We start from the raw sequence: 230202 nt of genomic DNA, 5'->3' as shown, positions 1-230202 counted from the left end.
GGTACAGGATTTCGAACGTATCCGATTCGGTCACCAGCGGGATCGTGTCGCTCTGCACGACCCAGACCTGGGCTTCTTCGTCGTAGTCGACATTGATGATGAGGGACAGGGTCGTCTCCCGGCGCAATGGTTCGGCCTTGTTGAAATCATAGCGCGTCGGGGTGAATTCTCAATTGGATATCACCGGCGGGCCGTGCGCCGTGCGGCTCCCCCCTCTCCCTGACCCTCCCCCACGAGGGGGGAGGGGACACTGCTGCCGTGCCGTCTCAGAAGAAGCTACCGCTTCTTCCACCCGCCCCGATGCCCCGGCGCGCCGCCGGAGCTTCTGGCGGTCGGGCCGAACTCCGGTCCCGATTGCCGTGAATCCTTCGGCTGGAAGATCTTGCTCTCCGTCCCCGGGCCCATTTCGTCGAGCGTCGGCTTGCGCGGACGTCCGACCTTCTTGCCGCGATCCGGCAGCACTTCGTGCCAGGTGGCGATGCCCATCTCATCCAGGCCGGGCTTGTGCACTTTCGACGACGGCGTGTTGTTGCCGCCGCGCTTGGCCGAAAGCTTCGGCATGTTGGCGCTGGCGCCGAACTGCTTGTCGCCCTTGAACGAACCGGCCGCGCCGGCCACCTTGCGCTGCTTGGCGGTGGGGTCGTCCACGACAGCTAGCTCGGTCGCGCGCAACCGCTTGACCTCGTCGCGCAGTCTTGCTGCTTCCTCGAAGTTGAGGTCGGCGGCGGCTTCGCGCATGCGGGTTTCGAGATCGCCCAGCACGGCCTCGAAATTGTGCCCGATGGCCATGACGTCGTCGGCCATGCCGCCATTGCCGATTTCCACCAGCACGTGGTCGCGCTCGTAGACCGAGTTCATGATGTCGCCGATCGACTTCTTGATGCTCGCCGGCGTGATGTTGTGGAGCGTGTTGTATTCGACCTGCTTTTCGCGGCGGCGGTCGGTCTCGGCGATGGCGCGCTCCATCGAGCCGGTCATCTTGTCCGCATAGAGGATCACCTTGCCGTCGACGTTGCGCGCCGCGCGGCCGATGGTCTGGATCAGCGACGTCTCGGAGCGCAGGAAACCTTCCTTGTCGGCGTCGAGCACGGCGACCAGCGCGCATTCGGGAATGTCGAGGCCTTCGCGCAGCAAATTGATGCCGACCAGCGCGTCGAACGCGCCGAGCCGCAGGTCGCGGATGATCTCGATGCGCTCGATGGTGTCGATGTCGGAGTGCATGTAGCGCACGCGGATGCCCTGCTCATGCAAGTACTCGGTCAGATCCTCCGCCATGCGCTTGGTCAGCACGGTGATCAGCGAGCGATAGCCGGCCGCGCAGGTGGCGCGGACCTCGCCGACGAGATCGTCGACCTGGGTGCGCGCCGGGCGGATGTTGATCGGCGGATCGATCAGCCCGGTCGGGCGGATGACCTGCTCGACGAACACGCCGCCGGATTCGTTGAGCTCCCACGCGGAGGGCGTGGCCGACACCGCGACCGATTGCGGGCGCATCATGTCCCATTCCTCGAAGCGCAGCGGCCGGTTGTCCATGCAGGAGGGCAGGCGGAAGCCATATTCCGCCAGCGTCGCCTTGCGCCGAAAATCGCCTTTGAACATGCCGCCGATCTGCGGCACGGTGACGTGGCTCTCGTCGGCGAATACCAGCGCGTTGTCCGGCACGTATTCGAACAGGGTCGGCGGCGGCTCGCCCGGCCGGCGGCCGGTGAGATAGCGGCTGTAATTCTCGATGCCGGCGCAGGAGCCGGTGGCTTCCATCATCTCGATGTCGAAGGTGGTGCGCTGCTCGAGCCGCTGCGCTTCCAAGAGGCGGCCCTGTTCGTGCAGCTGCTCGAGCCGCCATTTCAACTCGGCCTTGATCGACTTGATCGCCTGGATCAGGGTCGGCCGCGGCGTCACGTAATGCGAGTTGGCGTAGATCTTGATGAATTCCAGCTCGTCCTGCTTGTGGCCGGTGAGCGGGTCGAATTCCTCGATGGTCTCGACGGTGTCGCCGAACAGATTGACGCGCCAGGCGCGGTCTTCGTAGTGCGCCGGGAAGATGTCGATGACATCGCCGCGCACGCGAAAAGTGCCGCGGGTGAAGTCGTGTTGTGTGCGCTTGTATTGCAGCGCCACGAGGTCGGCGATCAACTGCCGCTGGTCGATGCGCTCGCCTTTCTTCAGGGCGAAGGTCATCGCGGTGTAGGTCTCCACCGAGCCGATACCGTAGATGCATGACACGGAAGCCACGATGATGACGTCGTCGCGCTCCAGCAGCGCGCGCGTCGCCGAATGGCGCATGCGGTCGATCTGCTCGTTGATCGAGGAATCCTTCTCGATATAAGTGTCGGTCCGCGGCACATAGGCCTCGGGCTGGTAGTAGTCGTAATACGAGACAAAATATTCGACGGCGTTGTCGGGGAAGAAGCTCTTGAACTCGCCATAGAGCTGCGCCGCCAGCGTCTTGTTCGGCGCGAGGATGATCGCCGGGCGCTGCGTCGCCTCGATCACCTTGGCCATCGTATAGGTCTTGCCGGAGCCGGTGACGCCGAGCAGCACCTGGGTGCGGTCGTTGCGGCTGATGCCCTCGACCAGTTCCTTGATCGCGGTCGGCTGGTCGCCCTTCGGCTCGTATTCCGACTTGATGACGAATTTCACGCCGCCTTCGGACTTGTCGGGGCGTGGCGGGCGATGCGGAACCCAGATCTTGTCGTCCTTGAATTCGGGGCGGCCATTGGTGACCAGCGCTTCCAGCGCGTCGGCGGTGGCCTGCACGCCCAAAGCTTCCATCTTGTTGCGCGGCGGGCGGGCCAGCGCGGCATTGTCCTCTTCCTCGGTGGTGAAGCCATATTGCTTCGCCAGTTCCGGGTCGAGCGTCGGGATCGCCGCATGCGTGCCATAGACGGCCTGCGGCGCTTCCTCGAAACCCTGTTCGCTCAGCCGCGGCGCGTAAGGCCGCGCCGGCTGCGGCAGCGGCTGCAACGGGGTGGGGCGCGGACCGCTATCGCCCTTGAAGTTCTTCGGCGTGGAGGCGCGGGCGCGATGCACCGCTGCCTCGCCGCCGGAGCGGCGCTCCAGCGAATTGCTCGGTGGCGGCTGCAGGCCGGTCGAGGAACCCATGCCGGCCTCGCCGCGGTTGATCGCGGGATTCAGCAGTTCGGCCAGCGCCGGGCCGATCGGCTTGACCTCGGGTCGCCCCGCGCCGGGCTTCGCCGCCGGGGTCTTCGCGCGCTTGATGGGGGACTTCTTGGGTGTCTCGGGAGTTTTCGCCATACAGGGAATATGGGGCGAGTCCCCCGGCGATAAAAGCCCTGCCGCCGCGGCTTCAGCAGCGCATTTCCGGCGGGCGCGGCCTGGTCATCTTCCTCATGTCCCGAAGTCGGGGGAACACCGAAAAGCTACAGCGCGCGCGCGGCGTTGCCCTTGAACAGGATCGGGCCGGTGGGCCGGCCGATCGGCGAGCCGCCTTCGGGTTCCAGGGTGATCTCGAACAGCTGGTCGGCGACCGTGTCCGGCAGCGATTCCAGATTGAGCTGCAATGTGCGGGACTGCGAGGCGAGGCCGATCGATTTCGGCCCGATCGCACGGTCCCACAGCGTCCAGACCTGCAGCGTGCGGCCGGCCGGCACGTCGATGGCGCGCAGCGGGATCAGTTCGACGCGGCCGTTGGAGAACGTGTTGACGATCGCGCCGGCTTCTTTGGTCGTATCGTTGACCAGCACCGCGACATAGATCGGCTTGCGCTGCGCCAGCGCCACCAGTTCGTGGCGAAGCTGCCGCGAAGTCGCCAGCGCGCCGATCATGATCATCGCGAAGGCCAGCGCCGCAAAGGCGCCGCCGATCCCGGCGCCGCGCCAGAACCGCAAATTGTTCCACAGCGTGGCACCGCGCAGCGCGTTGCGCGCGCCCGGCAGCGGGATCGCCGGCGCAACTCTGGTGCTTGCGGCAATGCGGTCCCACAGCGCGGCGCTGGGCTGCATTTCCTCGGCGGTGGCATCGAGTTCGGCGAGCCGCTCGCGCCAGGCATGGACCGCGCCGGCGAAGGCGTCGTCGCTGTCGAGACGCGACTCCGCGGCGGCCAGTTCGGCGCCTTCCAGCAGGCCCATCACATAGTCGGCGGCGAGGTCATTGATGTGGTCGTCCTCGGGCAGGCTCATCCCATGCACTCCTGCAGCGAGAACAGGCCGCGGCGCACCCAGCTCTTCACGGTGCCGAGCGGCACCTTCATGCGACCGGCGAGTTCGCCGTGGCTCATGCCATGCGCATAGGCCAGCACCACCACGTCGCGCCGTGGCCGGTCGATGCGCTCCAGGCAGCGCCGCAGCGCCGAGGTCTCGGGCAACCGCGTCATGGTCGCCTCGCAGTCGATCTCGAGCGCGGTTTCGACGGAGGCGTCATAGCGGTGCTCGTTGCGGTGGATGCTCAGCGCGCGGTTGCGCACGATGGCATAGAGCCAGCCGCGCGCGCTGCCGCGGTGCGGATCGAAACCGGCCGCGCTGCGCCAGATCCGCATGAAGGCGTCATGCACGGCTTCTTCCGCGAGGTCCTGCCGCAACAGGATGCGGCGCGCGACGCCGATCATCCGCGGCGCCTCGCCGGCATAGATCATCTGCAGCGCGGCCCGGTCGCCCGCCGCGCAGCGCGCCAGCGCAGCCGCGAGCTGCGCCTCGCGCTCGTTGTCGAGCAGGCGTCTCTCGCTCCGCTTCGTTATGGTGCCACTCCCGGTCATTCCGATGCCTTTGCATGTCCACTGTACTCTGGCCGTGCGGCATTTGGATGCAGTGGCTCGGAAATTATTCGCAAAATTATTTTGACCGCCGTGCATCCAATCCACGGGGTCGGCCGGTACTCCCTGTGTCGATCCCGAGAGGATCGTGAAACCCAGGGAGCTACCCATGAAGATTCACTCGCTACTCGCCACCTCCGTCGCCCTGCTGCTGACCTCCGCCGCCGCCAACGCCGCGCAGGTCGCAGCCCTGGTCGGTGGCGATACCATCGCCATGGTCGATACCGCCCAGAAGAAGGCCACCGGCTCGGTCAAGGTCACCGGCATCACCGGCATGCTGGTCGGCATCGACGTGCGACCGTCGGACGGCCTTTTGTACGGCCTGGTCGATGACGGCACCGTCGTCACCATCGCCGCCGACGGCAAGGCGACGATGAAGTCCAAGCTCGACACCATGCTGGCCAAGGGCGTCACAGCCACCGTCGACTTCAACCCGGTCGCCGACCGCCTGCGCGTGATGGGTTCGGACGGCATGAGCCTGCGCGTCAATGTCGACGACGGCAAGGTGACCAAGGACGGCGACCACAAATACGCCGAAGCCGACATGCACAAGGGCGAGAAGCCGAACGTCATCGCCGGCGCCTACACCAACTCGGTGAAGGGCACCAAGGAAACCGCATTGTTCAATATCGACGGCACGATCGGCGCGCTGGTCAAGCAGGCGCCCCCGAATGACGGCATCCTCGGCGCCGTCGGCAAGCTCGGCATTAAGCCTTCCGCGGTGGCGTTCGACATCTGGTCGGACGGCACCAAGAACGAAGCCTGGCTGATGGCCGACGGCACGCTGTATTCGGTCGATCTCGCCACCGGCAAGGCCACCGAAGCCGCCAGGATTGCCGGCGTCACCGGCAAGGTGACCGACATCGCCATCATCGGGATGTAAGTTTCAACGAACGGGAAAATGAACGATGCCGCGTCCGCAAGGGCGCGGCATTTTCATGCGCGGGAAAGCCGTTGACTTGCCGCGTCAAATCCGGCGACCTTCGCGTACCCGCATCTCCCTCCGATGCTCCCCTCCATTCCTTGCGCCCGTGCATGACGGCTGCGGAGAATTACGATGACACGACAACTCTACGAACTGGTCGGCACGGATGCGGATCGTCCGTTCAGCCCGTTCTGCTGGCGGACGCGGATGGCGCTGGCGCATAAGGGGCTCGAGACCGCCTCGGTGCCGTGGCGCTTTACCGAGCGCGAGGCGATTGCGCCGCACGGGTCCGAGAAGGTCCCGGTGCTGATCGACGGCGATCGCACGGTGTCGGACTCCTGGGCCATCGCCTGCCATCTCGAAGACGCCTATCCTGATCGGCCCTCTTTGTTCGGCGGCGACGGCGGCCGTGCGATGGGGCGGATGCTGAACTGGTGGGGCGATACGGTGGTGATCGGAGGCCTGTTTCCGATGATCGTCGCCGATATCTGGGCGCATCTGCGGCCGCAGGACCAAGCCTATTTCCGGCAGTCGCGCGAGGCCCGTTTCGGCAAGACGCTGGAAGAGGTTTCGGCGGATCGCGAGCAGCGCGTCGCCGGCTTCCGCAAATCGCTGGACCCGATGCGGCTGACGCTCAAGACGCAGCCCTTCCTCGGCGGCGAGGCGCCGAACTATGCCGACTATATCATGTTCGGCGGCTTCCAATGGGCACGCGCGATCAGCGCGTTCCCATTGCTGGCGAAGGAGGATGCGATCTACGCTTGGCGGGAAAAGCTGCTGGATGCGTTTGGCGGTCTGGCGCGGCGCTCGCCGGGATATGACGTTTAGGCGTGACCGCCCTCAATTGTCTGTGACGGCCGCCATCGGAACGATGAGCAATTGGCCGGGTTAGGCGTGCTCATCACGAGGATTGCAGCATGACCACCCAGGACAACGATTCTACACGCCTATCACTCACGCGACGAAACGTCGTCGGCGGAGCAGGCTTGGGTCTCGCCGGTCTGGCAACCTCGGCCGCTCCCGCTTTTGCGCAAGGAAATCCGCCGATGGCCGCCGTTCCGCTCGAAGATCCCCGCACCAAATATCCGGTGCCGCCCTACAAGAAGCAGTCGCAAAAATGGCCGGGCCTGGCCAGCCAGATGGATCCGCTGCCGGACCATGGCGAGAAGAGCTACAAGGGGTCAGGCCGTCTTGCCGGCCGCAAGGCGCTGATCACCGGCGGCGATTCCGGCATGGGCCGCGCCGCGGCGATCGCCTATGCGCGCGAGGGCGCCGACGTCGCCATCAATTATCTACCGGATGAAGAGCCCGACGCACAGCAGGTTATCGCGCTGATCAAGGCCGAGGGCCGCGTCGCGGTGGCGATCCCCGGCGATCTGCGTTCCGAGGCGTTCTGCCAGGAGATGGTCGCGAAGGCGGTGCAGGGTCTCGGCGGGCTCGACATTCTCGTCAACAATGCCGGCCGGCAGCAGACCCAGGCCTCGATCATGGACATCACGTCGGAAGAATTCGACGCTACCATGAAGACCAACATCTACGCGCCGTTCTGGACCATCAAGGCGGCGATGCCGCATCTCAAGCCGGGCGCGGTAATCATCGCCAGCTCGTCGGAGCAGGCGATCGATCCCTCGGCCGAACTCTACGATTACGCGCAGACCAAGGCCGCCACGACCAGCTACGTCAAATCGCTGGCCAAGCAGCTGGCGGCCAAGGGCATCCGCGTCAACGCGGTGGCGCCCGGTCCGATCTGGACGCCGCTGCAGGTGTCCGGCGGGGCGACCATGGAGAAGCTGGAGAAGTTCGGCGCCACGACGCCGCTCGGCCGCGCCGGCCAGCCGGTCGAGCTGGCATCGATCTATGTGCAGCTGGCGGCGCCGGATGCGACCTACGCCACCGGCCAGGTTTACGGCGCCGCCGGCGGCTCTGGCCAGCCGTAGCGCAGCCGGCTGTCACGGCCTGCCGGATCACATCGGCGCCGGACCTCGCGGTTCGGCGCCGGTTGTTTTTTCACACACATCGATAGGGACATTCTTAACCGGTAGGCGCATAAGGGTCGGAACATTCCCTGACTGAATTTTTCAAGGCCGCCATGTCTTTTCCGATTGATCCCGACACCGATGCCAAGATGTTTGAACTGGCGCCGGTTTCGCTGTGGATCGAAGACTACAGCGACGTCAAGGCGCTGTTCGAGCAGTGGCAGGCGCAGGGCGTCGATGACATCGGGACCTATCTGCTGGCCAATCCTGCCCGCGTCCAGGAATGCTCGCAGCGCATCCGCATCCTCCGGGTCAACCGCAAGACGCTGTCGCTGTTCGGGGCGCGCGACCTCAACCATCTGATGGTCAGCCTCAGCCTCGTGATGCGCGACGACACCTTCAAGAGCCACGTCTCGGAGCTGGCGCAATTGTGGAGCGGGCAGACCCAGTTCTCCAGCCACACCGTCAATTACACGCTGGCCGGCGACCGGCTCGACATCCAGTTGCACGGCACGGTGCTGCCCGGCCATGAAGCGCGCTGGGACCGCGTCATGATCGCGATCGAGGACGTCACCGAACGCGAGGGCGCGAGGCGCCGACTTGCCAAGAGCGAGGACTATGCGTTCGGCCTGTTCGCGCATTCGCCGGTGTCGCTGTGGGTCGAGGATTTCAGCGGTGTGAAACGGCTGATCGACGAAGTGCGCGAGCGCGGCGTCGAGGATTTTCGCGTCTTCACTGACGTGCATGAGGAGTTCGTGTCGCGCTGCATGAGCGAGATCCGCGTGCTCGACGTCAATGCCCGCACGCTGGAACTGTTCGGCGCGCCCGACAAGGAAACCCTGCTGCGCAATCTGGGCGACGTGTTTCGCGACGAGATGGGGCCGCATTTCCGCGAGCAGTTGATCGACCTGTGGAATGGCAAACTGTTTCAGCAGCGCGAGGTGGTCAATTATGCGCTCGACGGCACCAAGCTGCACCTGCTGCTGCAATTCTCCGTGCTGCCGAACCACGAGCGCGACTGGTCAAGGGTGCAGGTTGCGCTGACCGACATCACCGCGCGCAAGAAGGCGGAAGCCTATCTCGAATATCTCGGTACCCACGACGTGCTGACGCGAACGCTCAACCGGTCGTTTTATGTCGACGAGTTGAACCGGCTGGAGCGCAGGGGCCAGCAGCCGGTCACCATCATCATCGCTGATCTCAATGGGCTGAAGACCGCGAATGACGAACTCGGCCACGCCGTCGGCGACGCGCTGCTGCGCCGCGCCGGCGAGGTGTTCGGCTCGCTGGTGGAAAAGCCGGCGACGGTGGCGCGCATCGGTGGCGACGAGTTCGCGGTGCTGCTGCCCGGCACCGACGCCGCCGGCGGCGAAGCCGTGCTGGCGTCTTTGGCCGAACTGATCGAGGTCAACAACCAGTATTATCCGGACCTCGAGCTCAGCGTCTCGACCGGCATCAGCACCAGCCGGCCCGGCGAACGGCTCGAGCAGGTCGTCAAGCGCGCCGACATGCTGATGCTGCAGGCCAAGCGGCTGTACTACATCCAGACCGATCGCGACCGCCGCAGCGCCGGCGCGCACTGAAACAGGTTGCGGCGATCGCAGCAGGTTTCCTGAATTTGCCCTTTATCCCAAAAGACAAGATACTCCGCTCCGGCTAACGTGGGAATCTTCATGGCGAACCGGCTCGGAGCGTTCGAGATGCGGCGGCTGGAGGCGTTGAGCAACACCATTTTCGGTGTGGCGATGACGCTGCTGGCCTACGATCTGCCGAAGCAGAAACTGATGGTCGCCACGCCGGACTGGCACGCGATTGCCGCCGTGTACGGCACGAACCTGCTGGCGCTGCTGCTCAGCTTCGTCATCGCCGGCATGTTCTGGTTCAGCCACCAGCGCCGGCTTGCTTATGCGCCGGACGGCGGCCGCGCCGCCGTGCTGGTCAATCTGCTGTACCTGCTCTCGATCATCCTGCTGCCGGTGACCTCCGGCCTGTATGGCAGCTATTCCCAGGCCCGCGACGTCGCCACCCTCTATGCGTTCAACCTGGCGCTGATCGCGACCATCAACCTCGTGCTCTGGGTGATGGCGGCCGCGCCCGGCCGGCATTGGCAGATGCTCGGCGCGCCGGCGTTCTCGGCACTCGTCTTCGTCGTCGCTTTTGCCGTGGCGCCGTTTGCGCCGGGGTTTATCACCTTCATCTGGCCGCTGGCGTTCATCGCCCCGTTTTTCGCGGCTAAAGCCAATGGCGGCGACGGAGAAGTCAGCTAGCCGCGTCGACTGCAGCCCCCGTCTTGTTGCGCAGACACTCCCGACACAGGCAGTCGCCGCCCGCGGTCGGCATCGGCAGCGCGACCGGCTCGTCGATGCACCAGCAGTTGCCGGACAGGTCGCAGCCGAATTCGGTGCCGCATTCGGCGCAGACGAGGCGACGGCTGGTCGGAACGATCGTTACTCTCGAATCTGTCATCGGTTCAGCCAAATTTTGACCGGGTTTTCATCCAGCGTTCATTGATCGCAGCCGTATAGTCAGCCGCCGGCGATCATACGTCGATGTCGTGATCAGAGAAAGCCGAGGAGTTGGGATGGCCCGCGATCCGCAGATGGCGCTTGTGGCGCTCAATCGCTTCGGCTTCGGCGCCCGCGGCGGCGCGGCCGGCGATTTCGTCAGCGCGGCCTCCGATCCGCGCGGCTTCGTCAAAGCGGAGCTTGCGCGTGCCAATGGCGCGCTGCTCGAATTGCCCGGCCTGCAGTCGACGCCGGCGCTGGGGCAGGCGCTGTTCGCCTACCAGCTCGAGGTCAAGGCGGCGCGTGACGCCGTCAAGGCTGCCGAGGCGCCGCCGGCGATGGATGGCAACGCCGATGCGATGAGTGCCGGCAATACGGTCATGACCGTGCAGCCCGATGCGCCGAAGCCGCCGGTCGCGCAGCCGCCGCCCAATGTCGTGCAAAAGGTGTTCACCGCAGAGGCACTGGCGCGGATCCAGCGCGCCACCATCGCCGATGGCGGCTTCGTCGAGCGGCTCGTCACCTTCTGGTCGAATCACTTCTGCATCTCCGCCAGCAAGGGCGAGCCGGCGCGGATCTGGGCGGGCTCGTTCGAGCGCGAGGCGATCCGCCCATTCGTGCTCGGCAAGTTTGCCGGCATGCTGCGCGCGGTCGAGCAGCATCCGGCGATGTTGTTCTTCCTCGACAACCAGCAATCGATCGGCCCGGAATCGAAAGCCGGCCAGCGCGGCAAGCGCGGCCTCAACGAAAACCTCGCTCGCGAGATCATGGAGCTGCATACGCTCGGCGTCGGCGCCGGCTATACGCAGGCCGACGTGACCGCGCTGGCGCGCATCATCACCGGCTGGACCTTCGCCGGCCGCGACGGCAAGATCGGCCTGCCCGGCAGCTTCGCGTTCAACGCCAACGCGCATCAGCCGGGCCCGCAGCTGCTGCTCGGCAAGAGTTATGACGACGCCGGCGTGGGGCAGGGTGAAGCCGCACTCGCCGACATCGCGCGGCACCCGGCCACGGCGAAGTTCATCGCGCATAAATTCGCGCAGCATTTTGTCGCCGATACGCCGCCCCCGGCGCTGGTCGCGAAACTGCAGGCCGTGTTCTCGAAAACCGATGGTGATCTGAAGGCGCTGGCGCTCGCGCTGGTCGATTCCGACGAGGCGTGGACCGCGCCGCTGACCAAAATGCGCTTGCCGTATGAATATCTCATCGCCACCGGCCGCATCCTTGGACGGATTCCCGAAGAGCCTAACCGCACCATCGGCAGCCTCGCCATGATGGGCCAGCCGCTGTGGACGCCGCCGGGGCCGAACGGCTTCGCCGACAGCAACGCCGCCTGGGCGGCGCCGGAAGGCCTCAAGCTGCGGCTCGATATTGCCGCGCAAGTATCATCGAAGATCGCCGACAGCATCGATGCCCGCGACTTGCTGGAAGTGGTGGCGGGCGAGGCGGCATCGAACGAGACGCGACAGACCATCGCGCGCGCCGAGACGCGACAGCAGGCGCTGGCACTGCTTTTGATGTCACCGGAATTCCAGAGGAGATGACGATGGATTGCGAAACCCGGATCTTTCCGACGCGCCGCTCGCTGCTGCTGTCAGGCGCCGCCTTTGCCGCCTGGGCCTACATCCCGAAATTCGCCCGCGCGGCGGACGCGCGTGATCCTCGGCTGGTCGTCATCATCCTGCGCGGTGCGCTCGACGGTCTCGCTACCGTGGCGCCGATCGGCGATCCCGATTACGCCGGACTGCACGGTTCGATCGCGCTCGCCAAGGACGGGCCGAATGCCGCAGTTATGCTCGACTCGTTCTTTGGCCTGCATCCGTCGATGCCGCAATTCGCGCGGATGTACCGCGAGCGCAAAGCGGCCGTGGTGCATGCGGTGGCCACCCCGTATCGCGAGCGCTCGCATTTCGATGGCCAGGATACGCTGGAGAGCGGCTTCCCCGGCCCCGGCCGTGTGCAGTCCGGCTGGCTCAACCGCGCGATCGCCGCTCTGCCGCGCGGCGAGCGCGTCTCGTCGGGGCTCGCCATTGGCCCGACCACGCCGCTGATCTTGCGCGGCGCGGCGCCGACCGTCGGCTGGTCGCCGGTCAACCTGCCGAATGCTTCCGATGACACCGCGGCCCGCCTGATCGAGCTCTACCAGCATCGCGACCCCGCGCTGGCGACGGCGCTGTCGCAGGGATTGCAACTCGACAAGCTCGCCAAGGGCGACGCGATGAAGCCCGTGCCCGGCGTCAAGATCTCGGCGATGCAGCAGGTGGCGCGCGGCGCCGCCAAATTGATGGCCGCCGACGACGGCCCGCGCGTTGCGGCATTGGCGTTCGACGGCTGGGACACCCATGCGCAGGAAGGCGGCCCGGTTGGACGCCTCGCGCAATTACTGGGCGGGCTCGACGGCGCGCTCGCGGAGTTCGAAACCGGGCTGGGCTCCCACTGGCGCGACACCGTGATCGTCGTCGCCACCGAATTCGGCCGTACGGCAAAGATCAACGGCACGTCCGGCACTGACCACGGCACCGGTACCGTGGCGCTGCTCGCCGGCGGCGCGGTGGCCGGAGGGCGGGTGATCGCGAATTGGCCGGGGCTGCGCGCCTCCGATCTTTACGAATCCCGAGATCTCGCGCCGACCATGGACCTTCGCGCGATCCTCAAGGGCGTGCTGCATGACCACCTCGGCCTCGGCGAACGCGTGCTGGCCGACAGCGTATTCCCGGACAGCGCGATGGTGCGGCCGGCGAAGGGGCTGGTCGCCTGATACCAGTCCGGCATGGAAGGCGGACCCGGCAAATTTGTCGCGCCCTGCAACCTAATGCCCGGGCAGTGCGTATCTCCTACGTCAGCGGCTGATATCAGAAAACGATGCTGCCGCTGGAACCGGACAGGGATAGTTCGGCTGGTTTGACGCGGCAATTGGGCCGCCTGGGAGAGCGAAACATGAAGTTGATGATTGCTGCCGCCACCATTGCCATCGCCGCTGCCTGCAGCCCCGCATCTGCTGCGATGATGAAATGCACCAGCGATAACATGATGAAATCCATGAGCGCCGGCGCGTCGATGCCGGATGGTCCGGGCAAGATGGGCATGATGAAGGAGATGGCCATGGCCAATACGCAGATGTCCAAGGGCGATATGAAGGGCGCCTGCAAGAGCTACATGAAGGCGCAGCAGATGGGGATGATGAAGTCGTCGATGTAACCGACCCGTCCCGCATCGCAGCAAGCAAAAGCCCGGCGGTCACCCCGCCGGGCTTTTCGCTCTGCAATCGTAGCCCGGATGGAGCGCAGCGAAATCCGGGAAAATCGCTGGTGCTGAAACGCGGGCCCCGGATTGCGCTACGCTCCATCCGGGCTACGAGCTGCCGGGTCTACTTCAGCGAGATCGCCAGACCGCTGAGATCGGCATTGACCATCAACCCGGTCTGCCGGCCGGAGAGTTCGAGCACGGCGCCTTTCTCGTTGGCGAGCACGATGGCGCTGACGCCGCGGCCGATCGCGGCACCCGCGCCGCCTGCGCCATAGACGCCCGCGACGTCCGACGGTCGGTTGATACGGCTGACGCGACCGGACAGGTAGGTCTGCGACGCGCCGAATACCAGGCCGGCGCTAAGCCCGCCGATCGACAGTGGATAGGTGCGGCCGCGAAACGTCAGCGTGCCGGAGCCGCCGGACGCACCGATGAACCAGCCGCCCTTCAGCACATTGATGCGAATGGTGCCGCTGTCGGCGCGCGCAACGGAGGAAACCCCGAGGCTGGCGATGGCCAGGGTGGCGGCGACGAGTGCGTTACGCAAAGCGGATGATGACATGGCAATCCCCGGAACGATGATTCGCCCGCCGTTGCGGCGGCAGCTCACCTTCCGGCAAAACCGCGCCGCGGTCCATGCCGTGGGTCGCAATCGAGGCGATCCCGCCGGGTGGGCAAAGCCCGATCGCGCCGCGCGCGGTCGGGAGTGCCCGCCGCGGTTCAGCGTGGAACGGTGGTGGGCACGGCGCAAATGCGCCTTTGCCCATCCTGCGCATTACTTGTTGAGGTTGGCCGCGACCCAGAAGGCGTAACCGATCATCGCGAGCGCCGGCACGGCATAGAACATGGTGCCGAGACCGATGATGGACCACTTCATCACAGCGGCATTACGCGCCGGCCGCACTGCAACACGAGGGGGGGTGGAGCTACGGTTCTGTTCATGGATCGCGAGCAATTCATCCATCTTCAGGATATCAGGCATCAGTTCTTCCCCGTGTTTTATATTTTCACGCACGCTGACACAGGAGTCGCGAAGTCACAATGGCTTTTAAGTCATTGGTCGAGGACGGATATTCCGCACAGCGGATGGCATGGGCAGGGCGGATTAGCGAAGCGTAATCCGCCGCCGTGTCGTGAGTGGGGGACTGCGCGTCGCTATTGCGCCCTACGCTTGCTGCTTTCTTTTTCCTTCTCCCCCTGTGGGAGAAGGTGGCGCGGACGTTAGTCCGCGTCGGATGAGGGGGCTTTGGGCTCGGAGCGCATCACTACCCCTCACCCGTTTCGACCGCTGCGCGGTCGATCCACCCTCTGCCACAAGGGGAGAGGGAAGAAAGTGCGCAACTATCCCAGCGTGATCTTGTCGATTTCCGCCATGTCCTCGGCACTGATCGTCCACTCGATCGCTTTCACGTTCTGCTCGATCTGCTCGACGCGCGTGGCGCCGGCGATGACGCTCGATACTTGCGGTCGTGCCGCGAGCCAGGAGAAGGCGAGCTCCAGCATGGTGTGGCCGCGCGCTTTCACGAAGGCATCGAGCCTGGCCACGATGGCCTCGTTGCGCGGATTGACCGAGCGGTCGCGTAAGGCGGGCGCGATCGCGAAGCGGCTGCCTTCCGGCGGCGCTGCGCCGGGTTGATACTTGCCGGTGAGCAGGCCCGAGGCCAGCGGGAAGAACGGCAGCAGGCCGAGGTTGAAATGCTGCGCGGCCGGCAGCAGGTCCTTCTCGATGTCGCGCACCACGAGGCTGTATTCGTCCTGGCACGACACGAACGGCGAGGTGCCGATGCCGCGCGCGGTCATCTCGGCTTGCGCCAGACGCCAGGCCGGGAAGTTCGAGTTGCCGATGTAGCGCACCTTGCCCTGGCGGACGAGATCGTCGAGCGCGCGCAGTGTCTCCTCGATCGGCGTCAGCGGATCGTAATCGTGCTGCTGGTAGAGGTCGATGTAATCGGTGTTGAGCCGCTTCAGGCTGGCTTCCACCGCGCTCATGATGTAGCGGCGCGACGCGCCCTGCTTGCTGCCGTCGGTGGCCATCGGCTTGCAGAACTTGGTGGCGAGCACGATGTCTTTGCGGCGGTCGCCGAGCACCTGGCCGAGCACGGTCTCAGAGCCGCCCATGCCGGCATAGATGTCGGCAGTGTCGAACAAAGTGATGCCGAGGTCGATCGCCTTGTGGATCACCTTGCGCGAGGTTTCGAGATCGGTGCGCTGGCCGAAATTGTTGCAGCCGAGGCCGACCGCGGAGACGCGCAGGCCGGAGCCGCCGAGATTGCGAATTTGCATGAAGGGTCCTGTCCGAAAAGATGGGACCGCTTTATCGCCCGTGGTCCAGATTGCGGCAAGCCGCAGCGCCTCATGGCCGCTGTGCTGCAGCCTCAGGCGACCGCAGGGGTGGCGTCCGCAGCGGCCTGCTCCGGCGCGGGCAACGCGGCTTGCTTCGGCGCGCCGGCACGCAGCGCGGCCGAGGTCATCCGCCGCACGCTGCGTTCGGCCTCGCGCGCGATCGCCTTGCGGTCGGCGCTCATGTCGTAGGCGGTGGCTTCGCCCCAGGTCACGGTGATGTCGGTAGCACCGGCTTTCAAAATGCCGATGAAATGCGGGATCAGATCCGCGTCGCCATACCATGCCACATTGTCGCGTAGCGCCCGGCCCACAGGCAAACCGCCGAAGCCGACATAGGCCAGCGACAGCGGCTGCACGATGATCTCGTTGTGATGCACGGACTCGCCGAGCGCGTGATGCACGGCGCCGATCAGCGCCGAGCGAAACGGCAGGATGCGGATGCCGTCGCTCGAGGTGCCCTCGGCGAACAACACCACGGCGTCGCCACCCAGCAACCGGTCGCCGATTTCCTGCGTGGCCGCGCCGGTCTTCTGCCGGCGCTCGCGCTCGATGAAGATGGTGCGCTGCAGCCGCGCCAGAAAGCCGAACACCGGCCAGGTCGCGACCTCGCTCTTGGCGATGAACACCACCGGCGCGAGTGCGCCGATCACGCAGATGTCGAGCCAGGAGACGTGATTGGCGAGGATCAGCACCGGCGTGTCCGCCGTGCGGGTGCCGACCTCGCGGATGCGGACGCCGGCGAGGCGGCAGAAGGCGCGGTGGAACAGATGCGGGATGCGGCGCTGGATCGGCCAGCCCAGCGCGAGGCCGAGCCACTGGAACGGCACCAGCACCAGGATGACGATGGCAAGGGCGGCAAGAGCAAAGGCGAAGCGGATCATGACCTGCTTATACAGCGCCGCGCGGGGCAGGCAAAAAAACGGCCCCGGTCAGCGCGGCAACTGACGGGGACCGCTGAAGCGCATCCCGCCGGCGACGGGGGGCAGCCGCAGGGTGCGGAGCGGAAGCTAGCCGCGCCGGATGACGTGGAAATGACGGGGGAGGTTATCAACTTCGAGAGCTCTAAGTTGTCATTCCGGGGCGCGAGAGCGAAGCTCGAGCGAACCCGGAACCTCAAGATATTTTGCAGAACATCTCGAGATTCCGGGCCTGCATCAGCCGGCTCCGCCGTCTGCTGCATCCCGGAATGACAGCTTTTTACTCCGCCGCATCCAGATGGCGTTCGGCGAACAGATCGCCGGTGTCGCGGACCGACAGATAATGATCGCGGTGAGCGCGGTCATCGTTGCGCCGGACCAGGTCGGTGACCGGCGTGCAACTCAGCATGCGGCCGCCATCGGGCAGCGCGGTGCAGCTCAGCCGCAGCACCTCACCATTGGCGAGGCGCAGATTCATCGGCGTCGGGTCGCCGGCGCGGATCATTTCGACGCGGCTGGCCACGAAGCCTTCGACCTCGTCTTCCGGCAGTTCGAACGCGTGGTTGTCGCGGCAGTGATACATCAGCGCGATCAGCGGCGGCTTGCTGTCGGCCTTGGCGTCGGGCAGGCGGAATTGCGCGCGGAAGGCGCGGTTGATGAATTCGGCGCGGGTGTCGGCATTGAGCAGCACGACTCCGATGTCGATCCGGTCAAGCGCGGCGGACAATCTGTCGGCGGTGGCACGGCGCTCGAGGTCGCGCTGTCGCGCCTTCAGCAGGCGGTTTCGAATGGCGACGGCACCGCCGACGACGGCAAACAGCGCGAACGCCGTGGCCAGAGCGGGGTGGAAAAGCAAGGTCCAGTCGAACTGCATGTGCGTTTCCTGGTCTGTCTCACAGACAAGAACTGCACGATGACGCCTCATTTCCGAATCGCCCAGAGTTGCTTTTTGTTACCGTTAAGAATTGTGCCGGTGAATGCGTCGGATTTTCGGGATTATTGTAACGGCTGTGGTCAAGTCCTGCGGAACCCGCGCCCGAGCTACGGCGTTGCCGCCGATTGAAAGGACGCCGATGCCATTCACCATTCCGCCGCTAGTGCTGCCGATCCTGATGCTGTTTGCCTCGAACGTGTTCATGACCTTCGCCTGGTACGGCCATCTGAAGTTCAAGGGCGCCTCGCTGCCGCTGGTCATCATGGTGAGCTGGGGCATCGCGTTCTTCGAATACTGGCTGGCGGTGCCGGCCAATCGCTGGGGCAGCGAGGTCTATAACGCCGCGCAGTTGAAGACGATGCAGGAGGTGATCACGCTGGTCGTATTCGCGGCGTTTTCGGTTCTGTACCTCAAAGAACCGCTTGGCTGGAATCACGCGCTCGGCTTCGCCTTCATCGCGCTCGGCGCGTTTTTTATCTTCCACAAATGGTCGTGATCGCCATGTTGCTGGCCTTGGCTGCACCGATGCCCATATAGAGCGAAGCTCTTTCAAGGAAATTCATGACACATTCAGCACTCGTGGTCGGTGCCAGCGGCATCGTCGGCAACAATCTCGCGCGGCATCTGGTCGGCAAGGGGTGGAATGTCCACGGCCTTGCAAGGCGGCCGTCGGCCATCGACGGCGTAACGGCGGTTGCGGCCGACCTGCTCGATCCCGGCTCGCTGCGCACGGCGTTGGCCGAGGTCCGGCCCAGCCATGTCTTTCTCACCACCTGGATGCGGCAGAATACGGAAGCCGAGAACATCAAGGTCAACGGCGCCATGGTGCGCAACCTGCTCGACGCGCTGTCGCCGGGCAAATCGGTGCAGCACGTCGCGCTGGTGACGGGATTGAAACACTACCTCGGACCGTTCGAGGCCTATGGCAAGGGCACGCTGCCGGCGACGCCGTTCCGCGAGGAGCAGCCGCGGCTGGAAGTTGAAAACTTCTACTATGCGCAGGAAGACGAAGTGTTCGGCGCGGCGAAGCGCGACGGCTTCGGATGGAGCGTGCACCGGCCGCACACCATCATCGGCTATGCCGTCGGCAATGCGATGAACATGGGCGTCACGCTCGCGGTCTATGCCACGATCTGCAAGGCCACGGGGCGCCCCTTCGTGTTTCCGGGTTCGGCGATGCAGTGGAATGGGCTCACCGACATGACCGATGCGCGGCTGCTGGCGAAGCACCTCGCCTGGGCCTCGACCACCGAGGCCGCGCGCAACCAGGCCTTCAACGTCGTCAATGGCGACGTATTTCGCTGGAGCTGGATGTGGCCGCGGATTGCCGAATGGTTCGGCATCGAGGCGGCCCCGTTCCCGGACAAGGTGACGCCGCTGGAAACGCAACTCGCCGACGCAGCCCCGGTCTGGGCCGACATCGCGAAGAAGCATGGCCTGGCGGAGAGCGATCTCGGCGTGGTGTCGTCGGCATGGCACACCGACGCCGATCTTGGCCGGCCGATCGAGGTCGTCACCGACATGGGCAAGAGCCGCAAGCTCGGCTTTCTCGACTATCAGCCGACCGAAGACAGCTTCTTCGAGCTGTTTGTGCGGCTGCGGTCAGAGAAGATCATTCCGTAGATCACAGCAAACACCGTCACCGTCATCCTGAGGTGCTCGCCCGAAAGGGCGAGCCTCGAAGGATAGGGGCCACGGGCGATGGCGCTTGCGGCGCATCCTTCGAGGCCGCCGCTTCGCGACGGCGCCTCAGGATGACGGCAAAGTTTGTGGCTTATAGTATCCGCCGACGAACTACCACTTCGCCGGCACCACGCGAAGAATCCGCCCCGCGGAACTATCCGTCAGCAGATAGAGCGCGCCGTCCGGTCCCTGCCGGACGTCTCGGATGCGCTCGTTGAGATTTCGCAATAGGCGCTCTTCGCCGGTCACGGCGTTGCCCTGCAACGACAGCCGCACCAGCATCTGGCCGCCGAGCGCGCCGGTGAACAGGCTGCCGCGCCAGGCCGGAAACAGCTCGCCGGTATAGAACGCCATGCCGGAAGGCGCGATCGATGGCACCCAATATTTGATCGGCTGCTCCATGCCGTCCTTCGCCGTGGCCTCGTGTATTTTGGCACCGGAATAGTCGATGCCGAAGCCGATGACCGGCCAGCCGTAGTTCTTGGCCCGGCCGATGATGTTGACCTCGTCGCCGCCGCGCGGGCCGTGCTCGATCTCCCACAGTTCGCCGTTGGCCGGGTTGGTGGCGAGGCTCTGCGGATTGCGGTGGCCGTAGCTCCAGATCTCGGGCTTCGCGCCGTCGCGGCCGACGAAGGGATTGTCTTTCGGTACCTGGCCATCGGGCGCGATGCGGATCAGCTTGCCGAGATGATTGCCGAGGTTCTGTGCCTCGTCGCGGAAGCTGAAATGGTCGCCGAGCGTGACGAACAGGTTGCCGTCACTGGCCTGCACGATCCGGCAGCCATAATGGCTGCCGGACGACAGCGGGCCATCCTGGCGAAAGATCACCTGCACCTGGTCGAGCGCGGGTGCCGTGCCGTCGACCAGCCGGCCGCGCGCCACCGCGGTGCGTCCGCCGCTGCCGCTGCGCTCGGAATAGCAGAAGTATACGGTGTTGTTCTCAGCGAAGCCGCGGTCGGTGATGACGTCGAGCAGCCCGCCCTGGCCGCTGGCCCAGACCGCCGGCACGCCTTTCAGCGGCGAGGACAGCTGGCCCTGCGGCGTTACCAGGCGCATCCGCCCGGGGCGCTCGGTCACCAGCATGCGGCCATCCGGCAGCAACGCCAGCGCCCATGGATCGACCAGTCCGGAGGCCACCGTCTGCACCTCGAGGCGGCCGGCCGAGGAGGCGAACGCAATCGTCTCGCCACGCGACGTGGTGGCGATCAGGAAACTCAGGGTGATTACGATCGCGGCCGTCAGCGTCGCGGTAACCCAGACCACGGGGGTCTTCATCGGATGGCTCCGTTGCGGAGGCGGGGACGCGATACCTGTCAGCGCGTCGGCGGATGGAGGTAACGACCCGTCAGGCCGGCAGGGGCATCGCTGTCGCGACCTTGAGGGTCAACAGCGTCAGCGTCACGATCAGGCATACCGACAGGCAGGCCACCGCCAGTGTGGCGGCGACGGCTTGGCCGAGGCGGGTGGATTCTACAGTGGCGGGACGGGGCTCAAATCCTGCAACAACGCGAAGCGACCGGATCATGGTCGTAAATCCTTCAAATCGCGGGCGAATCACCCGCGCACTAGCAATCTGAAGGGAGTAGCCGGCAAGATTTGGGCAAACACCCGCGCAAACGTGGCGAAAAAACGGCATAACCGGCCGTTATGCCCGCTATTTTGCGCTTTTAAGCCTCGGCGGCCAGGTCGAGCGTGTCGAACTCCGCGTCGGCCGGCCGCCAGTCCATGGCCACGAAGCCCGGCGACTGCTCGACGCGGCGCAACCAGCGACGCACCGCGGGGAAACTGTCGAGGTCGAAATCGCACTGCTCGGCGACATGGGTGTAGCCGTACAGAGCGATGTCCGCGATGGTCAGCTGGCCTGCGGCGAAGAAGTCGTTGGTCTGGAGATGGTCTTCCATCACCTGCAGCGCCGCATAGCCGCGCTCCATCCAGTCTTCCAGCGCGTGGGTCTGCAGGTCGCGGCCGCCGCGCACCAGGCACAGCCAGAAATACGCGGCGCCGAGGTTCGGCTCCAGCGCGTGCTGCTCGAAGAACATCCACTGCAGCGTCTCGGCGCGGTCCATCCGCGAATCCGGCGCCAGCGAGGTGCCGATCGCGACGTACCACAGGATGGCGTTTGATTCGGCGAGGTAGCGGCCGTCATCGATTTCGAGCAGCGGTACCTGGCCGCTCGGATTCTTGGCAAGGAATTCCGGCGTGCGGCTTTCACCGCGTAGAATATCGACCTCGATGGCGCGATAGGGCGCGTCCAAAAACGCCAGCGCAAGGCGGACCTTGTAGCTATTGCCGGAGCGCTGCATCGAATAGAGCTTGTACATGCGCTGTGGTTCGATTCATCGATGACAGGTTGTTCGCGCGCCACCTCGAGCGGCATCACGATCGAACAATGATGCCGTTGCCGCGCGCTCGCAAGCCCTTGAAGCTGGAAAAAGTTGAAAACCATCGTCGCCTGTCGCAACGCAAAGAAATCATTCCCTGTTATGACGCGATGCATCACCCAAGCGTGAAGTCGTCTGCCCGCGTTCTTGCAAGAAGTTAACTTCGTTCAACGCAAACGCGCGAAAAAACGCTGCTGCAAAGCAACATTCTGAGGTGCCATTTGACTTGGCTTCTTGCGATGCAGCGTCTTGCGCCTTAGGGTGCCGCGATCCCAACAGGATCGTCCATCCAGGAGTCGCGAACGTGGGTTCGCGACGGTTGCAAGGAGAATATGATGTCGTTTTTGTCCGCTGCGCTTGATCGTGTGAAGCCGTCCGCAACCATTGCGGTGTCGGACAAAGCACGTCAGCTCAAAGCAGCCGGTCGCAACGTCATTGGCCTTGGCGCCGGCGAGCCCGATTTCGATACCCCCGCCAACATCAAGCTGGCGGCGATCCACGCCATCGAAGCCGGCAAGACCAAGTATACCGCCGTCGACGGCATCCCCGAGCTGAAGGACGCGATCATCGCGAAGTTCAGCCGTGAGAACGGCCTGACCTATGCGCCGAACCAGATCATCGTCGGTACCGGCGGCAAGCAGGTCCTGTACAATGCGTTCATGGCGACGCTGAACCCCGGCGACGAGGTCATCATCCCGGCGCCGTATTGGGTCAGCTATCCCGAGATGGTGGCGCTGGCCGGTGGCACCTCGGTGCCCGTGGTCTGCACTGCCGACTTCAATTTCAAGCTGCAGGCCTCTGCACTGGAAGCCGCGATCACGCCGAAGACCAAATGGGTGATCCTGTGCTCGCCGTCGAACCCGACCGGGGCGGCCTATTCGCGGGCCGAGCTGAAGGCGCTGACCGACGTGCTGGTCCGGCATCCGCAGGTCTGGGTGCTGACCGACGACATGTATGAGCACTTAACCTATGACGACTTCGTCTTCACCACCCCGGCGCAGGTCGAGCCGAAATTGTTCGATCGCACGTTGACGGTGAACGGCGTCTCCAAGGCCTATTGCATGACCGGCTGGCGCATCGGCTACGCCGGCGGCCCGGCGCCGCTGATCAAGGCGATGGCCACGATCCAGTCGCAGTCGACCTCGAACCCGTGCTCGATTGCGCAGTGGGCGGCGGTCGAGGCCCTCAACGGTCCGCAGGAATTCATCCCGGCCAACAATGCGGTGTTCAAGGAACGCCGCGATCTGGTCGTCGCCATGCTCAACCAGGCCAACGGCATTCATTGCCCGCGTCCGGAAGGCGCGTTCTACGTGTATCCGTCCTGCGCGGGTACCATCGGCAAGACCGCGCCGTCGGGCAAGGTGCTGGAGAACGATGAGGACTTTGTCACCGAACTGCTAGAGAGTGAAGGCGTCGCGGTGGTGCAGGGGTCGGCTTTCGGCCTCGGCCCGGCATTCCGGATTTCCTACGCGACCAAAACGTCGGATCTGGAAGACGCCTGCGGCCGTATTCAGCGGTTTTGTGCCAACCTTCGGTAATCTTTGTCAGATAACTTCGGAACTTGCGACGATTTGTCGCCTTATTCAAGGAAGCGCCTTGTTTTGAACACGGCGCTTCCCTCCTGTCCGCCACGTAATTCCAAACCTAAAAAAGGCAAGTTGCAAATGCAGATCTCCAAAATGTTCGGTATAGCCACGGTTGCTCTGGTGGCGTCGTTCGCCTCCGCCAACGCGCAGCAGGGCGTCCGCGTCGGCGTGCTCGAGTGCACCGGCGGCCAGAACGTCTCCTTCGTCGTCGGTTCGAACGCCACCCTCAACTGCGTGTTCCAGAGCGAAGGTGGCCGCGCCGAGCGTTACGTCGCTACGATCCGTCGTTTCGGCCTCGATCTCGGCTTCACCCAGAACACCACCGTGCAGTGGACCGCCTTCGCGCCCTACGCGCGCGTGCCCCGCGGCGCGCTCGCCGGCAGCTACGGTGGCGTTGGTTCCAACGCCTCGGTCGGCATCGGCTTCGGCGGCAACTTCCTGCTCGGCGGCAATGGCAACCAGTTCACCCTGCAGCCGATCAGCGTTCAGGGCCAGACCGGCTTCAACGTCGCTGCCGGCATCGTCGAACTGCAGCTGACCCCGGCCGCTCCCGAGAAGCGCCGTCGCATGCGTCACCATCGTCGTCACCACTAAGCTTCGGCTTGGTTGAAAAAGGCCCGCGCAAGCGGGCCTTTTTTTTGGCCTGCCGTTGTCACGACGGCGTCAGCGATTATGAGGATCGGTAGCCTCGCGACCACCTCTCCCCAGCGGGGAGAGGTGTTGAGCGCCGCCGTTCGATGGGAGCCAGTTGGTACATTTTCGGTAGCTCCCGTTACCGTTGTCTGGCACTCCTAATTCAACATCACCGCATCGGAGAATTCGCCATGAACCGCCCGTCGCTGTTTCTCGGACTTGCCGCATCGATCCTGGTCGCCTCGAGCGCTCAGGCGCAGTCGCCACAGACCGTCCAGATCGGCGTCCTCAATTGCCGCGGCGGCGCCAGCGTCGGCTTCATCGTCGGCTCGGTCACCAATCTCGGTTGTGTGCTGCTGTCCACCGGCCGCCCCGACCAGCCCTATGTCGCCACCATCCGCAAGGTCGGCATCGACCTCGGCATCACCGAATCGACGGCGTTGTCCTGGGCGGTGTTCGCCCCCGTCGAGCGCGCCGGAATGGGCGACCTGTCCGGCAATTATGCGGGAGCACAGGGCTCGGCCTCGTTCGGCGTCGGCCTTGGCGCCAACGTGCTGGTCGGCGGCTCCGCCAATTCGATCGCGCTGCAGCCGCTCAGCCTGCAGGGCTCGACGGGACTGAACGTCGCGGCCGGGCTGGAAAGCCTCGAGCTGCGTCCGGGCCGATAACAGCAAGACTCTGCACTTCTTTCTTCCCTCTCCCCTTGTGGGAGAGGGTGGCCGCGCGTAGCGCGGACGGGTGAGGGGTAGCCACAAACTTCGAGCCCAGTAACCCCTCATCCGTCACGGCCTTCGGCCGTGCCACCTTCTCCCACAAGGGGAGAAGGAAGAAGGGACTGCAATACGACTTCATATCGAACTACATTTTCCATCTTGCCAAATGCGCAGACCGGGCAGACGATCCCGTCGCCGACCCAATCACGGGCCGAGCTCCAGATCAGGAGGCGGCAATGGGACATGACCTGATAAGTCCCCGCGGTCCACAGCGCCCTGCACGATGCATTGCGCTGGTGGGCCCTTTCCAGAGCGGAAAAACCACACTTCTCGAAGCCATCCTCGCCCGCACCGGGGCGATCCCGCGGGTCGGCAGTGTCGATGCCGGGACCAGTGTCGGTGACGTCTCGGCCGAGGCCCGGCACCACAAGATGGGCGTCTCCCTCAACGCCGTCACCACCAGCTTCATGGGCGACAGCTACACTTTCATCGATTGCCCGGGCTCGGTGGAATTTTTGCACGACATGCGCGCCGCGATTCCGGTGGTGGATGCCGCCGTCGTGGTCTGCGAGGCCGACGAGCGCAAGCTGCCGCAGCTGCAACTGGTGCTGCGCGAACTCGAGGACCGCCAGATCCCGCGGTTTCTGTTTCTCAACAAGATCGACCGTGCCAGCAAGCGCATGCGCGAGACGCTCGACACGCTCCAGCCGGCGTCGCGGATTCCGCTGGTACTGCGGCAAATCCCGATCTGGAACGGGGACCTGATCGTCGGCTTCGCCGACCTGGCGCTGGAGCGGGCCTTTGTCTATCGCGAGCACAAGGCCTCCGAAGTGATCGCGCTCGACGGCGGCGACCTCGCGCGCGAGAAGGAAGCGCGGTTCTCGATGCTGGAGAAGCTCGCCGACCATGACGACTCGCTGATGGAGCAGTTGCTCGAGGATATCGAGCCGCCGCGTGACGCGGTGTTCGACGATCTCGCGCGCGAATTACGCGAGGGCCTGATCTGTCCGGTGCTGCTCGGCTCGGCGCTGCGCGAAAACGGCGTGCTGCGGCTATTGAAGGCGCTGCGCCACGAGGCGCCGGATATCACGGCCACCGCCAGGCGTCTCGGCGCCGCGGGCCCGGACGCGCTCGCTTACGTCATGAAGTCCGCCCATCTGCAGCATGGCGGCAAGCTGTCGCTGGCGCGCGTGCTGACCGGTGAGCTCGACGATGGCGCGACGCTGCAGGCCTCAACCGGCGAAAGCGGCCGCATCGGCGCCATTCTCGCCGCCCACGGCGCGCATGACAGCAAGCGCGCGGCGGCAGAGGCCGGCGAGGTGGTCGCGCTAGGCAAGCTCGATCACGTCCACACCGGCGATACGCTGTCGTCCGGCAAGGCGACACCCGCGGCGCTGGTGACCGTCAAGCCGGCGCCGCCGGTGCTGGCGATGGCGCTCGCCGCCACCGACCGCAAGGACGACGTCAAGCTCGGCCAGGCCTTGCAGCGCCTCACCGACGAGGACGGCTCGCTGCAGGTGGTGACGCCCGCCGGGCACCATGAGGTGGTGCTGTGGGGGCAGGGCGAGATGCATCTGCGCGTCGCGCTGGAGCGGCTGCACGATCGCTTCGGCATCGACGTCAAGGCGCAGCCGCCCGCGATCGGCTATCGCGAGACGATCCGGCAGCCGGTCACGCAGCGCGGCCGTCACAAGAAGCAGTCCGGCGGACACGGCCAGTTCGGCGACGTCGTGCTGGAGATCCGGCCGCTGCCTCGCGGCTCCGGCTTTGCCTTTGCCGAGAAGGTGGTCGGCGGCGCAGTGCCGCGCAACTACATTCCGGCGGTCGGGGACGGCGTTGCCGACGCGCTGGTGCGCGGCCCGCTCGGCTTCCCGGTGGTCGATATCGAGGTGACGCTGACCGACGGCTCGTTCCACAGCGTCGATTCCTCCGACATGGCGTTTCGCACGGCGGCGCGGATCGGCGTCACCGACGCGCTGCCGCAATGCCAGCCGGTGCTGCTGGAGCCGATCCATCTCGTGGAGGTCGTGTGTCCGACCGACGCGACGGCGAAGATCAACGCCATCCTGTCGCATCGCCGTGGCCATATCCTGGGCTTCGATACGCGCGAGGGCTGGCCGCATTGGGACGTGGTGCGGGCGATGTTGCCGGAAGCGGAGATCGGCGACCTGATCGTCGAACTGCGCTCCGCGACCGCCGGCGCCGGCAGCTACACCCGCGCCTTCGACCACATGGCCGAAGTCACCGGCCGCGCCGCCGACCAGATCATCGCCGCGCACCGCGTCGCGGCGTGAAATGGCTTGCCGATGATGCTCGGACCTCGCGTCGTCATCATCGGCAATAGCGGCTCGGGCAAGAGTACGCTGGCGCGAGACGTGGCTCGGCGGCTTGATTGCCGCGCCCACGATCTCGATCGGATACATTGGCAGGAAGGAGTAAGCGTCAAACGCGACGAGGACCAGGCCATGTCGATGGTATCGGCTGTGGCCTCAGAACCACGCTGGGTCATCGAAGGCGTCTTTGGCTGGCTCGCCGCGGTGGCGCTACCGTTTGCAACCAGCCTGGTCTGGCTGGATATGCCTTGGACCGTCTGCAGCGATGGGCTCGCCAGCCGGGGTCCCTCGACCGGCGCGACGGCCGTACAACATGCTGAACTCCTCGCATGGGCCGAGGCCTACTGGCATCGCTCGACCTCGAGTTCGTTTGCCGGCCATCTTACGATGTTCGATAGTTTTGACGGCAAAAAGCACCGCTTACTGCAACGATCGGACATATCAGCGCTGTTTGCCGGATAGCAGCGATGCGATTTCGCAGGCGATCAGCCGAGCTTGCGCGCCGCCTTGCGCAGATCCGCATTGATGCGTGTCTGCCAGCCGCTTCCGGTCTTGCGGTAGGCGGCAAGCACATCGTGATCGAGCCGCAGCTTGACAGCCTCCTTGGGGCTGTCGAGCGGCGGCCGGCCGCGCTTTACGATGGTATCGCCGTGGCGAATTTCAGCGCGGTCGAGCATCTCTTTGGTGAGTTCGGGCGCTTCGTCGTATTCGGCTGCCGTGATGCGATGCGCGTCAACCCTGGTTAAATCGCTTTTGATAGATCGCTTTTTCACGGGCATTGCACTTCCTCATCGACATCACATGCCGCGCCTCGCCGCGCGGTGTCCAGACCACCATCACCATCCGGCCCGCCAGAAACCCGACCGTCTGGTAGCGAGTCTCGCCGTATTTGCGACGCGTGTCCTCGACAGTAATGGTCGGCCCATCGAATAAGATCGCCGCGTCAGCAAAATTCAGGCCCCGGTCATCGAGAGCCGCCTGACGTTTGGCCGGATCGAACACGATCTTCACACGATTAAATGTACCCCCAATTAATTGATAGCGTCAAGGATGTTGGCGGACGAAGTTGCCATTTCCCGCCCCGACTTGATCCTGATCAACCCACCGATCACCTGCCGGCGCATGATAAGGTCTGAGTCGGAAATCATCGGAGCGAACGGGTTTAATGCGGCAGGCACGATCACAGCCGACTTTCGCCGAACTGTTCACGCCCAAACTAGTCACAGTACTGCGCGAAGGCTACGGGCTGGCGCAATTGCGCGCCGATGTCCTGGCCGGCCTTACCGTGGCGATCGTGGCGCTGCCCTTGTCGATGGCGATCGCCATTGCCTCGGGCACTTCGCCGGATCGCGGCATGGTCACCGCGGTGATCGGCGGTTTCCTGGTGTCGGCCTTCGGCGGCAGCCGGTTTCAGATCGGCGGTCCCGCCGGCGCTTTCATCGTGCTGGTTGCCATTTGCGTCGGCCGCCATGGCATCGACGGGCTGATCCTCGCCACCCTGATGTCCGGCGTGCTGCTGATGGCCGCGGGCTTTCTACGGCTCGGCACCTACATCAAATTTATCCCCTATCCGGTCACCGTCGGCTTCACCGCCGGCATCGCCGTCATCATCTTCGCCACCCAGATCAAGGACCTGCTCGGGCTGACGCTGGCGGGCAAGGAGCCCGGAGAATTGCTGCCGAAGCTGGAAGCGCTCGGCCGCGCCCTGCCGACGGTGAATAGCGCGGCCGTGGCCGTCACCGTGGCGTCGCTGGCGATCATTCTGGGCTTGCGCAAACGGCGGCCGTCCTGGCCCGGCATCCTGATCGCGGTGATCGTCAGCGCGGCGGCGGCGGCGCTCATGGGGCTGCCGGTGGAAACCATCGGCACCCGCTTCGGCGGCATCCCGCAATCCTTCCCGCTGCCAAGCTGGCCCACGATGTCGGCGACCAAAGCCCTGGCGGTCTTGCCCGACGCGATCGCCTTCGCGCTGCTCGGCGCCATCGAGTCGCTGCTGTCCGCCGTGGTTGCAGATGGCATGACCGGGCGGCGCCACCGCTCCAATTGCGAGTTGGTGGCGCAGGGCATCGCCAATATCGGATCGGCGATGTTCGGCGGCATCTGCGTCACCGGCACCATCGCGCGCACCGCGACCAACGTCCGCGCCGGCGCCCATGGCCCGGTGGCCGGCATGCTGCATTCCGTTTTCCTGCTTTGCTTCATCCTGCTGGCGGCCCCGCTGGCGAGCTATATTCCGCTGGCCGCGCTTGCCGCCGTGCTGGCGGTGGTGGCCTGGAACATGGCCGACAAGCATGATTTCAGCATCCTGCTGCGCTCGTCCTGGGGCGATGCCGTGGTGCTGCTGGCGACGTTTCTGCTCACCATCTTCCGCGACCTCACCGAGGGAATCGTGGTCGGCTTCGCGCTCGGCGCGGTATTGTTCATCCACCGCATGTCGGAGACCACCGGCATCGAGGCCGACGGGCTGGATGTCGCCGATCAGGCCGACAATGCCGATGGCAGCCGCGTGCCCTACGACGCTGCTCTCGCCAGCGATCCCGACGTGCTGGTCTATCGCATCACCGGGGCATTCTTCTTCGGCGTCGCCTCCACCGTCGGATCGGTGCTCGACGGCATCTCGCCGCACCACAAGGCCTTCGTGATCGATTTTGCCGCGGTGCCGTTCCTCGATTCCACCGCCGCCAACGCCATCAAGGGCATTGCCGCCAAGGCGGCCGGGAAGGGCGTGCGCGTCATTCTCACCGGAACGTCGCAACCGGTGCGCCGCGCGCTGCTGACTCACGGCGCACGGCCGCCGCTGGTGAAATACCGCGCGACGGTAGCGAGCGCCGTAGCCGAACTGAAGCAGTCTTTGGCTGTGCCCGATCTGGAGCCGGCAACCTTGCACTGACGGCATCGCGCCCGGCTACGGCCCGGATCGCGACGCGATCTGTTTTCCGCGCCCGCCGCGCATTCATGTGTGCAAGCTTTGCAGAGCGTGCTCGCCTGTCGCGTCAATGACAGCCAACATCTCACCATGATTCTTGTGACAGCTACGCCTCGGTTCGAGGCGAAGGATGATCGATGCCTAATCTGATAAAGCCGCGTGCCGCCTGTCTAATCGGCTGGCCCGCCGCGCATTCGCGTTCGCCCCTGATCCATCACTACTGGTTGCGCACCCTCGATATCGCCGGCGGCTACAGCATCGAATCGGTGCCGCCCGAGGGCGTCGCCGAATTCGTGATGAACCTGTCGAAGTACGGCTATATCGGCGCCAACGTCACCATCCCGCACAAGGAGCGCGTGCTGAATCTCACCGCGCCGGACCAGCGCGCGCGCGCCGTCGGCGCCGCCAACACGCTGTGGTACGACCACGGCACGTTGCGCTCGACGAATACCGATATTGAGGGGTTCATCGACAACCTCGACCACTGCGCCGACGACTGGGATCACGCCGAGGACGCGGTGGTGCTCGGTGCTGGCGGTTCGTCGCGTGCGGTGGTGTTCGGCCTGCTGGAGCGCGGCATCAAGCGCATCCATCTCGCCAACCGCACCATCGAACGTGCACAGGAACTCGCCAGGAAGTTCGGGGCCAGGGTGATTGCAACGCCGTGGGAAGATGTCGACGCGGTTCTTCCGCGCGCCGGCCTGCTGGCCAATACCACCTCGCTCGGCATGAAGGGCCAACCGGAACTGGCGATCGACCTGTCGCGGCTGCCGGCGTCGGCCGTGGTGGCCGATCTCGTCTATGTGCCGCTGCAGACGCCGTTGCTGGCGGCGGCGCAGGCGCGCGGGCTGCGCACGGCGGATGGTCTGGGCATGCTGCTGTGCCAAGCGGTGCGCGGGTTTGAGCTGTGGTTCGGCCAGCGGCCGGAGGTGACGCCGGAATTGCGCGCGCTGGTCGAGGCCGATCTTGCCGTCACAGTGGCGTGATCCCGAAACAATCGACCTCCACGGCACGTTGAAGAATAAGATGCCGGGCACTCCGTCCGGTTGTCTCAGAGGAAATCGCATGGTTCGTTTTGTTTCTCCGGCGCGCGTGGTTGCGGCGTCGCTCATTGCCGCGTCGCTGCTGTCGTCGGTCGCCTTCGCCCAGCAGCCGCAGCCGACGCGGATTCGCGGCACCATCGAGAGCGTGGATGGCGCCAACCTGTCGGTGAAGACGCGCGAAGGCGACGAGCGCAAGGTGCACATGACCGACAACGTCATGGTCACCGGCATCGCCAAGACCACCCTGGCCGAGATCAAGCCGGGCTCCTACATCGGCGTCACCGGCCAGCCGCAGCCCGACGGCACCCAGAAGGCGATCGCCATCCACATCTTCCCGGAAGCGATGCGCGGAACCGGCGAAGGCTTTCGCCCCTGGGACCTGCGCCCCAACAGCACGATGACCAATGCAACCGTCGACCAGAAGGTCGAGGCTACCGACGGCCAGACCCTGACGGTGAAATACAAGGACGGCGAGAAGAAAGTCACCGTCGGCCCGGACACGCCGATCGTCACCTTCGTGCCGAGCACCAAGGCCGAGCTGCGGCCCGGCGCCAAGGTGATCATCATGGGCGCCGACAAGAAGCCCGACGGCAGCTACGAAGCAGCCCGCGTCAATGTCGGCCTGGATGGCCTGACTCCGCCGATGTAGCCGCGCGCCAGCCGACGGCCGGCAGCAAGCCCAAATCCTTGAAAAGTTCCAGATGGAACTTGATGGTAAGAGGAAACCGGGGCAAAAGTTCCATCCGGATCGGTGATGTCACCGACCGGATGGAGGTTTCGATGATCACGCGACGCCTGTTTTGCGGATGTCTTGCCGGTGGATTGTCGCTGGCAAGTCAATTGGCCCATGCCCAGTCACTCGAATGTGCCGTTTTCACGCCAGACCGGCAGAAATCGACGGCGCCGGATGAGGCCTTGCTGCGGCTGAAGGCCGGCAATGAACGGTTCACCGCCGGCAAATCGGTTAATTGCAATCTGATGCAGCAGGTGAAGGACACTGCCGAGAACCAGTCACCTTACGCGGCGATTGTCGGCTGTATCGACTCGCGCGTTCCACCGGAGCTGGTGTTCGACCAGCGCATCGGGGACGTGTTCTGCGCGCGCGTGGCGGGCAATTGCGTCGATGTCAACATCATCGGTAGCCTGGAATATGCCACCAAGGTGGCCGGCGCCCGCGCCATCGTCGTGCTCGGGCACAATTCCTGCGGCGCCATCAAGAGCGCGGTCGATGACGTCAAGCTCGGCAACATCACCGAACTGCTGAAGAACTTTCAGCCTGCGCTCGCCACGCTGACCGAGGCCGACGGCCATCGCGACTCGCACAATTATCCGCTGGTTCAGAAAGTCGCCGAAGCGAATGCGCGGCTCACCGCGGCCAGCCTGCTCGACCGCAGTCCGATCATCAAGTCGCTGGTTGTGTCCGGCGATCTGAAGATTGCAGCCGCGATGCACGATATCAAGACCGGCAAGGTGAGCTGGTTGTCGTGAAGCGATAGCGGCCGGCGCAAGCGCCGGCCGCTATCGGGCCGCGCTATTGCACCAGAACGTGCTTGTCGATCTCGGCGATCGAATTGACGCCGCACAGGCCCATGGTGACGCTGAGTTCGTTGCGCAGGATATCCAGCGCCTTGCTGACGCCGGGGCCGCCGTAGGCACCGAGGCCGTAGACATAGGCGCGGCCGATCATGCACGATTTTGCACCCAGTGCGAGCGCGCGCATGATATCCTGCCCGGAGCGGATGCCGCTGTCGAATAGCACTTCGATATCCGATCCTACCGCGTCGACGATCCCCGGCAGCACTGAAATCGACGATGGCGCGCCGTCGAGCTGACGGCCGCCATGGTTCGATACCACCATGGCCTGGGCGCCGACCTTCACGGCCTCGCGCGCATCCACCACGTCGTGGATGCCCTTGATCACGATCTTGCCGGGCCAGATGCTGCGGATCCAGTCGAGATCCTTCCAGTTCAATGAGGCGTCGAATTGCGTCGCCGTCCATTGCGACACGGATTCCAGATTGTCGGCGTCCTTCACGAAGCCGGCGATATTGCCGAAATTGCGCCGTTTGGCGCGCAGCGTCCGCATCACCCAGGACGGCTTGCTGGCGAAGTCGATCATGTTCTTCAGGCTGTAGATCTTCGGCGGCACCGACAGGCCGTTCTTGATGTCCTGGTGGCGCTGACCGATCACCTGCAGGTCGACCGTCAGCACCAGCGCGCTGCATTTCGCAGCGATGGCGCGCTGGATCAGTTCCTTGATGAAGCCGCGGTCCTTCATCACGTAGAGCTGGAACCAGAACGGCTTGTCGACGCTCTCGGCCACGTCCTCGATCGAATTGATCGACATCGTGGACAGCGTGTAGGGGATGCCGGCGGCTTGCGCGGCGCGGCAGGCGTGGATCTCGCCGTCGCCATATTGCATGCCGGTGGAGCCGACCGGCGCGCAGATTAAGGGCAGGCTGGCCTTCTCGCCGAGGATGGTGGTGGAGAGGTCGCGCTTGGAAATATCGACCAGGATGCGCTGGCGGAATTTCAACTTCTGCAAATCGTCGCGGTTGGCGCGCAGCGTGTCCTCGGAGTAGGAGCCCCGATCGACATAATCGAAGAACGCCTTCGGGACGTTGCGCTTGTGCACCTCGCGCAAGTCGTCGATCGTGGTGATGTGCTTCATGGCGTTCCGCCCTTCTTGCATTTGCGTGTTTCGTAGTGATCTAGCATGGTTGCGGCAGCCGCCAAATGATCCTTGCAGACGGCTGCTCCGCGTCACCGAAGGACGAGTGTGATGCCAGGCTCCGACAACAAGACCGCCACGGCGGAAGAGATCGAGAAACGGCAGCTCGACGACGCCCTCGAGGAGGGTCTGAAGGAGAGCTTTCCCGGCTCCGACCCGGTCAGCATCGTCCAGCCGGCGCCCTCGAAAGAGGACCTGCACATCAAGCGCAAGGACTGAATGGTCCCGGCCGGTTCCCCCCAAAACTAGCGCGGCGTGAAAGTTATCTAGGAATATCAATTGCTTGCTGGAATTAACGGTGGTGGTTGCCCGGTAATGATTCATCATATTTTTTGAAGCCATTTTAGGCTGCGGGGCTCTATAAGACCGTCACATGCCAAGTGGGCTGGTGTCGCAGGCGAGTTGCCGGGGTGGGTTCAACCCCAGGCTGACGACGCCACGGCAACAATGGGGGTCGATATGAGCCGCAAATATTTCGGTACCGACGGCATCCGTGGCCGCGCCAATGGCGTGATCACGCCGGAGCTGGCGCTGAAGGTCGGGCAGGCCGCGGGTCTGGTTTTCCAGCGCGGCGAGCATCGCCACCGCGTCGTGATCGGCAAGGACACAAGGCTGTCCGGCTACATGATCGAGAACGCGATGGTCGCGGGCTTCACTTCGGTCGGCATGGATGTTTTGCTGGTCGGCCCGATGCCGACGCCGGCCGTCGCGATGCTGACCAAGTCGATGCGCGCCGATCTCGGCGTGATGATCTCCGCCTCGCATAATTTGTTCGAGGACAACGGCATCAAGCTGTTCGGCCCGCTCGGCTTCAAGCTGTCCGACGAGGTCGAAAAGCAGATCGAGGAATTGCTCGACGAGGATCTCGGCAAGAAGCTGGCGCAGAGCGCCAGCCTCGGCCGCGCCCGTCGCATCGACGGCGTGCATGACCGCTATATCGAATTCGCCAAGCGCACGCTGCCGCGCGACCTGTCGCTCGACGGGCTGCGTGTCGTCGTCGATTGCGCCCATGGCGCCGCCTACAAGGTGGTGCCCGAGGCGCTGTGGGAACTCGGTGCCGACGTGATCTCGATCGGCGTCGAGCCGGACGGCTTCAACATCAACAAGGAATGCGGCTCGACCTCGCCGGAAGCGCTGTCGCGCAAGGTGCGCGAGATGCGTGCCGACATCGGCATAGCGCTGGACGGCGACGCCGACCGCGTCATCATCGTCGATGAGCGCGGCCATGTCGTCGACGGCGACCAGTTGCTGGCGGTGATCGCGCAGAGCTGGAAGGAGGACGGCCGCCTCGCCAAGCCGGGCATCGTCTCCACCGTGATGTCCAATCTCGGCCTCGAGCGCTTTCTCAATGCGCAGGGCATCGAGCTGATCCGCACTGCGGTCGGCGATCGCTATGTGCTCGAGCAGATGATGAAGCACGGCTACAATGTCGGCGGCGAACCTTCCGGCCACATCATCATGTCGGACTATGCGACCACCGGCGACGGCTTCGTCGCGGCGTTGCAGGTGCTGGCGGTGGTGAAGAAGCACGACCGCCCGGTGTCCGAAGTATGCCATCTGTTCGACCCGCTGCCGCAGATCCTGAAGAACGTGCGCTACCGCAGCGGCAAGCCGCTCGACAATGACGACGTGAAGTCGACGATCGCCGCGGCTGAACAGCGCCTCAACGGCCACGGCCGACTCTTGATCCGCCCCTCCGGCACCGAACCGGTGATCCGCGTGATGGGCGAGGGCGATGACCGCGTCATGGTCGAGGAGGTGGTCGACACCATCGTCTCGGCGCTCGGGCACGCCGCGGCTGCGGCATAGGCGAAGCTCTCTCTACATGTCGTCCCCGCGAACGCGGGGACCCATAGCCTCTGGCGCTGCGAATGAATCGCCGTGGCCTTCGCGCGCCTGCTCGAAAGCGGCGTGTAGGGGTCCCCGCGTTCGCGGGGACGACACACTGACACTGCGTGCTCGACCACTGATATCAACACTTTGTTAGTAAGTGTGGCACGCGCATCGCTCGATCGCGCCCGGCAATGCCGTTCCACATGAATTGTCAACCTTAATTGTTAGGGTTAAGTGCCGCTTAAGAAATTGCTGGCATCCTCTTGCCATGAGTTTTGAGTGTGGGGCCATCGAGTGCTCCTTTGTAAGAGGACGAACCCAATGAATAGGAACAAGTCGATCCTGGCCCTCGGCGCGGCAGCTCTGATGTCCAGCGTGAGTTTCGTCGGCTCTGCCGTCGCCGCCGACATGGCGATGCGCGGGCCGCAGACCTACTACGCCCCGCCGCCGCCGCCGGTCGAAGAATTCGGCGGCTGGTATCTGCGCGGCGATATCGGCATGAGCAACCAGAAGGTCAAACGCCTCGAGACCCCGGCGGGCGTCGGGTACAACGCGCCGAACACCGTTCTGGATTCGCAGTCGCTGGCTTTCGATAGTGCCGGCATCTACCAGATCGGCGTCGGCTACCAGTTCAATTCCTGGTTCCGCGGCGACGTCACCGGCCAGTATCGCGGCAGTGCGAATTTCCACGGCAACGACCGCTTCTCCTTCACGGGTGCTGCCAATGCCGGCATCGTGCAGTCGGAGCAGTACGGCGGCCGCAAGAGCGAATGGGTCGTGATGGCCAACGGCTATGTCGATCTCGGCACCTGGTGGTGCGTGACCCCGTTCATCGGCGCCGGCGTCGGCATGGCGCGGGTCGAGGTGGCTAACTTCACCGACCAGAACCTGCAGTTCCGTCCGGGCGTCGGCACCTTCGCCGGGCAGGCCTCCGCGGACTCGGCGTCGAAGTGGAATTTCGCCTGGGCGCTGCACACCGGCCTGGCGTACAAGGCCACGCCGAACATGACCGTCGAACTCGGCTACAGCTATATGAACCTCGGCAATGGCGTCACCGGGTCGCTGACGCCCTATACCGGCGTCGTTCCCGGCCAGTACGCAGTCACCTTCAAGGACATCACCTCGCATGACGTGAAGCTCGGCGTCCGCTGGAACCTCGACAGCCCGGCCGTTTACGCGCCGCCGCCGCCGCCGTTGATCCGCAAGGGCTGATCTCTCGGATCACTTCGATACTTCATGAACGGCGCAGGAATTTTCCCGCGCCGTTTTGTTTGTGTAGTTGGTGTTCGGCAACCATTGATTAACGTTAACAAGGGATGATCGCGTCAGTCCAAAAAATCGAGGATGTTGGTAATGCGTCATTTTCTGATCGCCATTGTGATGTTCGGCAGCGTGGTGCAGGGCGCCGCGGCAGCCGACATGCCGGACTTTCCGGTTCTTCGTGGCGGGTTTTCTGACGTGCCGACCAGGACGATCAACTGGCAGGGCGGCTATATCGGCGGTCAGGTGGCCTATGGATCGGTAGATACCAAATTCGGCGGCTCCAACTCCGACCTGACGTCCAGCATTCTGGCCAATACCCTTGTCGGAAGCGAAATGGGCATTTCGCAATGGCCGCTCGGCTTCCGCAATCAGTCCGGTCATTCGGAAGCCTATGGCGGCTTCGCGGGCTACAATTCGCAATGGGAAGACGTCGTCATCGGCCTCGAGATGAATTATGTCCATGGCAAGTTTGGTGGCGTGTCCAGCGGTGACATGTCGCGCTACTCGTTGCTGTCGGACAACAACTATCACTCGGTCACCTCGCAGGCATCGAGTTCGATCGCGATCAGCGATATCGGCACCTTCCGGGCCCGCGCCGGCTATGCCATCGGCGGTTTCCTGCCCTATGCCTTCGGCGGTCTGGCGCTCGGCCAGGCGGATATCGTGCGGACGGCTTTTGTATCGGACTTCGTTACGCCGGGGCCGGGGTCGACGACGCCCGCCAATCTGCTCGGGCGCCAGCTCGGTCGTGGTATCGAGGACGGCAAATACAGCCATCTGATCTACGGCTACACCGCCGGCCTCGGCTTCGACATGGCGATTGTCGGCGGCCTGTTCCTGCGCGGCGAGTGGGAATACATCCGCTTCACCTCGAAGGTGGAAACCAGCATCAACACCGTGCGCGCCGGCGTCGGCTACAAGTTCTGAGGCCGGTTGACAGCGTCGGCAATCGCTGTTGCTCTCTGATGGCGGAGGGCCCACGAATGTTGAAAATTTACGGCGATCTGAATTCCGGCAATTGCCTGAAGGTGAAGTGGGTGTGCGATGCGCTCGCGCAGCCCTATGAGTGGATCGCCATCGACACGATGAAGGGCGAGAGCCGGACGCCGGAATTTCTCGCGCTGAATGGCGCGGGGCAGGTGCCCGTCGTGGTTCTGGACGACGGCCGCGCGCTGGCGCAATCTAACGCTATCGTCCGCTATCTGGCCCGCGACAGCGCGTTCATTCCGGCCGACGCCTATCAGCAGGCCAAGATGGATGAATGGCTGTTCTGGGAGCAATACAGCCACGAGCCCTATATCGCGACCTGCCGCTTCCAGATGGTCTATCTCGGCCGTCCCGTGTCGGATCTCGACCCCGACAAGGTGAAACGCGGCTATTTCGCGCTGGCGCGGATGGAGCAGCAACTGGCGCATCAGCGATATTTCGTCGGCGACAGGGTGACGCTCGCCGACATCGCCCTGCTGGCCTATACGCGCGTCGCCCATCAGGGCGGCTTCCATCTCGACGGCTACGCCGCGATCCGACGCTGGATTGCGGATGCGGAGCAGGCGCTAGGCGTGGTGTGAACGCCGCACCGATCACCGAGGCGTGTCCAGATCTGTCTTGACGGTTACCGTCGGTTCCCATATCCACGCCGGCGGGCCACCTCCCCCCAACGGGAGGCTTGCTATCTGGAAGGATAGATCATGACCGCTACCAGACCGACCGCGCGCCCCCATGTGCCGCATTTCTCCTCCGGCCCCTGCGCCAAGCGCCCCGGATGGACCCCCGAAAAACTCAGTGACGCCACGCTCGGCCGCTCGCATCGCGCGAAAGTCGGCAAGGCCAAGCTCAAGCTCGCCATCGATCTGACCCGCGAAGTGCTGGAAGTGCCGGCCGACTATCGGATCGGTATCGTGCCGGCGTCCGACACCGGCGCCGTCGAAATGGCGCTGTGGTCGCTGCTCGGCGCGCGCCCTGTCACCACGATCGCCTGGGAGTCGTTTGGCGAAGGCTGGGTGTCGGATATCGTCAAGGAGCTCAAGCTCAAGGACGTCACGAAGCTGAAAGCGGCCTATGGCGAGATCCCCGATCTCTCCACCGTCGATCCGAAGTCCGACGTGGTCTTCACCTGGAACGGCACCACCTCCGGCGTCCGCGTGCCGAACGCTGACTGGATCGCGGCCGACCGCGAAGGCCTGACGATCTGCGACGCGACGTCGGCGGCGTTCGCACAGAAGCTCGATTGGGCCAAGCTCGATGTCGTGACCTTCTCCTGGCAGAAGGCGCTGGGCGGCGAGGCCGCGCACGGCATGCTGGTGCTGTCGCCGCGCGCCGTCGAACGGCTCGAGAGCTACACGCCGGCCTGGCCGCTGCCGAAAATCTTCCGCATGACCAAGGGCGGCAAGATCATGGAAGGCATCTTCCAGGGCGAGACCATCAACACGCCGTCGATGTTGTGCGTCGAGGACTATCTCGATGCGCTGGGCTGGGCCAAGTCGGTCGGCGGACTGAATGCGCTGGTCGCGCGTGCCGACGCCAACACCAAGGTTCTGGCGGACTGGAAGGCGCGCACGCCGTGGGTGGATTTCCTCGCTGTGGATGCCGCGATCCGCTCCAACACCTCGGTGTGCATGAAGGTGATCGATCCTGCGATCACCGCGTTGTCGGCCGATGCCCAGGCCGACTTCGCCAAGAAGCTGGTCGCCATGGTGGAGAAGGAAGCCGCCGGTTACGACTTCGCGCATTACCGCGACGCTCCCCCCGGCCTGCGCATCTGGTGCGGCGCCACGGTGGAAGCCAGCGACGTCGAAATCCTGACGCAGTGGATCGACTGGGCCTTCGCCGAGATGAAGGCGAGCCTCGCCAAAGCGGCGTAAGCGCGCGTTTTCTTACTTCCCTCTCCCCTTGTGGGAGAGGGTGGCCGCGCGAAGCGCGGACGGGTGAGGGGGTGCCACGAACTCCGAGCCTAGCATTACCCCTCATCCGACGCGGCCTATCGGCCGCGCCACCTTCTCCCACAAGGGGAGAAGGAAGTGGGCACCGCGCTCGTTTCACTGACATCCCACTAATTGCAGGATCATCCCATGCCCGCCCCCAAAGTACTCATTTCCGACGCTCTTTCTCCCGCTGCCGTCCAGATCTTTCGGGATCGCGGTATCGAGGTCGACTTCCAGCCCAACCTCGGCAAGGACAAGGACAAGCTCGCCGAAATCATCGGCAACTATGACGGCCTCGCCATCCGCTCGGCCACCAAGGCCACCGAAAAGATCCTCGCCCGCGCGACGCGCCTGAAAGTGATCGGCCGCGCCGGCATCGGCGTCGACAATGTCGAGATTCCCGCCGCCACCGCGCGCGGCATCATCGTGATGAACACGCCGTTCGGTAATTCCATCACCACCGCCGAACACGCCATCACCCTGATGATGGCGCTGGCGCGCGAGATCCCGCAGGCGGATGCCTCCACACAGGCCGGCAAGTGGGAGAAGAACCGCTTCATGGGCGTCGAGATCACCAACAAGACGCTCGGCGTGATCGGTTGCGGCAATATCGGCGCGATCGTCGCCGACCGCGCGCTCGGCCTGAAAATGAAGGTGATCGCGTTCGATCCGTTCCTGTCGCCGGAGCGCGCCAAGGATATCGGCGTCGAGAAGGTCGAGCTTGATGAGTTGCTGAAGCGCGCCGATTTCATCACGCTGCATACTCCGCTCACCGACAAGACCAGAAACATCATCGATGCCGCGGCGATCGCGAAGATGAAGCCCGGCGTACGCATCATCAATTGCGCGCGCGGCGGCCTGGTCGATGAGGCCGCTTTGGCGGCGGCGCTGGGATCCAAGCATGTCGCGGGCGCGGCCTTCGACGTGTTCGTCGAGGAGCCCGCCACCACCAACGTGCTGTTCGGCCACCCCAACGTGATCTGCACGCCGCATCTTGGGGCGGCGACCACCGAGGCACAGGAGAACGTGGCGCTCCAGGTCGCCGAGCAGATGTCGGACTATCTGTTGACCGGCGCGATTTCCAATGCGGTCAATTTCCCCTCGATCACCGCGGAAGAGGCGCCGAAGCTGAAGCCATTCGTGGCACTTGCCGAAAAGCTGGGATCCTTTGCCGGCCAGCTCACCGAGAGCGGCATCATCAAGGTCACCATCACCTATGAGGGCGCGGTCGGCGAGATGAAGATCAGGGCGCTGACCTCGGCGGCGCTCACCGGCCTGCTGCGGCCGATGCTCGGCGACGTCAATTTCGTCAGCGCGCCGATCGTTGCCAAGGACCGCGGCATGGTGGTGGATGAAGTCGTCCGCGCCGCCCAGAGCGACTATGAAAGCCTGATCACGGTGACGGTCACGACCGAGACCCAGGAGCGCTCGGTGTCCGGCACGGTCTATGCCGACGGTCAGCCGCGCCTCGTCGACATCAAGGGCATCCGGGTCGATGCCGAATTCGGCAAGTCGATGATCTACGTCACCAACGAGGACAAGCCCGGCTTCATCGGCAAGTTCGCGTCGTTGCTCGGCGACGCCAAGCTCAATATCGCCACCTTCCATCTCGGTCGCAACAGCAAGGGCGGCGACGCGATTGCGCTGGTCGAGGTCGATGGTGCGGTACCGAACGAAGTGCTGGCGAAGGTGCAGAAGCTGCCGCAGGTCAAGCAGGCCAAGGCGCTGACGTTCTGAGAAAGCCAGAGGGAGCGCTCGCCGTTGTGCGGGCCAACGTCACGCCTCGTCCCCCGTCAAATCCCCGTCCGCAAGGCGGGGATTTTTCATGGTGGTCTCAGCCGGTTGGCCACGGGACAGCCCAGGAGTCGTGAAACGCGCGTTGGCCGGGCGACTTGCACGCAGATCTACGGGAGCCGGTCATCAGACAAGCTTAAGGTGTTCAGACAAGCTTAAGGTGTTCAGACAAGCTTAAGGTGTAAAGGATAGTTTCGGCAATTGAAATCCGGCAGCCGCCGGCTCGGCGCCGGAGAAATATCGTGAGATTGAACAATCTTCGCATTACGTCCAAGCTCGTCATTCTGGTCGCCGTCACCATGATCGGTTTGTGCGCCGCCGGTATTCTGGCGGCCTACCTGGTCAAGAGCGAGATGCTCGCGGCGCGCACCGAGCAGTTGAAGTCGATCGTCGAACTCGGCACCAACGTCGCGGCCAACGTGCAGAAGGACGTCGCGGCCGGCAAGATCAGCAAGGAAGCTGCCACCGCCGAACTGGTCCGCCGCATCGAGCCGATGACCTACGACAATGGCAACTACCTGTTTATCTACACGATGGACGGCGTCGTCGTGCATCTGCCAGGCTTCAAGGCGGGATCCGACCGGCTGAACACCTTGGTCAATGGCGTGCCCGTGACCCGCGAATTTCGTGACGGCGTCGCCGCCAAGGGCTGGGCGCTTTTGACCTATGAGTTCGCCAAGCCCAATGCTCAGGTGCTGTCGCGCAAGATGGGCTATGCGGCAGCGCTTCCCGGCTGGAACATGTTCATCGCCACCGGCGCCTATCTCGACGACCTCGACGAGCACCTCAAGCCGATCATCTGGGCGCTTGGCCTCGCGATGGTGGGCATCGCCGCCGTCGCCGGCCTGATCGCCTGGCTGATCGGCCGCAGCATCACCGGGCCGCTCCGCCAGCTCGGCACGCGGATGGGGACGCTGGCCAATGGCGCGATCGACGATGCAATTCCCTGTGTCGAGCGCGGTGACGAGGTCGGCGCCATGGCCAAGACCGTTCAGGTGTTCAAGGACAACGCGCTGCGGATTCGCGGGCTGGATCAGGATGCGGTCGCAGCGCAGGGCCGCGCCGCAGCCGATCGTCACGCCGCGATGGAGAGCATCGCCGACGAGTTCGAGCGCAGCGTCAACGGCATCGTCCGTTCGGTCTCGACCGCGGCGTCCGGTATGCAGGTCACCGCTCGATCGATGACGGCAACCGCGTCTGATGCCAGTGCACGCGCCGCCACGGTGGGCTCTGCGTCGCAACGATCCTCGGACGATGTGGGGACGGTCGCGTCGGCGGCGGAGGAATTGTCGGCGTCGGTCAACGAGGTGCTGCGCCAGGTCGCGCAATCGACCGAAGTGGCCAGCCGCGCGGTGAGCGATGCCGAGCGCACCAATGCCACCGTGCAGTTGCTGTCGCGCGGCGCCGAGAAGATCGGCGAGGTGGTGCAACTGATCCATAACATCGCATCGCAGACCAACCTGCTGGCGCTCAACGCCACCATCGAGGCGGCGCGCGCCGGCGAATCCGGCCGTGGCTTCGCCGTCGTGGCCAGCGAGGTGAAGGCGCTGGCGAGCCAGACCGCCAAGGCGACTGAAGAAATCTCCGCCCAGGTCTCGGCCATGCAGGCCTCGACCAGCGAGGCGGTGGCGTCGATCACCGGCATCACCGGCACGATCGGGGAGATGAGCGAGATCACCAGCCGCATTTCCGGCGCCGTCGAGGAACAGGGCAAGGCGACGCGCGAGATTGCGCAGAGCATCCAGTCGGTCGCAGCCGGCGCCAGCGAGATCAGCCACAATATCGGTGGCGTCACCGCCTCTGCCGAGGCCACCGGTGCGGCGGCGTCGCAGGTGCTGTCCAGCGCCCGCGAATTGGACAGTCAGTCCGGCATGCTGCGTGCAGCGGTCAGCGACTTCCTCAGCAAGGTCCGGGCGGCGTGAGGTTACTTTCCTCGTCGCTGCAGCCTGGACATGGACGATCATGTGCCGTCCTTGTTGCAGATCGAGCTGTTCGCCATGCCGGCGCCGGTTGCTGATCTCCAGATCCGACCGCCGCTGTACGGAAATGCCGCTTTTGCGCGAAGGCATTTTCTGCGACAACGACATGTTGCATTTTTCCGTAGTTCCACGGATTCGGTTGCTAATCACTGGCTAGCATATGAACGCTACTGTCGAACCAAGTCCGCCGCCGCGACCGTTCGGGAGATATCCAGTGAAATTGAACAACCTGCGCATCACCTCCAAGCTGGTCATCCTGCTAGCGGTAACGCTGGTGGGGCTGTGTGCAGCCGGCCTGCTCGCCGCCAATCTGGTGCAGAAGGAAATGCTGTCGGCGCGGATCGACCAGACCAAGGCCATTGTCGAGTCGGCTCGCAACATGGCGATCGGGCTGCAAAAGCAGGTCGATGCCGGCCAGTTCACCAAGGAAGCCGCGATCGCCGAGTTCAGCCGCCGCGCCCAGACCATGACCTACGACAATGGCGCCGGCTACGTGTTCGCCTACACCATGGACGGCGTCACGTTCTCGTCGCCGGATCCCAAGACCATCGGACAAAACCGGCTGGACGTGCAGACCAACAACAGGGCGCTGGTCCGCGAGATGCGCGACGGCGTTGCCGCCAAGGGCGATGTCACGCTGCGCTACGAAATCAAGAAGCCGGGCTCGGAAGATCTGATCCGGAAGATATCCTACGCGGTGGCGATCCCCGGCTGGAACATGTTCGTCGGCACCGGCGCCTATCTCGACGATATCAATGCCAAGCTGGCGCCGATCTTGTGGGCGCTCGGCCTGGCAATCGTCGCCATCGGCGCGATTGCCGGCCTGATCGCCTGGCTGATCGGGCGCAGCATCACCGGTCCGCTCGGGCAACTCGGCGCGCGCATGGAGACGCTGGCCAACGGCGCGCTCGATGACAGCATTCCCGGCGTGGCGCGCGGCGACGAGGTCGGCGCTATGGCCAAGACCGTGCAGGTCTTTAAGGACAACGCGCTCCGCATCCGCGGCCTCGAGCAGGTCGAAGCCGACGCCCAGACTCGCGTCGCCGCCGAGCGCCGCGCGGCGATGCAAAGCATCGCCGACGAGTTCGAGCGCAGCGTCAATGGTATCGTCCGTTCGGTCGCCACCGCGGCGACGGATATGCAGACCACGGCGCAGTCGATGACCGCGACGGCGTCTGACGCCAGTTCACGCGCCGCCACCGTGGGCGCCGCCTCGCAGCGCTCCTCCGACGATGTCGGCACGGTGGCCTCCGCCGCCGAGGAGTTGTCGGCGTCGGTCAACGAGGTGTTGCGTCAGGTGGCGCAGTCGACCCACGTCGCCAGCCGCGCCGTGAGCGATGCCGAGCGCACCAATGCCACCGTGCAATTGCTGTCGCGCGGCGCCGAGAAGATCGGCGAGGTGGTGCAACTGATCCATAACATCGCTTCGCAGACCAACCTGCTGGCGCTCAACGCCACCATCGAGGCGGCGCGCGCCGGCGAATCCGGCCGTGGCTTCGCCGTCGTGGCCAGCGAGGTGAAGGCGCTGGCGAGCCAGACCGCCAAGGCGACCGAAGAAATCTCGGCGCAGGTGTCGGCCATGCAGGCCTCGACCAGCGAGGCGGTGGCGTCGATCACCGGCATCACCGGCACCATCGGGGAGATGAGCGAGATCACCAGCCGCATCTCCGGTGCGGTCGAGGAGCAGGGCAAGGCGACCCGCGAGATCGCGCAGAGCATCCAGTCGGTCGCCGCCGGCGCCCACGAGATCAGCAACAATATCAGCGGCGTCACCGCCTCTGCCGAGGCCACCGGTGCGGCGGCGTCGCACGTGCTGTCCAATGCACGAGACCTCGACGGCCAGTCCGGCATGCTGCGTGCAGCGGTCAGCGACTTCCTCAGCAAGGTCCGCGCAGCGTAGCCCTTGCTTTCCCTCCCCCACGAGGGGGGAGGGAACGATCAACGCGGGCTCCTCCGCCCGATCGCTTCTTTCGCTTACTTCGCCTTCAGGAAATCAGCGACTTCCAGCAGCACGAATTCGTTGTCGTCGGCCTTGTTGGGATCGCGGCTCGACGAGAACGGCAGGTTGTTGTCGTTGCCGACGATGATGTGCGTTGCATCGACGAGATCGACGTTCTCGATGGTGAAGAACGGGAAGGTCAGCACGCCGTCGTTCAGCGGCTTGCGGGCCACCTTGTCGGGGTCCTGGATCTTCATCAGGTCGATGAAGCCGATCTTGCGCACCGGCTTGCCGACATTGGCGTCGTTCATCTCGATCTTGAACACACGCTTGAACTTCGCCAGATCCGGGAAGCAGTCGGTGCCGCGCTTGCCCTCGGCGCAGGCCTTGTCCTTGGTCCCTTCGCCATTGTCGCGCTCGATGATCAGGCCGTTGTCGGCGCTGATCATGTTAAAATCGCCGATCGCATGGCCATTGTTCTCGAACACATACTGCCAGTAACGCCCGGTGAACTTCTCCGCCTTGACGTCGAACTCGAGAATTCGCGCGGCTTCCTTGCCGTCGACCTTCTCCCAATCCTTCTTCTCGGCATCCCAGATCGGGCCTTCCAGCAGGCCGTACAGGAAGCGGCCGTCCTTCGACGCCGCAAAGCCTTCATAGCCCTTGGAGCGGCGCAGGTTGACGTTGGTGAAGGTGGCGCCCGGCGCGCCAGGCGACTGCACCTGCCAATGGTCCGGCGAACGCACCGGCTTGCCGTCGGCGACGGTGTCGAACACGGCAAGAACCTTACCGGTCATGTCGGCCTTGATGATATAGGGGCCGAATTCCTCGCCGAGCCAGAAGTTGCCGTCGACGATCTGGAAGCCTTCGGTGTCGACGTCGGCGCCGGTGAGATAGCGCTTCGCGGTGTCCTCGTGGACGATGCGGAACGGCACCTTCTTGTCGGGGTCGTGCAGGAACACGGTGGCCTGGCGTTCGACCTTGCCGTTCTTCCAGTCGATCTTGTGGTGATTGAGATAGATCATGTAGTCGGCGGAGGTGTAACGCGAGCCGGCGCCGTTGTCGGTCAGCACCCAGAACGAACCGTCTGGCATCACCTTGATGCCGGAATGGCCCTGCAGCGGCTGGCCCTTCATCGGCAATGCGACGCCGGTTTCGCGCTCATAGGACTTGCCCATCACGGTGCCCAGCGCATCGACGCGCTTGCCGGTGGTGTATTTGCCCGAGGTCTTCAGGTCGTTCGGCGCATCCGCCGGGGCCTCGATGGTCGACAGCGCCGGCAGCACGGCGTGGCCGGCGAGCTTGGCGGGAAACTCGCCCTCGCTTTGCGCAAAGGCCGCGGACGACAGCAGCACGATCGACGCGACGGAACAGAGCAGTGAATGGCGCATGGTGGTTCTCCCAGAGCTATTGACGTGGCGAGTTCTGGGGGGTGGTCGTTACGGCCTGCTGACGGTTTGACGACGGGAGCGTGACAGTCGGGGAGAGCGGTGGGACATGACGCCGCGCTGCGGGTTAGTGCGCGCGCGTGTCTCTCGACATCTTTTCCACGTCGTCCCGGCTTGCGCTCCCACGCTGGCTCGCCGGGACGATACAGATTGGATTTTACTGCTTCTCGATCTTCGCGTTGGTGATCAGTCTCTCCCACAGCACCAGTTGCTCCTTCACGAACGTATCGAGCTCCTCCGGCGTCCCTGAAAACGCGTCCATGCCGAGCTCCGCCAGCCGGGCCTTCATCTCCGGCTTCTCGACGATCTTGCGGATCTCGCTGTTCAGCCTCGTCACGATCTCCTTCGGCAGGCCGGCGGGGCCGAAATAGGCCTGCCAGGAGGTGATGTTGAAATCCGGTACGCCGGCTTCCTGCATGGTGGGCAGCTCCGGCACCAGCGGCGAGCGCTTGGTCGTGGTGACGGCGAGTGCGCGCAGCGCCTTGCCGGTGACGTGCGGCAGGCCGCTCGGCACGTCGGTGAACATCATGTCGATGCGGCCGCCGATCACGTCGTTCATCGCCGGTGGCGAGCTCTTGTAGGGCACATGCAGCATCTCGATGCCGGCGTTGCGCGCAAAAGTGGCGCCCGACACGATCGCCGACGAACTGCCGGACGCATAGGTCAGCTTGCCCGGATTGTCACGGCCGTAGGCCACCAACTCGGCGACCGTCTGGGCCTTCACGTCGTTGTTGACCACCAGCATGAAGGGCAGGTCGCCGGTGCGCGCAATCGCCGTGAAATCCTTCACCGGATCGTACGTCATGGTCTTGAGCAGGAAGGGGTTCGCCGAATGCGATGTGTTGGTGGTGACGAACAAGGTGTAACCATCCGGCGCCGCACGCGCGACATAGGTCGCCGCGATCGAGCCGTTGGCGCCGGGCTTGTTCTCGATCACGATCGGCACACCGAGCGCTATGCCGAGCTGCTGGGAGATGATCCGCGTGGTCACATCGGTGCCGGAGCCGGCGGCAAACGGCAATACCAGCGTGACGGTGCGGTTCGGGTAGGTTGAAGTCTGTGCGGATGCGGCGCTGGTGAGGCTTGCTGTAACAACAGCGGCAGCCAACCATCGAATTCCGTGACGCAAAATCATTCTGTCGCTCTCCCTGCGCGCCGGCCTTGGTGGCCGGCTGTTGTTGCGGGCAGGCTAAACGAGGTTGGCGCGATCAGGAAGCCCTCCCGGCTGTCGTCCCGCGAAAGCCTGTGCTCAATCCAGCGCGCTCTCGATGGTGCAGACGACGCCGGTCGGCAGGAAGTCGACGGTCGCGCTGCCGCCGAGCTGGTCGCGGGCGCCGCGTTCGATCAGACGCGATCCGAAACCCCTGCGTGTCGGGGCGTGCACATGTGGGCCGCCGGTCTCGACCCAGGTCAGGTGCAGCCCGTCGTGGTCCGGCTCGGTCAGATGCCACGCGATGCTGATGCAGCCCGTGTCGTTTGCCAGCGCGCCGTATTTCGCGGCATTGGTGGCGATCTCGTGCAGGATCATCGACATCATCACCGCGCGCGGCGGCGCCAGCGGCACCTTCGGGCCATGAATGTGCACGCGGCTCGAGCCGATCACCGCATAGGGCTGCAGCACGCGGTGCACGACGTCGTGGATGCCGGCGCCGGTCCACTTCTCCTGGCTGAGCAGGTCATGCGCGCGGGCCAGCGCGCCGAGCCGGCCGTCGAAGGCGTCGCGTTCGGCCTTGCTGGCGCTGCGGAAGGTCTGGCTGGCGATCGCCTGCAGCACCGCGAGCGTATTCTTGACGCGGTGGTTGAGTTCTTCCACCAGCAGCACGTGCAGCGCCTCGCCGCGCGCGATCGCGCTGGCCATGCGAAGCGCAAAGCCGATCCCGATCAATAGCAACAGCACGCCGATCGCGATGGTGATGGCGAGATCGCGCCACAGCGGAGAGGCCAGCGAGGCCTGCGCGATCCCGACGCCGATGATCCATCCCGAGACCTGCGAGTGCGCGACTGCGGTGATCAGCGGAACGCCCTCCAGCGACACCGTTTCTAGCGAGGCTTCCGGTGCCTTGAACATCTCGGCGAACAGGGTCGGCGATGCCCGCTTGCCGACGGTCTGCTGCGGGTTCGGCACCCGCGCGAAGTTGATGCCCTCGGCATCGAACATCGACATCGTCCAGTCCGCATTGGGGCGCTGTTTTTCCAGCATGTCCTGGAACATGGCGATCGGCGGCGTGAACGAAATCACATAGACGACCCGCCCGCCGATGCTGACCGGCACTTCCACCGTCAGGATCGGCTTGTTCAGCACCGAGCCGATGAACAGTTTCGAGTAGGCCGGGCGGCCGGTATCGAACACCTTGCGGGTGATCTCGACGTTGTTGCGCCGGGGCAGCAGAGAGGCGTCGGTTGCCAGCGAGGAAAACAACTGGCGGCCGTCGCGGTCGGAGACCAGCAATACGCCGCCCGGCGAATACTGGTCGAGGAAACCCGAGGCGATGCCGCGGAACCGGTCGAAGTCGCCGGCGCGCAGCGAATTGGTCAGTGCCAGCAACTGCAGGCTGCCGGTCATGCGCAGTACTTCGCCATCGAGCACGGTGCGCAGGCTGCGCGCCGTCGCCAGTACCCGCGCGGACGCCTCGACGCGATCCTTCTGATAGCCGCGGGTGATGATGACGCTGGCAAAGATGATCAGTGGCAGCATGGTGCCGGCAACAAGCAACGCCAGCCGCATCGGCAATGAGATTTTCCGCATGCGGGCCCCGAAGGTGTTTGGCGAATACGTCAGCGAACCAGTCCCGCAATCATAGGGTCGATCGCGCCGCGCCGCTATGGTTTTCGAGAGACCGGGCCTGCCGCCGCTACGCCACGAAAACCCTCGCCAGCACCCGCGCGTAGCCGGCGAGGTGCATGCAGGCCATCGTCACTGGCGGGACACACGCCGTTCATGCAGCCGGTGTTGCAGATCGTGCTGGCGGTGGGCATCCTCATCGGCGGCTAGCGCGGGCCTATCGCGCGCTGCAGCCGCGCGCGGATTGATACCAGGACACCCGCCGTTGAAAACACGATTGGCCGCGTCGGACGGATGACTTCGCGGGGATAGGTCGCGTGGCGTACCGAGAAAAACTTAATGTTGCATGATCGAGATACCACTTGCGCCCGTCGCGCAAACCTTTCGTTAAGGCAGAATTATGCTCCACGCCATAGCTTGACGGCACAATTCAAAGGAACGTGTCATGCAAATCGGTCGTCTGTTTTCGCTCTCAATGCTCTCGGTGACGGGGCTGGCGGTTCTTCTGGGCGCCGAGATTCTCGTTCCACAGTATCGAACCATGGCGAGCAAGAGTGAGGCCATCAAGGCCGTTGAGGCGTATGGTGCGGTCCTTGTGGTCGGACAAAACGTCGCCGGGCAGCGTGCACCCTATGTCGGGCCTCTTTTCCAGGACGCTGCCGCTACGCCCGCCCAACTGGAGGGGATCCAGAAGGCCGTCAAGTCCTCCGATGATGCATTCGCGAAAGCGCGGACGGCGCTCGCTGCGTTGAGCGACGGCGCATCGGTGATCGAGGTGCTGAACCAGGCCGCGGCAAGTCTGTCGGATACGCGCGCTGCAGTCGACCGCGTCATGCCCGTTGCGATGACGGCGCGTGACCCCGCGATCGTCAAGGGGTTCCTGCCCGGCGTCGGCAAGGTGGTCTCGATGATCGAGCCGCTCCTGAACCGCCTCGAAAATAAGGTCGTGGTTGCGGACGCGTCGCTCACGTCGCTGCTGACGCTTGCCCGCACGGGACAGGATATGCGCGTCGCGGCGGGCTCCCGCGCCGCGACATTTACACTTCCGCTCGGCACCCGTCGTGCGCTGACCGCGGCCGAACTATCCTTGATGGATCGCGGCCAGGGCCGCATCGAGGCGGGTCGCGAACGCCTCGAGGCCCTGGTCGATCAGCTCGGCAAGCCGGAGCGGTTGGTCGTCCCGCTCAACGCGGCGATCCAGAAGTACTTTGTCGAGGTTGCGCCGATGATCGACAAGGAGATTCCCGCGGGCCGCACCGATGGCAACTACGTCATGACATCGACTGAACTGGCCAACGTCATCGTGCCGGCAATTCAAGGCTTCCTCGGCTTGCGCGACGTCGCGATTGCCGATGCGCTGGATCGTGCGCGTGCCGGCCGTGATGAAGCCATGCTGATGCTTGCTTTGACCGGTGCGGCGGTGCTGGCCCTGCTCGGCGTCGTCGCCGGCGTGACCTTCATGCTACGTCGTCGCGTGATCGCGCCGCTGGCCACGATAACGGAGGCGGTCAGCGAACTTGCCGCCGGTCGGCATGACGTGACGATCCCGGCGATCAATCGCACCGACGAGATCGGCACGATGGCCAAATCGCTTCAGGTGTTCAAGGAAGCCCTCATCTCCAAACAGGCCGCCGACGAGGCTGCCGCGGTGGAAGCCGACGCCAAGATCCAGCGCGGCCAGCGCATCGATACGATGACGCGTGATTTCGAGGCGATGATCGGCGAGATCGTCGAGACCGTCGCATCGGCGTCCACCGAACTGGAGGCATCCGCGGGAACGCTGACATCGACCGCCGAGCGTTCCGAGCAGATGACCACGCTGGTGGCGGCGGCGTCGGAAGAAGCCTCGACCAATGTGCAGTCGGTGGCCTCCGCTACCGAGGAGATGGCCTCGTCCGTGAACGAGATCAGCCGCCAGGTCCAGGACTCCGCGCGGATCGCGAGCGAGGCGGTGGTGCAGGCGCAGTCGACCAATGATCGCGTCGGCGAACTGGCCAAGGCGGCTTCGCGCATTGGCGATGTGGTCGAGCTGATCAATACCATTGCCGGGCAGACCAATCTGCTGGCGCTGAACGCGACCATCGAAGCCGCGCGTGCCGGCGAAGCCGGTCGCGGTTTTGCGGTGGTAGCGTCCGAGGTGAAGGCGCTGGCCGAGCAGACCGCCAAGGCGACCGGTGAGATCAGCCAGCATATCACCGGCATCCAGGCGGCGACGCAGGAATCGGTGAATGCCATCCGGGAGATCGGCAATACCATCGGGCGGATGTCAGAGATCGCCTCGACCATCGCCTCGGCGGTGGAAGAGCAGGGCGCGGCGACGCAGGAGATTTCCCGCAACGTCCAGCAGGCGGCGCAGGGGACCCAACAGGTTTCCACCAATATCACCGACGTGCAGCGCGGCGCCAGCGAGACCGGGCTGGCGTCCTCTCAGGTGCTCCATGCCGCCAAGTCGCTGTCCGGCGAGAGCGCGCGTCTCAAGGCCGAGGTCGCCCAGTTCCTGACCTCGGTACGCGCCGCATAAGCAGAACCGGGTTTGACTGCATCGCGTCCCGCACGCGATGCAGCGTGACCACGTGGCCGGCCAGGCGCGCATCGATCGTCATCGACAATGGCTGCGGAAATGCGATGGCGCAGGTCTGGTCGTGTCTATCGTCGCGACGCCACGAAGACGCCGGCCAGCACCAGCCGGTCATCGAGGCGGCGATGCCGAGCCCTTGCGCCCATGTCAGCCGCACGCCGAACAGGATCTGCGTCCACAGCGCCACGCAGAGCGGCCCGGCCGACTGGATCAGCAGCGCGTTCTGCGCCTGCGTGTATTTCAACCCCCAATAGGCCAGCACGGTATTGGCGGCAAAGCCGGTGAAGGCCAGCGCCAGCATCAACGGCCCGTGGGCCCGGAGCACCGGCCAGTCGCGCCTGAGATGCGGCCAGGCCAACGGCAGCAGCAGCAGGAAGGCGCCGACCCAGCGCACGCAGGCCATCGTCACCGGCGGGACATGGCCGGAGACATAGCGGCCCAGCACGAGATTGCCGGCCCAGAACAGCGAGGTCAGGCTGAGCAGCAGATAGGGCTGGTTGGAAATCCAGACGATGCCGGCGAATCGGGAGGAGGATTCGGGGGGCATCGCGTTCCATCGTTCAAGGATGGCAACGTGCTGCGCGGGGCGGCATTTTGCCTGATGTCGGCGCCACGCCGCCGCTCTTGATATGTCGAGTCGGCGAAACCGTTCTGGTGTCAGATAATTAGAGTCAAGTAAAAAAATCTTTTAGATTGTACCGTTGGCGACCTACAGCGTTAACGTGTTTCACATCGTCCGGGCCTACGATCAATCCAACGCCAATTCATTTGGCCAATCAATTTAAATGAGCACCGACGCCGCTTGTTGCGCGCGGCCGATCCGTAAGAGGTTCGGCCGATGCGCCGTCCTGTCAGGAGATTGCCCATGTCGTCGTCCGTCCTGCCGAAATCGCGTCGTGCGCTCGGTCTTGTCCCCCGCATCATGCTGATGTCGGTGTCAGGCATTCTGGTGCTCGGTATCTGCGTCACCGGAGTCGCCAAGGTGCTGCTGGAGCGCAGCGCGACCAAGGCGGCGGCCGACCGGGTCGAGACCAACATGCGCGTGGCGTGGGACGTGCTGCGCGCCCGCGGTACCAGCTTCAAGGTCGAGGATGGCAAACTGCTGGCGGATAGCAGCGTGCTGAACGGCGACGTCGCAGTGGTCGACAAGGTCAAGAGCCTGGTTGGCGGCACCGCGACCATCTTCCTCAAAGACACCCGCATCGCGACCAATGTGCAGAAGCCGGACGGCAGCCGCGCCACCGGCACGCCGCTGGCGCGCAGCCCGGCCTATGATGCCATCTTCGAGCGCAAGGCGCCGTTCCGCGGCGAGGTCACGATTCTCGGTGAGAACTACATGACGGCCTATGACCCGATCCTTTCCGCCTCCGGCGACGTGCTCGGCATCCTCTATGTCGGCATCAAGAAGGTCGAGTTCCTGCAAGCCGCCAACGAGACGTTCTGGACCATGATCTATGTGACCGTCGGCGTGATGCTGGCGGCGATCATCGCCAGCTACCTCGCTGCACGCAGCAGCATGGCGCGGCCGCTGAACGCCGCCATTACCACCATGAAGCGGCTCGCCGAGGGCGACCTCACCGTGGATACGCCAGTATATCGCCGCCACGACGAGATCGGTGAAATCATGTCGGCGCTGGCGGTCTTCAAGGCGAATGGCCTCGAGGTCGAACGCATGAAGACCGAACAGGGCATCGAGACGCAGCGTGCCGCGGAGGCACGCAAGAGCGAAATAATGAAGCTCGCCGACGGCTTCGAAGGCGCCGTCGGCCGGATCGCCGAAACGGTATCTTCTGCCTCGAAGGAACTGGAGAGCTCGGCCGCCACGCTGACGTCCGTCTCGGCACGTTCGCAGTCGCTGGCGGTCGCGGTCGCCGCCTCGGCGGAAGAAGCCTCCACCAATGTACAAACAGTTGCTTCGGCGACGGAAGAAATGGCGTCGTCGGTCAACGAGATCAGCCGCCGGGTACAGGACTCCGCGCGGATCGCCAATGATGCGGTCGGGCAGGCCAGCGACACCAACCGGCGGGTCGGCGAACTGGCTGCGGCGGCGAGCCGGATCGGCGACGTCGTCGAACTGATCAATACTATCGCCGGCCAGACCAACCTTCTGGCGCTCAACGCGACCATCGAGGCGGCACGCGCCGGCGACGCCGGCCGTGGCTTTGCGGTGGTTGCCGCCGAGGTGAAGCAACTCGCCGAGCAGACCGCGAAGGCCACCAGCGAGATCAGCCAGCAGGTCGATGGCATTCAGATGGCGACCAGGGATTCCGTCGCGGCGATCCGCGAGATCGGCAACACCATCGGCCAGATGTCGGAAATTGCATCCGCCATTGCCGCGGCGGTCGAAGAGCAGGGCGCCACCACGCACGAAATCTCGCGCAACGTGCAGCAGGCCGCGACGGGCACGTTGCAGGTCAGCGCCAATATTGCCGATGTGCAGCGGGGCGTCGATGAATCCGGCACGGCTGCTTCGCAGGTGCTGTCGGCCGCGCAGTCGCTGTCCGGCGAAAGCACTCGCTTGAGCCAAGAAGTCGGACGCTTCCTGAATTCGGTACGCGCCGCCTGAGCTGAAAACCAAAACGCGCCGCGGCAGCGAGCCGCGGCGCGTTGATCGAGGTCGAAATTCAGGAATCGATTACCAGCGGCGATTCCAGTCCCAGCCGCCATTGTCCCACGATTCTTCCTGAGCGGCACGACGGGCGGCGTCCCGGGCGGCCTTGCCGCGCAGGCGCGGCTGCGGTCCCTGCCCATAGGCCGGCGCACGACCGTAGGCGAAGGCCGGGTTCTGGATGCAGTCTCCGCCAATGCCGCTCACGGTCGCCATGCACTGCCGCATGGTATCGAACGAGCAGCTCGGGTTGAACCCTGACGTGATGGTTCGCGAGCAGACCGGATAATCGCGGGCCATGCCGGGCGAGGCGCCCATCACGACGAGCAGGGCGGTAGCAGCGAGAAGCGAGCGCATGGCATATCTCCGGTTGTTTCAATAACATAATCGCATGCGCCGATTGTCGTTCCGCAGCGCGCACAAATCCAGTCAATCTTTTGCCGATCGACGGCCCTCACGCCACCAGTTCTGCGGCCTCCGCCCCGAGCGCCGCCATCGCGGCGGTGGGCTCGATCTCGATCTGCAGGCCGCGCTGGCCACCATTGAGATAGACGGTAGGGTGCGAAAGCGCAGCGCGTTCGATCGCCACCGGGATGCGTTTTTTCTGACCGAACGGGCTGATGCCGCCGACATGGTAGCCGCTCAGCCGCTCGGCGTCCGCCGGGCGCATCATCTTTGCGGCCTTGCCGCCGAACGCCGCCGCGCATTTCTTCATGCTGACCTCCTTGTCCGACGGCACCACGACGCAGACCGGCCGGCCATCGACCTCGGCCATCAACGTCTTCAACATCCGCTGCGGTGCCACGCCGAGTGCGTCCGCCGCCTGCAGGCCGATGCTGTCGGCGTCGGGATCGTAGGCGTATTCATGCAGCGTGAAATCCACGCCCAGCCGGCTCAGCGCCTGCGTCGCGCGGGTGGTCTTCGACATCGTGCTCCCTTGCCGGCTGCGCCGCAGGAACCTGTTGCGATGCTCCACGTTGGCCCCGCGAAGCCCGAGGAGATCATCATGGGACTAGCAACTTACGCCATTATCGCGACCGGCAAAACCACAACCGACGGCGACGAGATTTCCGGTAAATGGGGCGTGCTGCATGACGGCAATGTCGAGGGGATCTACGACACCAAGGAATCGGCCTTCGAATCCGCCGTTGCCGCGGCTTCGCTGGCGGTCCGCCAGGGTCATGAGGTGCATGTCAGCGTCCCCGCCGGTAAATCCGGCAATCGCACCGCCCTTGGCGGCGCGACCAGCTAACCCGTAAGGAGCCGGCATGACCGACAAGAACCCGATCGAAGACATCCAGGAAACGCCCGCCGACGATCCGCGCGAACGCAGCGACTGGACGGACCATCCGGGCACCGACGAGCCGTGGAAACAGCCGGCGCACAACGTGCAGGATCCCGCCGCGCCGCAGACGCCGAAGCCCGATCTGGAAAAATGGGGCGAAACCAACACGCATTCAATGACCGGGCTGCCGCGACTGCGGCAGCCCGTACGAGGTGTGCCTACTTCGCGGGCGCGGCCTTCTTGAAGTCCGCAAAACATTCGTCCAGCACCTGACGGGTGAATTTGCCGATCGAGGCGTATTCGATCTCGGTCAGGTTGGCGAGCGACACCCGTGCGGAGGTGTCGACCACTTCGAAGCCGTTGCCCGGCAGCAGCACCACGCCGGTTTCTTCGGCCAGCCGGAACAGGAAGCTGATGCCGAGGTCGCTCTTGATGAACCAGGCGCGGAATTCCGGGCCGTACAGCGTGCCGCCGATTTCCTGCAGGTCGATCAGCGAATAGTAGTTGACGTCGTTGAGCTGGTGCGGGGCGATCACGCCCATGTTGCGGTACAGCGTCTGGTAGCGCTTGCGGATCAACTGCTTGGCGGCGTCCTTGTAGCGTTGGTCGCGGTCCATCAGCCCGTTCAGCGCGAACAGCGCCATCTGCAATTGCTGCGGCACCGACAGGCCGGCGGTGTGGTTCAGCGCCACCGCGCGGCTGTCGGCGACAAGCCGGTCGATGAATGCGAGGTCGCGCGGCGTCGTGGTCAGCGAGGCATAGCGCGTATCGAGCAACAGCTTGTCCGCCTCCGGCAGCGCCTTGAGTGCGGCGTCGAACACGTTGTCGTTGTGCAACGCCATCGCGCCGAGCCGCCAGCCGGTGGCGCCGAAGAACTTCGAGAAGGAATAGACGCACAGCGTGTTGCGCGGGCATTTGGCGAACAGCGACACAAAGTCGTCGGCAAAGGTGCCGTAGACGTCGTCGGTGACGATGAACAAATCGGGCCGCTTCTCGACGAGTGCGGCGAGCTGGTCCAGCACGGCGTCCGACAGTTTGGATGATGGCGGGTTGCTCGGGTTAACCAGGCAGAAGATCTTCACCGCAGGATCCAGCAATTTGTCGATTTCCGACTGCGGCAACTGCCAGTCGTCGAGCCGGTCCATCCGGATGTCGATGACCTCAAGGCCGTATTCGGCGAGCACCGGGATTTCCAGATAGGGCGAGAAGATCGGCGTGGCGATGGCGATCCGGTCGCCGGGCTTGACCAGCAAATTGGCGCGCAATGTCTGGAAGATGTAGGTCATCGCCGCGGTGCCGCCCTCGGTGGCGAATACCGAGAACTCGCCGCGCGGCGGCAGCGGGCCGAACATTTCCTGCGCGAGATAGGCTTTGACGATCTCCTCGGTGTGCACCAGCATCCGCGGCGGCGTCGGATAGTTGCAGCCGAGAAACGCGCTGACCATCTCGAACATAAAGGATTCAGGATCGAGGCCGAGCTGGTCCTTGATATAGGACAGCGCGGCGCGCAGGAAGCGCACGCCGTCGGAGTCGCGGTGATGGTTCGCATAGGCGTCGAAGCGCTCGACGATGCCGTCATGCTCGGGCAGGCCGCCGAAGCCGCTGTCGAGGTAGGAGTAGGAGCGCTCGGCCTCGCGCAGCGAGAAATCGCCGAGGCTGAGAAACGCCCAGCGCGGCAGGGTGGCGAGAAAATTCGGATTGCCGCGGCCGGCGTTCAGCATCAGGCGCTGCGCATCCGAGGACGCGATCTCCATCAACTGGTCCTTCAGTTCGAAGGGGCTCAGCGTGGCGTATTGCGTGTAGTCGCGGGTGGGGTTCAGCATGACGGTCTCCTCAAAGGTCGATGGAAGGTGTCGATGGCGTTATGGCGTCGCGTTGGTGGTGACGATGCCGACGATGACGGGTCCCCACAGCGTTAGGAACACGTTGGCGACCGCATAGGTGACGGTGAACGACACCACCGGCGTGGCGTTGCCGGCCTTTTCCAGCAGGGCTGCGAAGGCCGGATTGGCGCTGCGACCGCCGGCCACGCAGGCCAGCGCCTCGATCGGATTCTGGATGCGCAGCACATAGTAGGAGAAGAAGAAGGTGACGATCTGCGGGATCAAGGTGACGCCGACGCCGAGGAAGAACAGCGTCAGGCCGTAATGCTGGATCGCCACCAGCGCCTGCGGGCCGGCGGAGATGCCGACGATCCCGACGAACACCGCGAGACCGAAGTCGCGCAGGAAGTTGGAAGCGCCCTGCGGCAGGGCTGCAAACTTCGGATGTACGCTGCGCAGCCAGCCGAACGTCAGGCCGGACAGCAGGCAGCCGCCGCCGCTGCCGATCGAGATCGGAATGCCCCAGATCCGGAACTGGATCATGCCGAGCGCGATGCCGATCAGCATGCCGATGCCGAAGAAGATGAAGTCGGTCACCGCTGCTGCGGTGATCTTGTAGCCGATCTTGCCCTGCACGCGGTTGAGGTCGGCCGGGCTGCCGGTGAAGTGCAGCTCGTCGCCACGCTTGACCACGAGCTTGTCGAGCACCGGCAAATCGAGGCCCATGCGCTTGACCGCCGTGAGAAACACGCCGTGCCGGGTTTCGACATTGGCGTGATCGTGGATGTCGGCGATGGTACGGTCGTTGAGGGCGCGGTTGGTGAGGATGATCTCGCGGTTTTCCTGCACCAGCAGCAGCCCGTTCGGCGGGGTGACTTCGCGGCTGAACAGCGGCGATGCGGTCGGCAACTTGTCGATCTTGCCGGTGATCGCGACGCGGTCGCCGGCCGCGATCTCGAGCGTGTCGGCGAGGTCGAGCGTCTTGCCCTCGCGGTAGATCGCCTCGATGGAAGCGTCCGACAATTGCCGGTCGATCGCCAGCACGGAGAGATCCACGGCCTTGCTGCTATCCGTGACTTCATAGATCCGGGTGGCGATTTGGCTCGCCGCATTGAACTGGCCGGGGTCCAGTTCGCCGCGCCCGCCGGATAGCTGCGCGGCGAGCTTGATCGCTTCGGCGCGAATATCCCACTTCATGATCAGCGGCAGGAACCAGCTCACCATGATGATCGGGCCGAGCGAGCCGAAAATGTAGCAGACCGCGTAGCCGACCGCGACGTTGGTCTGCATGGTTTTTATGAGGTCGGGCGCGAGACCGAGCTTGCCGATGGCGTCGCCGGCGGTGCCGATGATCGCCGATTGCGTCAGGCCGCCGGCGGCCAGCCCTGCGGCCATGCCGCGGTCGAGCCCGAACAGCCAGGCAGCGCTGAGCACGCAGAGCAGGCCGGTGAAGCACATCACGAATGCGGAGGCGAGCTGGTTCAGCGAGCGGCGATTCAGTGCGTGGAAGAATTGCGGACCGCCCTGGAAGCCGACCGCGTAGATGAACAACGCGAAGAAGATGCCCTTGATGCCGGCGTCGATGTCGACGCCGAACTGGCCGATGATGACGCCGACCAGCAGCGTGCCGGCAATGCCACCCAGCGTGAAACTGCCGATCTTCAACTTGCCGACAAAATAGCCAATGGCGATGGTGAGAAACAGCGCGAGCAACGGCTCGGTGGTCACCAGTCGGTGCAGCACGTCCATGTGAACTTTCAAGGATTGGAGAAGCGCCCGGCCGCGCACGGCGCTCGGCATGGGGCAGCGACGCGCAACGTCATGCGCGACCGCCGCGGCGGGCCGCGGGCAGGGTGAGGCAAAGCAGGGATAGCAAGCAGGATGGGGGCTGCGGACCTGGGCAGACAGGGTCGTCTTCGCGTCGGCTCCAACTGAGCGCGTGATGGATGGCTCGCCTGACCCTATGCGCTATTTCGGACTGAGCGGTTTGATCTGCATCAAGTTAAATCAGTGGGATAGGTGGACTATGCTGTGATTCATCAGTCGCCCATCGAACATGCGCGTGATGGGCTGTTCAAGAAGCCCATGGCCTGCGTCGCTCCAGCGGAGAGATGCTCTCCTTCCTCCAGCAGAGATCAGCCATGCGCACGATCAAGCGGCACTTCACCCTTCGCGCGCTTCTCGAAACGCGCGCCAACGTCATCCGCTGCGCGCGCCGTCTGCCAGTGGGAGAGAAGCGGACCCAACTGCGCCGGTTCGGCATCCAGATCCGCGCTTTGTGCCGCAACAGTACCTGGCTCAACGCCAACGTCATCGACGGCCCGCTGCTGCCCGACCGCAAGCCGGCCGCGAAGCTGCCGGTGGAGTATGGTGTCTCCGTCGCTATCGAGCGTGAATTGCAGGGCGCACTAGGCTACCGACCTGTCCGCCGAAGCTCGTAGAGAAGGCGAAAGCGTATTGCGTCGCCCTTGGTCGGATATCTAAATCGCGGCGATGGCTTCGATCTCAATCAGAAAGTCTGGCCCGTATAGTTTCGATACTTCGATCAGCGTCACTGCCGGGGCTGCTGCCGGCGTCACGGTGGCGAAGAACTCGTTGCGCGCTGCGCGATAGGCCTGAAGGTTCGCCATGTCGCGTACGAACACTGTGAGCTTGACCAGATGGGCCGCCGTGCATCCGACTGCCTGAAGCGCTATGGCAAGATTACGGAACACCTGCCTCGCCTGCTCGGCGAAATCATCCCTGCCGACCAGTTCGCCGTGCGCATCAAGCGCGGTCTGCCCGGCGATGTAGATGGTGCGGCCACCTTGGACCTCGACGATCTGGGAATAGCCTGGCGGTTCGCCCAGTGCAGCCGGGTTGATGCGTGTGACGCTCGCCGTCATCGCGGACCCGACGGGCAGCCCTCGATCGCTCGGCGGCGATTGAACATCAGTTTATCCATCGTCTCGCCCTGCGTCGCTCAGCCGGGCAAAGCGGGAACTTCGGCCCACAAGCCGCCTTTCTCCGCATCGTGAATGACGATCTTGATCTTCATGGCGAACTCCGCTCCGACAGGATCGATCAGGCGAGGCCAAAATTCAAGCCGCCATTGCCGCAGCCACCGTTTCGGAAATCCCATACGGTCGATGCCACCCGGCGCCCCCGGATATTCAGGGGATATCAAGGGTTTGCGCAGCTCCTCCGGGGCGCTTTTTGCGCCCTTTAACTTGCTTCCCCGGGCCGCATCCGTTAATCCCCCTCATGCCTCGCATGCGAGCGGCCGCGGCCGCGTTTGGCTGGGCGCAGTGGCGTGATCCGGGGAACGGCAGACCGTTTTTCGTATGATCGCGCTTCGACACGTGATTCAGGGATTACCTCGAAATGACCAATGTTGTCGTCGTCGGCGCCCAGTGGGGCGACGAGGGAAAAGGCAAGATCGTCGACTGGTTGTCGGAACAGGCGGACATCGTCGCCCGTTTCCAGGGCGGCCATAATGCCGGCCACACGCTGGTCATCGACGGCAAGACCTACAAGCTGGCGCTGCTGCCGTCCGGCGTGCTGCGCCCCTCCAAGCTCGGCGTGATCGGCAACGGCGTGGTGTTCGACCCGCAGGCCTTCCTCGACGAGGTTGCCAAGCTGCGCGGCCAGGGCGTCCATATCGGCCCGGACAATCTGCGCATCGCCGAGAACGTCACGCTGATCCTGCCGCTGCATCGCGAACTCGATTCGCTGCGTGAGAACGCCAGCAAGGCCAATGCGATCGGCACCACCCAGCGCGGCATCGGCCCGGCCTATGAAGACAAGGTCGGCCGCCGCGCCATCCGGCTGATGGATCTCGCCGATCCCGACACGCTGCCGAACAAGATCGATCGGCTGCTGGCGCATCACAATGCGCTGCGCCGCGGCTTTGGCCTGCCGGAACATGACGGCGCCGAGATCCAGAAGGGCCTGATGGCGCTGGCGCCGGAACTGCTGCCCTATGCCGAAGCCGTCTGGCGGCTGCTCGACCAGAAGCGCCGCGAGGGCAAGCGCATCCTGTTCGAGGGCGCGCAGGGCGCGCTGCTCGACGTCGACCACGGCACCTACCCCTACGTGACCTCGTCGAACACCGTGGCGGCGCAGGCCGCGACCGGCACCGGCATGGGTCCGGGCTCGGTCGGTTATGTGCTGGGCATCTGCAAGGCCTACACCACCCGTGTCGGCGCAGGTCCCTTTCCGACCGAGCTCGACAACGAGATCGGCCGCAAGATCGGCGAGCGCGGTCGCGAATTCGGCACCAATACCGGCCGTCCGCGCCGCTGCGGCTGGTTCGACGCCGTTCTGGTCCGCCAGACCGTCCGCACCTGCGGCATTCACGGCCTGGCGCTGACCAAGCTCGACATTCTCGATGGCTTCGACAGCATTGAGGTCTGTGTCGGTTACATGCTGGACGGCAAGGAAATCGACTATCTGCCGGCCGGCGAGGGCGCCCAGGCCCGTATCGTGCCGGTCTACGAGACCATCGAAGGTTGGAAGGAACCGACCGCCAATGCGCGTTCCTGGGCCCAACTACCGGCGCAGGCCATCAAGTATGTGCGCCGCATCGAGGAACTGGTGGGCTGCCCGATCGCTTTGCTTTCCACCAGCCCGGAACGCGAAGATACTATCCTCGTGCAAAATCCTTTCGAGGCTTAACGAACTATTACCGGAATGCCCGCAAACTGCGGGCATTCACAGACTCGAGTACCGATGGCCGACTACTACCCGCTGATTGCCCGTGCCATCGCCGGACTGGACCCCAGTGCTCCCGGCGAAAGCCGGCGCGCGCTCTATGAACGCGCCCGCAGCGCGCTGATCGCGCAATTGCGCAGCGTCGAGCCGCCGCTCAGCGAATCCGAGATCACCCGCGAGCGGCTGTCGCTCGAGGAAGCCGTCCGCAAGGTCGAATCCGAGGCCGCCCAGCGCGCCCGCGATGCGACGCGCGGCGACGCCAAGCCGCGCGCCGGCGACGCCTTCCGCAGCAATAATCCGCGCGGCAATGCCACGGCGATCGATCCATCGCCGCGCGGCCGCCAGCCGATCACGCCATCGCCGCGGGAGCCCGCGCCGCCGCGTGACACGCCGCGCGACGCCGCTCCGCGCGCTGAAGAGCCGCGTTCAAATCGCAATTTGCGCGTCGATCCGCCGCCGATCCCGCGCCAGCAGCCGGCAGCCGGCATGCCGGACCCCGGCCAATCGCCTGCGCTGCCGCCGACCCGGGAGCGCAGCGCCGCCCCGCGCCGGCTCGAAAATACCCCGCCGCCGGCCGCGCCCGCGCTGGGCGCCGCCGCGATGCGCGGCTTCCGCGACGTCACCGCGGATGTCGACGATCTCGGCCGCGCCGCCGCGCAGGCCAACCGCGCCGCGCGAAAAACCTACGCCAACGTGCCGTCGCCGACGCCGGAATTCGACCGGCTCGAGCCGACCATGGAAGACCGCAGCGAGGTGTTCGGCTACGACGAGCCCGCCGATGAGCCCGCGCCGCCGGAATCCCGGATCCGCGAGCCCAAGCTGAAGAAGGAAAAACCGCCGAAGCCGCCGAAGCCGAAGCGCGTCAGCGGCGGTTTTCCGGTCCGCACCGCGGTGCTGATCGGTCTGGCGATGATCCTGATCGGCACGGCCATCCTCGCCGGCCCCCGGCTGCTGCAGATGGTCGGCCTCAGTTCCCCGACGCCGGTGGTGGTCGATTCCTCGAAGGAAGCGCCATTGGCGCCGAAGCCGAAGATCGCCGACCGGGTCGGCCAGCCCTCCACCGGCGAGACGCTGGCGCCGGTGGCGCAGCGCGTCGTGCTGTATGACGAGGATCCGGCCGAGCCGAAGGGCAAGCAATATGTCGGCACGGTGGTGTGGCGCACCGAGCCGATCAAGGCCTCCGGCGGCAAGCCCGCTGACGTCGCGGTGCGCGCCGATGTCGATATTCCCGAGCGCAAGCTGAAGATGACGATGTCGTTCCGCCGCAACACTGACACCTCGCTGCCGGCCAGCCACACCGCCGAACTGACCTTCGTGCTGCCGTCCGATTTTCCCGGCGGCGGCGTCGCCAACGTGCCGGGCGTGTTGATGAAGTCGAACGAGCAGGCGCGGGGCACGCCGCTCGCAGGCCTCGCCGTCAAGGTCACTGACGGTTTCTTCCTGGTGGGTCTCAGCAACGTCGAGAGCGACCGCGTCCGCAATTTGCAGCTCCTCAAGGAGCGCTCCTGGTTCGATATCCCGCTGGTCTATTCGAACCAGCGCCGCGCCATCATCGCGATCGAGAAGGGCTCGCCCGGCGAGCGCGCCTTCAATCAGGCTTTTGCGAGCTGGGGCGAGTAGGGCGTAGCCCGGATGCAGTCAGCGCGCCGTCTTGCGGCGTGGTGACGAAATCCGGGGAAGGCATTGATGGTTGATGGGCCGGCCCCGGATTGTCATCCGGGCTACCGCAATCAAGGCGCACCATCCGCGCCGGCCTCGACCGCATGACTCAGCAAGGCGCGCCGGTCCGTCTCGCCCCCGCGGGCGATGTGCAGGATGCTCTGCGCCATCTTGGCCTTGGTCGCGGGCGTGCGGTGCTGCACGGCGATCTGCTCGACCGCGATCTCCAGCAATTCACGCAAGGCGGCCACCGAGCGGGCGTCGAGATAAGGCTGCGCGTTGATCGTCATGGTCGGTCTCCGTCGTTGTTGCGCGGACCATGCCGAACCAATCGGGCCGATTGGCGTCGGGGGCATGAATTGCCGATGACATCGCCTGACATTGAAGTGATGCCGGCGTTAACGAACCGGTCATCATCTCGTCACGCACGATCCTGCAGCGACGCGTTCGGCATGGCCTCTGCCTGCACAGGGCGCCGCTCGTCGCCGGCGCTGCCGTGCTTTCAGGGCGCGGCCACGCGTGCGGCGGACGACCGGTCTATCGATAAAATCCGCCATATTCGGTTCAGAAATTCCGTACCCCGGTAGTTTAATCGGGGAAAGAAGATCAGGAGGCGAGTGATGTTGCGGGATGGACGATATTCGGTGTGGTTCAAGACGGCGCAGGCCGACGGCGTCGGCATTGTCGAACTGGCCGATGAGCGATTGTCAGGGCGTGACGCGGTGATCGAATATAGCGGCCGGCTTACGCAGGATGGCGACACGTTCAAGGCCACCGTCTCGACGCGGCGGCACTCGCCCGGTCATGCCGGCATCCTCGGCCTCGACGAGTTCGACGTCGATTTCGAGGGCATCTCCGGACCCCGGAACGCGGCCTGCAGCGGCACCGTGCGACAACTGCCCGACGTCCCGCTCGAAGTGGTGCTCGTGCTGATGGAGGGGTAGTGGAGGGCAATCAAGCTGGTCTTGCGGACCCATCGGACCGTCGTGTTCAGGGCCGCCGTTTTTGCTGGCTCGGCCACACGGGTTCGAGCGAAAGTTTTAAGCCGACCTCAGCCAGTTCGCCGTCACGTTGCTCGCTGGTGGGGAAAACTTCGACCTCGCCGGCCGCGCCCCAACGGCCGTGAAACGACGCCCCTAGAAATGGACCGCGAGCCCCTGCGCGGCAGCCATACGGCAAACGCTCGATGGGCTGGAAGCAGATCCGCAGCTACAAAACGTGGAGGAAAGGGACGAGCGCCGTTCATCGCGAAACCGAACAAGAACCGGGAAACCCGGTCGCCCAGCACACCGGCAAAAGGCCTGTGGTGCTCCATTCAGAATAAACCTGCGAACACGTATCTAATTGAAATCGCTTATAATAATCCAAGCGATTGAAGTTCGCTCGCACCAGATTCAGCGTGATGAACTCATAGAGTCGAGGGGGCAATCTCTCCGCGCTCACCAAAAAACCTCACTGCCTCAGCGCTCAATGAACATTGGCGCTCATGAACCTTTGCGGTGCTGACCGCCGGGGGATGGCATCACGCAACAATCCGGCCAGATCGGCTCATCTGAAGTGGGACGGTCATTTGCAACAAGGAACTGGGGCAGACGTCGTCCGAGGAGGCTTCATTCAGGCTTTCACCGGGCGATGCCTGGCGGCGTGTACCAGATGGGCGAGGTCCAGGCTCGTTCCTGCAACATCGGCGGTGCCTCCGGATTGAGGGGGCTTCCGAGTTCAACGGCCCAGCGGGTGGACCAACGCGGCGTCGGAATTTCGATCGCCCGGGCGTAATAGGTCGCGCTGGCGCTGGGATCGAACGTCGGATCCTGCCATGTGCCCATCAATTCGACCGCGCCGATGCTGTTTTCGTAACTGGCCTTGGCGAGATCGACCGTATTACCGACGCTCGGCAGTTTTCCGGTCAGGTCCGGCTTGCGGTCCCCGCTCCAGGCGACGTCGAAGACCTGCTCTTTCGACACCCCGCCCCGGGTCTCGACCTTGATGATTTGCACCCGATCGAGATTGCCGGAATCTGGATCTTTCAGCGCCTGTACGATGAACGTCGGAGCAAGGCCGGCGGGGCCGGCCTTGAGGTCGTCGCCCATAGGCACGCCCTCTGTGTAAGCCCTGCGCACCCAATCGGGACGCGACAGCGTATCGGAACCGAAATTCCAGCCGCCAAAGAACCGAACCTGGATGCGCCCTCCCGAAGTTCCGAAAGTCTCTTTGCGCTGGAGAGCATCGAAAATCGCCTCCCGCGTGTTGGCTTCTGCCCAGACGCCGGTGAGGGCCGCCGCGCTGGCGCCAACCGGCGGTTCGCCGCCGATCGACGTTGTCGCTGTGATCGTCGCAAGAGTCTTGGGATCCTGGTTGCCGTGGGAACCGGGATAGGCGGACTCCTCGGTCGCGGAGACACCAGAATGAAAATCCGTGCCGCCGACGAGTCCGAGCTTGAACGGATTGATTCCGAACTTTTCCTGCAGCGCCTGACCGGCGCCGTAGGCCTGCCGGATATAACTTCCAGTGGCGAAGTTCGCTTTGCGCGGCACACCAATGAGGTACTCGTATAGTTCAAACGAGGCGAACTCGTCATTGGGTGACAACAGGGGGTGTGTCTCGCTTTGTCCCTTGACCTGCGCCACTTCGGTGAGCGGTTCGTTTGCGCGTCGTCGCTCCAGATAGTCGCGCGTGATCGGGGCGCCTGATAGCGTCTTCTCCGTGTTGAACATCAGGCCGTTGCTGGCGTTGCCGTTGTGCGGGATCGCTAGCAACGTCAGCCCTGCCTTCCGCTGTCGCTCCATGTAGGCCCAAAGCTGCTCGGGATCGTTCGACTCCTTGGACGAGAACGGGACGTCTGGCCCTTTGCCGCGGAAGATCACGTTGCGGTGCAGGTTCTGGTTACCCGGTGCCGACGTCCATTCAAAGGCAACGAAAGTCGTGAACCGTCCCGGCGCATAGTACTTGTCAGCATAGGCGACGTATTCGTCCCACGCGCTTTTTTGCAGGGCGGGGTTTTCGAATTCATCGATCTTCGCGCTTTCGCCTGATGCTTTCAGCAGCTCTTTGTAAGCGGCGGCAGAACCTTCGACAGTGTCGCCGGCCAACCAGTCGCCCCAACGCGTCCCTTTGAGCGGTCCGTCGGGCTTTAGGGCCATTCGGACAACGCCGAGGTATTCCGCGTGATCCGTCACGGCGAGAAAGTCGAGCGGCGCCTTACGTTTTACGCGGTGACCGAGGTACTCGACCTCCTGCCCCTGCGCGAACCGATAGGAATCGTCCGGAGTTGTGCGCGTCATCAGCAGAAACGCATCGGTCGAATAACTGGTGTGCAGGTGGATGTCGCCGAAAAACGCGATGCGTTCGGGCGCTTGCGCGAGAGCAGGGCCAACAAAGACGAGCAGCGCAACTGAACACAATGCAGGTTTGGACCATCTACTGTTCATGTCGTCTCCAATCAGGGCTTGGCTTTTTCCTCGGAGATATCTTTCCGAACGATCGTATAGCGTCGCGAGAGTTCTTCCAGGCGCTTCTGGACGGCTAAGTCGAGCTGATTTGACGTCCACGCATTGCGTACCATGTCCAGAGCATCCTCGAATGGCAGCAATCGCGAGGGTGCCCGTGCGGTAACGCGGATCAAATGCCAGCCGAAACCGGATTCCACGGGCCCAGTCCAACGGCTCACCTCAGCGTTGAACGGCGCCTCCGCAATCGACTTCGGGCCAAAGACTTGTACGAGTGCTGCCGGAGTCATGGCGTCATAGGCTGACTTGAGCGGAAACCGGTCGCCGATGCTGGCGAGATCGCTGGACTCTGTCAAATTTTCCAGCTCTTGCGCAGCCGCCTTGCGCGCGCCTTCGGCGGTTCGCTTGTCCGGACTAAAGAACACGTGGCTGAAACTCACCTTCGCAGGCGCCAGAAAGAGTTCCGGACGAGCCGTGTGATATGCGCGCAGCGTCGCTTCGTCGGGCTCCGCAGGAATTGCGGCGTCAGCTTTCAGAAATTCGAGTTTCTGAACGAGGCGGCGCCGCACCAGCTCGTCACCTTCATCTAGTCGCAGAGATTTGGCTTCGCGGAAAAGCATCTCTTCTCTAATATAGTTTTGTACGAGCCATTCACGCCGGCGGCTATCGGGCTGCGAACCCGTCTGCAGCCGATACAAATTCGCGAGCCGTTCGACGAGGGCGGGCGTGACAAGGATTTCCTGATCAGATTTCGCAGGCTTTTGGAGCAGTTGGACGGCGCCCGCCAAAAAGGCGCCTATTAAAATGAAATGAAGCAGCGGCTCGCGGCATAGTCTAGCGAGTGTACCGGGTTGATCAGCTGGCATCGGCTACTCGCTCGATCAGCCAGTATGCTGCCATCGCCCCGATCGCGTAGGCGGGTATCAGTGCTGCTCGCAAGGGAAACGCAAAAAGGCGGCGCGCCGCCCAGACGACCGTAAGTGCAATCACAACAAACGTCAGTTGGCCGATCTCGACACCGATGTTGAACCCGAACAGAACGGAAGCGACATCCTCATTCGGGAGTCCGGCGCGCGTAAGGGATCCTGCAAAGCCGAGACCATGCAAAAGGCCGAAACCTCCCGCCACAAGCCAGGGCTGCCGCGATGCAAAGGTGTTGCGACCTGTGATCGCATAGACGACCTCGACGGCCAGAATGAGCACGCTCAAGGCAATCAGAATCTCGACCATAGCCGGATTGACGTTGACGTAGCCGAGCACTGCCGCCGCCAGTGTGACGCTGTGGCCAAGCGTGAAGGCCGTAATGGTCCAGGCGAGGCGACGCAGACCCCGGACAAGCAGCATGAGCGCGCTGATGAACAACAAGTGGTCGTAGCCGGTCAGGATGTGCTCGACCCCGATTCTAATGGTTTCCAGAAGCCCCTCGGGCGACGATCCGTCGCTCTCGACCAGGAACGACGAGGCCCCCGGCCGCAGCACACGCGTGATGCTCTGGCCGCTTGTGTGCGTAATTTTGACGAGTACGTCGGTAATGCTGCGATCCAGCCCGTCGATTGAAATTGTCACACCCGCGATATCTGCGTTGCTCGTAGGTACGCGCCATTCTTTCAGGAAGTCGGCGTCGGAAGCGAGAGCGCGGGAAGGCGGACCTGCAATCCATCCATTCGAGAGAACGGGCGAGAGCGGCAAGGCGAACTCGCCTGCGACCGGTTGCTTCCAGAGAATAACCGCCTCGCGTCCGGTCAAGACGATTTCCAGATAAGCGGGCCGGACCTCGTGAGCGGCGGCGCCGCGCGGCGCAACAGCCAGAACCGCCACTGCGGTGATGACGAGAAGAGCTCTGTAAAATTCTTCCATCGCCACAATTTGCGCTCCACATTGTCGATCTTGGGTATCGGCAGCTTGTCGGCTGAATTGATCTCCAAGATTTCCTCCATGCGCAGGATTACGTCACTGAACACATAGGATGCGCAAACCGACCGCAATCTCGTCGTGGTCAGTCAAGGCAAGAAAATCGAGCGGGGTCCTTCGTTTCACTGTCCTGCCGAAAAAACTCACCGGCTGGCCCTTCGCGAAATTGAACGCGTAGTCCGGAGTTGTGCGGGTGCCGAGCACGAATGCATCTGCCGAGAACGAGCTGTGAAGGTGGAGGTCTCCGAAATAGACATTTCGTTGAGGTGCAGAAGCCGAGACCTGCGCGACCGCCGTGCGGCAGATCGTCGCGCTAAGCGCCAATTTACAGGCCAGTGCGGTTGGCGAGAAGATACTGTGTCTGAACGTAACGTCTCTGCTACTGTCCGCGCCCAACGAGCCCGGTTGATAGTTCTGTCTCACGCCGCCTGCTACCAATGGGAATCTAGCCACTGATCCTCCGCAATGCTGCGAAAATTCGGCCATTACCTCTTGCGCAATGACGAAGGCTCCTACGGCAATGCGCTCTTGACCATGTTGCACGACGGTATTCGGTTCGGAAGAAGCGCGGCTTCAACCAATCTTCGAGTTTCGTCCGACTGTCCGTCGTCTATTTTTGATCTGCGTCAGCAGATCGAACTGCCAAATGAAAAACAATAGCCCGAAGCGGCTATATCTGCCGGCAACATTGTTTTGAACATCGGATAGACGCCATGCGCACGATGTCCGCCAAGCTCACGGCCGCTACCAATTGGACCGATAACGGCGCGACGTTCGGGAAACTGAACTCGCTCCCCGTCAGTATAGCGATCCTCGATGCCGCTGGAACAATTGTAGTAGTCAATGATGCCTGGAAAAAGTCTGGCCGACAAAACGGATTGCGCCTTCCCGATTCAGCGATTGGTTCGAACTACCTGCAATATTGCCAATCGGATGAACGGGACTCATGTTTCTTGGAAAGCGAGTTGAGGGCACTGCTCGCGGGTCAGCGTGAATACTTGACGTATCTTTATCCCTGTCACTCGCCGACCGAGGCACGATGGTTCTGCCTCATGGGGATTCCGCTCTCGCCACACGGACCTGCCGCCGTAGCCCTTCTCCATGTAAACCTCTCGGCGATATTCTCGGCAACGATAGGCAAGCGACGCGAGCACCAGAAGCGGGAGAAAGGACAAGCGCACGCCCGGTTCGGTTTAGCTGCGATTGGCGACGTCCTCGATCGCTCCGTCCTGGAAACGCTCCCTTCCCAGCTAAAAGCGATGCCCGCCGTGCTCGGTATAGGCGAGAAGAGCGAAACGCAGTGGGATGCCGATCAGGTCGTTCGTGCTCAGTTGAGCAAACGGCAGATGGAAGTCCTGCGGCTGCTGGGCGAGGGCAAATCAAACAAGGAGATCGCGATGATGCTCTTCCTTTCGCCAAACACCATCAAGCTGCACGTGTCCGCAATCCTCGATCGCTTAAAGCTCAAGAGCCGCACTCAAGCGGCGCTTCTTTCATCACGGCTCGCAAGACCGTAAAATTGCGGGCAGCAAGCATTTGGAAAACAGTCGTTTCGGGCTATTGATCACGCTTTGTCGGGCATGAAACTCTTTTCCGGAACGGGTGCTCCACCAGTACGTGATCGAAGCGCCGACAATTGGAGAAACGCGATGTTCAATGTAGCCGGGCAGAGCCAAAGCCTGACCTTTCCTTAGGGTCGACACACTGCCTTAGGCTGCGCTTGATACTTTCGTGGGCAGAGTTCCGGGATTCCAGCGCTTCCTCCGGCGCGGAGCGGTCGCGCCGGATCAGCACTGACGATAGCCGCAGATATTGCGGTGACGACAAAGAGGCCTCCGCGCCGGTCCTTATTCGGCGGATACCTCAAAACGCGCCGTCAAACAACTTTTGGTCGGGTTTGATAGTGATGAAGGTAAGAGGCCTGCGATGCGTTTTACACTGCAATCGTTCGACCCGTTCCTGCACTGGATGACGCTAGTCATCCTGTGCATTATGCCTTTGCTGATTGGCTATGTACTCTACAAGCTCGGTAGCCTGCCGGGCGCTATTGCGCGCGAGCGCGGACATCCGCAGGCTGCGGCGATCGGCATCTGCGGGTGGATGGGCGTCGTCACGCTGGTGCTTTGGCCTGTCGCTATGGTCTGGGCGCATCTCTCGCCGGCCCGGCTGGGCGAAATCAATGCAGATCGAACGAGCGAGCTACTCGCACGCATGCAACGCGCCTCAAAACTGCTTGCGCAGATCGAGGCCCTGGCCCCCGGCCAGTCGACGAAGGTGACAGGAGGCTAGCCATGCTTTGGGCACTCATTTCATCGGTCTATGTCATCTATCTCCATAAGAAGCACGCCGGCGAAATGAAGGAGTCACCAGTCGTTGGCGAGGACGCCGTGGAATCGGCACTGATGGATCTCGAGCAAAGAATCGAAGCGCTTCACCGACGGCTTGTCAGCACTGAAGCACGGGAGAATACAGCATGATGGGGGCGCTCTTCCTCACCTACATTGCGCTTGTCTGGCTCGTGTTCGACAAGCTGCGTCTGATGCGGATGAGTTTGCCGGTCACGATAGCGCTCGCTGCAGTCGGCCCGCTCTTCGCCGGTTACATTCTCCTGTCGATGAACAATTATCATCCCTCGTCCGCCGATGCGCGTGTTTTCCAGCACATCGTGCCAATTGTCCCGCATATCAGCACACCGGGACGCGTGCAGGAGGTTGTCGCTCAACCCAACACGGCGATGAAAAAGGGCGAGGTGATCTTTACGATCGATCCGCGGCCATTCCAATTCGATGTCAGCCGGCTCGAAGCCGCGCTGGCCGCAGCCGAGCAGACTGTTCCACAGCTCAAGACTGCGCTGGACCAGGCCTCGGCTACAGCTGAAAAGGCGGGCGTTCAGTTCGCCCTCGCGCGTGCGGAGTACGACCGGCAGTCGGACCTTTTTGAAAAGAAGGTCGTGGCGCAGGCGACCCTCGACAGGGCCGAGCGGAACCTTGAAACAGCAAAACAAGGAGTCGCCGAGGTGCAGGCCGCCGAGCAGCGTGCGAAGCTGGCCTACGATTCGAACGTCGGCGGTGAGAACACTAGCGTAGCCCAGGTGAGGCAGCAACTCGAACAAGCACGCTATAATCTCGCAGAGGCGACGGTGCGTGCGCCATGCGATGGTTACGTCACCAACATGCAGCTCGAAGCTGGTGCCGTCGTCAGCGCGGCGGCCTCGGTCGTGCCTTTCATCTGTAATCGCGATGAACGGCACAAGGGAATTGTCGTCGCGTCCTTCATGCAGAGCGGATATCTGCAGATCATGCCGGGAGATTACGCCGAGGTAGTCTTTCCGCTCTATCCTGGTCGTGTGTTCACAGGAAAAGTCGAGACGACCATCGATGTCGCAGCCGAGGGGCAGCTGCAAGCGACAGGTCTTTTCCCTGCGATAACGCGCGTGAATGAATCGCGGTTTCCGGTTCGCATCAAGCTGGATCAAGCGAGCGGATTGCGGCTGCCAGCTGGCGCGCAGGGCGATGCCGCGGTGTTCACTGGTAATGTGCAGATCGCCGGCGTCATTCGCATGGCTTTGATGCGAATGACGAGCTGGACCAACTACCTATTCCTGACAGGATAGCTGTGCAGTTTGACAATGCCGATACCAACTGCGGCTCAGGCGGCGCCGCAACTTGCGATTAAAAAGGTAGTTTTGGCGTCACGTCTTCAGTTAGGCTTGCTGTTCCTGTGATGAGGTTACCGTGATGCGCGAGGATATTCACGAGGCCAGACGCTACGGGTTCACTCATTGCGGTCATCACGATCGGCACCGCAGGTTCTAGGCGTTGCGCCGCGCGCATTCCGGCTGGTGTGTCTGCTAGGATTGTTCGTAAATTGAGATGCGCTAATTCCCGCACGAATTCGGAAAGCGGGCATCACCGCCAGTAGTAAAGCGAGGTTCAAATATGAGGTCCCGCCCCACGACCAGCCCGTTTTCAACGAAGCCTTGCATTAGAGCTTTCATGAAACGAAGGAACCTCTTGCTCGTCGCCGGCGCGGCGATCGTCGCAGGCTGCTCGACCACCAGCGGCGGAGGCACCGCCGCGCCGGCGGTCAAGCGCAAGGAGATCTCCACACACCGCAGCGGCACCGCCAGGCCGCTTCTCCGCGCCCTGGTCACAGCGTCGCTCGCTGCACTCTTCCACTTCGGCGGCGCGCAGGCCGCGCCGGTCGAACGCGTGACGCTCGACAACTACGTTCGAGCCGAGACCGATCGCTACTTCAGCGAGCGAGTGAATAGCAGCGGCATCGGCCGCCTGTCGCACGATCGGCAGGGCGTCGACATCGACCATCAGCCGGTGGTGCGGATGAACCGCGATACGCCGTACAGCCGCGTGGTGCTCGACCTAACCACGCCCGCCACGCTCGTCCTGCCCAACGTCGGCACGCGCTTCCAGTCGGCGATGGTCATCAACGAGGACCATTTCATCAAGCTCGTGATCTACGGTCCGGGCGAGCGGACCATCACGAAGGAAATGGTGGGAACGCGCTACGCGTTCATCAGCATCCGGACCTTCGTCAACCCTGACGATCCCGAAGACTGGAAGCGCCTGCACGCGGCGCAGGACGGCATCGCTCTCACCCAGGCCAGTCCTGGCAGGCTGGACGTGCCCAACTGGGATACGGCCGCACGCGACAAGCTCAGCGGGCTCCTGCGGCAGATGGCGCCCTTCGTGGCGAGCAGCCGCGGCATGTTCGGCGACGTCGACGCTGTAGACAAGGTCGCGCACCTGGTGGGCACCGCCGGCGGCTGGGGCGGCAACCGCGAGCAGGACGCGCTGTACCTGAACGTCGTTCCGCCGGCCAACGACGGCAAGACCGCCTACACGTTGACGCTCGGCGACGTGCCGGTGGACGGTTTCTGGTCGGTCAGCGTCTACAACGCCGGGGGCTTCTATCAGAAGAACCCGCAGAAGGCTTACTCGCTGAACAACGTGACCGTGAAGCCGGGCCCGGACGGCAAGGTGACGCTCCGCTTCGGCGGCGATCCCCGCCAGCCCAACTACCTGCCGATTGTGCCTGGCTGGAATTACACCGTGCGCCTGTACCGTCCGCGCGCCGAGATCCTCGACGGCACCTGGCGCTTCCCCGCCTTGGTGGCGGTGTCAGCGCCATGATTGCGCGGTTGCGCCGTAAGAACTCGCTTTCCCGCCAACCAGAAGGAGCTGACATGAAACGAAGGAACCTCTTGCTCGTCACCGAGCTGCAGTCTGATCTAAAATCAGGCACGATGTTGCTGGCTGATCGAGGGTACGACGCAGACTGGATTAGGGCATTCGCCGGTCCGAGGTGCGTGGGCTAACATTCCTCCGAAGCGAAATCGCAGAGACCCAATCTGTTTTAGCCCATATCTGTATCGGGCACGCAATTTGGTGGAGCGTTTCTTCAATAGGATCAAGAAATGCCGGCGCGTCGCGACCCGATATCACAAACTCGCCGCGAATTACCTTGCCTTCATCAAGCTCGCAGCGATTCGGATTTGGCTGCGCGCTCATCAGTCCACGCCCTAGAGCTTCGCTATCGCGTTTTGCCTCCAGTCTAAGAATTGATCTTATACTGGGCTTCCGCCTGTTGAGACGTATGGTACGCCTAGATGTCCAAGTTCCAACGACCGCTCAGCTTATAATAGTATCTCAGATTGTATCGAAAGGGAGGCTGTGAACGCGCCTTCAGGCACTGCTTTAACCTACCAGCGGCGTTTGGCACGACTGAAACACACCCGCCCCTCAGAACGGCACCGAGCCCCGCCCCCGGAAACTCCAGATCTGCACGTTGTTGCAGATGCCGCCGAGTTCGGCGCCGAAGACGACCGCAGCGCTGTTGCCGAACCGTGCGCGACCGAATTGCTAACGGCGAGATTCCGTTCCGCAAATTTTACCTTCGCGCGGTCATCTACCGTATCGTCGTGGACGACCACAATATTCGGGTTGTCGGGTGACAGCGCGACGCTGGAAAATTTTATCGCTGGGAAAAGTGTCACCGGGGCAGGTGTTCGCAGTTTTGAACACAAGTGGTGCTCCCTAGCGGAATCGAACCGCTGTTTTCGCCGTGAGAGGGCAACGTCCTAACCGCTAGACGAAGGGAGCATTGAGGCAAGCAATAGCCAAGATGGATGGCGGTGGCAAGATGCCAAAAGGAGGTTTGATGGGAATAGAAGCGACGGCGTTGGATTTACGGTTCCTGCGCGAATTTCAGCGTGCCGGCCGGCTTCAGCGTCTTGGCGTCAAAGGTGCGGATCTCGGTGGCGCCGCCGACATCCAGCGTCAGCACCAGGCGGTCGCCGGCGACCGCCGTGGACAGGATTCTGGCACCTTTCGGCAGGGTCGCCGTGGTAGCTTGCGTCACGACGCTTCCCTCGGACTTGAAAAGGCGGTAGCCGATCACAACGAGCAGTGCGCCCACGCCCAGCGCAGTGGTCAGCCCGGCAATCAGCATCATCCGCCTGACCTTCGCCATCATGGCCGCGGTCGCTTCAGGGTTCGGATCGGGCGCAACAGGTTCAGTCATGCAAAACTCTTCTGATCAGGGCATACCCGCCACCAACGATGTCACGCTGGACGTCACGGTGCAGGGCGATGAGGGCTCGGTGCGGCTCGACCGCGTGCTGGCGGTGCGCAGTCCCGCGCTGTCGCGCTCGCGGCTGAAGGCGCTGATTCTGGCCGGGCAGGTCAGGATCGGCGCCGATGCCGTTCGCGACCCCGCTTATCATGTCACTGCGGGCGATACGATCACAATCGACGTGCCGCCGGCGGTCGCCGCCGAGCCGGAAGGCGAGGACATCGCGCTCGATATCGTGTTCGAGGACGAGGACATCATCGTCATCAACAAGCCGAAGGGGCTGGTGGTGCATCCCGCCGCCGGCCACGAGACCGGCACGCTGGTCAACGCGCTGATCGCCCATTGCGGCGCGACCCTGTCGGGGATCGGCGGCGTCAAGCGGCCGGGCATCGTGCACCGGCTCGACAAGGATACCACCGGCCTGATGGTGGTTGCCAAGAACGACCACGCGCACCAGTCGCTGTCCGCGCAGTTCGCCGACCACGGCCGCACCAACGAGATGCGGCGGGGCTACATGGCGTTTGCCTGGGGCGTGCCGAACCGGCAGCGCGGCACCGTGGAGGCGCCGATCGACCGCCATCCCTATGCCCGCGAGAAAATGGCGGTGCGCGATACCGGCCGCGAGGCGGTGACGCATTGGGAAGTGCAGCAGACCTTCGACGATCGCCACGGCCGGCCGGTCGCCAGCCTTCTGGCGTGCCAGCTCGAGACCGGCCGTACCCACCAGATTCGCGTCCATCTGGCGCATATCCAGCATCCGCTGATGGGCGATTCAGTGTATGGTCCGCATTTCAAGACCAAGAGCAATGCGCTGGGTCCCGTCAGCCAGAAGGCGCTGGCCGAACTCGATCGCCAGGCGCTGCACGCCTATCTGCTGGCCCTCGAACACCCGCGCAGTGGCGAGATTCTCGAATGGATTTCCGACCTGCCGCCCGACCTCGCCCGCCTGCGCGATGCCCTGGCGGTGACGGAATGACGCAGATGCATATATTAAATTGAGGTATTCCAATAAGTTATTTAAGTAACACGCGGACGTGACAGAAAGTTCACTTCCAATACGCCTGTAGTCAGGTGTATGTTGCGTCTGCGTTGAACATGCAACGTGGAACATCGCAGCAAGAGCGGCTTTAGTAACGCGCTCGCTGCCTGGCCCGCCGCTATCGGGGGCCTGAACGACTGGAGGGTGCTACCATGGCCCGTACAGCTACACTGCCGGTTCTCAACGGAGAATCCGGACTGTCCCGCTACCTGTCGGAAATCCGCAAATTTCCGATGCTGGAACCCCAGCAGGAATATATGTACGCCAAGTCCTGGCGCGAGCATGACGACCGCGACGCGGCGCATCATCTCGTGACCAGCCATTTGCGGCTCGTCGCCAAGATCGCGATGGGCTATCGCGGCTACGGCCTGCCGATCTCCGAGGTCGTCTCGGAAGGCAACGTCGGCCTGATGCAGGCGGTGAAGCGGTTCGAGCCCGAGAAGGGCTTCCGCCTCGCCACCTACGCCATGTGGTGGATCAAGGCATCGATTCAAGAGTACATCCTGCGCTCGTGGTCGCTCGTGAAGATGGGCACCACCGCGAACCAGAAAAAACTGTTCTTCAATTTGCGCAAGGCGAAGAGCAAGATCTCGGCGCTGGACGAGGGCGATATGCGCCCGGATCAGGTCAAGATCATTGCCAAGCGCCTCGGCGTCACCGAGCAGGACGTGGTCGACATGAACCGCCGCCTCGGCGGCGATGCGTCGCTCAACGCCCCGATCCGGGACGATGGCGAGGCCGGCGAATGGCAGGACTGGCTGGTCGACCATGCGCCGACGCAGGAAGCGGTGCTGGCCGAGCATGAGGAACTGGATCACCGCCGTCAGGCGCTGAACGGCGCGATCGGCGTGCTCAACCCGCGCGAGAAGCGTATCTTCGAGGCGCGTCGCCTGGCAGACGACCCGATGACGCTGGAGGATCTCGCCACGGAGTTCGGCGTCTCCCGCGAGCGCGTCCGCCAGATCGAGGTGCGTGCCTTCGAGAAGGTGCAGACCGCGGTCAAGGGCACCATCGCCCGCCAGGAGCAGGCGGCGATGGAAGCTGCCTACTGAGCGGATGGAATGTTAAGCGAAAAGCCGGCGGCAACGCCGGCTTTTTGCGTTTAGACCTGCGCCACCAGATGAAAGAAGCTGCCGGTGACATTGCGGCGTCGGCTTCCTGCGGCCACCGGCTCGCTGTCGTAGGCATCCGTTGCCAGCGCGAACGGCGCGTCGTCGCCCTGGTCGATAATCGTGGCGTAGTGGAATTCATGGCCGCGAAACGTCGCGCCGGTCTTGCCGAGACAACCGTCCGCAGCGAGTCGCGCTTCGCGATAGCCGAGGTGCATCTTGCGGGCCGCAAAGCTGGTGCGGACACTGAGCAAGCCGGCCATGCGATGTACGACGCCTTCCTTGTCGGTCAGTGTCTCGCCGAGCGTCATGTAGCCTCCGCATTCGCCATGCACCGGCCGCGTTTCGGCGAATTGCCGCAGTCCGCTCAGAAAGACGGCCGACGCCGCAAGCCGTCCGGCGTGCAGTTCCGGATAACCACCCGGCAGCCAGCAGATATCGCACTGCTCCGGCGGTGCTTCATTCGCCAGCGGCGAGAAGAACGAAATCTCGGCGCCGGCGCTGCGCCAGCCCGACAACAGATGCGGATAGATGAAGGAAAACGCCTGATCTCTGGCCATCGCGATGCGTCGTCCCGGCGGCGGCAATGCGGCTTGCGCAGATGGAGCCGCATCGGCGTTGAACGCCGAAGCCAGCGCGGCGATCGCATCAAGATCGACATGCTCGCTGACGAAGCCGGCCATCGCATCGAGCCGCGCGTCGAGGTCGGATGTCTCGCCCGCCTGCACGAGTCCGAGATGTCGCTCCGGCAAAACGATTCCCGGAGATTTCGGTAGGGCGCCGAGAATCGGAAGGCCCAAAGGCGCGATGCCCTCGGTCACCAGCCGCAGATGCCGCGCGCTGCCGACGCGGTTGAGAATCACCCCGGCGATGGTGACGCGCGGGTCGAATCCCAAGCACCCCCGAACGATGGCGCCGGCGGATTGCGATTGCCCGCTGACGTCGATCACCAGCACGACCGGCAGGCCGAGCGCGGCGGCGATATCGGCGGACGAGCCCGAGCGTCCGGTTGCCGCAGGCACGCCGTCGAACAGTCCCATCGAGGCCTCGCAGATCACCAATTCGGATTCGGCTGAGGCCTCACGCGCGAGCCGCGCGATCAGATCGGAACGCATCGCCCAACTGTCGAGATTGAGGCTGGGCCGTCCGCTCGCCGCGGCATGGAACGCGGGATCGATGTAATCCGGACCGCATTTGACGCCGCCGACGCGAAACCCCTTGTTACGCAGCGCGCGCAGCAGGCCGATCGTCACGGTGGTCTTGCCGCTGCCGGAACGCGGCGCGGCGATCATCAGGCCGCGGGCGGCATCGGGCATCATTTTTCTCCGCACGCGCTGGCGTGGTTGGGCCCGTCATACAGCACCTCGCCCGCTTGCTGAAGCACCTTCGCCGGCTGTATCATGCATGACCTGCGAGAGGCGTTGCTCGCCAATCTGTGGTTCCCGATGAGCGATGTTTCCGACCCGCCGAACCTGCGCCGCGGCTGGACCACCGGCACCTGCGCGACCGCGGCAACCCGCGCCGCCTACCAGGCGCTGCTGACCGGCGAATTTCCCGATCCGGTGGCGGTGCTGTTGCCCGGCGGCACGCGCCCGGCCTTTTCGCTGGCGATGCAGGAAAGCGGCGATGGCTTCGCCCGCGCCGGCATCGTCAAGGACGCCGGCGATGACCCCGATGTCACCCATGGCGCGCTGATCATCGCGACGGTGCGTCTTGGCGCACCCGGCCGCGGCATCCAGTTCCGCGCCGGCGACGGCGTCGGCACCGTGACGCGACCGGGATTGCCGCTGCCTCCCGGCGAACCCGCCATCAACCCGGTGCCGCGTGAGATGATGCGCACGGCGATCGCCGAGGTCGCCGCAGCGTGCGGCGGCGCGGGCGACGTGGTGGTGGAAATCTCCGTGCCCGGCGGGGCGAGGATCGCCGAGCGCACGCTGAACGGCCGGCTCGGCATCGTCGGCGGCATTTCGATCCTCGGCACGTCCGGCATCGTCGTGCCGTATTCCTGCGCGGCGTGGATCCATTCGATCTATCGCGGCATCGACGTCGCGCGCGCGATGGGCTTGCAGCATGTCGCGGGCTCGACCGGCAACACGTCCGAGCAGGCGGTGCAGAAGCTGCACGGCCTGCACGAGGTGGCGCTGATCGACATGGGCGATTTCGTCGGCGGCATGCTGAAATATCTGCGGCGAAATCCCGTCGCGCGCATCTCCATTGCCGGCGGCATGGGTAAGATGACCAAGCTCGGCCAGGGCATGCTCGACCTGCATTCGAAGCGCGGCGAGGTCGATCGCGACTGGCTGGCGCAACTGGCCAGCGCGGCCGACGGCACTGCCGAACTGGCTGATAGCATCCGCGCCGCCAACACCGCCAAGGATGCCTTCGAGATCGCCGACCGTGCCGGCATCCGGCTTGGCGGACGCGTCGCTGAAGCCGCGTGGATCACCGCCGCACATGTGCTGCGCGACTGCGATATCGAACTGGAAACCGTGATCTTCGATCGCGATGGCCAATTGCTGGCGCAAACGCCGTTCCGTCGGGTCTGCTAGTCGTCGCTGTTCGACACGTCGCGGAAGCGGCGGTGATAGTCGGCGTTATACAGAGCGCTGTCGCGAAAGCCGCTGGCGGTGAGCACGCGGCCGACGAAGATCAGCGCGGTGCGCTCAATCGGCGCTTTCGCCACCTCATCGACGATGCTGGAAAGCGTGCCGCGCACGATCTGCTGGTCTGGCCAGCTCGCGCGATAGACGATCGCGACCGGGCAATCGGCGCCGTATTGCGGCAGCAGCTCGGCGACGACCGTGTCCAGCGTATGGATCGAGAGGTGGATCGCCAGCGTCGCTCCGGTCTGCGCGAAGGTCGAGAGCTTCTCGCCGGGCGGCATCGACGAGGCGCGACCCGAGGTCCGCGTCAGCACCAGAGATTGCGCGACTTCCGGCAGCGTCAGTTCGCGGCCGAGCGCGGCGGCGGCGGCCGCAAATGACGGCACGCCGGGCGTGATCGTGTAGGGGATCTGCAGCGCGTCGAGCCGCCGCAATTGTTCGCCCATCGCGCTCCACACCGAGAGATCGCCGGAATGCAGCCGCGCCACGTCATGGCCGGCCGCCTGCGCGCGCGAAAACTCGGCGGCGATCTGGTCAAGGTCCAGCGAGGCCGTATCGACGATGCGGGCGTCCGGCGGGCACCAGGCCAGCAATTCCCTTGGCACCAGCGATCCCGCATAGAGGCAGACAGGGCAGTGCGCGATCAGGTCGCGGCCGCGCACGGTGATCAGATCGGGCGCGCCCGGGCCCGCGCCGATGAAATGCACGGTCATGATGGCTCTCCAGGATCCGGCAGCCGTGCGGCGATGGCGCAGGTGGCGTGGTCGCTGCTGATGCGCGGCACCACCAGCGTGGCGTCGGTGCCGGCGCCGGCCAGCGCGGCGGCTTCCGCGACCGAGGCCACGCCGAACAGTTCCTGCGCGCGGGCTGAATAGATTTGCGTGCGCGGCATCGCGGCGTTGAGCTGATCGCGCGACAGAAACACCAGCTCGATGCCGAGCAGGTCGGCGGCCTGCCGGATGCCCGGCTCGTCGCGCTTGTCCTCGATCGTGAACAATTTTCGCGCGCCGTGTTCGGGCAGATGCTGCGGCCATTCCGCCAGCGCCTGCGAAATCAGCCGGATCAGCACGTCGCCCGCGCACCCCTTGCGGCAGCCGATGCCAATGGCAATCATATCTGTCATGGCTTGATCACCGACCATTGCACCACCGGCATCGCCGCGCGCCAGCCGTGGAAGCCGCCGATCCTGTCGGCGCGCGCGAAATTGAACGATAGCAATTCACCGCCCAGCGCCGTGAAGCGGCGCGTCAGCTCGGCCTGGGTCTCGATCGTCACCGCATTGACCACCAGGCGACCGCGCGGCGCCAGCGCGGACCAGGCGGCATCGAGCACGCCGTCATTGGTCGCACCGCCGCCGACGAAGATGGCATCGGGCTGCGGCAGGCCGTGCAGGATGCCGGGTGCGGCACCTTCGACGATCTGCAGATCCGGCACGCCGAGCGCGAGCGCGTTGCGTTGGATGCGTGCAATGCGGGAGGGATCGCGTTCGATCGCGATGGCGCAGTTGGCGGGATCGGCCAGCATCCATTCGATCGAGACCGAGCCGGAGCCCGCGCCGATGTCCCACATCAATTCGCCGCGGCGCGGCGCCAGCACCGACAGCGTCACCGCGCGCATCTCGCGCCGGGTGATCTGGCCGTCATGTTCGAACCAGTCATCGGGCAGGCTGCCTACACGGGGGATGATACGCGCGCCGTGGTCAGCGACGACTTCCAGCGCGATGGTGTTCAGCGGATCGATGTCGCCCAACGCAAAGCCATCTGCCAAGGACTGGCGGATGCGCTGGCGCGGACCGCCGATGTTTTCCAGCACCGTCAGGATGGAGTGGCCCATGCCGCGCGCCTGCAGCAGGCCGGCGAGTTTGCCGGGGGTGGTGCCATCCCATGACAGTGCAAGGATGCGCGCGCCGGGCCGCAACTGCGGAATGATGCGCTCCAGCGGTCGGCCGTGCAGCGTCAGCAGCGCGCAATCCTGCTGCGCCCAGCCGAGTTTCGACGCCGCAAGGCTGAAGGCCGAGGCTGAGGGCAGGCAGAGCATTTCTTCGGCAGCAATATGCTGCATCAGCAGCGATCCGATGCCGTAGAAGAAAGGATCGCCGCTGGCGAGCACGCAGACAGGTTGGCCGCGTCGCGCCAGTATCCCGGGAAACGCCGCGTCAGGTGGCGAGGGCCAGGCCAGTCGTTCGCCCGGAAATTCGCCGGCCAGCGCCAGATGCCGCTTGCCGCCGACCACCAGGCAGGCTTGCGCCAGCAGGTTTCGTGCGGCAGGAGAGAGGCCTTCGAGGCCGTCTTCGCCAAGGCCGATGATCGACAGCCACGGGCGTGTGCTGGACGGGGTCACCGGCGGCTCCGTATTGGAAGGGCACGATGCGAATTCTGATACTTGGCGGCACCAGCGAAGCGCGCGCACTGGCGCAGCGCGTCGCCGGAGACGCGGCCTATCAGGCGACGCTGTCGCTGGCCGGCCGCACGCGCAATCCCTGGCTGCCGCCGATCCCGTTTCGCATCGGCGGATTCGGCGGCGTCGATGGCTTGCGCGACTATCTGGCCGCCGAGGCTATCGAGGCCGTGATCGATGCGACGCATCCCTTCGCCGTGCAGATGTCGGACAACGCCCGGCTGGCCTGTGCGACCGCGCAAATTCCGCTGGCCGCGCTGACGCGCCCGGAATGGGAGGCGCAGGCTGGCGACCGCTGGATCGTGGTCGACGATATCGATACCGCAGTCGAGGCATTGGGCGATGCGCCGCGACGCGTGCTGCTGACGCATGGCCGGCTGCGACTCGCGGCCTTCGCGCGCCGGCCGCAGCACGATTATCTGGTTCGTACCATCGACAGGCCGGACGACATCGAGATGCTGCCGCAGCACCGTTTGATCCTGGAGCGCGGGCCGTTCGACGGAGCCAGCGAACTGCGCTTGCTCGAGAATGAGCAGATTGACGTCATCGTCAGCAAGAACAGCGGTGGCGCCGCGACCTATCCGAAGATCGAGGCTGCGCGCGAACTCGGTATTTCCGTGGTGATGATCCGGCGACCAAAAGCCGATGCCGTCGCCGAATGTTTCGACGTCGAGGCGGTGATGGCCTGGCTCGCGGCTCATCGCGCGGCTCCGTAGCTGCGCGGCGTCAGCAGCCACGGCAATTTGTCGCCGCCGCGCGTGATCAGCCGGCTCTCGCTCGAACCAATCATCACCAGCGTGCTCATGTCGATGAGGCCGGGATCGGCATCGGCCAAGGTCGAAAGCGTAAGTCGCTCGTCGGGCCGTCCCACCGCGCGCGCGAAGGCCACCGGCGTGGTGGCGGCCTTGCGGCTTCGCAAAATGTCGAACGCCTCGAAGATGCGCGTCGGTCGCGCTTTCGAGGCGGGGTTGTACAGCGCGATGACGAAGTCGCCGTCGGAGGCGGCGATCAACCGACGCTCGATGATCGACCAGGGCTTCAAATTGTCCGAAAGCGAGATCGCGCAGAAATCATGACCGAGCGGCGCGCCCAGGCGTGCGGCGGCGGCATGCATCGCGCTGATGCCGGGCTGCACCTCAATGTCGAGATCGCGCCAGCCGGGTTCGCCGCTTTCGACCGCTTCCAGTACGGCCGCAGCCATCGCGAACACGCCGGGATCGCCGCCGGACACCACGGCGACGTCGCGGCCCTCGGCTGCGAGTTGGAGCGCATGGCGGGCGCGACGAATCTCATCGCGGTTGTCGCTGGCGTGGTGCTGCTGGTTGTCGCGCAATGCCAGGCGCGCGACATAGGGCGCGTAGCCGACGACATCGGTGACGCGCTCCAGCGTCGCGGTGGCTTCCGGGGTCAGCCAGTGCGCCGGGCCGGGCCCGAGGCCGACGATCTTCAACGAGCCTTGCCTGCTCATGGCCGGCGGCCGTTGCCGGGCACCAGCACCATCGCGAAATAGGGCGCCCTGTCGCCGGTGTGTTCTTTCAGCGGCATCACGATCTCGGCCGCCATCGTGCCGCGCTCGACATAGATCGCGCGCTCCATCAGACCGGCGTCGCGGATCGCGTCGCGCACCTTGGCAAAATTATTGCCGAGCTTCATCACCACGGCGGCGTCGCTCTCGCTGAGGCGTTTGGTCAGTGAAGCTGCGGACAGCGTGCCGGGCAGCACGGTGAGCACGTCGTCGCCCCAGGTGATCGGTGCGCCCGCGGTGGTCCAGCAGCCCGACATGCCGGTGACGCCGGGCACGACGGTTACGGCAAAGCGGTCCTTCAGCCGGATGTAGATGTGCATGAAGGAGCCGTAGAAGAACGGATCGCCTTCGCACAACAGCGCGACGTCGCGTCCGTCCAGCAGATGCGTGGTAATGGCGTCGGCGGCTTCTTCATAGAAAGTGCTGAGCGCAGCGTTATAGGCCGGCTCGGTGAACGGCAGTTCGGTGGTCACCGGATAGTAGAGCGGCAGTTCTTCGGACGACGCCGAGATCCATTGATCGGCGATGCCGCGGGCGTTGCCGCGACGGCCGGCTTTCGCGAAGTAGGCGACGACAGGGGCGGCTTGCAGATGGCGCACGGCCTTCACGGTCAGCAGTTCGGGATCGCCCGGTCCAAGGCCGATGCCATACAGCCGTCCGATGGGCGAAGCGGCGGTCATTCCGCTGCGCTCGCCAGCGCGTTGATGGTCGCCGCCGCCATCGCGCTGCCGCCGCGGCGTCCGCGCACCACGAGGCACGGCACGCGGCCGTCCTCGATCAGGGCTTCCTTGGATTCGGCCGCCCCGATAAACCCGACCGGCATGCCGACGATCGCGACCGGCGGGCTGACGCCTTCGTCGAGCATCTCGAACAGCCGATACAACGCCGTCGGCGCATTGCCGATCACGACGATGCTGCCGGCCAGACGCTCCCGCCACAGCTCCATCGCTGCGGCGGACCGCGTGGTGCCGAGCCTGGCGGCAAGCGCGGGCGTCGAGGAATCGTTCAGCGTGCAGATGACGTCGTTGTTGCGGGGCAACCTGGCCCGCGTGACGCCGTCGGCCAGCATGCGGGAATCGCACAGGATCGGCGCGCCGGCTTCGAGCGCGGTCGCGGCGACGCTGACGGCGCCGGGCGAGAAATGGATATCGCTGGCGACATCGACCATGCCGCAGGCGTGGATGATACGCACGGCAACGCGCTCCTCGATGCCCTGGAAGCGCGCTAGTTCGGCCTCGCTGCGGATCAGCGCAAAGGAGCGCCGGTAGATTTCCGCGCCGTCGCGGACGTAGTCATGGGTGTTCGACAAGCAGGCGTTCCTTGATAGGACGAAGGCGCCGGGACAATTCGGCTTCGACTTCGTCTGGCGACAGATGAACGGCGACTGGCGTATCTGCCGCGGTGCCGTTCTCGATCAGATCGTAACGGCCGGCATGGCCGACCAGCGTGAACTGCGCGCTTGATGCATGCGCGCAGCCTTTGGTGCAACCGGAGACGTGCAGCACGGTGCCGCCCGGCGCGAGGTCCGTGAACAGCTGGCTGAAGCGCGTGGCATCCGGCTGCACCGGCGTGGTGGCGCTGTTGCAGGATGGCGCGCCGGGGCAGGCGGCGACGTGCAGCCTTGCATCATCCGCCTTCAGGATGAAGCCGTCGTCGTGCAATTCGGCCAGCATCGCATCGGCGGCGTCGGCGGAGATGCCGACCACCAGGATCACGCGCCACGGCGTCAGCCGCAATCCGGTCGCACCATGCCGTGACGCCACGGTGGCGAGATGGTCGAGCGCGGCGCTGCCCATCCGGCCGAACGGCAAGGCAACGCCGAGATAGGCCATGCCGGAGATTTCATGACGGCCGATGACATGGCTGATCGCGACGTGGCGATCAGCGGGCGCCGGCGCATCCTGCATCGCCATATCGGCGGCTTCTGCGATCGCCGCGACCCCGAGCGATCGAACGAGATCGCGCATCCGGCGCGCCGGCGTCTGGTTGCGTAGATCGATAAAGGCTTGCGCCAGCCGCGCGGCACAGTCGACCAGTTGCGCCGGCTCGCAGGTGGCGATCGGCAAATCCTCGGCGTCGCCCAGCGCGATCAGGAAGCGCGGGCCTTGCGGCGTGGCGATGGCCGTCAGACGGATATCGGCGCTGACGCCGGTGAGCGGCAACGCGCCGCCGTCGTCGATCAGGAAGCCGAATTTGCCGGGCAGACGGTGCAGCGCGGTGTCGCTCGTCAGCCGCGCCTCCAGCGCTTTGGCGATCGGACGGATGTCGAGCACGGCTGCGGGATCGAGCCCGGCCAGCGGGCTGGCGGTCACATTGCGAACGGTCTCTGCTTCGGCACTGGCATCGAGAATGTGCAACCGTTCGAGCTCAGCGGTGAGGCCGGGCAGGGTGGCTTCGCCGACGCCGCGCAGTTGCAGATTGGCGCGGCTGGAGAGATCGATCAGGCCGTTGCCGAAACGGGTGGCGCAAGCTGCAATGGCGTGGGCGGTGGCGAGGTCGAGAATCCCGCCGGTCAGCCGCAGCCGCACTAGCAGTCCATCGCCGGTAAGCATCGGGCGCAGCGCGCCGGGGCACCAGCCGCGCGGCGCCGGCCGATTGGGTACTCCGCGCGCCAGTGGCGGCGTGAACATTGAAGTTGGTCCTGGGGTGTCGAAACGCTGCACCAGATCGCACCTTGTTTCCCGCCACGCGGTCAGCGCACGGGGGCCCGGCAGCTCGAAATCGCCGGCATTTACGGGCGGAATTGCCGCTCTGTCAATCGATCTGGACAGCCGCGGCGACAGCCGGGCCGTTTGCTTGACATCCCCGGAGGAGTCGGGTCACCGATGGATCGGTAGCGGTCGCTGCGGCACTCAGCCGGGCGCTGCTTGCCTCGATGGAACGACCGATCCCATGCGCTTCAGCTTCATCCACTCGGCCGATCTGCACATCGACAGTCCGCTCGCCGGTCTCGGCCTCAAGGACAAGGCCGTTGCCGAGCGTTTCGCGCAGGCCGGCCGCCGCGCGGTCGAGGCGCTGGTCGCCGAGACGATCCGCAGCGAGGCAAAATTCCTGATCGTCGCCGGCGATATTTTCGATGGCGACTGGCGCGACGTCACTACCGGATTGTTCTTCGTCCGCGCGATCGGCGAACTGCACCGCGCCGGCATCCCGACCATCATGGTCAAGGGCAATCATGATTCGGAAAGCGGCATGTCGCGCTCGCTGAGCTATCCCGACACGGTGCGCTTCTTCTCGTCGCGCAAGGCCGAGACTATCGAGTTGCCGGAGCACCGCGTGGCGCTGCATGGCCGCAGCTTTCCGAACCGTCTGGTGCCGGATGATTTCGTCGAAAGCTATCCGGCGCGCCGCGACGGCTGGCTCAACATCGGCGTGCTGCACACCTCGCTCGAAGGCTCGCGCGACCACAAGAGCTACGCGCCGTGCAGTGTCGCCGACCTGCGCCTGTTCGGTTACGACTATTGGGCGCTTGGCCACGTCCATGATGCGAAGATAGTGAGCGAGGATCCCTGGATCGTCTATCCCGGCAATCTGCAGGGCCGCAGCGTGCGTGAGACCGGCGCCAAGGGCGCGATGCGCGTCACCGTGGAGGATGGCCGTATAATCGCGGTGGAGCCGCTGGTGTTCGACGGTGCGCGCTGGGCGCATGAGACCGTCGATGTGTCGGGGGCCGACCGCGAGACCGACGTGCTGTCGCGGATCGAGGCGGCGCTGGATGCGCTGCACGGCCGCAGCGGCGGCCGCGCGCTGGCGGTGCGCGTCACGCTGTCCGGCGTGACGCCGCTGCATGGGCAATTGATGGCGCGGCGCGAGATGCTGCAGGACGAGGCGCGCGCGGTCGGCTTCCGCATCGCCGGGGATTGCTGGGTCGAGCAGCTCAAGCTGTCGACCATGGCGCCGTCGCGGCCCGCGGCCGCCTTGTCAGCCGCCGAAAGCCTCGACGTCGATGATCTGCTGGCTGCCGTTGCCGCCGATCCCGGCTTTGCGGACGCGCTGGCGGAAACGATGAAAAGTATCACCGACAAGCTGCCGCATGAATTACGAAAGGAACTGGAAGCCGATCCTGCGGCGTTGCAGCGTCTGGCGGACGATGCCCGCGCCTATCTGTCGGGAGCGATGACGTCGTGAGAATCGAAACCCTGACGCTGGAGCGCTACGGCATCTTCACCGACCGCGTGCTGTCGTTCCGGCCCGACGCGCCGCTGCATGTCGTGCTCGGCGCCAACGAGGCGGGCAAGACCTCGGCGCTGTCGGCGATCGGCGACCTGCTGTTCGGCTTCGGCGCGCGCACCGACTATGATTTCAGGCATGACAGCAAGACGCTGCGGATCGGCGGCGCGTTCCGCCATGCCGATGGCCGCACGCTTTCGGTGCGGCGGCGCAAGGGCAACAAGAATACGCTGGTCGATGCCGCCGATCAGCCGCTGCCCGATACGACGCTGGAGCCGTTTCTCGCTGGCATCACCCGCGACATTTTTGCCCGCGAGTTCGGCCTCACCGCGGAAGCGCTGCGACTTGGCGGCAATGAGTTGCTGCATGCCGGCGGCAGCCTCGCGGAAACCCTCGCGGCGGGATCGGCCGGCATGACGGCGCTGTCGCGCGTCCGCGATCGCCTGAAGAACGAGGCGGACGAGCTGTTCACGCCGCGCAAATCCGCCAGCCGACCGTTTTATGTCGCGGCCGATCGCCATGAAGCCGCCGAACGCGCGCTGCGCGACGCTGTGGTGACGCGCGAGGCGCTGGAGGATGTCGAGAAGGCCGTGACCGAAGCCGGCACGCGGCTCGACGCGCTGAAGGCCGAGCACGCGGCCTCCGGCAGCAACCTCGCACGCTGGCAGCGCACCTTGCGGGTTCGCTCCAAACTGGCGCGGCTCGACAGCGTGGCGCAGGAGTTGGCCGATCTGGCCGACATGCCGGAGGTCCCGGCACAGGTGATCGGGCCGTGGCGCGAGGCGCTGGCGGCCGATGCCGTGCTGAGCGATGACCTGGCCGCGCTCGATGCGGCGGACGCCGCCGACCACGACGCGATGGAAGACATGTCGGTCGACGAGGCAACGTTGGCCGCCGCGCCAGCTATCGATGCGCTGCGCGAGCGGCTCGGCGCCGTGCGCAAGGCGATGGAGGACCTGCCGCGCCGCCGCGAGGCGCGCCGCGCCGCGCAGGAGCAGCTCGACGCCGCCGCACATCGCCTCGGCCTGCCGTCGCATGTCGAATTGCTGGAGCGGTTGCCGACCGATCCAGCACTGGCCGCGGTCAAGGAACTGATCGAGCGCACCCGCCGCGCCGAGCAGGGCAGGGCCGAGGCGGAAGCCAAGCGCGCCCGCGTACTGCACGATATCGAAGGCCTCGCCGACGCCGCCGGCGCCCCGGCCGCGATCAGCGATCCCGAAGCCGCCCGGCAGCGGCTCGAAGCGCTGTCCGAACTTCCGACCCATGCCGACCGGCTGCGCCGCGAAACCTCGGCGCTGGCGATCGAGAAGAACAATCTGTCGGCACTGGCGACCGCGCTCGATCCGCGCGCCGGCGATATCGCCGACCTCGCGGGCCTGCCGCTGCCGGACCAAGCCAGCGTTGTGGCGCATGCCCGCGCGGCCGAATTGGCCGAGGCTGACCTCCGCAAGCTTGAAGACGCGAGAGCCATGGCCGACGCCGCGATCGAGGCGGCGGAGACGGAACTGCGGCGCCTGTCGGGCGATGGTACGGTTTCGACGCGCGGAGATTTGACCCTTGCGCGCAGCGCGCGCGACGCTGAGCTACAATCGCTGCAGAGCGTGTTGGACGGCGACGCCACCGAGCGCCGCCGTCTCTTCGGCGATGTCGAGCGTGCTTCGCAGAAAATCGACACGATCACCGACCGACTATTGACAGACACCGACCGCGCCGCGCGCCGCGAGGCGATGCAAGAGCGCCTCGATCAGAGCCGCCGCGAGCGCGACCGCGTGACTGCTGCGCTTGCCGCGTTGCAGCTGCGTCGCGCAGAAGCCGAGGCGGCGTGGCGCTCGCTGTGGCAATCGTCGGGCCTGCTGCCGCGCCGCCCGGCGGAGATGCTGCGCTGGCGCGAGCGCGTCGATCAATTGATCGGCCGGATCGGCCGGCTGGAAGAACAGCAGGCCGAACTTGACGCGCTCGCCGCGGCGCAGGAAGCGGGCAAGACTGCCGTGATCGCGCTGCTGGAGGCCATGGGCCGCGCGCCCGACCGCTCGCTGCCGGCTGACATTTTGTATCGTGAGGCGCGCAGCCGGCTCGACGAGCTGCAAAAGGCCTGGACCGATGCGCGCGCCCGCGCCGTAGCAAGGCAACGCGCCGAGCGCGATCTCGCCGAAGCGCAGCGCGCGCAAGATCAGGCGACCGCCGTGCTGGCCGAACAGGCCGGGCTGTGGCCCGCGGCGCTGGCCCCGATCGGTCTGCGCAAGGAGGCCTCGCCGGCCGAGGCCGAGGCCGCGCTGGCGGTCTGGCAATCTGTTCCGATGCCAAAATTGAGCTTCGAGCGCGAGGGTCGCAGCGTCGAGACCATCGAGGCCGACCTCCTTGCGTTTGATCGCGACGCGGCCGAATTGGCGGGGCGCCTGATGTCGGAGGCCGCAGGCGCTTCGGCGCAGGAATCGCTGGCGCGGCTGACCGGGCGCCTCGCCGAGACCCGGAGCGCGGCGGATGCCTGTCACCGCCTGCGCGAGGCGATGGCCCGGCGCGCGACGCAGCGCAAAGCCGCGATGAGCCGACGCCAGAGCGTAACGATGATGTTGGACGACGCCCGCGCCGCATTCGGCGCCGCCGATCTTGCCGCCCTTGTGGTGGCGATCGAGCGGTTGGCGCGTCGCCATGCGCTACAGACCGAAGGCGCGGCTTTGCGGCGCGAACTGCCGGAGATTGCCGACGGTCAGGATGAAGAGTTTCTGCGGGCCGAACAGCTCGGCCTCGACCTCGACGCCTTACCCAGTGAGATCGCGCGGGAAACCGTCCGGCAGAACGAAGTGCTGAAAGATTTCGAGCGCACTGCCGCCGAACTGCACCAGAAGCAGCGCGACTTCGAGGCGCTGGTGAAGGGGCGCGACGCGGCCGCTGCGGCGGCCGAACGTGCCGAATCGGCGGTCGAGCTTGTCTCCGTCGCGGAGCGCTGGTTGTTGCGCAGTGCGGCGGCCAAGCTGGCGTCCCTGGCGATCGAGCGGCACCGCGCGATGGTGCAGGACCCGCTGATCGAGCAGGCCAGCCGGCTGTTCGCGCTGGCAACGGGGCAGGCCTTTGCCGGGCTTGGCGTCGATTACGGCGAAGACGACCACCCGGTGCTGGTCGCGGTCCGCGCCGACGGCGAGCGCGTCGGCACCGGTGGCCTCAGCGAGGGCTCGCGCGACCAGCTGTTCCTGGCGCTACGGCTGGCGCTCTTGGAGCGGCGCACGCACCAGCCGCTGCCCTTCATCGGCGACGACTTGCTCACCAGCTTCGACGAGGCGCGCACGGTGGCGACGCTGTCGCTGCTGGCCGAGGCTGGCCGGCAGCGCCAGATCATCGTCTTCACGCACCACCAGCACGTCGCTGATCTCGCCAACGCCATCGACGGTCACGCGATCGACGTGATGCGGCTGTGAGCGTCACATCGCCAAGAACGAGCGGTTCCAGGTCGGGCTGATCAGCACTTCGTTGATGCAGACATGCGGCGGCATGCCGGCGATGAAGGCGATGGTGCGGCCGAGATCGGCGGGCTGCAGCATCCGCGCCATCACCTCGTCGCTGGGTGGCACCGGGCGGTTCTTCATGATCGGGGTGGCGACCTCGCCGGGCGACAGGCAGCAGGCGCGCAGGCCGTTGACGCATTCGTCCATGTTGAAGGAATGCGTCAGCGCCAGCACCGCATGCTTGGTCGCCGTATAGGCCGGGCCGGTCATCTTGGAGACGATGCGCCCGGCCCAGGACGCCACGTTGATGATGCAGCCGTCCTGCTGCGCGCGCATCGCCGGCAGCACCGCGCGCATGCAATACATCACGCCGTTGAGGTTGATATCGACGATCTCGTCCCAGCCGTCCTGCGTCACGTCGGCCCAACTGCGCTTCGGGACGTTGATTCCGGCGCTGTTGACCAACAGGTCGATGCGGCCGTGTCTGGCAAGAATCGCCTGTGCCACCTTGCCAACGTCGTCGGCATTGCTAACGTCGAGCGCCATCGCTTCCACTGGCCTGCCGTTGCGGCCGAGCTCGTCGGCGACGCCCTGCAGTACGTCGGCACGGCGGCCGGAAATGATCACGGTCCAGCCGTCGGCCAGCAGTGCTTCGGCGCCAGCGCGGCCGATCCCGGTGCCGCCGCCGGTCACCCAGGCGATCTTCTTGGTAGCGTCGTTCACGATAGTCTCCCTGATGGTTTCTTGATTCACCAGGGCAGTGTCGAATATCTAGAGCGCGGACGCCAGCCTCGGCGTGGCCGAGCTGTGGAGCTGGACCGGAGCGGCGAGGGCATTGCCCATCGATGCGGCGAGAAAGCCGCCGACCCGCTCCCGGCTCATCGGCTTGCCGAAATGGTAGCCCTGCATGAAGCGACAGCCCTGGCCGTGAAGAAATTCCGCCTGTTCGGCGGTCTCGACGCCTTCGACGATACATTCGAGTCCCAGGTTCCGGCACAGCCCGATGATCGTCGTTAGGATCAGGCGGGACGCGGTGTCGTACTCGATTTCGCTGATGAAGCTGCGGTCGATCTTGACCTTGTCGAGCGGCAATTCGCGGATACAGCTGAGGCTGGAGTAGCCGGTGCCGAAATCGTCGAGCGAGATGCGGGCGCCCAGTCGTTTCAACACGTTCAGTGCGATCGTGGCTTCGGCCATGTTGTGCATTACCGCGGTTTCGGTGATCTCGAAGTCGATCCGGCTGGGGTCAATGCCGCTGTGCTCCACGACGGAGATGATCTTCAGGATCGACAGCGGCGAGGCGATATCCAGCCTCGACAAATTGAAAGAGACGCGCATGTCGTCCGGCCAGGCCGCGGCACCCTCCAGGGCCTTGCGCAGCAGCAGCGGTGTCAGCTGGCCGATCAGGCCCAGTCGCTCGGCGGCGACGATGAAGCTCATCGGGGGCACGTTGCCGAGCACCGGGCTGTTCCAGCGCGCCAGCGCCTCGAAGCTGACCGCCTCCGCACTGGAGCCATCGACGATGGGCTGATAGGCCACCCACAATTCGGATTCGAGATCGGCATTGAGCAGTGCCTGGTCGATCAGGCTGGCCTCGCGGATCGTGTTCTCGTGCTCGGCGGAAAAGCCGACCACGGTGCCGCGGCCGTGCTTCTTGGCGAAGAACAGGGCGTAGTCGGCGCGCTCGAACAGTTCGTCGGCGGTTCTCGCCGTGGTGGGATATTCGGCATAGCCGATCGTGCATCCGATCTTGACGATGACGCCGTCGAACTCGAACGGGACCATGAAAACCGCTGCCAGTTCGTCGCCGGCGTCCGCTGCCGTGTCAGGCGTTCTCAGGGGGGGAGCGATCATGACGAACTCATCGCCGCCGAGGCGGCCGAGAAACATGCTGGGGTGCAGGTGCGCGCGCAGACGGTCGCCCACGCTCCGCAGCAGCCGGTCCCCTGCGGGATGGCCGTGAACGTCGTTGATCTGCTTGAATCCGTCGAGATCGAGGATCGCGACGACAAGGCTGGTCGTGTCGCTCGCGGCGATCTGCTGGTTCAACTCGCTGAAGAAGCACCGGCGGTTGGGCAGCCCGGTAAGGCTGTCGATGTTGGAGTTGCGGAAATTGATGTCGCTCATCGCCTGCAACTCGGCCTGCCTGGATCGCAAGGCGTCCTCGGAAATGACACGCTTTTCGAAGTCGGCGTAGTTGGTGAGCAGCATGAACGTCACCGCGACCGAGACGATGAAGAAATTGATGGCGATCAACACCAGGATGACATGTCCGCTCGACAGCAGGAACACGGTGAACGGGATGACTACCAGGGTCATGACCAGCAGCGCCGCCGGTCGCAGGTGCATCAGGCAGAACCCGCAGCCGATCACGGTGGCGCCGGTAAAGAAAATCACCTGACCCTGCATATAGGCGTCGCCATAGGGGAACAGCCAGATGCTCCAGCTGACGAAACCGATCCCGAGAAGTCCGGCAAGCACGATGGTGCTTCGCAGCCGCCGGATCGCCTGATTCACGCTGGCGGTTCGACCATGCGAAAGCCACCACATCGCCATCCGCATCAGGCAGATCGCGTCGAGGCAGCCCGGCAGGTACAAGGTCAGCCAGTCCGGAGCCTTGCCGTAATGGGTGATCGCGACCGCCACGGTGTTGAAGACCACCAGGGCATACATGATCGGGACCTGCCGGCTGAATGCCGCCAGTTTGGCCTGCAACAGCTCGGGATTGCCGCTTGGCACGAGAACTGCGCTCTGTAGATAGTCGATAGTCGTGCGTAGCATTCTGCTATTCCGGTATCAGCGTTTCTCCTTTCATGCGTATTCGTGAATGCTTAACGGACACTTCTCGCCGTCACTAGTTATGCCTGCAGCGCAAGGCATACTTGCAAAGTCAGGCGCCGGACATTCGACTTCTGACCTTCAGATCGCATCGTTAGTGTGTGGTAAGTACGTTGGCACCTGAGGAACCAGATTTATGGTATTGAAGAACCGCTGGCAGGCGTCTCTGCTATGCAGCAGCGCCATGGACCCGGCCCAGTGATATGTACGATTTACGATATAGCGGGTCGCGTTGTGCATTCGAGAGTCTAACTTTCTCCCAGCAAATCCCGTCGTCTCTTTTCGGATTCTTCAGCATAACGTCGCAAAACATGGGCCTCGGTGAGCACGCCGATCACGCGACCGCGGTCCAGCGTGTCGAGCACGGCGAGCGACTCCGCTTCGGCACGGTCGAAGGCGGCGACCGCTTCCTGCACATTCCAGTTAGGCAGCAGCGTGAAGCCGCGACTGCGCAGGATCTGGCGCAGGGTGTCGTCGGGCTGGTTCTCCGGCGCATGTGCATCGGCGACCAGCACGATGCCGGCATAGCGTTCGTCGGCATCGATGGCGATCACCTGGGTCTTTGACCCCAGCGGAAACGTCTCGCGGAATTGCGCGATGCTGAGATCGGCATTCACCGTCGTCATGTCGGCGCGCATCATGCTGCGCACGGTGAGGTCGCGGATCCAGCCGACATCGGCGGCGCTGCGGATGGTCTCGCCGCGCAGATGCAAGCGCCAGGTCGCAAACGAATAGCCGAACAGCTCACGCGTGGTCTGCGTCGAGACGATCACTGCAATCAGCACGGCGGTGGTCAGCCACAAATTGCCGGTCGCCTCCAGCGCGATGAAGGTCATGGTCAGCGGGCCGCCGATGACCGCCGCCGACAGGGCGCTCATGCCGATCACCGCGTAAACGCTGATGTCGAGGTTCAAGGTCGGCAGCAGCGCGTTGGCGCCCGCGGCAAACAGATGGCCGCCGATCGCGCCCAGCAGCAAGGATGCGAAGAACAGACCGCCGCGAAAGCCGGAGCCGAGCGAGATGATCGAGGCCACCGTCTTCAGTGCGAACAGGGTGACCAACGCCGTGATTGGCGCGGTCATGCCGCTGTTGACATGCAGCGCGCCATGGCCGGAGGACAGTACTTCCGGCGTCACCAGCGCCAGCAGTCCAACCAGCAGGCCGCCGAGCGCGGGACGCAGCGGCGGCCACAACCTGATCTTTTGCAGCAGCGTGTCGCATTGCGCCACGCCGCGCATGATCCCGATGCCGAACAATGCGGCGATTAGCCCGAGCAGGGCCGCGACCGCGAGATCCTGGCCGGTGACCTCGCCGATCTGGCTGACGGAGATGCCGAGCGACAGCGGCGAGAACGCCCGCGTCGTCGCAAAGCCGGCGACGGCTGCGACGCCGATCGGTGTCAGGCTGGCGGCCGTATAACCGCCGATGATCAGCTCGAAGGCATAGAATGCGCCGGCCAATGGTGCCCCGAACGCGCCGGCGATGGCGGCGGCGGCGCCGCAGCCGACCATGATGCGCTGGTCGCTGCGCCGCAGATGCAGCGCGCGGCCGATCGAGGAGGCGACCCCGGAGGCGATCTGGGTGTATCCGGCCTCAAGCCCGACCGAGCCGCCGACGCCGCTCGACCACACCGTCTGCAGCGCCACGATGAGGCTGCCGCGGAACGACATGGCGCCGCCATGCAGCGCGTTGGCCTCGATCGGATCGATCTCGCGGCCGGGCCGCCAGCGCAGCAGAAGCAGCAAGGCGATACCGAGCAGCAGTCCGCCGAGCATCGGCACCAGGATGGCGCGGACCGGATCGATCCAGGTCTGGCTCGACAGGCGTTCGCCGGGCAGCAGGTTGAACAAAACGATGTGCATCATATTGACGGCACCACTCATCAAAGCCACCAGCATGCCGGCGATGCTGCCGATCAGGGCTGCGACGACGACCAGGCTGGTCTCGCGCGCCCGAACAAAGGTGCGCAGCCAGCGCGGCGCCTTGAGGTGGGATTCCGAACTGGGCATGGCGGAGGACTATGGGCGTGAGGGCAGGGAGCATGGTGACGTTGCACGATGCGTTGTACGTAACACGCACTGCGCAGGCTACCGGCAAAAGCGGGTAGGCCTATGCGAGGGATGTTGTTCGCAGCCGATAATGGTATGTCCTGGCTTCCATCCAGCTGCGGCGGCCCCATGATCCACATCAGTTCCCTCAGCGGCCTTCCCGACGTGGCCGCCTCGCTCGGTCCGTTCGACATGCTGACGCTGCTGTCGCCCAGCGCCGAGGCGCGGGACTGGAGCGGGTTTTCGCAGGTGCGCCATCTCCGTCTTGCCTTTCACGACATCACGGTGCTGACGCCGGACCTGATTGCGCCGGATAAGGGGGTGCTGCAGGCGATCCTCGATTTCGGCCGCGATGGCCTGGCGGAGCGCTCGCTGCTGATCCACTGCTGGGCCGGGATCAGCCGCTCCAGCGCCGCCGCCTATGTGATCGCCTGCGACCGCAATCCGGGATTCGAGGACGAGATCGCCGACGAATTGCGACGCCGGTCGCCTGTCGTGACGCCGAACAAATTGATGGTGCATCTCGCGGACGAGCTGCTCGGCCGCGAGGGCAAGATGATCGACGCCATCGCTCGTATCGGCCGCGGCGCCGATGCGTTTGAAGGCGCGCCGTATCAATTGCCGCTGCAGTGGCCGTTGTCGTAGCCAGGATGGAGCGAAGCGCAATCCGGGGAAGCGCGTTTCAACGAGATCGTCGGCCCCGGATTTCGCAAGGGCTCATCCGGGCTACGGATCACCTCATCGCCGCGACGACACCCAGCAGAAATCCGATCTCGAACACCTGCTCGACCGCACCGAGCACGTCGCCGGTGTAGCCGCCGAGCATGTGGCGCGACCAGCGCGTGAGAACGAATGCCAGCGCCGCGCCGCACAGCAGCCCGACCAGAACGGCGGAGAGCGAAATCAACGCCAGCGGCAGCATTGCGAGCAGCACGACGACAAGCGCGAACCGTAATTCGCCGGAGCGTACCGGCGCTTCTGCGTAGCTGACTTTCATCGCCGCGGTGTTGCCGGCATAGCGCAGGCGGTTCATTACGAAGGCCGGCGCCGCGCGCGCCGCCGCATGGGCTGCGATCAGCGCTGCCGGACCCGCCCACATCGGCATGTCGGAAATCGCCGCGACGCGCAGCGCGACGCCAAGGCCGAGCGCCAGCGCGCCGTAGCTGCCGATCCGGCTGTCTTTCATGATCGCCATCCGCTTCTCGATCGTCCAGCCGCCGCCGAACGCGTCGGCGGTGTCGGCAAGGCCGTCCTCGTGCAGTGCGCTGGTGAGAATGATGCTGGCGGAGATTGCGAGCAGGGCGGCGATCACCGGGCTGACAAACTCGTTGGCGATCAGCAGTATCAGCGCCGATACAAGGCCGATGCCCAAGCCGACCACGGGAAAATACTTCATCGCCCGCGCCAGCCAGTCCGGCGCCGTCGCGCTCGCGGTGTCGCGCACCCGCACGATGGTGAGAAACCGGATCGCGTCGAGCAGCGAGTCGGGCAGGCGCATCAGATGTTTCCTGCGAGCACGTCCTGGAGATCGGCGACATCGGTGATCAGCCGTGCCGCCGCGCGCACCAATGGCACCGCCAGCATCGCGCCGGTGCCCTCGCCGAGCCGCAGGCCGAGGTCGAGCAGCGGCGTCGCGTCCAGCGCCGCCAGCGCGATGTCGTGGCCGCGTTCGGCCGAGCGGTGCGCGAACACGCAATAGCCGCGCGCTTCCGGGCACAGCCGGATCGCCAGCAGCGCCGCCGCGGTGGTGATGAAGCCATCGACGATCACCGGGCGGCGCTGCGACGCCGCACCCAGCACCGCGCCGGCCAGCATGGCGATCTCCAGCCCGCCGAACTCGCTGAGCACGTCGAGCGGCGCGGTGGCCTGGCTGCGCGCCGCGGCCTTGTGGATAGCGGCGCGCTTGCGTGCCATGCCGATATCGTCCTGTCCGGCGCCGACGCCGATGCAGTCGTCAAGGTCGGCCGGCGCCAGGCGATGCAGCAGCAGCGCGGAGGAGGCGGTGTTGCCGATTCCCATCTCGCCCAGCGCGACGATGTCGGCGCCGTTCCTGATCTCGCCGACCGCGATGCGGGCGCCGCGCGTCAGCGCGTCGGCCGCCTCCTGGGCCGTCATCGCCGGCTCGCGCGCGGCATTGGCCGTACCCAGGCGGATCTTGGCGTCGATCAACTGTGGGTGATGCGGCAACTCGGCCGCGACGCCGGAATCGACGACGCGGATCTCGACCCGGCTGGCGGTGGCGAAGGCATTGGCGGTGGCGCGGCCGGCCAGATAGGTCATCACCATCCCGACCGTCACCGCAGCGGGAAATTGCGAGACGCCTTCCTCGACCAGCCCGTGATCCGCGGCGAAAATCAGCAGCACCGCATTGTCGCCGCGCGGCTCGCCGGGATGCCGGATCTGGCCGAGCTGCAGCGCGAGTTCCTCGATTCGCCCGAGCGATCCCGGCGGCTTGGCCTTGCCGTCGATTCGCGCGCGGATCCCGGCCTCAGTCGCCGGATCGAGGGCGGCAATGGCGGGGGGCTGCCAGACAGGCTGGGAATCGGCGGTCATCATTCTGTTCCTTTACGCGACCCACCTGACGCAACACCGGCCGGCAGGTCAACCAAGGTTGACCCCAACGACCTCGCCCGGTAGCGTTGCGAATGATGGTCCTTCCGCGTGGAAGGTGAATAGGGAAGCCGGTGCGGGCGTTCGCGCTCTACTCCGGCGCTGCCCCCGCAACTGTAAGCGACGAGTCCTCGCCGGTGCCACTGGGAATGTCCCGGGAAGGCGGATGAGGGCAATGACCCGCGAGCCAGGAGACCTGCCATCGAAAACTGTGCTTTGGAGGCGTCGTCGGGGCGGGGTGCACCGGACGGGAGCGAGTTGACGGTCATGCCGTCGACGCGACCCAACAAAGCTCGCGGCCCCTTTGAGGGCACGATGGTGAGCCTATGATGGATCGCGACCCCGCCGATATTTTTGGCGAAACCTTGCTGGCCGAACCGCCGCGCGCACATGCGCCGGCCGGTTGCGTCGTGGTCAGCGTTTGTATCACCTGCAAATCTGCCGACGGCAACGCGGTGATCGGCCCGGAAATGTTCGACGCCGTGAAGGCGGCCTTGGGCGAGACGGAGGCCCGCGTGATGGTGCGGCCGGTGCAGTGCCTCGGTGTCTGCAAGCGGCCGGCGACGGTCGCCGTCACCAGTCCGGACGGCTACACTTTCCTGTTCGGCGACCTGCAGACCGAAACCGGCACCGCGGCGCTCTTGTCCTTCGTGCAGTCCTACCAGAAATCCGACTACGGCCTGGTGCCGTGGCGCGAGCGTGCCGACGTGCTGCGCAAGGGCATGGTGGCACGGGTGCCGCCGATGCGCTGGTCGCCCGATGACGGGCGCGCGCCGAAATGAGCGCGCTGGTCACCACACTGGTGCTGGGCGGCGCGCGGTCGGGCAAGTCGGCCTTTGCCGAGGCGCTGATCCACGACAGCAATTTTACCCGCGTGTACCTTGCCACGGCGACGCCCGGCGATGACGAGATGGCCGCGCGTATCGCGCAGCACCGCAAGCAGCGCGGCGACGGCTGGATTACCGTCGAGGAACCGCTGGCGCTGATCGATGCGCTGACCCGCGAGGCGACGCGCGGCCGCGCCGTGCTGGTCGATTGCCTGACGCTGTGGCTGTCCAACCTGATGTTCGCCGACCGCGACCCGGAAGTCGAAGCGCGCCGGCTGGTGCGCTTTCTCGGCGTGGCGCGCTATCCGATCGTGTTCGTCTCCAACGAAGTCGGCATGGGCCTGGTACCGGAGACGCCGCTCGGCCGCGCCTTCCGCGACGCCCAGGGCCGGCTCAACCAGATCGTCGCAGCGGCCGTGCCGCAAGTCGCCTTCATCGCAGCCGGGCTTCCGCTCTGGCTGAAAAATTCCCAGGAGTAATTCATGTCCCGCGTTCCCGTTACCGTCCTCACCGGCTTTCTCGGCGCCGGCAAGACCACGCTGCTGCGATCCTTGCTGACGCAGGCCGACGGCCGCCGCATCGCCGTGATCGTCAATGAATTCGGCGATGCCGGCTTCGACGGTGGCCTCGTCGAGGAATGCGCGGCCAATGCCTGCGCGCCTGGCGATATCGTCGAACTCACCAATGGCTGCATCTGCTGCACCGTGGCCGACGATTTCATCCCGACCATGGACAAATTGCTGTCGCGCGACATCCCGCTGGATGCGATTGTGATCGAGACATCGGGCCTCGCTTTGCCGCAGCCGCTGCTGAAGGCCTTTGCCTGGCCGGCGGTGAAGACCCGCGCCACCGTCGACGGCGTCGTCACCGTGGTCGATGCGCTGGCGCTATCGGAAGGCCGCGTCACGCTGGATGAGGATGCGGTCGCCGCTCAACGCGCTGCCGACGAAGGCATCGAGCATGATGATCCGATCGAGGAAGTGTTCGAGGACCAACTTGCTTGCGCCGATCTCGTCGTGCTGTCGAAGAGCGATCTGGTAACGGCCGAGCAGCTCGTTGAGATCGAGACCAAGCTGAAAGCTGTGCTGCGGCCCGGCGTCACCATCGTGCGCTCGAAGGGCGAGCTTGCGCCCGCGGTGCTGATCGGCCTCAACGCCGCCGCTGAGGACGACATGGCGGCGCGCGCCGGCCATCACGGCGAGGAGGAAGAGCACGACCACGATGATTTCGACAGCATCGTGGTGTTGCCCTCGGCCGCAGCGAGCGTCGATGCGATGCGCGCGCGCGTCAGCGAGGCTTTAGGCTTCGAGGGCGTATTGCGCGTCAAGGGCCACGCGCGGATCGCCGACAAGGCTGCGCCGATCGTCGTGCAGGCCGTCGGCAGCCGCGTCGAGCTGGCCTTCGCGCGCCCCGACGTGAAGCAGGCCGAGCATCTGGTGGTGATCGGGCTAAAGGGATTTGACGGCGACGCGGTGCGAAGGGCGTTGGCGTAGCGCTGTCGCCACCCTCCCCATTGCGGGGAGGGTGGCGCGTTGTGAGCGAAGCGAGCAAACGCGCCGGGTGGGGTAGCCACAAGCTCAGGAGCCAGCGGCTACCCCCGGCCTCCGCTTCGCTGCGGCCGACCCTCCCCGCAAGGGGGAGGGGCGGCCAATGGCTGTTGTGATAAACATTTGAATTGACCGCATGCACTTAAAGCTCGATCCCACTGGCGGCATTGACGACGGCGACGTCGCCCGCGATCTCGGGCAGGACACCGCCGACATCGTCGTGCTGTCGGCGGCCGACAGCGATCTGGCGTCGTTTCACGCCGCGCATGCGATGCTGCCGAAAGACTTCCCCAGCCTGCGGCTGACCAACCTGCTGGCGCTCGGCCATCCTGCCTCGGTCGATCTCTATGTCGAGCGCACGCTGGCGAAAGCCAGGATCGTCGTGCTGCGCATGCTCGGCGGCATCGGCTACTGGCCGCACGGTGTCGAGAGCCTGCGCTCTGATGCGCTGGCGCGCGGCGCGCAATTCATCTGCATCCCCGGCGAAATGTACTGGAACGCCGAACTCGCCGCACGCGGCACGGTCAACGATGAGACCACACAGGCGATGTGGCGCTATTGCAGCGAGGGCGGCGTCGACAATGCCCGGCTGGCGCTGCAACTCGCGGCGCACCAGATCGGCCATGGCGAGGCGCCGATGGCGGCGCGGCCGATGCCGTCGGCCGGCTTCTGGCCGAGCGAGCCGGTGCCGGACCATCGCCCCAACGCCGTCGTGATCTTCTACCGCGCGATCGTCGCCGGCGGCGACACCGCGGCGATCGGTGCGTTACGGCTGGCGCTCGAAGCGCGCGGGCTGAACGCCGTCTGCCTCTATGTCACCAGCCTGAAGGACGAGCGCTCCGCAGCCTTCCTGCGCGCCGCGCTTGCCGCGCATCCGGCCGATATCATCGTCAACGCCACGGCGTTCGCCACCGCCACCGCGCATGACGACGCCGGCGTGCTTTCGGCCTCGGGCTGTCCGATCCTGCAGGTCGCGCAGGCCGGCACCTCGCGCGCCGCCTGGGAGGCCTCGACCCGCGGGCTAACGCCGCGCGACCTCGCGATGCATGTCGTGCTGCCGGAGGTCGACGGCCGCATCTTCGCCAACGTGATTGCCTTCAAGGAACGCGGCGACAGCGATGGCGGTTTTGCGCCGGTGACGTTCCAGCCGGTGCCGGACCGCATCGACGCCACGGCCGATCTCGCCCACGCCTGGATCCGGCTACGCCGCGCCGAAGTACCCGAGCGACGGATTGCGCTGATCCTCGCCAACTATCCGAACCGCGACGGCCGGATCGCCAATGGCGTCGGCCTCGACACGCCGCAGAGCCTGATCGACGTGTTGGCGGCGATGCTCAGCGCCGGTTACGCGATCGATGAGGCACCGCTCGACGCCGCGGCGATGATGGGGCTGCTGCAACAGGGGCCGACCAATGCGCTGGCCGATCGTGCCGATCGCCGCGGCGGCGTGACGTGGTCGTTGGCCGACTATACGACCGCGTTTGCGACGCTGCCGCACACTGTGCGGCTGGCGGTCGAGGCGCGCTGGGGCATTGCCGACAGCGATCCGCATATCGTGGACGGCGCGTTCCGGCTGGGCCTGCATCGCTTCGGCAACGTGGTCGTCGGCGTGCAACCGGCGCGCGGCTACAATATCGATCCGAAGAGCACCTATCACGATCCCGACCTGGTGCCGCCGCATCATTATCTCGCGTTTTATCTCTGGCTCCGTCGCGAATTCGATACGCATGCCGTCGTGCATCTCGGCAAGCACGGCAATCTCGAATGGCTGCCGGGCAAGAGCGCCGGGCTATCCGCCGACTGTCTGCCGGACGCGGTGCTGGGCCCGCTGCCGCATCTCTATCCGTTCATCGTCAACGATCCGGGCGAAGGCATCCAGGCCAAGCGCCGCGGCTCTGCCGTGATCATCGACCATCTGACTCCGCCGATGACGCGCGCCGAACTGCACGACGATCTGGCGCGGCTGGAAAACCTGGTCGACGAATATGCGCTGGCGGCGGATCTCGATCCCAAGCGCGCGGGGGTGATCGCCGAGGATATTCTCTCGATGGCGCGGGCGCAGCGACTCGATGCCGATGTCAACGTGACGCGCGACACGCCGACCGGGGAGGCGTTGCGCGCGCTGGACGCGCATCTCTGCGACCTCAAGGAAATGCAGATCCGCGACGGCCTGCACATCTTCGGCCGCACGCCGCAGGACGCGGCGCGCAACGACCTGCTGGTCTCGATTGCTCGCCTGCCGCGCTCGGAGAGCAAGCCGCAGGATGCCTCGTTGCACCGCGCGATCGCCGGGGATCTGGGACTGGGCGCGTTCGATCCGCTGACGCGGGAATTGGCGGAGGATTACACCGGCCCACGCCCTGCCGTTCTAGCCGACATCAGCGAAGCGCTGTGGCGCACGACCGGAGATACGGTGGAGCGCATCGAAATGCTGGCTTTGCAGCTGGTCGCGAACGAAGCCGCTGCAGGCGAGGCCGCATTGTTAGGCGACGAATTTCTCACCACGTCGTCCCCGCGTAAGCGGGGACCCATAACCTCCGAAGCAGAAACTTTAACGAGGTTACTGCCACCGAGCGAGACGACGCCGACAGCGGCTATGGGTCCCCGCTTTCGCGGGGACCACGCGGAGTGTGTGATTTCTTCTGAGCGTTGGCCCGCAACATCCTCCGTGCTCGCCTGGATTTCTTCCACCCTCCGTCCTGCCATCGACGCGTCAGGCGCTGCCGAGATGTCGGCGTTTCTCGCCGGCCTCGATGGCCGTTTCATCCGGCCCGGTCCGTCCGGCGCGCCGACGCGCGGGCGGCCCGACGTGCTGCCCACGGGCCGCAACTTCTTCGCCGTCGATGTCCGCGCCGTGCCGACGCCGTCGGCGTGGCGGATCGGGCAGCTCGCGGCCGAGCGGCTGGTCGAAGCCTATTGGCAGGAGGCCGGCGAATGGCCGCGCGCGATCGCGCTGTCGGCCTGGGGCACCGCCAACATGCGTACCGGCGGCGATGACGTAGCGCAGGCGCTGGCGCTGATCGGCGCGCGGCCCGTGTGGGAAGACACTTCAGGCCGCGTCACCGGTTTTGCTATCACGCCGCTGTCGGAGCTGAAGCGCCCGCGCGTCGATGTCACGTTTCGCGTGTCCGGCCTGTTCCGCGATGCGTTCCCGACGCAGATGGACATCATTGGCTCGGCGGTCGCGGCGATCGCGCTGCTGAACGAACCTGACGAGGCCAATCCGATCGCGGCCAACGTTCGCACCCGTGCGCTCGCGCTGCAGGCCGGCGGTGCCAGCGCCGACATCGCACGCGAGCAGGCGACGCGGCGGGTGTTCGGCTCCAAGCCCGGCGCCTATGGCGCGGGACTGCAGGCGCTGATGGACGAGGGCGGCTGGGAAAAGCGCGGCGATCTCGCCGAGGTCTATCTCGACTGGGGCGGCTATGCCTATGGCAGCGGCACTGAGGGCGAGGCCGCGCGCGGCGAATTCGCCGAACAGCTCAAGGGGATCGATCTTGTCGCCCAGACGCAGGACAATCGCGAGCACGATATTCTGGATTCTGACGACTACTACCAGTTCATCGGAGGGCTTGCCGCCACCGTGCAGACCCTGCGCGGATCGGCGCCGCGGGTCAGCCATATCGACACCTCGCGCCCGGAGGCGCCGGTCGCGCGGCCGCTGTCTCACGAAATTTCCCGCGTGGTACGCGGCCGCGCCGCCAATCCGAAATGGATCGCCGGCGTGATGCGGCACGGCTACAAGGGCGCGTTCGAGATCGCCGCCACGGTGGACTACCTGTTCGGCTTTGCCGCCTCTACCGATGCGGTTGCCAACCACCATTTCGACCAGTTGTTTTCCGCCTATCTGGAGAACGACGACGTCCGCGACTTCATGCAAGACGCCAACCCGGAGGCGTTGCGCGAGACGGCCGCGCGCTTCACCGAGGCGATCCGCCGCGGAATGTGGACGCCGCGCTCCAACCGTGCCGCCGATCTGCTCGCCGAACTGACGCACAAGGAAATCGCATGACCGACGATGCCCACGACGACCAAGAGAATGCGAAGCACAAGCTCAAGGCGGCCAAGCACAAGGCCGCGCGCGACAAGATCATGGCCGGCAAGATCGGCGAGAAGGGCCTCTTGATCGTCCACACCGGCACCGGCAAGGGAAAGACCTCCGCCGCGCTCGGCATGGTGTTCCGTCATATCGGTCACGACATGCCGGTGGCGGTGGTGCAGTTCACCAAGTCGCCGGCCTGGGACACCGGCGAGGCGCGGCTCTTGGCCAGATTTCCCGAACTGGTGACGCTGCATATCATGGGCGAAGGCTTTACCTGGGAGACCCAAGACCGCGAGCGCGACATCGCCGCCGCGACCAAGGGCTGGGAGCGCGCCAAGGAACTGATCCGCGACGATCGCCACAACATGGTGCTGCTCGATGAGCTCAACATCGTGCTGCGCTACGACTATCTCGATTTGCAGGAGGTGCTGACCTTCCTGCGCGACGAGAAGCCGGCCGACAAGCACGTCGTCATCACCGGCCGCAACGCCAAGCCGGAGCTGATCGAGATGGCGGATCTGGTCACCGAAATGACGCTCATCAAGCACCCGTTCCGTGCCGGCGTGAAGGGCCAGAAGGGCGTGGAGTTTTGATGCAGCCCCTCACCGTCATTCCGGGGCGCTCCACAGCGACACCGTCGCTGGCGAGCGAACCCGGAACCTCGAAATGGGGCGCGCTGAACAACTCGGGATTCCGGGTTCGCGCCCGGCTGGCGCCGCTCGCGCCCCGAAATGACAGTTTGGGGCGGTTGGACACGAAGACGCTATGACATCCAACCCCACCCCTGCCGTCATGATCCAGGCCACCGGCTCCAACGCCGGCAAGTCGACGCTGGTCGCAGGATTGGCGCGGGCGCTGGTGCGGCGCGGGCTGAAGGTCGCGCCGTTCAAGCCGCAGAACATGTCGAACAACGCGGCGGTCGCCGTCGATGGCGGCGAGATCGGCCGCGCGCAGGCGGTGCAGGCGCGCGCCGCGCGGATGCCGCCGAGCGTGCACATGAACCCGGTGCTGCTGAAGCCGGAGACCGACACCGGCGCGCAGATCATCGTGCAGGGAAAACGCTGGGGCACGCTGCGGGCGAAGAATTATCTCGAGAAGAAAGCGGCCTTGCTGCCGGCAGTGCTGGAGAGCTTTGCGCGTCTCGCCCGCGAGGCCGACATCGTGCTGGTCGAGGGCGCCGGATCGCCGGCGGAGATCAATCTGCGCGCCGGCGATATCGCCAATATGGGCTTTGCCGAAGCCGCCAACGTGCCGGTGCTGCTCGCCGGCGATATCGACCGCGGTGGCGTCATCGCCAGCCTTGCTGGTACGCATCTGGTGCTGCAGCCGGAAGAGCGCGCACGGATCCACGGCTTCATCATCAACAAATTTCGCGGCGATCCTCGCTTGTTCGATAGTGGGCTCAGCGCGATCACGCGGCTGACCGGCTGGCCGTCGCTCGGTGTGGTGCCATGGCTGACGCAGGCGGCATGGTTGCCGGCCGAGGACGCCGTCGATCTCGACCGCACCCACGTCTCCACGGCGACGCGCATTATCGCGGTACCGGTGCTGGCGCGGATCGCCAATTTCGACGATCTCGATCCGCTCGGCATGGAGCCCGACGTCAAGCTCGTCTTCGTGCGGCCGGGCGAGCCGATCCCGGGTAATGCCGACGTGGTGATCCTGCCGGGCAGCAAATCCACTATCGGCGACCTCGCTTACTTGCGCGCGCAGGGCTGGGACATCGATATTGCGGCGCATGTCCGGCGCGGCGGCCATGTGCTCGGCCTGTGCGGCGGCTACCAGATGCTGGGCCGCGTGATCGCCGATCCCGACGGCGTCGATGGCGCGGCAGGAATGGTCGACGGACTTGGACTGCTCGACATGACGACCCTGATGAGTTCGGACAAGTCGACCACGCTGGTGTCCGGCACCCATGTCGCGACGGGTGCCGCGATCGAGGGCTACGAGATTCATCTCGGTCGCAGCGAAGGCGCCGACTGCGCGCGGCCGCTGCTGACCATCGATGGTCGGCCCGATGGCGCGATGTCGGCGAATGGCCGCGTCCAGGGCACCTATGTGCACGGGCTGTTCACCGGCGACGCGTTTCGCCGCGCGTGGCTGGCCCATCTCGGCATCGCCTCGGCATTGGCTTACAACACCCAGATCGAATCCGCGCTCGATGCGCTGGCCGATCATCTGGAAACGAATCTCGATATTGACGCGATCCTGAAGATCGCCCGCAGCCGTCAGAGCACCAGCGCCAGCGCGGCGTAGATCGCGGCCTGCATCGCGCAGGCGGCGACGAACAGTTTCAGCGCACGGTTGATATCGGCCGGCGTGGCCGCGCGTCCTTCCGCGTTGAGGAAGGGGTCGTTGACGGGTCCCTCGGCATAGTGACGCGGGCCGGCGAGCGCGATGCCGAGCGCGCCGGCCATCGCACTTTCCGGCCAGCCGGCATTGGGCGAGCGATGCTTTGGCGCATCGCGGAACATGATCATCTTCGAATGCGCCATCGTGCCGCCGACCAGCGGCGCGACGACGACGAACAGCAGGCCGGACAGCCGCGCCGGAATGATATTGACGAGATCGTCGAGCCGCGCCGCCGCCCAGCCGAACTGCTCATAGCGTTCGCTGCGATGGCCGATCATCGAATCCGCGGTGTTGATTGCCTTGTAGGCGATCAGGCCGGGCAGGCCGAACACCGCCAGCCAGAAGATCGGCGCGGCGATGCCGTCTGAGAAATTCTCCGCCGTTGACTCGATCGCGGCGCGCGCCACGCCGGCCTCGTCGAGCCGGGCGGGATCGCGGCCGACGATCATCGATACCGCTTGGCGTGCCGCCGCCAGCCCCCCTTCGGCAAAGGCGTCGCGGACGCGGGCAACGTGCTGGTACAGGCTGCGCTGCGCCAGCAGCACCGAGGCGAGAAAGCCTTCGATCAGGATACCGATCCAGTGGTCCGGCAGCACCAGTTCGATCAGCAGGCCGGCGATCGCCGCGCCGATCACCAGCCACAGCACGGCGCCGACGCCGGCGATCTTGCGGTCGCGAGCCGACCATTCCGCGACATTAAGCGTGCGTTCCAGGACGTCGATGGCCTGGCCGATCCACGCCACGGGATGCGGCAGGCGTCGCCAGAGCCAGTCGGGATCGCCGATCGCGGCATCGAACAGGATGGCGACGACGGTGATCCACAGTGCGTGTTCGGTGATCAGCATCTCAGCGCTCCACGCGCGCGAGTTCGGCCGCCAGCCGGTCGAGCGCCTCGGCGATCATCGGCCCGCCGCAGTTGATCAGTTTCTCGGGAATCACCAGCCGCTTCGAGGCGGGATAAAAACGCTCCAGCGCCGGATGCAGCAGCAGGGCGCGGCCTTCGTCCTCGGCAAAGCTGCTGTCTTCCGAGAGCAGCAGATAGTCCGGCCTGAGGCTGACGATCGCCTCTAGCGAGGCGAAGCCGCCGGTGCGCAGGCCCATCTCCTTTGCCGCGCTGCTCAGCCCGACGGCGCCGAGCAGTGCGCCCGTCAGACTGTCGCTACCCGACACCCAGCCGCGCCGCGACAGCGCCAGCACGCGAAACGCCTTGCGCGCTGCAACCGCACGCGTGCGCGCGATGGCGGCCTCCAGCTTCGCCACTTCGGCCGCGGCGCGGTCGGGATGGCCGGCGATGTCGCCCATCCGTACGATCTGCTTCTTCACGTCCTCCATCGAGCGCGGCACGTCGAATTCCACGACCCGCAGGCCTTTCTCCTTCAGCAGCTCGCGCGTCGCTCGCTTGGTGTAGCGGCCGGCGACGACGATGTCGGGCTTCAACACCAGCACGTCCTCGGCCTCGCCGGACAGTTTGGGAAACTGCGCGGCCTTCTCGGCATCCCAGGAACGCGCGGCGTCGCGGGCATAGGGGCTGAGGCCCAGAATCTGTCCGGGGTCGGCCAGCGTCATCAGCAACTGGTCGGTGCACAGGTTGATCGAGGCGAGGTGCGGCAGCTCGGCGGCATGCGCCGTGCCCGCCAGCATCATCCACAAAGCGGCGATCAGGCTCTCGCACTTTCGTTTCGATAATGGCATGAAGCGGCCATGAATCATGGCGGCGATCTCACCGAAGCAATGGCGCGCTATGGCGGCGAAGCCGCAGACTGGCTCGACTTGTCGACCGGAATCAACCCCTGGGCCTATCCGTTCGGCGACATCGCCGACGCGGCCTGGCGCCGGCTGCCGTCGCAGGCCGACGGTCAGGCGCTGCTCGCTGCCGCGCGACACGCCTATCGCGTGCCGGACGGTGTCGATCTGGTCGCCGCACCCGGCACCCAGGCGCTGATCCAGTGGCTGCCGCATCTCGCCGCCAACGGGCCGGTTGCCATCGTCGGCCCGACCTATAATGAGCACGCGCCGGCATGGCAGAACGCCGGCCACGAGGTGATCGCGATCTCCGACCTCGCCGCACTGCCCGACGAGGCCGTGCATGTCGTGATCGTCAATCCCAACAATCCCGACGGCCGCATCGCGGACCATGCGACGCTCGCCGCCGTTGCCGCAAAACTGCATCAGCGCGGCGGCTGGCTGCTGGTCGACGAGGCCTTTGCCGACGTCGATCCGGCTATCGGCGCGGCGGTTCTGTGCGAAAAGCTCCCGGTGGTCATCCTGCGCTCGTTCGGAAAGTTCTATGGTCTCGGGGGCCTGCGGCTCGGCTTCGCCATCGCCGCGCCCGAGACGATCAAGCGCATCGCGGCAGTGCTGGGGGCGTGGGCGGTGTCCGGCCCGGCCCTGCAGGTCGGCGCGCGCGCGCTCGGCGACGACGCATGGGGTGAGCACATGCGCGCGCAACTCATCGAGCACGCGACCCGGCTCGATTTCATCCTGACGCAGGCCGGCGGCAAGGTGATCGGCGGCACCTCGCTGTTTCGCTTCGTCCGCCATCCGGATGCCAGGTACCTGCATGTCCAGCTCGCCCGACAGCGCGTCTGGGTCCGCAAGTTCGACTGGGCCAGCGACCATCTGCGCTTCGGCCTGCCGGCCAATGATGCCGCGCTGGGGCGTCTGGCGGATGCTCTGTCCACGCACGACTAGCGGCATCGCTCAGACTCCCGCCCAAGGCAGGATGACGGTCTCGTTCCGATAGTCGGCGCGAAACGCGACGACGCGGAACACGTCGGCCATCACCTCGTCCGACAACGCCTGCGCCGGCGCGCCATCCGCGACAAGGCGGCCTTGCGACATCACCAGCACCGTATCGGCAAAGCGCGCGGCAAGGCCGAGGTCGTGCGTCACCACGATGACCAGCACGCCGCCGTCGGCGACATCGCGAAGATTTTTCATGACGTCGAGTTGGTAGCGCGGATCGAGCGAGGCGGTCGGCTCGTCGGCCAGCACGATCGGCGCCTCCACCGCCAGCACCCGCGCCAGCGCGACGCGGCTGCGCTCGCCGCCGGACAGTTCGGTGACGCGGCGCGCGGCGAAGCCGGTGACGTCGGTGGCCCGCATCGCGCGTTGCACGGCAGCCTCATCGGCTGGCGACAGCCGCGCCGGATTGGTGGCGCCGTGCGGATAGCGGCCGAGCGCCACGACGTCCTTCACCTCCAGCGGCCAATGCACGACGTGGCCCTGCGGCAGATAGCCGAAGCGCTTGGCGCGCTCGCGCAGCGAGAGTTTGGCGAGATCGTCGCCGGCGACATGGATTGCACCGGTCGAAGGCTGCAGGCCGGCGAGCGCGCGCAGCAGTGTGGTCTTGCCGGCGCCGTTGGGGCCGATCAGCGCGACGAGGTGTTTCGGCTGCAGCGCCAGCGATACGTCACGCAGGATGGCGCGGCCGGACAAGGTAACGCCGAGGTTCCGGGCGGTGAGCAGCGCGGTCATGCGACGCCTCCGCCGAGCGCGCGGCGTTCACGCAGGATCAGATAGAGGAAGAACGGCACGCCGATGATCGAGGTCAGCACGCCGACCTTGATATCAGTAGTGGAAGGAATGATCCGCACCGCGATGTCGGCGGCGAGCAGCAACGCCGCACCCGCCAGCGCGCTGGGCACCAGCAGCCGGCCGGGATCGTGGCCGATCAGGGGACGCATCAGATGCGGCGCGACCAGGCCGATGAAGCCGATCGTGCCGGCGACCGCGACGGCGCCGCCGACGCCGAGCGCAACGCCGGCGATCACCAGCAGCCTGAGACGGCCGACATCGACGCCGAGGCTCTGCGCGGTTTCTTCGCCCAGGCTGAGCGCGCGGAACGCGCTGCGCTGGGTCATCAGCAGGATGCCGCCGGCCACTATGAAAGGCAGCGCCAGTTCGACGTGGCGGAAGCTGCGGTCCTCCAGCGAGCCGAGCAGCCAGAATGCAATCTCCAGCGCGGCAAACGGATTCGACGACAGGTTCATCACCAGCGCGGTCGCCGCACCTGCAAGGCTGGAGATCGCGAGGCCGGCAAGGATCAGCAACAGTAGTCCTGCGCTGCGGCCGGCGATGCCGAGCAGCACGAATACCGAGACAAAGGCCATCGTGATGCCGGCGACCGGCAGCGCCCAGGAGCGTACATCGGCCAAGCCCAGCGCGATCATCAACACCGCGCCGAAGGCGGCCGATTGCGGCGCGCCGAACAAAGACGGCGACGCCAGCGGATTGCGCAGCAGTCCCTGCAGCGCCGCACCGGACAGGCCGAGAATGGCGCCGATAGCGAGGGCCAGAATGGCGCGGGGCAGGCGGATCTCGCGCACGATGGTCTGCTGCACGTCGCTGCCGCCACCGAACAGCGCGTCGAGCACGGTGAGCGGCGACATTTTTACGGGGCCGGTGCCGAGCGAGCCCAGCGCCAGCAGCACGACGAGCCCGAGGAGGGCGATGGTAACAAAAGTCCGGCGCTGCGGAGAAATCGACGTCACCATGTGGCGTTGAGCCCGGCATAGGCGGCGGGACCCGTGGTGCCGAAGTTCAGCACTTCCTGATAGCGTTCGTTGAGCAGGTTCTCGCCGCGGGCAAACACCTTCCAGTTCGCGTCGAGCCGGTACTCGCTGTAGAGGTCGACGCGGGTATAGGCATCGACCTGGCCGACCTGGTTGGCGCTGGAAAAGCGCTTCGACACGGTGGTGACGCGCGGCTCGATCATCCATTTGTCCGTTGGCGTGATAGTCAGTGCGAAGCGCGCGAAATTCTTCGGCCGCCGCGCCAGCACTGCGCCGGTGGATAGGTCCGTGGCGTGAAGATAGGTGTAGGCGGCGTTGAACTTCATCAGGCCGGGCAACAGGATGACATCGGCGCCGACCTCCAGCCCGCTGGTTTCGGCGCGCGCGACGTTGACATAGTAACCGTTCGGCCGCGAGGCGTCGCTGACAAAGTTGATCAGATTGTTGAGGTCGTTGGCGAAGCCGGTAACGGAGAGAACCACCCGGCCGCCGAGCAGGCTCTGGTCGATGCCGGCGTCATAGCCGAAGCTGGTTTCTGGCGTCAGCGACGTGTTGCCATACTGCCGGTCGTAAAGCTGGAACAGGGTCGGCGCCTTGGCGCCGGTGCCGGCGCTGGCGTGGAATTTGGTGCCGGTCTCGCGGATCGCATAGGCCGCGGTCGCGCGCCAGGTCTCGAAGCGGGCGACATCCACCACATCGTCGACCCGGCCGCCCAGCGAGACGGTGAGCCGTTCGCCGATCGGCACCGACCACAGCGCGAACAGCGAGTTGGTATCCTGACGTCTGTCGAGGGCCGGCGTCTGCGCGCCGGGGATCGGCAGGAGGGCCGTGGTGGAGGTCTGCGCGGTCTCGGCCTGCGTCTTGGCGCCGGCGATCAGCGTGCCGAAGGCGCCGAGCTTCAGCGTCGCCTGGTACTCTGCGCCCAGGCTGTTGCCATTGTAGTCGGAGATCGTCGAGGTCGTATTTCGTGGCAACGTGTTGGTGCGGTAGGTCACGTCGTTGAACGAACGCTCGGTGTGGGTGTTCGACACGGTGACGGCGTGCGTGAGTACCCCGCCGAATGAGTCGATGGTCGCTCGCCCGTAGATGGTTTCCAGCAGCCGCGTCGCGGCGGATGGCGTGTCGGGAAACGTGCCGCTAGCGGCATCATAGGCCGAGCGGGTGAACGACGAGACGATGCCGGATTCCAGCCGGAGGCCTTCGCCGGCATCATAGCCGAGGCGGGCCGAGCCGCCGACGCGGTCAAAGCTGTCGCTCTCCATATTGGGGAAGCGCGCTTCGAGTGCGGGGATGCGATAGCCGTAGCGCGAGAAGCCGTTGCTGTGCTGGCCGCCGCCGGTGAAGGCGTAGGACCACGGCCCGCTCGAGCCGGTCAGCGAGCCCTGGGTCACTGCGGTCCCGTAGCTGCCGGCCTCGGTGCGGACATTGACCTGCGCGGGCCCGGCGCCTTTTCTGGTGATGATGTTGATGACGCCGGTCATGGCGTCGGAGCCGTACAGCGCGCTCTGCGGTCCTTTCAGCACCTCGATGCGTTCGACGGCAGAGGGCGTGAACATCGCGAATTCGAAATCGCCGGAGGCAGCGGTGGGATCGTTGACGCGGATGCCGTCGATCATCACCAGCGCCTGGCCGCTGTTGCCGCCGCGGATGCGTACATTGGCGGTGCCGCCGGGGCCGCCATTCTCGGAGATGTCGAGACCCGGCACGGTGCGCAGTGCATCGACCAGCGAGCCCGGATTGCTGGTGGCAATGGTCTCGCCGGAGACGACACTGATCGAACTGCCGGTCTGGCTGAGCGGCACCGGGGTGCGATCGGCGGTGACCACGAGTTCGGGGAGCTGTTGCGAGTTCGACTGCGCGCGCGCGGCACTGGTGCCGGCGCAGAATGCCAATATAGCTGCCGTGCCGGCAGCAAGATTCCGGATAGCCATCGATAACCCCTTCCGTCGACCCACCGTCGAACGAGTTGAAACTCGTCAGCGGCCGGTCTCCTGGCTCGCGGTCGTCTCTCGATCCGCCTTCCCAGACCTGCTCAGGTCCAGTGGCGTCGTGGATCGAAAATGGCCGCTTACAGTTGCGGGGGCAGCCGCGGAATAGGGGAGTAATCCCCGCACCGCATTCCCGTTTCACCTCCTTGCGGGAGGCACCGATGACGGATCACAGGAAGCACAGCGCCGGGAAGCGTGCAACCGTCCAGGTCGAAGGCGCTCAGTGTCAAAGGCGCTCAGACCGGCGGCCAGCTGCGCATCGTCATGTCGGCGATGCGGCGCAACTGCGCGTGGTCGGCGCCGCCGGCGGCCTGCACCGCCATGCCCTGCAGCATCGCGGAAATGTAGCGCGCCAGATCGGCGGCGTCGGCGCCCTCCGGCAGATCGCCTTCGGCGAGCGCGCGCGCAAAGCGCTGGCGCAAATCGCTTTCGCCCTTGGCGCGGCGGGCCATCAATTCCTGCTTGATCGTCTCGGCGGCGTCGCCGCAGCTCAGCGCGCCCTGCACGGCAAGGCAGCCCGGCGGGTGCGCGGGGTTGGTCAGCGCGTCGGCGGCCTCGTACAACACATGCGAGACGACCTCGCGCGCCGTCGGCTTGGTCAGCGCGACCTGGAAATAGCCGCCGGGGCCATCGACATAGCGGTCGAGCGCCTTGCGAAACAGCTCTTCCTTGTTGCCGAAGGCGGCATACAGGCTGGGCTTGGTGATGCCCATCGCCTCGGTCAGGTCGGCCATCGACGCGCCCTCATAGCCCTTGCGCCAGAAAACCTGCAGGGCGAGGTCGAGTGCCTGTTCGCAACTGAATTCGCGCGGGCGGCCCATGATGGCCATGTGACGATGCCTCCAGAATAGATCTAACGAGTTTCGTACCTTTCGTTAGATATGTCTCTTGACAGCGGAAGTCGATCCCCCATCTATACCGAACGTTACGGATGTGTGCGGTGCAGCATAGCGCCAAGTCATCTTACCCGAATACCGGGCTCAAACGAGTCCAAGGCTTGATGGGATTCGCCATGACCCAGAATATCGCCCGCAAGATCCTGATCGGCACCGGGATCGCCCTGGTCGCCGTGACCATCGGCGGCAGCGCCGCGCTGATCAATCTGTCCAGCTATGCGGCGCAGGCGGAGACCGCCGCGGCTGTTCCGCCTGCCGTGTCGGCCTCCGTCGCCGTGGTCGCCGCCCGCGCGACGGCCCCCTCCGACGCGTTTTCCGGCCGGCTCGAGGCCGTGGAGCGGGTCGAGATACGCTCCCGCGTCGCCGGCGCAATCCAGGAAATTCACTTTCGCGAGGGCGCGCTGGTCAAGAAGGGCGACCTCCTGGTGCTGATCGACCCCGGCCTCTTCGCCGCCGACGTGGCGCGGGCCGACGGCCAGGTCGCCGCCGCCCGCGCCCGGCTGGTGCTGACCAAGAACGAATTCGACCGCGGCCAGCAGCTCAACGATTCGCGCTGGATCTCGCAGAAGGACCTCGACAGCCGCATCAACGGTTTTCGCGAGGCGGAGGCCAACCTGAAGGCGGCTGAAGCCGCGCTGCAGACCGCCAGGCTCAATCTCGGCTATACCGAGATCCGTGCGCCGGTTGCCGGCCGCGTCGGCAAGATCGAAACCACCGTGGGAAATCTGATCGCGGCAGGGCCCGGCGCGGAGGTGCTGACCACGCTGGTGTCGATCAATCCGATCTATGCCAGCTTCAACGCCGACGAGCAGGTGGTGACGCGCGCGCTGAAGACGCTGGTGGACGACAAGACCCCGGCGGATATCGACCGCATTCCGGTCCAGATGGTCACCGGCGCGTCGGACAAATCGATTAAGGGCCACATGCAGTTCATCGACAATCAGGTCGATGCGAAAAGTGGCACCGTGCGGGTCCGCGCCCAGTTCGACAATGCTGACGGAAGGCTGATGCCGGGCCAGTTCGCGCGGCTGTCGATGGGCCAGCCGAAGCCCGAGCAGACCCTGCTGGTTTCTGAGCGTGCGGTCGGCACCGACCAGAACAAGAAGTTCGTGATGGTGGTCGACGACAAGGACAGGGCGGAATACCGCGAGGTCACGCTCGGCGTCTCGGTCGAAGGCCTGCGCGTGGTGCTCGGCGGGCTGAAAGCCGGCGAGCGGATCGTCGTCAACGGCCTGCAGCGGGTGCGTCCGGGCGTGCAGATCAAGCCGGAAATGGTGGCGATGGACTCAGCCCATCTGGAGCAGGCCAAGACCGCCGTCGCGGCGCGCTGATTATTTCACCCTCCCCCTCCAGGGGAGGGTGAAGAACTGCGACGCCATTCCAGCGACCCGTCAATCGTGCCGGCACCAGTGCCTGCTATGCGCGCTGCCATTGAAAAGATGACACCATGAACTTCTCCCGATTCTTCATTGATCGCCCGATCTTTGCCGGCGTGCTGTCGACGCTGATCTTCCTGGCGGGCCTGTTGTCGATGCCGGTGCTGCCGATCTCGGAATATCCCGAGGTGGCGCCGCCGACCGTGGTGGTGCGCGCGACCTATCCCGGCGCCAACCCGAAAGTCATTGCGGAAACCGTGGCGACGCCGATCGAGGAGCAGATCAACGGCGTCGAGGGCATGCTCTATATGAGCAGCCAGGCGACCACCGACGGGTTGATGACGCTGAACGTCACGTTCCGGCTCGGCACCGATCCCGACAAGGCGCAGCAGCTGGTGCAGAACCGCGTGTCGCAGGCCGAGCCGCGGCTGCCGCAGGAAGTCCGCACGCTGGGCATCACCACCATCAAGAGCGCACCCGATCTCACGATGGTGGTGCATCTGACCTCGCCCAACGGCCGCTACGACATGACGTATCTGCGCAATTACGGCGTGCTCAACATCAAGGACCGCCTGGCGCGCCTCGAAGGCGTCGGCCAGGTGCAGCTGTTCGGCTCCGGCGACTATTCGATGCGGGTCTGGCTCGACCCGCAGAAGGTCGCGGAGCGCGGGCTTTCGCCCGGCGACATCGTCAAGGAGATCCGTGCCCAGAACGTGCAGGCCGCCGCCGGCGTGGTCGGCGCGTCGCCGGGCGAGCCGGGGCTCGATCTACAGCTCTCGATCAATGCGCAGGGCCGGCTGCAGACCGAAGAGGAATTCGGCGAGATCATCGTCAAGAACGGCAGCAATGGCGAAGTGACGCGGCTGCGCGACGTCGCGCGGATCGAACTCGGTGCCGCCGACTATTCGCTGCGCTCGCTGCTCAACAATGATTCCGCCGTGGCGATCCCGATCTTCCAGTCGCCGGGCTCCAACGCCATCCAGATCTCCGACAACGTCCGCAAGACGATGGCCGAGCTGAAGCAGAACATGCCGGACGGCATGGACTACAGTATCGTCTATGACCCCACCCAGTTCGTCCGCGCTTCCATCGAAGCCGTGATCCATACGCTGCTGGAAGCGGTGGCGCTGGTGGTGCTGGTCGTCATCCTGTTCCTGCAGACCTGGCGCGCCTCGATCATCCCTTTGATCGCGGTGCCGGTGTCGGTGGTCGGCACCTTTGCGGTGATGCATCTGTTCGGTTTCTCGATCAACGCGCTGACGCTGTTCGGACTGGTGCTGGCGATCGGCATCGTGGTCGACGACGCCATCGTCGTGGTCGAGAACGTCGAGCGCAACATCGAAGCAGGCCTGGCGCCGAAGGAGGCGGCCTATCAGGCGATGCAGGAAGTCACCGGTCCGATCATCGCGATCGCCCTGGTGCTGGTCGCGGTGTTCGTGCCGCTGGCCTTCATCACCGGGCTCACCGGGCAGTTCTACAAGCAGTTCGCGCTGACGGTGGCGATCTCCACGGTGATCTCCGCGTTCAACTCGCTGACGCTGTCGCCGGCGCTCGCCGCGCTTCTGCTGAAAGGCCACGACGCACCCAAGGATGCGCTGACCCGCGGGATGGACAGAGTGCTCGGCGGTTTCTTCAAGCGCTTCAACCGTGCCTTCACCTGGAGCTCGAACGCCTATGGCGGCGGCGTCGCCAGCGTGATCTCGCGGCGCGGCATCGTGATGGTCGCCTATGTCGTGCTGGTCGGCGTCACCGCGCTGCTGTTCAAGGCGGTGCCGGGGGGCTTCGTGCCGGGTCAGGACAAGCAGTATCTGGTCGGCTTCGCGCAACTGCCCGACGGCGCCACGCTGGATCGCACCGAAGAGGTGATCCGCAAGATGGGCGAGATCGCGCGTGCCACGCCCGGCGTCGAGGACGCCATCCAGTTTCCCGGCCTGTCGATCAACGGTTTCACCAACTCGTCGAACTCCGGCATCGTGTTCGTAACGCTGAAGCCGTTCGAGGAGCGTAAGGACAAGTCACTCTCCGGCGGCGCCATCGCCATGACGCTGAACGGCAAGTACTCGAAGATCCAGGACGCCTTCATCGCCATGTTCCCGCCGCCGCCGGTGTCCGGCCTCGGCACGATCGGCGGCTTCAAGCTGCAGATCGAGGACCGCGCCGGCCTCGGCTACGAGGCGCTGTCGGAGGCGACCAAGGCGTTCATCGCCAAGGCCTCGACGCAGAAGGAACTGGTCGGGCTGTTTTCCAGCTACCAGATCAACGTGCCGCAGCTCTATGCCGACATCGACCGCACCAAGGCGCGTCAGCTCAGCGTGCCCGTGACATCAGTGTTCGAGACCATGCAGATCTATCTGGGATCGGTCTACGTCAACGACTTCAACAAGTTCGGCCGCACCTATTCGGTGCGGGTGCAGGCGGATGCGAAATATCGCGCGCGCGCGGACGACGTCGGCCTGCTGAAGGCACGCTCCGATACCGGCGAGATGGTGCCGCTGTCGACACTGCTGAAGATCAAGGAGAGTGCCGGGCCGGAGCGGGCGATGCGCTACAACGGCTTCCTCACCGCCGACCTCAACGGCAATGCCGCGCCGGGCTATTCGACCGGGCAGGCGCAGGACGCGATCACGCGGGTGGCGGCCGAAACGCTGCCGAAGGGCATCGGCTTCGAGTGGACCGAACTGACCTATCAGGAAATCATCGCCGGCAACTCGTCCTTCATCGTGTTCCCGGTAGCGCTGTTGCTGGTGTTCCTGGTGCTCGCCGCACAATATGAGAGCCTGACGTTGCCGCTGTCGATTATCATGATCGTGCCGATGGGCCTCCTGGCCGCGATGTTCGGCGTCTGGGTCACCGGCAGCGACAACAACGTGTTCACGCAGATCGGCCTGATCGTGCTGGTCGGGCTGTCGGCGAAGAACGCGATCCTGATCGTCGAATTCGCGCGCGAGCTCGAATTCAACGGGCGCACGCCGGTGCAGGCGGCGGTCGAGGCCAGCCGCCTGCGGCTGCGGCCCATTCTGATGACGTCGCTGGCCTTCATCATGGGCGTGGTGCCGCTGGTGATCTCCACCGGCGCGGGCTCTGAGATGCGGCAGGCGATGGGCGTCGCGGTGTTTTCCGGCATGATCGGCGTCACCGCCTTCGGCATCTTCTTCACGCCGATGTTCTACGTGCTGCTCCGTGCGCTTTCCGGCAACCTGCCGCTGACGCAGCACGGTGATGCAACCGTCGGCCTCCCGATGCCCCAGGGTGAGACGGCGTCGCATCACTAACCGTCCGGCGCGGCGGCAGCGCCGCGCCGGAATTGGAACTTTTCGTAGGGCGACGAATTATCGCTGCGGCCGGAACAAAGCGTAGGTACATGAATCCGGCAATAACCTCGGCGCCTGATCGGTCCGGGGTTGTTTACGTAGCAAGTTGAATGGACGCGTCGCGTGGTACTGCATCGAGATATTTTCTGGCTGGGTCGGCAATGGGCCGTCACCGGCTACGGCATCCAACTGGTCAGCACCAAGCACGACATGCGGTTTGACGTCCCCGCTGCCGATATTGTCCGCGACGATCTCGATGCGACGCTTCGCGATGAGCCGTGGTTCGATCCGGACGATTTCGCCGATGCCCTGCAGGTCGCGCGCCGCCGTGTCGAGGAGAGCCCGATGATCTTCCAGCCGCCGATGAGCAACGAACGGTAGTTTCTAGCTCACGAATTCACTTCGCTTGTAGCCCTGCGCATAGAGCAGCGCGGTGAGGTCGCCATGGTCGATGCGGGCGGTGGCTGCCGCGGCCACCGCGGGCTTGGCGTGATAGGCGACGCCCAGGCCCGCGCTTTCGATCATCGCCAGATCGTTGGCGCCGTCGCCGACCACCAGCGTGTCGATGCCATCGATGTCGAAAGACTCGCGAAGGTCATCCAGCGTCGCGAGCTTGGCAGCGCGGCCGAGAATCGGCTCGTTGACCAGCCCGGCCAGCTTGCCGTCCTCGACCACGAGTTCATTGGCGCGGTTTTCCTGGAAGCCGATCAGCTCGGCGACCTTTTGCGTGAACAGCGTGAAGCCGCCCGAAACCAGGCAGGTATAGGCGCCATTGGCGCGCATCGTCTGCACCAGTTCGCGCGCGCCGGACGTCAGCGATATCCGCGACGCCAGCACCTCGTCGACGACTCCGACGGAGAGTCCCTTGAGCAAGGCGACGCGCTCGCGCAGCGCCGGCTCGAATTCGATCTCGCCGCGCATCGCGCGTTCGGTGATGGCGGCGACATAGGCTTTCAGGCCGGCAAAATCGGCGAGCTCGTCGATGCATTCCTGGCCGATCATGGTCGAATCCATGTCGGCGAGCAGCAGCTTCTTGCGCCGCGTTGCGCGCGATTGCACGACGACGTCGATCGCGAGATCGCCGCGCGCCTGCCGCAGCCGCTCGGCGATCGCCTGGATATCGTCGTCGCTCTCGAAGTAGAAGTCGGCGGCGACCCCGTCGCTCAGCCAGTGCGCCTCGTTCGGCGGCAACACCGCGCGCGCGCCTTCGACGATCGTGCTATCGAGGGCGGGATCGGCAGGATGGCAGATGAGGGTAGCGACAAGCGACATGATGGATTCCGGGCCGGAAAAAGGTGCGCTGCTTATCGCAGGGCCGACCGCCAGCGGCAAGTCGGCGCTGGCGATGCGGCTGGCGCGCGTGCAGGGCGGCGTCATCATCAATACCGATTCGATGCAGGTCTACCGCGACCTGCACGTACTCACGGCGCGGCCGACGCTGGACGAAGAGGCCGAACTGCCGCACCGGCTGTATGGCACTGTGGATGCCGCGGTGAATTTCTCCGCCGGGGCGTGGGTCGCGGAGGCGGCGAAGGTGCTGGCCGAAGTGCGTGCGCAAGGTCGGCTGCCGATTTTTGTCGGCGGCTCCGGGCTATACTTTAAGGCCCTGACACGGGGTCTATCGGATGTGCCGCCGATCGCCCTGGAGGTGCGCGACGATGTCCGCGCGCGGCTGGAGCGGGACGGCGTCGAGGCGCTGCATGCCCAACTGGCGCTGCGCGACGCGGAGAGTGCCGCGCGGCTGCATCGCAACGACCGCACGCGGATCGCCCGCGCGCTGGAAGTCGTCGAGGCGACCGGGCGCTCGCTGACCGACTGGCACCGCGACGCGCTGCCGCCGCTGCTGCCAGCCGGCACGTTTCGGGCGATGTTCCTCACGCCGGAGCGCGACGAACTGTATGCGCGTATCGATGCGCGGTTCGATCGCATGCTGCGGGCAGGGGCGCTGGACGAGGTCGCCGCCATGGCGGCGCGACACCTCGACCCGCTGCTGCCGGCGATGAAGGCGCACGGCGTGCCGGCACTGATCCGGCATCTGGCGGGCGAGATCTCGCTCGAGGATGCCGCCGTAATCGGCCGCGCCGACACAAGGCATTATGCCAAGCGGCAGTTCACCTGGTTTCGGCATCAATTGCCGGAATTTGGTTGGGTGGCGCCTGAGGCGGTCTGTAGCCCGGATGACAATCCGGGGCTCGCCCCTCCATGAGCGCTGGCCCCGGATTGCGGCGCCGCGCCCTAAGTGGCGCGCCACCTTCATCCGGGCTACCTGCCGCCGCGTGCATTGCTGGGTGTGCGAATTTCGTGCTCGCGGAACGACCAAGTCCGGACTAGCTTGTCATCACGCGATACCGACGCCTTGCGCTTGACTTCCAATCCCGGGCGGCTATATCTCGCGCAACCTTAGAACGTTCGAGCGATCAGATGCGCAATAAAATTACCCACCTTATTATCGTCGTCGTACCCAGGCACATCGCCGGGGGTGGTTGAGGCCATCCACTCGAAGGCGGTGTGCGGGGGTCCTCAACGGGGCCCTTTTTTATTGTCCAGCGACTTTCTCGTCCGACCAAGCCGCGCCGAATGGCGCATCCGGAGCCCGTCATGACCGATATGAAGCCCAGCGATCCCAACCAGATGACCGGCGCGGCGATGATCGTCCGCGCGCTCGCCGATCACGGCGTCAAGCACATCTTCGGCTATCCCGGCGGCGCCGTGCTGCCGATCTATGACGAGATCTACCAGCAGTCCGAAGTCGAGCACATCCTGGTCCGCCACGAGCAGGGCGCCGGCCACGCCGCCGAGGGCTATGCGCGCTCCACCGGCCTGCCGGGCGTCGTGCTCGTCACCTCGGGTCCCGGCGCCACCAACATGGTGACGCCGCTGGCTGACGCGCTGATGGATTCGATCCCGCTGGTCTGCATCACCGGGCAGGTGCCGACGCATCTGATCGGCAATGACGCATTCCAGGAATGCGACACCGTCGGCATCACACGGCCCTGCACCAAGCACAACTGGCTGGTCCGCGACGTCAATGACCTCGCCAAGGTGCTGCACGAGGCGTTCTATGTCGCCACCACCGGCCGTCCCGGCCCGGTCGTGGTCGACGTGCCGAAGGACGTGCAGTTCGCCACCGGCACCTATCATCCGCCGCGCAAGGCCGACGTGCATGTGTCCTATACGCCGCGGGTGAAGGGCGATGCCGCGCAGATCCGCAAGGCGGTGGCGCTGCTGGCCGGCGCCCGCAAGCCGGTGATCTATTCCGGCGGCGGCGTCATCAATGCCGGCTTGTCGGCGTCGAAACTGCTGCGCGAACTGGTCGAAGTCACCGGCTTTCCGATCACCTCGACCCTGATGGGCCTCGGCGCCTATCCGGCGTCCGGTCCGAACTGGCTCGGCATGCTCGGGATGCACGGCACCTACGAGGCCAACATGGCGATGCATGACTGCGACGTCATGCTGTGCGTCGGCGCGCGCTTCGACGATCGCATCACGGGACGTACCGATGCGTTCTCGCCGCATTCCAAGAAGATCCACATCGACATCGATCCGTCGTCGATCAACAAGAACATCCGGGTCGACGTGCCGATCATCGGCGACTGCGCCAATGTGCTGGGCGACATCCTGCAGGTGTTCAAGGCCGAAGTGAAAAAGCCGGACACACATCTGTGGTGGAAGGAGATCGGGACCTGGCGCGCCCGCAATTCGCTGGCCTACAAGAAGAATGCCGATGTGATCATGCCGCAGTTTGCGGTCCAGCGATTGTTTGAGGCGACCAAGAATCTCGACACCTACATCACCACCGAGGTCGGCCAGCACCAGATGTGGGCGGCGCAGTTCTATGGCTTCGAGGAGCCACATCGCTGGATGACGTCCGGCGGCCTAGGCACCATGGGCTATGGCCTGCCGGCGGCACTCGGCGTGCAGGTCGCGCATCCCGATGCGCTGGTGATCGACATTGCCGGTGACGCCTCGGTGCAGATGACGATGCAGGAAATGTCGGCGGCCGTGCAGCACAATTTGCCGATCAAGATCTTCATCCTCAACAACCAGTACATGGGCATGGTGCGGCAGTGGCAGCAATTGCTGCACGGCAACCGGCTGTCGCATTCCTACTCCGAAGCGCTGCCGGACTTCGTCAAGCTGGCCGAGGCCTATGGCGGCGCCGGCTTCCGGGTCGAGAAGCCCGGTGATCTCGACGGCGCGATCCACGAGATGATCAAGGTGAAGAAGCCGGTGCTGTTCGACTGCCGCGTTGCCAATCTGGAAAACTGCTTCCCGATGATCCCGTCCGGCAAGGCGCACAACGAGATGCTTCTGCCGCTGGAAGCCAATGACGACGCCACGGCTGCCGCCTTCGCCGGCGGCAAGGCGCTGGTGTGATCCTGCCAGTGTAAAGCTTGAAGCGTCATCCTGAGGAGCCGCGTAGCGGCGTCTCTTAGGACGACGCGCCACGATGGACATGCCGTCGTCCTTCGAGACGCGCGCCACGGCGCGCTCCTCAGGATGACGGGACCTGAGAACTTCGCCGACAGGAAACGACAATGGAACAGCCCGCCTCCGCCTATTTCATGGAAGACCGCCACGATCCCAACGAGACGCACACGCTCTCGGTGCTGGTCGCCAACGAGCCGGGCGTGCTGGCGCGCGTGATCGGGCTGTTCTCCGGCCGCGGCTACAATATCGAAAGCCTCACCGTGTCGGAGACGGAGAGCCAGAAGCACGTCTCGCGCATCACCATCGTTACAACGGGCACGCCGATGGTGATCCAGCAGATCAAGCACCAGCTCGACCGCATGATCCCGGTGCACCGCGTCGTCGACATGACGATTTCCGGCCGCTCGATCGAACGCGAACTGGCGATGGTGAAGCTGCGTGGCACCGGCGACCACCGCGTCGAGGCGCTGCGGCTGGCGGAAGCCTTCCGTGCCCGCGTGATCGATGCCACCACCGAGAGCTTCGTGTTCGAGATCACCGGCAACACGGCCAAGATCAACCAGTTCATCGACCTGATGCGTCCGCTCGGCCTGGTCGAAATCTCCCGCACCGGCGTCGCCGCCATCAGCCGCGGCGCGGAGGGGATGTAGCCTCGCGCGCATTCTAGTTCATGAAACCCTTCGATATCGCGCTGGCCGTCGCCGTGGCCGTGATCTGGGGCGTTGGCTTCGTGCTGACGCGGATCGCGCTCGACGAGATCTCATCGACGCTGCTGACCGCGTTGCGCTTCGGCATCACGGCCCTGCCGTGCCTGTTCCTGCCGCGGCCGCGACTGTCTTTCGCGCTGGTGCTGGGCATCAGCTGGCTGCTGGTGTGTCAATTCCTGGCGCAGACCTATGGCCTCGCCCATGGTGTCCCTGCAGGGCTGACTGCGGTGATCGTGCAGAGCCAGGCGCTGTTCACCGTGGCTTTCGCCGCGCTGTTCCTGCGCGAGCATCCGACCCGGCTGCAGGTGCTGGGGATCGGCATCGCGACCTGCGGGCTGGTGCTGATCTGTTTAACCGTGGGGTATGACTTCAGCGTTGGCGCCTTTGCGGTACTGATGACGGCGCCGGTGAGTTTTGCGTTTTCCAATCTGCTGCTGCGCCGCGCCGGTGGCGTGCCGATGCTCGATCTGTTCGCCTGGATCGGACTGCTGGCGATGGTCCCGCTGCTCGGCGTGCTGCTCTTTGTCGAGGGGCCGGGCGCGACCTGGCAGGCATTGGTGCATATTTCTCTGCCGGTTGCGGCCTGCGTGGTCGCGCTGGCGGTGCTGGGGACCACGCTCGGCTACTGGATCTGGGGCCGGCTGCTGCGCGAATATACCGCCGCACAGGTGGTGCCGTTCGCACTCCTGGTGCCGTTCATCGGCGCCGGCGCCTCGGCCATCGTGTTCGGCGAGACATTCGGCACGCTGCGGCTGGCCGGGATGATGGTGGTGATCGCGGGCATCGGGGTGATGCTGCTGTCGCCGCGACCGCCGCCACTGCCCGAGATCGCCTGATGTGTGCACTGCGGCAGGCGCAAAATCACCGTCGCGGGCTTGTCTCGCGGCTTACGTCGCCCTAGAAACCGGCGGCAATTCATGGTGGGCGGCCTTGGGCCACCGACCGCTTCGAACGGGCGACGGATCTTGTTGCCAATAAAGGAAACGACCATGCGAGTTTACTACGATCGCGACGCTGACCTGAACCTGATCAAGGGCAAGAAGGTCTGCATCGTCGGCTACGGCAGCCAGGGCCATGCCCACGCGCTGAACCTGAAGGATTCCGGCGTCAAGGACGTGGTGATCGCGCTGCGCAAGGGCTCGGCCTCGGCCAAGAAGGCGGAAGCCGCCGGCTTCAAGGTGATGGAAGTCGCCGAGGCCGCCAAGTGGGCCGACCTGATGATGATGCTGACCCCCGACGAATTGCAGGGCGACATCTACCGCGAGCACATGCACGACAATATGAAGCAGGGCGCAGCCCTGGTCTTCGCCCACGGCCTCAACGTGCACTTCAACCTGCTCGACCCGCGCGAAGACCTCGACGTGCTGATGATCGCGCCGAAGGGTCCCGGCCACACCGTGCGTTCGGAATACCAGCGCGGCGGCGGCGTGCCCTGCCTGATCGCGATTCACAAGGACACCTCGGGCAACGCTCACGACCTCGGCCTGTCCTACGCTTCCGCCGTCGGCGGCGGCCGCGCCGGCATCATCGAGACCTCGTTCAAGGAAGAGTGCGAGACCGATCTGTTCGGCGAGCAGGTCGTGCTGTGCGGCGGTACCGTCGAACTGATCCGCGCCGGCTTCGAGACGCTGGTGGAAGCCGGCTACGCGCCGGAGATGGCCTATTTCGAGTGCCTGCACGAGCTCAAGCTGATCGTCGACCTGATCTATGAAGGCGGCATCGCCAACATGAACTACTCGATCTCCAATACCGCGGAATACGGCGAATACGTCACCGGCCCGCGCATCGTCACTTCGGAGACCAAGGCCGAGATGAAGCGCGTACTGACCGACATCCAGAGCGGCAAGTTTGCCCGCGACTGGATGTTGGAGAACAAGGTCAACCAGGCCTCGTTCAAGGCGACCCGCGCTCGCGCTGCTGCGCATCCGATTGAGGAAGTGGGCGCCAAGCTGCGCGACATGATGCCGTGGATCAAGGAAAAGGCGCTGGTCGACAAGACCAAGAACTAAGCCTTCTCAGCATTGATGACGACGAACGGGATCGCAGCAATGCGGTCCCGTTTTTTCGTTGACGGATGAGATGGACCGGCGATGCGCCCCGCCAGCTCGGCGCTGGCGCAGAAGAAATACGGTCCCGGCGCCTCCGACACCGAGATCAGGATCAGCAACACCGTGCCCTATAGCTGCCCGGCCTCGGCCTACGGCACTCTCGGCAAGGCCTCTGCGGCGTTCTTCAAGAAGGTCAACTACGACGGCGGCACCAACGGCCGCAAGATCACCTTCATCTCCTATGACGACGCCTATTCGCCGCCGAAGACCGTCGAGCAGACCCGCAAGCTGGTCGAGAGCGACGAGGTGATGGCGATCATCGACAATGTCGGCACCGCCGCCAATGCCGCGATCCAGAAATACGTCAACGCCAAGAAGACGCCGCAACTGTTTCTGGCGACCGGCGCCACGCGCTGGAACGATCCCAAAGGCTTTCCATGGACGATGGGCTGGCTGCCGAGCTACCACGCCGAAGCTGCGGCCTACCTGAAGGACCTCACGCTCGACGGCCTGCTGCCGGGCGTGATGGTCAATACCAGCGCGACCGACTCGCGCCGATCGACCAGTTCCAGATGATGCGCTTCCCGGGCGAGCGCTGGCAACACTTCGGCGAGTTGATCACGGGGCAGCGAAGTAGGCCGCGTGTCCGGACGCAGCGCACCATTGCGTGCTGCGCTGCATCCGGACGGAGAGCTTGCGCCAATCGCCGCATGTTGCTCCGGGCGCCGTAAATTCATTGCGCGTTCATGACGGTTCCACTACATTTTTATGACACGCCGCAGGGTCCGGCTGCGTCGTCCGCCTTCTGGCCGCCGCCAGCGCAGGTTTGGGCAGTGCCGGCGTCGTTGCGTCCCGCCATGGCGGCTCCGCTTAATCCAGTGCCCACCGCTGCCTCCGCCGTCGCGCCGTCAACGGGTACGTGGCGGCTGCTCGCTGTGGCCGCCCCGCATTTCGGCGCATTGGCGGTGATGTGGCAGACCGAGACCGATCTCGGCTCGCGCCTCGGCTTCGTGCTGGCCTGGGGTATCCTGAACGGTTTCTGGATCGGGTTGCTGCGCCGCCCCGCGCTGTCCGGCGCGCTGTCGCTGACGCTGGTAGTGATCCTCGTGTTGCTGTCGCGGTTGAAGCACGACGTGGTGCAGATGACCGCCAACTTCGTCGACCTGATGGTGATCGACCGCGATACCGCAGCCTTCCTGTTCACGATCTTTCCGAATTTGCGCTGGTCGGTCATTGCCGCCGCCGTTGTCGTGTTGCCGCTGATGTATGCGCTGTGGTGGCTGGATCCGTTTCGCATACGCCGGCTGCCCGCTGCCGCCGCGATGCTGGCCTGCCTGTCCGGGCTGGTCGGCTACGCCATGGCCTGGCCCGACGAGGCCTGGCGCGGCTATTATGACGACGGCTATCTGTCGAAGTTTGCCCGCTCGGGCGTCACCGCGGTGTCGGATTTCGCCAATTACGGCTTCATGGAATCGGACGCCGTGGTGGCCGAGCGGCTGAAGATGCCGCTGGAGGATTCCTGCCATCCTGTCGGCCGCCGGCCGCACATCATCATGGTGCACGACGAATCTTCGTTCGACATAAGGCAGGCTGCTTCGGTCAAGACGTCAGCGGGCTATGGCGGGCACTTCAAATCCTATGACGGTCGCGCCCGAAAATTCCTCGCCGAGAGCAATGGCGGGCCGAGCTGGTTCACCGAATACAACGTGCTGGCCGGGCTGTCGTCGCGCTCGTTCGGACCGTTCTCGTATTTCGTGACGAGGATTGCCTCCGGCCGGGTGGCGCGTGGCCTGCCGCTGGCCCTGCGGCGCTGCGGCTATCGCACGATCTCGCTGTATCCCGCGTTCGGCGCCTTCATGAGCGCGAAGAGCTTCCAGACCTCGACCGGCGTGGAGAATTTCTACGACGCCAGGGACCTCGGCGCCAAGGGCGTCGAGCCGGACAGCTTCTTCTACGATTCCGCGATCCGGCTGATGGCCGAGCAGCCGAGCGCCAATCCGCTGTTCACCTTCGTCTATCTCGCGGCCAACCATTTCCCCTGGAAGACCAAGTTTCGCCCCGACCTGACGCCAGCCTGGCGCAGCCCCGGCAACGCACCGGTCGTCGACGAGTACCTGCGCCGGCAGGCGATGAGCGTCGATCACTACGGCGCGTTCGTCGCGAAACTGAAAAAGCAGTTTCCGGCGCAGCCGTTCCTGATCGTGCGTTACGGCGACCATCAGCCGGAATTCTCGCCGGGCGTGATCGATCCGGCGCTGGACGAGGTCGGGCTGGGCAAGCGGCTGATGGCCTACGACCCCCGCTACTACGCAACGTACTACGCGATCGACGCCATCAACTTCGAGCCGGTGAAGAGCGAGGCGGTGATGGATACGATCGATGGTCCCTACCTGCCGCTGGTGATCCAGGAGGCCGCCGGCATCCCGCTCGATCCGTCGTTCGAGGAGCAGAAGAAGATCATGCTGCGCTGCAAGGGCGTGTTCTACGCCTGCAAGGACGGTGCGGAGGCCCGGCGCTTCAATCGGCTCTTGATCGATGCCGGGATGATCAAGAATCTCTGAGCGCACGCCGTCGTCCTTCGATGTCACTTCTTCCCGATCTTCTCCCACAGCCAACGCGCGACCACATCCGGCGAACTGTTCCCGTCTCCTCCCGCTGCGCGCAAATTGGCTTCCCGCATGGTGGCGATGTCGATGCGGCCAAGCAGCGGCTGCAGCGCGGCGCGTAGCGCCTGATCCTCGGCACGCTTGTCGGACAGCAGCAGGATCGCGTCATAGGGCGGGATCGCGCGTTTGGCATCGTCCAGAACCACCAGATCGTATTTCGCGATCAAGCCGTCGCTGGTGTAGCCGGCGATGACGTCGATTTCGCCGGAGGCGACGGCCGCATACATGAAGTCCGGCTGCATCTGGCGCTGCGCACGAAAACCGATGCGATAGGCCTTCTGCAGTCCGGCCCATTCCGGTCGCGAGAAGAATTCGTAGTCCGCCGCCATCGTCATGCCGGACGAATGTTTCGCGAGGTCGGCGATGCTCTTGATCCCGAGCGCTTCGGCTTTCTTGCGAGGCATCACCAGTGCATAGGCGTTCTCGAAACCGAGTTCGCCGAGCAATGTGATGTTTTCTTTCGAGAGCGTGGCCTTCAGCTCGGCAAGCAGCTGTTCGCGCGGCAGGATTTCGGTGCGGTGAAACTGGTTGGCCCACAGCGTGCCGGAATAATCGACGTAAGCGTCGATGTCGCCGGTCTTCAGCGCGTCAAAGATCACGTTGGAACCGAGGCCCTCGCGCGTGGTGACCGGCAGGCCGGCGGCCTGCAGCCGCTGCGCCATCAGCGCCGCCAGCACGTAGGATTCGGTGAAGGTCTTGGCGCCGACGACAATGCGCGCTTGCGAATGCGACAGCGAAGGCCCCAGCGTGGCGATCACCAGCGCGGCAAGGCCGAGCCCGCCGATCGCCGTGCGAACTCGCTGGCGCAGCCGTATGCCGGTCTCGATCAGCGCCAGCAACTGGTCCACGCCGAGCGCCAGCACTGCCGCGGCAAAGCAGCCGAACAGCACGAATACCCAGTTCTGCGTCTGCAACCCGGCAAAGATGTAGTTGCCGAGGCTGGTCTGGCCGATCGGCGTCGACAGCGTCGCGGTGCCGATCACCCAGACCGCGGAGGTGCGAATGCCGGCCATTATCACCGGCAGCGCCAGCGGCAGCTCGATCATGGTGAGCGACTGCCGCTGGGTCATGCCGACGCCTTGCGCGGCCTCGATCAGGGCGGCATCGACGCCGTCGAGGCCGGTGATGGTGTTGCGCAGCACCGGCAGCATCGAATACAGCGCCAGTGCCAGCACCGAGGGCAGAAAGCCGAAGGCGGAGAAGCCGACGCCGAACCATTGCAGCGATAGCGCCGCCAGCGCTAGCAGCAGCGGATAGAACAGCGCCAGCAGCGCGAGGCCCGGCACCGTCTGCACCACGCTGGCGAGGCCGAGCAGGGCGCCGCGTAGCACCGGGCGATGCCGCGCCAGGATCGCCAGAGGCAGACTGATGACCAGGCCGAGCGCCAGCGCGGTGACGCTGACGCGGACGTGGTTGCCGAGATAATCGGGCAGGTGGCCGAGCGCCTCGCTCCAGCGCGGATCGCTGAAGAGATTCATGCCGCACCTGATTTCGGCAGCAGCATCTGCAGTCGCTCGGCCTGCCGCCGCGGCGTGCCGAGCAATTCGCCGACATAGGTGTCGGTGTTGTTCGACAACTCGGTCAGGGTGCCCTGCGCCAGCAGTTGGCCGGAGCGCATCACCGCGACGCGATCGGCCAGCAGGATCGCTTCCGTCATGTCATGGGTGATCATGATGGTGGTGAGGCCGAGCTTTGTATGCAGCGCGCGATAATCGTCGCCGAGCGCGTCGCGCGTCAACGGATCTAGCGCGCCAAAGGGTTCGTCCATCAACACGATGCGCGGGCGCGCGGCGAGCGCGCGGGCGACGCCGACGCGCTGGCGCTGGCCGCCGGACAGTTCGTGCGGGAAGCGGTCGCGATGCTGCGTGCGATCGAGCCGGACAAGGTCGAGCAGTTCGTCGACGCGCGCGGCGATCTCGGCCGCCGGCGTGCCGAGCAGTTTTGGCGTGATGCCGATATTGTCGGCAACGCTCATATGCGGGAACAGCCCGCCGCTCTGGAACACGTAGCCGATACGCCGTCGCAGCCCGATCGGGTCGATGGCGGCGACATCCTCGCCGCCCACGGTGACCGTGCCGCTGGAAGGGTCGATCAGCCGGTTGGCAAGCCGCAGCAACGTCGTCTTGCCGGAACCGGAACCGCCGACAATCGCCAGGAACTCGCCTTCGGCGACGTCGAGCGAAACATCGTCCACGGCGAGCACGCCGCCGTCGAAGCGCTTGCTGACATGCTGGAACGAGATGAGCGGGGCGGTCATGTAAGCCGGCAATTGGATCGCAGGACTCTCCTGTCATCCCCGCGGAAGCGGGGACCCATACCCTCTGAGCCCGAAGAAAGAGCTCGATTGTTTCCACAGCGCAAAACAGAACTCCTGAGGCTATGGGTCCCCGCTTTCGCGGGGACGACAACCGATGGGCCGTTGCAACGCTAACATGCAGTATCCGGCGGACCAAGATTGACCCCGTTGAATTCCGGTCTGTGCGCCGCTAAGCCATCTGCAACGAAACATCGAGGGAACGCGCGTGCAGGCAATCGCCGCGAGAGGATCAGCAGTGGCGCTGGACGGCGCCACGGTGGCGTTTGGCGTGGACCAGCACGTCTATACGGCGGTCGAGCAAGCCACGCTCAACGTGGCGGAGGCTGAGTTCGTCGCGATCGTCGGGCCCACCGGCTGCGGTAAATCCACCTTGTTGAATGTCGCCGCCGGATTGTTGAGGCCGGCTGCGGGATCCATTCGCATTTTCGACCAGCCGCTGCAGGGCTTGAACAGGCAGGCCGGCTATCTGTTTCAGGCCGACGCGCTGTTTCCCTGGAAGACCGCGCGCGACAATGTGGCGATCGGGCTGGAGATCGCGGGCACCGCGCGGACCGAGGCGCTGGAGCGCGCACAGCAATGGCTGGTGTCGGTCGGCCTCGGCGGCTTCGGCGACCGCTATCCGCACATGCTGTCCGGCGGCCAGCGCAAGCGCGTTGGCCTGGCCCAGGTGCTGATCCGCGATCCCCAGATTCTCTTGATGGACGAGCCGTTCGGTCCGCTCGATGCGCAGACAAGGCAGATCATGGGTGACCTCTTGCTGCGGCTGTGGAGCGCGCATCGCAAGGCGGTGCTGTTCGTCACCCACGACCTCGAGGAAGCCATCGCGCTGGCCGATCGCGTCGTCATCATGTCGGCGGGGCCGGCGTCGCGCATCATCGGCGACTGGCGCGTGCCGCTGCCGCGCCCGCGCGATATTTTCGAAGTGCGGCTGCTGCCGGATTTCCATGCGCTGCACCGGCAGATCTGGGACGTGCTGAAGGACGAAGTGATGAAGGGCTACGCGCAGTCGCAAGGTCCTGCGGAGATCTCGCGATGAGCCGGCCCATGCTGCTGCTGTTTCAGGCGCTGGTCGCCGTCGTGTTCCTCGGCCTGTGGCAAGTACTGACGACGGTACCGCTGTTCGGCAAGCCGCTGCTGCCGCCGTTCTTTTTTTCCAATCCGGTCGACGTGTTCAGCCAGATCGTCGCGTGGTTTGCGTCTGGCGTGATCTGGAAGCATCTGGGGATCACGCTGCTGGAGTCGGTGCTGGCCTTCGTGATAGGCTCGGTAGCCGGCGTGATGGTCGGGTTCTGGTTCGCGCGGCAGCCGCGCGTCGCTGCCGTGTTCGATCCCTATGTGAAGATGATCAACGCGCTGCCGCGCGTGGTGCTGGCGCCGATCTTCACATTGTGGCTCGGGCTCGGCATCTGGTCAAAGGTCGCGCTCGGCGTCACGCTGGTGTTCTTCATCGTGTTCTTCAACGTCTACCAGGGCGTCAAGGAGACCAGCCGCGCGCTGGTCGATAATGCCAGCATGCTCGGCATGGACGAGCGCCAGCAATTGCGCCACGTTTACTGGCCCTCGGCGCTGTCATGGATGTTCTCGTCTCTGCACACCGCGGTGGGTTTCGCCGTGGTCGGCGCGGTGGTCGGCGAATATCTCGGCTCGGCCGCCGGGCTCGGCTACCTGATTCAGCAGGCGGAAGGCACGTTCGACGTCGCCGGCGTGTTCGCCGGCATGATCGTGCTGTCGGCCTTCGTGATCCTGATCGATCTGGCGGTCACGCTGGTCGAGCGCCGTCTGCTGGTGTGGAAGCCGGCAGCGGCAGGGCGGGACTGAAACACGGCTGGCTTCTCAAAGCGCGGGCGCTGCTCTATCCTGGCCGAAAGAACGATCAGGGAGATCATCATGACACGTTGGTTCGGCCGGCTGATGGCGCCGCTGTTTGCCCTCTTGATGCTAAGCGATATGGCCGCCGCGCAGAGCAAGGTGACCATCGCGGTCGGCGGCGGGGCCTGCCTGTGCTACCTGCCGACGGTGCTGGCGCGCGAGCTCGGCGAATTCGACAGAGCCGGCGTCAGCGTCGAACTGGTTGATCTCAAGGGCGGCTCGGACGCGCTGAAGGCGGTGCTCGGCGGCAGCGCGGATGTGGTGTCCGGCTATTTCGACCACTGCGTCAACCTCGCCGCCAAGAAACAGGAGCTGCAGTCCTTCGTGGTCTATGACCGCTATCCCGGGCTGGTGCTGGTGGTCTCGCCAAAACACACCGACGAGATCAAGTCGATCAAGGACCTCGCCGGCAAGAAGGTCGGTGTCAGCGCGCCCGGCTCCTCCACCGACTTCTTCCTGAAATTCATGCTGAAGAAGAACGGCCTCGATCCGGCCGGCACCTCGGTAATCGGCGTCGGCCTCGGCGCTACCGCGGTGGCGGCGATGCAGCAGGGCCAGATCGACGCCGCCGTGATGCTCGATCCCGCCGTCACCGTGCTGCAGGGCACTTACAAGGACCTGCGCATTCTCAGCGACACCCGCACGGCGCATGACACGCAGGCGGTGTTCGGCGGCGACTATCCCGGCGGCGCGCTGTACAGCACGACGGCGTGGGTCAAGAGCCACGAGAAGGAAGTGCAGGCACTGACGGTGGCCATCCTCAACACCTTGACCTGGATTCATTCGCACACGCCGGAGGAGATCATGGCCAAGATGCCGGAGGGCCTCGTCGGCAAGGACAAGGCGCTGTATCTGGCGGCGCTGAAGAACACCATCCCGATGTATTCGCTGGACGGCAAGATGGACCCGAAGGGGGCCGACGCGGTGCTGGCGGTGTTCAGCGAGAGTTCGCCGGAAATTGCAAAAGCGAACATCGACGTGACCAAGACCTGGACCAACAAATATGTCGAGCAGGCCGGCCGGACGATGGGGACGAATGCGAAATAGTTCTGCGGCATGACGTCGCCCGTCATCCATCGCATCACGACGCTCGATCTGGCGTACCGGCCGTCGCCCTGGACGTTCGCCGAGCAGCGCCGCGCCGAGATCGACGCCCACTTCGCGCAGAAGCAAAGCGAGAAGCCCGGGCTGTTCAACGGTCGTATCCTGCTCGGCCGCAAGCCGGTGTTCAGCGGAACGCACTTCCGCGCGGAATATTTCGACACCGATTTCGCGAGCTTCCTCGCGTGGCGCGATTTCGGCGGGCCTGACGACGAGGTCTTCAACGGCTTCGGCATGGGCGCGCTGCGCAGCAGCGACGGCGCCTACCTCCTCGGTGAAATGAGCTCAGGCACGGCCAATGGCGGGCGGATCTATTTTCCATCCGGTACGCCCGACCTCGACGATCTCCGCGGCGACGCCGTCGATCTGGCCGGCAGCGTGGCGCGCGAGGTCGGCGAGGAAACCGGCCTCGAGCCTTCGGACTACGTCGCCGCTGCTGATTGGCACTGCGTGGTGACGCCGCGTTCGATCGCGATGATGCGGGTTCTCGACGTCGATATGCCTGCGGAAGCCTTGCGGCAGAGGATAGAAGCGAACCTGGCCGTGCAGGTTTCGCCGGAACTAAGTGCGATGCATGTAGTGCGCCGCATCGATGATTTCACGGCGACCATGCCGGTTTTCGTGACGGCGTTCATCGCCGCGCAGTTGCAGGTGGTGGCGTAGCCCGTGCATTCGACCGGGCTGGGTGGCGCTCGCGCGCCATGCGCGGTAGCATCAATACTCATTTCCGGAGTTTCGACCCCATGACGGCCAAGTCCACCGCGTCCGCCCTGAAATCCTATGTCGAGCCGTTCAGTGTCGATGGCTCCAGGCCGTTTCATCTCAAGGGCCATGACACCGGCGCCCGAGGCGGGTTGCACAAGGAGACCGGCAAGAAGATTGTCGAGGCCAACCGGACGCGGTTGCAGGAACTGCAGGAAAAGCTCTACGCGCAGGACCGTTGGTCGCTCTTGCTGATTTTCCAGGGCATGGATGCCGCCGGCAAGGACAGCGCCATCGAGGCGGTGTTCGACGGCATCAATCCGCAGGGCTGCGAGGTGCATTCGTTCAAGACGCCGTCGTCCAGCGAACTCGACCACGATTTCATGTGGCGCCATACCATCGCGGTGCCGCAGCGCGGTCGCATCGGCATCTTTAACCGCTCTTATTACGAGGAATGCCTCGTGGTGCGGGTCCATCCGGAAATTCTGGCCAAGCAGAAAATTCCGCCGGAACTGATCAACAAGAACATCTGGCGTGATCGCTTCGAGGATATCTCGGCGTTCGAACGATACCTGGCTCGCAACGGGACCGTGGTGCTCAAGTTCTTCCTCAACGTCTCCAAGGAAGAGCAGCGGCTGCGCTTTCTCGACCGGCTCGACGAACCCGCCAAGAACTGGAAGTTCTCGATGGCAGATGTCGGCGAGCGGGCGCTGTGGGACAAGTACCAGAGCGCCTATCAGGACGTGATAGGGGGCACGGCGAGCAAGGACGCGCCGTGGCACGTGGTGCCGGCGGACCACAAGTGGTTCGCGCGCGTGGTAATTGGCTCGACCATCGTCAGCGCGCTGGAGAAGCTCGACCTGAAATTCCCCCAGACCGACAAGGCCGACCTGCCGGGGCTGAATGCCGTGCGCGAGGCGTTGCTGAAAGAGGGCCCGCCGATCGAGCCGAAGGCTACGGCGGTGGTTAACAAGGATGTGAAGAAGTCTGGCGCCAAGAAGACGGAGAAGGCGCCCGCGATGCAGGGGCGTGCGAAGGCGTGAGACCGTAGGGTGGGCAAAGGCGCCCTTGCGCCGTGCCCACCATTGCCGCCGAGCCATGGAGGGTGGGCACGCTTCGCTTTTCCCACCCTACGAATGCCGCGTTAGCTCAGCTTCAATTCTCGCAGCACCTGCGCGACCTTTTGCTTCGCGGCGTCCGAGAGCGGCAGCACGGGGCGGGGCGGCTCGGCGTTGCAGACGCTGAGGATCTCCGCCGCGGCATACATCACGCGCAGGCTGGAAAATTCCTGGAACAGCGCCCACAGCGGCTGCAGCTCCGCATTGAGGCGGCGAGCCTCGGCGACATCGCCCGTCTGCACGGCGTGCACGATGGCGAGGCAGGCTTTCGGAAACAGCCCGGCCGCGACGCAGTACCAGGCGTCGCCGCCCGCGAGCAGCGCTTCCGTGGCGTTCCAGTCGCCGGAATAGCCGATGGAAAAGCCCGACGGCACGGCATCACGCAATTGCTGGTGGTGATCCGCGGCAAGCTCAGGCGCCTGCGATGCGCCCTTCACCGCGATGACCCCGGGAATGCGCGCGATACGGCCGATCAACTCCGGCGTGAATTTGAAATGCGTGGTGCCGAAATTATCGTAGATTACGATCGGCAGGTCGCAGGCCGCGGCAACCGCCGAAAAATGCGCGAACACCTCGTCTTCGGTGAGCGGCGTGTAGGACACCGGCGCCAGCAGCCCGGCGGAAGCGCCCGCGGCCTTGGCGTCCTGTGCCAGCGCGATCGCCTCAACGGTGCGAAGCGCGCCGATCCCGACCAGCACGGGGACGCTACCGTTGGTTTCTTCCAGCGCCGCATCGATGGCACGCCGCCGCTCGGCGCGCGCCAGGAACGGATAAATGCCGGTCGAGCCGAGTAGCCCGATCGAATCGACCTTCGCCGTCACCAGCGGCGTCACCAGCCGTCGCAGCGCCGCGGTGTCGACCTTGCCGATGGGGTCCGCTGGGGTGATCGGGAAGGCCGACAGGCCGTTCAGGAAGCTGGTCATGGATATCCTCGCTGGGTGCGTTGGCGTTGTAGGCGGACGCGGGGCAGGGGGAAATGGGTGTGGCCGACCTCTTTCACCCTCTCCTTTTGAGGGGGAGGGTCGGTTCGCAGCATGCGACGCATGATGCGAACCGGGGTGGGGTGACAGCGCTGGTGAGCGGTCTCGGTGCCAACCACAGGCGCTGTCACCCCACCCCGACAACACCACGCTTCGCGCCGTGCTCTCGACCTACCCCCTCAAAAGGGGAGGGGTGAAAGGTCAACCATCCTGACCCTCTTAATCGTTGCGGCCCGCCACGATTCGTCTACAACAGGCCAACGTCCGCTGCGGCAACGAACTCTCAGGGGTTCAGGCCGAGGATGCGGACTTGAAGGTGTGGCAATGCTGATTCGCAGCGACGATGTTGGAGTTCGAGGGACGGTGGCTGGTGCCGCGTGTGCCCGTGCGATTCCGGCTGCGCTGCGCTCCACCCTTCGCGGCGGACTGCTTCTTCTTATCTGCCCCTGAGCGCCGGCTGGGCCTTTTTGGCCTGGGTACTCAGGGGATTGTGAGATGACCAGCCCCCTCCGGCGCCCGGACAGCGGCGCCCCGATTCAAGGATACCTCCCATGATCGCCACCACCCCGTCCGTTCAGGACAAGTCCGACAAAGACCGCGTCATCATTTTTGACACCACCTTGCGCGACGGTGAGCAGTGTCCCGGCGCCACCATGACGTTCGAGGAAAAGCTCGAGATCGCCGCCATGCTGGACGATATGGGCGTCGACGTGATCGAGGCCGGCTTCCCGATCGCCTCCGACGGCGACTTCGAGGCCGTGCACGAGATCGCCAAGCGCAGCCGTAACTCGGTGATCTGCGGATTGTCGCGCGCCGGCGCCAAGGACATCGACCGCTGCGCCGAGGCGATCAAGCCGGCGAAGCGCGGCCGCATCCACTCCTTCCTGTCGACCTCGCCGGTCCATATGAAGTTCAAGCTGCAGATGGAGCCCGACGCGGTCCATGATCTGGTGATCTCGTCGGTGACGCGCGCGCGCAACCACACCGACGACGTCGAATGGTCGTCCGAGGACGGCACCCGCACCGAATTCGACTTCCTGTGCCGCTGCGTCGAATCCGCCATCAAGGCCGGCGCCACCACCATCAACATTCCCGACACCGTCGGCTATTCGGTGCCCGAGGAATATTACGACCTGTTCAAGCGGGTGCGTGAAAACGTGCCGAACTCCGACAAGGCGGTGTTCTCGGTACACTGCCACAACGACCTCGGCATGGCTGTGGCCAATTCGATGGCCGGCGTGCGCGGCGGCGCGCGGCAGATCGAGTGCACCATCAACGGCATCGGCGAACGCGCCGGCAATGCCGCGCTGGAAGAGATCGTGATGGCGATCAAGACCCGCAACGACAAGCTGCCGTACTGGAACAACATCGACACCACGATGCTGACGCGTGCCTCCAAGGTGGTGTCGGCGGCGACCTCGTTCCCGGTGCAGTTCAACAAGGCGATCGTCGGCCGCAACGCCTTCGCCCATGAGAGCGGCATTCATCAGGACGGCATGCTGAAGAACGCGCAGACCTACGAGATCATGCTGCCGGAAACGGTCGGCGTGAAGCAGACCTCGCTGGTGATGGGTAAGCATTCCGGCCGCCATGCCTTCATTCACAAGCTGGAGGAGATGGGCCATAAGCTCGGCGCCAACCAGCTGGAAGACGCCTTCGTGCGCTTCAAGGCGCTGGCCGACCGCAAGAAGGACATCTACGACGAGGATCTGGAAGCGCTGGTCGATCAGGAAATGACCGCCGCGCATGACCGCATCAAGCTGGCCTCGCTGACGGTGATCGCCGGCACCCACGGCCCGCAACGCGCCACCATGAAGCTCGATATCGATGGCGTCATCAAGATCGAGGAGGCCGAGGGCAACGGGCCGGTGGATGCGGTGTTCAACTGCATCAAGCTGCTGGTGCCGCATGAGGCCAAGCTGGAACTGTATCAGGTCCATGCGGTCACGCAGGGTACCGACGCGCAGGCCGAAGTGTCGGTGCGGCTGGCGCATGAGGGTCGCTCCATGACCTCGCGTGCCGCCGATCCCGATACGCTGGTCGCCTCGGCCAAGGCCTATCTGGGCGCGCTCAACAAGATCGTCATGAAGCGCCAGCGCGACATGCCGCAGGTTTCGGCGGCGGAGTAGGGCAGCGTCCATCACGGAGCCGCATGGCTCTGCGCCCCCTCTCCCGCTTGCGGGGGAGGGGGCGCGAGGCCGGTGACCACCACATCAAAGAAGTGAAACGCGGCGCCTCACGCGCCGCGTTTTCGTTTGCACCGCAGCATCGTTTTTCCCGCATCCCTGCGAACAGCCAATAGCGCTTGAGCCGGCTTCTCTGTATTGCTCGACGAGACATCCAAGGCAGGGGCCGTTCAACGAGTCCCTCCACGTCACCAGGGAGAAGACCATGCGCAGATCGTTGATGGCCGCCGCCGCTTGCGCGGCCTTTGCCTGGATCGCCCCGGCGGCAGCGCAGGCGCCGATCTCGATCAAGTTCAGCCATGTCGTGGCGCCGAACACGCCGAAGGGGCTGGCCGCCGACAAGTTCAAGGAGCTTGCCGAGAAATACACCGACGGCAAGGTCAAGGTCGAAGTCTACCCGAACTCGCAGCTCTACAAGGACAAGGAAGAGCTCGAGGCGCTGCAGCTCGGCGCGGTGCAGATGCTGGCGCCGTCGAACTCCAAGTTCGGCCCGATCGGCATTCGTGAATTCGAGGTGTTCGATCTGCCCTACATTCTGCCGGACCTGCCGACCTTGCGAAAGGTCACCGATGGGCCGCTCGGCGCGCGGCTCCTGAAGCTGCTCGACGCCAAGGGCATGACCGGGCTGGCCTATTGGGACAACGGCTTCAAGGTGATGAGCGCCAACAAGCGACTGGTCGCGCCCGCCGACTACAAGGGCCTGAAATTCCGCATCCAGTCGTCGAAAGTGCTGGAGGCCCAGTTCCGCGCGCTCGGGGCCATTCCGCAGGTGATGGCGTTCTCGGAAGTGTATCAGTCGCTGCAGACGGGGGTGGTCGACGGCCAGGAGAATACGCCTTCCAACATGTACACCCAGAAGATGCACGAGGTGCAGAAGTATACCACGCTGACCAACCACGGCTACATCGGCTATGTCGTGGTCGCCAACAAGAAGTTCTGGGACGGCCTTCCGGCGGACGTGCGGCCGCAGCTCGAAAAAGCGATGAAGGAAGCTACCGCCTATGGCAACGGCCAGTCTGCCAAGGAAAATGACGAGGCGCTGGCCGAGATCAAGAAGACCGGCAAGAGCGAATTCATCACGCTTTCACCCGAACAGGACGCCGCGATGCGCAAGGCGATGGAGCCGGTCTACAACGACGTCGCCGGCCGCGTCGGAAAGCCGCTGATCGAGGAATTTCTGAAAGAGACCAAGGCGACGACGAACTAGTAGTTGTCGTTCCGGGGCGCGGGCGGCGCCAGCCGACTGCGAACCCGGAACCTTGATGTGTATTGCGCCGAACATCTCGGGGTTCCGGGTTCGGTCGCAGCTCTCGCTGCTCCCGCCCCGGAACGACAAAGATTTATTTGGGAGACTTCATGTTTCTACGCATCCTCGACCGGCTTGAGGAAACCCTGATTACGTTTCTGATCGGCGCTGCCACTTTCATCATCTTTATCGCGGTGCTGCACCGCTATCTGGTGGGCGTGCCGTTCTTCTATCCCTTGCTGTTCCCCATCAACCTGTCCTGGGCGCAGGAATTGTGCATCTACATGTTCGTGTGGATGGCCAAGTTCGGCGCCGCCTATGGCGTACGGACTGGAATCCATGTCGGCGTCGATGTGCTGGTCAATCAGCTCAACCCGCGCTGGCGCAAGGGGACCGTGCTGTTCGGATTGCTGTGCGGCGCGTTCTTCACGGCGGTGATCGGCACGATGGGCGCGAAGTTCGTCTATGGCCTCATGCATACCGACCAGGTGACGCCCGACATGGAGTTGCCGAGCTGGCTGGTCTATCTCTGCATCCCGCTCGGCTCCTACCTGATGTGCTTCCGTTTCCTGCAGGTCGCCTGGAATTTTACGCGGACCAATGAACTGCCGCATCACGATCATTCCTATGTCGAGGGCATCGAAGTCGATCCGCCCGTGACTGCGGCGGGGATCGCGCGATGAGCACCACGCTGATCTTTCTGCTGCTGATTTTCCTGATGCTGACGGGCATGCCGATCTCGATCGCGCTGGGTCTCACGGTTTTGTCCTTCATCTTCCTGATGACCTCGGTGCCGATCGAATCCGTCGCCCTGAAACTGTTCACCGGCATCGAGAATTTCGAGATCATGGCGATCCCGTTCTTTATCCTCGCCGGCAGTTTCCTGACCCATGGCGGCGTCGCGCGCCGCATGATCGATTTCGCAACCTCGATGGTCGGGCACTGGTACGGCGGGCTCGGCCTTGCTGCCGTGATGGCCTGCGCGCTGTTCGCCGCGGTGTCGGGCTCGTCGCCGGCCACCGTGATCGCGATCGGCTCGATCATGATGCCGGCGATGGTGCGGCAGGGCTTTCCCAAGCAGTTCGGCGCCGGCGTCATCACCACCTCCGGCGCCTTGGGCATCCTGATCCCGCCGTCGATCGTGATGGTGGTCTATTCGGTGGCGACCGGCGGCAGCGTCGCGCTGGATCCGTCGGGCGTGCGGGTGTCGTCGGCCTCGGTCGGGCAATTATTCATGGCCGGCGTCATTCCCGGCATCATGCTGGCCACGCTGCTCGGCGCCACCACCTTCTACCGCGCCTGGAAGAACGACTATCCGCGGCTGCCACGCGCCAGTTGGGCAGAACGCGGGGCGGCGTTCCGGCGCTGCATCTGGGGCCTGCTGCTGATTGCGGTGGTGCTGGGCGGCATCTATGCGGGCTGGTTCACGCCGACCGAGGCCGCCGCCGTCAGCGCCGTCTATGCCTTCGTCATCGCCGTGTTCGTGTACCGCGACATGACGCTGAAGGACGTGCCGAAGGTGCTACTGTCCTCGGCCAATATGAGCGCGATGATCCTCTACATCATCACCAATGCGGTGCTGTTCTCGTTTCTGATGGCCAACGAGAACATTCCGCAGCAGATCGCGAACTGGATCACCGGGATCGGCGTCAACTGGGTGATCTTCCTTCTGATCGTCAACGTGCTGCTGCTGGTGGCCGGCAATGTCATGGAGGCCACCTCGATCGTGCTGATCATGGCGCCGATCCTGTTTCCGGTCGCCGTCAAGCTCGGCATCCATCCTGTGCATCTGGGCATTCTGATGGTGGTCAATATGGAAGTGGGCATGTGCCATCCGCCGGTCGGGCTGAATCTCTATGTGGCCTCCGGCATCGCCAAGATGGGCATCTCCGAGCTGACCATCGCGGTGCTGCCATGGCTGCTGACCATGATCGCGTTTCTCGGGGTCGTGACCTATGTTCCCGAACTGTCGCTGTGGCTGCCGCGGATGCTTGGCATGCTGTGACGAAATCGTGGCGCGTCCACATTCGGTAACACCATGTCCAAAGCGTAAGTTGAAAGGCTGGGGCAGGGCGCGCATCGTTCGGCAACGATCCACAGGAGGACTTGCCATGAGAAAGATCTTGCTCGCCAGCGTCGCGGTGCTGGCGCTCGCCGGCACGACGGCGGTCTATGCCCGACACGGCGGCCCCGGCCACCACCATCATTCCCGGATGAACCCGGAAGACCGCGCTGCCTTTGCCGACGCCAGGATCGCCGCGGTGAAGGCCGGTCTGAAACTGACGCCGGATCAGGAAAAATTGTGGCCGCCGGTCGAGGCCGCGGTGCGCGATTTCGCCAAGCTGCGGATCGACCGCGCCAACGCCCGCATGGACGAACGCAGGAACGACCGCGGCGACGACGCCCGCAAGTCGGAGACGCCGGACAACCCGGTCGCCCGCCTGCAGAAGCGCGCCGACGACATGGCCGCCACCGCTGCCGCGATGAAGAAGATCGCCGAGACCGCGGACCCGCTCTACAGGACCCTCGACGACGGCCAGAAGCGCCGGCTTTCGGTCCTGACGCGGATGGATGGTGGCCCGCGCGGCGAATTCCGTCACCCCCGCGGCGGTCGCGACTTCGACCGCGACGACGATCGCGGCGGGGATCGCGATGGCCCGCGCCGATTCGAGCGCGATCGGGGTATGGGCCCCGAGCGGCTGTAGCCGAAGGATCGGCGAAAGACGCCGCGCGTAGAAAAAAGCCGCTGAATTTCAGCGGCTTTTTTGCGAATTCATTAAAATGCCGGCGACGCAGATATTGTGCTGTCACACGCTTGCCATCCCCGGATCGCTTTGCTAAACGACGCCATCCCGCGAGGGTATCCGGTTGGATCCGGGCGCATAGCTCAGTTGGTAGAGCAGATGACTCTTAATCATCGGGTCCCAGGTTCGAGCCCTGGTGCGCCCACCACCCCTAAGTGCTTCGGCAAAAGGGGTTTTAAGAAAAATTCCTCATAGAACAAAACGGAACGGTCGCTTCGGTTTGCGCCTTGGTTTGCAGTTTTGGTTCACGAACCGTGCTGCGCGACCAGCTTGACGATGGCCTGATCCGCAAGCTCCGCCTGGCCGCCGAGGTAGTTGGCTTCGAGAATCGTTTCGACGTCCTTTAGGCTGTGCCCCGTGATCGCAGCAATCTGCGGGACTGTGCAGCTTGCCAGAGCCAACCGTGTGACAGCAGTGCCCCGTAGGTCGTGGAAATGCAGATCGAAGTCGCCGAGCTTCGCCCTGTCGAAGGCTTTCCCCCAGGGCGTTCGAAATCCGTCACTGGTCCATGGCTCTCCAAAGTGTTTCGCAAGATCGGACCATCAGCATTCGCGGGCCGGCGAGCATCGAGCGCGGTTTTTAGTGCCGAGCCGACCGGGATCAATACACGCTTTTTTGCCTTTCCCTTTCGGCGCTTGCCCACTTGCAGACGAATATGGGTGCCGTCGTATTGCGACCAGGTGATTTTGATTAAATCGCCTTGGCGCTGGCCTGTCCATAAAGCGATTAGCAAAGCGAACTGAAGCTCCGTTGAGGCTGCAGCGCAGAACGCTGTGATGTGTTCGTCAAGCCAGATGATGTCGGCGCGGTCCGACTCATATAGCCGGCCGCCGCGCTCGCAGACGTTGATCGCGATAGTGCCGTGATCCTTGGCCACCGCAAGCACTCGAGCAATGGTCGTCCAGGCGTAATCCGTGGTGCGCGGGTTGTCCGCCATGGTGGCGCGCCACGCCTTGAACTTTCCGCGGGCGCGCCGGTCTTGGACGACGGACAGGGGCATCGTGCCGAACTCCTCCTCGATCATCTTCAGGTATCGACGATACGCCTTCTTACTGAAATCTGAGAGGGTCGTGAATTCAGTCGAAGCTTTGTATGCCACAATCAAAGAGAACAGCGTCCCGGCCACCGGCTTGGTACGCTCTGTGTGCGCGGCCGCGTAGGCCACTATGAACAGCGGATCATTGGGCGCCAGCGGCTTCCCATCCTCGCTCGTGAGGAGCGGCCCACCGCGCCAAGCGTAGTAATATTTTCGAACCGAGCCGTCAGCGAGCCGTTTGGTGGCGGTCGCGACGCCGGGCAGCTTTCGCCGATTCATTGGTGCGGTCCCACTTCTGGAATTCGTCCTCGTTGCTCGATAGGACGGGCGGCGCCTTCAGTAAAATGGTGATGGTGCCATTCGAGGCCACTTGAATTGCGTCGGCGCCCTCACGCTTCGCAGCCCGAATTGCTCGGCTAACGTCAATCTGTAGGAAGGTGCCGACGCGACGTGTCACTTTGCTACCTTTTCAATCTCATCGGGCATAGATAGCGACATAACCAATGGTCAATCGCTAGGTAAATCTAAAAAAAACGCCTCATCATTCCGTCGCCTTGACTTCAAAAATCCGCGCGATTTGCTGAAGAGTAAAAATGCCGAAGCTGCGGACTTGTTTGAAATCTGAAATCACGTGAATTCCCGAGAAAATCTCGCTCTGGTCATCCAGGTAAGATGCCATCATTGATGCAGTAGGCCGGTAGAGAATTTCTGATGTCATTTGCTCAGCTCTCTCCGGCTGATCGGAATGAGGATCGTATATGTTTGCGTAAATCCGAATGCTTGCCATCGGAAGCGGAGCTTCGAAACTGATAGTGAAGTCTAAGTAGTATTGTCCTTGAGCGACGAGGGCTGGAACATTTTCGAAAATATCTCCACCATGAGCGGGAAGACCTCTTGCTAGTAAAACAATGATCGCAGAGATCGCTTCATGCAGGGTATGCACCTTTGGAAGGTCCTGTAATATCTTGAGGGCGGCCCATGACGTAGCTTCTTGGTTATCGCTGTCAGAAGCGAAGAGGCAGTTGTAACTTTCGAAGCTGGCCAGGCTCGCTTTAACCGTTGGGCCAGAAATCGGACTCGCTGCGACCACGATGAGCAGAGCCGAAGCGTCCTGCGGCGTCACCTTCGCGGCACGCCCCCTCCCAGCGACCTTGCGATACCCCGCCGTGACTAAGAACCGGTCATGTTGAAATATAGTGACCTTCGGCACGTTGAGCGCCTTGGCGACTGCTTCAATCAATTGGGTAGGACTGGCCATGAATCACCTCCATTTGAGTAAATCTCAAATGTAAGCACCGGTCGCAGCACCTCGGAAATTGAAGACGCTCCCACGGAGCGCCGCTTTAGACGGGTTGAGCTGTCCCGAGCATCGCTATGACTGAGACTGGGAGGCGGAAGCACAGCGCGGAGACGCGCGCCAAGATCGGTGCAGCCAATCTCGCTCGCTGGGATGATCCTGAAAAGCGAGCGAAAGTGAGCCAGGCGACCGAAGCTCGGATGGCCGACCCGGCTGTTCGTCAGCGAATCCGAGATGGCATGCGTCGCGCCTCTAGTGAGAGGGACGAGTTGCGCGATCTGCGCGCTATTTGGGCCGCCACCAGTCCGGCAGCACAAGCGCGATTCATCCTGGGTTTAATGTCAATCGCGTCGCTTGAAGCCGCCGATCCAACGTTGTCATCGCATTCGTCATGCCCGATACCGGACGAATGACACTTCGTCCGACGAAGAATGCAATGATGCCTCCGAGAACTCAGGCAAGTGCCGCGCACATTTTAGCGAGTGAGCCAGCAAATCGAATGGTGTCACCGGTTTCGTGCTGGGTGGCAACAAGATCTCGCCCGATCGAACTACGGACGTCAGCCGACGACTTGCTGATCTGGTCCATCATCGGTCGCATCTCCCCAACGAATAGCGAATCTATAGCCACAATAGGCCTCGATGTTGAGCTGATTGAACGCGAACACCCCGCCGATCATCACGGTGAGCAACAGCCCCACCATCAGAAAGCGGCGGTTGACGGCAAGGGCAACGAGACGATCCATCCAGATCGGACCTTTCAGAAAAGCCGAAGCTGGGAGTTAGGACGCCGATGCGGCGCGGTCGATGAACAGCGAGCCCCTGGTGACGATGCGCTCGCCCGGCCGCAAATTGCCGGAGACCTCGACCAGGTTGCCGTTGACCAGCCCGGTCTTGATGACGCGCAGCTCGATCGTCTTGTCGTCATCATGCGCGACCCAGACGCGGACCTGGTCGCCCTCGTAGATCAGCGCCTGGCGCGGCACGCCGACGGTCGGCTGGTCGCCCGGCGCGTAGATCGTCACGGTGGCGAACATCTCCGGCTTCAACAATCCGGCGGCATTGTCCAGGGTGGCGCGCACCATCAGCCGGCGCGTCGCAGGATCGAGCGCGGTGGCGACGTAGTTGATCTTGCCGGTCAACACACGGCCGGGCAGCGCCAGCACGTTGAAGGTCAGCTCCTGGCCGAGTTCGACCTCGGAGGCTTCGGTCTCGCGCACGAAAGCGGTGAGCCACACGGTGGAGAGGTCGCCGATCACGTAGGCCGGATCGGTGGCGCCGGCGCTGACGAACTGGCCAGGGCCGATCTTGCGTGCCACCACGATGCCCGCGATCGGCGCATAGATCGTGGTCTCCGGGTTGATCTTGCCCTGGTCCTGAAACGCGGTGATCGCCTCATTGGTGAAGCCGAGGAAGCGCAGCCGGTTGCGCGCGGCTTCCAGCGCGGTTTCGGCGGAGCGCTGGTCGTTCTGCGCCTGCAGCAGCGTCGCCTGGGTCTGCTGGTAGTCCTTCAGCGGGATGGCACGGCCTTCGGAGAGGTCCTTGGCGCGCTTGTCCTGGATCGTCGCCAGGTCGAGCCGCGATTTCGCCTTGTTGAGGCTGGTGATCGCGGTGATGAAATCGTTCTGCGCGCCGACATTGTCTGCGGCCTCGATGCTGAACAGCGGCTGGCCGGCGCGGACGCTGTCGCCCGGCTTGGCGAGCAGCTTTGTCACCCGCCCGGCATAGGGCGAAAACACCGGCGTCGACTTGTCCTCGTCGACGGCGATCTTGCCTTCGGTGACGTGCTCGGCGCGGAATGCCCGCGCGCTGACCGGCTCGACGGTCAGGCTGGCCCATTCGGCCGGGGCGGTCACATAGCGCGTCGGGATCTTGCGCGACTGGCTAGATACTTCGGAATTAGGCCGCGGAGTTTCGGCGGTCCGCGACAACGCCACGGCGCCGACGATCGCGACCGCTACGACGGCCGCGCCAAACATCAGGCGATTTCGGCTAAGGCTCGGAAATCGTTCAGTAAATTTTATCACTCGACGATCCATATCGGAGGCGCGCTCAATCCGCGGTGTTTTGTCTTGTCCCAGCGCTAATAGTGCTCATCTGGCGGCTCAAACAATCAAAAAAACTCATGCGCACGTACGAATCTCGTTCAAAAATCTGCAAGCCTGCGAACAGTTTTCAACTGCGCTCCAGCCAGCGCGGCGCATGGGTCCCCAGCGGCACCGTCTTGCCTTTGAAAAGGTCCTGGCGCGCTTGTTCTGGATCTGCGCCAACGTGATGTCCCGCGCGCTTCAAGACGGCGGAGACGGTACGGCGGACGCCCGCCATGCCGGCAGCGCTTGCCAAACCGTGAGGACACCATGTCGCTGAGGCCAATCGGAACCATCGCCATACCAAAAGCCGAAGGCAACGAGTTCGATCACGCCGCCTTCAGTGTGAAGAGCGGTAGGTTTTCATCGCGCGCACCGCGGGACTATCATAGAACTCTCCTCGTCCCGTCAGGGATCATAAATGGAAAATTCCAGGTCAGACTGGCCTAATTTGGCGGGGGCACGTCACCCCTTGGCGATCGGCGGCGTGAGGAGCGCGGCTGCGGCTGCGGTGGCGGAGGGAGAGGAGCTGGGGTCGAACCTTCTCCGCGTAACCAGCGCGGCTGGCACTAGAACAGGGTGCACCAAGGGGGCATTGCTATCTGAGCTGGAGCCGACGTCTGCTTTTTGTCCTCTTGTTCGGTAGTGCGGATCAAAGAGCGGCGCTCGTAAAAAAAGTTTTTCTTTATCGTGATCCAAACCTCTCGCGGATTCGTAATACTTGTTGTTGGCTAAAACACCGGCACTAACCGTGCCGGTCCCGTCTAATGTTGACTACAACTAAGCAGGAGATCGTCAAGTGGCTTCAATGCAAGTTTGGCAGTACGACCTCGTATACAATGCGTTTTCCTTTACGATCGCCGTAATGGCTTCGGCGACCATATTCTCCTTTTTCGGGCGCTCGCAGGTGGCGCCAGCCTATAGAACGGCGCTGACATTCACTGGACTGGTGACGTTCATTGCACTTTATCACTACGTCCGTATCTTTAACTCTTGGGATGCGTCTTTCACAGTTGTTTCCGGGCAGATCAAGGACTCCGGTATCAAATTCAACGATGCTTACCGTTATGTCGACTGGTTACTTACCGTGCCATTGCTGCTTATCGAACTAATTCTCGTCATGCGCCTGTCCCCCAGCGAAACAATCGCGAAATCGACCAAGCTCGGATTGCTCGCTGCACTCATGGTCGTTCTTGGTTACCCGGGAGAAATTTCTGAGGTCAACAGCACGCGATGGCTCTGGTGGGTATTGGCTATGCTGCCGTTCCTGGTTATCGTCTATGACCTGTTCGTTGGTCTGAGCGATGCGATCGCCAAGCAGCCCACATCAGCGCGCGGTCTCGTGAGCCTCGCGCGGTATGTAACAGTAATCTCGTGGTGCTTCTATCCGATCGTTTTTATCTTTCCGATGATCGGTTTCACAGGTAGCGGAGCAATCACCGCCGTACAGGTCGGTTACACCGTTGCTGACATCGTTGCCAAAGCCGGGTTCGGTGTGCTGATTTACATGATCGCTAGGCGAAAGTCTGAGGCAGAGGGCTTTGTCGATGGTCCCGGACAGTTGGCCACCGCAAGATAGTCAGACGCTTACCTGATCTAATTCCGGCGCAGCAGATTGCCGCGCCGGAACTCCAGGGTTTTGGGATATAGCCATGTACGCATCCACTGCCGATGTTCCGGCTTTAGTTCATGACACAGTCCGCGATCAAACGAGCGCGATGGATGCATGGCTGGTCGATTTATTGCAGCCAGAGAATGGCAGCACGAACACTTTCCCTACCTCGGCCCGCGCCGCTCATTATCACGTGGCCGCCGGCGGTCAGCGGATCCGGTTTCTCCTAGCACTCGACGCTGGACGAGCGCTCGGATTAACATCTGGAGACGCTGTCTGCATCGCGACCGCAGTGGAACTTCTGCACAACGCGTCGCTTATTCACGATGACTTACAGGATCGGGATAAATTCCGCCGTGGACTGCCAAGTGTATGGGCAGCATTCGGAGATGATATGGCGATCTGTTCAGGCGACTTGCTACTCTCCTCCGCTTACGCCGCCCTCGCGACCTTCAGTAGCCCCGAACTTCTGCCAGCGTTGATATCGCTTGTCCATGCGCGCGCCGCGCACGCAATCGCTGGTCAATGCGCTGATCTTGAGGCTCGAAGCCAAACCATTGATGACGTCGGAGCTTACGAAACAATCGCCATTGCCAAATCTGGCGCTCTGTTGGGATTGCCATTCGAATTAGCCCTTGTGGCTTCCGGATACAATAACTTTCGCGCAGTCGCACGGCGTGCGGCAGATGCTTTCGCTGTCGGCTATCAGATCTTCGATGACATCACCGACTTTGGAAAGGACACCGGAACGAGAAAAGCCGGTCATGATTCAAAGCCTGCTTCATTGAATATTCTATCAGTATTGCGGGCAGCCGGGCACGGTGCAGATGCCGGACAGCTGGCGCGCACCCTTGGTCTTAAACGTCTTCGCACAGCAGCTGATGAGGCGGAGAACTTGCCAAAGCGGTCGGGCGCCCTCTTGCGCGAACTCGCCCTGCGCCTGGCTGCACGGCTATGACCATCCGGGAAGCACCTAATCGGGCCATAGTCATCGGTGCAGGATTTGGCGGGATTGCATCGGCGCTGCGTCTGCGATCAAAAGGCTATGAAGTTACGCTTATCGATCGATGCGCTACTCTTGGCGGCCGCGCCCAGGTTTTTGAACGCGGCGGTTTTCGCCACGATTCTGGTCCAACTGTCATTACGGCTCCTTTCCTGTTCGAGGAATTGTTTCTCCTGTTTGGCGAGCGGATGGCGGAGCACATTAATCTGGTGCCACTGAAACCATGGTACCGCTTTTGTTTTGCCGATGGCGAAACGTTCGATTATGGAGGCACACTGGAAGAAACGCTGGCCGAAATTAGGCGGATCGAACCACGCGATTGCGATGGATACCTAGCACTCCTAGCGCACTCCAAACGGATTTTCGAGATCGGCTTTACCGAACTCTCCGCCCAACCGTTTGATCGTTTCATGACCATGGTTCGCCAGATCCCTCGCCTCGTCGGGCTGGGCAGCTATCGGTCTGTGTGGGGGCTAGTGTCGCGTTATATGTCCAACCCCAAGCTGCGGCAGGCATTTTCGATTCAACCGCTGCTTCTCGGCGGCAATCCATTCGACACGACCAGCATTTATGGCCTGATCCACTTTCTCGAACGTGCACATGGTGTTCATTTCGCTATGGGTGGTACTGGAGCGATAACTAAAGCCCTTGGCGAGCTAATGGAGCGACAATTCATCAAGATCAAGCTGGGGACCACGGTAGCGGCCATCAATGTCAGGGATGGCATCGCTCAAAGCGTGACCCTTGATGACGGACGAACAATGACAGCCGATGTCATTGTATCCAATTGCGATCCTGCCCACCTATACGGCTCGATGGTCGAAAAGACCGCGCAGGCCAGATCGACTAAGCTGAAACTGGCGGCTGCGCATTTTTCTATGGGTTTGTTTGTTCTGTATTTCGGCACGACGCAGACTTATCCGGCGGTAGCACATCATACAATCTGGTTTGGCGGGCGATATCGCGAATTGTTGAGTGATATTTTCGACCGTAAAGTATTGTCGGAAGATTTTTCGCTCTATCTTCATCGACCGACCGCCACGGATGCGAGCTTTGCGCCACCCAACTGCGATAGCTTTTATGTCCTCTGTCCGGTTCCCAACCTTCAAGGTCAGATCGATTGGACCAGGGAAGGTCCGCGCCTGAAGGATCGTATCGTCAAGGCGCTCAGCAAAACTATCCTGCCGAACCTGGAAGCAACGATTACGAGCGATTTCTTCATAACTCCAGAGAACTTCCGACAGGACTATCTGAGCACGCATGGCGCGGGCTTCTCTATCGCCCCGTTGTTTCGACAATCGGCATGGTTCCGCTTTCATAACCGTGCCGAGGGAATCCAAAACCTCTTTCTCGTTGGCGCTGGCACGCACCCAGGAGCCGGCGTTCCCGGCGTTTTGTGCTCGGCGAAGGTTGTGGATGCGCTCATTCCATCGATGGTGATGCCATGACTATGTCGTGGCCCGCCTCCAAGAATGAGACCCGGGCGTCGGCCGATGCCATACTTGCCGCCAAAGGGCGCAGTTTTCATTGGGCGCGGCATCTGCTGGGTTCTGTTCACGCTGCAAGAGCCACCCGCCTCTATGGATTTTGCCGTCTGATCGACGACCTTGCCGACAGTGCATCGTCACAGGATGCCGCCAGACTCGACCTCTCCAGTGCCGCACTTGCCGTCACGACCGGCGTATCCGCCGATCCGATAATCAGCGACATGCTGGACCTCATGCGCGAATGCCGGATCGATCCAGCTATTATGCTGGAATTGATCGAGGGCGTGACATCCGATCTTGAAACAGTCAGGATGGAAAATATTGATTGCCTTTTGCGCTACTGCTATCGCGTTGCCGGCACCGTCGGGCTGATGATGTGCAGTGTGCTGGATGTGGATGATCCCGCTGCTCTGCCGCATGCTGTTGATCTCGGCATCGCCATGCAACTCACCAATATTTGCCGTGATATCGCGGAAGACGCGGCTCTAGGGCGGCGCTATTTGCCGGCCAGCATGATTGGCGATGTTTCGCCCGATTTGCTCATTTCACCGGCGGATGGGTTACGACCTCATTTGCGAAAATGTGTGGCTGATCTCTTACATCTTGCCGATCGCTACTACCGTAGCGGCGAATTGGGCTTGCGCTATCTGCCCGTTCGCGCACGAAGTAGCATTTTTGTTGCCGCGCGTGTTTATGAAGCGATCGGCAAAGAGCTTCGAAGACGCGATTGTGCCTATTGGTCAGGACGGGTCGTTCTGCATGGCGGCATCAAGGCTGCATTGACTGCTCGTGCCCTGTTGAGCCAGGTGCTTCGGCCTTCCTTTTGGGTCTCACCCCAAGAGTACAACGCGGCGTTGCATACGGCGATCGTTGGCTTGCCGTGCATGGCGCAGGTGGCGGGGGACGACCGTGCAGTCTGACGCCGATCTCATCATTCTCGGCGGCGGTTGTGCAGGTTTGAGCCTCGGCATGCGGCTTGCCGAACTGGGGCCCAATTGCCCGCGCGCACTCATTATCGAAGAGCGAACCCGCTACACCAATGACCGAACATGGTGTTTTTGGGATGACGGCTCTACCCGCATACGGCCGCTGGTTCAGCATCGGTGGCAAAACATGAAAATTCAAGCTGAGGGCCGCAGCGTTACTGTGGACTGCGGCGCAACACCCTATCAAATGCTTCCTGCCGACGTTTTTTACGCTGCAGCTATCAAGCAAATTTCCAAAAACGAACGCATCCAGCTGATCATGAACGCATCCGTACTCGATCTACCTTACAAACGCTCAGGCAAGTGGCAGATTGAAACCAGCCAAGCGCGACACCAAGCCAGCATGGTGATTGATACGCGGCCGGTAAAGAAGGCTACACGCGGTACAGCCATCCTGTGGCAGTCTTTCTACGGCCGCGAGATTAAATGCGAAGATGCAGTATTCAATCCTACCTGCACCGATTTGATGAACTTTGACGATGGCAATGCAACGAACATTCGCTTTTCTTATGTTCTTCCCGTGTCGCCCTACCGCGCTCTGATCGAGACAACTGTTTTCGGGCCAGATCCGCTGGGTCAACCAGCTCTTTCAAGTGATTTAAGTACCGCTGTCGCACGATATGTAAATGGTGTCGGCTTCAGGATTTTGCGTGAGGAAAACGGTGTCCTGCCAATGGGCACTGCCACCGCGAAACCAAATCCAGATGTTACTTACGTGCGAGCAGGCCTGGACTGGGGCGGCGCGCGCGCCAGCACTGGTTATGCTTTCCAGCGTATTCAGCGGTGGGCCGATGTTTGCGCCCAACAGCTCGGTGAGGGAAAGTTCCCGATCGGCCATGAGCCCGATCCCCTGCTGCTTCGCGGCATGGACCACCTGTTCCTTTCAGTGCTGCACACCCGTTCCGCAGCGGCGCCCGCCATGTTCTTATCCATGTTCGAAAAGGTGGATCCCGCACGTATAATCCGCTTCCTGAGTGACGGCGGTACCCTGCTGGATCGGGCAATTGTTGCATCAGTCTTGCCGGTCATCCCGTTCTTGAAGGAAATCCCCAGTGCGTTCCTGCGGTCGGCACGATTGCGTGAAGCCTTATGATGCCGATTCGAGCGCAACGCATTCAGGGATTGGTTTTTTGCGCAACGGCGCTTGCCGTCGCAGCTTCTGCCGAATTGGTCCAGCGGCTGGATCCGCAAACCGAATTAGTGGCGATGGCTATTCTAATCGTCATCCTGGGCGTGCCGCATGGCGTGCTGGATACGGTTTTTGCAAGAAATCTGTATAATGTCCGGACAGCAAAGGAATGGGTCGGCTTTACGGTGGTCTATTTCATTCCGGCAGCGCTCGTCGTCGCCTTATGGCAATTCGCACCTCAGTTGTTCCTTGCGGGATTTCTGGTGATATCCATCGTCCATTTTTCCGGCGACCCGTCTCCGGGTACCCCGGTGTTTTCGCGCGTATTTTATGGTGGCGCGATCATTGTGCTCCCGACGATCTTCTACGCACCGGAGGTGACGCAGCTTTTTTCATTTCTCGTTGGTCCCGATGCGGCGATGCAGACGGTGGCGGCGCTGCTGTATCTCAAATGGCCCTGGTTAGTTGGCCTTGTACTCGCAGCGATCGCTCGCATGCAGTCCGATTGGCTTTCTGGCCTTGAAATCGCCGCTCTGGGATTAATTGCGACACTCGCGCCGCCTCTCGTCGCCTTCACAGTGTTTTTCTGCATCATGCACAGTGCTCGCCATATTTTGCGCACTATGAATTATTTTGATCAAATCTCGCTTTCCCGTATAGTTTTTACGGCCGCAACTCCGATGTTGGTCACGGTCATTTTGTCAGTCGCAGCTTGGAATTCCTTTGGCGACACTGCAATTGATGTGCGGGTTAGTCAGCTTGTGTTCGTTGGACTTGCGGCGCTGACCGTTCCCCATATGGCGATCGTGGAACGCGTCAGGCTTTCTGGCTGGATAAGAAAGTCCTGAGTTCGACGGGAATCACTTGCGCGATACCCGGCACTTAACGCCAACTCCGGACACGTTCCGGTCTCCTTCCCTTCCAACTTGCTCCGGAAAAATACCGACGTAGGATTTAAAAGTTGATCTCTAAAGGTCTTTCCTATTCTTCCTGCGTGCATATCTGACCCTGGTGCGATCAAAGTCAGGATCTGCCGCCGGTGGTCAATCTCATGTGTCAAAGCCGGAGCAATACTGCCTCACTGAAGCGGCCGCTTTGATTGGCTGCGCCGGAGTAAAACTGCGGCAGTTAGAGTCCTTTGTCTGGAGCGGCAGGGGACGGGGGATGAAGACAGTGGAGCTTTATGCGCGGGTCCGGCACGCCGTTCTGATCGAGGGGATCAGCGAGCGCGCTGCGGCAGACCGGTTCGGCATCAATGCCAGGACGGTCTCGAAGATGCTGAAGTTCTCGGTGCCGCCCGGGTACGTGCGCAGGAAGCCGCCTTTACGGCCGAAGCTCGACGAGTTCAGCGGTGTTATTGATGCGATTCTGGCGACCGACAAGGACCGGCCGAAGAAGCAGCGGCATACCTCGAAGCGGATCTTCGAGTTGTAGTCGTCGGCCCAATCCGCAATTCTGGCCCGGGCGTGGTCGAGCCCGAAGAACAGGGTTTCATTGAGAAGCTCGTCGCGTATCCGACCGTTGAAGCTTTCACAAAAGCCGTTTTGCATTGGCTTTCCCGGTGCGATGAAGTGCCAGGCTATCTGGTTGTTCTCCGACCAGGTCAGCATGGCGTTGCAGGTGAACTCGGTCCGGTGTCCGAGACGATCATGCCAGGCCTGCCGCGGCGATCGATCAACGCCGTCAGTTCGCGCGCCACCCGCCGTCCCGGGATCGAGGTGTCGGGGATCGCCGCTAGGCATTCCCGGGTCACGTCATCGACGATATTCAGGATCCGGAAGCGGCGATCATTAGCGAACTGGTCGTGGACAAAATCCAGCGACCAGCGGGAATTCGGCCGAGCCTCGACCAGAATGGGCGCCCGGGTGCCGACCGCGCGGCGGCGGGCCCGGCGCTTGCGGACGCTGAGGCCTTCCTCCCGATAGAGCCGGTAAATCCGTTTCAACCCGGACGGCTCGCCCTGTTGACGCAGCAGCACAAACAGTCGGCGATAACCGAAGCGCCGGCGGGCGTTGGCGAGCTCGCGCAATTGGACGCGCAGTTCGCCATCCGGCGGCCGGCACGACCGGTAGCGGATCATCTTGCGGTCGGCGCTGACGATGGTGCAGGCCCGCCGTTCTGACAGGCCCAGTTCGGCCTGCAGATGCGCGACAGCCTCGCGCTGGACGGCGGGCCCTACCATTTTTTTGACCGAAGCTCGCGTAACGCCGCGGCATCCAACATCTGTTCGGCCAGCAGCTTCTTCAGCTTGGCGTTCTCGTCCTCGAGCTGCCGCAGCCGCTTGGCCTCAGAGACGTCCATCCCGCCGAATTTGGCCCTCTAATTATACAGTGTCGCTTCCGAGACGCCGTGCTTGCGCGCCAGATCGGCGGCTTTCGCCCCCGCCTCGTGCTCGCGCAGAACACCGATAATCTGCTCTTCCGCAAACCTGGCTCGCTTCATCTGTCCGTCCTTTGGAAGGCCGAACTCTAGCTTCAACTGGCGGAAATCGGCAGGGGCAGGTTAAGAGCTTCCAAAAAAAACCGCTTCAAAGAGAATCAGATATATTTTGTCGATAGTAGAGCTTGGCTTTTGCGGGTCGGGATATTATCGATGGATTGCTATTGCACGAAGGCTCTGCGGATATCTCGACTTCTACACTGCGTCCGAAGCTCGAAAGCCGGGGGAACATACGCAGTCTAGTGAATCTGAATGGTCGCAAGACCACTAAGATCGCAAGCCATTGCACTGCGTGAGAGCATTACTACTCCAGATTGTTTTTTTACCTCTAAGGCTATCGCTATTCGCCGGAGTGTTCCGTTCTACGCCAACGCGCAGCGCTTTAAATTCAACGGGGGCAACTAAAAAATGGCGCAAATCGATTATGAGCTTGGTGGCATTAAGACATTCAATCTTGGTCGGTTAAATTCGGCCTCGTCTTCACAACTCAAATTCCGGAATGGGAGAAGCGAAGTATCTCCTCTATCAGACCCGGCCTCGGGTCGTTCGCATGTTCGCTCCAACGGGGTTGGCATTCGACCTCTGCTTTATTGGGGTTTTTTTAGCGTTATGGCTCTATCGGTCATTTCGACGCTAATTAACAATACGCAGTTTTCGATGATCGGAAACCAGGTCGCCAAACTTGAATCGATTTCTACTAAGTCAGCAAGTGATGAAACTGGTCGCCAACTTAATAAGGATCTCGCGATCATAACTGACGTCGTTGGCAGAAGTTCAAGAAATGCCCTGCTTCTTGCCTTGCTTACAATTTTTACTGGATTAGCGCTCTCGACCTATATCGGGCGCAAACTTTCCGGCCAGGTGAATGACCTCAGCCAGGTTATGTATGAGTTGGCGAAAGGCCGCCTCGATATAGACGCGCAGCCCCGCGGCAAAGTTGGTCCCGAGCTGGCAAATATGTACGATGCTGTTAATGTGTTCAAATCACACGCTAAAGAGGTTGAGCAATTACGTTTGAGAGAAATAGAATTGAGGGGTCAGCAGACGGTTGACCTTAGAAACAATCTTTTAAAAATTGCGTCGGTATTGGATGAGCAAATTGTCAAAATATTCGAGGGAATTAGTCGCGACCAGAAAGAGATGTTAGCCGCCGCAGACGGCATCGAAAAACTGTCTTTGGATTTGAGAAACACAGCCGAAAAAACATCGACCGGTATGGATCTAGCGGCAAGTAATGTCGAACAGGTTACGGCGTCGACTCAGCAGTTGTCAAAGCAGTTTGAAGTCATTTTAGCAGGAGCGCGAAACTCTAAAGACCTTTCGGCGTCTGCGGTTTTAAAGGCTAAGGACGGCAACCTGCGCATCAAGTCGCTTGAAGAGCAAGCTGTTAAAATCGAAGAGATGCTGAAGGTAATACAAAGTATCGCCGCCAAGACCAATATGTTGGCCCTCAACGCTACAATTGAAGCTGCGAGAGGTGGCAGTGCGGGCAGAGGGTTCGCCGTCGTGGCCGGTGAAGTCAAGTCACTGGCCGCACAAACGGCCGACGCTGCGAAACTGATATCTGGTCAAATCGAAGGTGTCCGCGCAGAAATAAGCTTGACGGTTGACACCATTCAGCAAATTTCAACTGTGATCAACGAACTCTCGGTCTTTTCATCACAAGTCGCCGAGAATGTGGTTTCGCAAGCCGCGGCCACACAACAAATATCTTCTCTTGTCGAACGGGTGGCGCTCGAGATTAATGCGATTGGTTCGTCCATGAAGGGATTGGCCGAAAACGCCGAACAGAAGACGATCGCGGTATCGGAAAGCATAAGCACTGCATCTAGGCAAACATCTGCATCAATTGAACTGATGGGCAAGAACATCGGCGATACTCTTCAACAACTGACAGGAGCAGCCTGAGTAGGCCCCATGCAAGACGCACACGCAACCTTCAGCATTCTCATCCTTGCCACGCAATATATGTTCAACGTTACCTTTGCGGGCATGTTTGCAGCAACAATCTATTTCATTATGGAGCGCAATAATCTTACGCCCAGATATAGCGTGATTGCCAGTTTGTGTATGATGGTTGTCTGCATCGCGGCAATCAATTATTATCATATGGCAGCAGGAGTGGGCCTCGATGGGCAGTATGCTACCCTATCGCGCTTTCCTACGGCCTTCCGTTATGCTGATTGGGTACTGACAACTCCGATCATTCTATCTTCGCTCGTAATGCTGACGAATAGCCCTAACAAAGGCGGACTTGCGGCAAAGCTTATGATTGCGGATGCGGTAATGATAATTTTAGGCTACATTGGCGAGGTCGTTACAAATGAGGCTGGGGGAGGAACGACAACGTCCTGGGTTTGCTTCTTAGCGGCCTGCGGCGGGTTTGTTTATATTTTAGTTGTTATGTATGGCGAACTTTCGGAGGCGGCCGCGGATTTTCCAACTGATTTACGATCTACTTTTGGCTTGCTGCAAAACTTCATTTTGATTTCTTGGATGACTTACCCCATTGGATATCTTGCTCCACTGTTGGGGTACAAGGGCGAGCTTTTGGCTGTCAGGGAGCTGGTCTATTGCATAGCCGACCTTTCCTCGAAAGTCGGCTTTGGTATTCTCGTTGTCAGCCTCGCCAAGAAGCTTTCTTTGCTTGAGATTGAACAACGGGAAAAATATATCGCGCAATCTCGATAAACTTTTATCTTTTCTCGATGTCTTTCGGACATTTAAAGTAGCTCATGGTGATTGTTCGCCGTCACCACCATTAAAACAAATTGAGCTGCACCCGGTTCCGAAGACACCAAGTTAGGTGTTTTATGGAGCTGGAGGTATGTCATGGAGAGACGGAAGTTTACGCGAGAGTACAAGGTTGAGGCGGTCAAGCTGATCAAGGATCGGGGCGTGTCCTACGCCCAGGCTGCCGACGACCTCGGCGTTCATCCGACGCAGCTGCGTGAATGGGTGAAGAAGTTCGCCGACGACTCGCAACACGCTTTTCCCGGTCAAGGTCAGATGAAGCCGGAGCAGCAGGAGATCACGCGCCTCAGGCGCGAGGTTGCCAAACTGAAGGCAGAGCGCGACATCCTAAAAAAAGCCGCGGCCTACTTCGCGAAGGAATCGATGTGAAGTTCGGTTTCATTTCGAAGCACCGGGGGCTCTGGCCGGCGGAGTGGTTGTGCGAGGCGCTCGGTGTCTCGCGAGGTGGGTTCTATGCCTGGCTGAAGCGTTCACGCAGTCGGCGTAGCCGCAGCGATGAGGAATTAGGTGCGAAGGTTCGAGCCAGCTTCCTCGCGAGCGACCGCACCTACGGCGCCAGGCGCGTATGGCACGACCTGCTTGCAGAGGGTGTGTCGTGTGGGCTGCACCGGGTCGAACGATTGATGCGCCTACAAGCTTTCAGGGCGCGGCCGCGACGGCGTCGCCTTCCTCCTGATGTGGGTGAACGTCACGCGAGCGCCGTCGCGGCCAACGTTCTCGACCGCGCCTTCGAGGCGGCGGCTCCCAACCGCAAATGGATCGCCGACTTCACCTATGTCTGGACGGCGGAAGGCTGGATTTATGTGGCGGCCTTCATCGACCTGTTCTCTCTGCGCGTAGTCGGCTGGTCGATGCAAACCGCAATGACGGCGCAACTTGTGACCGACGCCCTCGTGATGGCAATCTGGCGACGAGGCAAACCTGATGCGCTGCTCCACCATTCCGACCGGGGCAGCCAATACACCAGCGAGCAGTTCCAGCGATTGATGGCCGACCACGGCGTCGTCTGTTCAATGAGCCGGTCTGGAAATGTCTGGGACAACGCGGCGATGGAGAGCTTCTTCTCGTCGTTGAAGACGGAGCGAACCGCGCGCAAGATCTACCGAACAAGGAACGAAGCCAAGGCCGATGTATTCGACTACATCGAATGCTTCTACAATCCGAAGCGTCGTCACTCGACCATCGGATATCTAAGCCCTATGGAGTTCGAGCAAAGGGCCAGATTAGTTTAAGCCGGTGTCAACAGAACCGGGTGCAGCTGAGTCCCGCCATTTGCTTGCAGATTTGGCACGGGATAAATTTGGAGATTCCGATGGGAATGACATCAAGTCTATCGGACGGTTTGTTCGCAAAACCATACGTCCGTTTTTAAGCATTCGGTCGTGACATGCGCAGCCTCTGATCCGCAACCACCGCTGATGTTCGATTACTGACACCATACTTTTGCATAATGTTAGTCATATAGTATTTGACTGTCTTTTCACTGATTTTCAGCTTCTCCGCAACCATTCTGTTGGTAAGTCCAGCTTCAACTTCACGTAGTATCTGAACTTCACGGAAATTCAGTTGGCTGCCAGCCTGTGTTAAAGCTACTTTCTCCCTCTGGGCAGCGATGACGAGTTTGGCCGCGAAATCAGGAGAAACGAACGACTCGTTGTTTAAAACGGTCCTGATTGCCGCTTTGAGGTCCTCGCCGGCGATACCTTTAAGGATGTATCCTTGGGCGCCGGAATTGAGCGCGTTGATCGCGGTATCTGCGTTATCACACACGGTCAATATGATGCAGCGGGTCGAAGGGACTTGAACGCATATTTCCTTGAGAGCCTCGATACCATTGCCCGGAATGCCCAAGTCCAGCAGCATAATATTCGGACGATGCATGTTGGCAATTTGCAACGCTTCAGTCGAGCATCCTCCCTCGGCGACCACTTTAAATCCGGGCTCGCTGCGGAGAACAGCGGCCAGTCCGTGACGCAAGATTGGATGATCATCTATGATGGCAATTGAAATCTGCAAAATATCTGATTTCATTGAAATTCCCCCGGACTGACGATACAAACGGGTCAAAACGGTTGACTTTAATGGCAAGATCCTGCCGTAATTCTTGCAAGTTATCAACAAGTTTGATTCGGCTTGGTGAATTGATCATAAAATCAGAAAACAGCGGTCCGGCGGCGGCCTTTATATGATGCGCTCATCGGCGATTTAGTTCGATTAGTGCGTCGGCGCCCTGGTATTTAGGTTCAATATTATTCAGAGGAATTTTGCACTTTACCTCTGTGCCTTCTGATGGCGCGGACTTTAATTCCAACGTGCCACCGACGGACTCGACGCGATACTTCATCCCAAGCAACCCCAGGCGATCGTTTCGCGCTGCAGCAACATCTGCAATCTTTGAAAAATCGATTCCCGGCCCGGAATCACGAATCGAAAGATGCAATTCGGCATCATCAACGTTGAGAGAAACGTCTTGAGCGTCTCCGCCACCGTGCTTATGAGCGTTGGTTAGCGCCTCCTGAGTGATGCCCCCAACGCAGTGGATGATGTCTCTCGATAGCCGCTTTGGTACATTAACTGCTTTAAAATCGACCCGAGAGCCTGTGTGGCGCTCATGTCGACTAATGATTGACTGTAGGACGCCCACGATGTCTTCGTTGTCTTCGATGTAAGGAAGCAGCAGGCCGCTCGAAATCGAACGAAGATCAGCCAAGGCGTCAGATGCCGCGCCGCGAACTTCATCGATGAGATTGCTCGAGTTCTCGTTCGCGTCCCTGGGTGCTTTCAGCGCGGTCCCGATCTCGCTGAGCCGCAACAATACGAAGCTCAAAAGTTGGGCTGGGCCGTCATGCAGTTGTGAGCCAATTCGCTTCTGGATTGTGCGATCGATTCGGTTGCTCTCTCGCATGGCCTTCTGCATCTTTTCCTTAAGAAGATCATTGATGTGGTGAAGTCTGGATTGCTCTCGCAGCCTTAATTTCAACGCCCGTTTTTGCTGATCGATTATGGCGCTGCCACGATGGACGATCGCGAAAAGAGTAAGCAGCATGCCGATTGCCGCCGCGCCGATCACGAGCCAGTCTTGGACGGCGGCGAAGATCTCCTTGTGCAGGCGTTCGGCGTTCTCATAGAATTCGCCTACGGCAATGATCTGATCTGTCCCGGACTTATGTAGGGGCGCATAGATTTCATAGAGCGAAAGCCCAAGCTTGCGCTCAAATTCATTTTCCTCGTCGTCATTGTCTGCGAAGTTTCCCCTGATCTCGCCTCTAAAGCCGGGACGTATCTTTGTGGGGTCAAATTTCTTTCCGATGAGGTCCTTCTGAGAACTGAAGGCGATTGTGCCGTCAGGTAGCCATACCTTGATTGACAGAACGTGACGTCGCAAAGCAAGGCTGGCACTGATTTCTTCAAGTTTGGCAAGGCTTTCGGGCGGGAGCGATGTGCCAAACTGCAGCGATTGAATATGAGGCTCGAGGAAGCCCTCGAGGTACAGCGCCGCAGAATCTGAACTGCTGCGCAATACCCCATCGACTATTCGCGCACTAATCCACGTACCGACGGCGATCATCATGAAGCCAAGGACCACCGTCGCCGCAATGGTAAATTGCTGAAACAGCGTGAGCCGGGCTGCCCGACGCCGAATCGGCGCGGCCCAACGCGATCCAAATATGGACTTAAGTCCAATCAAGATCTTGGCCTTTTGGCAGGGTGAATACGACCTTCATCCATTCTTTTTCGCTCGACTTCAGGCCCTTCCCAAATCATCGGCGCATGCCATGCTTAAAAAATCGTTACGGGCCCGGTGCAAAACGTACCGACTTTAGCAGCATTGGTGGGAGTAGAATCAATGGCCAATTATCTCAAGCCGTTCGTAATCGACCAGAGCGATATCGACTTCATCCTCAGCCAGGTGAATTTCCGACCGCTTTTCGATGTGAACGGAAACGCCATCATCCTGTGGGACGGCACCGGTAGCGTCTACGACGCCAAAGGAACGCTGATCGGGCAAGGCGGCGCCACGGCGAGCGACCCGCTCGCTCTGTCTGCAGTCGCGACCTACGGTCAGTCCTACATCTCGGAATTCGACCTCGCCGGCCTGCGCGATCCGAGCGGCCTCAACAACAACCTGTCGCTGATCAACGCCACGTATGGTGCGACGGATCAGATCTTCACCCGCTCGGCCGCCGCCGATTATGCCAATTATTCTCCGGTCATGCAGGCCGTGGCGGACCGGGCCTATGCTGCCGCCAAACAATACTACTCCTCGTACAGCATCGCGGACGGCACCTTCAAAGCCAATCTCAGCGACTATACCATCAAGGTCGATACCACCCCCGGTCAGCCGGGAGACCATACCGCCGCCAATGGCGCGCCGATCGATATCCAGAACGTCGTCGACTACACGCCGCGCATGATCAGCCTGACGACCACCACGGCCGGCGTCACCTTCGACACCTGGGCCAACCATTCGGGCGATCCGCTCGCCGGCTCCCATCAGCCCAACGAAATCTACTACGACGCCAGCGGCGTCGCCAAGGTCCTCGACTGGGGTCAGCTCAAGACAGTGGCCAACGGCGGCCTCGGCCAGGTCGACACCCAGGCGCGGCTCGCCGCCTCGGCCGGCCAGGACGATCATTTCATCGGCGGCCTCAATCCCGGCGTTTCGCCGTCGAACGGCTTCTTCGTGCTGTTCGGGCAGTTTTTCGATCACGGCCTCGACTTCATCGGCAAGGCGTCCGGTCAGACCGTCAAGATCGCGCTGGCGAGCGACGACCCGCTCTACGGCATGCTGGGCCAGGATGGCCAGCCGGTGCACGAAATCACCATCAACCGCGCCACCGTCGCCAAGTTGGATGCCAACGGCGCTGAATACGTTAACCACACCTCGCCGTTCATCGACCAGAGCCAGACCTACGGCTCGCACGAGCAGCTGACCAATCTGCTGCGCGAGTGGGTCCCGGATACGACAACGGCCTCTACCACGGACTTCCACGCCGGCATGAACCTGTTCGACGGGCACACGCTGGACACTCCGTGGATGAAAGCGGACGGCGTCACCCTGACGACGCAGACGCTGCCGACGCTGGACGAATTGCGCGCGCATATCGAGGCCACCGGCCGCGACGCGCTGACCTGGGAGGACGTCAACGACCTGCGGAACCGCGACGCCAGCGGCCATGTCGTCGCCGGCACCAGCGGCTCGGCGCTGCTGCTCGACATGAACCCGCGCTTCGACGCGGGGCACATGGCGGGCTTCTACGACAAGAACGGCAGCGGCACCCAGGACGCCGGCGAGGCGAGCTACGGCACCGCGGCCCAGACAGCGAAGGTCACCGCGGCAATCGCCACCATCGACGCTAGCGTCAAGTCGACGTTCGGAGCGGCGTCGAGCTTCGGCATCGACCCGGTCACCCACAAGCTGACCCTGTTCATGGAGAACTTGCCCGCCGGTTCGCCGGCCGGGACGCCGCACATGCTGAGCGGCGCCAGCGCACTCTACCCGTTTGTCAATTTTGCGGACTTCAGCATCACCACCCCGGCCGGTGCGCTGCACGACGCGGTGGGCGAGATCCTGATGGCGTCGGTCGGCGACCACTACGTCGCTGGCGACGGGCGCGTGAACGAGAATTTTGGTCTCACCTCGATCCACCATGTGTTCCACGAGGAGCACAACTACCAGGTCGACAACATCATCGACGCCCTGCATCGGCAGGACATCGTGTCCGGAGACGCTACCCACGCCTCGCTGCATGGCTTCCAGGTCGACACCGGGCACGGCATGAACGCGGCCGGCGACTATCTCAACGGCGACGGCAGCATCGCCTGGGACCAGGACAAGATGTTCAACGCGGCCAAGCTGGTCGTGGAAATGGAATACCAGCATGCCGCGGTCGACCAGTACGCCCGCAACGTTACGCCGAACATCCAGGAGTTCGGCGCCTATTCGACCAACGTCAATTCGGCGATCTCGCTCGAATACTCGCAGGTTGCCTTCCGCTTCGGCCATTCCACGCTGCGCGAGACCATCGACACCATCGATCCGACCGGCGGTCTGACCGGCAAGATCATGGGCTACGCGCTCAAGGAGGCCTTCCTGGCGCCGGAGAAATTCGCCGACGTCGGTGCTTCGGGGATCATCCTGGGCATGACGCACCAGCAGATGAACGAGGTCGACGAATTCGTAACTCCGGCGCTCAACCAGGGCCTGCTCGGCCAGCCGCTCGATCTGGCGGCCATCAACATCGCGCGCGGCCGCGACCTCGGCATTCCGACCCTCAACGAGTTCCGCCACGCCGTCGGGTTGAACCAGTACACCAGCTGGAACGACTTCGGCCAGAACATGCAGCACCCGAGTTCGCTGGCGAACTTCATCGCAGCCTACGCCTTCGACGGAAATCTGACGAAGGCTCAGCATCTCGTCGGCATCGTTGACGGCACGGTCGCAGCGGGTACCGACGGCATTTCCCTGGATCAGGCCTACGGCTTCCTCAACGGCGACGAGGCTGTCGGGGGCGCAGGCACCCTCGCCTTCAACAGCATCGACACCTGGCTCGGCGGTCTCGCCGAAGTCCATCAGCCGGGTGGCCTGCTGGGAGAGACCTTCGACAAGGTCTTCGTCGACCAGATCGAGAAACTGATGGACGGCGACCGGTTCTACTACCTGTACCGGCTGTTCGGCACCCAGTTCGGCAACGAGGTCGGCAACGGCCAGCTCAAGGATATCGTCGAACGCAATACCGGTCTGACGCATCTCAACGGCAACATCTTCGGTTATGCCGACCAGAACATCGACCTTAGCGCCCACAAGGAGGTTTTGGTTGGTAGCCAGACCGAGTTCCTGACGACCGCCAACGAGCATAAATACGGTGGGGTGACCGCCGACATCGGCACCGGACCGACGGCGACCCACGTCTCGGTGGACGACGGCACGATCGGGATCTATTCCAACGGCGGCCACGGCAATCTCAACGATGGCCACGTCGTCACCATCGGCGGCGTGCACTACATCCAGGACACCCGACTGGCCGACTCCGATCCGACCAGCGCCTACAATCAAAACGGAGGCGTCAATCTCGACGGCACCCCGAACTCGGGCGCCGAATCCAACGAAATCATCGTCGGCTCGAAGGGCGCCGATCTGATCTACGGCCAGGGCGGCGACGACACCGTCTACGGCGACGCCGGCAACGACACCATCTACGGCGGCTACGGCATCGACCGTCTCTACGGCGGCGACGGCTCCGACACCATCTACGGCGGCGACAACCCCGACCTGATCGACGGCGGCGCCGGCGACGACTTCCTGTATGGCGAATCCAGCGGATCGGACATCAACGGCAACGACCAGGTCATCGGCGGCGCCGGCAACGATTACATCTCGGGTGGCATCGGCATCGACAAGCTGTTCGGCGGCACCGGCGACGACAGGATCTTCGGGGATCAGGATACCGACCCGTTCACCCATGGCGACGACGGCAACGACTTCATCGACGGCGGTTCGGGCACCGACGTGCTCTACGGCGACAACGGCGACGACATGATCCTCGACGGCGCCGACGTCGACATCTCGTTCGGCGGCGCCGGCGACGACATCATGAAGGTCGGTGACATCGCCCAGGCGCTCGGCACCGGACCCGACGAAGTCCTGGGCGGCGACGGGGTCACAGACGACGGCAACACGCCCGGCACCACCGGCTTCGACATCATGGACTTCAGCCTGCAGCATCTCCGCCCGGTCGGGGTCTCCTACGACCTCGACCAGCAGGCCAACCCCCTGACCGCGGTTAACAGCCAGCAGTCGGTTCCGGCGGCGTTCCAGATCGAAGGCTTGGTCGGCAGCGTCTCCAACGACACCTTGGGCGGCGACGCCGGCAACAACTGGATCGTCGGCGGCTCCGGCAGCGATATCCTGACCGGCGACATCGGCGACGACGTCATCGTCGGTGGCTCGATCCGGCTCGACACCCTGATCGGCCGCTACGAATCCGCGCCTGGGGTGGCCTCGACCTACGACCACAACAACAATAATTCCGGATCGACCGAAGCGGATCGCCTTCAGGACGCCCGTTACAACGGCGCTTCCCACCGCGTCGGATACCAGGACACGCTCGGCGCGGGCCTGCTCGGCAACAGCGCGCTGGGGACGCAGGGCTTCGAAAAGCATTTCACCGAAATGCTGCGTTCCGACCAGTTCAAGAACGTCGTCCTGGGCGACGACGGCACCGCTGCCGCGCCCGGGGCCTCTTCCGACACCGCAGCCTATACCGGCAACGTAGCGGACTACGAGGTCACCCTGATCCAGTTCGACAGCGCCAACCAAGGCCATGTCCTAGCCTACAAGATCGTGGACCACGGCCACACGCCGACCGGACCGACCGACCCGCTTCCGGCGCGTGCACCGACCGACGGCACTGACATTCTGGTCGGCATCCAGAAGCTTCAGTTTGCTGACGGTACCGTCGACATCACCCAGCTGGTCGAGATCCCGGCCACCGGCGCTCCCGTCATCTCCGATCTGACGCCGACCGAAGGCCAGCCGCTGACGCTGAACATCAGCTCGATCCAGGACGCCAACGGCTTCAACCCGGCGGCCTTGCACTACCAGTGGCAGTCCTCGGCCAACGGCACCGCGTGGACCAATATTGCAGGCGCGACCGCGGCAACCTTCACACCGCAGGACAACTTCAATGCCTTGGGTTTCAGCGGCTTAGATGCCCAGGCCGGCCTGCAGCTTCGGGTCGTTGCGACGTTCACGGATGCGGGAGGACACGCGGAGATCGTGACCTCGGCGCCGACCGGTCCGGTAGGTGCCCATGCGGTGAACTGGGCGAGCCAAAACTTCTTCGGGGGCAACTTGCTCGGCGCCTTCCCCGGGACGGCGGGCGACGACATCGCTTCGGGGGCCAACCCGTTTTTTCTGGTCACGAACGGCAACGATACGCTCAACGGCTTGGCCGGCAACGATAGCCTGAGCGGCCTTGGCGGCAACGACATCCTCAACGGTGGCGCCGGAAACGACGCGCTAGACGGAGGCACCGGCAACGACACCGCCGTCTACGCAGGGGCTGTCGCCAACTTCACCCTTGCAGCCACCACGGCGGCCATCACCGTCACCGACAACACCGGGGCGGAGGGCACTGATACCGTCACCGGCACCGAACAACTCCGCTTCAACGGCGTGAACTACGGTGTCGTTACGGGTACCAATGCCAACAACGCCAACCTCAACGGCGCGGCGGGCGCAAATGGATCGCAGGCCATCTTCGGTCTCGACGGCAACGACACCATCAACGGCGGCGCCGGCGACGACTATATCAATGGTGGCTCCGGCGCAGACACCGTGACCCAGACCGGATCGACCGGCGGCCACGATTTCGTGGATGGCGGCACGACGGCGCTCGACATCAACGGCCGCGACACCACGCCGGATACCTACGTGTTGAACGGAGTAGCCGGTGCCGAGACCTTCAGGATCTATTCCAATACCGACGACTGGGACGGCGCTGGGCCGGGGACCGGCAGCAGCGCGGCACATGCAGGCTTCACCGGCCTGAACGCGAATACGGAGATCGTTGTCGCTCGCAACGGCGTGCTGATCGCCGAACTCGACAACATCGAGGAGATCGTCGTCAATGCGGCCACGATTACGTCGCCGGGCGGCGTCCTCCCGGGCGGCACCGGCACCATCGGCGGCGACACCGTTCAGGTGATCGGCAACTTCACCGGAACCAGCTTGAACTACAGCACGATCACGGTGAACGGCGGATCGGGCGCCGACACGGTCGACATCTCCGGACTGACCTCCGACCATCGCATCGTGTTCCACGGCGGCGGAGGCAACGACCAGGTGATCGGAACGCTGCGGCCGCAGGACGTGGTCGATACCCAGAACATGCTGCCATCCGATCCGGGCGGGCCGACGGGCGGCAGCGGCCAGGATGGCTCCGGCGACGGCAGCGGCCAGGATGGCTCCGGCGACGGCAGCCAGGGTGGCTCCGGCGACGGCAGCCAGGGTGGCGGTCAGGGCGGATCCGGCGATGATCAGCATTGTTCGGGAGACGATCACGACGACGGCCATGACGGCGCCGGCACGCCGGCGATCAATCCCGGCATGGCGGAAGTCAACATCGGAACCTCCGGGGCCGACGTGATGGTCGGCGCGGCGGGCGACGACGTCCTCAGCGGGCTCGACGGCGACGACGTGATCCTCGGAAATGACGGCGCCGACACGATCAAGGCCGGCGCCGGGGACGACCTGGTGAAGGCAGGTGCAGGCGACGACGTGGTGTTCGGCAACGAGGGCGACGACGTCCTGTTCGGAGGCGCCGGGCGCGACCTGATCGCCGGCGACAAGGGCGACGATCGCATCTTTGGCGATGCGGGCGACGACGCCCTCGAAGGCGGCCTCGGCAACGACGTGGTCTACGGCGGTGCCGGTAACGACCGGATCATCGCGACGGTGAGCGATGGCAATGATACCTACTTTGGCGACATGGGGGAGGACACCCTCGACTACTCGGCGATATCTGCCGCCATCACGGCGGATCTCGGCAACGGGATCGGTCAGCACGGCAGCGTTGCCAGCGCTCAGAGCGGCACCGACCAGGTCTTCGGTTTCGAGAACTTCATCGGCGGCTCCGGCAACGACACCATCGTGGCAAGCTCGGTGGCGAACGTGATGGACGGCGGCGGGGGCAACGACACCTTCGTGTTCAACTCCGCAGTCGATGCCGACGGCGACACGATCAAGGGCTTCCAGCCCGGCGACAGGATCGACCTGTCGGCAATCGACGCCAACACGGGGGCGAGCGGCAACCAGTCCTTCGTGCTGTTCGCCGGCAACGTCTTCACGTCCGCCGGGCAGGTCATCGTCACCCACGAAACAAGGGATGGCCTTGAGCACACGATCGTTGCGGGCAACACCAACAATGACACGGTCGCCGACTTCAAGATCGACATCGCCGGCAACCACTCCCTGACTTCCGCCGACTTTAACGGCGTGCACTGAGCGCAATAGACGACGATCCGGAGCGACGGGGGTCCCGCCGCTCCGGATAGGTAGAACAACCGCTTCGCGCAACACGCCAGGGCAGGGGAAGTACACAATGAGCAAGAATGCCAAGCGTAAGAATTCGGCCTATCCGAACGGAGAAAACACGATCGGCAATTATCGCAGGATCGGCTTCTTCCTGCTGGGGCTGTCCGGGATCATTAACGTGCTCGCCCTGACCGGCTCCTTCTACATGCTGCAAATCTACGATAGGGCGCTGACCAGCCACAGCATTCCGACCCTCGTCGCGCTTTCCGCTTTGGCTATCGGCCTCTATTTATTCCAAGGGATGTTTGACATCCTGCGTTCCCAGATCCTGGTCCGCCTAGGCGCCCGGCTTGACGCCAAGTTAGCGCCATTGACCCACCACGTCGTGATCGAAATGGCTCGCTACGGCTACTCCACCTCCGAGGCGCTCGAAAGGGGCCGGGACGTTGATGTCGTCCGCGGCTTCCTCGGCAGCCAAGCGCCCGTCGCCTTCTTCGATTTGCCGTGGATGCCGCTGTTCCTCGGTTTCGTCTATCTGCTTCATCCCGTCTTGGGGCTCGTCACGCTGGCCGGGGCGGTGGTGCTGATCTCGCTCACGGTGGCGACCGAACTGATGACCCGCCGCGCGGGCAGCGAAACGCACCAGGCAGCCGTGCTGCGCAGCACGCTGGCGGATTCGCACGCGCGCAACGCCGACATCCTCCGCGCTATGGGATTCGGCGGCCGCGCTGTGGCCCGCTTTGAGAAGGCTAATTTGCGGCACCTCGAGCTGCAGACCTGGACCAGTGATGTCAGCGGCAGCTTCGGCGGGATTGCCAAAGTATTGCGCATGATGCTGCAATCCGCACTTCTTGGGCTAGGCGCCTTCCTCACAATCAAGGGCGAGCTCTCGGCAGGGGCGATCATCGCCTGTTCAGTGGCCTCTTCACGGGCGCTCGCGCCAATCGATTCTGCTATCGGCAACTGGAAGCTCATCGCCGCCGCGCGAAGGAGCTTCCGTCGTCTGAAGCAGACGCTGGCCGCGGCCGAGGATGGTTCCCACATCATGCCGCTTCCTAGGCCTGCGGCAGCGCTAAAGGTCGAAAACATCACGGTCGTGGCCCCTGGTAGCGGCACTGTGCTGGTAGGCGAGGTTAGTTTCGAACTGAAGGCCGGCGAGGCGCTGGGCCTGATAGGCCCAAGCGGCGGCGGAAAGACCTCGCTGGCCAAGGGTCTCGTCGGCGTCTGGCCGCTGCTGAGAGGAAAGGTGCGCCTGGACGACGCGGATCTCGATCAGTGGCGCGCAGACGTGCTCGGCGAGTACATCGGATACCTGCCTCAGGACGTTTCCTTGCTCGACGGCAGCATCGCCGAGAACATTTCGAGGTTCGAAGCCGAGCCGGACGCCCGCAAGATCGTGGCCGCTGCGAAGGCCGCTGGCGTCTACGAGATGATCGCGCGGCTGCCCGAAGGTTATCAAACCGAACTGGGCCCCTCGGGCACGTCCCTTTCAGCCGGACAGCGGCAGCGCATCGGGTTGGCACGGGCACTGTATGGCGATCCCTTCCTCGTCGTTCTCGACGAGCCAAATTCCAATCTCGACTCGCAGGGTGAGGCCGCGCTCAGCGATGCCATCGAAGCCGTCAAGGCTCGTGGAGGCGTGGTGATCGTGATCGCGCACCGCCCGAAGGCTCTCGCGGCTGTGGACTACGTCGGCGTGGTTCAAGGCGGCAAGCTGATCGCGTTCGGTCCGAAGGACAAGGTCGTCGGCGCCCCGTCGGCACCGATACCATTTCCGGCCGCCGCGACGGCCTGATTCGAGCTGAATGGGAGGTCGCTATGGAAGATCGGATATCGTTGGGAATTCCGGACCGCACCGCGCTCGACGCGCCGTCGAGGCGGTTCAAGCTACTCGACGAGAGGACCAGGGTCAGTTCCATCGTGTCGGCGCTCCTTGTGGCGAGCTGGGGGCTTGTGCTGAAGCAGATGTTCGGCAGCGACAAGGAAGAGGCGCCGCATCAGCCGAAGCCGGATTTGCAGAGTCTGGACGGGCCGGAGCGCGAGACCGAGGCAGCGGTCGCGCCTTCCTCCACGGGGCCAACCGCCGGATCTTCGGAGCTCGTTCGCGCCGTCGGTCTGGCATCGGTCTCGATGAACGAGGCTTTTGCGGCAGCGGTGAGTCTCGACAGCCTGTCTTTCGCCAGGACCGAGAGCCCACGGCTTTCGTTGGTCCCAGCCAACCAGAATGCTCCGGCAGTGCCGCGTCCGCAAACATCGGCCGGCGAGCCCAAACCGGCCGGCGGCGTTGGAGGCGGTGGCGGGGGCGGCAGCGATGGCAGTCGGACGGGTGGAAGCGACCCGCACATCACCGACGACCGTAGCAAGCTCGCTGACAAGGTCGAGAAGCCGCCGGTTGCCAAGGGTTCGCAGGACCCGCCCATTGACCGCAGCAAGTCCCCCGGCGATGTCGGGACGTCGCCGCCTGCCAAGACCCCGCCGGATCCTCCTAAGAGCGCGAACCGTTCGCCTGTAAGTAATGGGGCAGTGGACCTCGGAAGCGGGTTGGTCAATGAATCGATTATTATCTCGCTGAGCCAGCTTCTGACGGGAGCGCGCGATCCAGATGGCGACACGCTGTCGGTGCAGGCCCTCCATGTCGATCAGGGCTCGCTGCAGGTGCTTGGGCCGGACCAATGGCTGTATACGCCGCAGCACGACGAGACCGGTGCGGTACGCTTCACTTACAACATCACGGACGGGTCTGCTTCCATCGCCCAGACCGCGCATGCCGACCTGCATGCCGCCCCCGAGGAAGAAATTCACGGCACTGACGGCGACGACTTCCTGATCGGCACGCCCCAGGCGGACGTCATCGACGCGGGCGCCGGCAACGACATCGTCTACGGCCGCGAGAGCAGCGACACGATCTACGGCGGCGAGGGCAACGACCGCCTGGTCGGCGGGGACGGCGACGACATCATCTTCGGAGGCTCCGGCAACGACGTCATCTTCGGTGGTGCCGGCAACGATACCCTGTTCGGCGAAGCCGGCGACGACGTCCTCTATGGGGAGGACGGCAACGACCTGATCCTGGGCGGCGACGGCGACGACTTCGCTTCCGGAGGCCAAGGCTCCGACCACATCATGGGGGGCGCCGGAAACGATACGTTGTTGGGCGACGAAGGCGACGACGTCGTCGACGGAGAGGACGGCAACGACCATATCGATGGCGGTGCCGGCAACGACGTCCTGCTGGGTGGGGCGGGCGACGATATGATCGTAGGCGGAGCCGGAAACGACGTCGTGTCCGGCGGAGCCGGCAACGACCGCATCGAGGGTGGCGCGGGGGACGATGTCCTACATGGAGACGACGGCAACGACCGCATTGAGGGTGGCGCGGGGAATGATGTCCTGCTGGGCGGCAGCGGCGACGATGTGCTTTGCGGCGATGGCGGCAACGACACTCTAGATGGCGGAGACGGCAACGATCGTCTTGCCGGGGGTGACGGCGATGACGTCTTGTCCGGAGGAGCGGGCGATGATCACATCGATGGGGGCGCTGGCGACGACACCTTCGTGGTCAACGCCGGAGGCGGCCACGACCTCATCAGCGGAGGTGCGGGCGACGACACGCTGGATCTATCCCAGATCGTGTTCGATGCGAACGTGGACCTGCCCGATGGCATCGTCGAAATCTGCGGCGTGCAGACCGCACAGATTTTCGAGATCGAGAACGTCCGCGGTGGTCATGGCCGCGACCGGCTCGTTGCGGACGCGCACGTCAACATCATGGAAGGCGGCGAGGGCGACGACACCTTCGTCTTCCGTGACATGGCGTCGCTGAAGAACGAGGGCGGCCCACGCGATCATATCGTGGATTTCAGCGTCGGCGACCGGCTCGACCTCTCGCGCGTTGGGCAGGAACTCGACGACTTCGCTGGCCAGAAGCTGTTCTTCGCCGGCACCGACCAGGCGAAGTTCGACGAAGTCGGCGCTGTAACCTACCACTACGAGATCGTCTCCGACACCAAGGAGATCACCGTGGTCACCGGCGATCTCGATGGCAATTCGGACCATCAGTTCGAGATCGTGCTAGACGGCCACATCGACCTGACCGCCGGCAACTTCGTGCTGACGAACCCGTACGCGAACTCGACCACGCACCACGCTTGATCTCAGTAACGCCGGCGAACCGACCGGAAGGAACATAGAGGGCATAACATGAATGCGAACTCGTCGGGGCACCCCGCCAGCTTGAAGTCCTTCGGAATCCGCTCGCGGATGGTCGTGGCAATCGTGCTTGCCATGGCATTGATCGGCGGGTGCGGCGGCTGGGCAGTGCACGCGCAGTTGACCGGCGCAGTAATTGCGCAAGGCAAGGTCGTCGTGCGGAAGCAGGTCAAGCTGATCCAGCATCGAGACGGTGGCATCGTGGGTGAGATCCTGGTCGCCAACGGCGACAGCGTCGGCGCGGGCGACGTCCTCATCAGGCTCGACGAAACTCAGACCAAGGCCGAACTTGGCGTACTTAAGGGGCAGCTGTCGGAATTGCAGGGCCGCCGTGCGCGCCACCTGGCGGAGCGCGAGGGCGCCACCGCCATTACGTTCAAGCCCGATTTCGAAGGCGACCCTGGCACCGCCGAGATCGCCCAAGGCGAAATCCGCCTCTTCAACGAGAACCGCGCCGTGCGAGAGGCGCGCCGGGACCAACTGTCGCTGCAGATCGCGCAGTTCGAGGAGCAGGTCCGCGGCCTGCTGGCGCAGCAGGAGGCCAACGCCAGCGAGCGAAAAATGGTCAAGGAAGACCTCGAGCGTCTGACCCCGATCTACAACAAGGGCTATATGGAGATCGGCAAGATCCGCACGATGGAGCGCGACCTTGTCAAGATCGACGGACTAAAGGGCGAGATCGATGCGAACATCGCGCGCGTCAAGGGCCAGATCAGCGAATCAAGGATCAAGATCATCGAACTGGACCAGCAGGCGCGGACCGATGGACAGCGCGACCTGCGCGAGGTTGACGGCAAGCTCGCGGAACTGCAGGAGCGAACCATCGCCTCGCAGGACCGGCTGTCCCGGATGGTGATCCGCTCGCCTATCTTTGGCGTCGTCAACGAACTCGCGGTCAACTCGGTCAATGGGGTGATCGCTCCTAAGGAAACGCTGATGTCCATCGTTCCGGAAAGCGCGGATCTCGTCGTGGAAGCCAAGCTGTCGCCAATCGACATCGACCAGGCCGCGACCGGCCAGCCTGCGAGACTTCGCTTCTCGGCCTTCAATCAGCGGACCACGCCAGAGGTCGCCGGCACTGTCGAGACCATTGGCGCCGCAGCCACTCTGGAGCAGGCCACTGGACAGACGTATTATCTCAGCACAATCGCGATCGCGGGCGGCCTCAAGCAGGTCGCCGGCAAGCCGATCGTGCCCGGCATGCCGGTGGAGGTTTTCCTGTCAACGGGAGACAGGTCGGCGTTCTCGTATCTGATCAAGCCGTTCACCGATCAGATGATGCGATCATTCCGCGAGGAGTGAGCGTGTTCGATCTTCTACCTAAAGCGAACCGGCGCCGAAAGCCCCGGCGGCGCCTGTTCGCTTTGATCCCTCTTGCTGCTGTATTTGTTTTCAGCGACTGCGGCTTGGGATCCTCAGCCGGCACTGCAGATTCGCGTTCAGGCGTCTTTCTGGGCTTGCCGGTAAATTGTCGGCTCGGCGATGAATGCTTCGTGCAACAGATGCCCGACATGGATCCCGGTCCGGGGGTTGTCGACCCTCTGTGCGGCAGGGCAAGTTACGAGGGACACGACGGCTGGGATATTCGGCTGCGTTCGCTCAAGGACATCGGGCGTGCAGCGGTCGTGTCGATCGCGGACGGGACAGTGTTGCGGGTGCGCGACGGCGTTGCAGACCGGATCTTCGACCGATTAAAGGATAGCAAACTGCTAGGAGGTAAGGAATGCGGCAACGGCGTTTTGATAGAACACGCTAACGGAATCGTCTCCCAATACTGCCATTTGAAGCAAGGTAGCATCGCGGTACACTCGGGGACGCGCATCGGAAAGGGCGAGCGCTTGGGATTGATCGGCGCGTCGGGCCTGGCGGAATTTCCGCACGTCCATCTGTCGATCCGGCGCGATGGTATACCTTTCGAGCCGCTGACGGGGCGGTCTCTCCGATCAGGTGCGGAAGCATTCGGCGAAACCACGGGCGGTTTGTTCGAGCCGTCGGTTCAAAGTCTGCTGTCGAATTCGCCGACAGCGATTTTAGATTTCGGCTTGGCAAAGACTGCTCCAGAATTGCCGAACCTCGTTCGCGACGGTGGGCCGCCGCTCGTCAAGCTATCCGAGCCAATAGTCGCGTGGGTTTGGGCGATCAACGTCGAGCAGGGCAGCTTTTTCAGAATTCGACTGCTCGACTCGGACGGCGTTCCAATAGTGAACCTGCAGACCCGCGCTCTTGAAGGTCGTAAGGCGAACTATCTCGCTTACGTTGGAGGAAAAAACGGCGCGCGGGCGGGCGTTTACGACCTGAGGGTCGAACTGTTCGATGGCACTCGGACGGTACAATCGACCGCCAAATCGTTTGAAATAGGCCAATAATACGTCACGCAATCCTGGGTGACTTCAATTGGACAGCCAAGCGAAGAAATCTGGGGATTTTATAAGGGCAGGTTCCGTTTTTTAGGCACGAGACTACTATTAAACATCGGCTATTAAAAATCGGCGAATTGGAAATAACCTGCGCCACACGGGTTTAATCCTAAGGTGGGATGAAAAAAATGGCCACCACAAAGTTTTCCATCACAAGACGATCTAACCACTGGGCTCGGCGCGCCGTTTCCGGAATGCGCGGTTTTCTTCAGTATCTTACCGGCTTAAGAGAAAAAACGGACGGGACAAGGCGAGGACGGATTGTCGACCACCGAATGCGGGGGCCGATAGTCTGGCTAGGCAACCTTCGCAACGAGAAGGAGAATCGTAGGGAAAACTGAGGCGGCACTGCTCAACTAATTGCATGGTTCGTAACAATCGACCTGCATGCGAACTACTCAAAGAGTCCCAAGTTTCAAACAATCCCATTTTCGCTAGAGCATGATTTCTTCATTTTGAAGCGTATCCTGAGTCGATGAGGTAGTTGGCGCATTCTTCAGGGCTGAAGGCGTTAAGAAGCGCTCCGACTCTTTGCCATGTGGCTTCGACTGTTTGTTCGGCGGCCTTGCGGAGCAGGGTTTTGAGCTTGGCAAACATTTGCTCGATCGGATTGAGGTCGGGGCTGTAAGGCGGCAGGAAGAACAGCTTTGCGCCAGCCGCGCGGATCGCGCGACGGACGGCCTTTCCCTTGTGGCCGCCGAGATTGTCGATGATGACGATGTCACCCGGCTGCAAGGTAGGGACCATGATCTGCTCGACATAGGCAAGGAAACTGACGCCGCTGATCGGCTTGTCGATCACGCAGGGTGCGTCGATGCGGTGCTAGCGCTGGGCCGCGAGTAAGGTCAGTGTGTGAATCAGCGTGGTCCAAGGACCTCGCCCGATTCTTCCTGAACGCATTGATTGGATAAACGAATTTGATCGGTCATAGGGGTCCCGATCGGCGCCGATTGGGACCCCACCTCGAACCAATTTTCTCGATTGTCTTCAAAGCATTACTGCTTTCGCGTAGAGGGGTCCGACTCCGGTGCTGATTCACACGCATCGAACCCGCGGGGATGCAGTCGGCCCTCGACCACCTCGATATGTCGATCGCCTACGCGATAGATATCATCGCGGCTTATTGGGTGACTGAGCGCCCAACCGCCTTTTTTGCTTAGCGCCCGCGGTTCCAAGCGATGCCAGCGTATCGGGGGGAAGTGCGCCGGCCGGTTCACGGCATAAGGCCATCCAGTTGGCCGGAACCTTTCGCCTTACGGTCCCTTTTCTTGGGAAGAAGGACGGCATGAGCAAGCAAGCTCCGCCGCTTTTGTTTAGAGGCCGTCAATGGTCGGCCTTTTCAGTTTTGCCTCCGGTGTGGAGGTTCCCAAAAGGAGATTTTTGCATGGCTTCCTTCCCTACACTGAGGATCGCTCTTCTTGCGACCACCGCCATCGTTGCTTCCGGCGGCGCCTTGTTTGCGCAGACGCCGACCGAGAAAACGACTATTTCCGCTCCCGTAGCCGATCCGGCGGCAAGGGCGGATCCGGACATGGCGAAGGTTCTCGCCGCGCTCGGCGAGTTGCAACCGAAGCCGATCGAAAACCTTACCGCCGCCGAAGCCCGCAAGCAACCATCGGCGACAGACGCCGTGATGAAGGTGATCAAGGACGAGAAGCTCAAGGTAGACCCTCACGCGGGCCTTTCGGTCTCGAACAGCCGCTTTGCGGATATGGGGAACCTGCGGCTGCGCTATTACACGCCTGAGAAAGCTACCAAGGATGCCGGTCTTCCGGTCATCGTCTATTATCGCGGTGGCGGCTGGGTCATCTCCGACCTCGATACCTATGATGCTTCAGCATCCGCGATAGCCCGGAAGGCAAATGCCATCGTCGTGTCTGTCGATTATCCGATGGCGCCCGAACACAAGTTTCCAGCGCAGCATGACGAGGCGATCGAGGCCTATAAATATATCCTGAAAAACGCCAAGGGCTGGGGCGGCGACCCCGCGAAATTGGCGATCGTCGGTGAAAGCGCCGGCGGTAACTTGGCGGTAGCCACCGCAATGGCGGCCCGCGACCAGAAACTCACAGCACCGGTGGCGATCGTCTCGGTCTATCCGATTGCGACGACGGCCGCGGATACGCCGTCCAAGAAGGAGCAGGCTGCGGCGAAACCGCTCAACGCACCAATGATGGCGTGGTTTTTCGACAAGGTCCTCAACAACGAAGCAGAAAAGCAGGATCCGCGACTGAACCTCGTCGCCGCCGACCTAAAGGGACTTCCGCCGACGACTATCATCAATGCCGAGATCGATCCGTTGCGCTCCGATGGAGACATGCTGGCAGACAAGATGAAGGCGGCCGGCAATGATGTCACGCACAAGGTTTACGCGGGCGTGACCCATGAGTTCTTCGGCATGGACGCTGTGGTTGCCAAGGCAAAGGAAGCGCAGGACTTTGCGGTTTCGCAGCTTCAAAAGAGCTTTGGGCCGTCAACCGGCACGGTCGGCGCGTCGCCATCAAAATAGCGGGTGTGACCCTTCTCTCAGGTTCGAGCGTAATCAGTCGAACGCAGCAGGTTTGTCCTCTCGCTCCCGGCTGTCATGGTCGGGAGCGACGCGTCGATGGAATAGCTCAATCCACCTGGTGCAAACGCGATTGTCGGTTGCGCTCCAAAATCCTGCGATGCGAGCCTGTCGAGCAACAGGCTGCCGAAACCCTTGCGGGCCGGGACCACGACCGGTGGACCGTCGCGCTCCTGCCATTGAAACTTGAATCGGGCTTCCTCGGCTTCCCCGTCGATCGACCAGTGAATATCGACCTCACCCTTGTCGGGTAGCGAAAGGGCGCCATACTTGGTAGCGTTGGTGGCGAGTTCGTGAAGCAGCAGCGCGAAGGTCTGCGCCGCCCGAGAGTTCAGCATCACATCCGGGCCTTTGGCCGTCACCCGGTCGGTGAACGCCTCGAACTCCAGCCGGACGATCTCGGCCAGAGGGGCGCCCTGGAATCCTTTGCTCATCAGCGCCGATTGACTGCGTGCAAGCGCCTGCAGTCGCCGGATGAGCGTGTTGCGCTCCTCGGCGAGTGGCTTCGTTCCGGCCAGGCTGCGGGAAACGATGGATTGGATCACAGCCAGCAGATTTCCGCCCCGATGCGCGAGTTCGCCCATGAGGAACCGCTGGTGCTCTTCAACTTGCTTGCGTTCGGTGATGTCATAGGCGCAGTTGATTGCGCCCGTGACTTCTCCGTGCTCATTCTTGAGCGGACGGATATTGACGACGGCGGTGACCCGCGATCCGTCGGGCCGCTCGACGACTACTTCCTCGTCATTGACCTCCGCCAATTCTCCCGAGACCACCTCCGCCATGGGGCACTGGTCGTGGGGCATGAAACTGCCGTCCGGTCGGAACATCTTCATCGAGCCGCAGAAACGTTCGCTGTCGTCGCCGCGTGCCGGAGTGCGGCCCCACAATTCCGTAGCACGTTGGTTGAAGTCCCGAATGACGCCGCGGGCATCGCAGGCATAGACGGCCGAGGGCCCCAGTTCGAATAGAGTGCGAAAGCGTTCTTCGCTCGAACGCAACGCATCTTCAATCTTCTTTCGTTCGGTAATGTCCCGGACATTGCACTGAACGACCTGTGTGCCGTCCTCATCGTAGCGGTTGGCTACGACTTCCACTTCCCGCTTCTCGCCCGACTTGGATTCCAGCGGTAGATCTTCGTAACGGACGTGGCCGTTATTCTGCAACTCCCGAAACGCGGCCTGGCTCGCCTGCTCGTCCTTGAGCAGGCCAATTTCCCAAAGCTCCTTGCCCAGCAATTCTTCATGCCGATAGCCGAGCAGTTGCGACATGAAAGGATTGGCGTCGGTGATTTTTCGGCTGACGCAGTCCAGGATAAGCACGCCGTCGTGGGCGGCCTCGAAAAGCCGACGGTAGCGGATTTCTGATTGGCGGAGAGCAACCCGGAAAACAGGATCGTCGTCGTTCTGCGGTTTGGCCAAAATATCCATTTAGTGGGGCGTATCCGTAGCTTGGCTATCATTGACGCCGGTGCAAGACTCGCAACCGACTGAATGCCTATGTTGCCCTACGACGCAGGCGCGATACTCTGGCATTAGCGCGCGGCGCTTGCAGGCGGGGCAATGTAAGCCACTCCTGCATGTGCGCTGCGGTCTCCGCTTGCCGGGCTTGGCGAATGAGCGTTTCGCGCTCAATCCCTGATGGGGTGCCTTTGGCTTCATTACGTAGGCGTTCTGCCTCTTGCGACAGGCGTTGATCTAGCGGTGCAAATTGTTTGAATCGGCGTCGCTGCAAGGCGCTGCTCCTTTCCAGAGGAAGCCGGGAGCGCAACATGCGTTCACATCACCGATGACGGCCAAGGGCTGAGCGGTGGTTGGGCAATTCTGGCATGTCCGGTGTCCGACATACTGGTCAAAACGGCTCACCTTGCAGAATCGTCAACAACGCAAGTTAGGCCACTAGACCGTTGATTCAAATCGATATCGCGGCTTATCGGGCTGGACTTCCGGTCCTGGTCGTTCGCGCCTTGGTGGGGCGTCCGGTCTATCCCGGGACGTCTCAGACGTCGCGATCTGCCCTAATTGGCAGTCGGCTGCGACGGGCGGCGGCTAAGCCGCCGGGACAGCCCTTTTCGGTTGGTCAAAGGGACTGGCAACTGCAGCCAGCCTCGTCTCCAAGGCGGTTGCTGCGCTTCAAGAATGAGCAATATTATACCGCCATGCGTTGAACGAAGGGCTCTATAGTTGCGCTGTTTGACGGCAGGTGAATCAATAATGACCAGTTCTACAGATCCGCGGTTCGTTGTACTCGTCGTGGAGGACGAGTTTCTGCTCCGAACGAATGCGGCCGAAATGATCGCCGACGCAGGGTTCGACGTTGTCGAGGCGGGCGATGCCGATGAGGCAATTGCGATCCTCGAAACGCGACCGGATATTCATGTAGTCTTTACCGATATCCAGATGGCTGGATCGATGGATGGGTTAAAGCTCGCCCACTTTGTACGTGGCCGCTGGCCCCCGGTTAAAATCATCGCGACTTCTGGAAATCATGTGTTCAAAGAGGGCGATTTACCGGAGGGAGGCATATTCCTACCAAAGCCGTATAGCTTCGACAGCATCTCCGCGGTACTCCGCAAACTGGCTGCTTAAAAACCGAAACGCCGGCAGCACCAACGGCGGCAGCGCGCGCACCCGATCTGGTCGCGCCGCCGCTGGACTGCCCCTGTATCCGTAGACAAGCCCGGCCTATCCCTTGGACTGCCTCTGGTTCGGTAGACATCCCCGGCCTATCCTTTGAGCATAGGAGGCAGCATGTGAGTACACAGAGATTTACCCCGGAGTTTAAGGAAGAGGCCGTCAAGCAGGTCATTGACCGAGGCTATGGCGTGCCCGAAGTTGCGGCTCGACTGGGCGTTTCGGCGCACAGTCTGTACAAATGGGTCAAGGCCGTTTCGCCCGACAAATCCGAGCAGCAATCGAAAGAACTCGTGGACGCCAAGGGCGAGATCCTGCGCCTCCGCGCACAGGTGCGGCGAGTGGAAGAGGAGCGAGATCTGCTAAAAAAAGCCGCGCGGTACTTTGCCAGGGACCCAGAGTGAAGTACCGCTTCATGATCGAGCATCGCCATGTATATGCCGTCACACTGATGTGCCGGGTGCTACGAATCTCTCGTGCTGGGTTCTATGAATGGTTACGTGAATCGGTTTGCGATCGCGCAAAAGAAGACGCAAGATTGCTGGATCTGATACGCGATTCATATGCGGCGAGCGGCGGCGTCTATGGGTTCCGGCGTGTGTTCGGCGATTTGCGGGAAGCCCGCGAAAGTTGCGGTCTGCATCGTGTCGAACGCATCATGCGAAAGCACAAAATCAAGGCCGTGCGTGGCTATAAGGCTCCACGCGCGATCGCCGGTCGTCCTTCGATCATTGCGCCCAATCATCTGCAGCGCGCGTTCACGGTTAATGCCCCCAACAAAGCCTGGGTGACCGACATCACCTACATCCGGACATGGCAAGGTTGGCTGTACCTCGCCGTGGTGGTTGACCTGTATGCCCGCAAGGTCGTGGGCTGATCGATGAGTGCCAGCCTCTCCCGAGAACTGGCGCTGGACGCATTGCTCATGGCAGTGTGGCGCAGAAAGCCCGATAGCCGAGTGATTGTGCACTCGGACCAAGGCAGTCAATATGGCAGCGACGACTTCCAACGCTTTTGCCAGGCCCATAACCTGGAGCCGAGCATGAGCAGGCGGGGCAATTGCTGGGACAACGCCGTCGCGGAATCATTCTTCAGCAGTCTAAAAAAGGAACGTATCCGCAAACGCGTCTACAAAACCCGGGATCTGGCTCGGGCCGACGTCTTCGATTACATTGAGGTGTTCTACAACCAAGCCCGCCGTCACAGCCATCTGGGCGGCGTCAGTCCCGAGGCGTTCGAATGCGCCGCGGCGTGAGGCTGGGATTTGTCCACAACACCGGCAGCAGTCCATAGAACCGGCGACGATCAGCCGTAGATCGCCATAACCATCAAGACGCCAGCCGTCGCAATTCCTGCACCAATCATCAGGCTGAATCCAATCATAGCTTTTTCAAAAGCGCTCATCCGCCGTCCCTTGCGGTAGATTTTAATCGCGCCCGATCCCGCATTGCAAGGGACAGCCGCACTCTCGCCGTCTCACCCAAATGGGTGACGCCTGATCACCACCATGACCGCCTGGCACCGCCGGCGCGGTCGCTTCCGCATGGAGAGGGCCGCCAAGTCAAAGGCTAACGAAATGAAGGCGGAGACGATCCGCGCGGCGGTGACGCTAACCGCACGCCCGCGCTCTTGCAGAACCATGGCTCGGCCGAGGGACGCTAGCACCTACGATTGATCTGCAGTACAAGCCAGGCATGGCCCGAACCCAGAAAGTCACCCTTGGAAATATGAGAGAAGGCGACAAGATTTTTCGTTCGCTAGCCATGTGTGCGTTTGCCCTTATCGGCATGAACCGCGGCTCCGCGGCCGAGCCTCAAATCGACACGATCCGTGCACTGCCGATTTACTTGCGATCGTGCTGGCTGCCGCCGATGCTCACGCTCGGCACAGTCAATTCGAAGATCACTGTGCTTATGAGCTTTAAAAGTTCTGGTGAATTGCTGGGCAAGCCGAAGGTCACGTTCCAATCACACGGTCCCTTGCAGGACGAGATAGCCATTCGCGAAGCTGCCGCGCTTGCTGTAATTCGCTGTACACCCCTGCCCATCACCGACACACTTGGCGGCGCTATTGCTGGTCGGACATTTCGAATGACATTTGACATCAAGACCGGTCATCCGATCTGACTACATATACAGCGCTAGGATGATTTGGCGGTGCGGCTAGGGCAGTGTATGCTAGTGTCTCCGATTAATTCCTGCTCGCGTTGGACGACTTGCCCCCTCAGACGTCAAAGCTCGGCGTACTGGCGAGCGATTTCTCGGGAGTGCTAGCGCATCGTCCAGCGGCCTGTCGGCATATTCAGGTGCCGACGATAGCGCCTCGAGGGCCCCATGGCCCCGATTATTCTAGTAGCTCCAATTAGCCAGATCATGGCCGGACATGATCAAGTCCGGAAAATCACCGGCCCCTGCGCTAAACTGCATCCGCTTTTTTGAGGTAGCTGTTGTGAAGGCGACAAGGAGTAGATCTGCCATCGAAGCGGATCAAAACGGCGTTCTTGCTGAGACGTTTGCCGGCGATCAGCAGGACTATGCCCGTCCGAACGCGCGTCCTAGGACTTTTCTGTCGTCCCAAATCGCTGAGCTCAATTCGATCACCAGGTGACAATTGCATAGGGGATAGCCCTCGCTTTGCATGTACTGGTTTGAAGATGTGCCGAGTCGGTTAAGGGTTCCTTAACCCTGACCCCGCCGCGCCCGGCCTATCCGTACACCGCCATCGCCATGAGGACCCCGGCGGCGGCGATGCCGGCCTCGGCGACGGCGCCGAGCCCGATCAGTAGCTTCTCGAGAATAAACATCGCCATTCCCTCTAACGGCTTAATCTTATTCCTGTCGTTTCACGCACGACAAGTGCCGGATCACGCAGTTCCGTACTTGAGACGGCGCTCGCGGCCAATCCACAACCGATCCCCACCATGACCGCCCGGCGCCGCCGGCGGTCGCTTTCGCATGGAGAATTCACCATGACCATCGCTGCCCTCGTGGCGGGCGGTCCCTTGCGCATGGGCGCAACCGGGCCGGCCGTTACTGCCGTCCAGCTTTCCCTTCGCAACGCGGTATACGATCTGGAGCCCGACGGCGGCTTCGGCACTATCACCCAAACAGCGCTGAAGGCCTTCGAGGCCAGCCACGGCCTGGCGCCTGTTGGCGTGGTCGACAAGCCGACCGCGGCGGAGTTGGACAAGGTGGCGCCGCCGCCGTCGGTCCTGAAGGTGGCGCCTTGGCTGTCAACCATGCGGGCCCTGACCGGCACCAAGGAGGCGCCTTTCTCGAAGGACAATCCATTCATCATCGAGATGGCCCACGAGATCATCCGCCGGTACCCGGACCTCAAGGGGAACGTCGGCTGGTACAACCACGACAGCATCCCCTGGTGCGGCCTGCAGATGGGCTACGTCATGGCCGTGAACGGCATCAAGCCGTGCTCTGCGCCGCTCTCGGCGCTCGCCTGGGCCTCTTGGGGCCAGAAGCTGAAGGTGCCCACCCCGGGCGCCGTGCTGGTCTACAGCCGCACTGGCGGCGGCCACGTCACGCTCTACGAAAGTGAGGACAGCACCTATTATTATTGCCGCGGCGGCAACCAGGCCGACAGCGTCAATATCACCAAGATTCCGAAGTCCCGCGCTATCAAGGCGATCCGCTGGCCTGCCGGCGTGCCGCTGCCGACCGCCGGCCGCCGGCCGCAAGATCGGCGCGACCGCCAATGCCGTCAAGGCGGGATCCGAAGCCTGAGCGCCTAGTGGATCTGGGCGAATGCTTCGGCCGAAACGCCGAGAATAACGGCCAAGCCGTAAATGGCGAAAATTACTCTCTCAACGAAAATACGCATCCCAGTTGTTTCCTTACCCAGCACCCAGTTGATGGGCCGGTTTGGTTAATAAAATCCTACTGCCATCTCTTTCCGCCGCGCGACGGCATCGCGCACAACCTCAAAGCAACTGGAGACGAAAATGAAGTGGGGTTCCATCTGGCAGATCCTCCGCTATATCCTGATCGCTGGCGGCGGCTTCTTGACCGGCAAGGGCTACATCACCGCAGAGCAGGTCACCACGCTGGTGGGGGCGATCGGCTCAGTCGGCGCCATCCTCTGGGGCCTGTTCGTCAAGTCGGGCACCACGGCCGTTCCTGACGGCGTTGCTGCACGTTCGGATGTCCTGACGGTTTCGGCGGCGACGGGCGCTGTCACCCAGTGACCTGGCTCGCCTTCATTGCCGCTCTGGCGAAGGCGCTGCCTGTCGTTCTTGACCTAGTGTCGCGGTTCTACGTCTGGAATCCGTCACCGCGAGGCAGGGGCTGGCAGGAGGTCGCCTATCGGCATCACGCCATGAGTTTCCGCGTGCCGGGATGACGGTTGCATAAAATGCCTAAAAATTGGCTCAGCTTGCGATAACCACGAGCGCAAAAGTCAGAGAACCTCATAACTGATAATTGGTTTTCGGGCATGGGCACAGCAGTTGTCGTTCACGTCGAGCAAATACAACCCGCGCCGCCGCCGTACGGTCCGTGGCCGGTGGAGCTAGGAGCGCGGGACCTACTGCTCGCAGTGAAAGCCTACGACCGCGCTAAGAATCTGCCGTGTAGAGCTCCGTCAGCACCTTGAAATTTTGAAGTCGTGACCGAACCAAGCGATCGACAGACGCTTATCACGCACCCCGAGAGGGGGGGAGACTGCAAAAATTCGCCGCGCTGCCCTTTCGGGTGGCGCGGCTTTTTTTACTTAAGAGAGGTGTTGATTGCGCCAAATTTGGTGTTCAGTTTGCCGCCGATACCGTTAATTACGGCAATGATGACCAGCGAGATTCCCGCAGCGATTAGGCCATACTCGATGGCGGTCGCGCCAGAATCGTCCCGTAAAAATGCACGGATCATATTCATAGCGAGACCCTGCCTCACAAAAGTTTTTGGTATATTAATCCGCGAGGTGAAATTGGGCGAGCCGGGCCGGCATTTTGCGGCAGCACTGGAAATGAAAAGCCCGTCGGTGAGAAATCGGCGGGCTCTCTGGTTTGCGGTGTGAGTAGGAGGTCCGCAGAATTAAGATGGCAGTCAGATCTTAAAAGTTCTCAAAGACCGGTCGATCGCGGTCCGCATTGACGACCGCGGACCCTTCGTGCGCGGTCGGTGCATCGACCTGTCACGCGCTGCGGCGAGCTCGATCGGGATGGGCGGCACGGCGCGGGTTAGGCTCGAGTAAACAGCCCGGTAGCCTATGCGGCTCATAGCTGAACCGTGGGCCAGACAGCGAAGTCGGGGGCCGCCGCATGAAATTGTGGTGGCTTTTCTGTTTTTGGCCAGTCGACAAGCCGGATGGTCTGGCGGCGCTTCAGGTGGTGGAGCGCCTTGATCAGGTCGTTGTCGTCCAGCAATTCCAGCAGCCGCTGCACGGTCGCTGCGGCGTCTCGCGGCCCAGGCTCGACATATTTTCCGAGAATTCGCCGGGCGAGCTCGATCGCGACGATGACCGTCTCCTGATCGTCGATCTTCACGGGTCCCTCACCAACTTGCGGGTGTTGCGCCAGACCGGATCCTTCTTGATCGAGTGGTAGATCGGCTCCGGCTTCGGATATAGCGCCTGGACGACCCCGAGCCGGGCGAACTCAATCGACCCTTCGTGGTCGGCCGCCTGCAGCAGGACATGCACGGCGCTCTGCTAGGCTCGCTCCTGTTGCGTAGCGGCGGGAAGGGTGGTGATATAGGAGGCGGCGTCGCGCAGCGTGACCAGCGGCTTCCCGCGCGGCACGGCTATGGGTGCGGGAAACTTGAGATCCCAGGACATGACGCAACTCCGGAACGCGACGCAACTGAACGGCGGATTCAAGTTCAATTTCTCCGATTCGTTCCTGACTGCTTCCCGTTGTGCTTGCGGTATAGTGTGGTAGATCTTCCGCTTGGAATTCCATCGAGAGGCCCCGATGACCACGATAAAGCCGCGCATGGTGGGCGACAAGGACAAAGCCATAGGCGAGCGAATTCGGACCCAGCGCCTGGCCATCGGAATGAGCCAAGAAGAGCTTGGTTCGCACCTTGGAATCTCGTTTCAACAGGTTCAAAAGTACGAGAAGGGCGTGAACCGCACCAGCGCAGTCCGTCTATCGGAAATAGCAGAAGTGCTGGGCACGAACGCCGTATCGATATTGGACGGCGTCGACGGGGACAGTAAGTCCAAGAGCACGCCGATCTCGCGATTTGTCTCCACTAAGGTCGGCGTTGACCTCATCGAAGCGATGCTGGCGATCAAAGACCCCTCGGTTCGCCAAGCGGTCGTCAGCCTGGCTCAGGCTCTTCGCACCCGTTAAGCCGGATTTGGCTTGTAATGTGGAAGTGGATCATCAAGTTCGATAAAGCATTCGATATCCCGACCTACCGGGTGAAGGCCGACGGCCTGATTGTCGGGACGATCCGGAAATTCGGAGACGAATGGTCCTGGGAGGTCTCGTTTCCGGGCCAGACGATGCCGGAGGCCTGCCGAGGGACGAAGCCTACCCGGGACGAATGTCAGGAAGCGATCAGAGAAAAGTTCCAAGCTTTGACTGTTGGCATGACGCGGGATGAGGCTCGGCAATTGATTTTCAGCGCAATCTATCGGGTCTGAGCGTCTGCACGGCCATTGCCCAAGAGCGCGGCTCGTCCGTTAACCAAGCTTTAAACCTTGGAGTGGCGCAATTTTCAGTTGAGCGACAGCGTTTCTCGTGTGGGGAGAGCGCTATGCAGCATGATTTTCTGCCGGTTGTCATTCGATATGACGGGATGGACGCCGATGGGCATGTAATTGACCTTGGCTTACTGGGGCAGTCGATTCAGGGCGCCTCTAAACTTCTCGGCAGCGCGGGCTCGATCGTGATGACGGGGCAGTTTGCTAAAAAAACGAAATCGATGTCCGTCCGAGTCCTAGCGGGGCAACCCGAAGCTCATTGCTGGGAGATCCCGGCTATAATCACGACAGTGCTTGTGCCTGCCGTCGCTCCAATGTTTCCTATTATTAAGGAGGCCGCGACCGCCGCGGCCACGAAGGCAGTTACAGCAATCGTCAATTATGCGATATCGACGGTTGCTGGGCGTACAAAGGAGGCCGATATGTCGCGCGACATTGCGATCAAATTCCTTGAGGAAATGGGTCACACGTCACGAACGGCTATCGAAGCAATGGAGCGGCTTGCGACCTCGCAGAGACCAGCTATCAGGATGTTTGTAGCGCCCGTTGGCCAGAGCTGCAGCAGTGCGCGCATTGGGGACCCTGCTTTCGGCTCCGTGACAATTGACGCTTCGATGAGAGAGGCAATCGACGCGCCGGAAGAGGTCGAGATAACTGATGCACAGGATTTTGAGATATTGATCTCGGAGTTCGACTTCCGGAATCGCTCGTGCAAACTTTCGATGAGGGACCATATCGATGATCGCATCACCGGCGAGATAACAGATCCGATCGCTCAAGTTGCGAAGAACCCGTATTCAACGGCGTTAGATAATCAGAGGTGGTTGTGCGTTCGTGGCAAGGCGCAGCTAAAAGCGGGGGAGCTTGAAAAACTCTATATATCGGATCTCGCACCTCGGTCGCTGCCAGCCCCGTCTATTGGAGGGTAGTTTTGCCGTCAAGAATGCCACAAATTAATACATCCAAACTTTTCACATGCATTCCGACCTAGGGCAGAAATCAATGCAATTAGCTCACTTTGCGGCTGCGTGCTGCTCAGTCCTGGTCCTGGCCGCGGAAGCCAGCGCTCAAGACGCGGCAGCCAACCGATATCAAATGGTGGTCTTAAACAAGCTGCCAAATAGCACCATTGATAGCGTAGTGGTCCTGGATAATCGAACAGGCCACATGTGGAAGTGGTCAGAGTCGCCCGCCATGGGCAATCTGCCTCACGCCAACGTCTTGGTATATCTAGGTTAACTGGTGCCGGAAACGCGGGCTGGAGAGGTGATAAAGCCTACAGGTCTGGCGCCAGCAGCGCCGCCGGTCCGCCAGCAGTGATGCCCCGTATCCATTGGGAAGAGCCAGCCAATCATCGCTCAACAGCGAGCATGCGCAGCACGGTCGATTGCCCGGAGGGATGGCTGTCGGTAAAATCTAGTTTGCAGATGCGCACGAAGATCACTTCGTGGAGATTTTGACGCTTCGTTAACTATCCTGACCCAGTGTCTCGCGGGCTGACAGATTGTAGCGCGAGGATTGGCTATGAGACTAAACGTTTTGAATGTCGCTGCGGCCGCAGCATTGCTGCTAATGCCCGGGCTTGCAAAAGCGCATGATCGTGCCGGTGCGGCTATCGCAGGCGCGGTCATTGGTGCGATCGTGGCTTCGTCGATACCCGTCGAGCAACGAGAGCCTGCTCGTGAATACATCTACCGGGATCGTGAACGTCCACGGTCATACGAATATTATGGTAATCTATCGCCCGGGCAGCGTTTTGGATATGGCCCGCATGGATCGCGAGAATTGCCGCGTCAGTACGGAGTTGAAGGATACCATTACGACGTCGTGAACCGTAGGGCTGTCGTGTTTCAACCGCACACTCGTCGGATTATTCAGGTTTACGAGGTGAACGACGAGGATTGATTTGAATGGCCCCTTAATCGGGGCCATTTTTCTGCATTTTTCGAGATGCAGCCTGCCCAGAGGATGTCCATGTGGCACTCGCTTACTGCTCAGGAGCGCTCGCACCTCACGCTTCATCTTTCAGTCCTTCAGGCGCCACCGGCTCGCAACCTCTAATATAATTCTGCGTGCATCCTGAGCTGAACTGTTTTCTGAATTCGGATCAAGAACGCCATACGTCCAGTTGTCTGGCGTGCCGCTAGGTCCGATCGGAACAATTGACACGTGGTTTATGAACCGCGTTGTCTTATTAAGTTTCAGAAGGCGCAAGCACTCTTCAGAAATATCGTCTTCAGACTTCTCAATCATGCGGTCTCACAACAGGCTGTCGAACCGTCCGTCGCTTGGTTTGCAAAATAATACTAATACTTTCGAAATAAATATTAAATGCTGTTGGTTCAACGGAGCTCGCTCCTCAATTGGTGATATGTGCCGATACGAGCGCCTGCTGGAACATCTTGTTCAAAGCGGTCGTGATATCGTCCGGGGTATTAGCGGTGAAAAAGAATCCAGGCGAGGCGCATTGCGACAAAGCGGTCGGGATGTTCGGGATGATCGCGTTGACGTAATAGTCTTCATTGTTGCCGAAGCTGGTCGGGTTTTGGATCGGCTGATATGGAATATAAAGTACCGATATCGTAATGCCGCGCGTCTTCATGGCGTTGCAAAGATTCTTGTCTACCACAGTGGCGTGATTGTCGCCCGCCCATCCCCCGCCCCATTGGGTCTGGTTGTTCTGCGCGCCATCGGTCACTAGGAAAACGAAGGGCAGCGTGTCGGTCGCGGTTGAGCCGGTGCCTACGCTGGTGACCAGCGAGTTCATCGTCGGAAATGCATTTTCGAAATGCGTGCCGCCCGAGCCGAGCGTAGCGTTCTGCCCGGTATCCAGCAGCGTCGCCAGATTGGCCGCGGCATAGTTGATGGTGCTTGAATTCGTCGCCGATCCTGAGATGGCGCTGGTCAGTGCAAAATAGGCGTACAGTTTCTGGATGTAGGGATAAAGCCCAATCCGGAATTGGTTCGCCACTTTTGCCGTGGTGTTGGCGGTGATAAGTAGTTGCTGCACGGCATAGCCGACGGCGTCCGCGCGCAACTGGATACAGGCGCTGGTGCCCGGCGTGGAACATGCCCCAACCGGCGAGTTTCCGGAGTTTCCCGCCGTCCGCGACAACGGGAACCCCATGCACTTGCCGCCGGTCGAATACTTCTGATCAGAGTCCGAACAGGCATTGTTGGCGGTGAAGTGGCAGGCAAAGGTGCAACCGTTTGGATAGGATTTGTAGTTGTCCGGGTTGATAGCGGCCAGCCGGGTCTGTTCGGCATTGGTCGAGGGCAGCCCCATCGAGCCGGACACGTCGAGCATCAGGTAAAAATCAAGAAATGTCGGCAGCGACGCCTCGGAACTCGAACTGCCTGAGACGGTCATGCTGCTCCAGCCGGCGATCCCCATGAAGGTGGTTGCCACTTTGGCAGTGAAAGCGACTGTGGACTTTACGACCTTGCCGTCCTTCACCACGGTGATAGTGGGGGAAAGGTTGCTGACGCCTCCGATCGTAGACGTCCGGCCATTGAAAAATTGTGTCGCGTCGGTCACGCCCGAACTGACCTGGCCGTCGGACGTCATAGCTTGCGCGGCCAAGAAACCCGGCGATTTTGCCGAAACGGCAGCAACGCCGGCCGCATCCGCGGCGCCCTGCAATGCTGCGCGGGCGCTTGCGGCGCGGGTGTAATCTACGGCGCATCCGATGGTTATGATCAGAGGCACGACCGTGATGCCGTAGAGCAGCGCAATGCTACCGCGCTCATCCCTACGAAACCGGCTCAACAGCTGCACCAAACCTGTCTGCATAATTCACGCCCTTGCCGGTCGCAATTTGACAGGGCGCCACACCATGCTGCGCCCTGTCGCAGTAAATTCCCCACTGCGCCATGCGGGAGATACGTACCACCAAGGGGTTAGTATTTAGATAATCACACTCCTTGAACTTCGCTGCTTCAGAGCATCGATTGTTAGCCCCCTCTCACTCTGCTTTTCCTGTCAAATTGTAGCGGCTGCGCGCTCCTGCGTGTGAATCAGCACCGGAGTCGGACCCCTCTACGCGGAAGCAGTAATGCTTTGAAGAAAATCGAGAAAATCGGTTCGAGGTGGGGTCCCAATCGGCGCCGATCGGGACCCCTATGACCGATCAAATTCGTTTATCCAATCAATGCGTTCAGGAAAAATCTGGCGGGGTCCTTGGACCGTGCTGATTCACACACTGGGCCACAATCGCCTCGCTGATTGAGACTTGCAAACTCAACGAGGTCGATTCGCTCTGTTATCTCACAGATGTTCTAGCAAGGATCGCCAACGGTCACCCCAACCGCGATATCGACGCGCTATTGCCGTGGACTTACCGAACGCAAGAACTTAGAGCCGTGGCCTAAGGACGACGCTTACATAGAACTTGTGTTGCAGGCGCTTCCACCGCGCCCGTCGCCTTGCCACGTCCGGCCGATCCTGCTCGCTGGCGGGAAGGCTTTTTTTGAAGCTGATGCCTTAATGCTCGAAGAAGTGCCACACCGCGTAGTAGCTCACCTTGATGCCGCGTGCGGCAAGCTCCGCCACCAGCGCTCGCAGCGTCACGTCAGGTTGATCGGCGAGGCGCTTCAGCAGCCCGTCCCGCTGGCGAGCCAGTGCATAGGGCCGGTTGCCACCAATCGGACGGTGTGTATTAGCTCCGAACATTGACGCCTATCGGCGCCCAACCGTATCGTTGCATAAATTACTGCAATCTGCGACGAGTTCGAGCACTATGGTTGGCGCCGCGTCCAGGCCGTCCGCAGGCAGCAAGGCATGGTCGTCAATCGCAAGAAGGTCCGCCGTCTCATGCGCGAGCATGACATCCAGCCCAGAATGCGGCGCCACTTCACGAAAACGACGGATAGCGACCACGACCAACCGATCTTTCCCAACCTTGCCAAAACCTTAGCGCTTGATGGACCCGATCAGCTCTGGGTCGCCGATTGGAGTGGGCCCTCCAAGGTGGACAGGTTGGATTTCAGTAACTGACCAGACGGCAGGGCTTTCAGAGGATGAAGGCCATGAGAAAGCACCGAACCCACAGCGTCGAGTTTAAACGTCAGGTGTCGCAAGAGTATTTGGGCGGCGAGACGCTGCACGGGCTCGCCAAGCGGCGTAATGTTTCCCATAACTTGATCCGCATCTGGATCTAAAAGTATCAGGTAGGCGCGCTCGAAGCGGACGACGCTTCAGCCAGGCTGCTCGAGACCTACGAAGCGCGCATCGCTGCACTCGAGCGCCTAGTCGGCAAGCAGGCTCTCAACTGGAGTTTCTAAATGGGGCTCAACATGCTGCTGCATCTTCCCCGCCTGCCGGGACACGGCAGTGAGCAACGGGTGAAGAACCGACCGGCTCTCGCCGGTCATGGCGCGGAGGCTGTTCGCGACGCCATCGCGCGTACCATCGTAACTTTGCTTGAACAACTCCGTCGCTTGCTGACCTGTGATCAGGGAGCCGAGATGGCACAGCACACCCGTTTGAGAATCGATGCTAGCGTGCAGGTCGACTTCTGTAATCCGCAAAGTGCGTGGCAGCGAGGTTCGCTTCATCTGTCTTTCCCTCAGAAGGCCGGACTCTAACTTCAACGCTTCAACTGGAGGAAATCGGCAGGGCCAGGTCATTTGCCGTCACGCTGTGAGCCTTGCGTATCCCAGGGCCTCCCGGCAATGAGCGGCCCCGATTACATGCGTCGACTTTCTTTTGCGGAGCTAGAACGTTTGATGGGAAAACGCAAACTGCCGCGATCGCAATTGGCAGCGAACGTAAGTCTGTGTACCCTTTTGACTACTCCATCGTAGCTTTTGTCCTGACAACGTCAGTCGTATGTCAGATTTCCATCGGGTCCGGGTATCGGTACATTTACCCGCTATCGCCCAGTTGCCCGCACTCGTTTGGCTGATATTCTTGAACCTGCATGAGGTGTCTCCCGCCGAAGCGCCTGCCGTATCGATCACGGTGTGCAGGTCATTTTCGCTGAAACCTCGAGCGCACGCGGTGCTGTCGACAGCCCATAATCCGGAGACTGACGCAAACTCTAAACGGGCACCTCCCAAAGATTTTGAGGCATTGCCGGAGCCGTCAAGCGGCGTCGCATTAATTAAGCTTGAGGTTGCTCGTTGAACATGGTCAGGGAGCGATTGCCCTTGGTTAGACTTCATATTTGAGATGTTTGAGGTCACAATAAGATCGTTACCTAAAGCGCTGCCGCCAGCGCCCGGCGCCGCTTCTGTCATCTCGGCCGCGGATGGACCGTCTTGGTTCGTGAACTCACGAGCATCGTCTACTTTGGGCGTTGGCGACTGTTGCCATGCCGCAGCCGTGCTCTGAACCAAAGACAGCGGACCCGAATTAGCAGCTTTAGAGATAAGTGCCTCGGTCACAGGGGCGGATTGAACCTTGCCTCGACCCCACACGCGCTCAAAGAAGCCGATTTGGTCCAAACTGAAGGGAATTGCAATCAACGCCAAGCTTGCCGGGAATGCCGCACGCCACAAAAGTACCCGACGCCGCTCCAGAACCCGTCTTAGCGATAACTCGCCAAACATGATCGCCACCGCCGCCTGGGCTGCAACCGCAGCGCTTGCGACGATGACGAAGTAGCCAACGAGGATCACCCAAGCAGGTACAATGAAATTAAACTGGGGGAATGCCCCCAGCATCAGTGGCACATACCATGAAATTGCAGAAACCGCTCCAGACGACAACAAAAACGATCTTTGGGATCGCGAAATCCTTTCGAAAAGACTTCTGCCCATCTGGTCACGAAGAGCTGGTAACACATAGCTGTGGACGAAGACTCCGTTGATCGTGAGGATCACCACAATCGATATCTTCGCCCAGATCTTTGGATTCCACAGCTTGGCCGGATCGAATAAACCGTAATGCACCAAGAAGCCAATGCCAGACAACCAAAGTAAACCAAGACCAACGGACACGACCTTAGACGAAAATTCGATAATTCTGACGTAGTCCTCTGATATAGTCCGAGTAATTGCAAACCGAACGATTATCAAATCAAGCAGGGTTGCTGCACCTAGCCCTACCACTAAGCCACAGAAATGGACAAAGCGCAGGCCCACCCGAGACAGTAATATCGGATCAGAAAAAAAATGAGCGAGTATGGATTGCATGCTACGACCCCCCGAGATGTCCATACAACCCTCTCGCCAACAAAAACGGCGGACTTGTGAAGAAATCGCGATATTCACAAGGCGCTCACACTTGCGCTCTCATGATAGCCAAGGCTAAATCGATAGTAGTTTGTGCACGGATACGACCAGAATCACGATTGCTCCTCTTCGTTTCGTTGATGCGACATCCAACCTTGTAGCGGTTTGGCTCATTTGGTACCTACAGAACTTCATTACTACGTACAGCCGCCTGCTTTTGCTTTCTTTAAATACCGCCGGCATTATTGGTCGACCGTACGCCAAAACTACTATTTCAGCGAAGTCTAAGGTTGGCTTGGGTCCTGCGCTAAGCGGGGCGCCACCTGTAATATCTGCGACAAGATCGCAAGGCGTACTCTGGCGGAGAGACCGCTTCCAGCTGCAGCTCGGTCTTTCGACCGCTTGCGGCGGAGGAAGACCGACGGCGCGCACACATATTCGCTGGTGAACGCTGATTGCGCGGCAAAACTTCCGAAATCGAGCAGCAGATTATTCAGATCGACCAGGATCTGAGCAGCGAGGTTGCCAAGGAACTGCGCGAGATCGACGGCAAGATCGGAGAATTCATCGAGCGCAAGGTAACGGCGGAGGATCAGCTCAAACGGGTAGATATACGCGCTCCGCAAAACGGCGTCGTCGATCAACTTCAGCGTCCACACTGTTGGCGGCGTGGTGAGCCCAGCCGACCCCGTGATGTTGATCGTGCCGGAAGCCGAGCAGAGTTTGCTGTTAGCCTTGCTCTTCGGCGCACCACCCCGAGAGCCGTGCGTCGGGCAGACGCGATAACCAGTTGCTCTGAGACCGAACTTTGGACCACCGGCAGAAAGTCGTTGTGGCGCATTACGTCGATCTGAGCTTTCTTTCCGCTGCCAAGAGACGCCTCGGTCATTAAAGCCGTGGCGGCCCAAGCGGGCGCGCGCTGCTACTTTGCTTTGAGTGCCTCGTCGTAGAAGGTTTCGTCGACGTATGTTCGCCAGTCCGGCAAGTCCTTCTTGGGTACCCCGTACTGCTTGCGCACCGCCAGAGCGGTCTGTGCGCCTGCCGGATCGAATTTAGCCCGCGGCTGGAAACCTTCGGTCTCGGACAGCATGGCCTCGCGTGCCTTCGCAATCAACGCATCCGGCGTATTGGGAATGTAGCGAGCGTAAATGGTCGCCGCCTCGGCGCGGTTTTGGTCGTCCGTAAGCCACTCGCCGGCGGCGACATATGCACGAATGAAGCTTTGTAATTGGTTGGGATGGCTCGCCGCCCAAGATCGTCGCGCCGCACCCGAGAGAGCCTGATAGCGGCCCAGCATCGACTGGATATCGCCCAGTCGCCGAAATCCGTTCTGCTCGGGGAGGATTTCCTGCGGGGAACTGACCATCGTCGCTGCGATCCGGCCTTCCGTCAGCGCCTTGACGCGCGACGCGGTGCCGCCGAGACGTTCCAGCTTGTAGCTTCCCGGCGGGAGACCGTTCTGCTCCAGCAGCCGGTACATCAGCAGCGTATAGCCGGTGGAAAGGGCGTCGACGCCGAGCGTTTTGTCCCTCAGGTCGGCGAACGTGGCGATGCCGGGCTGAACGATCAGGCGCAGTGTGCTGGAAATCCCTCCCATGAACACGAACAAGTCTGGCGGGACGTCGAAACTGGTTTCCCCCTGTCCCTCCTGATACGCGACGATGTTGTCGAACGGTGTCATGGCGATGTCGAAATCGCCGGCCATGATGCCCTTGATCTGAAATACCGAGCCGGGCGTTTCGGTGACCTTGACCTCGAGTCCTTCCCTGGCGAAGAAGCCTTTGTCCTGGGCGACAAAGATCGGCCAGCTGAGGCCGCCGGGAAAGATGATCAGTTTGAGGTGCGCTGGTTGCGCGATCGCCGGGCCGCAGAACAAAACAAATGCCAGCAACAGAAAAGTTCGCATCGTTAGCTCCCAAATCATTTTGTAGGCATTTCTGAACCAGCGATTGACCGGTCAGCCTCGCGGCGGCTGACCGACCGCCAGATGGCCATCAGTCGATCGGCCAGTTCGCAAAGGACCGGGCCGCGAACGATCCGACACGGATTTCCTCATCAGGGCCATTCGGATCTACGAAGAACCTGATGCGCAGGGAGTAGTCCTCTAGGTAGGAAAAATCAGGGCGAAGGCGGAAAGGGCGATCGTGCCCAGGGTAGATCGTATCGGCCATTGCTGCTGCTCGCTGCAGGCTTTCGGCTGCAACGCCTTGGGCTGCGGCGTCCACCGGGCGACCGACAAGCTCTCTGGCGCAGCCAACAGCGTCGCCGGCGAGCAGGGTATCACCAACCATGAGGCCGATTGAACCCGGCGTGTGACCTGGCAGGTCGACGACGTGCACGCCGTCTGTAATCACGGTATCACCGGTGACCGGAGTCAGCCGCAGTTTGTGCAACGCCCGGCCGATATAGGCCGGCGTGCTAGAGTCGTGCTCTTGCGGCGTGTCGGCATAAGCCAGTTCGCGTGCGTGGATGACGATGGACGCCGCAGGAAAAAGGTCGGCATTGGCAGCATGGTCCCAGTGCACATGTGACAGCACCACCGTGTCAATCATTTCCGGCGCAATCCCGAGCCGCTTCAGCCGGTTCTGCAGGATCGGCCGATAGGCGTAAGGACCAGTATCAAACAGGATCACGCGTCCCGCGGTCTGCACCAGCAAAACACTGGAAATTCCTGTGAGAAACTTATCCGCCGAGGCCGGGATGCCTGTAAATAGCGAGGTGATGGAGGTGGCCATATTCATATTGCGCCTCCCAAGCCGCTGCAGTGCCTTTCGGTGGAAATTGCGATGTCAAAGTCTTGGCCGTGCGGTTGGAAGGCAAAGCTGAGCGCGTAGTTGTACTGGCTCAGATACGTGACCTGCTGGTTTTCAAACCGGAAGGCGCGATCATGGCCAGGATAGAAGACGTTGCCCGCCGCCAGGGCCCGGTCCAGGCTACGCTGTGCCTTGGCTGGATCGAAGAACGCGACGTCCGGTACGCCACGCGTGGCGTCACGTGCCGACCACAGCGCGTCGCTTGCTAGCACCAGGCGATCCTCGCCGCTTTCGATTGCAAGTCCTTGCAGCCCGACCGAATGCCCGGGCAGCAGCAGTGTATGTACACCGGGAAAGAGTTGCTGTTCCTCGTCCGGGAGCAGCGTCATGTTCATGCCATGTAGCATCTCGCGCACATAGGGCGGCGTGCCCCAGTCATTTACTCGCGGCGCAACGGCGTATTCGTATTCAAGCCGCGGCGTGATGATCTCGGCATGCGCGAACAGGTCGATGTTTTCGACGTGATCCCAATGCAAATGGGTCAGGAAGACGGTGTCGATGTCGCGCGGGGTGAGGCCATGCGAGGCGAGTGCTGCTACCAGCATCGGCCGGACGCGAAACGGGCCAGTGTCGAACAGCATCGTCCGTCCGGCGCCCCGCAGCAGCAGCAGCGAGCAAATGCCGAACAGAAAATGATCGGCTTTCGCGGGAAGACCGGCAATGAGAAGGTCTACTTTCACGGTCCATCCCTAGGCGAGGCCCGGCCAAAGGTTGCTTGCTTCGGGCGTTTCGTTGTGCCTAGATTACGCATAACAAAACAAATTATGCAAATGGGAGGAGTTATGATGGTCCGTTCCCCGCGTCGATGGGCTTTCGCTTCGGTTATGTCCGGCCTCTGCCTTGCGGCGTTCGCCGCCGGATCGCTGCAAGCTCAGACCTTGGCTAATCCTGCGCCTGTCGTCGTCAAGGCTGCCTATATCCCCGTCATCACTTGGCTGCCTGCCTGGGTGGCGAAGGAAAAGGGGTTCTTTGCTAATCACGGATTAGATGTCACCCTAAGCGTGGCTCAGAACCTATCGGTGCTGCCGGGGACCCTCGGCAGGCAATTCGATTTTGCGCCGAGCACGGCGCCCGACCTGCTCAAAGCTGTGGCTAGCGGACTCGATGTCGTTGCCGTCGCGGCGTCGGTGTTCGAGACGGAGGACAATCCATCCACGCAGCTGATGGTCGCCAAGGATTCCGGGATCACGTCGGCTAAAGATCTTACCGGCAAGCTGATTGCCACGCCCACAATCGGTGGTGTGATCCACGTGTCCGTGCTGTACTGGCTGAAGAAGAACGGCGTCGATCCGGCCAGCGTTCGCGCCGTGGAAGTGCCTTTCCCAAATATGGGTGATCAGCTCAAGGCCAAGCGGGTAGATGCCGTCGAGGCGGTGGAACCTTTCGTCGGCGCATTGCGCAACGCCGGCAATGTCGCGCTGACCGCCCCGTTGTTGAGCGCCGGAAAGGAAGTGCTATTCCCTTTCTGGATTTCCTCCGGCGAGTGGGCGCGGTCGCATCGGCCGACGGTCTCAGCGTGGAAGGCGTCGCTGGACGAGGCCATCGCCTTCATCAAGGCGAATCCCGAAGAAGCCCGCAAGATCGTCGCGCAGTACACCAAGCTGCCCGAGCCGGTCGTCCAGGCGACGCCGTTCCCGGCCTATCGCACCGCCATTACGGCCAAGGACATAGGGGTCTGGGCCGACGTGATGCGCGAGATCGGCCAGCTTCCGACCCCGGTCGATCCCGCCAAGCTAGTGGTGGCGCCATAGCGAGTACGATCAGGCTCATGTCAGCGCCCGTCTTCGAGTGCCGATCGGCTAGTGTCGTGCTGTCGCTGACAGCCGGTCCTCGCCCTATCATCTCCGACATCAACCTGGAATTGCACGACGCCGAGTTCCTATCGATCGTCGGACCTTCTGGGACCGGCAAGACTACGCTTCTACGGATGCTCGGCGGCCTAATGCCGCCAACTAGCGGCGAAGTGCTGGTCAAGGGAAAAGCGTTGAACGGGCCGCCCGAAGGTGTGGTGATCGTGTTTCAGGACTACGCCGCTGCGCTGCTGCAATGGCGTACGGTCGCCAGCAATGTCGCATTTGGCATCGAGCGGCAAATGCCGCGGCAAGAATGCGCCGATCGCGTTAATGATGCGTTGAATCTCGTCGGCCTGTCGAAGCGGGCCGGCGATTACCCCTGGCAGCTTTCGGGTGGAATGCAGCAACGTGTGCAGATAGCTCGCGCGCTAGCGCTGCGCCCTGCGGTGATGTTGATGGACGAGCCGTTCGCGGCCCTGGACGCGATGACCAAGGCTGGATTGCAGGACGAGTTGCTGCGGGTGCGCGATCAAACCCGCACCAGTTTCGTCTTTATTACCCACGATATCGAGGAGGCAGTCTATCTTGGTGACCGGGTCGCGGTTCTGAACGGCAGCCCCGGTCGCATCGGGCAGGTAGTCACCATCGATCTTCCGGGCCCGCGTAACCAGGTGCTGACCCGGCAGTTGCCGCAATTCCTGGCCCATCGTTACGATCTGCACGAAGCGATCGGCCATGGTTAGTCGCTCGGTCCTGCTTCGCATCAACTGGCCCGGGCTTGCAGTCTTCGCGCTGATTGTCGCAGTGTGGGAGGCATCGGTCCGGTTGGGCGCCATCGCTTTCGAATTCTTTCCGGCGCCGTCCGCGATCTTCGCCGGCGCTATTGCGCTGGCCAAGGACGGCATCTTGCTGCACGACCTGCTGCATACCCTGCTGTCGATCGCGATCGGCTGGAGCGTAGCAATGATCATCGGGGTGTCGCTGGGGCTGTTGCTCGGCTTTTCACCCTTGGCGCGACGCTACGGCCTTGCTAGCATTGAAGTATTGCGCCCGATGCCGGGCATTGCGTTTGCGCCGCTGGGACTGTTGCTGTTCGGATTTTCGTTGCAGACTGAACTCGTCGTGATGGTTCTACCGACCGTCTGGCCGGTGATGATCAACACGATGGGCGGCATTGCCAATGTGCACCTGCGGCTGACCGACGTCGGCCGGACTTTTCGGATGAATTCCTTGGAGATCGTGCGCTATTTGCTGCTACCGGCGGCGATGCCGTCGATCGTGACCGGGGGCCGGATCAGTCTCGGACTTGCCTTAGTTATGGCGATCGTCGCGGAGATCGTCGGCAATCCCGAGGGACTAGGCTATGGAATTGTGCGCGAACAGCAGGCGCTGCACCCGGAATCAATGTTCGCCTACATAGCGGTGGTAGGCGTGCTGGGTCTTGTGCTAAACGCCGGCGTGTTGGGGCTCGCCAGATTACTCTGGCCTGCGATGGCGCCGAGGCCGGCCGCATGACCGGGCCGAGGTTGAGATTTGCCGCGCTCTGCCGTCTGGTTTCAGAGTTGCCGTCGCCGCGCGGACTTCTGCCACTGATCGTCGGCCTCGTCGCCTGGCAATTATTGCAGACCGGTAACTCTCCGTATTTTCCGCCGCCCTCGGCCTGGTGGAAAGGGATGGTGCAAATCGCCTCTGGCGGAAAGCTGCTCGGCGCCAGTATAGCCACCATCGAGACCATTGTTGTCGGTCTCGCGCTGTCGATCGTCGCAGGCGCCACAATCGGTGTAGTTATCGGAATATCGCCGCGCATCAGCAGAGCGCTCGGCCCCTTGCTGGAATTCTGCCGCGCAATGCCGCCGCCTGCGATTGTGCCACTGGCAATTCTGTTTCTCGGTTACGACGAGCGGATGAAGCTGACTATTGTTGCCGTTTCGGCAATGTGGCCAATCCTGCTCAACACATCGTCGGCTGTGCAGCACATTCATCCGATTCTTCTGGATGTCTCGACATCGTTCAGACTTTCGCTGCTCGAACGGGTCCGGCTGATCGTGATTCCATCCGTGATCCCGGCGATACTGCTTGGCATCAGGATCGCGCTGCCGCTCACTATCGTACTTACGCTGCTGGTGGAGATACTGACTTCGATCGAAGGCATCGGTGCGTTGATGATCGCTGCGCAACGCAATTTCCAATCCGGCCAAGTCTACGGCTTACTGGTGCTGGTCGGTTTGTTTGGCTTCGTTCTCAACAACGCCTTCTCGATCGCGCAGGCCGCGATTCTGCAGCGCTGGCCTCCAAGGAATGTTCAGGCATGACCGTACGCCAACCAGGCAAAGCTCGACCGGTTCACGACGATGATGCCGACATCGGTGGCGCCGCGCCGCGCATCGAGCAGATCGGTGTGCAATCCGTCGAGGTCGCCGGCAATTTGCTGAAGACTCTGGCCAAGCTGGACGGCCCTCAGACGCTAAGCGCGCTCGCGGCCGCTGCGGGCTTGGTGCCGGCCAAAGCTCATCGCTATCTCGTCAGTCTGATCCGCGAAGGCTTCGTCGAGCAAAGTGCCGCCGACGGACGCTACGATTTCGGTGGCGCGGCGCGCCTGATCGGTCGAGTCGCTATGAACCGACTTGATATTGTCAGGATTGGAACCCCGCTGCTCAGTAAGCTCAGGGACGATCTCCGCGAAACCGTCTTCATGGGGGTGTGGACGCCGCAGGGACCGATGGTGATCGAATGGTTCGACATTGTCCGGCCGATCTCGGTGGTGATCCGTCCCGGCTCTATTCTGCCGCTTCATACATCTGCGTTCGGGCTGATCTGCGCGAGCTATCTGCCGTCCGCAACCCTTGAGTGCGCGGTGCAATCGGTGATGCCGCAACCGAACCTCCAGTCGCGCAAGCTGGCAAAGGCAAAGCTTGCGGCGCTTGTCGAGGACATTCGCCGCAAGGGTTTCAGCCTGGTCAGCGGCGATCTGATCGCGGGACTCGATGCGATCGCAGTCCCGGTGCTGGATCACCAGCACGATCTCGTCGCCTGTCTGGCGGCGGTGGGGTCGACCGGTTCGTTGGATGTATCGCCATCAGGCAACATCGTGCGCGAGCTGAAGGCGTCAGCCGCGCGGTTCACGCAGTTGCTCGGCTGACGCCCGTGGGCGGGAAAGACGCGATGATGGTCGAAGGTTTGAACTACGAAATTGCGGGTCGCGTGGCGTCGGTAACCTTTACTCGGCCCGAATCGCTGAACCTGTTGACTGGGGACATTCTGATCGCACTCGGGTGCATAACAGGAGCACTGGCCGACAGGCCCGATGTCGATGTTCTCACCATCGCCGGTGAAGGTACCTCCTGTTTTTCGACCGGCATCCTCACACCGGCGCTGCGGTGCAGCCTAAGCAAAGAGGAGGTTTTGCGGCTGATCCGCCTCGCCAACGCCTCGTTCGACGCTATCGAAGCGCTGCCGCAGATCGTCATTGCCGGACTGAACGGTATGGTAAGGGCTGGGGCTGTTGAATTGGCCCTGGCCTGCGACATTAGGATCGCCGGCGATCACGTCACACAGTCGTCACCGGAGGCCAAATGGGGCGGCTTTCCGGGGGTCGGCGCCCCGGTCCGGCTCCCGCGAATCGTCGGCGTCGGGCGTGCGCTCGATCTCTTGTGCACCGGCCGCGAGATCGATGCCGAGGAAATGCTGCGCATTGGGCTCGCGGATCGGATCGTGGCGTCCGACAGCGTTCACGCGGTGCTCGCCGATATGGCGCGCATTATCGCGGAAAATGGTCCGCTGGCTACAAAGGGTACCAAACGGATTGTCAGGACACGAGAAGCCTCGGGGTTTGCTGCGGCACGGGCTTTGTCTGACGAACTGCGCGCGGCGCTGGAATGGACGGCCGATGTCGACGAAGGAATGGCTGCAGTGCGCGAAGGCCGTAAGCCAATTTTCACTGGGCGATAGCGATACAGGAACATCATCATGCCGCATGTAAATGTGAGATCGGTTTCTCTGCACTACCAAGTTCTAGGGAATAGCGGTCCTTGGGTGGCGCTGGTCTCCGGGGCCCGACGCAGCATGGATGAGGTGAGGGGCCTCGCCGAGCGAGTCGCCGACGCGGGATTTCGGGTGCTCCTTCACGATCGCCGCAATACCGGTCGATCGAGTCTGTCGCTGGACGGCGAGGGATCGGAGTTTGAGATCTGGGCTGATGATTTGTACGCATTGGCGGGGTCGCTCGGGCTACCGCCGCTGATCATCGGCGGGTCGTCGTCGGGATGCCGGCTCGCTACTATTATGGCGTTGCGCCACCGCGAAGCCATCGCTGGCCTGCTAATGATGCGAGTGACCGGAGGTGCCTTCGCGGTGAAGCGGCTATCTCGTGTTTATTACACGCAATATGTCGAAGCAGCACAACAAGGCGGCATGGACGAGGTCTGCCGCACAGACCATTTCAAGGATCTAATCGAAATCGATGCATCACGTCGCGCAGAGATCATGGCGTGGGATCAGCAACGCTTCATCGAAGTTATGAGTCGGTGGCGGGCCGAACTCGAAAGCGGTGTCAACGATCCGATGCTGGGAGCGAGCGCAGCGGCCCTGAAGGCGATCGACTTTCCTGTGTGCGTGCTACCCGGCAACGATATGACCCACTCAATCACTGCCGGTCTCGAGGTGCAAAAGCTGATCCCGGGCGCCGAGCTGCATCTGCTGCGCAAGGACCAGTTAAGCGTCGACCTGATTCCGATCGCCGAATGGGTGCCCGACGATCGGCTCGCGCCGGTCGTGGTCGGATTTTTCGGCCGGGTCGGTGCCACGGCGAAGGTCGCGTAGATCGAATTGCATGGTGCATCGGCCATGCGTAACGCTCGGCTGCCGACAGGGTGGGTGAGATGTCTTATCGAATTTCTTTAGTAGGCAAGGTCGCTTTGATCGTCGGCGGTAGCGGCGGCATAGGCGACGCTTCTGCGCGATCGTTCTCCGGCTGTGGCGCGCACGTGGCGGTCACGCATCGCGTCGGCGCCGACAAGGCTGACGCTGCCAAGCAGGTATTGAACGGCCTGGCCGGCGACGGTCATGCGGCATTCGCGGCCGACGTGGCCGACACCGCTACCCTGTTGGCGCTGCGCGACGCCATTACTTCGCGCTATGGCCGGCTCGACATTTTGGTCAACAGCGCCGGCTTCACGACACCGGTGCCGCATACTGATCTCGATGCACTCGACGACGAACTGATCGACCGCATGTTTGCGGTGAACTGGCGCGGCCAGTTGCCACCATCCGCGCCTTCGCCCCGTTGCTGAAAGCCTCAGGCGACGGCCTGATCGTCTCGGTGTCCTCGATCGCCGGCATAAGTGGTTCCGGCTCGTCGATTGCTTATTGCGCTGCCAAGGCCGGGATCGACGTCATGACAAAATCGCTCGGCCGCGCGCTTGCGCCCGAGATCCGCGTGCTCGGCGTGTCGCCTAGCGTAGTTGATACCGGTTTCGTTTCGGGGCGGGGCGCCGATTTCAACGCCAAGACTGGTGCGACCACTCCGCTGAAGCGGGTTGCCACGGCCGACGACGTAGCTGCCGCGATCCTAGCCTGCGCCACTCACCTAGGCTTTTCGACCGGCACGACGCTTGTCGTCGACGGCGGCAGACTTTTGTAATGAAATCACCATGCGCAATCCTCAAAGGGCCGTTCGACATAAACCGTGTCGTCGCCGAATACGGCCTTGGCTTCGGAACAGCAGCGCGCATATACAAAGGGGCGATGCCCCGCACCATTGATGTAAGATGGCTGAGGGTAACTCCAAAGCAGTACCGTGAAACCGGGAAGGGTTAGTAATGGCGGATCGTTTTGTGACAGATGTTGGCGGCTTGCCTGCGGGAGAGGTGCCGAAAGAGGAGGTCAAACAGCTTTTTTGGGAAAAGCAGATGATCGCCATGTTCAATGTGTTGTGGAATAAGGGCATCATGAACCTCGACGAATTCCGCCGGACGATCGAGCAGATGACGCCAGAGGAATATAAGAATTCGACGTTCTACGGCCGTCGCGTCCACGGCATGGCGGAGATGATGGTTGAAAAGGGCTACGTTTCGCGCGACGAATTGGTGCGCCGGACGGAGGAGGTGTTCCGGAATGGGCGCGGCGCCCCATGACCGGATATAACGAATCTTTCTTGGTCGGCGACAAGGTCAAAATCATCGATCTCGACAAGCCCGGCCACGTGCGCACGCCGCGATATATCCGCAATAAGCCCGGCACAATCGATTACGTCTGCGGCAAGTTCGAGAACCCGGAAGAGCGGGCCTACGGCAGGGTCGGCGGCGAGCGTATTCCGCTCTATCGCGTCCGCCTGATGCAGAAGGATATCTGGCCGGATTACGCCGGGCCGGAAAACGATTCGCTCGTCATTGAAATCTATGGCCACTGGCTACGGCTGCTTTCGTCGCATGGAGAAACTTCATGAGTCACGACCACGATCATCCGCATGACCACTCTCACGGGCACGATCAATCCCACGAACACAGCCACGCACCCCATCCACTGCGGCCCTACGACGAGGACGTCGAGTTGACGATGGAGGAAGCGCGCTTCATCGCGCTGCGCGCCATGCTGATCGAAAAGGGTCTCATCACCGCCGTCGAGATCCGCCGCCGGCTTGAGATCAACGACATCGCCTCGCCGCATCAGGGTGCTCGCATGGTGGCGCGGGCTTGGCTTGATCCCGACTACAAAGCGCGCATGCTGAAGGATGGCAAGAAGGCAGCCATAGAACTTGGTATCGAAGTGACGGAAGCCGAACTCATGGTGATCGAGAATACCGAAGAGACCCACAACCTGATCGTCTGCACGCTGTGCTCATGCTATCCGCGCTCGCTGCTAGGCGAACCCCCAGCCTGGTACGTGAGCAAGAATTACCGCTCGCGCGCCGTGCGCCAGCCGCGCGAGGTCTTGCAGGAATTCGGCCTCGTGCTGCCAGAATCCGTCGAGGTGCGCGTCCACGACAGTAACGCCGACCTACGCTACATCGTGCTGCCGTTGCGTCCGAAGGGCACCGAGGATTTGAACGAGCGTGAGCTCGCCGATCTCGTATCTCGCGATTCCTTGGTGGGCGCGGCGTTACCCGGCGTCGCGTCGTAATCGGTGTCCAAGTGTCATTCGGCCTGCAACATTGATCGGTTCCCACTGACTGGTCCAGTTGGATGTTCGTGCACGGGCGGCTTGGGTGCCAGCGCGGTCGGCGTATATGATCAGGGTTGCGAAATCGACCGCGCGATCATTGCGGGCACGAAGACCTCTGGGGCTGGTGGCCTATAACCCAGCGAGCCGTGAGTGCGGACGGTATTTTTATGCCGACGCCAGCTTTTAATCACGATCCTGGCCTCAGCCAGTGAGTAGAAGATGTCGCAGTCCAAAAGCTCGTCGCGAAGCCGGGCGTTGAATGACTCGATGAAGCCATTCTCCCATGGGCTGCCTAGCATGATCTAGGCGGTCTTCGCATCCACCGCCGCGATCTAGTCTTGCACAGCTTTTGCAATGAGCTCCGGGCCGTTTTCAGAGCGAATGTGTCCGGCACACCGAGCGCCTCGCACAACCAATCCGCCGGCCAGAACCCCCGGTGCTTCGAAATGAAACCGAACTTCACATCGATTCCTTCGCGAAGTAGAGGCCGAGGTTGCAGACTTTCTCGGCAGGCATACCGATTTGAAGACCGCGGACGGGCACCAGCGGGTCGTGCGCCACGGTCACCTGCCGGAACGCGAGGTGATGACCGGTATCTGTCCGGTCGTCGTCCGCCAGCCGCGTGTGCGCGATCGCGAGGAAGGCGCTACCGACCCCGCCCGCATCCGGTTCTCGCCGTCGATCCTGCCGCCCTACATGCGCCGCTCGAAGTCTATCGAGACGCTGCTGCCGATCCTTTACCTGAAGGGCATCTCGAACGGCGACTTCTCGGAGGCGCTGGCAGCGCTGCTCGGCAAGGATGCTGCCGGGTTGTCTGCATCTGCCATCGGCCGCCTAAAGGACGGCTGGCTCGACGAGCACATCACGTGGCAGAGGCGCGATCTGTCGGCGAAGCGCTACGTCCACATCTGTGCTGATGGCATCCATCTCCAGGCACGCCTCGAAGACGAAAAGAAGTGCATCCTGGTGCTGATCGGCGCGACCCCGGAAGGCCGCAAGGAACTGGTCGGCTTCACCGATGGCGCCCGCGAGAGCGCGCAGGACTGGCGGATCGCCTTGTCCGCCAGTTCGGCCTGACCGCCGAGGTAATTCGCCTCTAAAATCACCGCTACGTCCTTGAGGTTGTGAACAGTGATCGAAGCGATCTGCGGGGCAGTACGGCCGGCGAACGCCAGCCTGGTGACGGCGGTTCCACGAAGGTCGTGAAAATGCAGATCGAAATCGCCGAGGTTCGCCCGGTCGAACGCCTTTCGGCTCAAGGCGTCGCGCCGGACAGGAAGATTTCTACCGGAGCGATTGAAGTGACCGGGTCCTCCTCGAAGGGCACGTGGCCGAGGTTGGGCAAGCGTACCAGGCGCGCGTGGGGCATGTATCGCAGGTAATCGGCCGCGTTGCTGATGGGGATCATGGCATCCTTTTCGCCCCAGAGGAGCAGCGTCGGGGTCTGAATGCCGGCCAGGGTCGGGGCGGGATCGCGCAGGATCACCTGGCCCATCCTTGCGAGGATCGCAGGTCGCACGCCGGGAGCCCGCATCATGTCGCGATAGCGGGTCAGTGTCGCCTCGCTCAGGGCCTCCGGGTTGGCATAGGCGGGAGCCAGATTTGCCTTCAGCAGGCCGCGCGGCGCGACGTAGGGCAGCGCCTGCATCATCAATGGCGTCTCGCTGACCCTGTCGTATTCGAAACCCGGGCTCGCGAAGCCGTCCGGCGAGACCAGCACCAGGCGCGTGACGCGGTGGGGGTTCAGGGCGGCGAAGTTCCAGGCGATGCGTCCACCGAGAGAATTGCCAATGAGGCTGGCCCGGTCGATTCCCAATTGGTCCATCAAGCCGGTCAGGATCTTGATAGCACGCGCGTCTGTGTAGTCGCCTGTGGGGTCGGGGCCGGTCAGGCCAAAGCCGGGCAGGTCAAACCGGATAACCCTGAAGCGCGCCGACAGCGCCTGCGCCCATGGCTCCCAGGTGTCCAGGCTGGCGCCGAAGCCGTGCAGGAGGATCACCGCCGCTGCGTCGCGCGGGCCGGTGTCGCGCAGGCGCAGACGCAAATCATCGACGCTCCGATAGTCGCCGGGATAGGCGGCTTCCAGGACGGCGCGGGGCTTGTCGGGGGCGTACAGCCACAGCGCCAGGGCGACGATTCCGACAGCGGCCACGCCTGCTGCCCAAGCGAATATCATCGGGGTGATTTTCCTTTTGCTGGCCAAAACGCGGCTCCTGATATTTGCAAGTTCAGACAGGCGTATCACGATGCAAAAAAGGCGTGGGATGCTCGCGAGCGAAGGGGGGTCATAGATTGGTTCGTCTCATGGCTCTGCCGCCCTAGAAGACGGCATGGTCCCCGCGCTCGGGCGCTTCGGCGCCGGCCAGAACCGAACGATAAAAGTCGAATAGCGTCTCGGTTCCTGTCGAGGGCGTGGCAGCGGCATCATAAGCCCCGGTCTGCGGATCCAGTACCAGCATCGATTCGGTCGCATAATAGCGGCCGATCCTTGCCAGTTCAGCCTTGTCGGCCAGTGCTGGCGCGATACGGCCAAGCATTCCGAGGCCGCCGATGATGGCGTCGAGCAGGGCCACCGGGACGCGCTTGAATTTGGGTGCACGACCAAGCAGCGAGAACAGGGCCTCGCCCTGCTGGCGCGGCGTGATCGCCTCGCCCGGGCCACCGATCGGCAGGATCCGGTTCCACCGGCTCTCATTCTCCAGGCAGCCCGCGAGGTAGTCAGCCAGATCGGTGTCACTGATGGGCTTGCACGCTGTCAGGGTCCCGTCGCCGAACACCAGGAAGGGCTGTCCGCGCCGCACGCGCTCGATCTGGCCAGACAGCGACTTGAAGAATGCGGTCGGCCGCACGATGGAATAGCGCAGCCCCGACTCGATCAGCGCCGCCTCGAAAGCCAGTTTGGCACGCTGAAAGGTGAGGAGCGGCTTTTGCACGCAGATGGCGGAAAGCTGCACGAAGTGAACGATGCCGGCCTGCCGCGCTGCGTCCAGCACGTTGATGTGGGCGCGATGGTCGATCGCCCAGGCGTCGTTGGGCGCGCCGGTGCGCGAGGCCATGCAGGATACCACGGCATCGAACCGCTCGCCTGCAAACCCGTCGCGGGACAGCGAAACGGGATCGGTGGGGTCCGCCACCCTGACTGTGGCTCCGGCGAACAGCCTCGCCATATCCGCTGGCGTGATCGATCCGCCGACGCCGGAACGCGCCCGGACGAAACAGATGACGTCGTGTCCGCGTCGCACCAGTGCGGCTACCGTGGAGCGACCGATGGTCCCGGTGGCTCCGAGCACACAGACGCGTTGGCGCAACTTCAAGCCGGATGAGGCCGGCGTCGCCGCTGCGGCGAGGGAACGAATAGATGCCGATTCCGGAGCAACACTATCTATGCCGTTCAAAATGGTCACCGTCGAACTAGCCTGAGCGTCGTCGCGTCAAACCTGCCAAGCAAATTCAGGAGTCGATCGCGGACATTACTGGTATTATGAGCAGCGAAATTCGATCGCGCAACGCTGATCGCAGTTTCGATGGTCACGGCATCAGGCTGCAAGGCGCCGACAGCCAAGGCCGAGCCGGGTGCGCCGATGGTGGCTGGCATGACACGAGACGCCCCGCTTGAACGTGGAAGAGGCCGCATAAACGTAAGAATCGTGGCCGGGGAAAGAATCTGGCGGCTACGTCAGATGACAGCCCCGCCGCCCGGGACTTTGCGACCTTGCTGCCGCTCGACATTAACCTCGAGAATTATGCCTCAACCGAAAAGATCAGCAATCTTCCAGAGTCGTCGTCGATCGATGGGGCACCGGTTGGCATCACGCCGGTGGTCGGAGAGATCGCTTACTACGCGCCGTGGGGAAACCTGGCGATCTTCTATCGAGACTTTCAATATTCACGCGGTCTCATCAAACTCGGATCGGTGAAATCCGGCATCGAAGTCCTGGCACGTCGTGGCGCGCATCGCGTGAAGATCGAACGTGTCGATTGATCTGGGTGAGGTCTAGGACATCTCGAAATTAAGTCGCTTGGGCTTTGCCGTGATCGAATGTCTTCAAGGACGAAATCATGCAGGCGAGCGGTCTCGCGACGAAAGCTTCTAACAATCCGGCGAACCGGCTGCATCTGGCGCCAAGCGGACACTCAAATCCGCACCAACCATAGATGCAGGCGTAGGGATCAGATCGGAGTATTATTCCGCCAAGTGTTCATCGTGCACAAAGATGGCCGTCAGCCTCCGCCAACTGCGTCGAACGCGAAAAGCCAGTTATATCGCTCGCGGACCTTTGCCTCATTCCATTGGGCTGACACATATTGGTTCGCGTCTTCGGCCTCCATCAATCGTTCGTTATGGAAGATCTCGCGGTTTCGCTCCGCCGCGATGACGCAGCGATTGGCGCGCATGACACGTTCGGCCTCATAGTTCGCGAAGGCGGTCACGAAATCGTTGCGGTTAGCTGCAAGGACTCGGGCCAGCGTGATCGCGTCCTCGATAGCCATGACCGCGCCCTGTGCCATGAACGGCAACATCGGGTGGCAGGCGTCGCCGACGAGGACCACGCGTCCGGCCGACCATCGCGCCATTGGTGGGCGGCTCATCAATGCCCATCGGTAATGCACGTCGATATTGTCGATCAGCGCGTGGACGTCGGGATGCCATCCCGCGAAGTCGGCGGCGCATTCGTCGCGCGTGCCTTTGGCCGTCCATGATTCAGTTTCCCACCCCGTGCGTTCGACGACGCCGACAAAATTGAAGAGCTCTCCTCGTCGGAGGGGATAGGTCACGACGTGACGGCCGGGGCCGACCCAGTTTGTCCCGACGTCGCGCTGGATATGCGGCGGCAGACGCGAAGAAGGAATGACGCCGCGCCAGGCCATGCAGCCGGTGAAATGCGCCGGTCCTGCGCCGAAAACGGCCGACCTGACGACTGAATGGATGCCATCGGCGCCGATCAGGACATCGCCGCTGATGCTTTCGCCACTCGAAAGCGAGACCGTCACGGCATCGGCGCGGTTGTCGACAGCGACGACGCCGGTGCCCTGAACGATCGCGTCTGGATCGAGCTGCCTCACAGCGTTCGCCAGCGTCGTATGCAGGTCGCCGCGATGGACCATCAAATAGGGAAAGCCATATTCGGCGACAGACATGGCCCCGAGGTCGAAGAGCGACCAGGTCTCGCCGCTGTTCCACAGGCGAATCGTCTTGGCCGTCGGCTCGACAGCAAGGCGACGCAGCGCGTCGAGTACGCCGAGGGATGCGAGCACCCGCGTTCCGTTCGGACTGATCTGCACGCCAGCGCCGGTCGCGCGTAATGTTTCTTCCTGCTCGCAGATAGTGACGCGAAGTCCGCGCTGCATCAGCGCAATCGCGGTGCAAAGCCCTGCGATGCCAGCTCCCGCAATCAAGACTCGCCTCATCATGATCGGGTATCCTGTGACTGCGGCCGGATTAGACTATTCCGAGGTGATCTCGGCATCCTTGACGACCTTGGCCCAGCGCTGGCGATCCCTCGCGATCAGCGCCGCCAACTGATTCGGTGGCCCGCCGCGGGCGATCAGGCCCTGCTTATCGAGAAGCTCCTTCACGTTCGGCTGGTTCAGTATCCTGTTGAACTCGGCATTGTAGCGGTCGATGATCGCCTTCGGCGTACCAGCGGGAGCGAGGACGCCGTACCACAGATCGACGTCGAAATCGGCAACGCCCTCCTCCGCAAGTGTCGGCACCTTCGGCGCCTGTGGCGCGCGCGACTTGCTGCCAACGGCGAGGATGCGGATCTGTCCGCCTTCTGCGAGAGGCAGCGCGGTGTGTATCGGTAGAAACATGGCCGACACATGCCCGCCCGCAAGATCCTTCACGGCGCCAGCTGAACCCGGATATGGAATATGCGTCAGCTTGACCTGCGCCGTCAGCTTGAACAGTTCCATGGCCAGATGTTGCGGCGTGCCGCGGCCGGGTGATGCGTAGTTGATCTCGCCCGGTTTGCCGCGCGCTCGCGCAACAAGTTCGGCAAGCGTGGTGACGTTGAGCGAGGGATGCACGACCAATGCGAGCGCTCCGGTTGCGATCTCCGCGATCGGCGCAAAACTTTTCTCGGGATCATAGGGAAGCGCACGATAGAGGCTCGCATTCATCACGAATGTATTGACCGTCACCAGCAAGGACTGGCCATCCGGCGCCGCGCGGGCCGCAGCGTCGGTGCCAATATTGCCGCTGGCGCCTGCCTTGTTCTCGACAATCACCGGCTGATTCCAGCGTTGGCGTAGCTCCTCGCTGAGTAGGCGCGCGAGCAGGTCAGGACCCGTGCCCGGTGAAAACGGCACATTGAGGCGGATGGGTTGCTGCGACGACCCCTGAGCAAAGCCTGGCCTGACCGCGAGGGGCGTCAGGGCCATGAGCCCGAGTATCGTGCGACGTGAATGTCTTGCGGACATGCGTTTCCTCGTTGTCATGGCCGCCGATGATCCCCGGCTGGCAAAAAATGACAAAGTCTCTTATGGTGAGATTTTTGATATTATGCGCTTATCCTGTTGGCCAGTTCAAGGTTGATTATGATCATTCGGAAAAAGTATCTGCCCTGCGCGCTGCCACCGGCACCGGACAGGAGCGGACCGATGATGCGTCTCGCGGCATGAAACCAAGCAACAGTCTGGAACGGGTACTCGCCGTCCTCGAGGTATTCTCGGAGCAGCGACTGGAGTGGACGTCCGAGGATCTAATGGCGCATCTCGGCTATAGCCGCCCCACGCTCTATCGATACCTGAAAATCCTCAAGGATGCCGGCCTTCTGATGTCGTCGCGAAATGCTGGGGTGACGCTGGGGCCGAAGGTCGTCGAGATGGACTATCTCGCCCGGCGATCGGACGCGCTTGTGCTGTCGGGGCAGCCGCATCTGAAAGCGCTGACGGCGCGCTACGCCTGCAATGCCATGATCTTGCGCTGGTACGGAAACAAGATCCTGTGTGTGGTGTCCGAAACGTCCGCAAAGAACCTCGTCAGTTCCTATCCGCGTGGCCGCCCGATGCCACTCGGCCGCGGAGCGATCGCACGTTCGATCATGGCGTATCTGCCGCGCGCGCGCCTGGTGCCGCTGATCGAGCAGAATCTCGACGACCTGCGGTCCGTCGGACTCGGCATGACTGTCGAAGAGGTCCGCCAGAGCATGAAGCGCGTGCGAAAGGCGGGATATGCGGTCGCGTTCGGTGAAGTCACCGCAGGCGCCGTCGGCATCGCCGCGCCGGTCCTCGACGACCGCGGGGCACCGATCGCCAGCATCTGCGTGACGATCGCAGGAGGAATGGTGGACGGCGCCGGTATTGACCGCATTGCCTACGATGTCAAAGCGGTCGCCACGGAGATGTCTTCGACCTACGGCCAGACTCAAAATCCATAGAAATCTCACAATGTAAGATTATCATTGACTTCAGTTTGTCGCTGTTATCCCTTGACGGCAACGGGTTCAAGAAGTGGGCAGGCGAGGAATGACGGTCGGGACATTGTCTTCACCTCGGGTGATCATTGTCGGGGGAGGGCCGGTCGGCCTTGGACTGGCCATCGATCTGGGACAGCGCGGCGTGCGATGCGCCCTGATCGAGAAATACGAGAGCCCGCAGCCGATTCCGAAAGGTCAGAACCTGACCCAGCGGACGCTGGAGCACTTTCATTTCTGGGGCGCCGAGCCGGCGCTGCGGGCAGCGCGCACGATCCCGCGTGACTACGGCATCGGCGGCATGACCGCCTATGGCACGCTGCTTAGCGATTACCGCCACGACTGGCTCCAGCGGGAATTGGTGCGCCCTTTCTATTTCACAGACAATGAGCGGTTGCCGCAATATGCAACCGAGGCCGTTTTGCGCAAGCGGCTCAGCGAGCTATCCTCGGTTGAGACGCTGTATGGCTGGAGTGCCGAGTCCGTGACACAGGACGAGGATGGCGTCGCAGTTGTGCTCCGCGGACGAGGGACCGGGGATACGCGCCAACTGCAGGCGGAGTATGTTATCGGTTGCGACGGCAGCCGCTCATTTGTCCGGGATGCGAGCGGCATCACCCAGACCAAATCGGATCACGATCGGTTGATGGTGCTTCTCGTGTTCCGTTCCGAAGGGCTGCACAAACTGCTCGAACGCTACCCGAACAAGTCGTTTTACAATGTTCTGCATCCCGATCTGAAAGGCTATTGGCGCTTTTTCGGCCGTGTCGATCTCGGCACGACGTGGTTCTTCCACGCGCCGGTGCCGATGGGCACCACCAAGGACAACTTCGATTTCCGCGCGCTGCTTTATGAGGCGGTCGGCGCGGAGTTTGACGTCGCGTTCGATCATGTCGGTTTCTGGGAGCTGCGCGTCGCGACCGCCGACCGCTACCGCAACGGCCGCGTGTTCGTTGCCGGTGACGCCGCCCACAGCCATCCGCCATATGGCGGCTATGGCATCAATACCGGCCTCGAAGACGCCGCCAATCTCGGATGGAAACTGACGGCCGTCCTGCAGGGCTGGGCCGGCCCGGCATTGCTGGACAGCTATGATAGCGAGCGGCGCCCGGTATTCGTGTCGACCGCACGCGACTTCATCGAGAAGGCGATCGAGAGCGACCGCGATTTTCTTGCCGCTTATGATCCCGCAACTGACAAAGCGGCTTTCGAGGCCGAATGGCAGGCGCGGTCGTCCGGCGCCCGCTCGGAGGTGCAGTCGTTCGAGCCTAACTATGAGGGATCACCCCTTGTAACTGGGGCGCACGGCCGCTCGCCGAGCGCCATTGGCGCCCATGAATTCGTTGCACGTGCGGGGCATCATCTGGCGCCATATCGCATGGCTTCGGGCCGCGACGTCTATGACGAACTGGGAACGGGTTTCACGCTGATCGATCTCGGTGCCGTTCCGGAATTCGTGACGAAATTCAAGTCGGCTGCAGACGCGTGCCGCGTGCCGTTGAAGATCGTGACGGAGCCAAGCGACGCGGCGCAAGCGCATTACAACGCAAGCCTGATCCTGGTGCGGCCCGATCAATTCGTTGCGTTCAGCACGAATGATGCGTCGAGTGATGCCCGAGACGTGTTGCAACGGGCGATCGGCAATACTGGCTGAACGAACGCGATTGCGACCGACACGACGACGCCGGGAACACGGCGCGAATCTAAAGGGGAGTACCAAGGAATGAGCCGTCACAGCGCTGCGCATTTTTTCCTTGAAGGGCTCGTCGACCTCGGCGTCGAATATATATTCGCCAATCTGGGTACCGACCATGTCTCGCTGATCGAGGAGATTGCGCGCTGGGACGCTGAGGGCCGCCAGCATCCCGAGGTCATTCTCTGCCCGCATGAGATCGTCGCGGTGCATATGGCGGGCGGTTACGCGCTCGCGACCGGACGGGGCCAGGCCGTTTTCGTGCATGTCGATGCCGGCACCGCCAATGCCTGCATGGCGATCCAGAATCTGTTCCGCTATCGGCTTCCGGTGATGCTGTTCGCAGGCCGCGCGCCGTTCACGCTGCATGGCGAGTTGCCGGGATCGCGCGATACATATGTGCACTTCGTGCAGGATCCGTTCGACATTGCCAGTATCGTCCGTCCCTACGTCAAATGGGAGTACTCGCTTCCGTCGGGCGTCGTCGTGAAGGAGGCGCTGGCGCGCGCCAGCGCTTTCATGCAGAGCGCGCCCCCTGGACCCGTCTACATGATGCTGCCGCGCGAGACGCTGGCGGAAGAGTGGGATACCGAGCAGATGCCGACCTACGCGTCCGCGCGCTACGGCAGCGTCGAACTCGGCGGCATCGATCCGGAACGCATTGATAAGATCGCACGCCGCTTGATGGCGGCCAATAAGCCGATCGCGATCACCGCCTATCTTGGACGCAAGATTGAAGCCGTGAAAAATCTTGAAGCGCTTGCGCTCGCCTGCGGTATCCGTGTCGTCGAATTCAATTCGATCGACTTCAACATTTCGCAGGCGTCGCCGTGTTTCGCCGGCTTTGATCCGCAACCCGTTCTCGACGACGCCGATCTAGGTTTTCTGCTCGATACCGACGTGCCGTTCATTCCGCAATACGCTAGGCGCTTTGCCGAGATTTACTGGATTCAGGTCGATGAAGATCCGCTCAAGGCGGATTTTCCTATGTGGGGTTTTCCGACAGATCTGCGCATCCAGGCTGACTGCGCTGCGGTCTTGCTCCAAGTGCTCGAACGCGTGCAGTCGCTGGCGGACGACACCTATCGCAAGACGGTTGCGAAACGGATGGCGAGCTGGGACGACGCCCGCGCTGCCCGCGCGGCCAAGAGCAAATCCGCCGCCGCGGCGCAAGGAACGGTGGGCAGCCTCAGCGCGGCCTATGTTCTTGCCGCGCTGAACGATAAACTGTCATCGCAGGACGTCGTCATTAACGAGGCGATCCGCAATGGCCCAATTGTGCAGGAGCAGATCGTTCGCACGACTCCGAAGAGCTATGTAGGTCTCGCTGGCGGTGGCCTAGGCTTTTCAGGCGGTATGGCGCTCGGGCTGAAGCTCGCGCAGCCAACCCGGCGCATTGTCCAGATCATCGGCGACGGTGGCTTCCACTTTTCTTCGCCGGATTCGGTCTATGCCGTCGCGCAGCAATACCAACTTCCGATCTTCACCGTCGTGCTCGACAATGGCGGCTGGCAGGCCGTGAAGTCGTCCGTGCAGCGTGTCTATCCCAAGGGCGCCGCGGCTGCCGGCAACAACTTCCAATCGCGATTGCGTTCTGGACGGCAGGACGAACGGCGAAGTTTTTCCGAGGTTGCGCGGGCGTTTGGCGCCCATGGCGAGCATGTGAGAGATCCGGAAGTACTGGCGGGTGCAATCGATCGTTGTCTCGCCGTTGTTGATGGCGGTCGCGCCGCCGTGTTGCACGTCGAAATCACCCCGCTTTGAGGGGCAAGCGGCCGTCAGAGCCGTTCAGATTTTATGATCAATCGGGAGGATAACATGAGAGCCGGATCTATTGCCGCGTTGTTGTGCCTAGTTCTCGCATCGCCTGTTACGATCGCCGGAGCATCGGATGAGGCGAGCGGCTATCCGAATCGCCCGATACGCCTCGTCGTCGGCTTCACCGCCGGCGGCGGCAACGACATCATCGCCCGCGTAGTCGGGCAAAGGTTGTCGGAGAGCCTCGGTCAGCCTGTCATCGTCGAAAACAAGCCGGGCGCCGGCGCAGTTATCGCCACCGAATTCGTCGCGCGATCCGCGCCCGATGGCTATACGCTGCTGATAGGTGCGAGCGGCGCGATGGTCATAAATCCCGCCGTATATGAGAAGCTCAATTACGACACGCTGCGCGATTTCGCTCCGATCTCGGAACTGGGCTCGTTTCCGCTGATGCTGATCGTCAAGGCGTCTTCGCCGTTCAAGTCCGTCGCTGATCTGGTGACTTATGCAAAAGCTAACCCTGGGAAGGCGAATTATTCGTCGTCGTCTGCTGCCTTCCAGCTTGCGACCGAACTCTTTAAGCAGAAAACTGGCGCGCCGATGCAGATGATTCCCTACAAGGGTGCCAATGAAAGCGTCACGGCCGTGATCGCCGGTGACGTCATGGCGAGCATCGCCGATGCCGGCCCGGTGATGGGCCAGGTCACCGGAGGCGAGGCGCGCGCACTTGCGGTCGCCGCGCCCAAACGGATTGCGGAACTTCCCGATGTGCCGACGATGAAAGAAGCCGGCGTGGACTTCGAGGCCGTGCTGTGGAGTGGGGTCTTCGCGCCGAAAGCAACGCCACCTGCCATCGTCAAGAAGCTGCAGGACGAATTCGTCCGAATCGCGCGGATGCCGGACGTGGTCGCGCGTCTCAAGATCCTGAGCATCGATTCCGTCGGCAGCACGTCCGCGGAATTCACCCGGATCATCGCCGCTGACATCGACCGCTGGGTTGCAGTGGCGCGCGCCGGGAACATCAGGTTGACGCAATAGCTTTAAAGCAGAGGGCCGGTCATGAGCGACGATCGTATTCGTCTGAAAGCTGACGTCGTGGTTGTTGGCGCGGGACCGGTCGGGCTCACGCTCGCGATCGATCTGGCGTGGCGTGGCGTCAAGGTGATCGTCGTCGAAAGCCGCTCCCGCGGTGAACCGCCGAGCGTGAAGTCGAACCACGTGTCGGCGCGATCGATGGAGATCTTCCGTAGGCTTCGCGTCGCCGGAAAAGTGCGCGACGCCGGTCTGCCTGCGGATTATCCCAACGACATCGCCTATCGCACCGCTTTTCTCGGACGTGAGATTACGCGGATTCCGATTCCTTGCCGCGCGAACCGCTATACCGCCAAAGGCGGCCCCGACACTGAGTGGCCGACCGCGGAGCCGCCGCATCGAATCAACCAGATTTATCTGGAGCCGGTGCTGTTTGCGCATCTCGAAGCGATGTCGAATGCGCAGATCCTTTCAGCGACCACGCTGACGGATTTTGCGCAATCTGAACAGGGCGTGCTGGCGCGCGCGACGGACACGCAGGGCAGGGTGGTTGAGATCGCCTGCACCTACCTGGTGGGCTGTGATGGCGGCCGCTCCGGGGTCCGGAAGGCCATCGGCGCGACGTTGAGCGGCGACGCGGCCCTTCAGTATGTTCAGTCTAGCTATATTCGTGCGCCAAGCCTGCTGTCGATGTTGCTTGATAATGGCGGCGTGCCAGCCTGGGCCTCCTTCTCGCTCAATCCGCAACAGTCGGGCAACGTCTATGCAATCGACGGCAAAGAGACCTGGCTGGTTCACGTCTATCTCAAACCCGGCTTGACTGACTTCGACGCTGTCGATCGTGACCAGGCGATCCGCACTGTTCTCGGCGTCGACGGAACATTTGCGTACGATCTCCTGAGCAAGGAGGACTGGATCGGTCGCCGGCTGATCGCCGACCGCCTGCGGCGCGACCGCGTCTTCATCTGCGGCGACTCCGCCCATCTTTGGGTGCCTTATGCCGGTTATGGCATGAATGCAGGGATCGCCGACGCTGCGAACCTGGCGTGGCTCTTGGCGGCGCGCCTTGCGGGCTGGGGCGCCGAGGAGATTCTTGCAGCTTACGAAGCCGAACGGCTGCCGATCACTGAACAGGTGTCGCATTTCGCGATGAACCACGCCCATGCCATGACCAAAGCCCGTGGAGCAATCTCGTCCCAGATCGACGCAGAAGGGCCGGAGGCCGATGCTTATCGCGCCTCGATCGCGAGATCGACCTACGATCTCAACGTTCAGCAATATTGCTGTGCAGGTCTCAATTTCGGTTACTATTACGAACGATCACCGTTGATACTTTACGACGACGAGCCTGCTCCGCCTTACGCCATGGGCGAATTCACGCCGTCCACCGTACCGGGCGCCCGCGTACCGCATTTCATGCTCGCTGACGGGCAATCGCTATATGATGCGTTTGGTCACGGCTACACCCTGTTGCGCTTCGATCCAACCGTGGATGTGACTGCGTTAATTGGAGCGGCGGACAGAACGGGCGTTCCGATCGACCTCCTCGACATATCCGCTGCGTGTGTACCCGATGTTTACCGGCAAAAGCTCCTGCTGGCCCGCCCAGACCAGCACGTCGCCTGGCGTGGCGATCAGCCCCCTGCGGATCCAGAGGCGCTCGTCAATGCTATCCGAGGAGCAGGAACGAGTCACGCTACTGAGTGACCGCTGTTGGCGGATATTGTTCCAAGCGGCCGTAGGCCCCAATCAAGGGTAACCCAGCGTTTAGGCCTCGCGGATGCTGCCAAGCGATCTCAATCTTCCGCTTCCTTCATCTTTGCGATCAGCCGCTCAGCGACCAGCCGCGTCGACGGCGAGGCAGTGCGCGCGGCCAGCTGCACCAGCGTGACCTGCGTCGCTTCGAGCCGCTTGTCGCGCAGCGGGATCGCGACCAGCGTGCCGGCCTTGATCGAGGGCATCGCCGTGTCGCGCGGCAGGAAGGTCGCGAGTTCGGTGCGCGCCACGACGGTCTGCGCGAAAGCCAGTGAATTGGTTTCATTGCAGACCTCGAGGTGCACACTGGCCTGCGCGCAGGCCTTGTCGAGCTCCTGCCGAATGCCGAACGACGGATCGGGTACCACCACGCGCAGCCCGGCGAGATCGTTCATGCTGCACGATGTCCGGCCTGCCAAGGCATGCTCTGGCGCCACGATCAGGTGCACCGACTGCCGCATCCGTGCCAGCTCGATCAGGTCGCGCCGCGGCGCGCGGCCAAAGATCAGGCCGAGATCGACCTCGTTCTGGCCGACCATCTCGGCAACGTCGCGCGATCCAACCGCAGTTACGGACATCGAAATCCCCGGATAATCGCGCGAAAGGCCAACAAAGAAGTCCGGCAGGAAGCTCGCCAGCATACCCTCGACGGTGGCGATCTTGACCTGGCCGCGGCGCAGCGAGTCGAATTCTTCGACTCGGCTGCGCAGGCCGTCGAGCTGGGTGCGGTTCTCGACGGCGTAGCGGTACAGCACGTGGCCAGCGTCGGTCAGGTTCATGCCGCGCGCGCCGCGCTCGAACAGCTTCACCGACAGCTCTTCCTCCAGCCCCTGGACCTGCCGGCTGATCGCTGACGGCGCGATCCGCAGCGAAGCAGCGGCCTGCTTGATCGAACCGCACTCGGTGACCATCCGGAAATAGCGTACGGCAGTGGATTCGATCATGAGCTACGCCTTGGTTCGGCTGCCCCATATTCCAGCAGCAGTTGACTAGCGTTCTGATTTTCAGTCCGCTTGCGTCGAAATTCAATGCTTTTATTGGAAATCTGGATTTGCAATGCTTTTGCCAGACACGCCCACCCGTCCTTGATGGAGAATATGGATGTATCGTCCCTGGCTCGTCCGCATCTCAGGCTCGCTGCTGCTGGCGATCGCCAGCCTCGGCGCTTCATCCCTGGCTTCCGCCCAGGACGTCATCCGCTTCGGCGCGCCGTTGCCGATCACCGGGCCGCTGGCGCCGGAAGCCGTCAAGCAGCAGCAGGGCTACGATCTCTGGGCCGAACAGGCCAACAAGGCCGGCGGCATCGACGTCGGCGGCAAGAAATACAAGGTCGAGATCGTCTACTCGGATTACCAGTCCAACACCCCGCGTTCGGTGCAGGCTACCGAGCAGATGATTACGCAGGATAAGGTGAATTTCATGTTCGGCCCGTTCGGCTCGGGAGCCGCCAAGGCCGCCAGCACGATCGCCGAAAAATACAAGATGCCGATGCTGGCCGCGACCGCGTCTTCCTCGCAGGTGTACGACCAGAATTACAAATATCTGTTCGGCACTTTCACGCCTAATGACACTCTGACCACGCCACTGACGCAGTTGGTCAAGGCCAAGGCTCCGGACGTCAAGAAGGTCGCCATTCTCGCGCGCAACGACCTTTTCCCGCTCGCGATTGCGCAGGAAATGGAAAAATCGGCTAAGGCCAACGGGCTGGAAGTCGTTTATTCCGAGAAATATGCGATCAACACGCTCGATCATTCCGCGACGCTGTCGCAGATCAAATCGCTGTCGCCGCAATGGATCTTCATCACCGGCTACACCAACGATCTATTGCTGATCCGCAAGCAGATGGTCGATCAGCAGATGAAGGCCGGCGTTGTCACCATGATCGCGGGGCCGGCCTATCAGGAGTTTATCGAATCGGCAGGTCAGAGCGCGGAGAACATTTCCAGCGCGTCGTGGTGGCATCCGGCCGAGCAATATGCCGGCAAGGACATCTTCGGTACCACCGCCAATTTTGTGAAGCTGTTCAAGGACAAGTACAAGCTCGAGCCGGACTATGCGCACGCTTCGGCGGCCGTTTGCGGTGCTCTGTTTCAGATGGCAATCGAACGTGCCGGATCGCTCGACCGCGATAAGGTGCGCGATGAACTCGCCAAGATGGACGTCGTGACCTTCTGGGGGCCGGTGAAATTTGGTAGCAACGGCCAGATCAATTCCCTCGAGCCGCCGGTCTTCCAGATCCAGGGCGGCAAGCCGGTAGTGCTGTTCCCGGATGCCATCAAGCAGGGCGAATTCAAGCTAGGCGTGAACTAAGCGCCGAATTCGCCCTGAGGAATCGACATGCTGGCAGTCCAGGTCCTGATCAACGCTTTGGTGCTGGGCTGCCTCTATGCCTGTATCGCGATCGGCTTTTCTCTGGTTTGGGGCGTACTCAACGTCATCAACCTGATCCACGGCTCGTTCATCGTGCTCGGCGCCTATCTGGCGTGGGGCGCCTATCAATGGGCGGGGATCTCGCCGTGGTACGCGCTGCTGTTCGCAGCACCTTTGTTCTTTGCCTTTGGCTACCTGCTGCAGCGGCTGCTGCTCAATCGCGTGATCTCCGCCCCGGTGCTGGTGACGCTGACGCTGACTTTCGGCCTCGACCTGATCCTCAACAATGCGATGATCTATTACTTCAAGGCTGATTACCGCAAACTGACGCTCAGCCCGCCGACCGGCTCGATCTCGCTGTTCGATGTGGTCGTCCCCGTCGATCGCCTGATCGCTACGGCCTCGGCGCTGGCGCTGACCGTGCTGCTCTATCTGCTGCTGCGCCGTTCCAAAGTCGGCCGCGCCATCGTCGCCGTGCGGCTCGACCGGGACGCCGCGGTGCTTATGGGCGTCGACTTCAAATCTATTTATGCCATCGCCTTCGGGCTCGGCGCCGCGCTGGCCGGCTGCGCCGGCGTGCTGATGGCACTTATCTTCCCGATCTCGCCGCTGACCTCGTCGGCTTATCTAGGCAAGGCGTTCGTCGTCTGCGTACTCGGCGGGCTGGGCTCGGTGTCCGGTGCGCTGGCGGGCGGCCTGCTGCTGGCGCTGGTAGAGGGCATCGGCTCGGTCTATCTCGGCCCGGCGCATGCGACCACGTTGTCCTTCGTGTTGCTGATCGTCTTCCTTGTCGTTCGCCCGCAAGGCTTGCTTGGCCGAAAGGGTTTCGAATGACCCGGATCAGTATCGCCCTTCTGCTGCTGATCGCCTGCGTCGCCTCGCTGCCGCTGTTCGGCGGTGCCTATGCGCTGCGGCTCGGCACCATCGCCTGCATGTACGCGGTGTTCGCGTTGTCGTGGAACATCGTCGGCGGCTTTGCGGGTTATCCGTCCTTCGCCACCGCGGCATTCTTCGGCGTTGGCGCCTATGCAACTGGCATCCTGCTCAACAAGGGTATGCCGCTGACCGTCGCATTGGTAGCCACGCTGGTGGCGTCGTTCCTGCTGGCTGGGGCGCTCGGCGCCGTGCTGTTGCGGCTGCGCGGGCACTACTTCGCCATCGCCAGCCTCTCTTTGGTCGAGGTGTTCCGCGAACTGGTCAACAACGCCACCGACCTGACCGGCGGCGGCATGGGGCTGAACATCCCGCTCACCTCCGGCGCCGGTATTCTCGCCGACGCGACCTTCTTCTTCTACGCGATGTGGGGCCTGCTGGTGCTCACGGCCTTGGTCGTCATCGTGATCGCCGCTTCCAAACTCGGCTTCGGCCTGAGCTGTATCCTGCAGAACGAGACAGCGTCCAACATGGTCGGCCTCAACGCCACGCTCTACAAGAGTATCGCCTTCGGTCTCTCTGCCTGTTTCGTAAGCTGTGCCGGCGGTATTTATGCGGCCTGGGTGCACTACATCGATCCGTCGGACGTATTCGACATCCTGTATTCGGTGAAGCCGATCGTGATGGCGCTGATGGGTGGGCTCGGCTCGCCGTTTGGCGTGGTGTGCGGCGCGTTTCTCTATCTCGGTCTCGAGGAGGTCGTGTGGCGCAACTACATCCAGATCCATTCCGGCGTGCTTGGCGTGCTTATCATCATCCTACTGCTGTTCCTGCCGCATGGCCTGATCTCGCTGCGGCGAGGCATGTTCTGGCGGAAGGCAAAGCATGTCTGAGATGCCCCACGAAATCCTGCACCTGAGCAACGTCTCGCGAAACTTCAGCGGACTGAAGGCGCTGAGCGACGTGTCGATCTCCGTTACCAAGGGCGAAGTGCTCGGCCTGATCGGCCCGAACGGGGCCGGGAAGACCACGCTGGTCAATACCATCTGCGGCGTCACGCCGGCCAGCTCCGGCATCGTCACCTTCGACGGCCGCGACATCACGAAGATCAAGACCTACCAGGCGGCGCGGCTCGGCCTGTCGCGCACCTTCCAGATCGTGCAGCCGTTCGCCGAATTCACCGCGCTCGACAATGTCGCCGCGGCTGCCCTGTTTTCGCAGCCCGGCGAGAGCCTGAAATCGGCCCGCGAGGAAGCCCGAGCGCATCTCGCCTTCGTCGGCCTTGAGGCGCAGGCCGACCGGTTGGCGGCGACGCTGACGCTGGCGATGCGCAAGCGGCTCGAACTGGCGAAGGCGCTGGCGATGAAGCCGAAGCTGCTGTTTCTCGACGAGGTCAATGCCGGCCTGAACAGCGCTGAGGTCGAACGCGCTACCAGACTAATTCATCAGCTCGCCGCCTCAGGCATCACGATCGTGATGATCGAACATCTCATGAAGGTGGTGCTCAACGTCTGCACCCGTATTGCCGTGCTGCATAACGGCCAGTTGATCGCCGACGGCCAGCCCCGCGACGTCATCAAGAATCCTGCCGTGATCGACGCCTATCTCGGCCAGCAATATGCAAAACGGAACGCCGCCCGTGGATAGACCCATGATCCTTGAACTCAGCCAGGTCCGCGCCGGCTACGGCGAGATCCAGGTGTTGTGGGGCATCGACATGGCGGTGCGAGCCGGTCAGATCACGGCGCTGATCGGCTCCAACGGTGCCGGCAAGACCACCCTGATGCGCGCGCTATCCGGCCTGATCCCGATCCTGTCCGGCAAGTTCTTTTCCGAGGGCGAGGATCTGTCGACCGCGACAGCGGGGAAAATCCTCGCGCATGGCATCGTGCATGTGCCCGAAGGCCGCCGGCTGTTCGGCGCCATGAGCATCGAGGACAATCTGCTGATGGGCTCCTATTCGCGCTCGGTTACCCGCGCCGTGATCAACCGCGACCTGGACCGCGTCTACACCACGTTTCCGAAACTCCGCGAGCGTCGCAACCAGGCAGCGGCGACCTTGTCCGGCGGCGAGCAGCAAATGTGCGCCATCGGCCGAGGCCTGATGAGCGCGCCGCGGCTGCTGATGATCGACGAATTGTCGCTCGGCTTGTCGCCTCTGCTGGTGGAGCAACTGGTGGCGGCGCTGCGCGGACTGAATGCCGAGGGCATGTCGATCCTGCTGGTCGAGCAGGACGTTACCACCGCGCTCGACCTCTGCCATTCCGCCTACATCATGGATATGGGCCGCATCGTGCGCACCGGGCAGGGCGCCGAACTGCTGGCTGATCCCATCATTCGCGACGCCTATCTCGGCGTCCTCGAAGACTAACCTCCATTCACTGCAAAGAGGCCAACATGATTGAGACCGTCGAATCAGCCAATAGCGGCTATCGTTTCATGCCGGGCGTCAGCCAGTACTCCTGCGGTGTTGGCGCGCTGCCTGGCTTCACGCTGGAGCGCGTGCGCTTCTCGAAGGTGGTGCCGCTGAAGCAGGGCTTTGCGATGATCGCGGACATCATCAAGCAGGCCGGCCGGCCGCTGACGTCGTTCGCGGCCTGCGAGTTGCGCTCGCCGGCCCCCTTCACCGAGCAGGGCTTCAAGGATTTCAACGAGATCTACATCAAGACCCTGATGGAGTGGGGCGTGATGAAGGACGGCGTCAACCCGGTGGCGCGCAGCAACGTCTGTCCGAAGATCGATCCGCCGTCGGAGCCCGGTTTCCATGCCTTCACCTTTGCGACCGTCGCGGCCGGTGCGCCCAATTCCTTCGTGGTGGCCGGCAGCGGTGAGTCCGCAGAGGGCAAGGGCGATTATCGCGACAACACCGTTCGCCTTGGTGATGTCAGCCCGTCCGCGATGCTGGAGAAGGCAAAATGGGTGCTCGACGAGATGGAGCGCCGCATGAGCGCATTCTCCGGCACTTGGGATCAGACCACCGGCGTTCAGCTCTACACAGTGCAGGACGTCTACGCCTTGCTGGAGAGCGAACTCGGCGGCCGTGGCGCGTTTCGCAATGGCGTGACCTGGCATTTCAACCGCCCGCCAGTGGTCGATCTGGAATACGAGATGGACTGCCGCCGCGTTCACATCGAGCGCGTCGTCGAGATCTGAGCCGGTTCAAGCGGCGGAAAGTTCAATGATTTAGGTCCAAGCAGAGGTGACCGGAGTGCTGGCGAACTACATCGCGCAGCTGGCAGGCCGCTGTCATGGCGGCAGATTAGGCTGATAGCAAAGTCTACGTCGTCGAAGTCGATGCGAACGCAGCTAGCGTCACCATGTCGATCGAAAATACCCGTGGGAAAATCTGAGGACTGGGTGCAACTCCGCGCGGTCAGCAATCGCCTATCTGCAAGATAGGGCGTGGCTGCGCTTCAGAAACTGTCCGGCCGCCTATGGCGGATATTGTTGATTTAGTAGCCGATTTGTCGAGCTTCAAATGAGCGAACAGCATCTCGACCTTCTTCCTGCGACGCCGGGAGCGTTCGTAAGCTGGCGTGTCAGCTAGTGCTCGGGCAGCATCGCGCGCATCTTCATGAAGGTCACGCGGCACTTTGCGCTCCGGCGTGTTCGGGCTGCACTTTTCCTTGAGGGCGCAGGCCTGACAGTCCGACTTGCTCGATCGGTACAGCCGCGTTCCTTCCTTAGTGATGCCGGAGCGGGGTGTCGTGTAGGCCCGCCGGAACTGGACCAGCAACTTTCCCTGCGGACATGTGTAGTGGTTGCGGTCGGTATCGAAGACGAAGTCGGATCATGAAAAGGTGCCGTCGGTCCGGTTGGACTTGTCGAACACCGGGATGTGCGGTTCGATCTGCCGCTCCTTCACTAGCCATGCCAGGTTCGCAGCCGAACCATATGCGCTGTCAGCGGCAAGATGACGAGGCTTAAGGCCAACGCGGCGGGCTGTTCGATCGATCATAGTGCGAGAGGCGCCGACTTCCGCCTGGCGGATGGCCCGACTGGCCTCAACGTCAACA

Annotated in this window: 199 protein-coding genes, 2 tRNA genes, 12 pseudogenes and 2 riboswitches (2 of these 215 cut by a window edge); of the genes and pseudogenes, 130 read left to right on the top strand and 83 right to left on the bottom strand. The window is 62.9% G+C overall.

Features of this window, described 5'->3' with window-relative positions; all coding sequences use genetic code 11:
• The 4 genes from FIU28_RS20595 to FIU28_RS20580 form a co-directional block, all read right to left on the bottom strand.
• Positions 1 to 127: the 5' portion of a DUF1902 domain-containing protein gene (locus FIU28_RS20595; RefSeq protein WP_246660753.1), read on the bottom strand. 107 nt of this gene lie to the left of the window's left edge; only the first 127 of its 234 coding nucleotides appear in the window; its start codon is at positions 125 to 127; its stop codon lies beyond the left edge, outside the window.
• A gap of 149 nt (positions 128 to 276) precedes the next feature.
• The gene (gene uvrB / locus FIU28_RS20590) at positions 277 to 3255 is read right to left on the bottom strand and encodes an excinuclease ABC subunit UvrB (protein ID WP_143574997.1); all 2979 of its coding nucleotides are present in this window, start codon (positions 3253 to 3255) and stop codon (positions 277 to 279) included.
• Between the two features lie 125 nt (positions 3256 to 3380).
• Complete coding sequence (locus FIU28_RS20585; protein WP_143574996.1) at positions 3381 to 4139, bottom strand: anti-sigma factor; 759 nt, start codon at positions 4137 to 4139, stop codon at positions 3381 to 3383.
• On the bottom strand, positions 4136 to 4711 hold the full coding sequence (locus FIU28_RS20580; RefSeq protein ID WP_143574995.1) for a sigma-70 family RNA polymerase sigma factor: 576 nt from the start codon (positions 4709 to 4711) through the stop codon (positions 4136 to 4138). Before FIU28_RS20580 ends, FIU28_RS20585 begins: the two co-directional genes overlap by 4 nt.
• Positions 4712 to 4877: 166 nt before the next feature.
• Here FIU28_RS20580 and FIU28_RS20575 point away from each other — a divergent pair, with 166 nt between their 5' ends.
• From FIU28_RS20575 to FIU28_RS20555, 5 genes are all read left to right on the top strand, one after another.
• Entirely contained in the window at positions 4878 to 5651 is a 774-nt protein-coding gene (locus tag FIU28_RS20575) for a DUF4394 domain-containing protein (RefSeq protein WP_143574994.1), read from the top strand.
• 174 nt (positions 5652 to 5825) lie between these two features.
• The gene (locus FIU28_RS20570) at positions 5826 to 6521 is read left to right on the top strand and encodes a glutathione S-transferase family protein (protein WP_143574993.1); all 696 of its coding nucleotides are present in this window, start codon (positions 5826 to 5828) and stop codon (positions 6519 to 6521) included.
• Between the two features lie 218 nt (positions 6522 to 6739).
• Positions 6740 to 7630 carry an SDR family oxidoreductase gene (locus FIU28_RS20565; RefSeq protein WP_246660752.1) on the top strand — a complete coding sequence of 297 codons (891 nt, stop codon included), beginning with the start codon at positions 6740 to 6742 and terminating at the stop codon, positions 7628 to 7630.
• A 152-nt stretch (positions 7631 to 7782) separates the two neighbouring features.
• Positions 7783 to 9252 (top strand): sensor domain-containing diguanylate cyclase, encoded by a 1470-nt coding sequence (locus FIU28_RS20560; protein WP_143574991.1) that lies wholly within the window; start codon positions 7783 to 7785, stop codon positions 9250 to 9252.
• A 90-nt stretch (positions 9253 to 9342) separates the two neighbouring features.
• Positions 9343 to 9936, top strand: coding sequence for a TMEM175 family protein (locus tag FIU28_RS20555; protein WP_143574990.1), 594 nt, complete (start codon positions 9343 to 9345; stop codon positions 9934 to 9936).
• Here the strand turns inward: FIU28_RS20555 and FIU28_RS20550 are convergent.
• Positions 9929 to 10135 (bottom strand): hypothetical protein, encoded by a 207-nt coding sequence (locus FIU28_RS20550; protein ID WP_143574989.1) that lies wholly within the window; start codon positions 10133 to 10135, stop codon positions 9929 to 9931. The two genes, FIU28_RS20555 and FIU28_RS20550, sit on opposite strands and share 8 nt — an antisense overlap.
• 115 nt (positions 10136 to 10250) lie before the next feature.
• On the opposite strand from FIU28_RS20550, the gene FIU28_RS20545 reads away from it, so the two are divergent.
• The gene (locus FIU28_RS20545) at positions 10251 to 11717 is read left to right on the top strand and encodes a DUF1800 domain-containing protein (RefSeq protein WP_143574988.1); all 1467 of its coding nucleotides are present in this window, start codon (positions 10251 to 10253) and stop codon (positions 11715 to 11717) included.
• A complete protein-coding gene (locus tag FIU28_RS20540) occupies positions 11714 to 12931 on the top strand; it encodes a DUF1501 domain-containing protein (protein WP_143574987.1) in 1218 nt (405 codons plus the stop codon). Before FIU28_RS20545 ends, FIU28_RS20540 begins: the two co-directional genes overlap by 4 nt.
• A gap of 94 nt (positions 12932 to 13025) precedes the next feature.
• Here the strand turns inward: FIU28_RS20540 and FIU28_RS27375 are convergent, their stop codons facing one another.
• The 6 genes from FIU28_RS27375 to FIU28_RS20510 all read right to left on the bottom strand — a co-directional run bounded on the left by FIU28_RS27375 (position 13026) and on the right by FIU28_RS20510 (position 17553).
• Positions 13026 to 13277: a hypothetical protein gene (locus FIU28_RS27375; RefSeq protein ID WP_365948301.1), complete on the bottom strand. Its 252-nt coding sequence runs from the start codon at positions 13275 to 13277 to the stop codon at positions 13026 to 13028.
• 263 nt (positions 13278 to 13540) lie between these two features.
• Positions 13541 to 13981, bottom strand: a complete 441-nt coding sequence (locus tag FIU28_RS20530; RefSeq protein ID WP_143574986.1) for a hypothetical protein — start codon at positions 13979 to 13981, stop codon at positions 13541 to 13543.
• A 213-nt stretch (positions 13982 to 14194) separates the two neighbouring features.
• A complete protein-coding gene (locus FIU28_RS20525) occupies positions 14195 to 14401 on the bottom strand; it encodes a hypothetical protein (RefSeq protein WP_143574985.1) in 207 nt (68 codons plus the stop codon).
• A 359-nt stretch (positions 14402 to 14760) separates the two neighbouring features.
• Complete coding sequence (locus FIU28_RS20520; protein WP_143574984.1) at positions 14761 to 15702, bottom strand: aldo/keto reductase; 942 nt, start codon at positions 15700 to 15702, stop codon at positions 14761 to 14763.
• 92 nt (positions 15703 to 15794) lie between these two features.
• Positions 15795 to 16643, bottom strand: coding sequence for a lysophospholipid acyltransferase family protein (locus FIU28_RS20515; protein WP_143574983.1), 849 nt, complete (start codon positions 16641 to 16643; stop codon positions 15795 to 15797).
• A 316-nt stretch (positions 16644 to 16959) separates the two neighbouring features.
• Entirely contained in the window at positions 16960 to 17553 is a 594-nt protein-coding gene (locus FIU28_RS20510) for a PAS-domain containing protein (RefSeq protein ID WP_441351244.1), read from the bottom strand.
• A gap of 199 nt (positions 17554 to 17752) precedes the next feature.
• On the opposite strand from FIU28_RS20510, the gene FIU28_RS20505 reads away from it, so the two are divergent.
• Together FIU28_RS20505 and FIU28_RS20500 are read left to right on the top strand one after the other, a co-directional pair.
• Entirely contained in the window at positions 17753 to 18109 is a 357-nt protein-coding gene (locus FIU28_RS20505) for a DMT family protein (protein WP_143574981.1), read from the top strand.
• 65 nt (positions 18110 to 18174) lie between these two features.
• Entirely contained in the window at positions 18175 to 19236 is a 1062-nt protein-coding gene (locus FIU28_RS20500) for an SDR family oxidoreductase (protein WP_143574980.1), read from the top strand.
• A 171-nt stretch (positions 19237 to 19407) separates the two neighbouring features.
• On the opposite strand, the gene FIU28_RS20495 is transcribed toward FIU28_RS20500, so the two are convergent.
• The 3 genes from FIU28_RS20495 to FIU28_RS20485 form a co-directional block, all read right to left on the bottom strand.
• A complete protein-coding gene (locus FIU28_RS20495) occupies positions 19408 to 20571 on the bottom strand; it encodes a PQQ-dependent sugar dehydrogenase (RefSeq protein WP_143574979.1) in 1164 nt (387 codons plus the stop codon).
• 70 nt (positions 20572 to 20641) lie between these two features.
• Positions 20642 to 20821, bottom strand: coding sequence for a hypothetical protein (locus FIU28_RS20490; protein WP_143574978.1), 180 nt, complete (start codon positions 20819 to 20821; stop codon positions 20642 to 20644).
• Positions 20822 to 20963: 142 nt separating this feature from the next.
• On the bottom strand, positions 20964 to 21617 hold the full coding sequence (locus tag FIU28_RS20485) for a glutathione S-transferase family protein (RefSeq protein ID WP_143574977.1): 654 nt from the start codon (positions 21615 to 21617) through the stop codon (positions 20964 to 20966).
• A 395-nt stretch (positions 21618 to 22012) separates the two neighbouring features.
• Between FIU28_RS20485 and FIU28_RS20480 the strand changes: the two genes are divergently transcribed.
• The 5 genes from FIU28_RS20480 to FIU28_RS20460 all read left to right on the top strand — a co-directional run bounded on the left by FIU28_RS20480 (position 22013) and on the right by FIU28_RS20460 (position 27404).
• Positions 22013 to 23215 (top strand): pyridoxal phosphate-dependent aminotransferase, encoded by a 1203-nt coding sequence (locus FIU28_RS20480; RefSeq protein WP_143574976.1) that lies wholly within the window; start codon positions 22013 to 22015, stop codon positions 23213 to 23215.
• A gap of 126 nt (positions 23216 to 23341) precedes the next feature.
• Positions 23342 to 23857, top strand: a complete 516-nt coding sequence (locus FIU28_RS20475; protein WP_143574975.1) for a DUF992 domain-containing protein — start codon at positions 23342 to 23344, stop codon at positions 23855 to 23857.
• A gap of 230 nt (positions 23858 to 24087) precedes the next feature.
• Entirely contained in the window at positions 24088 to 24564 is a 477-nt protein-coding gene (locus tag FIU28_RS20470) for a DUF992 domain-containing protein (RefSeq protein WP_143574974.1), read from the top strand.
• Positions 24565 to 24845: 281 nt separating this feature from the next.
• Positions 24846 to 26903, top strand: coding sequence for an elongation factor G (locus tag FIU28_RS20465; protein WP_143574973.1), 2058 nt, complete (start codon positions 24846 to 24848; stop codon positions 26901 to 26903).
• A 6-nt stretch (positions 26904 to 26909) separates the two neighbouring features.
• Positions 26910 to 27404 (top strand): ATP-binding cassette domain-containing protein, encoded by a 495-nt coding sequence (locus FIU28_RS20460; RefSeq protein ID WP_143574972.1) that lies wholly within the window; start codon positions 26910 to 26912, stop codon positions 27402 to 27404.
• Between the two features lie 23 nt (positions 27405 to 27427).
• Here the strand turns inward: FIU28_RS20460 and FIU28_RS20455 are convergent, their stop codons facing one another.
• The gene (locus FIU28_RS20455) at positions 27428 to 27721 is read right to left on the bottom strand and encodes a BrnA antitoxin family protein (protein WP_143574971.1); all 294 of its coding nucleotides are present in this window, start codon (positions 27719 to 27721) and stop codon (positions 27428 to 27430) included.
• Positions 27675 to 27953, bottom strand: a complete 279-nt coding sequence (locus tag FIU28_RS20450) for a BrnT family toxin (RefSeq protein WP_143574970.1) — start codon at positions 27951 to 27953, stop codon at positions 27675 to 27677. The genes FIU28_RS20455 and FIU28_RS20450 overlap by 47 nt, the downstream gene beginning before the upstream one ends.
• A 154-nt stretch (positions 27954 to 28107) precedes the next feature.
• Here FIU28_RS20450 and FIU28_RS20445 point away from each other — a divergent pair, with 154 nt between their 5' ends.
• The 4 genes from FIU28_RS20445 (at position 28108) to FIU28_RS20430 (ending at position 32399) form a co-directional block, all read left to right on the top strand.
• On the top strand, positions 28108 to 29832 hold the full coding sequence (locus FIU28_RS20445) for a SulP family inorganic anion transporter (RefSeq protein ID WP_143574969.1): 1725 nt from the start codon (positions 28108 to 28110) through the stop codon (positions 29830 to 29832).
• A gap of 173 nt (positions 29833 to 30005) precedes the next feature.
• Positions 30006 to 30854 carry a shikimate dehydrogenase gene (locus FIU28_RS20440; RefSeq protein ID WP_143574968.1) on the top strand — a complete coding sequence of 283 codons (849 nt, stop codon included), beginning with the start codon at positions 30006 to 30008 and terminating at the stop codon, positions 30852 to 30854.
• A 79-nt stretch (positions 30855 to 30933) separates the two neighbouring features.
• Positions 30934 to 31560, top strand: coding sequence for a DUF5666 domain-containing protein (locus tag FIU28_RS20435; RefSeq protein WP_143574967.1), 627 nt, complete (start codon positions 30934 to 30936; stop codon positions 31558 to 31560).
• Positions 31561 to 31691: 131 nt separating this feature from the next.
• Positions 31692 to 32399: a carbonic anhydrase gene (locus tag FIU28_RS20430; RefSeq protein ID WP_143574966.1), complete on the top strand. Its 708-nt coding sequence runs from the start codon at positions 31692 to 31694 to the stop codon at positions 32397 to 32399.
• 43 nt (positions 32400 to 32442) lie between these two features.
• On the opposite strand, the gene FIU28_RS20425 is transcribed toward FIU28_RS20430, so the two are convergent.
• Positions 32443 to 33582 carry an alpha-hydroxy acid oxidase gene (locus tag FIU28_RS20425; RefSeq protein WP_143574965.1) on the bottom strand — a complete coding sequence of 380 codons (1140 nt, stop codon included), beginning with the start codon at positions 33580 to 33582 and terminating at the stop codon, positions 32443 to 32445.
• A gap of 111 nt (positions 33583 to 33693) precedes the next feature.
• Between FIU28_RS20425 and FIU28_RS26555 the strand changes: the two genes are divergently transcribed.
• The 9 genes from FIU28_RS26555 (at position 33694) to FIU28_RS20385 (ending at position 45332) form a co-directional block, all read left to right on the top strand.
• Positions 33694 to 33861, top strand: coding sequence for a hypothetical protein (locus tag FIU28_RS26555; protein WP_168203000.1), 168 nt, complete (start codon positions 33694 to 33696; stop codon positions 33859 to 33861).
• 240 nt (positions 33862 to 34101) lie between these two features.
• Positions 34102 to 35451, top strand: coding sequence for a phosphoglucosamine mutase (glmM, locus tag FIU28_RS20420; protein WP_143574964.1), 1350 nt, complete (start codon positions 34102 to 34104; stop codon positions 35449 to 35451).
• A gap of 345 nt (positions 35452 to 35796) precedes the next feature.
• Complete coding sequence (locus FIU28_RS20415; protein ID WP_143574963.1) at positions 35797 to 36687, top strand: outer membrane protein; 891 nt, start codon at positions 35797 to 35799, stop codon at positions 36685 to 36687.
• Positions 36688 to 36828: 141 nt separating this feature from the next.
• Positions 36829 to 37665, top strand: a complete 837-nt coding sequence (locus tag FIU28_RS20410; RefSeq protein WP_143574962.1) for an outer membrane protein — start codon at positions 36829 to 36831, stop codon at positions 37663 to 37665.
• Between the two features lie 59 nt (positions 37666 to 37724).
• On the top strand, positions 37725 to 38306 hold the full coding sequence (locus tag FIU28_RS20405) for a glutathione S-transferase family protein (RefSeq protein ID WP_143576311.1): 582 nt from the start codon (positions 37725 to 37727) through the stop codon (positions 38304 to 38306).
• Between the two features lie 120 nt (positions 38307 to 38426).
• Positions 38427 to 39599, top strand: a complete 1173-nt coding sequence (locus FIU28_RS20400; protein ID WP_143574961.1) for a phosphoserine transaminase — start codon at positions 38427 to 38429, stop codon at positions 39597 to 39599.
• 207 nt (positions 39600 to 39806) lie between these two features.
• Positions 39807 to 41396, top strand: coding sequence for a phosphoglycerate dehydrogenase (gene serA, locus FIU28_RS20395; protein ID WP_143574960.1), 1590 nt, complete (start codon positions 39807 to 39809; stop codon positions 41394 to 41396).
• A 299-nt stretch (positions 41397 to 41695) separates the two neighbouring features.
• Positions 41696 to 43375 carry a methyl-accepting chemotaxis protein gene (locus FIU28_RS20390; protein ID WP_143574959.1) on the top strand — a complete coding sequence of 560 codons (1680 nt, stop codon included), beginning with the start codon at positions 41696 to 41698 and terminating at the stop codon, positions 43373 to 43375.
• A 271-nt stretch (positions 43376 to 43646) separates the two neighbouring features.
• On the top strand, positions 43647 to 45332 hold the full coding sequence (locus FIU28_RS20385) for a methyl-accepting chemotaxis protein (RefSeq protein ID WP_143574958.1): 1686 nt from the start codon (positions 43647 to 43649) through the stop codon (positions 45330 to 45332).
• Between the two features lie 74 nt (positions 45333 to 45406).
• On the opposite strand, the gene FIU28_RS20380 is transcribed toward FIU28_RS20385, so the two are convergent.
• From FIU28_RS20380 to FIU28_RS20370, 3 genes are all read right to left on the bottom strand, one after another.
• Complete coding sequence (locus FIU28_RS20380) at positions 45407 to 46762, bottom strand: esterase-like activity of phytase family protein (RefSeq protein ID WP_143574957.1); 1356 nt, start codon at positions 46760 to 46762, stop codon at positions 45407 to 45409.
• 214 nt (positions 46763 to 46976) lie between these two features.
• Positions 46977 to 47951, bottom strand: a complete 975-nt coding sequence (locus FIU28_RS20375) for a Bug family tripartite tricarboxylate transporter substrate binding protein (RefSeq protein WP_441351310.1) — start codon at positions 47949 to 47951, stop codon at positions 46977 to 46979.
• Positions 47952 to 48068: 117 nt separating this feature from the next.
• A complete protein-coding gene (locus tag FIU28_RS20370) occupies positions 48069 to 49565 on the bottom strand; it encodes a sensor histidine kinase (protein ID WP_143574955.1) in 1497 nt (498 codons plus the stop codon).
• Positions 49566 to 50046: 481 nt separating this feature from the next.
• On the opposite strand from FIU28_RS20370, the gene FIU28_RS20365 reads away from it, so the two are divergent.
• The gene (locus tag FIU28_RS20365; RefSeq protein ID WP_143574954.1) at positions 50047 to 52122 is read left to right on the top strand and encodes a methyl-accepting chemotaxis protein; all 2076 of its coding nucleotides are present in this window, start codon (positions 50047 to 50049) and stop codon (positions 52120 to 52122) included.
• On the opposite strand, the gene FIU28_RS20360 is transcribed toward FIU28_RS20365, so the two are convergent.
• A complete protein-coding gene (locus FIU28_RS20360) occupies positions 52076 to 52726 on the bottom strand; it encodes a DMT family transporter (RefSeq protein ID WP_143574953.1) in 651 nt (216 codons plus the stop codon). The genes FIU28_RS20365 and FIU28_RS20360 overlap by 47 nt on opposite strands.
• 318 nt (positions 52727 to 53044) lie before the next feature.
• Here FIU28_RS20360 and FIU28_RS20355 point away from each other — a divergent pair, with 318 nt between their 5' ends.
• A complete protein-coding gene (locus FIU28_RS20355; protein WP_143574952.1) occupies positions 53045 to 54745 on the top strand; it encodes a methyl-accepting chemotaxis protein in 1701 nt (566 codons plus the stop codon).
• Positions 54746 to 54814: 69 nt separating this feature from the next.
• On the opposite strand, the gene FIU28_RS20350 is transcribed toward FIU28_RS20355, so the two are convergent.
• Together FIU28_RS20350 and ybaK are read right to left on the bottom strand one after the other, a co-directional pair.
• Positions 54815 to 55144, bottom strand: a complete 330-nt coding sequence (locus FIU28_RS20350; RefSeq protein ID WP_143574951.1) for a DUF3551 domain-containing protein — start codon at positions 55142 to 55144, stop codon at positions 54815 to 54817.
• 97 nt (positions 55145 to 55241) lie between these two features.
• Positions 55242 to 55715 (bottom strand): Cys-tRNA(Pro) deacylase, encoded by a 474-nt coding sequence (gene ybaK, locus FIU28_RS20345; RefSeq protein ID WP_143574950.1) that lies wholly within the window; start codon positions 55713 to 55715, stop codon positions 55242 to 55244.
• 78 nt (positions 55716 to 55793) lie between these two features.
• Here ybaK and FIU28_RS20340 point away from each other — a divergent pair, with 78 nt between their 5' ends.
• Both FIU28_RS20340 and FIU28_RS20335 read left to right on the top strand, forming a co-directional pair.
• Positions 55794 to 56039 carry a hypothetical protein gene (locus FIU28_RS20340; protein WP_168202999.1) on the top strand — a complete coding sequence of 82 codons (246 nt, stop codon included), beginning with the start codon at positions 55794 to 55796 and terminating at the stop codon, positions 56037 to 56039.
• A 16-nt stretch (positions 56040 to 56055) separates the two neighbouring features.
• Positions 56056 to 56316 carry a hypothetical protein gene (locus FIU28_RS20335; RefSeq protein ID WP_210245428.1) on the top strand — a complete coding sequence of 87 codons (261 nt, stop codon included), beginning with the start codon at positions 56056 to 56058 and terminating at the stop codon, positions 56314 to 56316.
• On the opposite strand, the gene FIU28_RS20330 is transcribed toward FIU28_RS20335, so the two are convergent.
• Together FIU28_RS20330 and aspT are read right to left on the bottom strand one after the other, a co-directional pair.
• A complete protein-coding gene (locus FIU28_RS20330) occupies positions 56291 to 57895 on the bottom strand; it encodes a bifunctional aspartate transaminase/aspartate 4-decarboxylase (RefSeq protein ID WP_143574949.1) in 1605 nt (534 codons plus the stop codon). The genes FIU28_RS20335 and FIU28_RS20330 overlap by 26 nt on opposite strands.
• Positions 57896 to 57934: 39 nt before the next feature.
• Positions 57935 to 59644, bottom strand: coding sequence for an aspartate-alanine antiporter (gene aspT / locus FIU28_RS20325; protein WP_143574948.1), 1710 nt, complete (start codon positions 59642 to 59644; stop codon positions 57935 to 57937).
• Between the two features lie 392 nt (positions 59645 to 60036).
• Here aspT and FIU28_RS20320 point away from each other — a divergent pair, with 392 nt between their 5' ends.
• On the top strand, positions 60037 to 60336 hold the full coding sequence (locus FIU28_RS20320) for a hypothetical protein (RefSeq protein WP_143574947.1): 300 nt from the start codon (positions 60037 to 60039) through the stop codon (positions 60334 to 60336).
• A 39-nt stretch (positions 60337 to 60375) separates the two neighbouring features.
• Here the strand turns inward: FIU28_RS20320 and FIU28_RS20315 are convergent, their stop codons facing one another.
• Both FIU28_RS20315 and FIU28_RS26715 read right to left on the bottom strand, forming a co-directional pair.
• Positions 60376 to 60780, bottom strand: a complete 405-nt coding sequence (locus FIU28_RS20315) for a RidA family protein (RefSeq protein WP_143574946.1) — start codon at positions 60778 to 60780, stop codon at positions 60376 to 60378.
• Between the two features lie 77 nt (positions 60781 to 60857).
• Positions 60858 to 61061, bottom strand: coding sequence for a hypothetical protein (locus tag FIU28_RS26715; protein ID WP_210247741.1), 204 nt, complete (start codon positions 61059 to 61061; stop codon positions 60858 to 60860).
• 197 nt (positions 61062 to 61258) lie between these two features.
• Here FIU28_RS26715 and FIU28_RS20305 point away from each other — a divergent pair, with 197 nt between their 5' ends.
• Positions 61259 to 62551: an adenylosuccinate synthase gene (locus FIU28_RS20305; RefSeq protein ID WP_143574945.1), complete on the top strand. Its 1293-nt coding sequence runs from the start codon at positions 61259 to 61261 to the stop codon at positions 62549 to 62551.
• A gap of 54 nt (positions 62552 to 62605) precedes the next feature.
• Positions 62606 to 64207, top strand: coding sequence for a hypothetical protein (locus FIU28_RS20300; RefSeq protein ID WP_143574944.1), 1602 nt, complete (start codon positions 62606 to 62608; stop codon positions 64205 to 64207).
• A 110-nt stretch (positions 64208 to 64317) separates the two neighbouring features.
• Here FIU28_RS20300 and FIU28_RS20295 read toward each other — a convergent pair whose 3' ends face one another.
• The gene (locus FIU28_RS20295) at positions 64318 to 64536 is read right to left on the bottom strand and encodes a hypothetical protein (RefSeq protein ID WP_143574943.1); all 219 of its coding nucleotides are present in this window, start codon (positions 64534 to 64536) and stop codon (positions 64318 to 64320) included.
• A gap of 330 nt (positions 64537 to 64866) precedes the next feature.
• On the opposite strand from FIU28_RS20295, the gene FIU28_RS20290 reads away from it, so the two are divergent.
• The gene (locus FIU28_RS20290; RefSeq protein WP_143574942.1) at positions 64867 to 65190 is read left to right on the top strand and encodes a hypothetical protein; all 324 of its coding nucleotides are present in this window, start codon (positions 64867 to 64869) and stop codon (positions 65188 to 65190) included.
• 678 nt (positions 65191 to 65868) lie between these two features.
• On the opposite strand, the gene FIU28_RS20285 is transcribed toward FIU28_RS20290, so the two are convergent.
• The 4 genes from FIU28_RS20285 to FIU28_RS20270 form a co-directional block, all read right to left on the bottom strand.
• The gene (locus FIU28_RS20285; protein ID WP_143574941.1) at positions 65869 to 67674 is read right to left on the bottom strand and encodes a DUF3604 domain-containing protein; all 1806 of its coding nucleotides are present in this window, start codon (positions 67672 to 67674) and stop codon (positions 65869 to 65871) included.
• An 11-nt stretch (positions 67675 to 67685) separates the two neighbouring features.
• On the bottom strand, positions 67686 to 68558 hold the full coding sequence (locus tag FIU28_RS20280; protein ID WP_143574940.1) for a peptidyl-prolyl cis-trans isomerase: 873 nt from the start codon (positions 68556 to 68558) through the stop codon (positions 67686 to 67688).
• Positions 68548 to 69549 (bottom strand): HupE/UreJ family protein, encoded by a 1002-nt coding sequence (locus FIU28_RS20275; RefSeq protein ID WP_246661024.1) that lies wholly within the window; start codon positions 69547 to 69549, stop codon positions 68548 to 68550. The genes FIU28_RS20280 and FIU28_RS20275 overlap by 11 nt, the downstream gene beginning before the upstream one ends.
• 93 nt (positions 69550 to 69642) lie before the next feature.
• Positions 69643 to 70026, bottom strand: a complete 384-nt coding sequence (locus FIU28_RS20270; protein ID WP_168209968.1) for a DUF3604 domain-containing protein — start codon at positions 70024 to 70026, stop codon at positions 69643 to 69645.
• 290 nt (positions 70027 to 70316) lie between these two features.
• On the opposite strand from FIU28_RS20270, the gene FIU28_RS20265 reads away from it, so the two are divergent.
• From FIU28_RS20265 to FIU28_RS20240, 6 genes and pseudogenes are all read left to right on the top strand, one after another.
• Positions 70317 to 71120: a LuxR C-terminal-related transcriptional regulator gene (locus tag FIU28_RS20265; RefSeq protein WP_143574937.1), complete on the top strand. Its 804-nt coding sequence runs from the start codon at positions 70317 to 70319 to the stop codon at positions 71118 to 71120.
• A 409-nt stretch (positions 71121 to 71529) separates the two neighbouring features.
• Entirely contained in the window at positions 71530 to 71892 is a 363-nt protein-coding gene (locus FIU28_RS20260) for a DUF3302 domain-containing protein (RefSeq protein ID WP_246660751.1), read from the top strand.
• 2 nt (positions 71893 to 71894) lie between these two features.
• On the top strand, positions 71895 to 72080 hold the full coding sequence (locus FIU28_RS20255; protein ID WP_143574936.1) for a hypothetical protein: 186 nt from the start codon (positions 71895 to 71897) through the stop codon (positions 72078 to 72080).
• Positions 72077 to 73216: an HlyD family secretion protein gene (locus FIU28_RS20250; RefSeq protein WP_143574935.1), complete on the top strand. Its 1140-nt coding sequence runs from the start codon at positions 72077 to 72079 to the stop codon at positions 73214 to 73216. The genes FIU28_RS20255 and FIU28_RS20250 overlap by 4 nt, the downstream gene beginning before the upstream one ends.
• A 382-nt stretch (positions 73217 to 73598) precedes the next feature.
• A complete protein-coding gene (locus tag FIU28_RS20245; RefSeq protein ID WP_168202998.1) occupies positions 73599 to 74753 on the top strand; it encodes a DUF1214 domain-containing protein in 1155 nt (384 codons plus the stop codon).
• 86 nt (positions 74754 to 74839) lie between these two features.
• Positions 74840 to 75146: pseudogene (locus tag FIU28_RS20240) on the top strand (transposase); the annotation flags it as partial.
• A gap of 501 nt (positions 75147 to 75647) precedes the next feature.
• On the opposite strand, the gene FIU28_RS20235 reads toward FIU28_RS20240, so the two are convergent.
• Positions 75648 to 75722: transfer RNA gene (locus FIU28_RS20235), tRNA-Glu, on the bottom strand.
• 85 nt (positions 75723 to 75807) lie between these two features.
• The gene (locus FIU28_RS20230) at positions 75808 to 76143 is read right to left on the bottom strand and encodes a hypothetical protein (RefSeq protein WP_143574933.1); all 336 of its coding nucleotides are present in this window, start codon (positions 76141 to 76143) and stop codon (positions 75808 to 75810) included.
• Here FIU28_RS20230 and FIU28_RS20225 point away from each other — a divergent pair.
• Both FIU28_RS20225 and rpoH read left to right on the top strand, forming a co-directional pair.
• Entirely contained in the window at positions 76142 to 77170 is a 1029-nt protein-coding gene (locus tag FIU28_RS20225; protein ID WP_143574932.1) for an RluA family pseudouridine synthase, read from the top strand. The genes FIU28_RS20230 and FIU28_RS20225 overlap by 2 nt on opposite strands.
• Positions 77171 to 77385: 215 nt before the next feature.
• Positions 77386 to 78285 (top strand): RNA polymerase sigma factor RpoH, encoded by a 900-nt coding sequence (gene rpoH, locus FIU28_RS20220; protein WP_143574931.1) that lies wholly within the window; start codon positions 77386 to 77388, stop codon positions 78283 to 78285.
• 50 nt (positions 78286 to 78335) lie between these two features.
• Here the strand turns inward: rpoH and FIU28_RS20215 are convergent, their stop codons facing one another.
• A complete protein-coding gene (locus tag FIU28_RS20215) occupies positions 78336 to 79661 on the bottom strand; it encodes a cobyrinate a,c-diamide synthase (RefSeq protein WP_143574930.1) in 1326 nt (441 codons plus the stop codon).
• An 81-nt stretch (positions 79662 to 79742) separates the two neighbouring features.
• Between FIU28_RS20215 and FIU28_RS20210 the strand changes: the two genes are divergently transcribed.
• Positions 79743 to 80891 (top strand): cobalt-precorrin-5B (C(1))-methyltransferase, encoded by a 1149-nt coding sequence (locus FIU28_RS20210; RefSeq protein ID WP_441351242.1) that lies wholly within the window; start codon positions 79743 to 79745, stop codon positions 80889 to 80891.
• Here FIU28_RS20210 and cobM read toward each other — a convergent pair.
• Genes cobM through cbiE form a run of 3 tightly spaced genes read right to left on the bottom strand, consistent with a single transcriptional unit; the run spans position 80888 to position 83285 of the window.
• Entirely contained in the window at positions 80888 to 81658 is a 771-nt protein-coding gene (gene cobM / locus FIU28_RS20205) for a precorrin-4 C(11)-methyltransferase (RefSeq protein ID WP_143574929.1), read from the bottom strand. The genes FIU28_RS20210 and cobM overlap by 4 nt on opposite strands.
• Entirely contained in the window at positions 81655 to 82068 is a 414-nt protein-coding gene (locus tag FIU28_RS20200) for a cobalamin biosynthesis protein (protein ID WP_143574928.1), read from the bottom strand. Before FIU28_RS20200 ends, cobM begins: the two co-directional genes overlap by 4 nt.
• Entirely contained in the window at positions 82065 to 83285 is a 1221-nt protein-coding gene (cbiE, locus tag FIU28_RS20195) for a precorrin-6y C5,15-methyltransferase (decarboxylating) subunit CbiE (protein ID WP_143574927.1), read from the bottom strand. The genes FIU28_RS20200 and cbiE overlap by 4 nt, the downstream gene beginning before the upstream one ends.
• A gap of 26 nt (positions 83286 to 83311) precedes the next feature.
• On the opposite strand from cbiE, the gene FIU28_RS20190 reads away from it, so the two are divergent.
• The gene (locus tag FIU28_RS20190; protein ID WP_143574926.1) at positions 83312 to 84058 is read left to right on the top strand and encodes a cobalt-precorrin-6A reductase; all 747 of its coding nucleotides are present in this window, start codon (positions 83312 to 83314) and stop codon (positions 84056 to 84058) included.
• On the opposite strand, the gene cobJ is transcribed toward FIU28_RS20190, so the two are convergent.
• Genes cobJ through cobG form a run of 4 tightly spaced genes read right to left on the bottom strand, consistent with a single transcriptional unit; the run spans position 84040 to position 87497 of the window.
• Positions 84040 to 84810: a precorrin-3B C(17)-methyltransferase gene (gene cobJ / locus FIU28_RS20185; protein ID WP_143574925.1), complete on the bottom strand. Its 771-nt coding sequence runs from the start codon at positions 84808 to 84810 to the stop codon at positions 84040 to 84042. The genes FIU28_RS20190 and cobJ overlap by 19 nt on opposite strands.
• Positions 84807 to 85547, bottom strand: a complete 741-nt coding sequence (locus tag FIU28_RS20180; RefSeq protein WP_143574924.1) for a precorrin-2 C(20)-methyltransferase — start codon at positions 85545 to 85547, stop codon at positions 84807 to 84809. Before FIU28_RS20180 ends, cobJ begins: the two co-directional genes overlap by 4 nt.
• The gene (locus FIU28_RS20175; protein WP_143574923.1) at positions 85544 to 86176 is read right to left on the bottom strand and encodes a precorrin-8X methylmutase; all 633 of its coding nucleotides are present in this window, start codon (positions 86174 to 86176) and stop codon (positions 85544 to 85546) included. Before FIU28_RS20175 ends, FIU28_RS20180 begins: the two co-directional genes overlap by 4 nt.
• Positions 86160 to 87497 (bottom strand): precorrin-3B synthase, encoded by a 1338-nt coding sequence (gene cobG / locus FIU28_RS20170; RefSeq protein ID WP_143574922.1) that lies wholly within the window; start codon positions 87495 to 87497, stop codon positions 86160 to 86162. Before cobG ends, FIU28_RS20175 begins: the two co-directional genes overlap by 17 nt.
• A gap of 262 nt (positions 87498 to 87759) precedes the next feature.
• On the opposite strand from cobG, the gene FIU28_RS20165 reads away from it, so the two are divergent.
• Both FIU28_RS20165 and FIU28_RS20160 read left to right on the top strand, forming a co-directional pair.
• A complete protein-coding gene (locus FIU28_RS20165; protein WP_143574921.1) occupies positions 87760 to 88995 on the top strand; it encodes a metallophosphoesterase family protein in 1236 nt (411 codons plus the stop codon).
• Complete coding sequence (locus FIU28_RS20160; protein ID WP_143574920.1) at positions 88992 to 92450, top strand: ATP-binding protein; 3459 nt, start codon at positions 88992 to 88994, stop codon at positions 92448 to 92450. Before FIU28_RS20165 ends, FIU28_RS20160 begins: the two co-directional genes overlap by 4 nt.
• A 3-nt stretch (positions 92451 to 92453) precedes the next feature.
• Here the strand turns inward: FIU28_RS20160 and FIU28_RS20155 are convergent, their stop codons facing one another.
• The 3 genes from FIU28_RS20155 to FIU28_RS20145 all read right to left on the bottom strand — a co-directional run bounded on the left by FIU28_RS20155 (position 92454) and on the right by FIU28_RS20145 (position 97324).
• Complete coding sequence (locus tag FIU28_RS20155; protein ID WP_143574919.1) at positions 92454 to 93200, bottom strand: SDR family oxidoreductase; 747 nt, start codon at positions 93198 to 93200, stop codon at positions 92454 to 92456.
• Positions 93201 to 93248: 48 nt separating this feature from the next.
• Positions 93249 to 95258, bottom strand: coding sequence for a putative bifunctional diguanylate cyclase/phosphodiesterase (locus tag FIU28_RS20150; protein WP_143574918.1), 2010 nt, complete (start codon positions 95256 to 95258; stop codon positions 93249 to 93251).
• A 305-nt stretch (positions 95259 to 95563) separates the two neighbouring features.
• On the bottom strand, positions 95564 to 97324 hold the full coding sequence (locus tag FIU28_RS20145) for a chloride channel protein (RefSeq protein ID WP_143574917.1): 1761 nt from the start codon (positions 97322 to 97324) through the stop codon (positions 95564 to 95566).
• A gap of 168 nt (positions 97325 to 97492) precedes the next feature.
• Here FIU28_RS20145 and FIU28_RS20140 point away from each other — a divergent pair, with 168 nt between their 5' ends.
• On the top strand, positions 97493 to 98008 hold the full coding sequence (locus FIU28_RS20140; RefSeq protein WP_143574916.1) for a tyrosine phosphatase family protein: 516 nt from the start codon (positions 97493 to 97495) through the stop codon (positions 98006 to 98008).
• 88 nt (positions 98009 to 98096) lie between these two features.
• Here the strand turns inward: FIU28_RS20140 and FIU28_RS20135 are convergent, their stop codons facing one another.
• Together FIU28_RS20135 and cobT are read right to left on the bottom strand one after the other, a co-directional pair.
• Entirely contained in the window at positions 98097 to 98861 is a 765-nt protein-coding gene (locus FIU28_RS20135; RefSeq protein ID WP_143574915.1) for an adenosylcobinamide-GDP ribazoletransferase, read from the bottom strand.
• Entirely contained in the window at positions 98861 to 99916 is a 1056-nt protein-coding gene (gene cobT / locus FIU28_RS20130) for a nicotinate-nucleotide--dimethylbenzimidazole phosphoribosyltransferase (protein ID WP_246660750.1), read from the bottom strand. Before cobT ends, FIU28_RS20135 begins: the two co-directional genes overlap by 1 nt.
• Before the next feature lie 79 nt (positions 99917 to 99995).
• Positions 99996 to 100191, top strand: a riboswitch (cobalamin riboswitch).
• Positions 100192 to 100302: 111 nt separating this feature from the next.
• Here cobT and FIU28_RS20125 point away from each other — a divergent pair.
• From FIU28_RS20125 to FIU28_RS20100, 6 genes are all read left to right on the top strand, one after another.
• Positions 100303 to 100755 carry a DUF1636 domain-containing protein gene (locus FIU28_RS20125; RefSeq protein WP_246660749.1) on the top strand — a complete coding sequence of 151 codons (453 nt, stop codon included), beginning with the start codon at positions 100303 to 100305 and terminating at the stop codon, positions 100753 to 100755.
• The gene (cobU, locus tag FIU28_RS20120) at positions 100752 to 101279 is read left to right on the top strand and encodes a bifunctional adenosylcobinamide kinase/adenosylcobinamide-phosphate guanylyltransferase (protein ID WP_143574912.1); all 528 of its coding nucleotides are present in this window, start codon (positions 100752 to 100754) and stop codon (positions 101277 to 101279) included. Before FIU28_RS20125 ends, cobU begins: the two co-directional genes overlap by 4 nt.
• A gap of 3 nt (positions 101280 to 101282) precedes the next feature.
• Positions 101283 to 102293 (top strand): cobalamin biosynthesis protein CobW, encoded by a 1011-nt coding sequence (gene cobW, locus FIU28_RS20115; RefSeq protein ID WP_143574911.1) that lies wholly within the window; start codon positions 101283 to 101285, stop codon positions 102291 to 102293.
• A 190-nt stretch (positions 102294 to 102483) separates the two neighbouring features.
• A complete protein-coding gene (gene cobN, locus FIU28_RS20110) occupies positions 102484 to 106359 on the top strand; it encodes a cobaltochelatase subunit CobN (protein WP_143574910.1) in 3876 nt (1291 codons plus the stop codon).
• Entirely contained in the window at positions 106356 to 106982 is a 627-nt protein-coding gene (cobO, locus tag FIU28_RS20105; RefSeq protein ID WP_143574909.1) for a cob(I)yrinic acid a,c-diamide adenosyltransferase, read from the top strand. The genes cobN and cobO overlap by 4 nt, the downstream gene beginning before the upstream one ends.
• A gap of 172 nt (positions 106983 to 107154) precedes the next feature.
• Positions 107155 to 108645 (top strand): cobyric acid synthase, encoded by a 1491-nt coding sequence (locus tag FIU28_RS20100; RefSeq protein ID WP_143574908.1) that lies wholly within the window; start codon positions 107155 to 107157, stop codon positions 108643 to 108645.
• Here FIU28_RS20100 and cbiB read toward each other — a convergent pair.
• The gene (gene cbiB, locus FIU28_RS20095) at positions 108618 to 109586 is read right to left on the bottom strand and encodes an adenosylcobinamide-phosphate synthase CbiB (RefSeq protein WP_143574907.1); all 969 of its coding nucleotides are present in this window, start codon (positions 109584 to 109586) and stop codon (positions 108618 to 108620) included. The two genes, FIU28_RS20100 and cbiB, sit on opposite strands and share 28 nt — an antisense overlap.
• A 1-nt stretch (position 109587) precedes the next feature.
• Entirely contained in the window at positions 109588 to 110433 is an 846-nt protein-coding gene (locus FIU28_RS20090; RefSeq protein WP_441351241.1) for an ABC transporter substrate-binding protein, read from the bottom strand.
• 9 nt (positions 110434 to 110442) lie between these two features.
• Between FIU28_RS20090 and cobD the strand changes: the two genes are divergently transcribed.
• Positions 110443 to 111432 carry a threonine-phosphate decarboxylase CobD gene (gene cobD, locus FIU28_RS20085; RefSeq protein WP_143574906.1) on the top strand — a complete coding sequence of 330 codons (990 nt, stop codon included), beginning with the start codon at positions 110443 to 110445 and terminating at the stop codon, positions 111430 to 111432.
• A gap of 9 nt (positions 111433 to 111441) precedes the next feature.
• On the opposite strand, the gene FIU28_RS20080 is transcribed toward cobD, so the two are convergent.
• The 4 genes from FIU28_RS20080 to FIU28_RS20065 all read right to left on the bottom strand — a co-directional run bounded on the left by FIU28_RS20080 (position 111442) and on the right by FIU28_RS20065 (position 116073).
• Positions 111442 to 112218: an ABC transporter ATP-binding protein gene (locus FIU28_RS20080; RefSeq protein WP_143574905.1), complete on the bottom strand. Its 777-nt coding sequence runs from the start codon at positions 112216 to 112218 to the stop codon at positions 111442 to 111444.
• A complete protein-coding gene (locus FIU28_RS20075; RefSeq protein ID WP_143574904.1) occupies positions 112215 to 113237 on the bottom strand; it encodes a FecCD family ABC transporter permease in 1023 nt (340 codons plus the stop codon). The genes FIU28_RS20080 and FIU28_RS20075 overlap by 4 nt, the downstream gene beginning before the upstream one ends.
• Positions 113231 to 115186 carry a TonB-dependent receptor plug domain-containing protein gene (locus FIU28_RS20070; protein WP_143574903.1) on the bottom strand — a complete coding sequence of 652 codons (1956 nt, stop codon included), beginning with the start codon at positions 115184 to 115186 and terminating at the stop codon, positions 113231 to 113233. Before FIU28_RS20070 ends, FIU28_RS20075 begins: the two co-directional genes overlap by 7 nt.
• A gap of 33 nt (positions 115187 to 115219) precedes the next feature.
• Positions 115220 to 115421: riboswitch (cobalamin riboswitch) on the bottom strand.
• A gap of 58 nt (positions 115422 to 115479) precedes the next feature.
• Positions 115480 to 116073, bottom strand: a complete 594-nt coding sequence (locus FIU28_RS20065) for a TetR/AcrR family transcriptional regulator (protein WP_143574902.1) — start codon at positions 116071 to 116073, stop codon at positions 115480 to 115482.
• Between the two features lie 182 nt (positions 116074 to 116255).
• Between FIU28_RS20065 and FIU28_RS20060 the strand changes: the two genes are divergently transcribed.
• The 3 genes from FIU28_RS20060 (at position 116256) to FIU28_RS20050 (ending at position 121207) form a co-directional block, all read left to right on the top strand.
• Positions 116256 to 117470 carry an efflux RND transporter periplasmic adaptor subunit gene (locus tag FIU28_RS20060; RefSeq protein ID WP_143574901.1) on the top strand — a complete coding sequence of 405 codons (1215 nt, stop codon included), beginning with the start codon at positions 116256 to 116258 and terminating at the stop codon, positions 117468 to 117470.
• A gap of 116 nt (positions 117471 to 117586) precedes the next feature.
• Complete coding sequence (locus FIU28_RS20055) at positions 117587 to 120787, top strand: efflux RND transporter permease subunit (protein WP_143574900.1); 3201 nt, start codon at positions 117587 to 117589, stop codon at positions 120785 to 120787.
• Between the two features lie 162 nt (positions 120788 to 120949).
• The gene (locus FIU28_RS20050; RefSeq protein WP_143574899.1) at positions 120950 to 121207 is read left to right on the top strand and encodes a hypothetical protein; all 258 of its coding nucleotides are present in this window, start codon (positions 120950 to 120952) and stop codon (positions 121205 to 121207) included.
• 3 nt (positions 121208 to 121210) lie between these two features.
• Here FIU28_RS20050 and serB read toward each other — a convergent pair whose 3' ends face one another.
• Positions 121211 to 122098 carry a phosphoserine phosphatase SerB gene (gene serB, locus FIU28_RS20045; RefSeq protein WP_143574898.1) on the bottom strand — a complete coding sequence of 296 codons (888 nt, stop codon included), beginning with the start codon at positions 122096 to 122098 and terminating at the stop codon, positions 121211 to 121213.
• On the opposite strand from serB, the gene miaA reads away from it, so the two are divergent.
• The 7 genes and pseudogenes from miaA to FIU28_RS20010 all read left to right on the top strand — a co-directional run bounded on the left by miaA (position 122076) and on the right by FIU28_RS20010 (position 130573).
• Positions 122076 to 123032 carry a tRNA (adenosine(37)-N6)-dimethylallyltransferase MiaA gene (gene miaA / locus FIU28_RS20040; RefSeq protein ID WP_246660748.1) on the top strand — a complete coding sequence of 319 codons (957 nt, stop codon included), beginning with the start codon at positions 122076 to 122078 and terminating at the stop codon, positions 123030 to 123032. The two genes, serB and miaA, sit on opposite strands and share 23 nt — an antisense overlap.
• A 392-nt stretch (positions 123033 to 123424) precedes the next feature.
• Positions 123425 to 125203, top strand: coding sequence for an acetolactate synthase 3 large subunit (locus FIU28_RS20035; protein ID WP_143574897.1), 1779 nt, complete (start codon positions 123425 to 123427; stop codon positions 125201 to 125203).
• Positions 125204 to 125364: 161 nt separating this feature from the next.
• Positions 125365 to 125907 carry an acetolactate synthase small subunit gene (ilvN, locus tag FIU28_RS20030; RefSeq protein WP_143574896.1) on the top strand — a complete coding sequence of 181 codons (543 nt, stop codon included), beginning with the start codon at positions 125365 to 125367 and terminating at the stop codon, positions 125905 to 125907.
• A gap of 20 nt (positions 125908 to 125927) precedes the next feature.
• Positions 125928 to 126800, top strand: coding sequence for an EamA family transporter (locus FIU28_RS20025; protein ID WP_143574895.1), 873 nt, complete (start codon positions 125928 to 125930; stop codon positions 126798 to 126800).
• A gap of 153 nt (positions 126801 to 126953) precedes the next feature.
• Positions 126954 to 127973, top strand: coding sequence for a ketol-acid reductoisomerase (ilvC, locus tag FIU28_RS20020; RefSeq protein WP_143574894.1), 1020 nt, complete (start codon positions 126954 to 126956; stop codon positions 127971 to 127973).
• Between the two features lie 81 nt (positions 127974 to 128054).
• Positions 128055 to 128510, top strand: a pseudogene (locus FIU28_RS20015) (ABC transporter substrate-binding protein); the annotation flags it as partial.
• Between the two features lie 359 nt (positions 128511 to 128869).
• A complete protein-coding gene (locus FIU28_RS20010) occupies positions 128870 to 130573 on the top strand; it encodes a sulfatase-like hydrolase/transferase (protein WP_143574893.1) in 1704 nt (567 codons plus the stop codon).
• A 23-nt stretch (positions 130574 to 130596) separates the two neighbouring features.
• On the opposite strand, the gene FIU28_RS20005 is transcribed toward FIU28_RS20010, so the two are convergent.
• The gene (locus tag FIU28_RS20005; RefSeq protein ID WP_143574892.1) at positions 130597 to 132156 is read right to left on the bottom strand and encodes a glycine betaine ABC transporter substrate-binding protein; all 1560 of its coding nucleotides are present in this window, start codon (positions 132154 to 132156) and stop codon (positions 130597 to 130599) included.
• Complete coding sequence (locus FIU28_RS20000) at positions 132153 to 132935, bottom strand: ATP-binding cassette domain-containing protein (RefSeq protein ID WP_143574891.1); 783 nt, start codon at positions 132933 to 132935, stop codon at positions 132153 to 132155. The genes FIU28_RS20005 and FIU28_RS20000 overlap by 4 nt, the downstream gene beginning before the upstream one ends.
• A 274-nt stretch (positions 132936 to 133209) precedes the next feature.
• Between FIU28_RS20000 and FIU28_RS19995 the strand changes: the two genes are divergently transcribed.
• From FIU28_RS19995 to FIU28_RS19975, 5 genes are all read left to right on the top strand, one after another.
• Positions 133210 to 134031 carry an ABC transporter ATP-binding protein gene (locus FIU28_RS19995; protein WP_246661023.1) on the top strand — a complete coding sequence of 274 codons (822 nt, stop codon included), beginning with the start codon at positions 133210 to 133212 and terminating at the stop codon, positions 134029 to 134031.
• Complete coding sequence (locus tag FIU28_RS19990; protein ID WP_143574890.1) at positions 134028 to 134813, top strand: ABC transporter permease; 786 nt, start codon at positions 134028 to 134030, stop codon at positions 134811 to 134813. The genes FIU28_RS19995 and FIU28_RS19990 overlap by 4 nt, the downstream gene beginning before the upstream one ends.
• Before the next feature lie 69 nt (positions 134814 to 134882).
• Positions 134883 to 135911, top strand: coding sequence for an ABC transporter substrate-binding protein (locus FIU28_RS19985; protein ID WP_143574889.1), 1029 nt, complete (start codon positions 134883 to 134885; stop codon positions 135909 to 135911).
• A 9-nt stretch (positions 135912 to 135920) separates the two neighbouring features.
• Positions 135921 to 136628, top strand: a complete 708-nt coding sequence (locus FIU28_RS19980) for an NUDIX hydrolase (RefSeq protein ID WP_143574888.1) — start codon at positions 135921 to 135923, stop codon at positions 136626 to 136628.
• An 80-nt stretch (positions 136629 to 136708) separates the two neighbouring features.
• Positions 136709 to 137710, top strand: coding sequence for a polyphosphate kinase 2 family protein (locus FIU28_RS19975; RefSeq protein ID WP_143574887.1), 1002 nt, complete (start codon positions 136709 to 136711; stop codon positions 137708 to 137710).
• A 101-nt stretch (positions 137711 to 137811) separates the two neighbouring features.
• Here the strand turns inward: FIU28_RS19975 and FIU28_RS19970 are convergent, their stop codons facing one another.
• Positions 137812 to 138708: a dihydrodipicolinate synthase family protein gene (locus FIU28_RS19970; protein WP_143574886.1), complete on the bottom strand. Its 897-nt coding sequence runs from the start codon at positions 138706 to 138708 to the stop codon at positions 137812 to 137814.
• Between the two features lie 608 nt (positions 138709 to 139316).
• Between FIU28_RS19970 and FIU28_RS19965 the strand changes: the two genes are divergently transcribed.
• The 6 genes from FIU28_RS19965 to FIU28_RS19940 all read left to right on the top strand — a co-directional run bounded on the left by FIU28_RS19965 (position 139317) and on the right by FIU28_RS19940 (position 145149).
• A complete protein-coding gene (locus tag FIU28_RS19965; RefSeq protein ID WP_143574885.1) occupies positions 139317 to 140894 on the top strand; it encodes a 2-isopropylmalate synthase in 1578 nt (525 codons plus the stop codon).
• A 262-nt stretch (positions 140895 to 141156) separates the two neighbouring features.
• Entirely contained in the window at positions 141157 to 142158 is a 1002-nt protein-coding gene (locus FIU28_RS19960) for a TRAP transporter substrate-binding protein (RefSeq protein ID WP_143574884.1), read from the top strand.
• A gap of 149 nt (positions 142159 to 142307) precedes the next feature.
• Positions 142308 to 142880, top strand: a complete 573-nt coding sequence (locus FIU28_RS19955; RefSeq protein WP_143574883.1) for a TRAP transporter small permease — start codon at positions 142308 to 142310, stop codon at positions 142878 to 142880.
• On the top strand, positions 142877 to 144202 hold the full coding sequence (locus FIU28_RS19950; protein WP_143574882.1) for a TRAP transporter large permease: 1326 nt from the start codon (positions 142877 to 142879) through the stop codon (positions 144200 to 144202). The genes FIU28_RS19955 and FIU28_RS19950 overlap by 4 nt, the downstream gene beginning before the upstream one ends.
• 106 nt (positions 144203 to 144308) lie before the next feature.
• Entirely contained in the window at positions 144309 to 144902 is a 594-nt protein-coding gene (locus FIU28_RS19945) for a Spy/CpxP family protein refolding chaperone (RefSeq protein ID WP_143574881.1), read from the top strand.
• 171 nt (positions 144903 to 145073) lie between these two features.
• Positions 145074 to 145149: transfer RNA gene (locus FIU28_RS19940), tRNA-Lys, on the top strand.
• Positions 145150 to 145344: 195 nt separating this feature from the next.
• Here the strand turns inward: FIU28_RS19940 and FIU28_RS19935 are convergent.
• From FIU28_RS19935 to FIU28_RS19910, 4 genes are all read right to left on the bottom strand, one after another.
• The gene (locus FIU28_RS19935) at positions 145345 to 146316 is read right to left on the bottom strand and encodes an integrase (protein WP_246660747.1); all 972 of its coding nucleotides are present in this window, start codon (positions 146314 to 146316) and stop codon (positions 145345 to 145347) included.
• 262 nt (positions 146317 to 146578) lie between these two features.
• The gene (locus FIU28_RS19925; protein WP_143574879.1) at positions 146579 to 147295 is read right to left on the bottom strand and encodes a hypothetical protein; all 717 of its coding nucleotides are present in this window, start codon (positions 147293 to 147295) and stop codon (positions 146579 to 146581) included.
• A 598-nt stretch (positions 147296 to 147893) separates the two neighbouring features.
• The gene (locus FIU28_RS19915) at positions 147894 to 148079 is read right to left on the bottom strand and encodes a hypothetical protein (RefSeq protein WP_143574877.1); all 186 of its coding nucleotides are present in this window, start codon (positions 148077 to 148079) and stop codon (positions 147894 to 147896) included.
• Positions 148080 to 148115: 36 nt separating this feature from the next.
• Positions 148116 to 149312 carry an efflux RND transporter periplasmic adaptor subunit gene (locus FIU28_RS19910; protein ID WP_143574876.1) on the bottom strand — a complete coding sequence of 399 codons (1197 nt, stop codon included), beginning with the start codon at positions 149310 to 149312 and terminating at the stop codon, positions 148116 to 148118.
• Positions 149313 to 150228: 916 nt separating this feature from the next.
• Between FIU28_RS19910 and FIU28_RS19905 the strand changes: the two genes are divergently transcribed.
• From FIU28_RS19905 to FIU28_RS19880, 6 genes are all read left to right on the top strand, one after another.
• Positions 150229 to 150999 carry a bacteriorhodopsin-like gene (locus tag FIU28_RS19905; RefSeq protein ID WP_143576304.1) on the top strand — a complete coding sequence of 257 codons (771 nt, stop codon included), beginning with the start codon at positions 150229 to 150231 and terminating at the stop codon, positions 150997 to 150999.
• 73 nt (positions 151000 to 151072) lie between these two features.
• Complete coding sequence (locus tag FIU28_RS19900) at positions 151073 to 151990, top strand: polyprenyl synthetase family protein (protein ID WP_143574875.1); 918 nt, start codon at positions 151073 to 151075, stop codon at positions 151988 to 151990.
• Entirely contained in the window at positions 151987 to 153483 is a 1497-nt protein-coding gene (gene crtI, locus FIU28_RS19895; RefSeq protein WP_143574874.1) for a phytoene desaturase family protein, read from the top strand. The genes FIU28_RS19900 and crtI overlap by 4 nt, the downstream gene beginning before the upstream one ends.
• Positions 153480 to 154442 carry a phytoene/squalene synthase family protein gene (locus tag FIU28_RS19890; RefSeq protein ID WP_143574873.1) on the top strand — a complete coding sequence of 321 codons (963 nt, stop codon included), beginning with the start codon at positions 153480 to 153482 and terminating at the stop codon, positions 154440 to 154442. Before crtI ends, FIU28_RS19890 begins: the two co-directional genes overlap by 4 nt.
• Complete coding sequence (locus FIU28_RS19885; protein WP_143574872.1) at positions 154432 to 155601, top strand: lycopene cyclase family protein; 1170 nt, start codon at positions 154432 to 154434, stop codon at positions 155599 to 155601. The genes FIU28_RS19890 and FIU28_RS19885 overlap by 11 nt, the downstream gene beginning before the upstream one ends.
• Positions 155598 to 156485 carry a Brp/Blh family beta-carotene 15,15'-dioxygenase gene (locus FIU28_RS19880; RefSeq protein WP_210245424.1) on the top strand — a complete coding sequence of 296 codons (888 nt, stop codon included), beginning with the start codon at positions 155598 to 155600 and terminating at the stop codon, positions 156483 to 156485. Before FIU28_RS19885 ends, FIU28_RS19880 begins: the two co-directional genes overlap by 4 nt.
• Positions 156486 to 157064: 579 nt before the next feature.
• On the opposite strand, the pseudogene FIU28_RS19870 reads toward FIU28_RS19880, so the two are convergent.
• Positions 157065 to 158079, bottom strand: a pseudogene (locus FIU28_RS19870) (IS3 family transposase); the annotation flags it as partial.
• A 405-nt stretch (positions 158080 to 158484) separates the two neighbouring features.
• Here FIU28_RS19870 and FIU28_RS19860 point away from each other — a divergent pair.
• The 3 genes from FIU28_RS19860 to FIU28_RS19850 all read left to right on the top strand — a co-directional run bounded on the left by FIU28_RS19860 (position 158485) and on the right by FIU28_RS19850 (position 162062).
• A complete protein-coding gene (locus tag FIU28_RS19860) occupies positions 158485 to 159984 on the top strand; it encodes a methyl-accepting chemotaxis protein (protein ID WP_168202996.1) in 1500 nt (499 codons plus the stop codon).
• Positions 159985 to 159993: 9 nt separating this feature from the next.
• A complete protein-coding gene (locus FIU28_RS19855) occupies positions 159994 to 160767 on the top strand; it encodes a bacteriorhodopsin (RefSeq protein ID WP_143574870.1) in 774 nt (257 codons plus the stop codon).
• Between the two features lie 141 nt (positions 160768 to 160908).
• Positions 160909 to 162062, top strand: a protein-coding gene (locus FIU28_RS19850) for an IS3 family transposase (protein ID WP_143574869.1) whose coding sequence is annotated in 2 segments (ribosomal slippage) — positions 160909 to 161167 and positions 161167 to 162062 — 1155 coding nt in all. Because the reading frame shifts where the segments join, the coding sequence is not laid out codon by codon here.
• A 136-nt stretch (positions 162063 to 162198) separates the two neighbouring features.
• Here the strand turns inward: FIU28_RS19850 and FIU28_RS19845 are convergent.
• Positions 162199 to 162861, bottom strand: a complete 663-nt coding sequence (locus FIU28_RS19845) for a response regulator (protein WP_143574868.1) — start codon at positions 162859 to 162861, stop codon at positions 162199 to 162201.
• Positions 162862 to 163024: 163 nt separating this feature from the next.
• The gene (locus FIU28_RS19840; protein WP_143574867.1) at positions 163025 to 164518 is read right to left on the bottom strand and encodes a sensor histidine kinase; all 1494 of its coding nucleotides are present in this window, start codon (positions 164516 to 164518) and stop codon (positions 163025 to 163027) included.
• 159 nt (positions 164519 to 164677) lie between these two features.
• On the opposite strand from FIU28_RS19840, the gene FIU28_RS19835 reads away from it, so the two are divergent.
• From FIU28_RS19835 to FIU28_RS19815, 5 genes are all read left to right on the top strand, one after another.
• Positions 164678 to 171838, top strand: coding sequence for a peroxidase family protein (locus FIU28_RS19835; protein ID WP_143574866.1), 7161 nt, complete (start codon positions 164678 to 164680; stop codon positions 171836 to 171838).
• 97 nt (positions 171839 to 171935) lie between these two features.
• A complete protein-coding gene (locus FIU28_RS19830) occupies positions 171936 to 173663 on the top strand; it encodes a type I secretion system permease/ATPase (RefSeq protein ID WP_143574865.1) in 1728 nt (575 codons plus the stop codon).
• 23 nt (positions 173664 to 173686) lie between these two features.
• A complete protein-coding gene (locus tag FIU28_RS19825; RefSeq protein ID WP_143574864.1) occupies positions 173687 to 176020 on the top strand; it encodes a cadherin-like domain-containing protein in 2334 nt (777 codons plus the stop codon).
• 108 nt (positions 176021 to 176128) lie between these two features.
• A complete protein-coding gene (locus FIU28_RS19820) occupies positions 176129 to 177379 on the top strand; it encodes an HlyD family type I secretion periplasmic adaptor subunit (RefSeq protein ID WP_246660746.1) in 1251 nt (416 codons plus the stop codon).
• Between the two features lie 2 nt (positions 177380 to 177381).
• Complete coding sequence (locus tag FIU28_RS19815) at positions 177382 to 178443, top strand: M23 family metallopeptidase (protein WP_143574862.1); 1062 nt, start codon at positions 177382 to 177384, stop codon at positions 178441 to 178443.
• Between the two features lie 501 nt (positions 178444 to 178944).
• On the opposite strand, the pseudogene FIU28_RS19810 reads toward FIU28_RS19815, so the two are convergent.
• A pseudogene (locus FIU28_RS19810) lies at positions 178945 to 179346 on the bottom strand (transposase); the annotation flags it as partial.
• A gap of 433 nt (positions 179347 to 179779) precedes the next feature.
• Between FIU28_RS19810 and FIU28_RS19805 the strand changes: the two are divergent.
• On the top strand, positions 179780 to 181003 hold the full coding sequence (locus tag FIU28_RS19805) for an alpha/beta hydrolase (RefSeq protein WP_210245574.1): 1224 nt from the start codon (positions 179780 to 179782) through the stop codon (positions 181001 to 181003).
• Between the two features lie 17 nt (positions 181004 to 181020).
• Here FIU28_RS19805 and FIU28_RS19800 read toward each other — a convergent pair whose 3' ends face one another.
• Positions 181021 to 182487, bottom strand: a complete 1467-nt coding sequence (locus FIU28_RS19800; RefSeq protein ID WP_143574861.1) for a sensor histidine kinase — start codon at positions 182485 to 182487, stop codon at positions 181021 to 181023.
• A 783-nt stretch (positions 182488 to 183270) separates the two neighbouring features.
• On the opposite strand from FIU28_RS19800, the gene FIU28_RS19790 reads away from it, so the two are divergent.
• From FIU28_RS19790 to FIU28_RS19765, 5 genes and pseudogenes are all read left to right on the top strand, one after another.
• Entirely contained in the window at positions 183271 to 183645 is a 375-nt protein-coding gene (locus tag FIU28_RS19790) for a response regulator (protein ID WP_143574859.1), read from the top strand.
• 164 nt (positions 183646 to 183809) lie between these two features.
• Positions 183810 to 184945: pseudogene (locus tag FIU28_RS19780) on the top strand (IS3 family transposase).
• Positions 184946 to 185384: 439 nt separating this feature from the next.
• Entirely contained in the window at positions 185385 to 185816 is a 432-nt protein-coding gene (locus FIU28_RS19775) for a hypothetical protein (protein ID WP_143574857.1), read from the top strand.
• An 842-nt stretch (positions 185817 to 186658) separates the two neighbouring features.
• On the top strand, positions 186659 to 187435 hold the full coding sequence (locus tag FIU28_RS19770; protein ID WP_168202994.1) for an NlpC/P60 family protein: 777 nt from the start codon (positions 186659 to 186661) through the stop codon (positions 187433 to 187435).
• A gap of 210 nt (positions 187436 to 187645) precedes the next feature.
• Positions 187646 to 187888 carry a Pam3-gp28 family putative phage holin gene (locus FIU28_RS19765; protein WP_143574855.1) on the top strand — a complete coding sequence of 81 codons (243 nt, stop codon included), beginning with the start codon at positions 187646 to 187648 and terminating at the stop codon, positions 187886 to 187888.
• 520 nt (positions 187889 to 188408) lie between these two features.
• On the opposite strand, the gene FIU28_RS19760 is transcribed toward FIU28_RS19765, so the two are convergent.
• A complete protein-coding gene (locus tag FIU28_RS19760) occupies positions 188409 to 188570 on the bottom strand; it encodes a Flp family type IVb pilin (RefSeq protein ID WP_143574854.1) in 162 nt (53 codons plus the stop codon).
• A gap of 175 nt (positions 188571 to 188745) precedes the next feature.
• Between FIU28_RS19760 and FIU28_RS19755 the strand changes: the two genes are divergently transcribed.
• A complete protein-coding gene (locus FIU28_RS19755) occupies positions 188746 to 188889 on the top strand; it encodes an RlpA-like double-psi beta-barrel domain-containing protein (protein ID WP_143576300.1) in 144 nt (47 codons plus the stop codon).
• Positions 188890 to 188911: 22 nt separating this feature from the next.
• Here the strand turns inward: FIU28_RS19755 and FIU28_RS19750 are convergent, their stop codons facing one another.
• Genes FIU28_RS19750 through FIU28_RS27230 form a run of 3 tightly spaced genes read right to left on the bottom strand, consistent with a single transcriptional unit; the run spans position 188912 to position 189471 of the window.
• Positions 188912 to 189181, bottom strand: a complete 270-nt coding sequence (locus tag FIU28_RS19750) for a hypothetical protein (RefSeq protein WP_143574853.1) — start codon at positions 189179 to 189181, stop codon at positions 188912 to 188914.
• The gene (locus FIU28_RS26550) at positions 189178 to 189336 is read right to left on the bottom strand and encodes a hypothetical protein (RefSeq protein ID WP_168202993.1); all 159 of its coding nucleotides are present in this window, start codon (positions 189334 to 189336) and stop codon (positions 189178 to 189180) included. The genes FIU28_RS19750 and FIU28_RS26550 overlap by 4 nt, the downstream gene beginning before the upstream one ends.
• Positions 189337 to 189345: 9 nt before the next feature.
• The gene (locus FIU28_RS27230; protein WP_256365912.1) at positions 189346 to 189471 is read right to left on the bottom strand and encodes a hypothetical protein; all 126 of its coding nucleotides are present in this window, start codon (positions 189469 to 189471) and stop codon (positions 189346 to 189348) included.
• A gap of 136 nt (positions 189472 to 189607) precedes the next feature.
• Between FIU28_RS27230 and FIU28_RS19745 the strand changes: the two genes are divergently transcribed.
• The 4 genes from FIU28_RS19745 to FIU28_RS19730 all read left to right on the top strand — a co-directional run bounded on the left by FIU28_RS19745 (position 189608) and on the right by FIU28_RS19730 (position 192252).
• Positions 189608 to 189991, top strand: coding sequence for a helix-turn-helix domain-containing protein (locus FIU28_RS19745; protein ID WP_143574852.1), 384 nt, complete (start codon positions 189608 to 189610; stop codon positions 189989 to 189991).
• Between the two features lie 17 nt (positions 189992 to 190008).
• Positions 190009 to 190287 carry a hypothetical protein gene (locus FIU28_RS19740; RefSeq protein ID WP_143574851.1) on the top strand — a complete coding sequence of 93 codons (279 nt, stop codon included), beginning with the start codon at positions 190009 to 190011 and terminating at the stop codon, positions 190285 to 190287.
• 113 nt (positions 190288 to 190400) lie between these two features.
• Positions 190401 to 191276, top strand: a complete 876-nt coding sequence (locus tag FIU28_RS19735) for a DUF7946 domain-containing protein (RefSeq protein ID WP_143574850.1) — start codon at positions 190401 to 190403, stop codon at positions 191274 to 191276.
• A gap of 595 nt (positions 191277 to 191871) precedes the next feature.
• Positions 191872 to 192252 (top strand): hypothetical protein, encoded by a 381-nt coding sequence (locus FIU28_RS19730; RefSeq protein WP_143574849.1) that lies wholly within the window; start codon positions 191872 to 191874, stop codon positions 192250 to 192252.
• 454 nt (positions 192253 to 192706) lie between these two features.
• On the opposite strand, the gene FIU28_RS19725 is transcribed toward FIU28_RS19730, so the two are convergent.
• Positions 192707 to 194140, bottom strand: coding sequence for a TadE/TadG family type IV pilus assembly protein (locus tag FIU28_RS19725; RefSeq protein ID WP_143574848.1), 1434 nt, complete (start codon positions 194138 to 194140; stop codon positions 192707 to 192709).
• 407 nt (positions 194141 to 194547) lie between these two features.
• On the opposite strand from FIU28_RS19725, the pseudogene FIU28_RS19720 reads away from it, so the two are divergent.
• Positions 194548 to 194718: pseudogene (locus FIU28_RS19720) on the top strand (transposase domain-containing protein); the annotation flags it as partial.
• A 112-nt stretch (positions 194719 to 194830) separates the two neighbouring features.
• Here the strand turns inward: FIU28_RS19720 and FIU28_RS27455 are convergent.
• On the bottom strand, positions 194831 to 195019 hold the full coding sequence (locus FIU28_RS27455; RefSeq protein WP_143574847.1) for a hypothetical protein: 189 nt from the start codon (positions 195017 to 195019) through the stop codon (positions 194831 to 194833).
• Between the two features lie 36 nt (positions 195020 to 195055).
• Here FIU28_RS27455 and FIU28_RS19710 point away from each other — a divergent pair, with 36 nt between their 5' ends.
• The 3 genes and pseudogenes from FIU28_RS19710 to FIU28_RS27040 form a co-directional block, all read left to right on the top strand.
• Complete coding sequence (locus FIU28_RS19710; RefSeq protein WP_143574846.1) at positions 195056 to 195343, top strand: IS3 family transposase; 288 nt, start codon at positions 195056 to 195058, stop codon at positions 195341 to 195343.
• A gap of 32 nt (positions 195344 to 195375) precedes the next feature.
• Positions 195376 to 195507, top strand: a complete 132-nt coding sequence (locus FIU28_RS27370; protein WP_368039316.1) for a hypothetical protein — start codon at positions 195376 to 195378, stop codon at positions 195505 to 195507.
• A gap of 135 nt (positions 195508 to 195642) precedes the next feature.
• A pseudogene (locus FIU28_RS27040) lies at positions 195643 to 195897 on the top strand (IS30 family transposase); the annotation flags it as partial.
• Between the two features lie 165 nt (positions 195898 to 196062).
• On the opposite strand, the gene FIU28_RS26710 reads toward FIU28_RS27040, so the two are convergent.
• The gene (locus FIU28_RS26710; RefSeq protein WP_210247739.1) at positions 196063 to 197484 is read right to left on the bottom strand and encodes a hypothetical protein; all 1422 of its coding nucleotides are present in this window, start codon (positions 197482 to 197484) and stop codon (positions 196063 to 196065) included.
• Positions 197485 to 197981: 497 nt separating this feature from the next.
• On the opposite strand from FIU28_RS26710, the pseudogene FIU28_RS27035 reads away from it, so the two are divergent.
• Positions 197982 to 198243: pseudogene (locus FIU28_RS27035) on the top strand (HlyD family efflux transporter periplasmic adaptor subunit); the annotation flags it as partial.
• A gap of 202 nt (positions 198244 to 198445) precedes the next feature.
• On the opposite strand, the gene FIU28_RS19685 reads toward FIU28_RS27035, so the two are convergent.
• The 3 genes from FIU28_RS19685 to FIU28_RS19675 all read right to left on the bottom strand — a co-directional run bounded on the left by FIU28_RS19685 (position 198446) and on the right by FIU28_RS19675 (position 201016).
• Positions 198446 to 199429: an ABC transporter substrate-binding protein gene (locus tag FIU28_RS19685; RefSeq protein ID WP_168202992.1), complete on the bottom strand. Its 984-nt coding sequence runs from the start codon at positions 199427 to 199429 to the stop codon at positions 198446 to 198448.
• Between the two features lie 88 nt (positions 199430 to 199517).
• The gene (locus FIU28_RS19680; RefSeq protein ID WP_143574843.1) at positions 199518 to 200264 is read right to left on the bottom strand and encodes an MBL fold metallo-hydrolase; all 747 of its coding nucleotides are present in this window, start codon (positions 200262 to 200264) and stop codon (positions 199518 to 199520) included.
• Complete coding sequence (locus tag FIU28_RS19675; RefSeq protein WP_168202991.1) at positions 200261 to 201016, bottom strand: MBL fold metallo-hydrolase; 756 nt, start codon at positions 201014 to 201016, stop codon at positions 200261 to 200263. Before FIU28_RS19675 ends, FIU28_RS19680 begins: the two co-directional genes overlap by 4 nt.
• A 102-nt stretch (positions 201017 to 201118) precedes the next feature.
• Between FIU28_RS19675 and FIU28_RS19670 the strand changes: the two genes are divergently transcribed.
• From FIU28_RS19670 to FIU28_RS19620, 11 genes and pseudogenes are all read left to right on the top strand, one after another.
• Entirely contained in the window at positions 201119 to 202087 is a 969-nt protein-coding gene (locus FIU28_RS19670; protein WP_168202990.1) for an ABC transporter substrate-binding protein, read from the top strand.
• 56 nt (positions 202088 to 202143) lie between these two features.
• Positions 202144 to 202872, top strand: a complete 729-nt coding sequence (locus tag FIU28_RS19665) for an ABC transporter ATP-binding protein (protein WP_246660744.1) — start codon at positions 202144 to 202146, stop codon at positions 202870 to 202872.
• A gap of 163 nt (positions 202873 to 203035) precedes the next feature.
• Positions 203036 to 203644: an ABC transporter permease gene (locus FIU28_RS19660; RefSeq protein WP_168202989.1), complete on the top strand. Its 609-nt coding sequence runs from the start codon at positions 203036 to 203038 to the stop codon at positions 203642 to 203644.
• Positions 203641 to 204441, top strand: coding sequence for an ABC transporter permease (locus FIU28_RS19655; protein ID WP_143574838.1), 801 nt, complete (start codon positions 203641 to 203643; stop codon positions 204439 to 204441). The genes FIU28_RS19660 and FIU28_RS19655 overlap by 4 nt, the downstream gene beginning before the upstream one ends.
• A complete protein-coding gene (locus tag FIU28_RS19650) occupies positions 204438 to 205268 on the top strand; it encodes an IclR family transcriptional regulator (RefSeq protein ID WP_143574837.1) in 831 nt (276 codons plus the stop codon). The genes FIU28_RS19655 and FIU28_RS19650 overlap by 4 nt, the downstream gene beginning before the upstream one ends.
• A gap of 23 nt (positions 205269 to 205291) precedes the next feature.
• On the top strand, positions 205292 to 206077 hold the full coding sequence (locus FIU28_RS19645) for an enoyl-CoA hydratase/isomerase family protein (RefSeq protein ID WP_143574836.1): 786 nt from the start codon (positions 205292 to 205294) through the stop codon (positions 206075 to 206077).
• A gap of 84 nt (positions 206078 to 206161) precedes the next feature.
• Positions 206162 to 206947: an alpha/beta fold hydrolase gene (locus tag FIU28_RS19640; protein ID WP_168207247.1), complete on the top strand. Its 786-nt coding sequence runs from the start codon at positions 206162 to 206164 to the stop codon at positions 206945 to 206947.
• Positions 206948 to 207006: 59 nt separating this feature from the next.
• A pseudogene (locus FIU28_RS19635) lies at positions 207007 to 207767 on the top strand (SDR family NAD(P)-dependent oxidoreductase).
• Between the two features lie 178 nt (positions 207768 to 207945).
• Positions 207946 to 208260: an SH3-like domain-containing protein gene (locus tag FIU28_RS27225; RefSeq protein WP_143574834.1), complete on the top strand. Its 315-nt coding sequence runs from the start codon at positions 207946 to 207948 to the stop codon at positions 208258 to 208260.
• 20 nt (positions 208261 to 208280) lie between these two features.
• Entirely contained in the window at positions 208281 to 208571 is a 291-nt protein-coding gene (locus FIU28_RS27220) for an SH3-like domain-containing protein (protein ID WP_210245421.1), read from the top strand.
• The gene (locus FIU28_RS19620; RefSeq protein WP_143574832.1) at positions 208568 to 209245 is read left to right on the top strand and encodes a nitrile hydratase subunit alpha; all 678 of its coding nucleotides are present in this window, start codon (positions 208568 to 208570) and stop codon (positions 209243 to 209245) included. Before FIU28_RS27220 ends, FIU28_RS19620 begins: the two co-directional genes overlap by 4 nt.
• Positions 209246 to 209355: 110 nt before the next feature.
• On the opposite strand, the pseudogene FIU28_RS19615 reads toward FIU28_RS19620, so the two are convergent.
• Positions 209356 to 209676, bottom strand: a pseudogene (locus FIU28_RS19615) (integrase core domain-containing protein); the annotation flags it as partial.
• 91 nt (positions 209677 to 209767) lie between these two features.
• Between FIU28_RS19615 and FIU28_RS19610 the strand changes: the two are divergent.
• Positions 209768 to 210337, top strand: a pseudogene (locus tag FIU28_RS19610) (transposase); the annotation flags it as partial.
• 205 nt (positions 210338 to 210542) lie between these two features.
• On the opposite strand, the gene FIU28_RS19605 reads toward FIU28_RS19610, so the two are convergent.
• Together FIU28_RS19605 and FIU28_RS19600 are read right to left on the bottom strand one after the other, a co-directional pair.
• Positions 210543 to 211490, bottom strand: a complete 948-nt coding sequence (locus FIU28_RS19605) for an alpha/beta fold hydrolase (RefSeq protein ID WP_210245420.1) — start codon at positions 211488 to 211490, stop codon at positions 210543 to 210545.
• A gap of 115 nt (positions 211491 to 211605) precedes the next feature.
• Entirely contained in the window at positions 211606 to 212577 is a 972-nt protein-coding gene (locus tag FIU28_RS19600) for an NAD(P)H-binding protein (RefSeq protein ID WP_143576298.1), read from the bottom strand.
• 374 nt (positions 212578 to 212951) lie between these two features.
• Between FIU28_RS19600 and FIU28_RS19595 the strand changes: the two genes are divergently transcribed.
• A complete protein-coding gene (locus FIU28_RS19595; protein WP_143574831.1) occupies positions 212952 to 213269 on the top strand; it encodes a cyclophilin-like fold protein in 318 nt (105 codons plus the stop codon).
• A gap of 239 nt (positions 213270 to 213508) precedes the next feature.
• Here the strand turns inward: FIU28_RS19595 and FIU28_RS19590 are convergent, their stop codons facing one another.
• Together FIU28_RS19590 and FIU28_RS19585 are read right to left on the bottom strand one after the other, a co-directional pair.
• Entirely contained in the window at positions 213509 to 214699 is a 1191-nt protein-coding gene (locus FIU28_RS19590) for an FAD-dependent oxidoreductase (protein WP_246660742.1), read from the bottom strand.
• Between the two features lie 33 nt (positions 214700 to 214732).
• Positions 214733 to 215671 carry a tripartite tricarboxylate transporter substrate binding protein gene (locus FIU28_RS19585; protein WP_210245571.1) on the bottom strand — a complete coding sequence of 313 codons (939 nt, stop codon included), beginning with the start codon at positions 215669 to 215671 and terminating at the stop codon, positions 214733 to 214735.
• Positions 215672 to 215772: 101 nt separating this feature from the next.
• On the opposite strand from FIU28_RS19585, the gene FIU28_RS19580 reads away from it, so the two are divergent.
• The 5 genes from FIU28_RS19580 to FIU28_RS19560 all read left to right on the top strand — a co-directional run bounded on the left by FIU28_RS19580 (position 215773) and on the right by FIU28_RS19560 (position 222895).
• Positions 215773 to 216669: an IclR family transcriptional regulator gene (locus tag FIU28_RS19580; RefSeq protein WP_246660741.1), complete on the top strand. Its 897-nt coding sequence runs from the start codon at positions 215773 to 215775 to the stop codon at positions 216667 to 216669.
• 88 nt (positions 216670 to 216757) lie between these two features.
• A complete protein-coding gene (locus FIU28_RS19575; protein WP_143574829.1) occupies positions 216758 to 218359 on the top strand; it encodes an FAD-dependent monooxygenase in 1602 nt (533 codons plus the stop codon).
• A gap of 69 nt (positions 218360 to 218428) precedes the next feature.
• On the top strand, positions 218429 to 220162 hold the full coding sequence (locus FIU28_RS19570; protein ID WP_143574828.1) for a thiamine pyrophosphate-requiring protein: 1734 nt from the start codon (positions 218429 to 218431) through the stop codon (positions 220160 to 220162).
• A gap of 33 nt (positions 220163 to 220195) precedes the next feature.
• Positions 220196 to 221194, top strand: a complete 999-nt coding sequence (locus FIU28_RS19565; RefSeq protein WP_143574827.1) for a Bug family tripartite tricarboxylate transporter substrate binding protein — start codon at positions 220196 to 220198, stop codon at positions 221192 to 221194.
• A gap of 21 nt (positions 221195 to 221215) precedes the next feature.
• Positions 221216 to 222895 carry an FAD-dependent monooxygenase gene (locus FIU28_RS19560; RefSeq protein WP_143574826.1) on the top strand — a complete coding sequence of 560 codons (1680 nt, stop codon included), beginning with the start codon at positions 221216 to 221218 and terminating at the stop codon, positions 222893 to 222895.
• Between the two features lie 89 nt (positions 222896 to 222984).
• Here FIU28_RS19560 and FIU28_RS19555 read toward each other — a convergent pair whose 3' ends face one another.
• Positions 222985 to 223887 (bottom strand): LysR family transcriptional regulator, encoded by a 903-nt coding sequence (locus FIU28_RS19555; RefSeq protein WP_143574825.1) that lies wholly within the window; start codon positions 223885 to 223887, stop codon positions 222985 to 222987.
• Between the two features lie 157 nt (positions 223888 to 224044).
• Between FIU28_RS19555 and FIU28_RS19550 the strand changes: the two genes are divergently transcribed.
• Genes FIU28_RS19550 through cnbZ form a run of 6 tightly spaced genes read left to right on the top strand, consistent with a single transcriptional unit; the run spans position 224045 to position 229339 of the window.
• The gene (locus FIU28_RS19550; RefSeq protein WP_143574824.1) at positions 224045 to 225253 is read left to right on the top strand and encodes an amino acid ABC transporter substrate-binding protein; all 1209 of its coding nucleotides are present in this window, start codon (positions 224045 to 224047) and stop codon (positions 225251 to 225253) included.
• 27 nt (positions 225254 to 225280) lie between these two features.
• A complete protein-coding gene (locus tag FIU28_RS19545; RefSeq protein ID WP_143574823.1) occupies positions 225281 to 226147 on the top strand; it encodes a branched-chain amino acid ABC transporter permease in 867 nt (288 codons plus the stop codon).
• Positions 226144 to 227079, top strand: a complete 936-nt coding sequence (locus tag FIU28_RS19540; protein ID WP_143574822.1) for a branched-chain amino acid ABC transporter permease — start codon at positions 226144 to 226146, stop codon at positions 227077 to 227079. The genes FIU28_RS19545 and FIU28_RS19540 overlap by 4 nt, the downstream gene beginning before the upstream one ends.
• Position 227080: 1 nt before the next feature.
• On the top strand, positions 227081 to 227833 hold the full coding sequence (locus tag FIU28_RS19535) for an ABC transporter ATP-binding protein (RefSeq protein WP_143576295.1): 753 nt from the start codon (positions 227081 to 227083) through the stop codon (positions 227831 to 227833).
• 4 nt (positions 227834 to 227837) lie between these two features.
• The gene (locus FIU28_RS19530; protein ID WP_143574821.1) at positions 227838 to 228557 is read left to right on the top strand and encodes an ABC transporter ATP-binding protein; all 720 of its coding nucleotides are present in this window, start codon (positions 227838 to 227840) and stop codon (positions 228555 to 228557) included.
• 26 nt (positions 228558 to 228583) lie between these two features.
• The gene (cnbZ, locus tag FIU28_RS19525; RefSeq protein ID WP_143574820.1) at positions 228584 to 229339 is read left to right on the top strand and encodes a 2-amino-5-chloromuconate deaminase CnbZ; all 756 of its coding nucleotides are present in this window, start codon (positions 228584 to 228586) and stop codon (positions 229337 to 229339) included.
• A gap of 319 nt (positions 229340 to 229658) precedes the next feature.
• Here cnbZ and FIU28_RS19520 read toward each other — a convergent pair.
• A pseudogene (locus FIU28_RS19520) lies at positions 229659 to 230202 on the bottom strand (transposase); its annotated part runs 700 nt beyond the window's last position; the annotation flags it as partial.

Origin of the sequence: Tardiphaga sp. vice154 (assembly GCF_007018645.1) — a bacterium.
Classification (GTDB): Bacteria; Pseudomonadota; Alphaproteobacteria; order Rhizobiales; family Xanthobacteraceae; genus Tardiphaga.
The sequence above is the reverse complement of the archived record's forward strand: the minus strand, read 5'-3'. Positions and strand labels throughout refer to the sequence as shown.

Bases quoted from the DNA above. Each gene is read 5' to 3' on its own strand.
- uvrB (WP_143574997.1), bottom strand. From the start codon at position 3,255: ATGGCGAAAACTCCCGAGACACCCAAGAAGTCCCCCATCAAGCGCGCG.
- FIU28_RS20585 (WP_143574996.1), bottom strand. From the start codon at position 4,139: ATGAGCCTGCCCGAGGACGACCACATCAATGACCTCGCCGCCGACTAT.
- FIU28_RS20580 (WP_143574995.1), bottom strand. From the start codon at position 4,711: ATGACCGGGAGTGGCACCATAACGAAGCGGAGCGAGAGACGCCTGCTC.
- FIU28_RS20575 (WP_143574994.1), top strand. From the start codon at position 4,878: ATGAAGATTCACTCGCTACTCGCCACCTCCGTCGCCCTGCTGCTGACC.
- FIU28_RS20570 (WP_143574993.1), top strand. From the start codon at position 5,826: ATGACACGACAACTCTACGAACTGGTCGGCACGGATGCGGATCGTCCG.
- FIU28_RS20565 (WP_246660752.1), top strand. From the start codon at position 6,740: ATGGCCGCCGTTCCGCTCGAAGATCCCCGCACCAAATATCCGGTGCCG.
- FIU28_RS20560 (WP_143574991.1), top strand. From the start codon at position 7,783: ATGTCTTTTCCGATTGATCCCGACACCGATGCCAAGATGTTTGAACTG.
- FIU28_RS20555 (WP_143574990.1), top strand. From the start codon at position 9,343: ATGGCGAACCGGCTCGGAGCGTTCGAGATGCGGCGGCTGGAGGCGTTG.
- FIU28_RS20550 (WP_143574989.1), bottom strand. From the start codon at position 10,135: ATGACAGATTCGAGAGTAACGATCGTTCCGACCAGCCGTCGCCTCGTC.
- FIU28_RS20545 (WP_143574988.1), top strand. From the start codon at position 10,251: ATGGCCCGCGATCCGCAGATGGCGCTTGTGGCGCTCAATCGCTTCGGC.
- FIU28_RS20540 (WP_143574987.1), top strand. From the start codon at position 11,714: ATGACGATGGATTGCGAAACCCGGATCTTTCCGACGCGCCGCTCGCTG.
- FIU28_RS27375 (WP_365948301.1), bottom strand. From the start codon at position 13,277: ATGGCCATCTCCTTCATCATGCCCATCTTGCCCGGACCATCCGGCATC.
- FIU28_RS20530 (WP_143574986.1), bottom strand. From the start codon at position 13,981: ATGTCATCATCCGCTTTGCGTAACGCACTCGTCGCCGCCACCCTGGCC.
- FIU28_RS20525 (WP_143574985.1), bottom strand. From the start codon at position 14,401: ATGCCTGATATCCTGAAGATGGATGAATTGCTCGCGATCCATGAACAG.
- FIU28_RS20520 (WP_143574984.1), bottom strand. From the start codon at position 15,702: ATGCAAATTCGCAATCTCGGCGGCTCCGGCCTGCGCGTCTCCGCGGTC.
- FIU28_RS20515 (WP_143574983.1), bottom strand. From the start codon at position 16,643: ATGATCCGCTTCGCCTTTGCTCTTGCCGCCCTTGCCATCGTCATCCTG.
- FIU28_RS20510 (WP_441351244.1), bottom strand. From the start codon at position 17,553: ATGCAGTTCGACTGGACCTTGCTTTTCCACCCCGCTCTGGCCACGGCG.
- FIU28_RS20505 (WP_143574981.1), top strand. From the start codon at position 17,753: ATGCCATTCACCATTCCGCCGCTAGTGCTGCCGATCCTGATGCTGTTT.
- FIU28_RS20500 (WP_143574980.1), top strand. From the start codon at position 18,175: ATGACACATTCAGCACTCGTGGTCGGTGCCAGCGGCATCGTCGGCAAC.
- FIU28_RS20495 (WP_143574979.1), bottom strand. From the start codon at position 20,571: ATGAAGACCCCCGTGGTCTGGGTTACCGCGACGCTGACGGCCGCGATC.
- FIU28_RS20490 (WP_143574978.1), bottom strand. From the start codon at position 20,821: ATGATCCGGTCGCTTCGCGTTGTTGCAGGATTTGAGCCCCGTCCCGCC.
- FIU28_RS20485 (WP_143574977.1), bottom strand. From the start codon at position 21,617: ATGTACAAGCTCTATTCGATGCAGCGCTCCGGCAATAGCTACAAGGTC.
- FIU28_RS20480 (WP_143574976.1), top strand. From the start codon at position 22,013: ATGTCGTTTTTGTCCGCTGCGCTTGATCGTGTGAAGCCGTCCGCAACC.
- FIU28_RS20475 (WP_143574975.1), top strand. From the start codon at position 23,342: ATGCAGATCTCCAAAATGTTCGGTATAGCCACGGTTGCTCTGGTGGCG.
- FIU28_RS20470 (WP_143574974.1), top strand. From the start codon at position 24,088: ATGAACCGCCCGTCGCTGTTTCTCGGACTTGCCGCATCGATCCTGGTC.
- FIU28_RS20465 (WP_143574973.1), top strand. From the start codon at position 24,846: ATGGGACATGACCTGATAAGTCCCCGCGGTCCACAGCGCCCTGCACGA.
- FIU28_RS20455 (WP_143574971.1), bottom strand. From the start codon at position 27,721: ATGCCCGTGAAAAAGCGATCTATCAAAAGCGATTTAACCAGGGTTGAC.
- FIU28_RS20445 (WP_143574969.1), top strand. From the start codon at position 28,108: ATGCGGCAGGCACGATCACAGCCGACTTTCGCCGAACTGTTCACGCCC.
- FIU28_RS20440 (WP_143574968.1), top strand. From the start codon at position 30,006: ATGCCTAATCTGATAAAGCCGCGTGCCGCCTGTCTAATCGGCTGGCCC.
- FIU28_RS20435 (WP_143574967.1), top strand. From the start codon at position 30,934: ATGGTTCGTTTTGTTTCTCCGGCGCGCGTGGTTGCGGCGTCGCTCATT.
- FIU28_RS20430 (WP_143574966.1), top strand. From the start codon at position 31,692: ATGATCACGCGACGCCTGTTTTGCGGATGTCTTGCCGGTGGATTGTCG.
- FIU28_RS20425 (WP_143574965.1), bottom strand. From the start codon at position 33,582: ATGAAGCACATCACCACGATCGACGACTTGCGCGAGGTGCACAAGCGC.
- FIU28_RS26555 (WP_168203000.1), top strand. From the start codon at position 33,694: ATGCCAGGCTCCGACAACAAGACCGCCACGGCGGAAGAGATCGAGAAA.
- glmM (WP_143574964.1), top strand. From the start codon at position 34,102: ATGAGCCGCAAATATTTCGGTACCGACGGCATCCGTGGCCGCGCCAAT.
- FIU28_RS20415 (WP_143574963.1), top strand. From the start codon at position 35,797: ATGAATAGGAACAAGTCGATCCTGGCCCTCGGCGCGGCAGCTCTGATG.
- FIU28_RS20410 (WP_143574962.1), top strand. From the start codon at position 36,829: ATGCGTCATTTTCTGATCGCCATTGTGATGTTCGGCAGCGTGGTGCAG.
- FIU28_RS20400 (WP_143574961.1), top strand. From the start codon at position 38,427: ATGACCGCTACCAGACCGACCGCGCGCCCCCATGTGCCGCATTTCTCC.
- serA (WP_143574960.1), top strand. From the start codon at position 39,807: ATGCCCGCCCCCAAAGTACTCATTTCCGACGCTCTTTCTCCCGCTGCC.
- FIU28_RS20380 (WP_143574957.1), bottom strand. From the start codon at position 46,762: ATGCGCCATTCACTGCTCTGTTCCGTCGCGTCGATCGTGCTGCTGTCG.
- FIU28_RS20370 (WP_143574955.1), bottom strand. From the start codon at position 49,565: ATGCGGAAAATCTCATTGCCGATGCGGCTGGCGTTGCTTGTTGCCGGC.
- FIU28_RS20365 (WP_143574954.1), top strand. From the start codon at position 50,047: ATGCAAATCGGTCGTCTGTTTTCGCTCTCAATGCTCTCGGTGACGGGG.
- FIU28_RS20360 (WP_143574953.1), bottom strand. From the start codon at position 52,726: ATGCCCCCCGAATCCTCCTCCCGATTCGCCGGCATCGTCTGGATTTCC.
- FIU28_RS20355 (WP_143574952.1), top strand. From the start codon at position 53,045: ATGTCGTCGTCCGTCCTGCCGAAATCGCGTCGTGCGCTCGGTCTTGTC.
- FIU28_RS20350 (WP_143574951.1), bottom strand. From the start codon at position 55,144: ATGCGCTCGCTTCTCGCTGCTACCGCCCTGCTCGTCGTGATGGGCGCC.
- ybaK (WP_143574950.1), bottom strand. From the start codon at position 55,715: ATGTCGAAGACCACCCGCGCGACGCAGGCGCTGAGCCGGCTGGGCGTG.
- FIU28_RS20340 (WP_168202999.1), top strand. From the start codon at position 55,794: ATGGGACTAGCAACTTACGCCATTATCGCGACCGGCAAAACCACAACC.
- FIU28_RS20335 (WP_210245428.1), top strand. From the start codon at position 56,056: ATGACCGACAAGAACCCGATCGAAGACATCCAGGAAACGCCCGCCGAC.
- FIU28_RS20330 (WP_143574949.1), bottom strand. From the start codon at position 57,895: ATGCTGAACCCCACCCGCGACTACACGCAATACGCCACGCTGAGCCCC.
- aspT (WP_143574948.1), bottom strand. From the start codon at position 59,644: ATGGACGTGCTGCACCGACTGGTGACCACCGAGCCGTTGCTCGCGCTG.
- FIU28_RS20320 (WP_143574947.1), top strand. From the start codon at position 60,037: ATGCGCACGATCAAGCGGCACTTCACCCTTCGCGCGCTTCTCGAAACG.
- FIU28_RS20315 (WP_143574946.1), bottom strand. From the start codon at position 60,780: ATGACGGCGAGCGTCACACGCATCAACCCGGCTGCACTGGGCGAACCG.
- FIU28_RS20305 (WP_143574945.1), top strand. From the start codon at position 61,259: ATGACCAATGTTGTCGTCGTCGGCGCCCAGTGGGGCGACGAGGGAAAA.
- FIU28_RS20300 (WP_143574944.1), top strand. From the start codon at position 62,606: ATGGCCGACTACTACCCGCTGATTGCCCGTGCCATCGCCGGACTGGAC.
- FIU28_RS20295 (WP_143574943.1), bottom strand. From the start codon at position 64,536: ATGACGATCAACGCGCAGCCTTATCTCGACGCCCGCTCGGTGGCCGCC.
- FIU28_RS20290 (WP_143574942.1), top strand. From the start codon at position 64,867: ATGTTGCGGGATGGACGATATTCGGTGTGGTTCAAGACGGCGCAGGCC.
- FIU28_RS20285 (WP_143574941.1), bottom strand. From the start codon at position 67,674: ATGAACAGTAGATGGTCCAAACCTGCATTGTGTTCAGTTGCGCTGCTC.
- FIU28_RS20280 (WP_143574940.1), bottom strand. From the start codon at position 68,558: ATGCCAGCTGATCAACCCGGTACACTCGCTAGACTATGCCGCGAGCCG.
- FIU28_RS20275 (WP_246661024.1), bottom strand. From the start codon at position 69,549: ATGGAAGAATTTTACAGAGCTCTTCTCGTCATCACCGCAGTGGCGGTT.
- FIU28_RS20265 (WP_143574937.1), top strand. From the start codon at position 70,317: ATGCGCACGATGTCCGCCAAGCTCACGGCCGCTACCAATTGGACCGAT.
- FIU28_RS20260 (WP_246660751.1), top strand. From the start codon at position 71,530: ATGCGTTTTACACTGCAATCGTTCGACCCGTTCCTGCACTGGATGACG.
- FIU28_RS20255 (WP_143574936.1), top strand. From the start codon at position 71,895: ATGCTTTGGGCACTCATTTCATCGGTCTATGTCATCTATCTCCATAAG.
- FIU28_RS20250 (WP_143574935.1), top strand. From the start codon at position 72,077: ATGATGGGGGCGCTCTTCCTCACCTACATTGCGCTTGTCTGGCTCGTG.
- FIU28_RS20245 (WP_168202998.1), top strand. From the start codon at position 73,599: ATGAAACGAAGGAACCTCTTGCTCGTCGCCGGCGCGGCGATCGTCGCA.
- FIU28_RS20225 (WP_143574932.1), top strand. From the start codon at position 76,142: ATGCAAAACTCTTCTGATCAGGGCATACCCGCCACCAACGATGTCACG.
- FIU28_RS20230 (WP_143574933.1), bottom strand. From the start codon at position 76,143: ATGACTGAACCTGTTGCGCCCGATCCGAACCCTGAAGCGACCGCGGCC.
- rpoH (WP_143574931.1), top strand. From the start codon at position 77,386: ATGGCCCGTACAGCTACACTGCCGGTTCTCAACGGAGAATCCGGACTG.
- FIU28_RS20215 (WP_143574930.1), bottom strand. From the start codon at position 79,661: ATGATGCCCGATGCCGCCCGCGGCCTGATGATCGCCGCGCCGCGTTCC.
- FIU28_RS20210 (WP_441351242.1), top strand. From the start codon at position 79,743: ATGCATGACCTGCGAGAGGCGTTGCTCGCCAATCTGTGGTTCCCGATG.
- cobM (WP_143574929.1), bottom strand. From the start codon at position 81,658: ATGACCGTGCATTTCATCGGCGCGGGCCCGGGCGCGCCCGATCTGATC.
- FIU28_RS20200 (WP_143574928.1), bottom strand. From the start codon at position 82,068: ATGACAGATATGATTGCCATTGGCATCGGCTGCCGCAAGGGGTGCGCG.
- FIU28_RS20190 (WP_143574926.1), top strand. From the start codon at position 83,312: ATGCGAATTCTGATACTTGGCGGCACCAGCGAAGCGCGCGCACTGGCG.
- cobJ (WP_143574925.1), bottom strand. From the start codon at position 84,810: ATGAGCAGGCAAGGCTCGTTGAAGATCGTCGGCCTCGGGCCCGGCCCG.
- FIU28_RS20180 (WP_143574924.1), bottom strand. From the start codon at position 85,547: ATGACCGCCGCTTCGCCCATCGGACGGCTGTATGGCATCGGCCTTGGA.
- cobG (WP_143574922.1), bottom strand. From the start codon at position 87,497: ATGTTCACGCCGCCACTGGCGCGCGGAGTACCCAATCGGCCGGCGCCG.
- FIU28_RS20165 (WP_143574921.1), top strand. From the start codon at position 87,760: ATGCGCTTCAGCTTCATCCACTCGGCCGATCTGCACATCGACAGTCCG.
- FIU28_RS20150 (WP_143574918.1), bottom strand. From the start codon at position 95,258: ATGCTACGCACGACTATCGACTATCTACAGAGCGCAGTTCTCGTGCCA.
- FIU28_RS20145 (WP_143574917.1), bottom strand. From the start codon at position 97,324: ATGCCCAGTTCGGAATCCCACCTCAAGGCGCCGCGCTGGCTGCGCACC.
- FIU28_RS20140 (WP_143574916.1), top strand. From the start codon at position 97,493: ATGATCCACATCAGTTCCCTCAGCGGCCTTCCCGACGTGGCCGCCTCG.
- FIU28_RS20135 (WP_143574915.1), bottom strand. From the start codon at position 98,861: ATGCGCCTGCCCGACTCGCTGCTCGACGCGATCCGGTTTCTCACCATC.
- cobT (WP_246660750.1), bottom strand. From the start codon at position 99,916: ATGACCGCCGATTCCCAGCCTGTCTGGCAGCCCCCCGCCATTGCCGCC.
- FIU28_RS20125 (WP_246660749.1), top strand. From the start codon at position 100,303: ATGGATCGCGACCCCGCCGATATTTTTGGCGAAACCTTGCTGGCCGAA.
- cobU (WP_143574912.1), top strand. From the start codon at position 100,752: ATGAGCGCGCTGGTCACCACACTGGTGCTGGGCGGCGCGCGGTCGGGC.
- cobW (WP_143574911.1), top strand. From the start codon at position 101,283: ATGTCCCGCGTTCCCGTTACCGTCCTCACCGGCTTTCTCGGCGCCGGC.
- cobN (WP_143574910.1), top strand. From the start codon at position 102,484: ATGCACTTAAAGCTCGATCCCACTGGCGGCATTGACGACGGCGACGTC.
- cobO (WP_143574909.1), top strand. From the start codon at position 106,356: ATGACCGACGATGCCCACGACGACCAAGAGAATGCGAAGCACAAGCTC.
- FIU28_RS20100 (WP_143574908.1), top strand. From the start codon at position 107,155: ATGACATCCAACCCCACCCCTGCCGTCATGATCCAGGCCACCGGCTCC.
- cbiB (WP_143574907.1), bottom strand. From the start codon at position 109,586: ATGCTGATCACCGAACACGCACTGTGGATCACCGTCGTCGCCATCCTG.
- FIU28_RS20090 (WP_441351241.1), bottom strand. From the start codon at position 110,433: ATGCCATTATCGAAACGAAAGTGCGAGAGCCTGATCGCCGCTTTGTGG.
- cobD (WP_143574906.1), top strand. From the start codon at position 110,443: ATGAATCATGGCGGCGATCTCACCGAAGCAATGGCGCGCTATGGCGGC.
- FIU28_RS20080 (WP_143574905.1), bottom strand. From the start codon at position 112,218: ATGACCGCGCTGCTCACCGCCCGGAACCTCGGCGTTACCTTGTCCGGC.
- FIU28_RS20075 (WP_143574904.1), bottom strand. From the start codon at position 113,237: ATGGTGACGTCGATTTCTCCGCAGCGCCGGACTTTTGTTACCATCGCC.
- FIU28_RS20070 (WP_143574903.1), bottom strand. From the start codon at position 115,186: ATGGCTATCCGGAATCTTGCTGCCGGCACGGCAGCTATATTGGCATTC.
- FIU28_RS20065 (WP_143574902.1), bottom strand. From the start codon at position 116,073: ATGGCCATCATGGGCCGCCCGCGCGAATTCAGTTGCGAACAGGCACTC.
- FIU28_RS20060 (WP_143574901.1), top strand. From the start codon at position 116,256: ATGACCCAGAATATCGCCCGCAAGATCCTGATCGGCACCGGGATCGCC.
- FIU28_RS20055 (WP_143574900.1), top strand. From the start codon at position 117,587: ATGAACTTCTCCCGATTCTTCATTGATCGCCCGATCTTTGCCGGCGTG.
- miaA (WP_246660748.1), top strand. From the start codon at position 122,076: ATGAGGGTAGCGACAAGCGACATGATGGATTCCGGGCCGGAAAAAGGT.
- serB (WP_143574898.1), bottom strand. From the start codon at position 122,098: ATGTCGCTTGTCGCTACCCTCATCTGCCATCCTGCCGATCCCGCCCTC.
- FIU28_RS20035 (WP_143574897.1), top strand. From the start codon at position 123,425: ATGACCGATATGAAGCCCAGCGATCCCAACCAGATGACCGGCGCGGCG.
- ilvN (WP_143574896.1), top strand. From the start codon at position 125,365: ATGGAACAGCCCGCCTCCGCCTATTTCATGGAAGACCGCCACGATCCC.
- FIU28_RS20025 (WP_143574895.1), top strand. From the start codon at position 125,928: ATGAAACCCTTCGATATCGCGCTGGCCGTCGCCGTGGCCGTGATCTGG.
- ilvC (WP_143574894.1), top strand. From the start codon at position 126,954: ATGCGAGTTTACTACGATCGCGACGCTGACCTGAACCTGATCAAGGGC.
- FIU28_RS20010 (WP_143574893.1), top strand. From the start codon at position 128,870: ATGGCGGCTCCGCTTAATCCAGTGCCCACCGCTGCCTCCGCCGTCGCG.
- FIU28_RS20005 (WP_143574892.1), bottom strand. From the start codon at position 132,156: ATGAATCTCTTCAGCGATCCGCGCTGGAGCGAGGCGCTCGGCCACCTG.
- FIU28_RS20000 (WP_143574891.1), bottom strand. From the start codon at position 132,935: ATGACCGCCCCGCTCATCTCGTTCCAGCATGTCAGCAAGCGCTTCGAC.
- FIU28_RS19990 (WP_143574890.1), top strand. From the start codon at position 134,028: ATGAGCCGGCCCATGCTGCTGCTGTTTCAGGCGCTGGTCGCCGTCGTG.
- FIU28_RS19985 (WP_143574889.1), top strand. From the start codon at position 134,883: ATGACACGTTGGTTCGGCCGGCTGATGGCGCCGCTGTTTGCCCTCTTG.
- FIU28_RS19980 (WP_143574888.1), top strand. From the start codon at position 135,921: ATGACGTCGCCCGTCATCCATCGCATCACGACGCTCGATCTGGCGTAC.
- FIU28_RS19975 (WP_143574887.1), top strand. From the start codon at position 136,709: ATGACGGCCAAGTCCACCGCGTCCGCCCTGAAATCCTATGTCGAGCCG.
- FIU28_RS19970 (WP_143574886.1), bottom strand. From the start codon at position 138,708: ATGACCAGCTTCCTGAACGGCCTGTCGGCCTTCCCGATCACCCCAGCG.
- FIU28_RS19965 (WP_143574885.1), top strand. From the start codon at position 139,317: ATGATCGCCACCACCCCGTCCGTTCAGGACAAGTCCGACAAAGACCGC.
- FIU28_RS19960 (WP_143574884.1), top strand. From the start codon at position 141,157: ATGCGCAGATCGTTGATGGCCGCCGCCGCTTGCGCGGCCTTTGCCTGG.
- FIU28_RS19955 (WP_143574883.1), top strand. From the start codon at position 142,308: ATGTTTCTACGCATCCTCGACCGGCTTGAGGAAACCCTGATTACGTTT.
- FIU28_RS19950 (WP_143574882.1), top strand. From the start codon at position 142,877: ATGAGCACCACGCTGATCTTTCTGCTGCTGATTTTCCTGATGCTGACG.
- FIU28_RS19945 (WP_143574881.1), top strand. From the start codon at position 144,309: ATGAGAAAGATCTTGCTCGCCAGCGTCGCGGTGCTGGCGCTCGCCGGC.
- FIU28_RS19935 (WP_246660747.1), bottom strand. From the start codon at position 146,316: ATGAATCGGCGAAAGCTGCCCGGCGTCGCGACCGCCACCAAACGGCTC.
- FIU28_RS19925 (WP_143574879.1), bottom strand. From the start codon at position 147,295: ATGGCCAGTCCTACCCAATTGATTGAAGCAGTCGCCAAGGCGCTCAAC.
- FIU28_RS19915 (WP_143574877.1), bottom strand. From the start codon at position 148,079: ATGGATCGTCTCGTTGCCCTTGCCGTCAACCGCCGCTTTCTGATGGTG.
- FIU28_RS19910 (WP_143574876.1), bottom strand. From the start codon at position 149,312: ATGTTTGGCGCGGCCGTCGTAGCGGTCGCGATCGTCGGCGCCGTGGCG.
- FIU28_RS19905 (WP_143576304.1), top strand. From the start codon at position 150,229: ATGCAAGTTTGGCAGTACGACCTCGTATACAATGCGTTTTCCTTTACG.
- FIU28_RS19900 (WP_143574875.1), top strand. From the start codon at position 151,073: ATGTACGCATCCACTGCCGATGTTCCGGCTTTAGTTCATGACACAGTC.
- crtI (WP_143574874.1), top strand. From the start codon at position 151,987: ATGACCATCCGGGAAGCACCTAATCGGGCCATAGTCATCGGTGCAGGA.
- FIU28_RS19890 (WP_143574873.1), top strand. From the start codon at position 153,480: ATGACTATGTCGTGGCCCGCCTCCAAGAATGAGACCCGGGCGTCGGCC.
- FIU28_RS19880 (WP_210245424.1), top strand. From the start codon at position 155,598: ATGATGCCGATTCGAGCGCAACGCATTCAGGGATTGGTTTTTTGCGCA.
- FIU28_RS19860 (WP_168202996.1), top strand. From the start codon at position 158,485: ATGGCGCAAATCGATTATGAGCTTGGTGGCATTAAGACATTCAATCTT.
- FIU28_RS19855 (WP_143574870.1), top strand. From the start codon at position 159,994: ATGCAAGACGCACACGCAACCTTCAGCATTCTCATCCTTGCCACGCAA.
- FIU28_RS19845 (WP_143574868.1), bottom strand. From the start codon at position 162,861: ATGAAATCAGATATTTTGCAGATTTCAATTGCCATCATAGATGATCAT.
- FIU28_RS19835 (WP_143574866.1), top strand. From the start codon at position 164,678: ATGGCCAATTATCTCAAGCCGTTCGTAATCGACCAGAGCGATATCGAC.
- FIU28_RS19830 (WP_143574865.1), top strand. From the start codon at position 171,936: ATGAGCAAGAATGCCAAGCGTAAGAATTCGGCCTATCCGAACGGAGAA.
- FIU28_RS19825 (WP_143574864.1), top strand. From the start codon at position 173,687: ATGGAAGATCGGATATCGTTGGGAATTCCGGACCGCACCGCGCTCGAC.
- FIU28_RS19820 (WP_246660746.1), top strand. From the start codon at position 176,129: ATGGTCGTGGCAATCGTGCTTGCCATGGCATTGATCGGCGGGTGCGGC.
- FIU28_RS19805 (WP_210245574.1), top strand. From the start codon at position 179,780: ATGAGCAAGCAAGCTCCGCCGCTTTTGTTTAGAGGCCGTCAATGGTCG.
- FIU28_RS19800 (WP_143574861.1), bottom strand. From the start codon at position 182,487: ATGGATATTTTGGCCAAACCGCAGAACGACGACGATCCTGTTTTCCGG.
- FIU28_RS19790 (WP_143574859.1), top strand. From the start codon at position 183,271: ATGACCAGTTCTACAGATCCGCGGTTCGTTGTACTCGTCGTGGAGGAC.
- FIU28_RS19775 (WP_143574857.1), top strand. From the start codon at position 185,385: ATGGCCCGAACCCAGAAAGTCACCCTTGGAAATATGAGAGAAGGCGAC.
- FIU28_RS19770 (WP_168202994.1), top strand. From the start codon at position 186,659: ATGACCATCGCTGCCCTCGTGGCGGGCGGTCCCTTGCGCATGGGCGCA.
- FIU28_RS19765 (WP_143574855.1), top strand. From the start codon at position 187,646: ATGAAGTGGGGTTCCATCTGGCAGATCCTCCGCTATATCCTGATCGCT.
- FIU28_RS19760 (WP_143574854.1), bottom strand. From the start codon at position 188,570: ATGAATATGATCCGTGCATTTTTACGGGACGATTCTGGCGCGACCGCC.
- FIU28_RS27230 (WP_256365912.1), bottom strand. From the start codon at position 189,471: ATGTCCTGGGATCTCAAGTTTCCCGCACCCATAGCCGTGCCGCGCGGG.
- FIU28_RS19745 (WP_143574852.1), top strand. From the start codon at position 189,608: ATGACCACGATAAAGCCGCGCATGGTGGGCGACAAGGACAAAGCCATA.
- FIU28_RS19740 (WP_143574851.1), top strand. From the start codon at position 190,009: ATGTGGAAGTGGATCATCAAGTTCGATAAAGCATTCGATATCCCGACC.
- FIU28_RS19735 (WP_143574850.1), top strand. From the start codon at position 190,401: ATGCAGCATGATTTTCTGCCGGTTGTCATTCGATATGACGGGATGGAC.
- FIU28_RS19730 (WP_143574849.1), top strand. From the start codon at position 191,872: ATGAGACTAAACGTTTTGAATGTCGCTGCGGCCGCAGCATTGCTGCTA.
- FIU28_RS19725 (WP_143574848.1), bottom strand. From the start codon at position 194,140: ATGCAGACAGGTTTGGTGCAGCTGTTGAGCCGGTTTCGTAGGGATGAG.
- FIU28_RS27455 (WP_143574847.1), bottom strand. From the start codon at position 195,019: ATGTTCGGAGCTAATACACACCGTCCGATTGGTGGCAACCGGCCCTAT.
- FIU28_RS27370 (WP_368039316.1), top strand. From the start codon at position 195,376: ATGAGAAAGCACCGAACCCACAGCGTCGAGTTTAAACGTCAGGTGTCG.
- FIU28_RS26710 (WP_210247739.1), bottom strand. From the start codon at position 197,484: ATGCAATCCATACTCGCTCATTTTTTTTCTGATCCGATATTACTGTCT.
- FIU28_RS19685 (WP_168202992.1), bottom strand. From the start codon at position 199,429: ATGCGAACTTTTCTGTTGCTGGCATTTGTTTTGTTCTGCGGCCCGGCG.
- FIU28_RS19680 (WP_143574843.1), bottom strand. From the start codon at position 200,264: ATGAATATGGCCACCTCCATCACCTCGCTATTTACAGGCATCCCGGCC.
- FIU28_RS19670 (WP_168202990.1), top strand. From the start codon at position 201,119: ATGATGGTCCGTTCCCCGCGTCGATGGGCTTTCGCTTCGGTTATGTCC.
- FIU28_RS19655 (WP_143574838.1), top strand. From the start codon at position 203,641: ATGACCGGGCCGAGGTTGAGATTTGCCGCGCTCTGCCGTCTGGTTTCA.
- FIU28_RS19650 (WP_143574837.1), top strand. From the start codon at position 204,438: ATGACCGTACGCCAACCAGGCAAAGCTCGACCGGTTCACGACGATGAT.
- FIU28_RS19645 (WP_143574836.1), top strand. From the start codon at position 205,292: ATGATGGTCGAAGGTTTGAACTACGAAATTGCGGGTCGCGTGGCGTCG.
- FIU28_RS27225 (WP_143574834.1), top strand. From the start codon at position 207,946: ATGGCGGATCGTTTTGTGACAGATGTTGGCGGCTTGCCTGCGGGAGAG.
- FIU28_RS19620 (WP_143574832.1), top strand. From the start codon at position 208,568: ATGAGTCACGACCACGATCATCCGCATGACCACTCTCACGGGCACGAT.
- FIU28_RS19590 (WP_246660742.1), bottom strand. From the start codon at position 214,699: ATGATGAGGCGAGTCTTGATTGCGGGAGCTGGCATCGCAGGGCTTTGC.
- FIU28_RS19585 (WP_210245571.1), bottom strand. From the start codon at position 215,671: ATGGCCCTGACGCCCCTCGCGGTCAGGCCAGGCTTTGCTCAGGGGTCG.
- FIU28_RS19580 (WP_246660741.1), top strand. From the start codon at position 215,773: ATGGTGAGATTTTTGATATTATGCGCTTATCCTGTTGGCCAGTTCAAG.
- FIU28_RS19575 (WP_143574829.1), top strand. From the start codon at position 216,758: ATGACGGTCGGGACATTGTCTTCACCTCGGGTGATCATTGTCGGGGGA.
- FIU28_RS19570 (WP_143574828.1), top strand. From the start codon at position 218,429: ATGAGCCGTCACAGCGCTGCGCATTTTTTCCTTGAAGGGCTCGTCGAC.
- FIU28_RS19565 (WP_143574827.1), top strand. From the start codon at position 220,196: ATGATCAATCGGGAGGATAACATGAGAGCCGGATCTATTGCCGCGTTG.
- FIU28_RS19560 (WP_143574826.1), top strand. From the start codon at position 221,216: ATGAGCGACGATCGTATTCGTCTGAAAGCTGACGTCGTGGTTGTTGGC.
- FIU28_RS19555 (WP_143574825.1), bottom strand. From the start codon at position 223,887: ATGATCGAATCCACTGCCGTACGCTATTTCCGGATGGTCACCGAGTGC.
- FIU28_RS19550 (WP_143574824.1), top strand. From the start codon at position 224,045: ATGTATCGTCCCTGGCTCGTCCGCATCTCAGGCTCGCTGCTGCTGGCG.
- FIU28_RS19545 (WP_143574823.1), top strand. From the start codon at position 225,281: ATGCTGGCAGTCCAGGTCCTGATCAACGCTTTGGTGCTGGGCTGCCTC.
- FIU28_RS19540 (WP_143574822.1), top strand. From the start codon at position 226,144: ATGACCCGGATCAGTATCGCCCTTCTGCTGCTGATCGCCTGCGTCGCC.
- FIU28_RS19535 (WP_143576295.1), top strand. From the start codon at position 227,081: ATGCCCCACGAAATCCTGCACCTGAGCAACGTCTCGCGAAACTTCAGC.
- FIU28_RS19530 (WP_143574821.1), top strand. From the start codon at position 227,838: ATGATCCTTGAACTCAGCCAGGTCCGCGCCGGCTACGGCGAGATCCAG.
- cnbZ (WP_143574820.1), top strand. From the start codon at position 228,584: ATGATTGAGACCGTCGAATCAGCCAATAGCGGCTATCGTTTCATGCCG.